This window comes from Acinetobacter apis (assembly GCF_900197575.1).
GTDB classification, from domain to species: domain Bacteria; phylum Pseudomonadota; class Gammaproteobacteria; order Pseudomonadales; family Moraxellaceae; genus Acinetobacter; species Acinetobacter apis.
In genome coordinates, this window is the sequence record NZ_FZLN01000001.1 from 346,029 (window position 1) to 576,714 (window position 230,686).

Consider the following 230,686-nt stretch of genomic DNA (forward strand, 5'->3'; position numbering starts at 1 on the left):
AGCTGCATTACAGCTGCTTTTTTATGCTGTTGAGTACAGCTCAATTAAGCGTCATTTCATGTCACATATTAGTAACAATAAATCTGATGACTCTAAATAGAGTTCTTCTGTTAAAAAAAATACACTATGTCTAGATGTTTAATATAAAAATGACAGGACATACTATGTATAAGAAAATTATATTGGGTGGATTAATTGCAGTTAGTGCTTTACCAACATTTGCAGCAGATGAAAATGAATTAATTGTCAGTGGGGTCAATACAGATGAAGTGATGGCTTTGGCACTGAAAAAACAGCCCACCACTGTTGTTAAAGCATCTCGTGAAGTAGATGGCAGTATTGTAAAGTTTACTGCCACCGTGGATCGTCAAATTAATGGCGAACTATATACGTTATATGATGATACAGGGTATGTCTTTGCACATATTAATCAGAATTTATACCCTTATGGGCGTCTTTATCGCGGTGTTCGTGTGCGTATAATTGGTAAAGTCTATACGTTAAAAACCAAACCAAAGCACATTCAGGTAGTGAGTATTCAAATTATTGGCTAGTTTTTATAAAGCCTCGCCCAAAAGGGCGGGGACAGTGGGTTTTATATTTTTTTAAATAAACGCCGTTCACTTAAAATCAAGCTTAGTCATAGTTTAAAACAAAAGTTGCGGTTGAATTGGCAGTACCTGCAGTCACTTTTTCTTGAGTCGCAATATAATTTGCAAAAAAATTCATCTGCAGACTTTTGTTTTCATTTACAAGTTGAGGCTGAGTAAATGTTTCAAGTGGTAATAGTTTTTGGTTACTGTCTAAAATTTGAATTGCGACATGGCTTGCAGTTGAATCTTTAGACAATGCAAGTAAATTGGGGTTAATTGTATTTTGTGACCCTCGAAATGCCAGCGAAACATTTTTTGCTGTGCAATCAAGTAAACGAATGGTGAAGGGAATCATGCGTGTTTGATCCCCCACATTCAGCATGTTTTTGGTCCCCCATGTGCCTAAAGGAACATTAATGTTTTGACTGTCTGCAGCAACAGTACAGGTACGGTCAATAATTAATGCTTTAAAGCGTAAATTGACTTTGACTAAAGGGTCAGCATGCAAAATAGGTGCATACAATAGACAACAGGTAATCGCAAATTTAAGCATATTCATTATAAAGACCTTTAATCATGCCATTATTTATTGGAAGTCGATACGTATATGACCTTGAGCTGCCACAGGCCCAGCTTTTGGAATTTGTCCAGTGATGCTGACAGGCCAAGATTTTAAAATAAAGTTACTTCGTGCATTTTCATCTAAGCGAAAAGGAATAAAGCTATTGATATTGTTTGGAATAAGAACAGTATCGTTTACATCTGCAAGTTGAAAACCAACATCTGGATTATCTGAAATAATCATATTATTTGTGAAATTGGCGACTTCAAGTCGTGCAGATAACATTTGTTGTGCATCAATATTTTTGCATTCAATGCCAACATTTTTAGTGATCACATTCACACCTTGCGCTTTTGTACCCGCACCACCTGAAAAAGCACTTGATGGAATCGATCCGAAATCAAATTCAATGACATCGCCTACATCAAAGCTACATGATTGAGGTACAGTCATTACGGCATTTAATCGAATAATCACAATAGGGCGGCTAGGAGTGTCATTTGCTGACGAGGCTGCATAGACATACCCAATATCACGGTTGACTAAAAAGGATTGACCGACAAATTTCTTTTTAATTCTCAGTTTAACTTTAACTTGTCCACCCGTACCATAGAAATTGCCACACGTCCCATTGCATAAGTTACTAATTGAACTTTGAGGAACATCGAAAAAAGTTTTTCTATTTCCAGCAATATAGACTTTCATGGCAACTTGTAAGTAGTCGTTATTTGGGACATCAAACCATTGTGCGCCATCACTGCTTCCTGCAGATGTCAGTCCTGTTGCAGGTTTAAAAGTGAAATAAGTGTTTTGAATAACATTTGCACAAGCACCAGACACCGAATACGTCCCACCTCGAGATAAGTCTTTCCATGGTGGAGAATAACCAGGATAGTTTTGAGTTGAGTTAAATGAATATTCATGGTTATAAATAAACGCAGACCCTGCAGGATAACAATCTGCAGCGAGTGCGGAATTTAGGCTGAACAGGTTCACTAAAAAAAATGCCGGACAACTTAATGCAAGTGAATATTTTATTTTTTTAAAGTTCATTGAATTTCCTATTGGCAATTTAATTGAAGTTTAGTAATGCCGACATCTGATGTATCTTTGTCAAATTTATATTTGGCATTACAGTTTTCAGTTTCAGATGTGCCCCAAGAAATTTTGAGTGTGCCTTCATCTTTCAAACCACTTAAATAAGCTTGTCCATCTTTTCCAACAATACTGCTCACTTTTTGTGATTCCTCAGTAATGGTTGAACCATAAGGTACATATTCATTTAGATGTTTAAGGGTAATTAATGCTCTATGACCAATACGTGTATCAAATCGAGCACGCACAATGGCACCTTTCATTGGAACAAGGTTTTGAACATTATTTAAAATTTCTGTTTGCTCATTCATACTGTCGGCTTCTAAAGCAACCCGATTGAGTCGATAATTTTCAGCAAACGGCACAATGGCATAGCCTCTTGAATCTGTATAAATATTGGTTGAGTTTTCAACTTTTACATTTTTTGCACCTTGTGCATCAATTAAAATGTTGGTATCACCCAAAGTTTGACCGAAAGTTATACCGCCAGAATGAAGAATTAACCCACCTGAGAAATCATAGTTGAGGCTCTTGTCTTTACCGCCATCGCTAAAGCTATAATTTGCACCAGCACTACCATATTTCGTATCGACATGTGCAGCTGCTATACCAAACGCACCAGTTTGACTATTACGACCTTGTTGTACGTTATAGCTAAATTGACGATCTTCACCAAGCGTGCCATTCAGACCTGTTTGAATTGAATTACTGCCATAAGAATTTCGAACCACACTCGAATTACTATACACTTCGTTGTTGACACGATCTCGCTTGCCAAAAAAGGCATTCAGTGGCATAGAGATGCTGGCAGCAATTGTGTTGGTCTTTTTATTAAAGATATTTGGTGAATCTTGCATTGCCCAAGACAACGACAGCGTAAAGTATTTAAATGCATTTGCGTAGCCGATTTGATAGCTCTTACTGTCTTTTGGAGCATTCCAATAGGACTGATAATTCGCGGACGCATATAAAGAGCCATATTTACCAATATTTTGGTTAACACTGACTTGAAAGCGTCCTTTTTTAGTAAAACTCAAATTATAATAAGAGCTTGGGTCATAAAAGCTATTTCCGAATTCATCAAATTTTTTCTCAGGTTCTAACTGCTCCATCGACTTATAAGCAACTTCATTGAGGTTGTAGAAGCCTTTTGTAGAATAGCGATAACCCAAAATCTGAATGGTAGTACCTAGCTCATTAAGAGATTTTGAATATAAAAGACGGTAAGATTGACCTTGGGATTTTTCATGGTTCGGCAAGGTACTATTGGCATGCGTCATATCAAAAGATAACGCCCCCCAATGACCCATATTTTTACCAATCCCTAATAACCCTGCACGGTATTTAGATGCAATTTGGGTACCGCCAAACACAGTCACCCCATTTTTTAAACCACGGCTTAATGTCCCTTGGAAAAAAGTTGGATTATCTTGGTCTCGGTTACCACTTCTAAATTGCCCAGCTGTAAGGTCAAATACCAATCTTCCTTCACGTAACAGCATCGGAATACCTGAATAAGGCACAATAAAATGTTGGATTGCACCCATTGTTTCTTCAACAGTGACATCCAAGTCACCACTTAAAGCCATGCTTGTTAAGTCATTGATCTCAAAAGGACCTGGGTTCACATTGGTTTGATAAACAATATAACCATTTTGTCGAATAGTAATGGTACTTTTGCTATTTGCAATGCCTCGTACAACAGGCGCATAGCCTTGCATACTGATCGGCAGCATTGCTTCAGAGCTGTATAAGCGTACACCACGAAAACCCATACTTTCGAAAATGTTGTTATTGATCGTGCTATCACCAATGACCAATTCACTTTTTAAAGGAATGATTGATTTTTCAACATAATTTTGTACTGAATTCCATCTTGAGCGATGTATATTTTCAGTATGATGGTTCATATAATTATATGTTGAAAAATTTCTAAATCTAAAACCGCCAATATTAAAGCCTGAATTTAAAGACACAAAAACGCTGTCGCTTTTGTCTGAAGAGTTTCCGTTTAAATTGTAGTTTAGATAAGCTGCAGTGATACCTTCATCCCATTCAGATGGAGGAATATACCCTCTAGCATCACTTCTAATCCAAATTTGAGGAATACTCATGTCAAGCCGTTGTAAATTAAAGTTATAATTTACCGATGCTTCTGGAACGTATTTTTTTATATCGATACAGCTTTGACGTGCAAGCGTTTCTTGGTCAGGAAAATCATAGACTTTCACACCTAAAGATAAGAGCCATTTACTATCTATACAAGGCGCCAAACCGCCAGAGACAGAATCACTCTTCGCTGTCTGATAAAAGTTTAACTCTTTATTTACTGCCAAGTTATCATTAATGTAGACATTAACGCGATAATTACCTGGCAGTTGATATCCTTCTTCAAAATTCGATAAATCCGCAATATTTGAACCCTCAGTATTTAATAATAATGCAGGGTTAAAATAATCTTGCGCATATGCTAAATTTTTTGATAAGGCAAGAGAACAAAGAATGATATTTAAATAAAGTGTCTTTCTGGGAAATTTGAGCTTTACCATACTTATGACTTCTTCTCTATTGGATGGTTATTTGTCTTTCTTCCGTAAATGCACCGTAATCATTGATTGTTTGAAACTTGAGCACATGACCAAATTGATCGAGCGCCTTTTCAGAGAATGGATTTAGCATCAAGGTGTCTATTTTTTTTCCATCAACTGTAATATTCGCAATCGTCATAAAATAAGGTGACGGATTTTTAACAACAATTTTCTTGTTATTCGCAGATGCTGTTAGCAGGTTCGGCGCATCTTCAATACGGATTGTTAAATTTGGTGGACGAAGCATCATTTTGATACGTGACAAAATCGCCAGTTGTAGAACATTACTTTTTTCTAATTCAGCTTTACTGACTGAAGGAATCGCTTGAACATTCAAGTAATACAATGTTTCACGGTCTTTAGCTAAATTCTGATCGGTATTAATAATCCGTAAAGAACTTTCTGATTTAGCTTCGCTCACAAACATTGGTGGTGTAACTACCACTGTATTAATTTTTTTTGAAGATGAATCTTCAACCCAAGAGTTGATTAAAAATCTTCTGTCTGGCGTGCTATTCACAACAGGCATTGATGCTTGTTTTTTATCTAGGTCGTATATCAATCGAGTTGCACCCAATGCAATACCTCCAGCAGCATGCGAAGCATTGATACATAGGGCAGAAATGAATACAGCTTGAGTAAAAAACTTTGGAAAAATATTTAACATCCGTTTAATTCCAAATTGAGTGGACAAAGATGAACGACCGATAAGGAATGGCACTTTTATAAATATAAAAGTGCCAATCTATGAATGAATTAAATAATTTATTATTAGTTATAGTTCACAACGAAGTTAGCATCTGCATAGGCTTGACCAGCAGTTGCAGTTGCAGCAGTTGCTTTATAACGAGCAATGAAATTAAAGATATTGTTGCCGTCAATTAAAGTTTGTGCTGCTGAGAAAGCTGTACCATCTGGAGTCAACGTAGAACCTTTACTATCAAGGATTTCAACACCAACACCTTTAGCAGCTACAGCATTCGCTGAAGGTCCTGAGTTTACTTTTAATAATGTTGCATCAGTTGAATCTTGAGGACCAGAGAAAGCAAATTGTGCAGTTTTAGATACTTCAGTATCACAATCTACAAGTTTAATTTGGAATGGTACATTTGCAGTGTAGTCACCAGCTTTAGTAATTTTAGCTGTACGGTGCTGACCAAGTACGACAGTTTGGTTTGCTGTATCTGAGCTTACAGCACAAGCTGCATTCACGAATTCGCCTTGGAAATGTACTGTACCGCCATTGACTGTTGGTGCAGCATGAGATAAGCCTGCAATTAGAGTTGTTGTTGCTGCAAGTAAAAAAGAAGCTTTCATATTGATATCCTTAATATTTTGATTAAACTTTTGTTTAAAATAAAAAATAAAACTTAAATACCAGTACCAAAGGTAGTTAGGTTGAATTTTTCAACATTAAATAAAAAATCACTTAGAAAGTAAAGAACACCTGTTCTCAAAACTACGGAACTAATCGACATATTGATGATTTTATCCCGACAAATTGGAAGAATAATCATGATCTGTCGATGCTATCTATTTGCAAATTCAAGTGTTTTATCCAATTGGCAATAATTCAAAATCAATTCCGACTAAAATGTTAATATTTGTAATATTAAACATATATAACTATATGTTTAATATTCACTAAATTATGCAATAAATGGTCATTTATTAGTTTATTAACGGCATATATTGCATAAAATTAATATCTTGAGTGATTTTTGATTGGACGGAAGACTAATGATGATGCATTTGGAAGATGTTAAGCTTAGTTTTTGCCAAAAATGACAATCTTGTAATTTGATCTTTTTATTTTTCTATGATTCATTTTATTAAAAATTTAATTGTTAGACTGATTAGCATTGAAATGCTCGTCGTTATGAAATAAATTTTAAAAGTGATAATTAGGTTTGATTTTATTGTGGATATGTAACATAATTACACATACCAAAATATCACTTACACTCCGTTACAATTAATTTAATGCGAAATGTAAATGTAATCTAAAATGTAATAGATGATAAAAAATAATAAAAACAAAGTTTTATTTTTACTTAAATTACTCGTACCTAGTCAAGACAATCCAATTGATATAGACAATGCTGTCTATATGTTTAAAGTTGTTGTACACTCGTTATACAAAGTATGTTGTTACTCTGTAAATCATCCATTGCGGTATTTATTGGATTCAATAAAAACAAAAAGGAGGGGGTGTAATGTCAAAGCTTGAGTTATTTCTAACATCGGGTTCAGTTTTAATTATTATCTTATCGATTTACCTGTTTGCACAAACTGCAACACGAACAATCCATTTATTTTAAATTCTCCTGTAATAAAAAAAGCCTCGATAAACGAGGCTTTTTTTATGCTTCATACATTTAATCTAGATCGCGTGGTATAGCTTGCAATAACTTTTTCGTGTATTCATGTTGAGGATGCTGATACAACTCGTCTGAGTTCGCAATTTCAACAATATCACCATGATTCATGACCATAACTTGGTCGGAAATATATTTCACAACAGATAAGTCATGTGAAATAAAAATATAACTCAGTTGATATTCGTCTTGTAGTTCTTGCAGTAAATTGAGTACTTGTGCTTGTACTGAAACATCGAGTGCAGAGACGGATTCATCACAAATAATAATTTCAGGTTTTAAGGTTAGGCAGCGTGCAATGGCAATACGTTGACGTTGTCCACCTGAAAATTCGTGTGGGTAACGATGATAAGCACTTGCAGGTAAACTCACTCGCTCAAGTAAATTCAAGGCAATTGCTTGGCGTTCTTGATCATTTTCACCAATATTATGCACTTGCATTGGTTCTAATAAGATTTGCCCAATGGTAAAGCGTGGATTTAATGATGCATAAGGGTTTTGAAAGATAATTTGAATTTTACGCTGATAAGCTGCAAAGGCTTTATCTGACATTTTTAAAATATCTTGTCCATCAATTAAGATTTGTCCGCCACTTGCTTCATGCAATCGCATGAGCAATAAACCAATGGTGGTTTTGCCTGAACCAGATTCACCCACTAATCCGAGTGTTTTACCTTTAGCCAGTCTAAAGGATGCATCTTTGACAGCAACAAATTCTTTCTTGCTAAATAAACCTTGCCGTGTCGAAAACACTTTTCTTAAATTCTTGGCTTCTAAAATGATCGGCTCATCACCAGTCACACCGCGTGAACGTTGTTGTAAATGTTCATGTTGTGGTTTGAAGTCAATTTTATTGGCATCTTGGTCCATATAGTCGCTAGTTACAGGCAAACGATAAGGACGAGAATTTAAACGTGGACGACAGTTTAATAAAGCTTGTGTGTAAATATCTTTAGGTTGCTCTAATACTTGTTTTGCATCACCTTGTTCACGAATTACACCATGACGCATGACCACAACACGATCTGCAATTTCACCGACGACTGAAAGATCATGCGTAATAAACAACATTGACATTTGTCGACGTTGGCGAATGGTTTCCAATAAATCAATGATTTGCTTTTGAATAGTAACATCAAGTGCTGTGGTTGGCTCATCTGCAATCAAGAGTTTAGGTTCACATGCAATGGCCATTGCAATCATGACACGCTGTTGTTGCCCACCTGATAATTCACTTGGATACGCGTGATATTTATCTTGTGGAGAGGGCAGTCCAACTTCTTGGAACAGGTCAATGACCTTTTCTTTAATTTGCTGTTTTGATAAGCGTGTATGTAACTTTAAGATTTCAGCAACTTGCGAACCGACTGTAAACACCGGGTTAAGTGATGACATGGGTTCTTGAAAGATCATGGCAATGTCTTTACCGCAGCGTTTGCGTAACTCATTGGCCGATAAGGTCAGTAAGTTAACGCCTTCAAATACAATTTTACTGGCAGGATCAATTTTAGCTTGATGAGCAGGTAATAAACCCATGGTTGCAAGTGAAGTGACAGATTTTCCACTGCCAGATTCACCGACTAAAGCAACGGTTTGATTAGGTTCAATCTGAAATGAGATCGACTTAATTGCTTCGGTATATCCTTGTTCTGATTTAAAAAATACCCGAAGATGTTCAACTGAAAGCAATGCTTGCGTCATGATGTTGTCCTTATTTGAGCTTTGGATCTAATGCATCACGCAATGCATCAGTGAACAAAGAAAATGCAGTCACCAAAATGGCCATCGCTGCAGTGGCTGCAACAAGTTGCCACCATTTCCCGAGTAAAAATTCGCTTTGTGCTTCATTGAGCATGCTGCCCCAAGACGCTGTACCAATAGGTACACCAAAGCCTAAAAAGCTAAGAATGACTTCAGATTTAATAAAAGAAACCACTAAAATTGAAATTTGTACCAAGGCAACATGACTAATATTTGGGAAAATATGAACAAACATACGTCTAAAATCACTCACCCCAATCGCTTTTGCCGCCAATACATATTCACGTTGGCTATGCTTCATATATTCAGCGCGAATTAAGCGATATGTACCGGTCCAGCCAGTTAATCCCAAAATTAAAATAATAGACATTAAACCTTGCTGTTGTAAAACCGCAGCAATCGCAAGAATTAATAACATATACGGAATAGACGTAAATACGTTATAAAACCAATTCATGACATCATCAATCCAGCCACCGTAATAGCCGGATATTGCACCTAAAACTGTACCAATAACGACAGCAAAAAGAGCCGAAATTAAACCAACCAAGATTGATGTTTCAGAACCTTTAATGGTTTTTGCAATGATATCGACACCCCATCGGTCTGCACCAAGAGGAAGTTCGGTTGCCAATGCATTTTGTTCAGCAACTGGGTTTTGGGCAATGGTGCGTTCAATGTCTTGTAAGTTTTTAGCCAATGGATCTGCAATACCATAGCTATCCACTTTCAGTGCATCCGCCAAAGAAATTTCATTGATTTGTAAATTTTCTGTAGGTGGATGGCCTGTAATATACTGGTTAATTACAGGCGGTGCATAACTTACTGCAACTTCTTTATTCCAATCTTTAGCAATAATTCCAGTCATTGAAAGCAGCATGATAAGCAAGTAAGACACCACAATAAAAAAAGAAATTACAGCTGTTTTATCTTTCTTTAATCGACGATATGCCAATGCCCATAAGCTGTGTGACACAGGTTCAGCAGGAGAGGAGGCTGTAGATGGGTTAACCGAAGTAGACATAGATCACTCCCTTATTTAAGTTCTAAGCGAGGATCAATCGCTTTATAAATGACATCAGCCAATAAATTGAACAGCATCGTTAATGCAGCAATATAGATGGTAATGGCTTTAATCACTGGAAAATCACTACGTTCGACCGCTAATATCACTTCACGGCCAATACCTGGAATACCAAAAAAACGTTCTATTAAGAATGCGCCAATTAACAAAGCAGGCAAACTTGCCATGACATCAGTCACAATTGGAATCGCCGCGTTACGTAATACATGGACAAATAAAATACGTGTTTCACTGGCACCTTTTGCACGTGCAGTACGGATATAATCTTGGCCAACTTCATCAAGAATAAAGCTGCGATACAGCCTTAATGTTGGTGCAATGCTGACCACCAACATGATTAAAATGGGTAATAATGCATAATGAAATAAATTACTGCTAAAGTTGCTGCCCCAGCCTTGTACAGGAAACCAGTTTAATTTATAAGCCAAAAAGTATTGGAACATAATGATATAAACCAAAATGCTGATTGACATGGCAACTGTACAAAAGGTCATGAATGAACGGTCAATCCATGTACCACGAAAAATTGAAACACCTAGCGCTAAAATAACAGACACAATGGTTTGTAACAGAATAAGCGGAACAATAATGGTCAGACTTGGTCCAACTCGAGTCATAATGACTTGGCTGACACTTTCCCCCGTACTCCAACTCACACCATAATCAAATGTAAGTACTTGCTTAATAAAGATCCATAATTGAACATAATAAGGCTGATCGATACCAAGTTGTTGACGGATTTGCTCAATTTGAGCTGGATTAGACATTTTGCCTGCGAGTAAATATGCAGGATCACCTCCAACCCAATTAAATAGAGCAAAGACCAAAACGATTACACCGAGCATGGTGGGAATCGTTTGCCAGAGTCGTCGAATAATGTATGCCAACATATGTGTATCCTAATTAAGCCAATGACTTCTATTTTGAGCTTTGCCCGCTAATTTCTTTCAAAAAAGCCTGATTGTTTGCTGGTCGATGAAGAAAGTTTTGAATCAGTTCAGTGGCAGGTTTTTGACTACCTTGAGATAAAATCTCTTGACGATATGCCTGTCCAACCGTTTTATCCATCAGGTTATCTTTGTATGCTGATAAAAGATCTAAAGCGATTACTTCTGCCCATAGGTAGCTGTAGTAACCTGCACCATAACCACCGACTAAATGGTTAAATTGTCCTGGGAATTCTGTACCTGGAACATAGCCAAGCGCTGTTTGTCCTTCCATGTCTTGCCAAACTTTTAATGGGTCTTTTTGCTTTGCATCAGCGGCATGAATACTCATATCATATTGCGCATATAACGTTTGACGTGCATAACGTATGCTGCGTCCATAATTACGAGCAGCGTTAATTTTTTTATTGAGTGTTGGGGTGAGCTTTGGACAACCCGGTGCGCAATACTTTGAAAGTTGTAGCAATGATTGATCGTTTTTAGCCCACTCTTCATACATTTGTGATGGAGCTTCAACAAAGTCCTGTTCTACACTGGTGCCAGCTTGGTCGACATAACGTGTCTTTGATAAAATGTTATGCATAGCATGTCCGAACTCATGGACAAAGGTTTCAAGCTCATCTGCATTTAACCCTTTACGATTAAAATTGGTGACAAGAACAGCGATTGGCGTACGCTGAATTGCTGTACTTGATGAGTAAATTGGCCAAACTGCAGCATGCCCATATTTGCCGTCACGTGGGAAAGGGTCAATATATAAACCGCCTAAAAATTGCTGAGTGTTTGTATCATACACATTGAAATAACGTACTTCTTTATGCCAAACAGGAATATTGGCTTGTTCAAAACGCACACCATAAAGCTGTGATGTAATATCAATTAACCATTTCTGAGCTGCTTCAGTTGGGAAGTATTTACGAAGTTCTTCTTGGTCAACTTGATAATTGGCTTTTCGGTATTTTTCACTCCAATAGCTGCTACTCCACGCTTCAATTTTTGCATCTGCAAGTGGAATGGAGAGTGTCTTTGCTTTAAATGCTTGTAATTGGGCTAAATCTTGTTTCTCTAATGGTGTTACGATATTTTTAATGTCAGCGAGGAATTTGTTGACAGTTGCAGGGTCTTTGGCCATACGATCTTTAATTGCAAAATCTGCATAACTTGCATAGCCAAATAATTTAGCAAGATCTGCTCTTAAATCTGTAATTTGTTTAAGTAGCAGTAAATTTTTTTCAGTACCACGACGTGTGAATTCATAATAGTACTTTTTACGTGCAGTATCGTTATCTGCCAATTGCATAAATGGATAATATTCAGGGTAACCAAAACCCAATAAATAATGACCCGTTGCATTTTTTTCTAGATTGGCAATATAGCTTGCAGGTAAACCTTTTAATTCAGCTGCTGAAAATTCAACTTTACTTTTATTTTCACGGATATTCTTATTAAACTCTTGAGTAAGCAGGGTCAGTTGCTCAAGAATTTTTTTCAATTCAGCTTTTTTTTCTGCTGAAAAATTAATTCCAGTGTCTTCAAAACGAATTAAAATATCTTTTTTCAGTTTGGCATCAATGCTGTCTTGCGCTGTAGCAGCTTTAAATAGCGCATAAATTTTTTCGTTTTGATACAAGTCGGTTGAAAAAGCAGAGTACTTAACAAGACATTCATCTGCATATTGTCGAACTTTTGCATCCGTTGAAACATTACTCAAAATTGAAATCGGGCTAGTAAAGTCTTCGACTGTCGCAGCAAATTGATTCCAAGTCGTAAACCAAGTGGATTGTGCCTCAGCTAATGGAATATTTTCAAACTGTTGAATTTTATTTTTAAATTCAACAATTGTTTGATCACAATCTGTTGTCACATTTTTCACATCTAATAATGGAATTGTTGGACGAGTTGGGCTTTGTGCATTAACTTGTGTACCACCTAACAAAGAAATTAGGCTAAGAGCAAGTGCAGAAAATGATGTTTTAAATTGCATATTTAATACTCCTGATTATTTTTTTGCTGCATTTGTATCAATATAGATCCAATATGCGCTGGTCATCGGATGACTCTTAAAACCTTGTATATAGGGTTGAACAACCGTGTTTGTGTAAGGCGTTGTTGTACTAATTGATGGTGTATATCGTTCAAGGATACGTGCCATTTTTAAATATAAGTCTTGACGCTCAGCTCCAGCAGACAGTGTTTTAGACTTACGATACAATGCATCAAATTCAGGAATTTGAGCACAATTAAAGTTTGATGAGTTAATGTTCGGTCCGTAAAATAGTTGTAAAAAATTATCACCATCTGGGTAGTCTGCAACCCAGCCTTGAGTTCCCATCTGTACACTACATTGCTTTTGTGCACGTAAATAATCTGGAAATTGCATGGTCTTGGTTTTAAAGCGGATACCAATTTCTTGGAGTGAACGTTGCCAAAATTCAGCTGTTGCGACATTAGCTGTGCTTGAAGTCATGGAGTAAGTAATCGTTAAAGGTTTACCATTGGGTAGGGTTCGGTAGCCATCTGCCCCTTTTTTATAGTTGTATTGATCTAACAATAAGTTGGCTGCACGAACAGAATAAGGAATACTGCTTTTAACGCTTTCATCATAGCCCACTACATTAGGTGGAATTGGAAAACGTAATACAGTATCAATACCTTTGAGTACAATATTACGATATTTTTCTTTAGAAAATGCCATTGCCATAGCACGACGTAAAGCAATTTTTTCTGTAGTTAAACCACCGACCACAGGATCTTTTAAATTCCAAAAGGCATAATAAGCTGATAAGCCAGGCTGACCTGATAAAGTCATACCAAGTTTTTTATATTCAGGTTTAAGTTCACCATTTTCAATGACATTTCCTGCAATACCAGCACTTAAGTTAACCCAATCAAGTTGTTTTTGTTTAAAGGCCAGCCACTGTGATTGTGCCTCTTCAATAATTTGAATATCGACCGTATCAATCTGTGGCATTTTTTTGCCAGTCATTTCTGCAATAATTTTACGGTCATTAAAATCGTTCGACTTATAGTCCCATATAAAACCGCGGTAGCTTGGACTGGCTTTTAAAATAATACGAGAACTTGGCACCCATTTATTTAAAACGTAAGGCCCTGTACCAATCGGGTGCCCCATAGCTATGCCTTGTGCATTTTTATATTTATCAATCACTTCATGGGCAACAGCTGCTGTTGGACCATGCGCTAAAATCATGGGTAAATTATAGTCTTTTTCATTCATTTTTAAGACAAGCGTATATTTATCAGGTGTTTGAATACCTGCAATAGGCGCTTTATAGTCGAATGCATTGGTTTTTCTAGCTTGTTCAACAACTTTGTCAAGCCCAATAAATTTACCTTCAATCAGCCAACTATTTGGTGAACGTAATGCTGGGTCAACCAATCGTTTTAAACTGTAGGCATAGTCATACGAGGTCAATTCTCTTTTTTTGCCATTAAAAGCAGGGTCATCACTAAAATAAATGCCAGGCTTAATTTTAATCGTATAAGTTAAACCATCTGCACTGATTTCAGGAAGTGCAGCTGCAGTTTCAGGTACAAGTTTTAAAGGACGTGCTAAATAGTCATAGCTATATAAAGTTTCAAAAATTGAATTATTAATAACAGCCGAATAAACATCACTTGTTGCAACAGGGTCAAAGCCTGTTTCAGACGCAATAAAATAACTATGAATGGTTTTGCCAGGGTCTGCGGCATGAATGGTTTGAGCTGTAAAGCATGCTAGATGTCCAATCAAGAGACTACTTAAAACGGTCTTTTTATATTGGTGTACTGGGTTACGCTTGAATGACTGCCATGCAGATTTTAAGTTCATTTCAAATTTCATTCAGGACACGCTCTCATATAAGTTCAACAATTGACATCAGATCTCTAGCAAGATGGTGGTGCTATAGAATCTTGGTTTATGGATTATTTTGGTGCATTAATTTACATCGCACTAAAATAAAGCATACTAATTGATAACAAAAAAAACATAATTACTTTAAAAGTGAACACAAAATGAAGCAAATATTGATAAATAATGAGCCAATCATGAAGATTATTTGCCCTATAAATACCCATTTTACGTTACTTTATGGACTAAAAGTCTAGATTTCATGTTTTATATGCGAACATTGTGCCAAGTTTTATATTTTTTAATTAAATATTATTTAACGATGTATTTATCATAAAAATGTATATTTATTATAAAATTTAATTTATAAACAATAGCTTATTATTTTTTCTGATTGGTATATATACAGCTTTTACTTACTTTTTAATCAAATTACAGCAAATAATAAAAAAATATATTTTTATACAATCAAAATATTTATGTTTTGTGACAAAGAGTGGCACGCTCATTGCAATCAAATTTACAAAGTATCGACAAAGTATCGGTTACTTTAAATTTTATATCTGATTGGGAAGGCGACCATGAATCACAATACACTCACTCGTGCGATCCGCTCTGTACTCACAGGGACTGTAGGAATAGGCATCACTTTAACCAGCATCATAGGTCATGCAGAAGATGCACCTAAGCTAGAAAAAATTACGGTTACTGGTTCATCAATTAAAGGTGTTGCTGCACAAAGTACCTCTCCAATCACGATTGTCAGAACTGATGAATTGGCGAAACAAGGTGTGACAACAGCTGAACAAGCGTTGGGGTTAATTTCAGCCAATCAATCATCAGCAGTTGCTGCAACTACTGTTGGAAGTAGTGGTGGTGTTGGGTCAGCTGCAGATTTACGTGGTTTGGGATCAAATAAAACACTCGTGCTACTCAATGGTCGTCGGGTTGCTAATTCACCATTTAATACAGCTGCAGTAAATTTGAATACTCTTCCTTTATCACTTGTTGAGCGAATTGAAGTACTAAAAGATGGCGCATCTGCTATTTATGGTACAGATGCCATTGGTGGTGTAATTAACTTTATTACCAAGAAACAATATCAAGGCGCAGGTGTTTCAGTTGAAGCTTTAGCACCAAAGGGAAGTAGCGGTGATACACAGCAATATAATGTGTTTGGTGGCTACGGCTCTTTAGAAGACCAAGGTTTTAACGTGTATGGTGCTGTAAATTATAGTAAAAAAGATGCAGTACTTGCCCGTGAACGTGAAACATCACGCCGTGGAGGTGTTTTACCTGAACTTGGTGTCAATCGTACAAGTGGAGCTTCCTTTCCTGCAAATATCGCAGGTATTGGTAACCCATATGCAAGCTCTGGTTGTGGGGATAGCACTAAAAATACGGCAAGTGGTAAATCTTGCCGTTATAACAGCCAAGCCGATATTGGAGTTGTTCCAGAGGAAGAAACATTTTCTTTCTTAGGACGAGGCACATTAAAGTTATCTGATAACTTTAATGCTATTGCAGAATATATGCATTCTGAAAGTACATTAACTAACATTATTGCACCTGATGTAGTAGCCGGTAATGGTGACGATTATTATATTTATAACAATAGCCCGTATTATCCTGGTAATGGCATTACACCTGCTTTATCTGGTGTAACAGGGCAACCATTGTCTTTAAATTTACGTTCACAAGCAGGCAATCGAATATCTGAAAGTGAGCAAAAATCTGACCGTGTATTATTGGCACTTGAAGGTACAGCAGCCGATTGGGACATTAATACTGGTATCAGCTATGCGAAAAGTACAGGTGATGAAAACTTAATCAGTGGATATATTAATAACCAAAAATTACGTGATCGTTTAGCTGATGGTACACTCAACCCATTTGGTGCAAGTGCTGATGCAAATGTATGGAATAGTCTTGCAGTAAGTGGTACATCACAATCTGCTGAATTTGAATCAACTACATTTGATATCACAGCAAGCCGTGCAATTTATACATTACCAGCAGGTGATGTTGGCTTTGCTATTGGTGGTAGTGTCCGCCGTGATAAATGGTCTCAGTCACAAAACCCAACAGTGAATAGCTTTGTTGAAAGTACAGGAGTTGATCCAACATCTGCACCAAGTACAGGTTCTAGAAATTTAAAAGCAGTATTTACTGAATTCCAAATTCCTATTTTCAAATCGTTAAGTGCACAAATTGCAGCACGTTATGATGACTATAACGATTTTGGTAGTACATTTAATCCAAAAATTGGTCTTCGTTGGCAGCCAGCTAAACAAGTAATGGTCCGTGGTAGCTATTCAACAGGTTTCCGTGCACCTAGTTTATACGAAATGCACAGCAGCAATTATAAAACATACACAGCAGCTAGTTATAATGACCCAGCTTTATGCCCAGGTGGCGTGGTTGCTGCAAATGGTGTTGCAGTGCGTGATTGCGGCCAACAGTTTTACCGTAAAACAGGTGGTAATGATCAATTACAAGCTGAAGAATCAAAAACCTTTACCTTTGGTATTGTTTACGAGCCAATTCGTAACTTAGTATTCTCTGCTGATTACTTTAATATTCAAGTTGAGAACCAAGTTGGTGTAGTTGGTGAGAGTGCAATTTTTGCTGATCCACTTAAATATGCAGATCTTTATGTGCGCAATGGAGATGGGTCTTTAAACTACATTAATCAGACATTACAAAATCTAGGTGACACTAAAACATCAGGTATTGATTTAGGTGTGCAATGGCGTAGTGCAATGACCAAATATGGCCGTTTAGGTTTAAGCATTGATGGTACTTATATTAACAGTTATAAATTCCAAACTGAGAAAAATGGCGAATGGTATAACGCAGTTGGCCAATATAATGCAAATTTTGGTGGTGTAATTACTCGTTGGAAGCATAATGCAAATATTAACTGGAACTATGATGCTTGGAGCTTAAATTTACAACAAAGCTTTTTCAAAGGTTATTTAGATCAAAATGCTGGTGATCAAAACCACCGCGTTTCAAACTACACCTTGTATAACTTATCTGGTACATATACAGGCTTTAAGCATACAGAATTAACATTTGGTATTCGTAATGTGTTAGATACGAAACCACCAGCATCGAATGTAGTAGACAATTTCCAAATGGCATATGACCCACGTTATAGCGATATTATGGGAAGAACTTACTTCGGACGTGTTACTTATAAATTTTAATAATGAAGCGATTTAACTTACTACTAAATCACTAATTGTAAAACAAAGCAGCAAATATTAGCTTATTTGCTGCTCTTGAAACACAGGTACAACTATTATGAATTTTTCTCAGGACGGCGAGCGTTCTCCAAAGCGATTCATAGGCATAGGCGTAGTTGTTTTACTTCATGGCTTATTAATTTATGCATTAATAACAGGCTTGGCCCGTGATGTAATTAAAGCGGTACAAGCACCTGTTGAGATGCAAATTATACAAGAAGTAAAACCACCACCTCCGCCACCGCCTAAGCCAATTGAAAAGCCGAAAATAGAACCAAAACCAGTAGTGGAGAAGACGGTACAAAAGCCTGAACCAAAAGCTGTACCGAAACCTGCACCATTTGTGCCTAAGCCACAAGTTGCACCACCAACGCAAACAGATGCGCCTAAAGTGACAACACAAAGTGAGCGACCGACACCACCAAGTCCACCTGCAAAAGAGGTGACTGCTGACCCAGTACCACCTGCGCCAGCAAAACCGAAAGGTGAAACGAAGGGTGTAACAGGCAGTGCATCGGCAAGTTGTCCGACACCAGAATATCCTCAAGATGCCTTGATGAATGAAGAACAAGGTACAGTGAGATTGAAACTTGATGTAGGTCCAGATGGCCGCGTCACCAATGCCAAAGTTGAAAAGTCGTCAGGTTCACGTAATCTCGATCGAGCAACAGTCAATGCATACAAGAAGTGTGTATTTGGTGCAGCAACACAAGATGGGACTGCAACAGCAGGGTCAATTAACTTGGAATATACATTTAAACTTGATTGATTTTAAATGAAATATTGAACAGATTTGGATGAAGATGATGGAAAAAACAAACCTAATGAAGAAACTTGTTAAAGTGTCTGCCGTATTGACCCTATGCAGTGCTGGTCTTTTCTCACAGTTTGCTGTGGCTGAAGAACAACCTGCAGCATCTCAAGCAACAGCACAACAAGTGGCATCACCTGCGGCTTCACAACCGACACCTGAACCACCACCTGCAGCGGCTACAACTGAAAAAGTAGGTAACCCATATGGGTTAGATGCAGTATGGCGTGAAGGTGACTTTGTTGCACGTGGTACATTAATTATTATGTTGTTAATGTCTGCAGGTACATGGTATTTGATCGTGACGAAATTCCTTGAACAACAACAAGTGAAAAAGCAAGGACAAATTGCACGTCAAAAATTTTGGAATGCGGACAATATTCCTCAAGGTGTTCAAACATTAGACTCAAAAAGTGCATACCGTTTTATCGCTGAAAAAGCACAAAACTCAACAGAAAATCATGGCAGTCATATGCTTGATAAAATTGACTTTAACACATGGGTGACTTTAGGTATTCAACGTGCAGTTGATAAAGTACAAAGCCGCTTATCGGGCGGTCTTGCATTTTTAGCAACAGTCGGTTCAACCTCTCCATTTATTGGTCTCTTTGGTACAGTATGGGGTATTTACCATGCGCTAACTGCTATTGGTATTTCAGGTCAAGCGTCAATTGATAAAGTTGCAGGACCTGTAGGTGAAGCATTGATTATGACAGCGATTGGTTTGGCGGTTGCTGTGCCTGCAGTACTTGGCTATAACTGGTTAGTACGCCGTAATAAAGCCATTTTAGAAGAAGTTCGTTCATTCGGTGCTGACTTACATGCTGTAGCATTAAGTGGCAACATGGTGTCTGGTGAAAAACCAGCACAAGCTAAAGCAAAACCAACTGCGGAGTAAGCACAATGGGAATGAATGTAGGTTCAGAAGGTGATGATGACGATGTGATTGGCGTCATCAATACCACACCACTTGTGGATGTGATGTTGGTATTACTGATTATCTTTTTGATTACAGTCCCTGTGGTAACGCATACAATTCCTGTGAAATTACCTGAAGAGACAAATCAAAAATATGAGACTAAACCTGAAAATGTTACCCTAGCGGTAAATAAAGAAGGGCAAGTCTTTTGGAATGAAAAATATATTCCAGATCAAAATACGTTACTCGGTCTGTTAAAAGAGCAGTCAGTAAAACGACCACAGCCTGAAGTTCATATTCGTGGTGATCAACAAACCCATTATGAATCAATTGGTAAAGTCATTGAAACAGTGCAGCAAGCAGGCATTATTAAAATATCATTTGTTACTCAGCCACCAGCGCGTGGTTGAGTTTGAGGATAGGAGACGATCATGGGAATGACACCAACCCCAAGTAATTCAGATGATGAAGATGTAATGCTCGAAGTCAATATGACACCATTGATTGATGTCATGTTGGTTTTAATTATTATGTTTATTATCACGATCCCCATTCAAAACAATGCGATCAATATTAACATGCCTGCGCCGTCTCCTCCGACCAAGCAAAAGCCACCTGAGGTGGTGACGATCGCAATTAAACCGAATGGCGATATCTTGTGGAATGAGGAAATCATTAAAAAAGACGTATTAGACGCACGTTTTACTGCCATTTCAAAGCAAGTAGAGCAAGACCAAGTTCATATTAAACCTGAGGCTCAAGCATCATATAAAGATGTAGCTATGGTGATGGCAGCAGCACAGCGTTTAGGTGTAAAAAATATGGGTATTATGAACGGCGGTTAAAGCGCGAAGCATAATGATTGTATTTGTTAAAGTAAAAAAGCTCTTTGGGGCTTTTTTACTTTTTGTGAAATAAGAAAAGTTATTGATGAGTGATTAGATTATAATTGCTCTAAAAGTAACATGACTTAAAAAAAATAGCACTTTAAAGATATTAATGGACATACAATGACAAATAAGCTTTTTAGTTGGCTTGAACAACGGATTGATCCGTATCCTGACGAATATCAAAATGCGCCTTTACCAGAAAAATTTTTTCCATTTTTATGGGCATGTACCTTAGGTGTTAGAAAATATTTAGTGATTGCTGTTGTGCTGACTGCAGTGACATCGGCTATGGAAGCTTATATTTTTAATGCCATGGGCAGCATAGTCAATTGGATTAATGCAAGTACACGTGAGACCTTTTTTACAGAGTATCAATCATCACTCATGTTTTTGGTGTTTGTGTTGCTTGCGCATGTGGTTTTAGTATCGGCATTATCTATGCTGAAGCATCAAATATTAATTCCGCTCTTTCCCATGCGTTTAAGGTGGCGTTTTCATAATTTGTTTTTACAACAAAGTTTAGATTTTTTTAGTAGTGAATTTTCAGGAAAACTTACCACTAAAGTATTGCAAACAGCTTGGGCTGTACGTGATTTTTTCTTAATTATTATCGAAATTATCATCAATATTTTGGTGTATTTTATAACAATCAGTGTGTTATTGGGCGCAACTTCGCCTCTGTTATTGGTACCTTTATTTATTTGGTTAACACTGTTTGTACTTTCAATTATCTATTACGTTCCTCGCTTAGGAAAAACATCACAAGAAACAGCAGATGCTCGTTCGTTAATTACAGGGCATTTAACCGATACCTATACCAATATTCAAACAGTTAAACTTTTTGCACATTCTCAGCAAGAGCGCGAATACAGCAAAGAGTCAATGAATGGCTTTTTGGCAGTTTTGTTAACATTATTTCGTATTACCACCAGCTTTGAAATTTGCTTGAAATTATTAAGTGCTTTTTTGTTTATTGGTGTATTAGGTACAGCAATTTATTTATGGCAACAGAACCAAATTGAAGTTGGCGTGATTGCTGCTGCGCTTGCAATGTTACTCAGGCTGAACAGTTTAAGTGATTTTATTATGTGGCAATTGGCAGGCTTATTTGAAAATGTTGGGACCATTCAAGATGGTAAAAAAACGCTAAGCCGTCCTGTACTGATTCAAGATGTGGAAAATGCTTCTTCATTGCAGTTAAAGCAAGGTGAAATTCGCTTTGACCATGTGAATTTTTCTTATAGCCACAAGCAAGTATTTAAAGATTTAAGCTTTACGATCAAAGCAGGTGAAAAGATTGGTGTAGTTGGGCGTTCAGGTGCAGGTAAATCTACTCTGATTCAATTATTATTGCGTTTTTATGATATTCAACAGGGTCGTATTTTAATTGATGGGCAGGATATTTCACAGGTTAAACAAGAGAGCTTAAGACATCATATTGCTTTAGTGACGCAAGATACTTCCTTGTTACACCGTACCATTAAAGAGAATATTCGTTATGGACGAATTGATGCTTCTGATGACGCTGTAAACCGAGTGATTGGACAAGCACATGTACAAGACTTTTTACCTCACTTAATTGATCAGCATGGACGAATTGGATTAGATGCGGAAGTGGGTGAGCGTGGTGTTAAGTTGTCAGGTGGTCAAAGACAACGGATCGCGATTGCACGTGTACTATTAAAAAATGCACCTATTCTAATTTTGGATGAAGCGACCAGTGCATTAGATTCTGATGCTGAAAGCGTCATTCAAAGCAATTTACAAAGTTTAATGCAAGGCAAAACAGTCATTGCAATTGCTCACCGTTTATCAACCATTGCTCAAATGGACCGTATTGTTGTATTTGATCAAGGGCAAATAGTTGAGCAAGGTTCACATACTGAGTTGCTTGAGCAAAATGGTATTTATGCAAATTTATGGCAAAAGCAAACCGGTGGCTTTATTGTTGAGTAAAATCCATACATCTATGATAGGAAAAGATATTTTATGAGCAGTTACCGCCATGAATATAACAATAACGCTTGTTTTTTGTGGTGGGATTGTTTAGTATCTCTTCCGTTATAAAGTTTGCTTTATGCGTAAACTTTAGGGCCTATAGCTCAGTTGGTTAGAGCAGCGGACTCATAATCCGTTGGTCCCGTGTTCGAGTCACGGTGGGCCCACCATTATTAAACCTCGTAACTTATTGAGTTATGAGGTTTTTTTTATATTTTAGTAAAGTTAACTAATATAATTTTATTTAAATTTAATATCGAAAAATTTATAATTATATCCACAGTTCTTAAAAAACTAGAATAGTGCTGAAGCGATTCAAATCTAATTAAAATATAGGTAAATAATGAACAAAGACTCTTTAGAAAGCTTTATTCAAAACATAAAAGAAGATAATGAAAAAAAATTATTTTTTGCTCAGCATCAACTTGGCGCAGAAGTACACTGGTTTTTTATTGAAGCGGTTCAGGCCATGGAGAAAAATTTAATCTTACTCGCTTGTTTAGGATTCATTAATGGCATAGAAGCTTCTTTAAGATCTACAGTAGCTGCTATTGAAAATACGAGTATAGACTCAAATACAATTTTAAATAATAAACTTCTGAGAAAGGCTAAAAAACATGGATTACCTATAAATTATTTAACCTTTCCAGGAGAGCAAAATTTTGAACTTAAGTTGGAAAGAAACAACGATCATGTAGAAATTGTAAGACTAAGGCATAATTTTTGTCATGGCAATATTCTTGAGTATGTAAATAAAGACCTTTCTTTTTTTACCCCCGAATGTTGCAATCACATTGTGAATATTCTTTTAGACATATCAAAAAAATGGGTTGAACATCTAGGTATTTTTAAAATAAATAAAGTGAATAATAAAGAGTAATTTATCTATATCTTTTTAATTAAAACATTGCTTTACAATATCGAATACCCAAAACAATCAATTTAAATAGATAATTATCATATATTTATACAGTGTTGTGGTATTATAAAAAATGATCAATTAAATAATTATAATATTGTCAGTTGTCTTAAATATGATATTTTATGTATTAAAATAATACCTAAGTTGTTATTTTAAAATAAAAAATTAGGTTATTAATCGAATTTAATAATAATAGTGTACTGATATTTATTTTTATGCTGAAAACATAATATACATAAATTTTACTATATTTTTCAATAATTTAAATTTTGTTAATAAAATATTACATATAGTATGTACGAAGAAGCATTATTATATGTGGTGAAAATATATATAGGATTGCACGTAAGTTTTAATTTAAAACGGACAATTTATAAATAACAATGAAGTAGGTAGTATGATGAGTAATTCAGAAACATATTTAAAATCAAGAATTTCTTGGCCAAGTATATTTGCAGGGACGCTAATTGTTTTAGCTGTTTCTTTTTTATTATCCATTTTAGGAGTCGCTTTAGGCTTTTCAATGTTAGACCCATTGTCTGACACTGATATTGGTAACGGCTCTGGAACCACTTTAGGTATTTGGACAGGGATTTCGTTGCTAGTAAGTTTAGGTATTGGTAGTTTTATTTCAGGTAAACTTACAGGTGTGCATGGCGGTGTACACGGCTTTTTAGTGTGGTGTTTGTCTTTAATCGTTGGCTTGTTTATTAGTATTTCAACAGTAACAACAACATTAAATATCACAGGAAGTTTAGTTGGTTCAGTAACTTCTGCGACAGGAAATATTGCGGCAACTGTAGGTAAAGGAACAGCGAGCGCGTTTGAAAACATTAATTTTGATGACATTTTACCAAGTTCATCAGAGCTCATGGGTTCAAACAACAGCAATGTGGTTGATGCTTTGAAAAAGAGTGGAATTCCAGAATTACAGCCTAACTATTTAAATTCTCAATTAGATTGGGCCAAAAAGCAAATCCAAACTGCGGTAAAAGATGTTGCTGTGAATCCACAAAATGGCGAAGAGATTATTAATAATTTAATGACCACTTTGAAAAACAGAGCACAGTCTATTAATGATTCAATTGATAAAGAGAAAATTAAAACAGCACTTGCTAAAAACAGCAATATGACGCCAAAAGAAGCCGATCAAGCTGTTGAAAATTTCTTAAAAGAGAGAGAAGTTGCAACACAAAAAGTGAATGAAGCATTTACTCAAGCAGAAGCATCAATTAATGATGCAAAAGTGAAATACCAAGAGTTGAAGCAGCAAGCGCGTGAAAAAGCTGCAGTTGCAACAAAAGCTGCTGCAAAAGCTGCGTTATGGGCATTTATTGGTTTATTCCTTGGTGCATTAGTAAGTATTTTTGCTGGCCGAGTTGGCGTTAACAAAAGCAAATAATCACTCAATGCTTTAACATAAAGCGATTGATGTAAAATTCTTGCATCTATCATATAAAAGACCAGCTTAAAATCAGCTGGTCTTTTTTTAATAAAACAGACATCAAATGCATGTTGTTTTAATGTGTCAGCTCATCTGCTTATTGGCGGTATTGAAAGAAACGATAGCCAATGAATACGGTGAGTCCGATGAGTGTCATTGCTGCAAAAAGATGCATAAAAAAATCATTTAAAATGAGTTGTTCAGAATGACATAAGGTTAATAAAGAATAAGAAAGAAAAATAATACCAATGCTTAAATACTTTAAGGTTTTGAGTGGTGTTAATGATTGATTCTTTTTTAGAAACATTAAACTAATAATCAGCATCGGAATGCCTGAAGTCACCACAAAAAGATAGCAGCTTAGACCTTGACCAAAATGACCAATATGATGAGGCACGGTAAAAATGCTAAACAGGCTTGCCACTAACCAAAAAATAATCATTGTATTGAGTAACGTTGTATTTAATTGGCGTCCAGGAATTTGTGACTTAAATACATTTGAAATAGATAAGCAGCCAATCACGATACACAGCATAAAGCTTAAAATATTTTCCTGTGTTGCAGGGAATTGCCATGCTTTAGGATGTAAATTCAGTAAAAATGTTGATAACACGCCCAAGCCTAAAAATACCAAGCTCCATGTTGCTGTACCTAGCCATAAGTTTGGCGTTTTCGCGACAGGTTTAAGATTATGTGTGAGTTGCTGAATTAATTCCTTATGTCGATTATGATTCATTTTGCTCTCTAGATTTACTCTTTAATTTAGTTAAAGCACGATGCAACAAGGATTTAACTGCAGGTACAGATAAACCTGTTTTTTCCGATGTTTCATTGAGGCTCAGTTCATCAATTTTAACCAGCTGTACAATATGACGCTGAGATGGCGTTAAATTGGCAAGTAAATGCGTCAACCGTTCAAGATGATCTTCTTGGTCATGTTTATCAAGCGGTGTAAGGTCAATGAGCTGCGATAAAATAAACTCATCAGCCAGCTCTTTAGACCAATGACGATTATATTTACGCAGTACATCAACAGCACGTGCAGATGTAATGGTGGATAACCATGGCAAAATTGGCCGTGTCGGGTCATAGGTATGGCGTAAGGTATGAACCGTCATTAGTGTGTCTTGGACAATATCATCGACAATTGTGTCATCTTTCACCTTATAGCGTGCAAAGGTTTGTAATACAGGCACCATCGCAGACAATACTTTATGGTATGCCTGCTCATCTCCTTGTTGTGCTTGATGCATTAGCGTTGACCATTGCTCTTTGGGTGCAAGCCCTTGCGATGGCCTAGAGGTCGATCTGCTCAATGCACTCTCCTTGAAAAATCATCTTATTGTTTTGCGGCTTTTTCTAACTCCATAATAAACGAAGCGGTGGTTAAGATCTGTGGCAAAATGATTGGATCTCCACCATTTGCAGGGTAAAGCACATAGAGCGGTAAACCATCTCTGCCATAGTCCGCCATGGCTTTGACAATCTCTGCATTATAATTGGTTGCATCTGCAAACATGAAAATGGTGTTGGTCTTGAGCATTGCTTTTTGAACATCATCAGTTGAAAGCACATTTTTATCGTTAACTTGGCAGGTAATACACCATGAGGCACTAAAATCAATAAAAATGGGTCGATGCTGTTTTCTTGCTTCTGCTAAGGCTTGTGGTGACCAAGTGATTTTTGTTGCTTTGGTTGCTTGAGCTTCTGATGTTAAAGCAGGGGTTGGTGCTGTTTTTAATGTGGTTTGTAATGCACTATTGGGTTGAAAGATTAAGAATAAAACGCCAAGACCAATCACAAAAGCGATCAAATACAACATAAGACTTTTTTGTCCCATGAGCGTTCTTTTTTGTGCAAGACCATAAATCCAACATATCATGGCAAAGCTAACACAGCAGATAAAAATGATAGCAAGTCCTGTGGCATCGGTTTGTTGTGATGCTACCCAAACCAGCCATGCCGCAGCAGCATACATTGGAAATGCTAAAAATTGTTTTAACGTTTCCATCCATGCACCAGGTTTTGGTAGTTTTTTTGCTAAATTGGGGCTAAAGGACAACAAGGTAAAAGGTGCTGCAAAACCAATCGCTAAGCTTAGAAAAATGGACAGTGCAACAATTGGGCTTTGTACTGAGGCATAGCCAATGGCACTGGCCATAAACGGCGCAGTACATGGTGTAGCGACAATAATTGCCAAAGCACCAGTTAAAGCGGCACCATATGCACCGCTTGTAGAGGTTTGATTTTGTCCTATTTGTTGAAGGCGAAGACCCGCTTCAAACAAACCTGATAAATTGAGTGCAGAACCGAGCATCACCAAAGCGAGAAGTGTCACCATCTTTGGTGATTGAAGTTGAAAGCCCCAGCCAACTGCTTCTCCACCGCTCCGTAAGATCAGTAAAAATCCTGTTAGTGCAAGCATTGATAAAACAACGCCCACCATAAATGCCAAGCCTTCTACACGCAAGCGTTGCTTGTCATTAACATGGCGGAGTAATCCCATAATTTTAAAAGAAATAATAGGAAATACACAGGGCATAAAGTTTAAAATAAGCCCACCTAAAAAAGCCGATAGAATCGCAATTAACATGGTATTTTCCTTGAATATTATTTCTTGTTTTTATGCCATTGTGTTACTGCTTCCATGGTTTTTTCGATGTGTTTTTCAGGGTTGGCATCGGTATAGGCCAATAAGATTTTATGGTCTGGTGCAATGACATATGAAGTACGGTTTGAAAGCACTTTATTGTCTTTTGTGGTCATTAAACTGTCGTAACGCTTCGCAATTTTTGCACCTGGATCGGCAATAACAGCAAATTTATTACGACATTCTTGTTCTGAAAATTCTTTAATTTTTTCGACATTGCCTGAGGTAATCCCAAATACTGTGGCACCTTTAGCATTAAATGCATCTGATGCTTCAGCAAAGGCATGAGCTTCTAATGTACAGCCTGATGAAAAAGCAACAGGAAAGAAGTAAAGCACCACAGGACCTTTTTTAAGTGCTTTATCTAAAGAAAAAGCAAAACTTTTTCCAGCAAGAGATGCATCTGCATTAAAAGAAGGTGCAGCGCTATTAACAGGTAATGCAGCATGCAGGTTAAATGAACATACAGTGAACGCAGCAGCCAAGATTGATGTTTTGATCAGGCCTGCATTTTTTTTGGTTTTTAAGTGCGACATTATTTTATTCTCTATCCATAAGTAGTCAGTATTTGGAAGTAAATACAGATCTACATATCTATAGTTCGTTTTGAATCATGAAAAAGTTTCGCTGATTGAAAAAAAATTTAAAGATTATTAAAAATAAATGGGTGAATGTGATAAATCATGAACCAAGCAGCACAATAAATGTCAGTTTAGGAAAGAATGACAGATGAAAGAAAATATTATTTTTGATTTAGATGGCACATTAATATCCACTGATTGCACAAAAAAATGGCTGATCAAACAACTTAAATCAAATATGTTTCGTTATCTTGGCGCTTTATTGGTTATTCCAATTGCCATACCTTGTATGAAAAGTAAGAAATATCGATCTGTGGGTGTCGGATTATTTGTTTGGCTTGCCACTTATCGATGTGATGAATCACAACTTAAAGCAAGCTTTGCAGATTTTGCATTTGCCGTGAAAAGTAATACAGTTCCTGAACTCTATTGGCTAAGTGATGCAATCTCAGTGCTTGAACAGCATATTAAGGAGCATCAAAACATTATTGTTGTGACTGCAGCAGCTGAACTGTTGGCTCAAGCGCTCATTGAATCTTTAAATTTAACGGCACATGTCACAGTCATTGGAACACCGTTAAACAGAAAATGGGGTGGTTGGGTTGGCGGTCAACACTGTCGCCACCAAGAAAAAGTCAGAAGGCTACATGCCATCGGTATAACATCACCATGGTATGCAACATATACAGATGACCCAGAAGAAGATTATCCACTGTTGATCAACGGTAAATATAAATTTTTAATTAATGTTCAGCAGCTCGATGACATGATGAAAGAATTAAATCATCTTCAATATTTAACATGGCGTTAAAGTTTAAACTGAGTTTTTTTTGTTGGCATCTATACAGGGCGATAGGTTTTAAATTCAAGCAGTGAGCCATTTAATGATCAGTTGAATCGTTTAGATCATTGATTGGTTGATAAAGCGAATCATTATCATTAGTATTGCGATCTCGTTCTGTGCAGGATGCAATAGTTTGACTTTGAAGAGGATAAGTTTTCCGTATATTGTTTTAATCACCTGTATTTTATTGCATGTTGCTTGCATCATTGCAGTATGGAACGCATCAAAATGGTCGCAACCTGCTAAGACTGCAGCATCCTCAAGCACGGCATCGAACACTAACGCAATACATGTGACATGGGTTTTGCCACCAAAGCAAGTTCAGCATGTGCATCAAACACCTCAGCCTGAATTAATAAAAAAACAAATTACACATGATCAAGCAATTATTGCCATTAATCAGCCTAAAGCAGTGAAGGCTATAACCCAACATCACAGAGAAAAAGCAAAACAACAGGTCAATGATGCTGTAGCTGTCCCTACACCTAAAGCAATAGATTTGACAGTCCATTCAAATCAAGAACAGGTGCAACCTGTCAAGGAAACAGCGCGTCTGAATGCTGATCAACCACAAAAACCACCAACAACCAATATGGCAGAGAGCGTAGTCAAGCCAAGCCAAGCCGAGACATTGCCAACCAAGCCTTCACCAATTAAAGCCATTCATCGCCGTGTGAATTATCCCAATCGCGCACGGGCACTTGGTATAGAGGGCAAGGTCACAGCGCAGTTTGATGTATCAGAACACGGTATGGTGCGCAACATTTCTATTTTATCAGAAACACCAAAGGGTGTTTTTGCAGATGCTGTACTCCAAGACATGGCGCGATGGCGTTATGAGTCTGCGCATGAGGCTACCCAGCAAAAGGTCACTATTTTATTCAAACTCAACGGCCAAGTGGTCGTAGAAAACAACTCTCCATTATAATTGACGATGCAAGGCGCATGAGGTATGAAAAGAAAGGTTTATTTTATTTTGGCTTGCTCAACATTAGTTAATCCCGCATATGCCGAAGAAGCCATTAAAAAAGGACTAGAGGATGATCATACGCAGGCTTTAGATGAAGACACCATTATTGTACGGTCGACACCTACTAGCCAAACCACAGGCACGCAAATGATTACTGCAGATCAGATTCAGCGTATGCCAATACGTAATGGTTCAATTACAGAGTTACTTAAGAATAACCCCAATGTGCAATTCGCCAACAGTTCAGACAATGGCAACACGCCTGGGGAGTTGCAGCCAGAAAATGTATCTTTTCATGGTGAGAAGTTTTATCAAAATAATTTTATGATTGATGGCTTATCAAATAATAACACCATTAATCCTGGTGCCAACGGCGGTGAGCTCACAGCAAGTCCCGATGGTTATTCGCCAACAGACTTACCGGCAGGTGGTGCACAAAGTTTTTGGATTAATTCAGAGTTAATTGAGTCGGCAGAGGTATTTGATTCGAATATTTCTGCAAAATATGGCAATTTTACAGGTGGTGTGGTTGATGCCAAGCTTAAAAAACCAAATTTAACCAAAGCTGGCGGGCGAGTGTCTTACCGTACAACCAATGATCATCTTACACAATATCATGTCAATGAATCCATTCAGACCGATTTTGATCGTGCTGTAAATTTATATTATCAGCCTGAATTTAATAAACAATTTTATAGTTTGAGTCTAAATCAACCATTGTCTGAACGCCTTGGGATAGTTTTTTCTTATAACCGTCAGCAATCAGATATAGGTTATTTTCACCCATATTTAAATAAAAAAGATCAGCAGCAACGTTTAAGTGAAACCTATCTATTGAAAGCCATGTATTTGACAGATGGGGGAGATACGTTAAACAGCACAGTGATGTATTCACCGCATGAGTCAAAGTATTTTAAAAAAGACATTCAAAATGGAGCTTATACCAATACAGGTGGTGGTTATCGTTTTAATTTAGATTGGGAACATGTTGCTTCATGGGGGCAAGTCAAAAGTTTAATTGGCTATCAATATGAGCAAAATGATATTCAACATGAAGTTGACTATTATGCCAATTGGTACAGTAAATATCTGAACCAAGCTTCTTCAGTGATTGATTGGAATTCTACAGGTTCGGACACTACCGCAACACGGTTTGGTCAATATGGTGGTTATGGTCATTATGCCACTGAAAAAACCACCACGACGGTCAAACAAGACTATGAACTTCATCCAATTCAATGGCAGGGAGTCACACATCAGTTAGATTTAGGCTGGGAAATAAATGCTTACCAAGCGCGTTATCAGCGCTTTAACGATGTTTATATGAGTAGAGGTTCACCGACATGGAGTAAGTCAACAGCATGCCAAGTGGCTGATCCGTATTGTATTGCGGGTGAACAATATTTTAAAAGTCGAACACGATATCCTGCACGAACAGTTGAGGGCGACTATGTAAATTATGCAGTGTATTTACAAAATAGCATGTTATGGAAAAACCTAGAGGTTACCCCTGGCTTGCGTTTAAACTATGACGACTTATTAGGAAACTTTAATATCTCACCACGCTTAGCGACATCATGGGATGTATTTGGTAATCGTCATACGCGTTTATTTGCTGGGGCAAACCGTTATCATGCACAAGGTATTTTGGCCTACAAATTACGCCAAGGTATTGGTGAGTATTCTATTGAAACCCGTACAGATTCAATGTCAGCTTGGAAAGCTGGATCAGCACTTCAAGCAAGCTATGACTACAATATTTCGAAATTAAAAACGCCGTATAGTGATGAATTGAATTTTGGACTATCGCAACACCTTGGTCAAACGGTGTGGACACTCAAATATGTGAACCGACAAGGTAGAGATCAGTTTGGTCGAAATAGCAGTGTAATGAGCAATGGGCAAAAATATTATTATTTAGACAATACTGGGCATACAGAAGGAAATACAGTCTCACTGACCATTGAGCCGATTAGTCCTTATGAATTTAAATATGCTCAGCTCAAATGGATGTTTGCTGCCAATTACACTAAAAATAAATCAAGCTCGCAAACTTATTATGATTTGAGTAACACAGACCAAAATATGGTGATTTTTAAAGGGAAGTTGATGGAAAAAGGCGACATGGAAGCTTTAGATTTTAATACACCATGGACAGCTTTTTTTAACCTCGACTTAACAATTCCAAAAATTCATTTAGATTGGTCACAGCGTATCGGCTATACCGCAGGATATCGTTCTTATTCGACAAGTACAGTCAATTGTGTTGAATACTCAAGCATATGCGGTAACTATGATGGCAATGCAACATTGTATATGCCGATTAAATATAAGAATTATTTTTCATATGATTGGCATTTTAATTATCGCCAACCTATGTTTAAAGACCATGTTTTAGACATTACCTTAGATGTGATGAATGTTTTTAACAAAGCGATTGCAACGGATCAGTTGTCTACTTTATCACGCACATCAGTGAATAAAACAGGACGTCAGTTTTGGCTCGGTGCAGCATGGAGCTGGTAATTTAAACCTAAAAAAGGCTATGGATGAGTGACATCAGATTACTCATCCTTTTTTTATCGATTAAGCTGAGCTGTTTTTTATGATGCGCTATGTAGTTTGTTTTATTTATTTATTTTATGTTCAGATGGCTGTGGGTCGTGCAGCTGAAGTGATGAGCGCATATCAACCTGCACATCAGGGTCAATTGAGCAATGGGGTGCGTTATACATTGATCCCCTTAGCAGGACAGGGCAATCGCATTGATGTACGAATGATTGTGCAAGCAGGTGCGCTGCATCAAACAGAACAACAAAGTGGTGTTGCTCATATGGTTGAGCATATGGTGTTTTATCGAAGTGAACACTATCCGCAAGGACTTGCCAAATATTTGCAGTCTGAGGGATGGGAGCGTGGGAAGAATTATAATGCTATGACCAATGCAGAGCGGACACTATTTATGTTAAGTCCGCCCAAGGGTAAATTGGAATTAGCACGGAGTCTAAACACCCTTGCAGAAATTGCCCAAAATAGCCGTTTTAATGCTGAAGACCTTAAACAAGAACGTTTGGTAATTTTAGAAGAGTGGCGAGGTAAATTGGGCGTGGCTGAACGTATGAATGATCAGCGTATGAAGGCCTTACGCCTGGGTTCGTTATATCCACAGCGCTCTGTGACAGGCAATGAAAACACCATTCAAACCATGCCACTCAATGAACTCAAACAATTTTATGATACTTGGTATCAGCCTCAGCATATTCAGCTTTTAATTATGGGGGATATCGATGTCAATGCAGTAAAGCAGCAGATTGAGCAACAATTTGGACAGTTAAAACAAACTTCAACCCCAAAACCCATCTCTGCTGATGTGGCATTACAAAACCAACTGCGTGTGGTTCGTTTAAAAGACAGCGAAAGCGGTAGTAGTCAAATTTCGTTTGTTTATCGCTTTAATGATGTTTTAGCCAAACAAGCAGACACTGAAGCTGGGCTGAAACAAAGGTTAATGCATCAAATTGCATTAGAGGCATTAACCATACAACTCAAACACCAACAGCAAGTATTGCCTGATTTTGCACATCGGATTGTGGTCCGTAAATCAGAAATTGGTGCACATCAGTTTGCATTGGCTTTTTTTGCAGATGTAACACCTGGGCAGCAAGAACAGGCCTTACCGATTTTATTGGCAGAAATTGTGAAGCTGCAACAAAATCAAATTTCAGATGAAATTATTCAACAAGTTAAGAAAGATATTCAATTGACCGCTACAAAAATGGCTCAAACCAAGGAACAAAGGGAGTTTTCGGATTGGGTGAGAAAAATCGTCCCTAGCTGGCAACAAAATCAGCTTTATCGTGGCAGTGCATTCATTGGTCAGCAAGTCTTGACTGTTTTACCCCAAATCAGTACAAGCGATATTCATCAAACGATTCATGATTGGCTAACGCAAACAGATCAGTTGGTGCAATACAGCATGCCTGGACATGAAGAAATCGATTTTCCGCAACCACAAGCTATTCAAAATACATTGAAAAGATTGACCGAGCAGCGCCTCAAGCTAGCATCACCTCGGATTGACGCCGTGGCAAAACTCAATGTTCCATCAGGTCAAGGCAAAATTTTAGCTCAAGTACAACGAGCTCATGGGATTACTGAATTTGAATTAAGTAATGGTGATCGGCTCATATGGCTGACGACGCCTTTGGCTAAAAATCAGATGTATTTTACAAGCAAGTCATCTGCTGGATTTAATCGAACCGATTTAAATTCTTGGCAAGCACAAATTGCAAGTCAATGGATTGCACAGAGTGGACCACATCAATGGCAGAATACACAATATGTTCAGTGGAAAAAGCAGCATAAGGTAACCATGTCGATTGATCATCAGCCTAACTTTATGCAGTTTTCAGCACAGGCATCGGCCACGCAGTTTAAAGACCTATTACAGCTGTATGCAGCACTGCAACAACCTTACTCATTTGATCAGGCACAACTTCAACCGACTTTGGCTGAAATGATACGCATTAAAGTCATGGAGCAACAATCTGTTTCAGGACTTCGCCGATCAGATATACAGCAACTCAGATTTGGCACACGGTTGCGAGAGCCTACATCTGAACAATTACAGACCCTAAATGCACAACAACTTGACAAAGTATGGGATCACATTCGAAAAACCCCGACCATATATTATGTGCTGAGCGCTGAATCGCCTTTAGCATTTGAACATGACATTGAACGTTATCTTGCAGCACCGACCCGTGATATATCTCGTAAACAATTGAATTTTAATTCTATTATACAGCAAACCGGTCGTTTAGAAAAAATGGCTGATATTAATCTTGAGCCACGTGCAGAAATACGAGCATGGAGTATTCACCCTGTGACATGGTCACCACAACAAGCGCTGAATGTATCGATTGCTAAAACGCTTGCTGAAAAAAAATTACGCTATCAATTGCGTGATCAAATGCAAGGCATTTACCGAATGACATTCAATAGTGAACTTGATGACCAAAAAAATGCGGTATATACCGATGTTTCCTTTACTGCATCTCCTGAACGAGCAATTGCGTTATGGCAAGAGACCCAAAATGTACTCTTAAGCTTTGCCAATCAGCTGACAGCAGATGATGTTGCACAAGAAGTACAGAAACGTGTGGCAGCAGCACAACTGAAAAACAAAGACATTTTAACCTTACAAAAACGCTTGATGCTCAGTTATCAGCATTATAACGATGCTCGATATTTACAGCAGGCATCCGAGATCTATAAAAAGATTGCTTTGTCAGATATTCAACAAGCTGCACAATATTTATATGATCCAAATTATACAGCGCTATATATCACCTTTCCTCAAAAATCAGCTGTCACGCCTTTACCAAAGGCAAATGATTAATTGAACAAGCAGGTGAATATGTCACTGAACAGGCATCTTTGACCTCGTTCAGTGGCATCTGTATCAACTATGATCGATGTGCATTGATTTGTTTACGAATATCTTGAATAGATTGGATCTGCTGGTGATGATGATCAAAATTATGCGGTGCAAGCCATGTTTGTAAAACCAATTTATTGTTTGGCCATTCATCATCAATTAAAGAAAACCAATCCGTATCTCGGCTACGACCTTTATATACAATCAGTTTTCGAAATGTACCTTCATAAGAGAAACCAAGCCTTAAAGCAGCTTGTTTCGATGCTGTGTTAAAGTGGTCGCATTTCCACTCATAACGACGATATTGTAATTCATCAAATACATACTGCATTAATAAAAACTGTGCTTCAGTGGCAATTTTAGTTTTTCTTAATAAACGTGAGTAAAGCACATAACCCATTTCCACTTTGCCATTTAAGGTGTCAGGTTGTATGAGGGCAATGGTTCCGATGGCTTTTTGTGTGGATAAATCAATAATCGCAAAATGTAAATTGGTGTCACTATGCTCAAAGGTGTTTAACACTTCATATAAGTCTGAAAATTCAGCAAAGGGTCCAATTGATAACCATGTCCAATCCCGCCCATCAGGTGCTGCTGAAAATGCATCAAATAAGTCACGACCATGCTGATCGGCACTTAATGGCTCAAGATCACATGATTGCCCATGAAAGATTTTTTTTTCAGGCAGTGCTCTTGGTGCCCAATCGGGTAAAGGTGCTCCAATTTGCTGACCATATTCATTACTATACATGACACTGTGCCTAAGCTGAGATGATGTGTTTTTAGGATAATCTAATTTGTTGATACTTTTAAATGGATTAGAACGATTGGTTCTGCACTTTAAATTGACTAATTTGTAGCGGCAAAGCCCTAGGTTTACATTTTTCTTACAATTTTGGTAAAAACAAATTCATGATTTAAAATGATATTTTTAAAGTGTAATTTAAGAACTAAGTGAATGATTTAAAAAATATTAAATTTTAATTATTGATATAAAAATATTTTTTCAAATTATACCATATATTTAAAACACATAAATAATGAATATATTGTCAAACTATATTTTATATTAGTGTAATAATTCTATTATAATTTATAATAAATTGATTTTCGTACAAGAAAATATGAGACAGAGCAAACTAGGTTTTACACTTTTAGAATTATTAATCGTAGTTGTCATTATTGGATTACTCGCTGGTATTGTGGGTCCAAAATTATTCAAAAACATCAATAAATCTGAAGTCGCAACAGCAAAAGCGCAGGTAGATACATTCATTAAAGCGCTTGATACGTTCCGTATAGACACAGGACGTTATCCTTCTACTGAAGAAGGATTGGCTGCATTATCCAATCGACCAAATGGCTTACAAGGGTGGAACGGTCCTTATTTAAAAAAAGGTGCACCTGCAGATCCATGGGGTAGTCCTTATCAATATGCAATGCCTGGCCAACATGGAGATGACTATGATGTCTATTCATTTGGTAAAGATAAAAAACAAGGTGGCGATGATGATAACAAGGACATTGGTAATTGGTAGATGAAATCAAAAGGGATCTTAGGTCAGCTATTCGCAAAATCAACATTTGACCTAACAGTGTTTTTATATGAGTTTAAAACACTGTTAGAGTCAGGCGTCAGTATTGTCGAAGCTGTCGATATTTTGCTTGAGCGCGGTCAGCACTATCATGATGTGCTTTTTCCAATCTATACACATTTGAGATCTGGAAAAACCTTGTCTCAGAGTATGGCTGATCAGCCCAAATACTTTCCGGAGCTATTTGTTGCAATCATCAAGTCAAATGAAAAAACAGGCAGTTTGATTGTCGGCATTGACCGCTATTTGTCATATACCAAAAACATAGATCAAATTAAAAATAAATTAGTCAATGCGCTGATTTATCCCATGACAGTGCTTGTGATTGGGATGATTATTTTCTTTTTTCTACTGTTTTATTTGATCCCTAAGTTTTCATTAATTTATGGTGATTTAGAAATTAAATTGCCATTTTTATCTAATTTACTGATCCAATCTGGTTTTTATATTTTGCAATACCGCGTGTATTTAATTATTGGTTTGATTGGCTTATTTGGTGCATTAATTTTTTACCGAAAAAAAGCCATGGACTATAGTTTACGGCAGCTAACACAGATTAAATTCTTTGCGTATTACTACAATACCTTTGTATTTACACGATTTTACCGTGGCTTGGGATTAATGTTAGAAGGTGGTTATCCTCTAATTTATGCATTGAAAAACTGCCAAGATATTTTAGATCAATATCAAAAAGCCAAAATTCCTTTGGTTGAGCAAGGCTTAAAACAAGGCGAGAAGTTAAGTGATTTATTGCATAAGTATCAATTAACCACATCAATTGCTGATCGGCTGATTCGCAGTGGTGAAGTGAATGGCAATATCAGTAGTATGTTAGAAAAAACAGCTGAATTTCATGATGCAGAAATATCACGTTTTATTGAAAAAGTATCCAAGGTGATTGAACCGATTTTAATGATATTTATTGGGGGATGGATTGGATTTATTGTCATTTTGCTTTATTTACCAATCTTTGACATGGTGGGTTCGCTATGATTGAGCATGCGCTCTTAAAACAGTTTAAAGCTGATGCACTCAAACGTGAGAATTGGCTACAACGTGTTGATGCATCGCAGCAAAAGCAAACAATTTCAGCATTAGAAACTTTGTACGGCATTCCTTATTGGAGCACTGAGCAAGAGATTGAGTTATCTGATCACTTGATGAATTATCAAGAGATGTTTCGCTATCATATTTTGTTGGCAAAATACCAAGGTGAAGATATCTTTTTAATTCCTTCGCCTTGGCATCACAATTTAACCACGTTAATAGATGATAAGCAGGTGAGGGTATTTTTTACTTCACCTGAATTTATTCAAATTCATCTACAAAAAATTCAAAGCTTTTCTAGCAATAATAACGATCAAGATGCATCTGCTGCAAAAGACCATAAAGATCAAGATTCTGTTGAAATCATTTCTTTAAATAGCATTGCGAACACCACCAATGAAGTTGTACATACCGTAAACTCAGCGTTATATGATGCTTATATACGTAAAGCCAGCGATATTCATTTTGAAAATACATCCAATGGTTTAGTGATTCGATATCGCTTAGATGGCATCTTAATTCAAGTGAAGAAAGTATATAAAATAGATTTATCGCAGCAAATTATTTCACGTATTAAAGTCTTGGCTGAACTAGATATTGGTGAAAGTCGTGTACCACAAGATGGTCGTTTTACCATTAGTTTAGAGCATAAGTTACTTGATTTTCGTGTTTCGATTATTCCCGGAATTTTTGGAGAAGATGCGGTACTTCGTTTACTTGATAAAGATGGGGTATTAAAACAAGGTCAGAAATTACAGCTTAGTGATTTAGGTTATACCCCCAAATATTGTCAACAGCTTCATCAAATTGCTAATCAGCCTTATGGCATGGTGCTCTTAACAGGTCCAACCGGTTCGGGTAAAACCACCACAATTTATTCATTGATTAATGAAACGCTGAAGCCTTACGAAAAATTAATTACCATTGAAGATCCAGTTGAATATGCATTGGATCATGTTTTACAAGTACCAATTAACTCTAAAAAAGGTCTGACTTTTGCCAAAGGGCTGCGCTCTATTTTACGGCATGACCCTGACAAAATTTTAGTGGGTGAAATCCGAGATAAAGAAACCGGGGAAATTGCAATCCAAGCAGCATTGACCGGGCATTTGGTTTTTACCACAGTACATGCCAATAACATTTTTGATGTGGTAGGGCGTTTTCAGCATATGGAAATTGATCAATTCAATTTTGTAAGTGCTTTAAACGGAATTGTCGCGCAACGCTTAATTCGCTTGCTTTGTCCAGAATGTAAAAAGCCAGCAGATGCACATTATTATGTTGCTGTAGGTTGTCAGCATTGTAATCAAACAGGCTATAAAGGTCGTAAAGCCATTGCCGAGATTTTAGTGCTTGATGACATTTTAAAAGACATGATTATTCATCGTGCTTCTTTGGCTGAGCTTAAAAGAAAAGCAGCAGACTATGGAATTACCTCAATGCGTGATTTGGCTTTAGAGATGGCATCTGCAGGTGAAACCTCTTTAGAGGAGGTGAACCGTGTTACCTTTAAGTAAAAATAAGCCAAAATATTATTTAACCCAAAACACATTGTATTTAATTACAGCCAATGAACTGCAACTGATTGGCGCATTTCCTGATGTGTTGACCTCCAAAGATTTAAAAGAACCAAGCTTTATTTTTTTAGCAGCAGATTGCTATGAAGTGTTTATTTGCCCTGCTCAAAGTGAGTATTCACCGGCAGAATTTTTAACAGTGGCAGAAAACAGTTTTAATGCGTATTTTCCACATTTAGAAGCCATAGAGTATCAGTTGATTCTAGATCAGCCTCAATTTGATCGACCATTTTTATGTTTAGCTGTAAAAAAATATTGGCTTGAACAGTGTACAAACCAATTAACGCAAAAGAAATTTTATTCAACACAAGTACAGCCGCTTGCCACCTATATTTTCGAGAAAACAGCAAAAGATCAAGCACGTTTTATCTGTACGGAGCCTGACGTCATTACTCATTTTGTTCAAACAAATGGGGAGCTTGATATGGTGTTTCGTCAACATATGATTGCAGATGAAACAATTGATTTTAAAACATGGATGAGCTTGAAATGAGTTTTATCATTTATGACGGCAGACGGTTTAAACATCCGATTAAAGCGGCCATGTTGACTGTATTTTTTCTGCTGAGCTTATGGGGATTGAATCAGATTCTAGATCAGCAGGCTTTATTTGCTGAAGAAGAAGAGCATTTAATGACGTTGAAATCTGAGCTTGATAAATTACAGAAAAAAGAGCGTACACAACCATCTCATCACACAGGAAATGACAGTGCGATGGTGTTTGATTTAATGAATCAAGTGGTGGTGTATTCCAATGAAAAGGTGCGATTGACGAAGCTTGACTTTAGAAAAACGACCAATCAATTGGACATGAGCGGTGATGTTCAATCACTTGAAGAGCTCGCTCAGTTTAAAGATTGGTTGGTGGCATTCCCGCAAATTAAACACATTGAAGTTATTTCTAATGCGTATTTGACGGAGCAAAACAAATACCGTTATAACTTTTTTGTGAAGGTTATGCTATGAATCAAAAAAGAATAGCATGGGTCTTGAATCAGGCTGTAGATGGTCTAAATAAATTTGATTTTATCACATTATTTCTGTTGGTTTTTTTCTTGGCAAGTGCTTTATGGGTATTGCCTGAATATGAAACCAATCTGTCTAATGTGCAAAGTGACAGTCAGTCGGTTCGTAAAGAGCTTAAACAATATCGCAAACAGCAAAATCCACAAACGTCTGCAACCAAAGTTTTATTGGGTGCACCAGTCATTGAAATTTCAAAAGCCTATTCATATCAAAATATTCAAGTATTAGATGCGAAGTATGACCCTGAAGGGCATCAATTACAATTGACTGTATCAGGTGCAATTCAAACATTGCTGAATACCACACATGATTTAGAGCAATATCAAAATATTAAATTATTGGGCTTTAGCATTGTCCAAAATGAAATAAAGAACCAGCCGACTGTTCAAGTCACTTGGCAAGTGCAGGAGCAAAAATAATGCGACGTTTTTTACTGATCTTTGTATTGATTGGCACGTTAGCATTAACTGCTGCTGCGTATTTTATACCTGAAGCATATGAATCTGTGTCAGAACCTAAAGCGGTAGTGACCAAGCCGGTTCAATTTCATGCTTTAGCATCTTCTGACAACAAAGAGGTGACTGACCGTCAAACCCAACAATTTGTACCGCTGCAAACAGAACCTGAGCGAGTGACAGCTCAAGCGCAAGATGTAGAGCAAGACCATGACCCTAAACCAACTGCTCCTGAACCACCTGTAGAGCCAACGCCTGAGTTGCAATACATTGGTCAAATGACTGATTCACATGGGGTGAAGAAAGTATTTTTAACACGTGATGAGAATACTTTTGTGGCTCAAGTCGGTGATGTGGTTGAGGAACGCTGGAAAGTAAGTGCAATTGAAGACCATCAAATTAAGGTCTTTGATATGACAAATCAACAATCTTTGGTGCTATCGATTTAATTATGAAAAGATTATTTTTAACGACTTTATTATGGGGCACAGTATCATCTTCATCATGGGCGAATGTGAATGAAAATGCTTCTGTTGCAGCGTTGCTTGATACCCCAATTTCTTTAAACTTTAAAGAAGCCAATGTGAAACAAGTGATGGATGTTGTTTCACAAAGTACAGGGGTCAACTTTATTTTTGACAATGATGTCGGGACCGATTTAAAGACCACTATTTACGCCAATAATGCCAAAATGTCAGAAGCATTAGATCTGATTCTTACCACCAATAATTTGCGTTATAAAGTGATTAATCAAAAGACTTATCTTATTTATAACGATACTTTAGACAAAATGCAGCAGTATGAAGACTTGCAAATTAAGACTTTTGTACTGAAAAGTGGTGATGCAAAGAAAATACAAGATGTTTTAAAAACCATTGTTAATCCAAAGTTTATGTATATTGATGAAAAAAACCGCATCATTACATTGCGTGACCGTGATGAGGTGTTAAAAACAGCTGAAAAAATCATTGATGTATATGATCAACCTGATCCTGAGGTTGTTTTAGAGCTCAGAGTGTATGAGGTGAGTAATGAGCTGCTCAATAATCTTGGTATTGCATTGCCAGATAAAGTGTCATTGTCACCGATTAGCTTATCCGGGCAAAATGGCGTTTTAAATTTAAATGATTTGTTTCGAATGTCGAGAAGCAGCACCAGTGTTGCAGGTGTTTCGCCGCTACTTACATTAAATTTGCAAGACACCAATGGCAATGTCAGTTTATTGGCACGCCCATCGTTACGGGTTAAAAATTTAGAGAAAGCCAAGATTGTGGTTGGGGACAAAATTCCTGTGATCACATCGACCATTAACCAAGTGTCGAATGCCATTACAGAGTCTGTGAGTTATTTAGATGTAGGGTTAACATTAGAAGTTCAGCCTGAAATTCATGTTAATGATGAAGTGGGCATCAAAGTTGGTTTAGAAGTCAGTAATATTGTGAAAGAAATCCGAACCAATACAGGCTTATTGACATATCAAATTGGTACACGAAATGCCAATACTGTATTGCAATTAAAAGATGGTGAAACAGAAGTTTTAGCCGGTTTAATTCGTGAACAAGAGCGCCGTAGCAATGTCAATATTCCATTCTTAGGACGTATTCCCATTTTAGGTGCTTTATTCTCAAGTCGTTCAAAAGACAAAAATAGATCAGAAATTTTATTGTCAATCACGCCTAAAATTATTCGTCGTAATACAGAACGTTTAAATTATATTAAAGAATTTGATTCAGGTACTTATGATCATATTACTTTAAAAACCAATAATTCACCTGCCACTTTTAAAGGTGAAGTGGTGAATGTCAACACCACAGGTGGAGTGACACCTCAAGAGACCAGTATTTCATCACCAGTGAAAAGCCCAAATGCGAAGACAGCTGCAGAAAATAAAATTCAAGTGACTGTGCCTGAGCAGCTTGCAGGCACTGACCCTGCAAATATTTTTATTGAGGCTGAATCCATTTTAAAAGGCAGCAAAATTGTAGTGAAGTTTGATCGTCAAGCATTTAATTTTTCTGATATCCGCTTAATGACGCAAGCAGCTCAATCTGTCAATTATAAAACATTGGCAGATGGGGTTGAAATTACTGTCAGTGAAGATATCAAACAACAGTCTTTGGCGATTGTGGCATTGCAAATTGTTCCAGGTTACAAAGGGAAAGGTGAAATTAGTATTGAAAGTTCACATCCACAATCTGCAACACAGCAAGTTAAAAAGACCGTGGATATTAAATAATGAAACAATTCTGCGTTCGGGGCTTTACTTTGGTCGAAATTTTGGTCACGTTGACCTTAATTTCCCTGATTGCATCAATGGCGTTTCCATTGATTCAACTTGATCAAAAGCGTCAGCAAGAACGTGAGCTGAAAGAGGCATTATCACAAATTAGAACGGCATTAGATCGTTATAAACAAGCTGCAGATGAAGGGCGTATTTATATGGCAGTGGATAGCTCAGGCTATCCCAAAAAACTGAGCGATTTGGTCGATGGTGTTCCTGATTTAAAAGATATTAAAGGTCGTAAAATTTACTTTTTAAGACGAATACCTACAGACCCTTTTGTGCCAGATCAAACGGTAGGTGTTAATTCATGGGCATTACGAAGTTATGCAAGCCCACCTACTGCGCCAGAAGCAGGAGATGATGTTTATGATGTGCACTCCAAAAGTAAAAAATCATCGCTCAATGGAACAACCTATGATACGTGGTAAGCAAAAAAACTATCGAGGCTTTACACTCATTGAAATATTGGTGGTTTTGGTTATCATCGCCTCATTATTGAGTGTGGTGATGCCGAAGTATATTCGCAGTCTTGATAAAGCAAATGACTCTGCATTAAGAAGTGATTTATCAGCACTACGTATGTCAATTGATCGCTTTTATGCAGATAAAGGCTATTATCCTAAAAATTTAAATGACTTGAAAACAGAAAAATATTTGCGCCAAATCCCTGTGGACCCGATCACTCAACAAGCCAATTGGCAGTTGATTTATATTACAGTGGATGATGAACAAGTAATTTATGATGTTAAAAGCAATGCCAAGGGAACTGCTGTCGATGGTAGCCGCTATCAAAGTTGGTAATGCCCAATCGGGGTTCACCTATGTCTTTTTTTTATGGTTTATTTTGGTCTTTGGTATCATGCTTGGTACTTATATTGAAGTTACGTCTACGCAGTCAAAGCGCTTAAAAGAGCAAGATTTTGTTAATTTAGGCTTAACGTATACCAAAGCATTAGAGAATTATTATAAAGATCATTTGGTGTTTCCAAGCGACATCAATTTCTTATTGTGTGATGGTCGAAACTATCCCTGTAAACGATATTTAAGAGCACTGTATTCTGATCCACTGACCAATAAAGCATTTGTATATATTATTGATGAACAGCAACAAATTATTGGTGTAAGAACCAATGCACAAGGCGACATTATTAATGCAAAACTCAGAGAAGATTATAAAGTTGAGCATTATCAAGATTTGAAATTTGAAGCCAAGCAAGACAATCGAACGTTACAAAACTAATCAACAATGTATTACAGCATCTGTGACAGCGAGGTTATTTTGCTGTTTACCGTGACTTGTCATTTCACATTCTCATACTTACATATTTATTTGGCGATTGATGCTGTTTTTATCTGCTGAATAAATCCTATTATTTTATAAAAAACGATGTGTTACACATTTAAACAAATTATTATGATTTTTTTAATATTCATAAATTATTTTGATAATTGATTCTCTTTATTATTCTTTAAGGGAATTATTTTTTTTTGTTTATATTTGGGGTTTTATGATGAATGTGTCATTTACAAAGTGGTCTTTCCGCTTAATTGCATTAGCATTATCTACATCTGCGTTTCCAACGCATTCTAGCGATCTTCGCCGTGTGTCTTAGCCAAGTATGCCAAGTAGTTGTAATGTGTTGTATGCAAGCGGTGGTTTAGCCACAGGCGATATACAAAAGGCGTTAAATTCGTGTGCTAAGGGGAAAGCTGTTCGTTTGGCCAGTCGTGGATCAAATAATGTATTTTTAACAGGTCCATTGAATATGCCATCAGGCGTCAGTTTATCCATTGACCGTGGTGTGGTATTGCGTGCTGTTAATAAAGCATCTGTTTTTGATGATGGTGGCAAAACGTGCGGTACATTAAGTAGCGGTGGTAAAGGCTGTAAAGCAGTCATTACATTTAATAATGTCAGTAACAGTGGTATTTATGGCGAGGGACAGATTGATGGTCAAGGCGGTACAACGTTAAGTGATAAAGGCACCAGTTGGTGGAATTTATCACAAAAGGCCAAAAACTCAGGGCAAAAACAAAATGTACCGCGGTTAATTCAGATTAATGGCAGTCAAAATATTACGCTTTATAAAATAAATTTGCGAAATTCACCGAATTTCCATGTGGTATTTTATAAAAGTAATGGTTTAACCGTGTGGAATGTGAATATTAACACTCCAGCCAATGCACGAAACACTGACGGTATTGATCCAATTTCCTCAAAAAATGTGACTGTGGCATATACCGATATTAGTACAGGGGATGACAATGTCGCGATCAAAGCCAATCCGAACAGTGGTTCGGCCAGTAATATGACGTTTTTAAATAATACATTTGGCTCAGGTCATGGACTATCAATTGGTAGTCAGACCAACGATGGCGTTTATAATATTGATGTCAATCAGTTATCTATGAACGGTACAGACAATGGCTTACGCATTAAAAGCGATAAGTCATCAGCAGGTGAAGTGGCAAATATTCGTTATAACAATGTCACGATATCAAATGTAAAAAATGCCATTGTGATGGACACGGTATATGAAAACAAATCAGGTTCTTTAAGAGCGAATTGGCATGATGTGTCTTATAACAACATTACAGTGAAGGGCAATTCTAATATTATTTTTAATGGCACAAATGCGTCACGCCCATTACAAGCGACAATGACCAATATGCATTTACCAAGCAACATTGTTTGGAAAGTGAAAAACGCGAATATTAAAAAATAAAATGCGTTTCTGTTAAAGATGAGGCAGTTATACTGCCTCGTCTTTATTAATAACATGGATCAATTAGTTAGATAGCAAGGTCACTTCAATTTCTACACGTTTATGTTGTGCACGAACTTCAAAGCTGAGCTCAATATGGTTGTGTTCCTGAATATAACGAATAGATTCGATATCTAACAATTTAAAAAACTCGCCAATATGATTAAAGTCAGCACTTAATGCATTGAAATCTGCTTTAAATTCTTCGACTAATACATGTTCTAGCGCACATGATAATGATTTATTTTCTGTGGTATATTCAAAATGTTCAGTGTGTTGGGTCTGTGTGTCTTTAACCGCGCATTTCACTTGGTAGTGTAAGCTTTCGCGGTCATTTAAATAAGATGGATGTAATGCCGATTTGTCAGTATCGATAGAAAATTCAATGGCATAAGTCCAAAGATCTGTTGCACCACGAAATTGTGCCCAATCTTCTAAAAAAGCATCTTTGGCTGTAATTTCACGGCTTAAATCGATTTGTTCTATATTTTTAAAGAACTCAGGAACAAAGCCCATGGCTTTGGCATTGTCTTCACTGATGTCTTGAATTTGCTCAATCCACACTTTTTCGATGGTGAGATGCAAGCGAGATACAAATTTTGGCATCGTGTCTGCTAAACGCCATGTTCCTCTTAATGATGCAGGGCAGCCTTGAGACCCTTTATTTGATACACCATCTGCTTGATACCAATAGTTGTCATCTTCAGCGGTTTCACTTTTACATGCTTCGCTTTCGACATCGTTGTATGACCAATGGGCAGCCCAATTTTCTTGAATCCAAATACGGTCGCCAACTTTGAATGGAATGTCTTGTTCTGAAGGTGTTTGGCCTGCTTGAGGTTGTGGTTCAATAGGGACACGCAGTTGTTGTTTGGTTTTTCTAAGTATTGAGTTAACTTCGCCTGCTAGCAAAGGAATTGAAAATTCGTTCATTTAATATCCTAAAGGGGTTCAATTAAAGATGCAAATGCAGCACATTGATGTATAGGTTATAGGGCAAAGAACTGTGTGCTATAACGTATATATAAATATGACCAGCTAAGTGACGCTATTTTGTTATAACATTATCAAGGTAAAAACCAAAATTAAAAGCATTACGTTTTATTTTTAAAAGACCATAAACACTTAATTATAAAGTAAAAAATTAAATGTTTATGTTTTTTAATTTGATTTTATTTTAATCATTAACCCATCTGTGTTGTGAATGATTGGGTATGAATTTAAGTTAAATCAGTTAGATTCATTGCGATGTTGTTGCTGTTTTAATTGTTGTTGTCCAATCCAATGTTTAGAGAATTGATATGCTGCTCGACCTGAGCGTTGACCACGTGCTTGACACCATCTTAATGCTTCAGCACGGACAGTATCATCTAAAGTAATGTCTGATTTACCAAGATAGTTCTCAACAATTGTTAAATATAAATTTTGATCCATCGGATAAAAAGACAGCCATAAGCCAAATCGATCGGACAATGATATTTTTTCTTCAATGGCTTCTTGGGGGTGTAACTCAGTATATTGTGGGACATCAACGCGCGTTTGTGGCGTATTTTCATGCATAAATTCAGGCAATAAATGACGTCGGTTACTTGTGGCATAAACAATAAAGCGGTTATTGCCAGATTGTAAAGAACCATCTAAGGCGCTTTTTAAACTGCGATAATTTTCATCTTCTGCGTTAAATGCTAGGTCATCACAATACACAATAAATTTTTCCTCACGTCCTTGGATTTGTGCTTGTATTAAATGTAAGTCGGCAAGGTCATCACGTTCAATTTCAATTAATCTTAATCCTTGGCTGTAGTATGCCTGTAGTAAAGCACGTACCAAAGAGGATTTTCCTGTGCCACGAGCACCTGTGAGCAGAATATCGTTGGCAGGAAAGCCATTTAAAAATTGTAAGGTGTTTTGAATGACACTTTTCTTTTGGCGTTCAATGCCTTTGAGATCGTCTAAATAAATATGTTTTAAGATCGGAATACCTACCAATTGTTTGTTTTTCCATTGATAAGCATATGCTGAAAAATCAGTCGGTTTAGGCAAAGGCGGTAAATGCTGTTGAACTTGTTTTAAGACCTGATTGAGGGTGTCGATCAGCGTGTCTGATAAGTTTAATTGAGACATAACAATCCAGTACAGAGGTTAGTATGTATTATCTTGTCGTTTTTCCTAGACCTTGTATAGTGTAATCTCGTGATGGATCAAAATGCCATTGCTTCTTCAACTGAAGCATGGTGAACTGAAAAGATGATGGAACATCAAGGATGATGAACATAACAATGTTAAATCAGTAATATGATGATGTTAGGATAAAAATATGCTCAAGTTGATTTCACAGCAAACCTCAAAAATTCAGCAAACATATCAAACTAAAAAGTTGCAGAATCAGCTTGAGCATGCTGAAAGTTATGCAGAATGGCGTAACATTGCTCAACAGCTTGACCAAATGTCAGGTGCTCAGGCATGGAAGCAAGACCCTAAATCTCCGTATTACAGTGCTGATGTGATTGCTTCACGTATTCAGCAGCTCAAAGGGTATCGTGCACAGCATCAAGTACGAGACTTAATTCATTTACTAAGTGAAGGTTTAACATATGACATTGGTAATATTTGCCATCCAATGTTGTTTGTGGTGTGTCGTTTAGGCACCAAACAAATCATTGAAGATTATATTGATGAAGTCAATCAGACATTGCGTTACCTTGAACAGGTTGATGAAACATATTTGAGTTTAGACGATAAAATCAGTTTTTTTGAAAACTCACAAATTGCTTATGGGCAGCCTGCATTGATGTTTTCAGGTGGTGCTACCTTAGGATTATTTCATAGTGGTATGTGTAAGGCATTACAAGAACAAGATTTGTTGCCTAATGTATTTTCAGGTTCGAGTGCAGGAGCCATTATGGCAGCACTGCTTGGTACTTTAGACACTGCGCGTTTTAATCAGCTATTAAGCGGTAAAAACTTTTATAGCCATGTATTTGAATTTAAATCGATTAAAATGCTTTTAAAAGAACCAGAAGGATTTACTAGCATTGAACATTTAAAAAGCTTTTTAATTGAGCATTTAGGCGATGTGACGTTTGCTGAAGCGTATCAGCGTTCAGGATTAAATATTAATATTGCAGTAGCGCCATATGATGCATCACAAAGTCCACGTGTTTTAAATAAGTATACATCACCTGACCTTTTGGTATGGAGTGCTGTATTGGCGTCTTGCGCTGTACCGATTTTATTTTCTCCAGTTGAGCTGACGGCTAAAAAATACGATGGCTCACATGTCCCATTTTTAGCCAATACTCGATGGGTTGATGGCAGTGTACGCAGTGATTTTCCACAAGAGAAAATGGTGCGTTTATATAATGTTAATTACACCATCGCCAGCCAAGCCAATCCGCATGTGGTGCCGTTTATGCAAACGGACGCAGATCGGTATCGTCAAGACTTGCTCAGTTGGCCTGAACGAATTGTACGTAGACAAGGCAAAATTTTCGTAAAAGGTATGATGGATTTTACTCGGGAACGGGCAGGTGCTGTGCCTCAGGTACGCCGTTTGTTGGACCATGGTTATGGCATTGTAGATCAGCATTACTATGGTGATATCAATGTAATTGGAAAGTATAATTTACGTCATTATGCCTATTTGCTTAAAAACCCAACCCCTGAAATTTTTAAAAAACTACAGCGTGAAGGGGAGCGTGCTACATGGCCTAAAATTTCAATGATTGAAATGTATGCACGTACAGGCAAAACAATTGAGCATATTTTGGCGCGTTTGAAGCAGCGCCAAAGTGGATAACGGCATGATGCCATGGCTTGATTATCAGCTACCGTATTCCATAACCGATGTGACATCTCAAACAAGTCAGCAATATGGGCGGCAAATTTATTATATTCAACAACAGCAGCGGCAGTATTGGTTAAAATATCAAGCCCAAGACGGGCATCCACAATATGTACAAGGCTTTCAGCAAGAGCAACTGATTTATAATTTGCCTCAGATGCATCAATTAACCTTGCCTTGCCTTGTTTTACATCCTGATCAGCTGACCGCTTTTGATTTAAAAGCAGGAACAGCTTTACTCATCCAACATGCTGAACCCATCTTGGCATATCCACCACAACATATACTTCATGCAAAAAACATAATAAAGCAAATGATTCAGGCTGTTTTAGCATGGCATGATAGCGGGTGGTTACATGCCGACCTTAAACCTAAGCATTTTGTCAGACATCATAATCAAGTTTATCTTATAGATTTTGAGCATGCGCAAGCTGTAGATACCGTGTCTGAGTATTTAAATGCAACGCCACACTATATGGCACCTGAGTTGTTTCATCATCATGCTAAAACCATACAAAGCGATATTTATGCATTGGGTGTAATTATTTATGAATGGCTCAGCCAACAACCATTAAAAGCGAAGAGCTATCGTGAGTGGGCGATTTTGCACTGTCAGCATAGTATATTTCATTTACCTTTGGCATATCAGCAGTTACAGCCATTACTCGATCAGATGTTGCAGCGTCAGTTTAAACACCGATTGGCACATTTATCGTTATTAAAAAATTTATGAAATCAATATATTGATCGCGTCTTAAACATCATTTCTATTTTGCGTGTTATTTGTGCATGTGGTTTAAAATATAGAAAAAAGGGCTTGTCAGCAGGTAGAGTTCTCTATATTATACACAGCCATCGGGGGCGTGGCGAAATTGGTAGACGCACTGGATTTAGGTTCCAGCGCCGCAAGGTGTAAGAGTTCGAGTCTCTTCGCCCCCACCAATCTACTTTGTAGTTTGGGAATTAGAGGATTGGTGTAATGGTAGCATGACGGTCTCCAAAACCGTTCGTAAAGGTTCGAATCCTTTATCCTCTGCCATATCGTTTTAAGTGAACGATAACCGATGGGGATGTGGCGAAATTGGTAGACGCACTGGATTTAGGTTCCAGCGCCGCAAGGTGTAAGAGTTCGAGTCTCTTCATCCCCACCATAGAAAAAAGCAAGATGATTATCTTGCTTTTTTTGTGCCTGCCATTTGGGTAGATCTAATCAGCGAAAGATGATTATGCTTTTAAGTGATCTTCGAATTCTTCTCCCAATTTGCATGCAAGTGGATTGCCTGCTAAATCATAAGTGACTAATCCATATTCTTTTTTAAAACGGAACGTAAAGCCTTTGTTGTCCGCTAAACTGTGAATGGAATACCCCAAATTTTCTAACCAAATTCGAAATGCAATCATATTCTTTGCTTTAACTACTTTTTTCATCAGAAGATCCTTTATCATTCTTTCTTTGAGTTCTTTATAAGGCTGTTGGTGTGATTTTTAAAGTGTAAAACACAAAGAAATCCTATAAAAAAACGTTTTCATATATAAGCATTATCATTTCACTCAAACTGTAACTGAACACTTTGGTTTTTAAGTGAATACTTTCTTATAAAAATTTTATAATTCAAATGGTTATTATGAACGTTTAAAAGAGCAAGTGCTGTTTCTCACAATGACACATTTTGTGATGGTTTAACAAAATGTGTCAAATTAAAATATCAATTAGCTTTGATCTTTTAAGGTACGGATTTTTGAAAACTCTTCAGCTGTTTGAGCACGCAAAAATAAATTCGTTTCAAGCTCAATTGCAAGCTGCGTTGGCAGTGTTGGAAGTTGTTGTGCCCGTAATTGTTCCACTTCTGCTGTTCTTGCTTGTAACGCTGTATTGTCAGGTTCAATGGTCAATGAAAATTGAGCATTGGCTAGTGTATATTCATGACCGCAATAGAGTCGTGTTTCTTTAGGCAGTTTGGCAAGACGTTGTAAAGAATGAAACATTTGTTCATGTGTGCCTTCAAAGACACGTCCACACCCCATTGCAAATAAAGTGTCGCCCACAAAAGCAGCTTCTATCGCGGGTACAAAATAAGAAATATGACCAAGCGTATGCCCAGGCGTTGCAATGACTTCGACAGTAAGTCCGTCAAATGTTAGTTGATCATGGTCATGAAGAAAATGGCTAAGAACAGGGATCTTTGCTTTTTCAGCATCAGGTCCATAAACAGGAACAGAAGTATGTTGTAATAGTTCAGGTACACCAAAAGTATGGTCTTTATGCCAATGAGTAATCCAAATTTGTTGAATGTGAAGCTGATGTTGCTGAACAAGTTCAAGTACAGGCGCAGCTTCGGTGGGGTCGATCACTACAGCATGTTGGTTGCTTGTATTTTCAATAACCCAAATATAATTTTGCATTTTGTTGTGAACATCGATGAGATGAACTTTAAAATTTGACATACAACATCCTCTATGGCGAGTTGGGCACATGATGTTACTTTGATCATGACCATGCAACTGGCTCTAATTATTGATGAAAATTAAAAAATATTAAGCTTAGTCTATACTGTTACTCAGTTAAAAATATAGTTGATGAGCGGTGCTTTTTACTGTGTTTCTGCAACAGACATTTGAATCCATTGGTTCAGACGGTTGCATTTGATGTATTTGAATAAAATAAAACAAACCCTTTCTCACAAAATGCTAAGAATTTTTATGTAAAAGCCCTTAAACTGAACAGATATGAAAACAAGTAGGGCAATATGGTGTTGTGTTTAAAAAACGATAAGCCAGAACAAAATGTACCGATTCAAGATCGTGCATTTCAGTATGGCGATGGATGTTTTACAACAGCTAAAGTTGTAAATAACAGTATTTTACTGTGGTCAAGACATCAACAACGTTTGCATCAACATGCACAGCAGCTATTGCTTCGGCCCAATTGGTCTTGTATTGATCAATTGATTGAAAAATTGCAGTTATATACAGGAACTTTAACCTTAAACGGCACTTTAAAAATTATAATAAGCCGTGGAGAAGGACAGCGTGGGTATGGCTTTTCAAATGAGCAGCCTGCAGATCTGTATGTACTGTTTTATCCTATACAGCAGCCTGCAAGATTAGGTCTAAGTTATATTTGTGCTGATGTGTTGCAATCTAAAATTGCAGCGAATGTGATGCCACAGCTGCTTGGGGTGAAATCATTAAACCGTTTAGAGCAAGTGATGCTAAAGCATGAAGCAGCGACAAAATCAGTGCCTGAAGCATTGGTATTTGACTATGCTGATCAATTGGTTGAAGGTGTGAGCAGTAATTGTTTTATTTATATTGATGGCCATTGGCTGACGCCTCATCTACAGAATAATGGCATTGCTGGGGTGATGCGCGCAGAAATATTGACACGCATGCAGGAACAAAAAATTGTTTGTCAACAAACAGCAATTTCAAATGCACAATGTCAAAACATTGAAAGCTTATTTTTCTGCAATGCATTAAATCCGATGCAAATCGCAACCACATTAGGTCATAAAACCTTAAATATTCAACCTGCTGAAACTTTATTTCAATTATTGACCTTGGATCATTTATCATGAGTGCAACTCCGACTCACAAAAAAAAACGCGGTTTATGGTCGTTCAAAACATTATGTGTTTGTTTTATTGCCCTGATCTTAATGGCCATATTGGTTTATAGCTTAAGTTTAGGACGTCACTATCCTGTTCAAGGAGAGAAACAGTTTGTTTCGATTCGTAAAGGTGATACGTATTCTGCGTTAATAGATCGTTTAGCAGAAAAAAATCAAATTGATTTTGCGTTTATTGTGAAAGCATATCGGCATTTTATGATTCGTGGCACATTAAAAGCAGGGGTTTATGAAATTGAAAAAGGCATGAGTGTGAAAGATGTCTTGCGCTTTATGTCAAATGCTGAAAATTCTCAAATGAATACCATCATGGTTATTGATGGAACCACCAGTAAACAGTTGTTGGCACGATTAAGACAAGATCCTTTTGTGAAAAAAACCATTGTTCATCTGCCTGAAGCAGAAATCATAAAAGCATTGGGAATCCCTTACCCAAGCTTGGAAGGTTTGTTTGCACCAAATACTTATTTTTTTAGTAAAGGTGAAACAGATGAGCGTATTTTAATGAATTTGTATCATCGTCAAATGGATGAGTTAGATCAAGCATGGGAAGGGCGAGCTAAAGATTTACCTTATAAGAATAAGTATGAGGCATTGATTATGGCCTCGATTATTAAAAAAGAAACAAGCTTGAACCAAGAGGCCAATCAAGTGGCAGGGGTGTTTATTCGCCGTTTAAAACTAGGTATGCGATTACAAACCGACCCAACGGTTATTTACGGGATGGGCGATCAATATCAAGGCAACATCACGCGTAAAGATTTAACAACACCAACGCCATATAATACCTATACCAATGCAGGATTACCGCCAACGCCAATTGCATTGCCAGACAGTAAATCGATTGAAGCGGCTATGCATCCTGATCAATCTAAAAATATTTATTTTGTTGCCACAGGACATGGTGGGCATACCTTTAGTGAGAATTTAGCGGATCATAATCGGGCTGTGCAAAGCTATTTGTCAGTTTTAAAATCAAAGAAAGATGGAGTCACACCTTAAATGTTTATTAGTTTTGAAGGCACAGAGGGTGTTGGAAAAAGCACGCTGATCCAGCGTCTACATGATTATTTTATCGGACAAGGTAAACATGTGGTACTCACGCGTGAGCCAGGTGGCACCCCCTTGGCCGAAACCATCAGAAATTTATTGCTTGCGGTCAATGAACAAGAACAAATGTGTGTAGACACCGAGTTGCTACTGATCTATGCTGCAAGAAGCCAACATCTTAATCAAGTGATTCTCCCTGCACTTGAGCGTGGTGATGTGGTATTGAGCGATCGCTTTACCGATGCAAGTTTTGCATATCAAGTTAAGGGGCGCGGTCTAAGTGCCGAAAAGCTTGAATTGTTAAATCAAACATTTGTACCATGTATGCCAGACTTTACATTTTGGCTCGATGCCCCTGTAGAAATTGGTATGGCAAGAGCCACAGCACGTGGTGAATTAGATCGCTTTGAACAAGAGAAACTCACCTTTTTTGAGCGTGTTAGAGCAGGCTATGCGCAGTTGCATCAAGATGCACCACAGCGTATTCAAAAAGTTGATGCAACTCAATCTGCCGAGCATGTTTTTCAGCAAGTGATTCAGTTGCTTAGCCGAAAATAATAGGGCAAATTTCAAATTAACCGCACGCTAATCGTGCGGTTTTGTTTTTCCTTGTAAATAAATAGTGCATTTATGTAACTTCAGACTATGCCATGTACACAGCTGAATAATAACGAAAAATCAATTAAGGGGCTTAAAACCCAAGAAATTTCATGAAATAAGAATTATTTTCATTTAAAACAGTACAAAACTTTCTTTAAAGCCAAAGTTGGCGCGATCATTGCTATATAAAAATTCATATACAGGATGTCGGTGTGTCATGAGATTTAAATCACGACACATTAACTTAAAAGCATAGTTAAGTTGGCCAGTAGGGGCAAAAAATGAAAATGGTATCAAAAACTGCATTATTTTCAGCAATGGTTATAACAACATTAAGCGGGATGACACAAGTCCATGCAGCAGATACGCTGATGAAGATCAAGACCACAGGGAAAATTGTGATTGGTCATAGAGAGTCATCTGACCCGATTTCTTATGTGTCTGGTGGAAAACCAGTAGGCTATGCTTTAGATATTTGTAATAACATTGCCGCTGAAGTTAAAAAACAACTCAAATTACCCAACTTAAAAGTTGAATATAAAGCTGTAACGTCATCAACACGTGTTCCTGAGCTTCTAGCGGGCAATATTGACATGGAGTGTGGCAGCACAACCAATTCAAAACAACGTCAAGAACAAGTTGCTTTCTCAATTAACTATTATGCAACTGAAGTTCGTATGGCTGTGAAAGCAGCATCAGGTATTAAAAGTATTAGTGATCTAAATGGCAAGGCTGTTGTGACGACACAAGGTACAACATCTGATAAATACATTAAAATGAACGAAAAAGGTCAAAACGTAAATGTACAAAACATTTATGGTAAAGACCATGCAGATTCATTTGCAATTTTAGCTTCAGGGCGTGCAGCAGCTTTTGTGATGGATGACAATATTTTGGCAGGTTTGATTGCCAAGTCATCAACACCAAAAGCATTTGCAATTGTTGGTCCTATTTTATCATCTGAGCCTTATGGCATTATGCTGCCAAAAGCAGATCCACAATTTAAAGCAGTGGTTGACCGTGTCGTTTTGGGCATGTGGAAATCAGGTCAAATGGATCAGTTATATAAAAAATGGTTTTTATCACCAATCCCGCCAAAAAACATTAGCTTAAATATGCCACAAAGTGAGTCATATAAGCAGTTAAAAGCGCATCCAAATGATGCTGGTATCTAAACGATAAAATGTCATACAAACTGACCATGTGACCATGGTCAGTTTGCTTTTTGAGGGGAATATATGTCATTTGGCTCGTTAAATTGGACTGCATTTTGTAATGCATCAAATGAATATGGGGTCGACAAATCAGCATGGGCAGAAACAATTTGTCAGCAGATTGGTGGTTCAAGTTATTCAGCAGCTGCAGAAGCACCAACATGGTTACAAATGCTAGGTGCAGGTGTGTTTACCATGGTGTGGACAGCTATTGCAGCTTTCTTGATTGCATTTGTGCTTGGTTCTTTATTGGGTGTTGCACGAACATTACCGAATAAGTTTCTCGCAGGTATTGGTCATGTTTATGTGGAAATATTTAGAAATATTCCATTAATTGTACAGCTCTTTTTTTGGGCATTTGTATTCCCTGAATTTTTACCGCAAAGCATTAGTGCAGGTAGCGGTGAAATGGTGGCTGGTGGTTGGTGGAAAAATTTACTAAATACCCAGCCTGCTGTTGTAGGGGTATTTGCACTTGGTCTTTATACCGCAGCACGTTTATCTGAACATATTCGTGCTGGCATATTAACTGTGCCACGCGGGCAAAAGTTTGCAGCCTCTGCCATGGGGTTTACGACTGCACAAAGTTATCGCTATGTGATTTTACCTGTGGCGTATCGAACTGTATGGCCAACAGTCACCTCTGAAGCCATGAATGTGTTTAAAAACTCAGCAGTACTGTATGCCTTGAGTGTTTTAAACTTTTTTGCTTATACCAAAACCATGCGTGAAGAAACCTCTCAAGATATTGTGATTTTAGTCCTATCTACACCTGTGTATTTGGTGGTGACATACACCATTAAAGGCATTATGGTTTGGATAGAAAAAAGAATGGCAGTTCCAGGCTTAGGTTCAGGAGGAAAGTAATATGGATTTTTCTCTACTTCAGCATACCGATGTGATTGAAGCACTCAGTAAAGGGTTAGGCTTTACTTTAACCGTTGCTGTGCTTTCCATGATTGGCGGTATTTTAATTGGTACACCGCTTGCCATGATGCGTTTATCAAGTCACCGTGTAGCCAGTCAGTTTGCAAAACTTTATGTGGATTGTTTTCGTGGTATTCCACTGATTCAAGTTATTTTCATATTTTACTTTTTATTGCCTAAAGTATTTGATTTTCAGACAGACACTTATTATGGTCCACTGTTTTCAAGTGTACTAACTTTTGCAATTTTTGAAGCTGCTTTTTTTGCTGAAATTGTTCGCTCAGGTATTCAATCTGTGCCTAAAGGTCAAGTTGCTGCAGGTTATGCCATTGGTTTTAATTATGCGCAATCCATGCGCTATGTGGTGTTACCACAAGCATTTCGTAATATGATTCCTGTGCTTTTGACGCAAACCATTATTCTTTTTCAAGATGTATCTTTGGTTTATGTGATCAGTGCCCCTGACTTTTTGGGCAGTGCAGATACTTTAGCCAATACCTATGGCCCAGAAACCAAAGCAACTTTTTATATGATTGTTGCTATCGTTTATTTTTCAATTTCTTTCTTTTTATCTAGACTCGTGAAAAAGCTACAAGAAAGAGTTGCCATTATCCGTTAATAGGGAATTTAATATGCCAATGATCGACATTCAACATATCTCTAAATGGTATGGCAACTTTCAAGTACTCACTGAATGTTCAACTTCAATTGAAAAAGGGGATGTGGTTGTTGTTTGTGGACCATCAGGTTCAGGCAAATCAACTCTCATTAAAACCGTCAATGCACTCGAACCTTTCCAAAAAGGCAATATCGTTGTGAATGGTTTGTCATTAAATGATCCTAAAATTAATTTAGCGCAATTTCGTTCTCAAGTGGGGATGGTTTTTCAGCACTTTGAATTGTTCCCACATATGACCGTGCTTGAAAATTTAACGATTGCGCAAATTAAAGTACTAAAGCGCACTTTAGCGGATGCAGAAAAAAAAGCCATCCAATATTTAGAACGGGTTGGTATGCTCGCGCATAAGCATAAATTCCCAGGTCAGTTATCCGGTGGACAGCAACAGCGTATCGCAATTGCCCGTGGCTTGTGTATGGACCCAAGTTGTATGTTGTTTGATGAGCCAACATCAGCACTAGATCCAGAAATGGTGGGCGAAGTACTTGATGTGATGGTACAGCTTGCGAATGAAGGTATGACCATGATGTGTGTGACCCATGAAATGGGCTTTGCACGTAAAGTGTCTAACCGTTTAATTTTCATGGATGAAGGTAAGATTTTGGAAGACTGTTCAACGCAAGAGTTTTTCCAAAATATCAGTGCACGTCATGAGCGTGCGCAAACGTTCTTAGAAAAAATCCAAGCTGTACATTAATTTTCAAAGCATACCAATCTCTTCAAAGAAGTGTTGGTATGCTTTGACCTTTTCTGTAAGTGCCAAAGGATAGGCACGCGATGAGGAGGGCAGTCTGTATAAATTTAATGCGCGGTCATGAAAAATAGTTTGGCTTGATTTGAGAATGCTTGGTTTCATGGTTGACGCTGTAAAATGAGTCATGAGCGATTCAGTTGCTTTATCGCCTGTGGTCATAATAGTCTGACAAGAGGGAATGAGTTCTAGCATGTGCTTTAAGTCTATAGGCTGAACAATTTCTAAGTGTTTGTCAGACGCATTGCCTTGATGTCGAATTACTGCTGCTGCAACATCATATATTGCAATGTGATGTGTAATTAAAAAGTCCTTGATCAAACTGAGCTTAAACATTTTATGCTCAACATCTAAAAAATAATCTTTATCTTGATAAAATATGCTCCCCATAATTCGCCACATATCATTTTGATAATTTGGGTAGAAGAAATTCATTTTCCATTTGTTTTTAGGTGGCGGGAAGCTGCCTAGCATAAGCAATTGTGCATCTTGCGGTAAAAAGGGTTGAAGTGGGTGTGTTTCAGACATTGGCATAGTCATATTCCTAACAGATGATACATATTGCACCATTTAATCGCAGGTACAAAGTTACACTGCCATAAATTCTAACAATTTGGATTTTTAGTTTAAAATTGAATCATGGTATAAAAATTAAACAATCTATTAAAAAGGTGTTTAATCATGAAAATATTTTCAGTCAAAGTTAAAAATCAATTTGATCAAATCCAATATGTAAATGCAAAAATGGATCTTTTCAAATTAAGATCATTAAAAGATCAATATATTGCTCATAGTATTGATTATATTGAGATTAATGGTGAAATCATCAAACCTTCAATTGAGTTATTATTTCTGAGTCAAAACACAAACCACATCTATAAAGTGCTAGAAGCATGATTTTTAAAACATATCCTAATTTATGTTGCTTTTTTTTATAAAAAGGTGATACAATGCACATATTGAAAGTTGTTCAATTTTACAGCCACGCCAATCACCCCATTAGCGTGGTTTTTTTTGCCTAGAGTTTACCCAAATAATTTTATGTTCTAATTTGGTGCACAAAGTGCAATGCTTTGAAACACTTTAAAAAGTTACATTATAGACGTTCTATGTTATCTATAACAAAATTTAGATCACTATAAATGGGATGTGTTAAATGATTATTACGCTAAGGAAGATTCTGAACGGGGCAACATCTGAAGTATTCAATAAAGAAGTAATTAAATTTAAAGGCAGCCAAGAAATAAAATTTAATGAATGGTATAACGAGCGTGAGCAAAAAATCACAGAGTCATACTATCTTAATGTGCTTAATGACCCAGAAGTTGGAAAAGAAATGGGTGCATTGTTGTTAGAAACGCGCTATCAAATTATTGCTATTCGCGATTAAGGATTTAAAGATAAATACATTGTATTGATTTCTATACACTTTATAATTTGTTTCTTGAAAATTAACAATACTTATAGTGCAACTTGCTTCTTCATGTTATGGTTTAAACCATTGATTTTAGATAGTTGAGTAGAATGTACGAATACAATTATAGAACGGGTTGGGGCGATGCAAAGTACGATTTTAGTTCAGAGTTGAATCGCGAATTACAAACATCTGATGGTCCAGTGACTCAAGAAGAGGCCATGGAACGATTGGGCTATATTTGTGATCAAAGCTTATTTTATAATCCAGTAAATTCACCTAAATATATCACTGTGCTGATTGCAAATAATGTCACAGCAGATATGTATCAATACATTATTATTTTTTCTTTATATACCGATCATACTGAATATTTTGGTGTGCAAGATATCCCAAGTTTAATTGAATTACTCGGAAAGTTGATTCCGATTATCAGAAGTAAAAGCTCAGGAACCTAATTGAAAGAAGGGATTGACCCAAATCAATTCCTTCTTTTTTGTATTTACCGGTTACAACGCATAATTTGCTTGATGCTTCATTTTAGCATGAGAGCGTATATTGTCAGAGGCATCACGTTGCATAGACATGGTTTTCATATTCCAATTTAAACCAGGTAAATTAAAGGTGAATTGCTTTCGTCCTTCACGTGCAAAAGGTAATTCAATAATTACTTTTTTAAATGTTGCGATCGATTGAATAAACTTTTTAGATTGCTTTGGATTCATGATGTATAAAGTATCTGCTGAATAATATTTTGCAGATTCTGCTAAATTAATTTTTTCAATTTCATGGTCATCAAATTTGATTGATGCATAACAGTTATTGAGTGCCGTGTTACATGCATATCTTCCTTTTGAAATGGTAAACATGACACTTGGTGGATTTATGGTGTCTTGCTCAATCTCCATGGTTAAATTGGTTCCACCATTATAAGGTGCTGCAAATTCAAACTGATTACTCGATGTAAGAGATGCAGAGAGTGTAGAGGTTCCCCGCATTTCATCATTGAGCTTTTCATACATCCAATGCCCTTGAATTGTTTGATCAGGACTGATTAATTGTTGGGACTTGGACGACTCTGCGTATTTAATGACTTCATTTGAAGATTCTTGACTCGTATTTCCTTGGCTACATCCTAGTAGTGCGATTAAAAAAGCACCTAAAACCATACGTTTCATAAATTACTCCCTTTTTATAAGTAGATTTACCAGCCATAAGATGGAGCTGTTAAATCGGATCAACGAATTTTTATTGTTAAAAGAACGCGCAACCTCAAAATCTATACATGCCAAAAGACGACTACAAAATGGTCGTGATGAAATGGGTGTATTCGATTGGATTTAACGCAAGATGTTGTGGTGTATTCAGTTCAGCTAACTACACAATATATGATGCATTTTACATTGTGTTGAATAAGGTACTGACGATAAATTCGTTTGAAAGATGACAAACATGGTTCTTTATCCTTGAATTAAAAAATGTAAATCTTTTTACTTTATTTCCTTTATGAGCAATATGAATTGTATTAATTCATCATCCGTGCTCATTCCTCTTATGTTGTGACTCTAGCATAGGAATATGAAATAAACACTACCATTAAATACCTTATTTAAATTTATATATTCTTATTTTGTAAACTAAATTTATCCGTATAAACATGTATTTATAGGTATTACAGCTAAGTGAAATGCTCATTAAAGTTCTAAGATTGTTGATACAAGTTATATCAAAGCGTTAAAGGTTTAATCTGAAATTAGGGTGAAAATGAATGTCAGTTTAACTCATATATAACAGTTGAGAGCATCGGATTGACGTGATTTGCAGTATGCGATATTTGATGAATTGCATGGAAATTTACGGATGAATTGCTTACACTAGCGACCCTGTAATTTTACGATCAATGCCCAAGCATTGAGTATGAATTCACTGTGTAATGTGGGGAGTTCTAATACGAGCATTGTATAACAGGTTAATGGTGTGGTTTAAATTTTGACAAAATAGAGGTGATTAAAATTGAGTAACAATACAGTGATTGATACATTGTTTAATCGCCCAATGTCGCAGAAAATTTGGGTCGCTCCGATGGCAGGCGTCACCGATCGGCCATTTCGCACACTGTGCAAATATTTTGGTGCAGGGCATGCAGTCAGTGAGATGATGACTGCAGATAAAGCGCTGCGCATGAGCAAAAAAAGTTTATATCGCGCAAATTTTGACGGTGAAATTGCCCCAATCTCTGCACAAATTGCAGGTTCAGATCCATATGAATTGGCTGAAGCTGCGCGTTATCAGGTGGCAAATGGTGCGCAAATTGTAGATATTAATATGGGCTGTCCTGCTAAAAAAGTGTGTAATAAATTAGCAGGTTCTGCCTTATTGCAAGATGAAGATTTAGTAGAGCGTATTTTAACGACTGTAGTACAAGCTGTTGATGTGCCTGTGACTTTAAAAACGCGCTTGGGTTTTTTAAATGGTGAAGAAAATATTCTGCGGATTGCTGAATGTGCTGAAAAGTCAGGTATTGCAGCTTTGGCATTACATGGCCGAACCCGTGAAGATATGTATTTAAATACCGCACGTTATGATTTAATTCGGCAAGTTAAGCAATTAATTAATATCCCTGTGATTGCCAATGGCGATATTGATAGTCCTGAAAAGGCACAGTTTGTCTTAGCACAGACAGGCGCTGATGCCATTATGATTGGTCGTGCTGCACAAGGTCGACCATGGATTTTTAGAGAAGTGGCTCATTATTTACAGACGGGAACACATTTAGCAGCGCCTGAAATCGTTGAAGTACGTGATGTATTGATGGACCATTTAAGCGAGTTGTATGCATTTTATGGTGAGTATTCAGGCTGTCGTATTGCAAGAAAACATATTGCTTGGTATACCAAAGGGTTACGTTCTAGCAATGAGTTTAGACAAAATATGTATCAAGTTGAGCAAACTGCTCAACAAGCACAAGTTGTTGAGCAGTATTTTAACGATTTACTTCATTTTGGCGAACGTTTAAGCGATATTCATGTTTAAGTTAAACGCGCTTTTTATCGAGCTGTGATGAAATATGGTCACCAAAAAATTGTATCAGCATGACTAAAATAACCAATACCACAATGACTGCAAGCATAATTTGTACATCAAAGCGTTGATAACCATATCGATATGCAACATCGCCTAAACCACCTGCACCAATTGCACCAGCAATCGCTGATGAATTGATCATGGTGACAATGGTCACGGTAAAGCCTGCCACAATACCAGACATGGCTTCAGGCAATAATACATGCCAAATGATTTGTTTACGGTTACAGCCCATGGCTTGAGCAGCTTCGATTAGACCTTGATCCACTTCACGTAAACTGACCTCTGCAATCCGTGCAAAGAAAGGGGTAGCGGCTAACGTGAGCGGTACCACCGCTGCCCACAATCCATAGCTTGTTCCCACAATAAAGCGCGTAAATGGAATTAAAGCCACCATCAGAATTAAAAAAGGGATAGAGCGAGTAATGTTGACGACCCAGCCGACAGGCTCATGAATTCGAGTGGATGGATAAATCCCATTTTTATCTGTACAAACCAAAAGCACAGCTAAAGGCAAACCAAACACAAAGGCCAATATGGCAGAAGAGCCAACCATCACAATAGTGTCTAAAGTGCCTGTAAGTAGTAGGTCAATTAAATCATTAAACATAACCATGCTCCTTAATTCGTACTGACAATAGAGCAGGGTCTGTTGGTGCTGTAATGCCGCTTTCCTCAATAGACGATAAAATTAGCAACTCACCAATGCAATGGTTTTGTATTTCATCAACACGGCTTTGTAATAGCGTATAGGCACGAAGTGGCTTTAACAGTTGTTGTAAATTAAATGCATCTTGTAATGCATGGACATAATAAATACTAATCACTTGGTGTTGATGCTGATCATTACGCTGCGCATGTATGCCTGCGGGTAAATTGTGATGACCTAAGTCCAACAGCTCTTTGGTGATCTCTTGGCTTGGCTGCGAAAATACGTGCCAAACTGTCCCACGTTCTACAATTTCACCATGATCTATCACCACCACTTCATCACAAATGTCACGAATGACTTGCATTTCATGAGTGATTAAAATGATGGTTAACCCCAATTTTTGGTTAATTTCTTTTAAAAGTGTCAAAATGCTTTGTGTGCTTTCAGGGTCCAATGCAGAAGTTGCTTCATCACACAACAGTATCTCAGGCTGATTAATCAGTGCACGTGCAATGCCTACACGTTGTTTTTGTCCACCTGATAGTTGTGATGGATAGTGATCTGCTTTATTGGCAAGACCAACGAGTGCCAAAGTTTCATCAACACGGCGAGCAATATCGGATGCAGCGACGCCAGAAATCTTTAGAGGCAATGCCACATTCTCACGGACTGTTTTTGCAGACATTAAATTAAAATGCTGAAAGATCATCCCAATTCGTTTTCTGAACTCTGTGAGTTGGTCATGGTTCAGTTGTGCTAAATCTTGACCGAGTACGTGTATTTGCCCTGAGCTAATCGACTCTAAACCATTTAGTGTACGGAGCAATGAAGATTTTCCTGCACCACTGCGTCCAATAATGCCAAAAATCTGCCCCGCTGCAATTTTTAATTGAATATCTTTTAATGCATGCATCGGGGTATCATCTTGGCGATGGTAGTATTTATTTAAATCTTGAATATCAACATGTAAATTAAGATTAGATTGTGTCTGACTCATCATTTACCAGCCTGGATACCATAATGTTGGACCGATTTCTTTTGCCAAGGCATCTTTGACAACAGGTGAATGTTGGTAAATATCAACAAATTTCTTTAATTGACCATCTGGGTCTTTAAAGTCATCGCGGACAACAAATAAAATGGCATAGCGTTTGTCTTCTTCTTTATTTAAATACAGCGCTTTTTCAGGTTCGATAGTTTTTGACAGTTTTAAATAATGTGGATAGGTAAATGCCAAATCAACATCATCTACAGCACGTGCTGTTTGTGGACCTTCCATTTCAATAAACTGTAAGTCTTTGGGATTAGACGTAATGTCACGTAAGGTCGATAAATGATTGGTTGGATCTTTTAATTGAATTAGTTTGGCTTCATTTAAAAGCAGTAATGCACGACCACCATTAACAGGATCATTCGGTATAGCGACGCGTGCTTTGTTAGGTAATGCATCTAAGCTGGTATATTTTTTTGAATATAATCCAACACGTGATGCTGCGCCTGCTGCAAAGGGCTTAATTTTATAGCCACCTTCTTTAATTGCATTGGTTAAGAAGGGCTGATGTTGGAAAAAGTTGGCATCAATATCACCATGATTTAGGGTAATATTGGGCGTATTCCAATCTGAAAATTCAACCAATTTGACTTTTACGCCTTCTTTTTCTGCTTCTTTGGCTGTCACTTGTAAAATATTTCTAAAAACAGGGTTGGTTGCAATGACCAATTCACGGCTAGGTTCTTTTGCTTGTCTAAAGTGATTCCATGCAAATAGGCCAATCACCAATATCACGACTATTCCGCCAAGGGCGAATACTTTTTTATTGCTGCTTTTACTCATGGAGTACCTTCAATATTCATTTGTTTTTTGGGCAAAAGTGGGCTTCATTGCAGGATGATCTGCAGGTAAATGATTGCCTTGTTGAAATAATTTGTGGCGTAATGTGCCATCTTGGTATTGGGTTTTATAGCGTCCACGCTGTTGTAATTCAGGAATTACCCAACGAATAAAGTCTTCATGCGACTCAGGAGAGACCGTTCGGGTTAAATTAAAGCCATCAATGCCTGTGGCATCAAACAGATGAATCAGTTGTTCTGCAACATGTGCACCACTACCTACAAATAAAGGGTAACGACCACCTAATTCATGTTGCTGTTTTAAATGGTGTGGTGTAATGGCTTGTTCTTTAAATTTTTCATTGATGGACACAATGCTATTGGTTTTTTGATATTGAATGGTGTCATGTTCGCCATACTGTGACAGATCAATACCAACTGAGCTTGAGTAATGCGCTAAACCTGCTTCAGGACTGGCATAATGTTTATATTCATTGAGTTTTTCATGTGCTTGCAGTTCAGTTTCATCTGTGACCACCGTAATACCGACAAAGATTTTAATCTCTTGCTCATCGCGACCTTGTTGTTGTGCTGCCTGACGAATACGCATGACATTGTTTTTAATTTTATCAATTTGATCACCGCCAATAAAAATACATTCTGCATGTGTAGTTGCAAATTGAGTTCCTGCAGGTGATGCACCTGCTTGAAACAGCACTGGTGTACGTTGTGGTGATGGCGCAACTTGAAACACACCTTCACTATGAAAAAAACGTCCATGATGTTGTATGGCGTGGACTTTATTTGGATCTGCAAACACACGAGCTGTTTTGTCTTTGAGAACAGCATGATCTTCCCAAGAGTGTTGCCAATATTTGTAGCATAAGCTTAAAAACTCATCTGCTTGCTCATAACGTAAGTCATGTTCAGCCAAAGCATCGCGGCCAAATAAGCGTTCAGCACTGTCTAAATAGCCTGTCACAATGTTCCAACCGACACGGCCTTGGCTAAGATGATCTAAGCTGGCAAAACGCCGTGCCAACGTATATGGGTGTTCATAACTTAAATTGACAGTGATCCCAAATCCCAAATGTGTGGTGACTGCGGCCATAGCGGACACAAGGGTGGTAGGGTCATGGCTTGGCAGTTGTACAGATTCTTTTAAGGTGACGTCTAAGTTGCCTTGATAGACGTCATACACACCGACAATGTCTGCAATGAATAATCCATCGAATAAACCTTTTTCTAAAGTTTGAGCCAAGTTGGTCCAATAGCCTAAGCTGTCAAATTGACTAGATTGATCACGAGGATGCGTCCATAAACCATGGTTAATATGTCCAACGCTATTCATGTCAAATGCATTGAGTAAGATCTCTTTGGCCATTACAGTGTGCCTCGGCGAGGGGGCAAAATTTGATTTAAACGATAATTGCCAATGAAATAATATTTCCAACGTGCTGCATCATGTAAGGTATGGACACGGGTATTACGCCAATATAAATCGAGACCATCATGACTTTGACTGCCTCTACTGCCTGCCAACTCTATCAGTTTAGACGATGCTTTTAATGCTGTTTCAGTACTGTGTGCTCGGACACGTGCCACATGAATTGAAGCTTCTGCAATATTTTCTGCATCTACATGTGCTTTAATTTGGTCAATAAATTGTGCAGCATGTTTGAGTAACAGTTCCGAGGCTTTAACATCGACAGCAACATGCCCTAACTCATACAAAGTGAGCGGGTCTTCTGTTGCAGAACTAACATCAGCTTCAATCCATGGTCGTGCTTGACGGACATAATGTAATGTATCTTCAAAAGCAGCGCGTGCAATCCCGACTTCAATTGAAGCATGCAGCAGTTGTGCATAGGGTCCAACCAATGTTGGGGAAGTAAATACATCACTAAATGGAATTAAATCGTCAGCATCAACATAAACCTGATCGAGTTTAACTGTCCCGCTGCCCGTAACACGTTGACCAAAGCCACTCCAGTCATCAATTAAAGTTAAGCCTTTGGCATCTTTTTTTACAAATGCTAAGAACTCGTGCTCTTGTTCATCCTTCACTAAGGTTGGAATGCGATGGGCAAACAAACTGCCTGTACAATAGAATTTTTCACCTTGTAATAGATAACCATCACCATGGGGTGTCAAATAGCTGTTTTTCTGTGTGGCATTTTGTGACTTAAATTCTGCCAATGCATTGCCGAAACGACTGCCTTGCAATACTTCTTGGTAGAGCCGTTTTTTTTGTGCTTCTGTACCTGTATTACGAATGACTTCGATGGCATAAAAATGGTTTTGAGGAATTTGTCCAATCGAACCATCTGCACCACTAAATAAGGCTATAACTTGTGCCACAGTCCAGCTTGATACTTCAGCACCGCCATAGGCTTTCGGGACAGTAATTCCCCATAATCCTGATTGACTAAACTCTTCAATTTCTTGAAAAGGCAAGATGCGTTGTTGGTCGCGTTCAACTGCTGAGGCTTTGAATTTAGCACTGAGTGTTTTGGCAATGCTTAATGCTTCTTCATCAGAGCGAATCAGATGCGCTGTTTGAGTCGGTTGCGCAGGAAAATTTAAAGTTTTTTGATATGACGTCATTGTTATTCACCTAAATCCAAGCATGACGTGCAGGAAATTTTTGATTTAAATAGTAGTTACCCAATGCATAATATTTCCAGCGTACAGGGTCATGTAAAGTATGTACTCGGGCATTTCGCCAGTGTTGGTCCAAATTATATTTTGCTAGTGATGAACGACTACCACCGAGCTCAATGAGCTTTTCTGAGACATTTAATGCAGCATGGTGGGCATAAATTTTTGCCTCAGCCACAGCAATAGAGGCTTTGGCAAGATCAGCTTCTGTAAGGTGAGATTGCTGTTCAAGCGTATCTAATACCTCTGCTGCTTCATTAAGCAATAAAATACTGGCTTGTAAGGTCACATCTAAACGACCGACTTCTTGCAATAGATAGGGTTCTTGGGAGGCATGCTCGACATTGGCATCAACAATAGGACGGGCTTTTTTAACGGTACTCACCAAGTCCTGATATGCACCTTCTGCAATCCCCACATCAATTGCTGCTTGCATGATTTGAGAATATGCACCTCTAAAGTTGAGCTGTTCTGTTAAAATGCGCTCATCAAAAATAAGGAATGGATCAATTTTGACATGATTTAAAGTCACTGTACCGCTTGATGTGGTCCGTTGGCCAAAACCATTCCAGTCATTAATTACCTCAACGCCTTGAGCTTGACGTTCTACCAAAACCAAGACGACATGGCCTTCAGGATGTAGGGCTTTGATTGCGAGCCAGTCTGCAAATGAACTGCCTGTGGAGTAAAATTTTTTACCACTAATAAAATGGCCATCATCTGTTATGGTCAGTTGGGTGCTTAATGTTTTAACATTAGGTGCATTCTTTTCAGGGCCGCCGTTGGCTAAAAATTTTCCATTTAAAATTTCTTGATAAACAAACTGCTTTTGTTCTTTTGAACCAATTAGTTCAATAATTTGTAAAATTGCAAATTGATTTTGTGGAATTTGTCCAACGTTGGCATCTGCTTTCGACAAAATGCGAAAAATACGTGTCAAAGTGAGATGCGATACATGCGCACCGCCATATTCATGAGGAATACGTACTGTTGTTAAGCCTTTTTTGGCAAGCTGCTGAATTACCTCGGTCGGTAAAATTCGCTGTTGATCGCGCTGATTACGTTCTTCTAAAGCCAAATCTGCAACATGATATGCCACATTAATTGCATCATTATCACTTTTGATCGCTTTATAATGCTGTGAATTAGTTCCTTGTGTCATCATCATTACCTCATTTTTATATATAAACTAATCGAGTTATGAATAAATAAGAAATAAAAATAATGGGAAAACTTATATAAAAAAGAGAATTCTTGCTAAACCGCTTGATCAAATGAATAGCAGATATATGGATTTACTTATCTTAAAAAAATGATTTTATTTTTTAATAAATGTTCTAGTTTAAAAAAAGATCCAAATTACTAGAGCATTTAGAATGAGTAGTTCAGAAAACGATTTTATCTTTGATAATTTATATGTTAATACAGCACAACATTCGCTGATCGGACAGCTTTGGGGGCAACCGCCATCTTCACGTTATGAAGAATTGGCTGCACATTTTAGACCTACATTTCAAAAAATTAAGCAAGGTACTCTACACCGTGAACAACATCATATTTTGCCGCATGAGCAAATTCAGTGGTTGAAAGATGTTGGTTTTACTCGTTTAAGACTGCCAACGGCCTACCAGGGGTTTGATGCCACTATTCCTGAGTTATTTGCGTTGTTGGTTGAACTTGCAGAAGCAGATTCGAATTTGCCACAAATCTTACGCGTGCATTTTGGTTTTAGTGAAGATTTATTGCTGTCGCGTAATGCTGAGCATCAAAAGAAATGGCTCACCCGTTTATCTCAAGGTGAAACCATTGGCAGTGGCTGGTCTGAAGGGGGGAAAGAAGCACAAGGTCAATTTCAAACTCATATTTATAAAGACGAACAAGGTCATTTGAAGCTGACAGGAAAGAAATTTTATACCACAGGTAGCTTATATGCAGATTGGATTGAAGTGGGTATCACTGATTTAAATGGTGAGTCTGCATCGGTGTTAGTGCATCGGCATGCTGAAGGTGTTGAGGTGATCGATGATTGGAATGGCTTTGGTCAGCAATTAACAGCAAGTGGTACAGCTATTTTTACCGCTGCAGCTGTGGATGCAGATGATGTATTGCCAGACCATGTACGTTTTAAATATGGTGCAGCTTATTATCAGTTGGTACAACTTGCGATTATTGTTGGGCTTGGTCGGGCATTAACACATCAACTTTCAGATGCGGTACATAAAAGAACTCGAAATTATAGCCATGCCAATGCTGCGCATATCCGTGATGATGCGCAAATTTTACAAGTCGTGGGTAAAGTGCGCAGCGCAACATATACCTCAGGCGTTATTGTTGAGAAAAGTGCAGCCGCTTTACAACGGACGTTCTTAGCTGGACTAGATGATGATTTACAAGCAGAAGCAGAGCAAAATGCAATTGTGGAGCTTGAAACGGCACAAGCACAAATTATCATTACAGATTTATTGCTTCATGCTTCAACCATTGCTTTTGATGCATTAGGTGCATCTGCAACAGATAAGGGAATTGGATTAGACCGCTATTGGCGTAATATCCGTACCCTTGCATCACATAATCCACGCATTTACAAAGACCGTATTGTTGGTGACTTTAGTGTCAATGGCACATTACCGCCATATCAATGGCGTATTGGTGAAGTCACTGCATTGAATAAAGCCAGCTAAGTAAAACTTGAAAAGATGTTCCATTAGAAAGAATGTGGTTGCAGAGTATGACGAAGAGAATCAGTTTTAATGCATTTGAAATGAATTGTATTGCCCATCAATCTCCAGGATTATGGCGCCATCCACAAGATCGCTCAACAGAATATAAAGATATTGAATATTGGACTGATCTTGCCAAAATCCTAGAACGTGGAAAATTTGATGGCGTATTTATTGCAGATGTATTAGGCGTTTATGATGTATATTATGGCAATGTCAATGAAGCTGTCTACGGTGCTGTACAAGTGCCTGTTAATGATCCATTACAAATTATTCCTGCCATGGCAGCAGTAACCAAACATTTAGGATTTGGTTTAACCACATCAATTTCGTTTGAGCACCCATATCCATTTGCACGGCGAATCAGCACATTAGATCATTTAACCAAAGGTCGTGTAGGTTGGAATATTGTCACATCATATTTAGAAAGCGGTTCTAAAAATATTGGTTTAAAAACACAGCTAAACCATGATGAGCGTTATAACATCGCAGATGAATATCTTGAAGTGTTATATAAGCTGTGGGAAGGTTCATGGGAGAGCGATGCCGTTAAACGTGATAAAGCGACTGGTGTATTTGCAGACCCTAAAAAAGTGCATCCCATAGCACATGAAGGTGAATATTTCTCAGTACCTGGTATTCATTTATCTGAACCATCACCGCAACGTACACCTGTATTGTACCAAGCAGGAGCATCATCACGTGGGCAAACCTTTGCGAGCCAAAATGCAGAATGTGTATTTATTGCAGCTCCATCGAAAGCAGCCACTAAAAAAATAGTCCAAGGTATTCGACAAAAATTGGTTGAGGCAGGGCGCTTGCCTACCGACGTGAAAATATATGCCTTGGTTTCTATCGTGACAGATGAGACAGATGAAAAGGCACAAAAGAAATTTGAAGAATATCAAAGCTATGGTAGTTATGATGGTGCTTTAACTTTAATTTCTGGTTGGTCAGGGGTAGATTTTTCCCAATACCAATCGACTGACAAAGTAGAATATATTCAAACCAATGCCATTCAGTCTTTATTAGATTCTTATGTCAATGCCGATCCAAACCGTGTTTGGACAGTTGAAGAAATTGCACGGTGGAACAGCGTAGGTGGCAACGGCCCAGTGTTTGTTGGTTCGGCAACCACTGTGGCAGATACATTGCAATCTTGGATTGAAGATACCGATATTGATGGTTTTAACTTGGCTTATATTTTAGCCCATCAAACTTTTGAAGATGTTGTGACATGGATTGTACCTGAGCTACAAAAGCGCGGTGTCTATCAGACTGAATATAGAACGGGAACTTTACGTGAAAAACTATTTGAACAGGGAGATCATTTAAAATCATCTCATCGCGGATACCAATATAAAATATAAATATAATTAAAATAAAAAAAGCAGTATTTAATATACTGCTTTTTTTATTTACAAAGAACACTTAATAATATATCTGTATTTACAAATAATATAAACTTATTTCAAAAATATAATCAAGAGGTCTATATTTTATTCTATTGAATAAAGAGAAATTATAATGTCTAAACAGGCGAAACTTCATCGTGAAACGCATGAAATAAAAAGTGCTGAGGATATTAGCCAGCTTATTTCCAAATATGCAGGACAGGGAAAATCAAATAAAGTAATTTGGCTGGCTTTGATTGGCGTATTTATTGATGCATATGACTTAACTACATTGTCATTCGGGATTGAGCAAGTCATTGCTGAATTCTCTTTAACACCAGTGATGACTGGGGTGGTGGCATCCGCAATTGTCTGTGGAACCATTGTTGGTAATTTAATTGGTGGATACCTAACCGATAAAATTGGACGCTATCGGGTCTTTATGGCAGATATGGTGTTATTTGTAATCGCTGCCATTGTTGCAGGTTTAGCACCAAACGTTTGGGTACTGATTGTTGCACGGTTTATTATGGGGATTAGTGTCGGGGTAGATTTACCTGTTGCGATGTCTTATTTGTCTGAATTTTCAAAATTTAATGGAAAAGGAAATAAAGCTGCACGTTTAGCCGCATGGTGCCCAATGTGGTATGCAGCATCAACGGTGTGTTTTGGGGTTGTATTAGGGTTATATTTTTTATTACCACCAGAATATAGCAATTGGCTTTGGCGTTTATCTTTAATTTTTGGGGCAGTACCTGCTTTACTCATTATTTTTATTCGTGGGAAATATTTAACTGAATCGCCAATTTGGCTTGCCAATCAAGGACGTTTACAGGAAGCGGCGGATATCTTAAAAAATTCATATGATATTCAAGCTGTGGTTTCTAAAAACCAAGTTGTCTCTAAAAAAATGAAAGAAAAACAAAGCTTCTTCGTACTTTTTAATAAAACCTATTTATCACGAACGATTGTGGCTGTTGTGATTCATATTTCAGTAGCATTTCAATACACTACAATTGCATTCTTTTTACCTTCTATTTTAACTCGTTTTTTTCATACCACGACGCTGACGACCATCACCACCACACTCGGGTTAAACTTAGCATTTGCCTTTACCGGTGGTTTATTAGGGGTGTATTTGGCGAGCCGTTTAACCTCACGTTCGGTACTTGTGATTGGCTTTGTATTGCAATTCTTAGCATTAATTGCATTGGGCTTCATTGGCGATCCGAGTGGCTCTTCTATTTTGTTATATGTTGCAATTGGTATGCTTGGATTATGGTTATTTGCAGAAGGGTTTGGTCCTGGTGCACAGATGATGGTTTATCCAACCATGGCTTATCCTGCTGAAATTCGCGGTATTGGGGTTGGATTTAACCGTGCTGTGACTGGGGTTGCTCAAGCCATCTCATTATTTGTTTTACCTATATGGATGAATAAATATCAAACTGATATTTTTAGTATTATTGCCATCTTTGCTTTTGTGCCAATCATTGTTATTGGGTTTATTTTAAAATTTGAACCAACCAAACAAGATGTTGACTCTGTTATTGAACTAGATAATCTAGAAGATAAAGTAAAGTTAAATAATCAAACTGCATTATAATAAAAATAATCAGAATTATAAATATAATAATAATTTCTTTATAATATTCACCAAGTCAATACATAATAAAAATAATGCTTGGTGAATATCCATATCATAAAAATTCATTAGTGCAAAAATAGATAAAGAATCTCATATTTCTTATTTTACAAGCTAACTAATTTAAACCTTAATAGAGTAATCGCTATACATTAAATTGGATATCAACATGTCACATATAAAAAACCAACCACTTAATATTGTTGCTGTATCAGGTGGGTTAAACACGCCATCAAAAACTGAAAGTGTAATTCAACATATTCTTGATGCGCTTGCTGAGGCGATTGACATACATGTTCATTTTATTAAGTTAAGTGAAATTGGACCACTATTGGGTGGTGCAATTTACCGCCATCAATTACCACAGCAAGTACAAGATGATTTGGCAAAAATTGAAGCAGCAGATGCATTAATTGTTGGAACACCTGTATACCGTGCATCATTCACAGGGTTATTCAAACACTTATTTGACTTTGTTGAACAAACAGCACTAGTTGATGTACCTGTATTATTGGCTGCCTCGGGGGGCAGTGAACGCCATGCCTTGGTTCTTGAACATCAATTACGTCCTTTATTTAGCTTCTTCCAAGCGCAAACATTACCTATTGGTGTATATGCAACTGATAAAGACTTTACCCCAGAATATACGATTCAAAGTGAGCAATTAAAAGAACGCATTAATCTTGCTGTTGAACGTGCATTACCAATTCTTGAATGGGTGCCAGCGCAAGGTTTACGCGCAGAGTGGGCAAAACAAAAGTCTGAACAAGCCAATGCCAATCTTGGTATCAATAAACAAATTGAACAGGCTGATATTTTACCCTCTCCAAACCGTCCACATGCTGAAACATCTGAACAGCCACAAAAGAAATCACATGTTGCTTAAAAGCAGAATTTATTAATTGATGATCGAGGTCTATATGGCACAACGTTCCGAGTTGAAATTTGCATATTGGGTACCCAATGTTAGTGGTGGCTTGGTCGTGAGCCAAATTGAGCAGCGCACAGATTGGAGCTATGATTATAATGTTCGTTTAGCTCAAGCCGCTGAAAAAAATGGCTTTGATTATGCACTTACTCAAATTCGATTTACTGCAGGTTATGGCGCAGAAAATCAGCATGAATCTGTAAGTTTCAGCCATGCTTTATTGGCAAAAACCACCAAACTGAAAGTCATTGCTGCAATTTTACCAGGTCCATGGAAACCAGCGTTGGCTGCAAAACAGTTAGCAACCATCGATTATTTAACAGAAGGTCGTATTGCTGTGAATGTGGTGAGTGGTTGGTTCAAAGGTGAGTTTGATGCCATTGGTGAAGAATGGCCTGAGCATGATGAACGTTATGTTCGATCAGAAGAGTTCATTCGCAGTATTCAAGGTATATGGACCCAAGATCATTTTTCTTTTGATGGCAAGTATTATCAGTTTAAAGACTATACTTTGAAACCAAAACCGATTCAAAAGCCAAGCATTGAAGTGTTCCAAGGTGGTAGCTCACGTGCTGCTCGAGATATGGCATCTCGTGTTTCAGATTGGTATTTTACCAATGGCAATACAGTTGAAGAAATTAAAAAACAAGTTGATGATATTCGTGCCAAAGCAAAAGAAAACAACCATCATGTAAAAATTGGTGTGAATGCATTTATTATTGCCCGAGACACCGAGCAAGAAGCCAAAGCAGTATTGCAAGACATTATAGACCAAGCCAATGTTGAAGCCGTGAATGCTTTTGGAGATGCTACACGTGAAGCTGGTGCTGCGAGTAAAGAGGGAGAGGGCAATTGGGCTAAGTCTTCATTTGAAGATTTAGTACAATATAATGATGGCTTCAAAACCAATTTAATCGGCACACCACAGCAAATCGCAGAGCGCATTGTTGCTTTAAAAAATGTAGGTGTAGATTTAATTTTGTCAGGCTTTCTACATTTTATTGAGGAAGTTGAGTATTTTGGTCAGCATATTCTGCCACGAGTACGTGAGATTGAACAAGCAGCAGAGATTAAAGATGCTCCTGCGCCTGCAGATGTCTAACTTGATTTTTTAGTAACAAAGATAAGATAAAAAGCCACCTTTAAGGTGGTTTTTTATTGCATTTCTTTGACGAGTGTTTGAATTAATGCTTCAGGTGATAACGCGCGAATTTGATGTACGTTAGCGCCTGCCCAAAAAATAGAAAAATCATTATGTTCGGTTGGTACAATTGCACTTAATTGTTTTGCGATTGAATATGGATAAGGGTAACTTGGTAATGATGGACGGTTCTTACAATCAACAAGATGATGCCAGTCATTGATAATAGCCCGTGCAGGTCGTCCGGAAATACATGCTGTAATGGCAGTTTTTAGCTGCTGAAATAATGCATTGCGATATTGATCAGAAGCTGCAGATTGCGCGCATTGGATAAAAGCCGTTCCCAATTGGATCGCACTTGCTCCATCATCTAATAACAGCTTGCCCTGCTGACCATGCATAATACCGCCAGCACAAACAATGGGTAAATGAATATGTGCTCTGAGTTGCAATAATAAAGCATGGGTACTTAAACCACTTTCTTGGTCTTGCTGAAATAAACCGCGGTGTCCACCTGCTTCTATCCCTTGCGCAATAATAATATCTAATCCTGCATTTTGAATAGACAATGCTTCAGCTAAACACGTTGCTGTTGCCATTAAAATTACGCCATGCTGTTTGAGCGTTGTAATCTGTTCTTGGGTGGGAAGTCCAAAATGAAAGCTAACGATTTGACAACCTGCATCTAAAACCAGATCTAAATACGATGAGTCTGATAAAAAACTTTTAAAATCAGCACTCAGTGAGGCAGGAGGTTGCATTTGGAGATTTCTAAAGTGCGGTGATAAGTAATCTATCCAATTTTGGATATCATGAGGTGTTGCTGTGATTGGTTGGTGACAAAAGAAATTAACTTGAAATGGTTGATCAGTAAGTCTTTGGGTTTGAACAATGTATTCTTTGGCTGTGTTGAGATCACAAGCGGCTAAACCTAAACTGCCAAGCCCACCTGCATTGGAAACTGCTGCAGCAAGTTCAGGCGTACTGACCCCAGCCATTGGTGACAGAAAAATAGGATATTGAATCTTTAATTTTTTCATTAAGCTGTTCATTTTAGGCATCCTATTTTATCTTTTAACTATAAGAAAACATATATTGTTCAAATTGTAGTAAAATGGTTTACTTACATAGACATTGTGCGAATTGTCGCGTGTTTTTTAATCAGTATGTTATGCTACGCCAAGTATGATAATACAAGCCTTTTTATCTTATGAAAATCCGTCGTTTTAGTCGAATCCCTAAGCCTTATCTAACATATCCTTCTATTTTAAAAGAAGGCTTTATTCAATCGTTTGTAAAGCAAAAAACCGATGATGTTTTACCTCATGTTGAATATGTTGTCGATGATTTTTATATCCGAGCAAAGCATTTGGTGGCTTATAATAAAGTATGTGGCTTTGATAATGATGGTAATATTCCTGCGATTTATTTTGCTGTGTTATCACAAGCTTTACAAATGCATATGATGACGCAAGAGAACTTTCCATTTACAGTGTTGTCATTGGTGCATATTGGCAATCAGGTGAAACAGCATGCTTATTTACCTGCCAATCAGCAATATCAATTGTCTTGCCGATTTGGTACAACACAGCCACATTCTCATGGTGTAGAATTTGACTTTATTATTCAGGTCCATGCTAAAAATCAATTGGTTATGGAAGGGATAAGTACTTATTTATATCAGCCTGAGCAGCAATATTTTAATCAAGAAATTTCATCCTTGTCTCATTTAAATTTACACCAACAGACCACATGGCATATCCCTGAAAATATTGGCCGCCGTTATGCATTGGTATCAGGCGATTTTAATTTAATTCATTTGCATGCGCTTACTGCGAAAGCATTTGGCTTTAATCAAGCCGTTGCACATGGGATGTGGTCGAAAGCCAAAGTGATGGCACAGTTAAATCTCCCTGAAAAATACCATATTGATATAACTTTTAAACAGCCAATTGACTTACCAACCACAGTACAGTTGCAATCCGCATTTGATGAAAATAAGACTCAGACACACTTTAGATTATTAGATGCACAAAACCATGTAACACATGCAGATGGTCAGTGGTCAGCATTAAGTTGATTAAAGCGTGGGTTATACTACTGCAATCTGTATTTTATTCTTTTTTTAAAATTTATACTAAATTTCAATATTTTATTTAAAATAAATCACTACAGTTTTAATTGTCGCTAAGTAATTGATAATCATTACTATATGCAGTAAAACATCAAACAATAATTATTACTATTATATTTTAAAATAATATATTTAAGATAAATTTAAGTCACCTAAGCTATTCATAAGCCTCTTTTGTTGACTTAATCGGAAAAAAATATGATGAAATTTACATTTACATCAATAGCACTTGGGCTGTTTGCATCGAGTGCGTTTGCTGGGGTTTTATCACATGATAGAGTGTCAGGCTTTCCAGATTCTACACGCGGCTATTTTAAAACATTTCAACCACAACTTAAAGTGTTTGATGGCTGTGTACCTTATCCTGCGGTAGACAGTGCAGGCAATGTAAGTGGAGGGCTCGATAATACTGGCGCAATGAATGGGCGTTGTACTTCAAGCCCAGGGCAAGTCTATGTGAATCAAGCGACATACCGCGGTGAATGCGCAGTCATGTATTCATGGTACTTTCCTAAAGATCAGAATGTAGATGGTCCAGGAAACAATGGACACCGTAATGATTGGGAAAATGTTGTGGTATGGCTGTCTAGCTGTGATGATAATGCACGTATCAATGCGGTATCTTATTCAGGGCATGGTAAATATGATATTTCAACAAGACCTGGTTTAGATGGAAAACACCCATTGGTGGCATATCAACGCAATCCATTTCCGCTCAATCATTCAGTCACCAATACCAATACCAAAGGGGGGTATCAACCTGCAATTAGTTGGCTAGGTCTAACGCCTGCAGCACGCCAAACATTAAATACTTACAACTTTGGTAAAGCCAATGTGCCATTTAATCAAAGTAACTTCATGAATAATATTCAAAAAGCATATTATAAATAAATGAGCTATACATAGGGTAGCTGATACAGAAGCTACCCTATGTATAGAATTTAGCTTGAGGGATAGAAGGCAGGCGATGCATGGTGTAATAATTAAAACAAAATGATGGCAAATTGGATAGATAATAATAATTGGAGCTGTGTATGATATTTAGAGATTCAATTAAATCTTAATAAAAAATATAATCTTTCATTTTTCTTTAGATAATATGACTTAACAGTACACTTTATATAAGCACCTGAAATCAACTGAGTATGTACTGATTATTTATAAAATGACTAATCATTTTGATTTTTATCGTTTTTATTTATATAACCAAATAAATATAAAATAATAATAACATCATAAATATATATTTAATATGCTCGTCATTAACATAAGATCACAAATTAATATTATATATTTAATAAAAATGTAGGTTGATTAAGTTATTCATATATCTCCTTTTATTGAATTATTCGGAAAATAATATGATTAAATTTACACTTAAATCAGCAGTACTTGCTCTTTTTGCATCAAGTGCATTTGCTGGTGTGATATCGCATAATCAAGTTACAGGTTTTCCAGACTCAACACGAGGCTATTTCAAAACATTCCAACCACAACTTAAAGTGTTTGATGGCTGTGTACCTTTTCCTGCAGTAGATAGCGCAGGTAATGTAAGTGGGGGATTAGACAACACAGGAGCAATGGATGGACGTTGTTCTTCGAGTCCAGGACAAGTCTATGTCAATCAAGCGACCTATCAAGGTGAATGTGCAGTGATGTATTCCTGGTACTTTCCAAAAGACCAAAACGTGGATGGTCCAGGCAACAATGGACACCGTCACGATTGGGAAAATGTGGTAGTGTGGTTATCGAGCTGCGCGGATAATGCACGCATCAATGCGGTGTCTTATTCAGGACATGGTAAATATGAAGTTTCAACCAAGCCTGGTTTAGATGGTAAACATCCATTGGTGGCATATCAGCGTAACCCATTCCCACTTAACCATTCAGTCACCAGTACCAATACCAAAGGGGGTTACCAACCTGCAATCAGTTGGGTCGGTTTAACACCTGCAGCACGCCAAACATTAAATACACATAATTTTGGCAAAGCTAATGTGCCATTTAATGAAAGTAATTTTTGGAATAATATTAAAAAAGCATACTATAAATAATAATTAAATTGAAAAAAAGTAGCTTGGATTCAAGCTACTTTTTTTAGCTCATGTATTGTCATATTTAAGATTAACTGTGAATTTCGATGTGACTTATATAAAAAATAGACTTAAATGTTTAAGTCAAGCCTTAAAAATAATTGTCTTATAATTGCTTATTTTGTCACATTATTAGTTAAATAAGCCATATAATTATCCTTTATATAAAAATATGTACTATTTAACAGCCTATATTATAATAAAATATATAATGAAAATTCACTATTAAATTCAATTAAATATAGCAGATTAATGCTTTATATTTTCACTTAAACAGATAATATGACCTTTTTGTAATAAAAATGTATGAGTATTCTGTGGTATTAATTGATCTCCTTTTTAACAAAGATGGGGAGTAAAAATGAAATTTATTTTAAAATTGATGGCTTGGGGAAGTATGGCAATGATCTCAACATCATTTGCTGCGGTTATACCACATGACCAAGTTGCAGGATTTCCAGATTCGACACGGGGTTACTTTAAAACCTTCCAACCACAACTCAAAGTATTTGATGGTTGTGTTCCATTTCCTGCTGTTGACCGTAATGGCAATGTCAGTGGTGGACTAAAAAATAAAGGTGCAATGAATGGGCATTGCTCATCAAGTCCAGGCCAAGTCTATGTGAATCAAGCCACATATCGAGGCGAATGTGCTGTGATGTATTCGTGGTATTTTCCTAAAGATCAAAATGTAGATGGGCCTGCCAACAAAGGGCATCGTAATGATTGGGAAAATGTTGTAGTTTGGCTTTCAAGCTGTAGTGATAATGCACGTATTAATGCAGTGTCTTATTCAGGACATGGTAAATATGATACATATACCAATCCTGCATTAGATGGTAAACATCCTTTAGTGGCTTATCAACGAAATCCATTCCCAATGAACCACTCGTTAACAAAAACAAATTATCGAGGCGGTTATCAGCCTGCAATCAGTTGGGTCGGTTTAACGCCTGCAGCACGTCAAACATTAAATACTTATGATTTTGGACGAGCACGCGTTCCATTTAATGAGGGTAGTTTTTGGAGTAATATCCAAAAAGCATATTATAAATAGCCATTAACGTTACAAATCAGTAAAAAGTAGCTTGTTTGCAAGCTGCTTTTTACATTTTCATATATAAATATAACTTGAATGAATAAGCGATATTGAGCAAAAATTAACTCAATTTAATGCATGGTAAAATAAATATCTACATTAAATTCCTAAATAACATATATGTATGAATATGAAAAAAAGGATGAGTACAATGAAAAAACTCTATATTGCTTTTGGATTGTTTTTTTTAGCCATTAAGCCAAGCTTTGCGTTGGATTGCAATAAAGCCATGACTCAACAAGATATGAATATGTGTGCAGGTCAAGCCCTTAAGCAATCAGACAAAAAATTAAACAGTGCATATCAATCCCTAATGGGAAAAAGCAAAGATGCTCAATACAAAAATGCATTAAAACAAGCTCAACGTTCATGGATTAAATACAGAGATGATGACTGTAAATTAGCAGCTTTGCCAAGCACGGGCGGTTCAGTTCAGTCGATGGCATATTCAGGATGTTTAACTGAAAAAACGGATCAACGTGTTGCTGAACTCAATAAAATGATGACCTGTGAAGAGGGTGATGTAACTTGTAATCGTTAAGCACGTAGCCTAAATATCACTTTGTGATGTTGTGGTATGCATGAGTGCCTCAGCGGTATGACGGCCACTGAGATATGCACCGTGGACTGTGCCTGCATATTGTGGATGACAGTGTTCACCTGCAAAAAACAGCCGATTTTCTATAGGGCGTTTGAATACATCATGTAATGCATGTGAATATTGTAATGAAGGGAAGCTAAACGAACCATGGCTCCACGGGTCTGAGCCCCAACGTGTAATGATTAGCTGCTTAGGTTGTATCGGTAAGGTATGAAGATGTTTTACACTGTTTGTGATCATTTGCCATACATCATGATCTGAAGCATGATCAATCCACGCTGACATACTGCCACCAAACAACATTAAATACGTTGGTTGTTGATAAATTTTTGAGAGATTTAACACGTTAAAAACTTGATCATCTACCCAATAATAACTACTGATAATTAAATCTTTTGATTTATTCTCAAAGCAAGCCAAAGGCTGTTCGAGCTCAAAGAATACTTTATTAAATGATCCAAAACCCATCTGTTGAATTGCTTCTAAATAATCACTTGCAAGCGATGGTTGAAAATGAATTTGTTTTTGCTTTAACACACCAAGTGGCACAGCAACAATTGCATGCGATCCTAAATAAACCTGCCCATGCTGATCAATCAGCTCAACACCATCTGAGGTATAGCGTATCGTCTGAATAGCAGTCTGATACTGTATGTCTAAATCTTTGCCCAACTGATTGACCACTTGGCCATATCCATTTGGAAAAACAACCTCAGATCCCGCATAATAACCTTCATAATCATGATAATTCGAAATTAAATGATCAAGGTCGGTTGCAAAAGGATCATTGGCAACACGTTCAAAAAATGAGAGTAATAATTGTTTGAGTTGGTCTTTGTTGAGTAACGTATCTGTATAGTCAATGGTATGAATAATCTGTTGTAAACTGACAAAAGCAGAGCGATTTTTATCTTTAGTGAGCAATTCAGCAACTGTCAAATAATAACGTTCAAATTCGAGTGTTTCTTCGGTTGAGAATTTTTGCCCATTCGGATGAAAATATTGAGATTGATCATAGTTTAATACTTCAGTATGAATATTAAATTGCTTGCAAATTTCATAAATGGGATTGTCTACGATGCCATGAATCCATGAAGCACCTAAATCAAAAGTATGCGTATTAAATGGGCTAGAAAAAATACGTCCACCAATACGGTCACGCGCCTCGATGACTTTGACCAAGTGACCTGCTTGTTGTAGTTGTTGTGCGCATGAAATCCCTGCGATGCCTGCACCTATAATATAAATCGGCAGCGGCTGATTTTCTGTGTTCATAAAAAGTGATGTGATGGAAGATGATGTAATTATAATCTGTTTTCGCTTAATTATGACCATCTAATCTTGAACAGCGTCTTTATCTTACTTACAGGTTTGAATTTTTACTCATGCTTTGGTCGAGCCAATTGATAATATCTTCATAATTTAAACCTAATAATAAATAAATAGAGAACTTAACTAAGCTTTTAACATTTGAAAATAAATCATTAAAATTATGCGTAATAATATTAAAAAATACAACACCAATATTAAAAAGAACTAAGCCTGAAAATAATAAGGTATAAAATTTAAAAAAGTTGGAAAAAGTTAAATATTTCATTTATTTGTCTCTTTAATGATTTAAGAATTGCTTTGTGGTCATTAATCAATAAAATGTTTTTATAATATTAGATAACGAAATTATATAATGTTGAAAGCAACCGATCAATTGCAAATTTTACAATCAAGTATTTATGCACATCCTGCGTTATATGACATATTGAAGTTATGTGCGACATTAGAACCAACATGTTATGTGGCTGCAGGAGCGATTCGAAATGTACTGTGGTCTGATTTGCATGGTCATTGCGAGCCACTTACTGAAATTGATGTGATTTACTATGATGAATTTGAAACAGGACAACATCAAAAGCAGCATATTGAATCAATATTGAAACACGCATTGCCACAATATACTTGGGATGTGGTGAATCAGGCTCAAGTTCATACATGGTATAAAACAGAGAGTGGACAATCTATCTTGCCATTAGGTTCTGTGTCACATGCCTTGTCATTGTGGCCAGAAACGGCAACTGCGATTGCTGTTCGTTGGATTGATGATCATCATTTGGGTGTTATTGCACCGTTTGGGTTAGATGATTTAATCAACTTGAAATTACGTTGGAACACAAGACTTGTAAGTCATACAGTATTTAAACAACGAATCAATCAAAAGCATTTTTTACAGCGATGGCCGAAATTACAAGAAGTTGAGCCATATCCTAGTAATCAGTTTGTAAGTGATCATGAAATGATTATTAGTATGAGTGAATCTCCATGAACCAAAACAAACAGACCAAAGAGCCAACGAAGCTTGTTATTAGAGCTGCTAAATGTTCCGATATAGATGAGTTAATGAACGTTGAACAGTCAGCAAATCAAGCTTTTTTGGCTATTCCACATTTAGCGTGGCTTGCAGAAATAGACTTATTACCTGTGGAATATCATCAAAAGTTTATTGTGAATGATTATTCTGCAGTGGCAGTAATTGATGAACAAGTCGTTGGATTTATTTATGCAATGCGTTATGAGGAAGATTTATATATTTTAGAGGTTGATGTGGACCGAGCGAAACAGCAGCAGGGCATTGGTCAACAATTATTTAAATACATGACTTCACTTGCGCAAAAAGATGGGTTTAAGCGTATTACATTAACCACCTTTACTGATGTTGCATGGAATGCTCCATTTTATAGAAAACTTGGCTTTGAAGTTATGCCAGCACCATTGCCAGCATATTTAGTAGATAAAATTGATCGAGAAGTCAGTTTTGGTTTCGAGCGTGCAAGTCGTACTGCAATGTATTTTAATCTTTAGAATGTAACTTCATTAAAGTGTCATTTAAGCTGTGTTATAAAGAAATACAGTCAAAAAATTTATTGAATGATTGGTTAAGTAACATTTTTAATTTTTCGTGCGATGTCTCGTACAGTAATTTTCGACATGACTGATACTCAAATATCAATAAATTGAATATATTAAAACCATAGAGAGCAGGAAGTTCTCAAGCATAAAATAATGAGAATGAGCTTTACACCAGGATGTGCGGTCAAACAGGAGTATGACCTAACGATGTTCATAAGGCAGCTTCACAGGATGTGAGGCTGTTTTAATTTGATCATTCATCCTTCAAATTATAAAGAACTCATCGCTTATCTACGATAGATACATTCACTATTGCACGAAAAAACAGTATGCTTAACGGTGCAGAGAGGAGCATATATGTATCAAGTGCTAGCGAGAAAATATCGTCCACGTAATTTCAAAGAACTTGTCGGTCAAAACCATGTGTCTAGAGCCTTGACCAGCGCTTTAGAGCGTGGACGTTTGCATCATGCATATTTGTTTACGGGTACGCGTGGGGTGGGCAAAACGACAATTGCTCGTATTTTGGCAAAGTGCTTAAATTGTGAAACAGGGGTAACATCTACACCATGTGAAGTGTGTAATACCTGTAAAGCAGTGAATGAAGGGCGCTTTATTGACTTAATTGAAATTGATGCAGCTTCTCGAACTCGTGTTGAAGATACACGCGAGCTTTTAGACAATGTACCGTATGCACCCACACAAGGTCGATTTAAAGTATATTTAATTGATGAAGTGCATATGCTGTCGACACACTCTTTTAATGCTTTGTTAAAAACTTTAGAAGAGCCGCCAGAACATGTGAAGTTTTTGTTTGCAACAACTGATCCACAAAAGCTACCGATTACTGTTGTATCACGGTGTTTACAGTTTACTTTACGTCCTTTAGATTTATCTGAAATTAGCGCACATTTAACGGATATTCTTCAACAAGAGCAAGTGACTTATGAGCCACAAGCCTTGTGGCAAATTGCTGAAGCTGCTCAAGGTTCACTTCGTGACTCATTGTCGTTAACGGATCAAGCGATTGCTTATGGTCAAGGTCAAATTCACTACCAAGATGTGAAAGACATGTTGGGTTTAATTGACCGTTCAATTATTTATGATTTGATTTTAGCGATTCATCAGAATCAACAGCGCCGTGTTGCAGCCTTGTTATTACAATTTAGACAACAAGCTTTAGATGTTGCATTGGTGCTTGATCAAGTTATTTCTACTTTGCATGAATTGGCATTGATGCAGTATCTGCCTGATTTAGCACTGCCTTATAGTGAAGAAATCAATCAGAAGATTCAGCAGCTTCGTCAGTTGCTTTTACCTGAAGATATTCAGTTGTATTATCAAATTGCCAGTAAAGGTCGTGCAGAGCTTTCATGGTCGGTTACGCAAGAGCAAGGCTTTGAAATGTGTATTTTAAGGCTGCTTGCGTTTAGACCTTTACAAGCCAATGAGCGTATTGTTTCATCTGAGCCATCTGAGCCATCTGAGCCATCTGAGCCATCTGAGCCATCTGAGCCATCTGAGCCATCTGAGCCATCTGAGCCATCTGAGCCATCTCAAGCTCAAATGCCATCATTGGTAGCAGCTGAAGATTCATCAGTAATTCATTTTGAATCAGATGTAGAGCATCCCTTGATTTCTGTTGATGTGCCATCACAATCTATACATTATGAAGCAACTGAACATGATCGTGATATTTTTCCATTTTCCTTAGATATCGAGCATGACCAGCAAGCACCTGTTGCAGATCCCACACCAGTTGAACAGACTATAGTTGAATCAAGCACAGTACATGAACAATCAGATTTGCTTCATGTCCAACAAACACACGATGATGTGCTTACACCACAGCAGATTTTGACGCTGCCTGAACAGCCTTTAACAGGTGAATGGACTGTTGAATCTTGGGAGTATTGGTTCCGTACCAGTGAGCTTTCACCTGCTGTCCAAGAATTGGCACAATACGGTATCATGCGTGGTGAGATGAATGGCCGTTCTGTATTTCATGTGCCTGAAGATTATGAAAAACTGCTTGAAGAGCAACAGCATAATCTTGAACAAGCATTGTTGGCGCGTTGGCCAGAAAATGCGTTTCAAGTACAGTATGGTGCAGTCGATGAAATTACACCATTTACCTTGCAACGTCAGCGTAAAGCGCGTGCTTACCAACGTGCAGAAACCATGCTGAAAGAGGAAACACTCGTTAAAGAGTTAGTGACACAATTTGATGGTACTTTACTCAATATCCAATTGAAACCTTAGTGTATTTAGTGTTAGACAAATAACATCCACCATGATCAAAGGAAGTTAAGTATGACAACTCAACCGTATCGTATTTTATGTGTTTGTTTGGGAAATATTTGTCGCTCACCTACAGCAGAGGTGGTTCTTCGCCATTATGTGGAAACCAATCATTTAAATGTGGTTGTCGACTCTGCAGGCACCAGCAATTACCACATAGGTGATTTACCTGATTACCGTAGTCAAGCGCATGCGAGAAAGAGAGGATATGATTTATCCGTATTGCGTGGTCGTCAATTAAACACGCATGACTTTGTGAAATTTGATTTGATTTTAGCAATGGATGAAGCCAACTTGACCGCAATCCAAGCATTGTATGACACACTCAGTGACCATGAGCGTCATCAAGCCAAAGCTAAAGTGCAATTGATGAGTCATGCTTTGAATTCACAGTTAATGATTGCAGACCCATATTATGGTGATGCAGCGGATTTCGAGCGTGTACTTGATCAATGCGAACAGGCTAGCCAAGCTTGGGTCGACTTATTTAAGCGTGAACGTATAGGTTGTTAATGACTGTGTTAAATATCCAAAATGGGGTGCAGTTGCAGCCATTCAATACCTTGAAATTGAATGCAGTTGCATCTCACTATGTTGAAGTTGGCTCGAAAGAGATGCTGATCTTGGCATTAGAATATGCCAAGCAGCATCAACTCAACACGTTAATTTTGTCAGGCGGTAGTAATATATTATTGCCAAAAATGATTCATGCTTTGGTCATTCATATTCACATTCAAGGGATTAATGTGCTTGTAGAGCATGGTGATTGCTTGACTGTACATGTGGGTGCCGGCGAAAATTGGCATGAGTTTGTGCGTTATACCACTCAAAAAAAGTGGTACGGATTACAAAATTTAGCGTTGATTCCAGGGCGTGTTGGGGCATCACCTGTCCAAAACATCGGTGCTTATGGTGTTGAAGTTGGTGAGTGGATTGACACCGTTGAAGCTTATGACCAAACATGTGGTCAATTTGTCACACTGACCAAAGAAGATTGTGCCTTTGCATACCGTGATAGCATATTTAAGCAACAGCCTTACCGATATATTATTGTTGCAGTGGTATTTAAACTTTCTAAACAACCTGTTTTTCAGCTTAATTATGGAGATTTGAAGCAGGCGGTTGCAGATCATGTCACAATAGACAATGTAGAGCAGCAAATTATTCATATCCGTCAGTCTAAATTACCTGATCCCAAAGACTTTCCAAATGTTGGCAGTTTTTTTAAAAATCCATTACTCAGTGCAACACAACATCAACAGTTAGTCGCTCAATTTCCGCACATTCCGAGTTATCCGCAAGCTGATGGGCGTGTTAAAGTGGCAGCAGGTTGGCTGATCGAACATACAGGGTGGAAAGGCAAGCGCTTAGGTGCCGTTGGTATGTTTGCAAAACAAGCTTTAGTGCTTGTAAATTATGAGCAAGCCAATTTAAATGATGTCTGTTTAACATATACTTCTGTTCAACATGATGTACAAAATAAATTTAATATTCTACTTGAGCCTGAGCCAATCATGATAAAAGAAAATGGCTTGATTCAATCACATATAGGCTAATACATGCACAAAAAACAGCACTTTATGGTCAGATTGGTTCGGACAGTGGCATTACTGTTCGTGCTATTGGCCGGTTTGATGGTTTTTGTTTATACGCCATTTTATTCGAAGTGTATTGTATTTTTATTAAATCATTTTGTGCCGATTGAAGTAAATTTGGTGGCGGCAAAGAGTCAACAAATTGCAGCATTAAGTGAGCATGATAATTTAGAGCCCGGTTCAGATTTGTGGATTGCTCGTCAAGCATATTTAAATGTATTACAAGACACAGCACAACGTGAAGATGCACAAAGCCTCAATTTGATTGAAGCGCGTTATAAAGTGCTTGAGCAGCAAATCAGTAAAAATCATGTCAATGATGATCAGGACAGTGATGAGCCACAACCGGCTTCTGACGTCATATCAACACATCAAGCGGCTTTACATGTTGCGCCACATCCACAAGATGAAGCTGCTGCTGCATCCAATATTGCAGCAATTTTACGTTTAAATAGTGATGTTGATGCACAGCTATTGATGGAAAAGTACACCAAATTCTTAAATCAATATCCAGTAAAAATTGACAGTAAAGAGCCTGTAAGTTCGCAAGTTTCTAAGGATTTACAGCAAGTTAAAAATAATAACCATGATTATAAAGTCGATACATCTAAACCATCTGCAATTGTAGTTTTGGGTGGTGGACTCACTTTTGATAAAACAACGAAAAGTATTGTGGTCAATGGTTATACACGCTTACGATTAGAAAAAACATTAGAAGTTGAACAGCAAAATCAGCTGCCAATTGTATTAAGCGGTGTTGAAGCACCGTATATGCAAAAGTGGTTACAACAACGTGGCGTGGATGCTAAATTGCTTGAAAAAAGAAGCATGAATACCTGTGAAAATTCACGTTTTAGTTCTTTGTTGTTACAGAAAAAGGGCGGTGCGCCTAAAATTATACTCATCACTGATGAATACCATATGCCGCGTACACGACGTTTATTTGCCATGAATGGAATTGCTACCGTGCCTGTTAATGCACCGATTCCAAGCCAACTCACCACATGGAAGCCTGCATTACAAAACTATGATCACAGCCGCCGTGCCAATTATGAATTGTTAGCGACGATTCGAGATGTTGTTTTTGGGACAAGTGATTGTCGTGAGGTGCCATAAATGTCAGAGATTCCATTTTTAAGCCCTAATAAGTTACAAGCGCTTGATCTGCCGATACCAAGTCGTGAAAAAACACCGTATAAGCTGCCTGCGTTAAATCTATATAAACCTTATCATGCACATGGCGAATTGCTTGCTTATCAAAAACTTTACGGTTTAGATTTACTAGATTGTAATTATTGGCAAGGCTGTATTGATATACCGCGTTATAAATTGCATGTGCAAGTCTTTCAGCCTCAGGTGAGATCGAAGGGGACGGTGTTATTATTACATGGCTATTTAGAGCACAGTGGAATATATCAGCCAATTATTCAAGAAATTTTATCACAGGGCTTTAGTGTAATTACTTTTGATTTGCCAGGTCATGGCCTAAGTACAGGCTCACCTGCAAATATACAAAATTTTGATGATTATCAAGAAGCTTTAGATAAAGTATATTTTTATGTGCGTAATGCACCACAGTTACCTAAGCCGTGGTTAGGTATAGGACAAAGTACCGGTGGGGCAATTTTAATGCATCATGTATTGGCTTTTGCTGAACAGCGAAGTAATCCGTATATCGAACGTGCATTGCTATTGTCACCATTATTACGTCCTGCTAAATCAGAATGGTGGCATAATCCTGTGGGGCTTGGCATTATCCGGCGTATTAAAAAACAAGTACCAAGACATTTTAGACGCAATAATCATAACCCTGAGTTTTTACGTTTTGTACGTTTAAAAGACCCATTACAGCCGCGCATGATGGGTATGGATTGGATTTTAGCAATGTCAAAATGGATGGTTGAAATGGAAAACCGTCCACCTTGCCGTATCCCTGTATGGATGGCGCAAGGTGCTTTAGATCAAACTGTAGATTGGCGGTATAACATTGATTTTGTACGCCGTATGTTTAGATTACAAACATTATTAATTTTAGAAGAAGGGTCACATCAATTAATCAATGAGCGAGAAGATATTCGTTCTGCGTTAACTGGACTTATTCCTTCGTTTTTGCATGCGAAGTCAACAGGTGACTATTATTACTAAATAAAAAAGAGGTCATCAGACCTCTTTTTTATTTTATTCTGCGGGCTCTATGAGCATTAAAATGGCATCATTGAGTAATTCAACCAAAGTTTCAAGACTCTCTTCATCGGCAAAGCGATCATCAAATTCAAATACATGACCATCTGCCAAGGCTTGCAAATGAGTTGTGAGTGCAGCAGGAATTTCAATCGATTCACCATTTGCCCAAAACATTGCCAAATCATGTTCCTGTAAATACAGTAGACGCGAAGCAGGCTCAAGTTGAAGAATATATCCTGAGTTTAATACTGCGGTTATATCATCCACACCAAGCTCATCAGACTCTGGAATATTATCTGGATATTTAGGTTCAGACATTAAAGCCATTACAGCATGTTCAAATGTAGAGCCATCATTAATGGCTTGAATCAATTGTGCCTTTAATTGTTCAAGCTCAGGACGGGTGATTTCACCTGAATGCGCTGAAACACGGCGTGATTGATCTGAAATAGGCTGTTTAAGTCGATCTTGTTCAGCGCATTGATCACTCACACGATCGACTAAATCAGCCACATTTGGCATTCTAAATCCAAATGAAAAAGTTAAACAGTCATTTTCAGCTACGCCATAATGCGCAAGTCCAGGCGGTACATAGAGAAGATCTCCAGGTGCTAAAACTTCATCAAACACCACATCCATGTCTTGCAAAATTTTAAGCGGCTGTTTAGGCACTAAAGGGGTGTTTTCATCACACATATTGCCCAATTGCCAACGGCGGTGACCATAACCTTGAACTAAAAACACATCATAATAGTCAAAGTGCCGACCGACTGAACCACCTTGAGGTGCATAAGACACCATAATGTCATCACGGCGCCATTGTGGAATAAAATCAAAAGATTTCCACATTTCAGCCAAATCTAGGGAATGTTGATCAATGGCTTGAACCAGTAGGGTCCAATACGGAGGTAGATGTTTAAAATCTTTACGATTCAGTGGTGACGACTTGACCTGCCAGCGTTCATGTTCTGGCCCGAGTTGTTGGATTAAACGTGCTGAGACATGTGGTTCAAGCGCAAGATCTTTAATTTCTTGAGGGGTTAAAAAATCAATGATTGCTGGAAGTGCTTGACGAACCAATAAGGGCTTTTTTTGCCAATATTCAGCAAAAAATTGCTCAGCAGAGATACCGCCTAAAACAGTCAATGGAGAAGACATGAGGATATTATTCCGTTGGTCAAGGGATTTGAAAATGAAGCATGCGTAATTGGTGTGACAATTTTATCAAGGGTAATCCCATGAGCGTTGTAAAATCATCACCTTGCATCTGCTCAAACAAGCTGATGCCAAGGCCTTCACATTTAAAACTGCCAGCACAATGTAATGGCTGATCAATGGTGACATATCGTGTAATTTCATCATCGGTTAAATCTCGAAATGTCACTGAAAATTGATCGTTTATAGTTTGGCATACACCAAGCGATTGGCATTGTACGGTAAATGCAGTCACAAAATGAAGTGTTCTTTTACGGCTGATATGCAGCTGTTCAATCGCTTGTTCTTCTGTGTAAGGCTTACCAATAAATACATGCGGCTGATCTGAAAAATATGCCACTTGATCAGAGCCAATCACAACGGCATCAGGGTGTTGTATGGCAATACAATTGGCTTTTTCTTGAGCTAAACGTATTGCCAATGCATTGGCTGACGTATCAGTGGTTTGTGGTGACTCATCAATTTCAGGGCTGATGCATATAAATGGTAAATGAAGGCGTGCAAGAAGTGCTTGTCGCGTACTGCTACTTGACGCCAAAATAATTTGTGGCAATGCATTCATTACACGGCATATTCCATTAAAATATCATATGGGACATAGCTTAACATTGCTTGATGGCATGCGCTTAATTTAAGCTGTGGAGCCACACCTGACTCATAAGCTTCTACCCAACGTGCAATACAAATACACCAAAAATCACCTGGTTTTAAACCTGGGAAATCAATTTCAGGCAATGGCGTAATTAAGTCATTGCCAATTTTTTGCGAAAAATTTAGAAACTCTGAAGTCATTAATGCACAGGCAGTATGCTGTCCTAAATCAGCAGGTGCTGTATGACAAAACCCGTTACGGAAATAACCTGTAATGGGGTCAAAACAACAGCTTGATAAAGGCTCTCCAAGCACATTTAAACGATTAATTTTAGGATCTGGATGAATAGACATAAATATTCTGATTTAATGGTTAAGTGGATTAAGTAAAATAAGCGTTTTTTCTACATCTCTTATACTAAAGAAGCTAACGTTTTGAAATATCTTGGTCTAAGATATTGGGATTGAAAAGTAAATAACACAAGGGAGCAACAAAATGACCTTTCAAAGAATGACAGATCTTGATTTACAAGGGAAGCGTGTACTGATTCGTGAAGACTTAAATGTACCTGTTAAACAGGGAAAAATTACCAGTGATGCACGCTTAAGAGCTGCCATTCCCACGATTAAAGCTGCATTAGAACAAGGTGCTGCTATCTTGGTTTGTTCACATTTGGGTCGTCCTGTAGAAGGTGAGGTCGATGCTGAGCAATCGCTTGCACCCGTGGCTGAGTATTTGTCTGAAGCGCTTGGTCAGCATGTCTCACTGGCAACTGATTATTTAGATGGAATTGCGGTTGATGCAGGTCAAGTGGTTTTACTTGAAAATGTTCGTTTTAATGTTGGCGAAAAGAAAAACAGTCCTGAATTGGCACAAAAATATGCAGCATTATGCGATGTCTTTGTGATGGATGCTTTTGGTACTGCGCATCGCGCTGAAGCATCAACTGAAGGTGTAGCACGTTTTGCCCCATTGGCAGTTGCAGGTCCATTATTGGCTACAGAATTAGATGCATTAGGCCGCGCTTTAAAAACTCCTGCAAAACCAATGGTGGCAATTGTTGCTGGCTCAAAAGTATCAACAAAACTTGATGTATTAAACTCGCTGTCTGATATTTGTGATCAATTGATTGTAGGCGGTGGTATTGCCAATACCTTCTTAGCTGCAGCAGGGTATAACGTGGGTAAGTCGCTTTATGAAGCGGACCTTTTAGACACTGCGAAAAAAATTGCAGCAAAAGTAAGCGTTCCTCTACCTGTTGATGTTGTAGTCGCTGATGCGTCAAATATTGGCGGTGACTTTATGAGTTTCGTAACAAATAGCCAAGCAATCGTGAAAAAAGTTGCTGATGTGACAGAAAACGATATGATTCTAGACGTTGGTCCAGAAACAGCTGCAACGTTTGCTCAGCTTTTAGCGCAATCAAAAACGATTTTATGGAATGGTCCAGTGGGTGTATTTGAAGTCGATCAGTTTGGCGAAGGTACGAAAGCACTTTCTCTTGCTATTGCACAAAGTGATGCATTCTCAATTGCAGGCGGTGGAGACACGCTTGCGGCCATAGATAAATACAATGTTGCACCACATATTAGCTACATTTCAACAGGTGGCGGTGCATTTTTGGAATTCGTTGAAGGTAAAACGCTTCCTGCTGTTGCAGCACTGATTGCTAGAGCATAGTATGGCTACTTGTTTTTAAAGGAATTTATGTATGAAAAAGAATGTATTTATTGTTTTAGCATTAGCAACACCATTGTTGCTTAGCGCGTGTGGTAAAAAGTCAGAAGATACCGCAGCTACAAATCAATCAGCATCTGCGCCTGCAACAGAAACTGCTGCGCCAACTTCAGCTGATCAACAAGCACAAATCAACAGCTTAGATAAGCCTGTGATGGATGACTCAAGTGCATCAGCATCAGCACCTGCTGCATCTACGCCAGCACACTAATTTAAGTTTTAAAAAACCCTGCATTCGCAGGGTTTTTTTTATGATTAAAATGAAAGGAACACGCCATGTTTATTATTTGTGCTGCTGCGTTATGTAGTGTACTTGTTTCTATTTTATTGAAAAAACTCACACAACATGGTTTAAAAGCAATTGCGTTAATTAGCTGGAATTATGTAGCTGCAACCTTATTGTGCTTTTTTTGGTTTAAACCAACCATTAATTTTTCCCTGCTTTCACATACAACGTGGTGGTTAATTATTTTACTCGGTGCGCTGTTACCAAGTATATTTTTCTTGCTGTCTAAATCATTGACTTATGCAGGCTTAGTAAAAACTGAGATTGCCCAGCGGATTTCTGTCATTTTGTCTTTAAGTGCGGCTTTTTTTCTATTTAATGAACAATTTTCTTTATTGAAGGTATTGGGCATTGGATGTGGTTTAATTGCTGTTGGTTTATTAATTTGGAAGAAGGGGTTAGGCGATCAAGCAATATCAAAACAGGCTGTTGTGGCTTTACTTGCTGTATGGGGCGGTTATGGACTGGTTGATATTTTATTAAAATATAACAGTAGTTTGGGCTCAGGTTTTGCAATGAGCTTGAATCTTATATTTGCTATTGCAGGATGTATGTCTTTTATTTTTGCAGCCATTACCATTCAAAAAGCGGTATTTTGCCCTAAGCATATTTTAGCGGGTTTGTTATTAGGTGGATTTAATTTTGCCAACATTGCTTTATATGTCACTGCACATCAAGCATTAAAAGATGCACCTTCTATTGTTTTTGCTACTATGAATTTATCAGTTGTGTTGCTAGGTGGGCTTGTTGGAGTGTTCTTTTTTAAAGAAAAACTTAATCGTAATATGCTGATGAGTTTTTTATTTGCAGTACTGGCTATTATTTTAATGACTAAAGCCATGTCATAAATAAAGAATTATCTTAAACTGAAAAAATTAATGTTTGCTATTATTTAATTCATTTTTAAACAATAAATTCCTTCAATTCTTATAAAGTAGTCATCAATTGTTCAAAATAAAGCAGTAATATTATGCATAGTTATTAGTATTCTATATACACTTTAACGGCATTTTTTAAGTATCCATCTTATCTGTGTTTTAGATCATAACGATAGATAAGTGGACTACTACTTTATATTTACTTTGTCATTTGACAATCGGGACAATGGTTTATGCAAGACAATAAAAACACCAAGAATAATGCATTAAAGAAAGAAGAATTAAAGCATCAAAAGACGAACACAGCCTGTTTTGCAGCAGGCACTTTAGTACATACAGCGCATGGACTTGTACCCATAGAACAACTGAAAGTGGGTGATAAAGTTTTATCAAAAGCAGCGGATGGCAGCGGAGAATTGGTCTATAAAGCCATTCGTCAAACCATGGTCACAGAGAATGCGCCTATCTTCTTAATGGAATTTGTGCCTTATGTTGATCCAACACTTCCAATGGATGAGCGAATTAATTTAAGGCGCGCATTGAAGAAAAAGCTTAAACCTAAACCACTCTTTGTCACCGAGAATCACCCATTTTGGACCACCACGCATGGTTGGTTAAAAGCAGAGCAATTAACGACTCAAGACCAGATGATCACTAAAGATGGACATAAGTTTTTGAGTAATAGTGGGGGCGGGTTTGATTATAAATACAAAGGAATAGAGCCACTTTTAAGTACTCAACGTACAGGTTTTGGTTACACTATAGACTATAGTGATGAAACAGGAACATCTGCTGGGCGTTTTATTGATTTAGTGACTGGAGAATTAGACTATGATGATATCGCGTATAAACCGATCATTGACAAGTTATGGATTCAAGATCATGAATGGAAACAACGTTTATTAGATCAGACACCGATTGAGCATCGTGAAGATGCAGAGTTTTATGGCTTTAGACAAGGTTATTGGGAAGACCCAGACACTGTCGAATGGGGTGAAGGTGAAGGCCCGCTCACCATGACGGTTTATAATTTAGAAGTTGAAGATACCCAAACTTATTTTGTGGGTGAATATGGCATTTGGGTGCATGGTGCTCATGGTGTGATTTAATTATTAACTCATATAGAAAATACAGTTTAATTTTAATCAGCAATAATGTTGTTAGCGTTTAGAGTGATGTGAACCTTTTTTAGCGAATCTGTGATTAAAGAATAAGATACATCGTAGCGATGAGAGATAGTGAACATCTCTCATCCAATAAACTAAATGGTTGTAAAAATATACTCATCTTGTAAGCGTGATTTAGCAAGTTTTGCATTGGCGTCATCTTCACTGCGATAACCTAATGTGACCACCACAGATGGATACAAACCTTTTTCAGTCAAATTGAGTTGCTCATCTAATAATTTTGCATCAAAACCACCAATTGCAGTGGCATCAATATTTTCAGCAGCTGCAGCAAGTAATAATTGTCCCAAAGCAATAAAAGTTTGATTTTCTAACCAACGGTCTAAATCATAATCTTCACTTTTATATAAGTCGACATAACCTTGTCGAGCAGATTGTTGTGCTACTTTTGATGCTTCATCTTTATAGCGACCAGACAGTTCATCTTGTTGGTTCAAATGATTTAAATGTTCTTCAGTCACATCTTTTCGTGTGCAAAATACAATAGTGTGTGATGCTGCAAATACTTTGCTTGCATTGTATTTGAATCGACCAGGCATACTGTATGCAACACGCGCTTTCGCTTCTGCTGAATCTGCAATAAAAAAATGCCAAGGTTGAATATTAATCGATGATGGCGTGAGTCTAAGAATTTCTAACAGCTTTAAAAAAGTTTCTTGAGGGATCGTTTTACTTTCATCATAAGCTTTTGTTGTATAACGGTTTTGAGCAGTTTGAAGAATCGTCATGATTAATGCTGTCCTAAATGATACTTATCTGTTTATAACAAAAAAACAGCCTGATGTGATGAAGATCCATGTAATATTTTCTGATAAGTGATCTTATCATGACATGGAATAACTAAAGCATTAAAAGTGATTTAGTTATTCAAAAACGTCATTAAGCAGGAACATGCCATTTAATAGGAAGCATGCTAAGATAATTCACAAAATTTTCCGTTTAGCTGGGTATTATTAATGACTGAGGAAAGATTAACTCACCTTAAACAGCTTGAAGCTGAAAGTATTCATATTATTCGAGAGGTTGCTGCAGAGTTTAATAACCCTGTGATGCTGTATTCGATTGGTAAGGATTCAGCTGTGATGCTGCATTTGGCGATGAAAGCCTTTTACCCTGCCAAATTGCCATTTCCATTGATGCATGTCAATACAGGATGGAAGTTTAAGGCAATGATCGAATTTCGTGATGAATTGGTTAAAAAACACGGTCTACAGCTGATTGAGCATAAAAACTTAGAAGGCATGGAACAAAATATTAATCCATTTGATCATGGTAGCTCAAAATATACTGACATTATGAAAACACAAGGCTTGAAACAAGCTTTAGATAAATATCAGTTTGATGCTGCATTCGGTGGAGCACGTCGCGATGAAGAAAAATCACGTGCAAAAGAAAGAGTATATTCATTTCGTGACAATAAACACCGTTGGGATCCAAAAAATCAGCGTCCTGAGCTGTGGAATATCTATAACGGTAAAGTCAATAAAGGCGAGAGTATCCGCGTATTTCCTTTGTCAAACTGGACTGAACTTGATATTTGGCAATATATCTATTTAGAGCAAATTCCAATTGTACCGTTGTACTTTTCTGAAAAACGTCCTGTGGTCGAACGTGATGGCACATTAATCATGATTGATGATGAACGCTTCCCACTCCGTGCAGGAGAAGTTCCAGAGATGCGATTTGTTCGTTTCCGTACGTTAGGCTGTTACCCATTAACAGGGGCTGTTGAGTCAACAGCAAACACCTTACCCGATATTATTCAAGAAATGCTATTAACCACCAGCTCTGAGCGCCAAGGTCGTATGATTGACCATGATGAAGCAGGGTCAATGGAAAAGAAAAAGCAAGAAGGTTATTTCTAATTTAGTGGAGTAAAAACATGTCTCATCAGTCCGAGCTCATCAGCCAGGATATCTTGGCATATTTAAAGCAGCATGAGCAAAAAGACCTACTCCGCTTTTTAACCTGCGGTAATGTCGATGATGGTAAAAGTACGTTAATTGGTCGTTTATTACATGATTCAAAAATGATCTATGAAGATCAATTAGAAGCTGTAAAACGTGATAGTAAGCGTTCTGGTACTCAAGGCGAAAAAGTAGATTTAGCGTTACTTGTTGATGGTTTGCAAGCAGAGCGTGAACAAGGCATTACTATTGATGTTGCTTATCGTTATTTTTCAACCGATAAGCGCAAGTTCATTATTGCAGATACGCCAGGGCATGAGCAATATACCCGTAATATGGCAACAGGTGCATCAACGTGTAATTTAGCAGTCATCCTGATTGATGCCCGCTATGGTGTACAAACCCAAACACGTCGTCATACATTTATTGCTGCGCTACTTGGTATTCGTAATATCGTGGTTGCGATTAATAAAATGGACTTGGTGGATTATTCTGAATCGAAATTCCAACAAATCCAAAAAGATTATTATGACTTTGTTGGGCAATTAGGTAATCGCCAACCAGCTGATATTCATTTTGTGCCTATATCAGCATTAGATGGTGATAACGTGGTCAATGTGTCTGAAAATACGCCTTGGTATCAAGGTCAGACCTTAATGAAAATTTTGGAAACGGTTGAAATTGCAGCAGATACAGCACGTCAAGATTTTCGTTTTCCTGTGCAGTATGTTAATCGTCCACACTTAGACTTCCGTGGTTTTGCTGGTACTGTCGCGCTAGGCTCAGTAAAAGTAAATGATGAAATTGTGGTCTTACCATCAGGTAAGCAAAGCCGCGTCAAAGAAATTGTTACCTATGATGGTGCATTACCTGAAGCAAAAGCGGGTCAAGCAGTCACGCTGACGCTGCAAGATGAAATTGATATTAGCCGTGGTGATGTTATTGCACATCCACATGCAGTACCACAAATTTCCCGTGCAGTCCGCGCAACTGTGGTCTGGATGGCAGAGCAGCCATTGGTGGTAGGTAAGTTATATAATGTCAAAGTGGGTACCCAAAGTGTTCCTGCAAAAGTGACTGCAATTAACTATACCATTGATGTGAATACCTTGGCTCAAGGTCAAGAACATGCAGCTTTAGACTTAAACAGCATTGCAGATGTGACGGTTGAGTTTGACCGCGCCGTTGTATTTGATGATTATAAAGACAGCCGTTATACAGGAAGCTTTATTTTTATTGATCGTTTAAGCAATGTGACTGTCGGCGCAGCCATGATTGAAGACACAGCACAATTTACCCAGCAAAAAAGTGCTGTCACTGCTGAAGAGCGTGCTGCACGATGGGGTCAAAAACCTGCTGTGATTTCCGTAACACAAGCCATTATTGCTCAAGCGCAACAATTAGAACGCGCCTTGATTCAAGAGGGCATTGTTGCACTTGTACCTGCAGATCAATCTACGGCAGTTGTTAGCGCATTGAAACAAACAGGTGTGGTCGTGATTGTGAGTGATTCTGTCACTCAAGATGTCGATACTCAAGTGACCAGTGATCAATTGGATGAAGTTGTTCATCAAATTAAAGCATTGGTTTTGCTTTAAATCCTTAAAGCAAATAAAAAAGCCTGATTTATCAGGCTTTTTTATTTTTTAGAGATCACTAATTATAGAATAAGCTGATGGTGGCCTGCGCTTTAATGGTACCTGCAGAAAGCGTGGTACTGCCATTTCTACGATAGACTGCATAAAAGCGTTTACTAATGGTTGGTGTAGTGCCTGCTGTGGTGGTTCCAAAGCTAAAGCTATCGCCATTGCCACCAAGAGGAATCGCGACATTCGATGAGTCATACATCTTGACTGATATATCTGTGGCTGTTCCTGTATTGGTCAAGTAGTAGCTTGAATTATTAACATTGTTTGCATCTAACATGACGCCAGTCATAGCTGTGCTTGCTAATCCTGAACTGCATGTAGCACTAATAGTAAATGCTGTTCTACCAGACTCACTTCCGCTACTAGCAAGCGAGCTAATATTCGTGGTTGGTAAAGTGACTGTGGTGTTTTGAACAGAGCATGTATTGGTTGCAACAGGGGTTAACACGACGCTGCTATAAATTAATGGTGAATTATAATACGTGTTAAAGCCATATGTGACATTGACATTATATGTGCCAAAAATCAGGGTTTGTGTAATGGTAGATGTTGGCACTTTTGAAAAATAAAATGTTGGGGTAAAGCGTAACCCTTGAGTGACACGATTATAGCTATTGCTATAAATATTCCATGTCCCACCATTACTGACCATACTAGGTAATGTTGTTGACGGTGTATTGGCACTGTTATTGTCAGAGACTGTAAAGTAAATATAGCCATAATTGTCAATAAACTCATTGCCTGTATTGGTCAGTTTATAATAGGTCAATCCGTTATTGCTGACACTGGTACTGGTATCAATATTTGAACCTGTTAAAGACAAAGATGAGTTTAATATTGCGCCTGTGGTATTGTTATTGGTACGTGTTAAGCAGCTGACTATTGATGCATGTGTCATCATGGATGCAGTGTATACATGAGTATCTGAGGTTGAGTTTGCTGGCGATACAGTGCCCCCACGCAATAAACCTGAGCTAATGGTACAGTCATCAGCAAAAGCAGGGTCACTGAGTAAACACGTGATGAAAAACAGAATGAATAATATTTTGTTCATTGGCACACCACATTCAACATTTGAAATTTCTTTCTGATGGTTTTTTTGCTTAAAAGTTCATAACTTGGTGGGATGACACACATTTGTGGATGATCAACACCCCATTTTACAGTCAGAGGTTCTTTTAAGCTCATTTCTGCATCAATAAACAATTGATTAGACTGTCCCATGATTGCAATCGTTTGATTAGCACTATTTTTTACTTCAATCCCCATAGGGATTTGAACATGATGAGGGGTATCTACATTCAGTAAAATATTAGAGGTTTTTTTGGTTTCAAAGGTGAGCAGGGTTGAGCTATAACGTCTTGGAATCACCTGTGATTGGTTGTTGGTTAACAGCACATCAAGGGGCAGATTTTTACCATTAATGCTTAACGTATTACTGTGGTATGGGTCAACCAATGGATAAATGGCATTGCCAAAACGGTCAAGGGTAATGCCCCAAGCATTGCTGACTTCTGTGCCTTGTGCGTCTTTGGCATGAATAATAGTAAATGTATCAGACAAATTATTAGTTAAAGTTAAGCCATAAGGGTGTAGCACCGCACCACCTTGTAGGGTGAGACCATATTGCGTTTGTCCACGTGCGTTGGCATAAGTGACACCTAGGCTTGTTCGTGGGAATAAATAATTTAAGCTTGAATTCACTGCTGAGCTTTGATTGTTTTGGTCATAATTGGTATTAATCGCATAATTCATTTGGTTACGATCACCCGATGTGCCACTGATTCCTGTTGAAATTAAATCATTGGTTTCAGTGTGCTGATAAACACTATTTGAATTCACCATGCTGTTTTTCCAATACAGTGGGAATGAGGCACTGATATAAAAGCTTTTACTTTTTGTACTATTAATGGTTTCTGCTTGGGAGAGATTAATCGAATAATTAATTCGTTTCCAAAAGTTAGAATACCCGACCAAGTATTGTTTATATTGCTTGTTATTGTTCCAATAGCTCGATTGTGTGCCTGTCACATATAAGGTTCCAAAACCTTTGCCCAATTGTTGGCGCAGAGTTAAACTGGTTTGATCTTTTAACCGAAAGGTTAAATAAAAATTATCAATTTCATCTTGCGTCAATGAGGCATTGTTCAGTAAAGAAATGGTGTTTCCATAAGAAATATAGTCTTCACTGAGTTTTTGTGTGCTGATGGTTACACTCAAATTTGATGGCAAAAAAGTATAACGATAATTGAGCTTGGCTTTCCAACCTGTTTTATTTGCTTCATTGAGTTCGGCATGGCCATATTCTGCATCAAAAGTTAAGCCACCAAATAAGCTATTTAAACCTGCACCCAATAAATAACCACGGTAATGGTCACTTATATTAGCGCCTGTATGCATTGTAAAATTATTAAATAGTCCATATTCAGCTGTTGCTTGGAGCAACTGCTCATCTAATACTTTGCGTTCAAGCTTATAACGTCCTAAGGCAAGATTATAATTAAACTGACCTGGTCGGATAAGGTTGCTATTGCCTTGCATTGGTACAATGAACTGTTTTTTTTCACCACCTTGTTCTGTGACTTGTACAGTTAAATCACCATTGGTGGCCAACGTGGTTAAGTCTTTAATCTGAAAGGCACCAACGGGTACAGTCCGTTCATAAATCTTTTGCCCATTTTGAAAAACAGATACCAATGCATTTGAATTTGCAACGCCTTCAATCGTTGGTGCATAGCTTTGCACAGACCATGGGCGCATATTCGGATCATTGGTAAGCTCAATACCACGAATTGGCGTAGATGCTAAATAGTAGGCATTGGTTAAGAAGTCACCAAATGATATACGTGAACTTATGGCAACAATATCGTGTGAAATAACATTTAATGAGGCGTAATAGCGAGCAAAATCTTGGCTGCTGTTTGACTCAAATGCACCTGCATGACGATAATTAAATCCAGCGAAATTGATGCCACCTGTTAAGCTTAAAAAATTTACTGAACTATAATCACCCGCTTTGCTATGGTCAGTATAGTGGTTAAAGTTATAGCTTAAATAAGCAGAATGTACGCCTTGATCAAATAATTGTGGATCAATATAGCCATTAGGGCGGTTATTTAGCACAACAAGGGGAATGGATAAGCTCAAAGCCAATGATGCATCATCATAAACATAACGTGCATCAGGGTTTAGTTCTTTGATCGTAATACATCTTTGATTTGCAAATTGCGCGATGATGTCATTTCGCACACCAATTTTTTTCAGTAGCGCATTGTCTAGGCATAAAGTGGCAGGTTTTTTGGGGTCGGGCTGCCAAAATTCGATATTCAATTGACCATTATAAATGTCATTGACAGCCACATTGAGAATATAACGTCCAATGGGCACAGTATTTTCAGTATTGAATGCAGTTAAATCGACATTTTTATTGGCTTGACCAAATAATGCTGCCGAGTCAAAAGATAAAGTATCTTCAGCTTGCGCAGAATGGGTCAAAATACAATGTGATACAGCCACCATCAACAGAGTTTTGAATGCTGAGTTGTTGTACATGATACATACTAGTCTATTTTTGCATTAAAAGAGGCTGTGCCACCAAAATCATTAATTAAAGTATAATTGATGGTTTGTGGCATGGCTGTTTTTACACTAAAGCGTGTTTCACTCAGTGGTGCAATCATTAACGGGGCTGTATAAGGTTCTTTGCTGCCTGAACCACTATTTAATGTAACATCTTGAAAATTGATAAAATATGGGCTTGGATTACTAACCACAACTGTATGATCGGCTGCGCTATATTTAAATTTCAGCTTGCTATAATAAGATTCCGGCCGTTCAGTCAAATGAGATGGTCGATAAAAAACCTTAATGCGTGAACGAACTGAAATATTGAGTTTGTTTGGCTCATTTTGGCTGGTTGGAGCAACATCTAAAATATTAAACCAATATAAAGACTCACGATCTTTTGGAAGTTGTGAGGTATCTTTGGCAATTAAACGCAGCATTTGACCTTTTTGCGCCTCAATTCGAACCAGTGGGGGTGTTAGAATAAATGGAATACGATCCGCAGGTGGGATTTCTTTAGGATTACCATCATCTAACCAGGATTGAACTAAGGACGCACGTTGGTCAGGGTTATTCAATTGAATAACCACTTGGTTTTGGTCTGATGGAAAGATAATACGTGTTCCTGTAATGGTTACACCAGCAAAGCAACCTTGCGTACTGATTAAACTTAACAACAGGGCGTTAACATATTTTTTCACGTGATATATCCTTCTATCAACCCATTCAAACGATTGTATTACTTATAGATTAGTGAATAATCTACTTTGCCGATCACAGTGCCAGCAGTTGTTGCTGCAGTCGCATAATACTGTGCATAGTACGGGTAGGTGTAGGTTGCAGTATTTGACGTGTTGGTACCTGTGGTTACGGTTGATGTTGTTTGTGAAGATGCATCGGCAGATAAATTAATTACCGTTTGCGCGCTGTTTAATAGTTGGATATCAACATTGGTTGCTGTACCTGTATTGATTAAACGGCCACTGGTATTAATATTAGCAACACTTGGTTCGAAGTATGGTGTTGCAATACCTGAGCTTGTGCTACAGCCTGAGCCAGTCAATACAATTTTATATGCAGTTAAACCAGATACTGCACCACTTGCTGCCAAGTTAACAATATTTGATGTTGGTAGTGTTACTGTACCACTGGTGGTAGAACCCGAGCCAATTGTTGCAGAACATGTACTGTTCACCAGTGTACCATTAAATGTGATGGTACCATCAACAGCATAAGTCGCAGAAGAAGCAAGTACAGTTAAAAGTAGCGCACTAAGAGTTTTGTTATGTTTCATGGTTTAGTCCTTTCGAAAACCGTTAACAACAAGTAACAGGGGGGTAACAATATTTAACAATGTAGTGGCATTTTATATAAAGTTTGTGGATAAATTATGAGTATTTAATCTATTTAAATAATTTATTTTTCATATAAATTCTTTTGTTTTATTCTAATTAATATATATATTTATCAGTTATTTATTTTAATTTATTTTTGACTGATTTGAAAAAAAATAATGCATGCAAATAAGTCAACGGTAAAAAAAATGTCCTAGAGACAAATTTTGCTATAAGTGTATTGTTTATGTAAAAATATGAATAAAATGTGAATGTAGTAATTCACAAATCACCACTATGCAGTCAATGGTTGTTTGTACGATGGTGAGTCTTTAAGTCTACATTTTTATAAATTATTGATTTTATTCTTGCGCTTTTCACCCTATTATAACGCGCACGTTTAGTCATACTTTAAATTAAGTTATCTTAGGGATAAGACATGAAATATATGATGCAATATTTACATTGGGGATGTTCAGCACTGATCTTATTTCCGGTCACTTTATATGCCAATGATCATCATGTAGAACAATTACAAACCATTGTGGTCACAGGAGATTCAGCACAATCTGCTTATCAAATGCCACAAAGCGATCTTTTAGGTTTAGGTCAAACAAAACTTGCCAACTTACCTTTATCTATTACAGCAATTCATCAGAATATCTTGCTTGACCAACATGCCAAATTACTCACCGATGTCGTCAAAAATGATGCTTCAGTGGGGGATGGCTATGCACCAATTGGCTATTATTCAAATTTTGTGGTGCGCGGCTTTGCTTTAGATTTAACTTCAAGTTATTTGATTAATGGTCATGTTGTACGTGGTGAGCAAAATATTGCTTTAGAAAATAAGTCCCAAGTCGAAATTTTAAAAGGCATTTCAGCCATTCAAAATGGCATGGCAACGCCAGGTGGTGTGGTTAATTATGTCACTAAACGTCCAGCAAACATTCGTAGTATCTCTTTAGATGTCGATCAATATGGCGATCGAACATTATCCACTGATTTAGGTGGCTTTTTAGGCTCACAACAACAATTTGGCTATCGCGTGAATTTGGCACAACAAGACATTCGTCCGTATGTGAATTATGCCAATGGCCAACGCTATTTTGGTGCTTTGGCCTTAGATTGGCAGATTAATCCGCAATCTAAAATAGAATTTAACATTGAAAATCAACAACAAAAACAGCGTTCTGTGCCAGGCTATCAATTGTTGGATGGGCAAGTACCGCAAGATGTCAGTTGGTCACGGTTGCTTGGTTACCAAAGCTTTAGCCGTCCTGTTAAAAATAATAGCTTAAATGCAGATATCAATTACCAGTACATGATAAATGATGATTGGCATGCCAAAATCTCTGCATCGCATAGCCAAGTTGTGATTGATGATTATTCGGCATTTCCTTATGGCTGTTATGCTTCAACATGTGTATATAGTGGTTTAGGTAATACATTTGATCAGCATGGCAACTATGATATTTATGACTTTAGAAGCCCTGATGATACATTTAAAACGCAGCATTATATTGCTGAGTTAAATGGCAAACTAAGCACCGGTCCAATTCATCATCAGTTACGTTTACAAGCATCTGTGCTTAATAAGTCAAGAACACGTTATGAAGGCATAAACGAAGTTATTGGCTCAGGCAATATTTATCAAGATACTACCGATTTTACACCTGCAGTTGCAGATCTAGGTGCACGCTATAAATCACTTTCTAGCAAACAGCAAAGCATTTTATTGACTGATTGGATCGATTTATCTTCTGCTTGGTCTGTGTTATTAAGTGGCCGTTGGGTTCATTTAGATGAACAAGCGTATCAAGTCAACACCTTAGCAAGAGATACCGATTTAACGAAGTTTTTACCTCAAGGGGCACTTATTTATCGCCCAACAGAGCAAACCACTTTATATGTAAGTTATGCCAAAGGGTTGTCTGATGGGGGTGTTGCGCCGTGGTTTACCGACAATGTAGGGGTGACTTTAGCACCGAAGCAATCAGCACAGTATGAATTTGGGGTAAAACAACAGTGGAACAAACTGTTAGCAACCCTTGCTGTATTTGACTTGAAACAAGACAACCAATATAGCCAAATTACAGATACAGGCAGTTTTGCTTTTGTTCAAGAAGGTAAACAACATAACCGAGGCCTTGAGCTGTCTTTAAGTGGTGCGGTAACACCGCGACTTGATGTGTTGTCAACGCTAACTTATACCAAAGCACGGTTAGAAAACGTGAATACAGCGCTTTATGCAGGTCATCAAATTCAAAATGTGCCTGAATGGCGTTTTGCCACAACAATGGCATATCGTTTGCCAATTCTAAATGATCAAATGAAAGTTTTAGCAGGCATGCAAGCAAGCTCAAGTAAATATGCAGACCGTGCTGCTACAGCAGACGTTGCGGGATATACTGTGTTTAATTTAGGGGCTGTATATTCAAGTAAGCTTGCTGGATATGACACGACATGGCGTTTTAATGTGAATAATATTTTCAATAAAAAATATTGGCGTGATGTTGGTGGTTTTATGGGTGATGATTATATGTTTCTTGGCAACCCTAGAACAGCACAATTGTCAGTAACTGTGAAGTTCTAATGGTTAAACAAGGCGGTATAAAATACCGCCTTTTGAAATTAAACATACTGTATATCAATGTATTGTTCAATTTTCTCAGAATTCATATGATGTAAATGATCCAAAAATGCCACATTAAAACTGCCAATGGTTTGATATTGCTGTGCAGCCAAATGACCTGCAATCGCAAAATGGACATGTGCTGCAATGGTTGCAATGCTGATTGGTGCAACAGCGCAATATGCAGCAATTAAAGCACCTAATGCACAACCTGATGCTGTGACTTTGGTTTGTAAAGCTGAACCGCCATTGACTTGAATTACACCCTTTAAGTCATGGGCTAGAATAAAGTCTGAGCTACCTGAAATTGCAATACAGCTGCTGTGTGTAAGCAGTGTTTTTGCATATTGATACACCTCTTTACTGTTTAATGTACTGTCAACGCCTTTGTTTTCACTATGTTGACCTGCCAATGTGCTGATTTCTGAAGCATTACCACGGATGACACTTGGCATATATTGAAGCAGTTCATGTGTCATGTCACGGCGCCAAGGTAAAATTGCACTATATCCCACAGGGTCTAACACCCAAGGAATTTGGTGTTGCTGTGCGGTGCGTGCTGAAATTTGCATTGCTTGCATTTGCTCAGATGTCGGCGTGCCTAAATTAATGCTGAGTGCTTGACTAATTTTAGTAAACGATTCTGCTTCAAATGGATTGTCTATCATCGCAGGGGATGCACCACAAGCCAACAGCACATTGGCTGCATAATTGCTTGCCACCTGATTCGTAATACATTGTACTAAAGGGTTTTGAGCATGGAGATTATGCCAAGCAGCAATGACTTGTACTTTAATGTCTTCTAAAGCCTGATGCATAAAGCAATTCCTTTTCAATTATTGAGTAAAATAATGGTCTTGATGTTTGCAATGACGGCAAATCAATGAAATATATTCCGCAGTATCATATTCGACCTCCAAATCATGAGAACCACAATACATACAGCGTTTATCGGAATAAAAGCTCAAGCGAGGTGATACTTTTTTCCATAAATGCCAAATCGGCTGGCTTAATACGCGTTGGTCATGTTTTAAAAATTTAAAATATAAAATTTCACCCATTTTATTAAAGGGTAGGTTTTCAGGTCTTGGATAGTTGGGTGTTTCCCATTTTTGGGCAATTGCACGTTCTCGATATTGGGCAACGGTCTTTTTTAAGCGATGGGTATTCACAAAACCATCATTTTTAGCTTGTAAGACATTTTCTTTATGTAAATAGCTTAATGCGGTATAAATAAGGTGAAAAATCTGTTCCACAGCAAGTTGTTCTAATAAGCGATAGCATAGCTGCTGAAATGTGTGGTGTCCTGCAATTTGTACATTCCATGTTTTGCAAATAGACATTGTAAACTGCATAATTTCTTGATAAAGCATCATATATAATGCGCTTTTGACTTCATCACTGTGTTCGAATGGCACACCTTGACTTAAATCTTGATAAAACCAATCTCGAAGCTGCTGAGTAATACTAAACAAGCTCGGTTCGGTATAACCATCTAGACGTACATTAATATAATAAATCGCAGCTTCACTTTCAGGGTCTGTACGTAAAAAAATACCCTCTTTTTCGAGTTGTTTAATTATGGCGTGTTGAAAGGGAATATTGGGTGAAATTGGCGCAAATTTAATTTGTTCCCAATGAACGTACTCATCATGCCCAGAGTCTTCTTTAACTCGATCATCTAAAATAGCCAATAAAAACAACTTATTCAAAAAAGATATTTTTTCTAAACGATGAACTTCAATGTCTTTATATTTTCGCTTTCTCAACTCTTGGTGGCGTGTTTGTTTTAAGGCTTTTTTACGCTGCTCTTTGCACTGATCACAATGGCAATTATGATTGCCATGTTGAAACACACGGTGCTGACAATGGCTGCACTCATGAAATTGAATATCTTGGTCAAATTGTTCACCCTGTACCCAATACATAGCCGCTTTACATAAAGGGCATAGGGTACTGCTGTCTAACTGCTTTTGAGTGACTTGAATAAACATGCTTATTCATCCAACAAAGAAACATGCCATTATACAAATCTTCTCAAAGACATGTTAAGTTCAATTGTTGTTTTTATAATAGATTCAACTTGAAATTGGCATATGAATTGTATGATTAAAACAGTTAAAGTAATTTTTAAGTGACAATCCGATTGGAAAAGAAGGAAAAACCCCAATGTAATACGGATACATGTTTACCGCGCGACAGATAAATTTTAAACACCATAGCTGGTTTACTTTATTCAAATATAGGATTGAACATGAATATTGCACAGGACCCTGTGATTTACACAGATGAAACTGTTTTTTTAAAAGACTATCAAAAACCAACTTTTCTTGTAAATTCAGTCTATTTAGACATACAAGTGTATGATGATCATACCATTGTGGACGCTGTATTAGACATGAAACGCCAAACATCAGGTAATTTAGTCTTACTTGGTCGCGATATTGAGTTAAAAGAAGTGCAGCTCAACGATCAAGTATTATCAGCTGAGCAATACCAATTAGATGCAGAGCAGTTGGTGATTTTAAATGCCCCTGAACATGCCATCATTAAAACCAAATCTATTATTCACCCAGAAAGTAATACCATGCTTGAAGGTCTTTATCAGGCTGGTGATATTTATGTGACCCAAAATGAAGCAGAAGGGTTCCGTAAAATTACATTTTATCCTGACCGTCCTGATGTTTTATCGGTATTTACAACACGTGTTGAAGCCAATAAAAAATTTCCTGTGTTGCTTGCCAATGGTAATTTATTAGAAACAGGTCAAGCCGGTGATGATCGTCATTATGCAATTTGGGAAGATCCAACCAAAAAGCCATCATACTTATTTGCATGCGTTATTGGTGATTTAGCTGTTCTAAAAGACAGCTATGTGACGTCTGAAGGCCGTGAAGTGGCTTTAGAAATTTATGCTGAAGACAAAGATATTCCAAAATGCCATATTGCCATGGAAGCACTAAAGCACTCTATGCGCTGGGATGAGGAACATTATGGCTTACCATATGATTTGGACAATTATATGATTGTGGCTGTCAGCCAATTCAATATGGGTGCGATGGAAAATAAAGGTTTAAATATCTTTAATACATCATGTGTATTGGCAGATGAAGCGTATACCACTGATGATGCGATTATGCGTGTACAAGCGGTGATTGCTCATGAGTACTTCCACAATTGGACAGGCAACCGTATTACATGTCGTGATTGGTTTCAATTGTGTTTAAAAGAAGGTTTAACGGTTTTTCGCGATCAATCTTTTTCAGAAGATTTACAATCGGCAGCGGTTCAGCGAATTGATGATGTTTCAGTTTTAAAAGCGCATCAATTTCCTGAAGATGCAGGTCCATTATCGCATCCACCACGACCTGATCATTTTGTAGAAATTAATAACTTCTATACCATGACTGTGTATGAAAAAGGTGCGGAAATTAACCGTATGATGGCCAACTTATTGGGTAAAGAGAAATACCGTCAAGGTACAGATGAGTATTTCCGCCGTCATGATGGACAAGCTGTGACTGTAGAAGATTGGGTATATGCATTGTCTGCAGGTTCTGGCATCGACTTATCTGCATTTTTGTTGTGGTATTCTCAACCAGGGACACCAAGCCTTGTGGCAGAAGGGCAATATGATCAAGCGACCGAAAGCTATCGTTTGACTTTCAAGCAGCGCTTAAAAGCACATCCTAAATACCCTAATTTAAAACCTGTGCCTATTCCAATTGCACTTGCTTTATTTCATCCAAACACAGGTGAACAATATCCGCTAAATTCAACTGCATTGGTATCAAATCAACCAGATGGCGTATATCTTTTTGATCAAGAAGAGGCTGTAATTGAATTTACAGGGTTAACTGAGCAACCAGTTGTTTCATTATTGCGTAATTTCTCAGCACCTGTAAATTTAGAGTTTGATTATTCAGATGAAGATTTAGCGTTTTTAATTCAGCATGAAACCAATGGTTTTAATCAGTGGCAAGCTACACAAACATTACTTGAACGTATTTTGTTGAAAGACCATGTGGCTGATATTTATATTCAAGCATTAACTCATGCTTTACCGCAATTAATTCAGAAAGATCCATTATTGGCATCACGTTTACTCGATGTGCCTTCAGAGAGTTATTTAGCCAGCCGTATTGATCATAACTACCAACCATTTACTGTATTTGAAAAGCGTGAAGCATTATTAAATGCGCTTGCACAACATTTGGGTGGTTTTTGGAAAGAAACTTATCATGCATTAAATCCTGCATTACAAACTGAGTTTTCTCAAGCCAAAGGTGAACGTGCATTACAAAACATCATGTTGTCATTTATGGCGCGTCAAGGTGATGCCGATGTATTTACGCTTGCAGAGCAACAATTCTACCAAAACAAAAATATGACTCAGCGCGTGGGTGCACTGAAAGTATTGGTATGGAATGATGCACCGATTGCGAAACAAGCACTGCAAGATTTTTATGATCAATTTAAAGATGAAGCACTATCATTAGATTTGTGGTTTATGTTGCAAGCCGCTCATCCACAAGCGACAAGAGAGACGATTCAAGCATTAACTGAACATCCTGATTATGATTTAGGCACGCCAAACCGTATTCGTTCTGTGCTTGGTGGATTAAATAGTCATCCTGTACATACATGGGATTTTGGTGTTCAGCATGTGATTGATCTTGCAATTTATCTAGATCAAAAAAATCCAATTCTAGGTGCACGGTTATTACAAGTGTTATCACGTTGGTATACTTTGGCTGAACCAAAGCGTAGTGAAGTGAAAGACGTTTTATTGGCCTTGCAAGGACAAGTAAAGTCTAAAAATGTGGTTGAAACATTAACTAGTATGTTAAGCGCATAAGCTCGTTAAATAAGCTTTTAACCTAGAACACCCTTTGATTTCGGTCAAAGGGTGTTTTTTATATGTAGTGAGTTTACCAATGGTTAAGATTGATATTATCGTGTGTGTTTTTAGCTGATTTGGCTACAAAGTGCATTGACTTTAGGCTATGGTAAATACCATAGAGTGATCAAGAGTGCATATAAATGAAAAGAAAAAAGCTAGTCACTGTGACAGCATTGGCAATTGGCTTAGCCACATTGGCTTATCGCAAGAAAAAACATGCTGAACATCGTCCTCATGCGGTAGATCAGATTAACCTTGAACGTTATTTAGGTCAGTGGTATGAAATTGCGCATCTACCCAATTACTTCCAAAAAACATCAAGTACAGACACCACGGCATCTTATCGCTTAAATCCAGATCAAACCATCGCGGTAAAAAATCGCTGTTTAGATCCTAAAGGGCGAGTACGTATCGCACAAGGTACAGCCTATGCACAAAATAAAGGTAAAAGTGAACTGAAGGTCAGCTTTTTACCAAAAGGATTAAAGTGGCTGCCTTGTTCGAAAGGGGATTATTGGGTTTTACGGATTGATCCGCATTATCAAACTGCATTGGTTGGAGATGGCGCTCACAAATATTTATGGTTGTTATCAAGAACGCCAACAATTGCGCAAGATACATATGATTCATTTATTGCAACAGCGAAAGAACAAGGCTTTCCTGTAGAAAAACTACATCGAACTCAACATACGCGGTCGCAATAAATCTATCAAAGCAATGATCTTTAATGCATCATCATTGCAAAGAAGATCATTGTGTTCAGTTAAACAATACCGCCGTTTGCACGAATAATTTGACCATTGATCCATGCACCATCAGCACCCACCAAAACAGATACAATATTGGCAATATCTTCTGGAGTACCTAAGCGTTTAAGAGGAATCATTTGTGTCATTTTTTCAATTAATGCATCTGATTTTCCATCTAAAAACATATCTGTTGCAGTCGGTCCAGGGGCAATGGCATTGACATTAATATTTCGACCTTGTAACTCTTTGGCCAAAATAGTGGTTAAGGTTTCTATCGCAGCTTTAGTGGCTGCATAAATACTGTAGTTTTCAAGTTTTAAACCCACTACACTGCTCGAAAAATTGACAATACTGCCGCCATCTCTCAGTAAATTTGCAGCTTCTCGTAAAGTATTAAAACTGCCTTTTAAATTGACTTGAATTAATGCATCAAACTCTTGGTCAGAAACCTCTGCTAACGGGTTTAATTTCATAATTCCTGCGTTATTTACCAAGACATCGATACCGCCATAAGTGGTGTAAATGTCATTAAACATGTCTTTAACCGCTTGAGGGTCAGAGATATCTGCTTGAAAAGAAACAGCCTGATGCCCTAATCCGTTAATTTCTTCTATGACTTCAGCAGCAGCATCTGCACGACCTGCATAATTAACAATGACTCGATATCCATCTTGGCTTAAACGCTTTGCAATTGCAGCACCAATACCACGTGATGCCCCTGTAACCAGTGCCACTTTTTGATCTGTCATGATGATTCCTATTGTTTAGATGATGGCGTCATAACTACATTAGCGACTTATACTTAAAACAATACTGTCATATATTCAGCCTTTGTATATTTATGGTAGAGCCTGTGCTGAATTAATTTTCATGTAGCATAGAGTGAATAATACTTGAAAAATTAATTGCAGGTTGGCTGTGGTAATCATGCTGATATGCAAGACCTAAACTGACTTTGGGAGTATCAGGGTGAAGCATACAATATTGAATTCCTTTAATTTTAACCTGCTGTGTAGATTCTGGCACCAACGATACACCTAAGTTGGCAGCCACTAACGATAAGATAGATACAATTTGTGGTGCGCTTGGGCCAAACTTAGGTTCAAAGCCACTTTGCCGACATGCCAATAAAGTGACATCATGTAAGCCTGCACTAACCTCATAAGGTGAAACAATAAAAAACTCATCTTTAAGTTGGCTAAGATGAATATAAGGCTGTTGCTGGTTGTCAAAATGACTTGGTACTGCAGCAACTAAGTTTTCATAGATGAGTGGTTGGATGCAAAGTTGAGTAGGATATTCATCTGGTGTGCGGATGATGGCAATATCAAGCTCATTTTTAACTAAGGCATCAATTAACAGTAATGAATTTGCTTCTTGCAAAACTAAATTAATTTCAGGATAAATTTTTTGAAACTGTTTAATGGCTTTAGGAATGAGTGGATTTAAAATAGCGGTACCTGTGAACCCTAAATGCAACTCACCAAGTTCACCATTGGCTGTACGTTGTGCCATGGTGATGGCCTGTTGCAACTGTTCTTCAATACTTGCTGTTGCATGTAATAAGGCTTGACCTGCAGCGGTCAGCTCAGCACCATGTGAGCTACGATAAAAAAGTTCTACACCAATTTCATCTTCTAAATGCCGAATTTGCATACTGAGTGGAGGTTGGCTAATGCCTAAATATTGCGCTGCTTTAGAAAAGTTTTGATGTGTTGCTACAGCTCTAAAGTATCTGATATGACGAATATCCATATATTTTTTATATGACTTTATAATGATTAATATATTATACATATACACGGTGAATTGTTAACCTAATACATATCGTACTAAAACAACGAAATATTAGGCATAATAATGAAAACTCATTCTGCTGCAGTGACACTGGAGCAAGATTCTAAGACCACCACTTCCAACGAGCAGCAAGGCATACATTTTGGTTCTCGAGTATATCAAAAAGCAGGGTTTGCCTTGTTTTTGCTTGGATTTGCAAGCTTTTCCTTAGTGTATTGTGTGCAGCCTTTATTGCCTGAATTTACGCGAGCATTTCATATCAGTGCGAGTACTAGCGCATTGGCATTGTCATTAACCACAGGGTTTTTGGCATTTTCAATTGTGCTCTCTAGCGCATTTTCGCAAGCATTGGGCCGAAAGGGATTAATGTTTGCATCAATGTCTTGTGCAGCTTTATTAAATATTATTTGTGCCTTAACGCCGAATTGGCATTTACTCTTAATTGCACGTGCAATAGAGGGCTTTATTTTAGGTGGTGTACCTGCTGTGGCGATGGCATGGATTGCTGAAGAAATGCATCCTTCTTCATTAGCCAAAACCATGGGACTATATATTGCAGGGACTGCTTTTGGTGGCATGATGGGGCGAGTTGGTATGGGTTTACTGACTGAGTATTTTTCTTGGCGTACTGCAATGGAAATTCTTGGTGTTACTTGTATGATCTGTGCAATAGGTTTTTATAGTTTACTTCCTGCATCCAAAAATTTTGTTGCTAAAAAAGGGATAAATTTTAAATTCCATTGTCAAACATGGAAAGGGCATTTAAAAACGCCAAGCTTGGTGGTTGCATATAGCATTGGTTTTCTAGTGATGAGTATTTTTGTGACACTCTTTAACTATGTCACGTTTCGACTTTCTGCTGCGCCGTATTCACTAAGCCAAACCCAAATCAGTTTAATCTTTTTGTCTTATAGTTTTGGAATCGTATCATCTTCGATTGCAGGACATATGGCAGAAAAGGTGGGCCGAACGCCTATTATGTATTTAGGCTTTATCTTTATGCTGATCGGAGCATTGAGTACATTAAGCGCACATCTTTATGCAATCATTATTGGCATTGCATTTGTGACCACAGGTTTCTTTATTGTTCATGCCATTGCAAGCAGTAATGTCAGTTCAAATGCTAGAACCCATAAGGGCCATGCAACATCACTTTATTTATTATTTTATTATTTAGGTTCCAGTGTTGTCGGTTCATTTGGTGGTGTGTTTTGGCAATATGGTGGATGGCATGCTGTTGTATTATTAAATGTCGTGTTAATTTTAATTGCATTTATTATTATTACTTGGTCAGTGAAGAAAAAATTAAATTTAAGATAACTCTGCTTTATCTCTCAGCAGCACAATGAATAGGGTGCTGCTTTTTTATGTATAAAATTCTAAAAATACCTAGCATTTTGATTGAATCGAATTGTTGTACTTTAATATTCTACATCACCCAAAAAATTGAGCTCGTTTAAACTAGCCATATGAAATCATTTGGTGGTAGCATGGAATTTATGGTGATTATTACAATAACAATTGATTAGGTCTTAAAATGAAAAGCGCTTCTGCTCTCTCAGAGCAAGAACAGATAAAAGCCACACCAACAGATCATCATAAAATACATTTTGGTTCATCTGATTATAAAAAATCAGGTTTGGCTTTATTTTTGATGGGATTTGCAAGTTTTTCATTGGTCTATTGTGTGCAGCCTTTATTTATTGAACTCAGTAAAACATTTCAAATCAGTGCAGGGACCAGTACGTTTGCGTTGTCACTCACCACAGGTTTTTTGGCATTTTCAATTGTATTGTCAGGCGCTTTTTCTCAAGCATTGGGACGAAAAGGACTGATGTTTTTTTCAATGTTCTTTGCAGCGATACTTAATGTGTTATGCGCGGTAATTTCTAATTGGCATGTATTGCTGATTTCGCGGGCAATGGAAGGTTTTATTTTAGGTGGTGTACCAGCTGTGGCCATGGCATGGATTGCTGAAGAAGTCCATCCTTCATCATTACCAAAAACAATGGGGTTGTATGTTGCAGGAACTGCATTTGGTGGCATGATGGGGCGCGTTGGCATGGGACTCTTAACAGAGTATTTCTCATGGCGTATTTCGATGAGCATTTTAGGATTAATTTGTGCTTTGTGTGCAATTACATTTTACATGTTATTGCCTGCTTCAAAGCATTTTGTCGTAAAAAGAGAATTTAATTTAAAATCTCATGGAAAAATCTGGTGGATGCATTTGAAAACACCAAGCTTAGCAATTGCATATGCGTTTGGTTTTTTAATCATGAGTATTTTTGTCACATTATTTAACTACATGACTTTCCGTTTGGCTGCTGCACCTTATTTTTTAAGCCAAACCCAAATTAGTTTGATTTTTTTATCATACAGCTTTGGCATTATTTCATCTTCGCTAGCAGGACATTTGGCCACCCAATTTGGGCGTATGCCAATGATGTGTATTGGGCTTTTAGTCATGTTGATGGGTGCATTATGTACACTCAGTATGGGACTGTTTACTATTATTGTCGGAATTGCTTTGGTCACGACAGGTTTTTTTATTGTGCATGCCATTGCAAGCAGTAATGTCAGCACTTATGTTAAAGTGCATCAAGGTCATGCAACATCGCTTTATCTGTTATTTGGTTATCTTGGTGCCAGTGTAATGGGGTCTTTTGGTGGTGTTTTTTGGCAGCATAGCGGATGGAACGGCGTGATTATACTCAGTGTGATACTGACTATTATTGCTTTTACTTTAATGTTTTGGGCAGTGAAACGCCAAATTAGCCTAAGTTAAGATTGGATTAACTTATAATAAAGTGCAGTGCCTGCATATGATAAGTCAGAGTTTAATGCAAAGTCAGGGATCACGCCTGCTCGAGTATAATTTAGCTGTTGATAGAGCTGTTCTGAAACATCACCTTCACGGGTATCTAAAATAAGTAAGTGTAGCTCCAATGCTTTGGCATAAGTTTCTAATTGCGTCATGAGCTGTGTTGCAATGCCTTGTTTGCGGTGAGATTGTTTAACCATTAATTTTTCAACTTCACCACGGTGTTTTGCATTGGCTTTTGGAGATAATCCTAATTGTACAGCCGCGATAATTTGGTCATTGTCTCGTACAACAAATAGTTGTGATCTACCGTGTTGCATTGCTTGATCGACATCTTGCCAATATTGTGTTGCTTCAGCAACACATAAAGGCGCTAGAAATCCAATAGATGCACCACTGTTTACACAATCGATCAGGAGTTCAGTGAGTGAAGTTTGATCGGCTGCTATTGATGAAATATGTTCGATAGGGTAATTGGTCATTTGCTTAATCTCTTTGATTATAAGCTTGAAATAGCAAGATTAATGCCAAAGGTAATAAATAATAGCCCAACCAGACAAGTTGAACTGCTTGCCAATTTAATATTTTGTGTAAAATAATTCGCCAATTTTGAACCTGCAAAAATGAGTATGGTTAAGTAAACCAGACTCATTGTTTCTAATATAATAGATAAAACAAAAAAACTGAGCAGGGGAGACGCACTATTTGGGTCAACAAATTGAATGAAAAAAGACAATAAAAAGAAAATAGCTTTTGGGTTTAAAAGGCTAATGGTTAAAGCTGTTTGATAAGGTTTAATGTGCCGCTGTGGGATGGCATCAGGTATTGGTGCTGTAGGTAAATGGCGTTTTTTCCAAATAGATACACCATGTTTTATTAAATTTATACCAAGGTAAGACAAATATATTGCACCGACAATTTTTAAGCCAATAAATATAATTGGAAAGGCATGTAAGATGGATGCTGCACCAAAGACAGTTGCTAGAATTAAGATTAAATCACCTGTTAATACCCCTAAAGCTGCGAGATAGCCAATTTTTACTCCATATTTTGCAGATGTAGAGAGCACATAAAATGAATTAGGACCAGGCAAAACAACAATGAACAGCGAGCCGAGTATAAATGTTGATAAATTAATCACACCTAACACAATAACACCTTAGATAAAAATTCAGCCGATACACATATCATGTATCGGCTGATAACTGTTCAGATTCAAACATTTATTTTTTAATTTCAGCGCTATTGCCCAAAGACTGACGTAATAGTTCGCTTAATTGTTCACGTGCTTTAATAAAGCCATCAATACCAGATTGTAAAAGTTGGAAGGCCATTAAATCTTTTTCGAGTTGTTGTTTAAAATCTTGCTCAGAAATGGCATTTGCAGTTTCATTTTGCTGTGTTGGTAATGTTAGCTGTGCTGTAACTGCATGAGTTTCTTGCTCAAGTTGAGTTAGAATCGCAGGTGAAATCGTGAGTAGGTCACAGCCTGCAAGACCAAGCACTTGTGCTGTACTTCTAAAGCTTGCACCCATAATTTCAGTTTTAATCGCATGTGATTTGTAATACTGATAAATTTCTTTGACTGACAAAACACCAGGGTCTTTTTCAATAGGGTATTCGCTGACATTTTCAGCTTTTTTATACCAATCTAAGATACGGCCAACAAATGGAGAAATAAGTTTTACATTCGCATCAGCACAAGCTTTGGCTTGATGTAAGCCAAAAAGTAATGTCAAATTACAATTAATGCCTTCAGCTTGTAGTACTTTGGCAGCTTGAATACCTTCCCACGTTGATGCAATTTTAATTAAAATACGTTCAGAAGAGACGCCATAGCTTGCATAAAGTGCCAGTAATTCTTTGGCTTTAGCAACAGTTGCATCGGTATCATAAGACAAATTGGCATCGACTTCAGTTGAAACGCGACCTTCAATTAATTTTAAAATTTCAACACCAAGCTTCACTGTTAAAATATCTATAGTGCGTTCAATCAATTCATCAGATTGGTAGCCTTCTTTTTTTGCTTGATCATATGCATTTTCAATCAAAGCAAGGTTTTCTTTTTGCGTGGCTGCAGCTGTAATTAATGATGGGTTCGTGGTTGCATCCAGTGGACGAAAATTTTGGATTGCAGTTAAATCGCTGCTATCAACAACAATAGTAGTTAATTTTTTTAATTGAGATAAAGCTGATTGAGTCATTGTTCCATCTTTTAAGTGGGTCATTGGTTACTTTATACCATATCTCTTGGCAAGATTTATGAAACACGTGATGAGGTTGTTTATTTATTATGTTGTTGTTTCGCATATGCAATTAAAAATTGGCTTGCTAACCCAAGCGCATTTTCTTTGTGCCAAACCAAATCTACAAAATAAGTGAGTTTGGCGGTGAATTCTTGGATATTTAACTTTTTAAGGTGCTTTGCGTCTTGATCGGTCATTTTAAGTGATTCCATTGGAATAAATCCCCAACCTAAACCATGCTGAATCATTGAAAGTGCAAGATGATGTTGATTGGTACGCCAATACATTTTGGAAAATAACAATTCAGGTTTCACAGTGTTGTCGCGTGTGGTAACAATAATTTGTCGAAAGTTAAATAAGTCTTGCATGCTGACTTGTTCAAGCTGTGCCAAAGGATGGCTTTGATGGGCAATTGGCACAATAGATTCTGTTAATAGCTCAACGAACTCTTCTCGATGATCTAAAATCTCGCGTTCAAACAGCAGGGCAAACTGCACTTGTCCTTGAACTAACATCTTTAAGGCATCTTCTTGGGGGGCAGTAAAAATATTAATCTCAAGACTTGGGAATGCTTTTTCTAAAACCAAAATATAATTGATCCAATTAATGTAAATTAATTCAGATGCAATCACTATATTTAAAGCTGTTTCTAACCCTTGCCCTAAAGAGAGAGCGTGTTGCTTCCACTGATTCATTTCACTGAGTAAATATAAAGTCTTTTGGTAGAGGTTATGTGCAGCAGGTGTTGGAATAGGCTCTCTACCAATTCGCTCAAATAGTTGAATGTTTAAATCAATTTCTAAATTGGCAATTGACATACTCACAGCAGATGGAACCTTACCCAAAACACGTGCTGCCGCTGAAAAAGAACCTGTTTCAATCACGGTTTTAAAGATAATAAGGTGCTCTTGATTAATATTCATCTATCAATAATTCTGAAAGGTTCTGACTTTGGTTATCAATAAAATACAATAAAATAGTCAGTATTCAAACGACTAACGAGGATTTTATGCTGATCACTAAAAAAAGATTAGTTCATGCTATGACTTATGAAGTGATTTTACTGATTATTATTGCGATTGCTTTAAGTACAATTTTAGAAATGCCGCTTGAAGTGACAGGAGGTCTTGGTATTGCAATGGCCATTACATCTGTGCTTTGGAATATAGTATTTAATACTTTATTTGAAAAGTTTGAACAAAAAAAACAGTTAAAACGAACAATTCCAGTACGTATATTACATGCAATTGGTTTTGAGGGTGGATTGTTATTATTTACTATTCCTATGGTTGCTTATGCATTAAACATTAGTTTTTGGAATGCATTGTTATTAGATTTAGCCATGACCATTTGTATTTTGTTTTATACATTTATATTTCAGTGGTGTTATGACACCATAGAACAACGTATTTATTCTAACTAAGTTAATAATATGAATAAATTGATTAAATACAATGATGTTTCAAACAAAAAAATAGCCGCTTTCGCGGCTATTTTTAATTTAATTCATATAGGATGAATTAGATTTTACCTACTAGATCGATTGAAGGCGCTAGAGTTGCATCACCTTCTTTCCATTTTGCTGGGCATACTTGACCTGGGTTAGCATGTACGTATTTTGCAGCTTTAACTTTACGAAGAAGTTCTTGCGCATCACGGCCAATACCACCAGCTGTAATTTCTACAACTTGGATTAGACCTTCAGGGTCTACAACGAATGTACCACGATCAGCTACGCCTTCACCTGGGATAAGCACTTCAAAGTTTTGTGCTAGAGTCCAGCTTGGATCGCCAACCATTGGGTATTGGATTTTTTTGATTTCTTCAGAAGAATCGTGCCATGCTTTATGCGTGAAATGTGTATCAGTTGATACGCCATAGATTTCAACACCTAGCTTTTGGAATTCTTCATAGTTGTCTGCAAGATCGCCAAGCTCAGTTGGGCACACAAATGTGAAATCTGCTGGATAGAAGAAGAATACAGACCATTTTCCTTTAAGATCAGCATTAGACACTTCAACAAATTGTCCGTTTTTGTATGCTGTAGCTTTAAACGGTTTAACTTCAGTATTAATTAAGCTCATTATGTGCTCCGTTGATGGCTGTGTATTTAATTTATGGTAATTAGAATAGAAAAAAATGTTTATATGGGGAAATAGTATTTTTAAATCTTTGGTATCGGAAAAATAAATGATCTTATGTTTCCGCTTTAAACTACATGCCCTTTAAATAAAATAGAGATCATTTATGACAATTCAAGTGGGTTAATAAAAAAAACTTTATGTTGCTTAGCTTTATCTCAAGCGCAGAGTGGCGTAAAATATTATGTTTAATTTACGTTTAGGATATAAGACTCAGTGCGCACAGATTTAAATCTAGATCATTTGGTTATGGCGCGTGATCGGCATCGTTTAAATCGGCTGAATCGAGATAAAAATAAACAAACTGAATATCAAACACTTTTTGAAAAATCTAATTTACAGGTCAAGTCACGCGCGGCGTCATTACCACGTATTCGCTTAAACCAAGAATTGCCTGTAACTCAATATGCAGATCGTTTGGTCGAAGCGATTCAACAACATCAAGTGGTGATTGTTGCTGGTGAAACAGGCTCTGGAAAAACCACGCAGTTACCGCAAATTGCGATGCTTGCTGGTCGCGGTTTAACAGGAATGATTGGCCATACGCAGCCAAGACGTTTGGCGGCACGCAGTGTATCACAACGTATTGCTGAAGAAGTGGGTGAGCGCTTAGGGCAATCCATTGGTTTTAAAGTTAGGTTTAATGAGCAAGGGTCGAATGAATCCATTGTCCGTATTATGACGGACGGGATTTTATTGGCCGAATTAACCCATGATAAATTCTTGACCAAGTATGACACCATCATTATTGATGAAGCGCATGAACGTTCTTTAAATATTGATTTTATTATGGGCTATTTAAAACAGCTCATTAAAAAACGTCCTGATTTAAAAGTTATTATTACATCAGCGACATTAGACGTGAACCGCTTTAGCCAATATTTTAATGGCGCACCAATTTTTCAAGTTGAAGGGCGCAGTTACCCTGTTGAGGTGGTATATCGTCCAATCTCTGAACTGTCTATCACAGGCAGTGATGATGATGAGTTTGATGCTTTTGAAGAAAGCTTACCTCGGGCTGTGGTACAAGCTGTCGAAGAGTGTTTTGCAGATGCTGATCAATCAGGACACCCTGAGCATGCAGATATTTTGGTTTTTGCAAGTACAGAACAAGAAATTCGTGAGTTGCAAGAAACACTTGAAAAGCATGGTCCAAGACATACTGAAATTTTACCGTTATACGCTCGTTTAGCGTTGTCAGAACAGCAAAAGATCTTTAATCCAAGTGGTCGTGGTCGACGTATTATTATTGCTACTAACGTGGCAGAAACTGCATTAACAGTACCCAACATCCGATACGTGATTGACAGCGGATTTGCAAGAATTTCGCGTTATAGTTATCGCTCGCGTGTACAAAGATTACCAATTGAAGCAGTATCTCAAGCTGCAGCCAATCAGCGTAAAGGACGCTGTGGTCGTGTCGCGCCAGGCGTATGTATTCGTTTATACAGTGAAGAAGACTTTTTAAGCCGTCCGGAATTCACTGAACCTGAAATCAAGCGTACTAATTTGGCATCTGTTATTTTACAAATGCAGAGTTTGGGTTTAGGCGATCTTGAACAGTTTGACTTTATTGAGCCACCCGATAATCGTTTGGTTAATGATGGTCGTAAGCTGTTGATTGAGCTTGGTGCATTAAATGAAAATAAAGGTCAATTGACAAAAGTCGGGCAAATGATGGCAAAAATGCCTATAGACCCGCGTTTGGCACGAATGATTATTGGTGGTGCACATTTTGGTGTATTACGTGAAACATTAATTATTGTCAGTGCATTGGCCGTTCAAGATCCACGTGAACGACCTGCCGACAAGCAAACTCAAGCCGATCAAAAGCATGCGCTATTTAAAGAAGCAGACTCAGACTTTTTATTTTATTTGAAGTTATGGGATACGCTTGATGCCAACAAGTCTGAAATGAGTGAAAATAAACGTCGTCAATTTGCACGTCAGCATTTTTTAAGCTGGTTGCGTTTGCGTGAATGGAAGCAGACCTATGTGCAATTGTTAGACTTGGCAGCTGGATTAAAACTTTCACTGAATGAAAAGCCTGCGAGTTACGAAAACTTGCATCGTGCGTTACTGACGGGGTTGCTGTCGTTTATTGCCAATAAAACCGATGAACGAAATGTTTATATGGCAGTCAGACAGCAAAAAGCGCGTATTTTTCCTGCGAGTACCATCCATAAATCAAATGCTTCATGGGTGATGGCTTTTGAAATGGTTGAAACATCACAGGTGTATTTGCGTTCACTGGCTAAAATTGAGCCTGAATGGATTTTGCTTGCAGCACGAGATTTATTGAAATATCACTATTTTGAGCCGCATTGGTCTAAAAAGGCAGGTATTGTTCGTGCTTATGCTCAAATTACATTATTTGGTTTAGTCATTGAACCAAAGCGTTTAATGAATTTCGAAAAGGTAGACCAAGCAGCAGCGCATGAGATTTTCTTGCGTGATGCACTCACCACAGGTGAACTTGGTATAGTACCGCCATTTTTAAAGCATAATTTGGCAAAGCTGTCTGAAGTTGAACGTGTCGAAGACAAATTACGTCGTCGTGACTTGGTGGTGGATGAAGAAACCATTTATCAATTTTATGCAAGCAAAGTACCTCAAGATGTTGCAAGTCGTGGCAGCTTTGAAGATTGGCGTGCTACAGTTGAAGCACAAACGCCACGTTATTTATATATTGATGAAGCATCATTGTGGCTGGATGACCGCCCAACAGTGCAACAGTTTCCTGACTATTGGCATAACGGTGCATTACGTTTAGCCACCACATATCATTTTGACCCAAGCCATGATGATGATGGCGCAACAGTAAAAATTCCATTACAAGCATTACCACAAATTGATGAAAATATTTGGTCATGGGGAATTCCGGGTTGGCGCACAGAACTAATTGAAGCCTTGCTAAAAACACTACCGAAAGATAAACGTAGAACTGTTGTACCCATTCCTAACACAGCACAACGTCTTATGCAGTTGTTAGATGCTACACACTTACGTCAACATGTACTTAAATTTTCAGCCTTTCAATTACGTGGGGAGCAGATTAAAGAAAGTGATTTTGCATTTGATCGAGTTGAACAATATCTACTCCCTCTGGCTAAAATCGTGGATGAAAAAGGTCGCGTTATTGAACAAGGTCGAGACATTGATGAATTGAAGGCCCGATGTCGTGTGGAAACACAAAAGCCATTGCAACAGTTAAGTGGCAGTTTTCATACCTTTCCAAAAGACTTTATTTTTGAATCATCAAAAAAAGTGACTGGTGTAGTGGTAAAACAGTACCAATCATTGGTGCCGATGACCACATTTGCTGAATTGAAAACCAAAGATGAATCAGGTGTAGTCATACAAACATTTAATGACCAATCTGAGGCCATCCGTCAGCATAAGCAGGGTGTCATTCGTTTGTTGCATATGCAGTTAGGCGATTTAATTCGACAGCTTAAAAAACAAGTGAGCCGAAATTTAGCACTCAGTTACTCACCATTAGGTGATAAAACTCATTTAGAAAATATGCTGGTCTATGCTGCACTTGAACAAGCTATTCCATCTTTGCCATGTGATCAGAAGGAGTTCGAAGCACTACTGACCACAGTCAAAGCCAAGTTTTTGACGCATGGGCAGCATGTACTTACGATGCTTGATTCAATTTATACTGATTGGCAAGCGATTCGTAGTCAATTGGCTGCTTTGGATGACAGTATTTTTGGTGCATCGATTGACGATATTGAAGATCAGCTTGAATTGATGCGTTTAAAGGACTTCGTTTATACGCAGCCTATTGAACTTTGGCAAGAGTTTCCGCGTTACTTGCAAGCGCTGTTAATTCGTTTAGAGCGATTGCCAAACAATTTAACCCGTGACTTAGATGCGATTGATCAAGTCGATCCGTGGATGGATAAGTTATTTCATTGTCCAAAAAATAATCATTTTGATCAGTTCTACAAAGTGGTGGAGGAGTACCGAATTTCATTGTTTTCACAACCTATGAAAACCAAAATTCCTGTATCTGTAAAACGTTTAGAAAAAGCATGGGCTGAATTTCAAAGTCGTTAAGACCGCGCAATAAAAAGAGCTGCCATTTGGCAGCTCTTTTTATTGCAACAGATATTAATCTATTTCAGGATGTTTATCTGCTAAGCCTTGACGTTTTTTCTGTAGTGCTAAAATTTGAGCATCAATTTTTTCAATGCGTTCTTCAATGGTACCGTGAAACTCTTCAAGAAGTTCGGCAGCTTCTGCTTCACTCATAGCCATTGGAGCACCACCAAATAAAGGTTTGTTGGCAGTTTCTTTTAACTTGCTGGCAGTCACTAATCCAATCACCCCAAAAATCATGAGATAATAGGCAGGAATCATTAAATTGCCTGTTGAACTGACTAAAGACGCTGTAACAGTTGGTGTTAAACCTGCAATCACAATTGAGATGTTAAATGCAATTGCTAAAGCACTAAAGCGAACTTGCGTTGGAAATAGTGCAGGTAATGTTGCAGCCATAACACCAATTAGCATATTTAAGCTGAGTGCAAGAATAATTAAGCCAATCGTGATTTGCGTTGCGACACCAGAGTCAAGCAGTAAGAATGCAGGGTAGGACAAAAATAACAATGACAAGCTACCTGCAAAAATAAATGGACGACGTCCCCATTTATCGCTTAACCAACCCACAAGTGGTTGAATAAATAGCATACCAATCATAACAGGAATGATTAAATCACTACCGAGGCTACCTTCATACTTTAAATTATCAGTTAAATATGACGGTAAATAAGTCAGTACCATGTAATAAGTGACATTAGTACATAAAACAATACCAATACATAGCAACATACTGCGCTTATATTTAGATAAAATTTCTTTGAAAGAGATTTTTTTGTTTTTATCTTCTGATTCACTCAGTTGTTTAAATGCAGGAGTTTCTTCTAATGAATGACGAAGGTATAAACCCACTAAACCAAGTGGTAACGACAGCAAAAATGGAATTCTCCAGCCCCAGTCTTCAAATGTTTGTTGACCAAGAATGTAAGTGAGGAGAGATACTGTTCCTGCGCCAACTAAGAATCCAGCGATTGAACCAAAATCGAGCCAGCTTTCCATAAAGCCGCGTTTACGGTCAGGTGCATATTCAGCAACAAACACAATGGCGCCTGTATACTCACCACCCACAGAAACCCCTTGTATAATTTTAATAAGTATCAATAAGATGGGGGCTAAAATGCCAATTGTGGCATAGGTTGGTAGTAATCCAATGGCAAAAGTACTGACGGTCATTAAGATAACCGTTGTAGCTAAGATTTTTTGACGACCATATTTATCACCTAAACGACCAAATATAATCCCGCCAAGTGGCCTAAAAACAAATGCAATAGAAAATGTTGCGAGTGCAAGAATCGTTTGATATTTGGGATCTACGCCTGCAAAAAAAAGCTTTCCTATTACAATCGCGACATAGCCATATACACCAAAGTCAAACCACTCAATGGCATTCCCTAGAGCTGCTGCTTTAATCGCTTGTTTCGATTTACTATCATCGACAATACTAACATCATTAATATTAATCGGTTTGTTGTTCCGTCTAAATCCGCGCATGTAAAATCCAGTCGTGCTGTAAAATTGTTTTAATTGCTTTATTCGTATTATGAGTAGTCATTACTCATCAAATTAAGCGAAAAACAATTAAATTTAAAGATGTTAAATGTTCACATGACAAGAGAAAATAAGTGCAACATATGTACAAACCACACATATTTTTTCTTGTAACGTTGAAAAGTAAAATAATTCAATGACTTACAATTATAAAGATTTGCTCTTAAATCACTGTTTTAACTTTATATAGTTGCTGTTATATATTTTTTACTTTTTGTAAATAGATCCATTTTTAATATCTTGTTTTGATATAGTAACAAAAGGTAATTTGTGGGCTCTATTTTCATAAATTTTTAAAATAAGCCACCTTGCGATGGCTTAATTAATGTACTAATGCTTTTAGTGTGTTTCTAATTGAGCATTTAATAAAAATTCAATCAATGCTTTTTGAGCATGAAGTCGATTTTCACCTTCATCCCAAACTACTGAATTTTTATAATCGAGCATATTTTCTGAAATTTCTTCACCGCGATGTGCAGGTAAACAATGCATAAACAAGCAATCAGGGTGAGCAATTTGCATGAGTGTTTCATTCACCTGATAGTCTTTAAATGCTTTCTCTCGAATTTTCTGTTCTTCTTCTTGACCCATTGATGCCCAAACGTCAGTCACAATAAGATCTGCATCCTGTGCCGCTTCTTGTGCTGAGGCAACAATTTTAGCAGAATCGGCAAATGGATTTAAAAACTCTGCTTTAGGCTCATAGCCTGTTGGTGATGCAATCTTCAGTTTAAAGCCCCATAAATGTGCAGCTTCAATATATGAGTTGCACATATTGTTGCCATCACCAATCCATGCAACTGTTTTGCCACGTATAGAGCCGCGATGTTCAACAAAAGTTTGAATATCTGCAAGTAATTGGCAGGGATGATGGTCGTCGGTTAGTGCATTAATCACAGGAACACTTGAATGTGCAGCAAAGCGTTCAATAATGTCATGCCCAAAGGTTCTGATCATAACAATGTCGAGCATGCTTGAAATAATACGTGCAGAATCTTCAATAGGTTCGCCACGTCCAAGCTGAGTATCCCGTGAAGATAAAAAAATTGCATGTCCACCAAATTGACTCATGCCTGCTTCAAATGATACGCGTGTTCGTGTGCTTGATTTTTCAAAAATCATGCCTAGCACTTTACCAATAAATGGTTGATAGATTTTTCGCTCATGTTGTAAGCGTTTTAATTCTTGTGCACGGGTAATAATTTGTTCTAGTTCAGCTGAGGACAGGTCACTTAAAGTCAAAAAGTGGCGTAGTGCCATAGTTACTCCACATAATTGCAAGGCAATTATTATCTATTTAATGAAAAAGCAATCGTCGAATATACTATATATAATTATTCAAAATCAAAAAATTGTTTATATTCGTGTGCTTTTAAGAAATATTTAACAGAGTAATGGATGTAGGCATTGATTTCTTCAGGACTTTGTTGCTGTACTGCACCCATTAACATCTGCCATTCAAAATGCCAAACACTTCCCAACAGCATTTTTGCAGAATGTTCAGGGTGTTCACAAACAATTAATCCTTGCTCTGTGGCTCGAATTAATGATTGGCAAATATCGGTGAGTACATGTTGTGGACCATTATCATACAGATAATTGGCAAGTTCAGGGTCTAGGTTGGCACGTTCTAAAAGCAATCTTAAAAATTGAATGTTTTCTTGATGCATTAAATAAGTATAGACATTTTGTAAAATGGTGGTGAAGAATGTTCGAATATCTAATTCATCACAATGTGTATTTGAATAAATTTCTTCAAAACATATTTTACGTTTGTAATCACAAATGGCTTTAAATAAACCATCTTTGCTACCAAAAAATTTATAAATCGATGCTTTTGATCCGCCTGCATGCTGCACGATATCGTCAAGCGAAACAGCTTCATAACCTTTTTGAACAAACAATTCTGCAGCTGTATTTAGCAGCGCAATACATCTTTCAACGCCTCTTTTCGTTTGTGGTTGTTCATTAAAGTAATGCTCTGCTGAATTTAACATGAGGTGTATATCATTATTAACAAAGATTTATCTTTATAGCATAGCAAATAATCTTGATTAAAAGTGATACTTCGTCAAATTGTCAACTTTATCTGAGCTTAAAGTGTGCATAAAGTTGTGTTTCATCTCCTGTAATGGATCCTAATAGGGCGTGTTGTTCATCTGTTAATACCGTTTCTTCGTCAAGCAGATGCGCAAGCTGAATAATTTTTTCGCCTAAAATGATTTGTTGCTCAGTACATAAAATTTGTCCCAATTGCTCAAGTGATGACAGATTAAATTCGGTTTGAAATGAATAGGCGTACCAGTCTTTGGCTTGCTTTAATGCACGCTGCTGACAATATACGTTTCCTAAGTAATGTGCTGTGTCTGCAATATTTAATTGATATGCAGTTGCAAGCAGTTCATGTGCAACATCATAGCGCTTTTGCAAACTATAAGCCTGTGCAAGTGGTAAGTAGGCATCAAGATGTTGATAAGCTTTAGCTTGGGTAAAATAATAAATTGCAGCATTGAGATGATACTGATTTAAAAAAATCTGCCCAAGCGTAATATAAGCTTCAGTATGGCCGTGCATGACTGCAGACTTTAAGTAGTGCTCAGCAAGGGTATAATTATGACGCTTAAATTCAATTAAACCTAAATGATAAAAAGATGGTGCATGGTTTAATTCTGCAGCCTGCATGTACCAATGGTATGCCAATGTATGTTGTGCTTGCATGCGATAAACATTACCAAGCCCGTACATCCATACAGGGTCGTTTGATTTAATGGTTTTTATTTTATAAAGATAAGTTTCAGCATCTGTAAATCGCTGCTGTTGCATAAAGTCACATGCAATCTGATAAAAAGATTGAATTTCTTTTTCTTGTTGTCGAATAATTTTTTTAAAGTCACGGAAAGCACCCACGTGAAACTCCATATACAAATGAGAATTATTATCTTTTATAAATGGTTTTCATAGAAAACACAAGTCATGGCATGTGCAAGCGCATGGTTTGTTATCGGTATTTAAATAATTCTGATGAATGGACTAATCGTAAGGGCAAGGGATGGGAGTAAAAAAGCATGGGAGTACAGGGTGTACTCCCATGAAATCATTTAATGGTGATCATTTAGATCATCATCATCTGATGATTCCATACCTAACTCTTTAAGTTTACGAGTAAGGGTGTTTCGTCCCCAACCTAATACTTCTGCTGCATGGCGTTTACGACCTTTGGTCAGCTCAAGTGCAGCATTAATTAAGGTTCGCTCAAAAACTGGCGTTGCAATATCTAAAATTTTGGTTTCACCATTACGCAGCTTATTGATTGCCCAGTCACCAAGTAGTTGATCCCAATCTGGTAATTTAACTTGAGAGGATGCGGTTGCCACCACAGGTTGGCTGGATTTTTGAGTTGCTGTTTGACGTAATTCGACAGGTAAGTCTTCAGGATAAACTTCACGTCCTGTAATCATTACGGTAAGCCATCTACAAATATTTTCTAACTGTCTGACATTGCCAGGCCATGCCAATTGTTGCATATATTTGACTGTCTCATCGCGCAAAATTTTGGAGCTGACACCCAATTCTTTGCCTGCTTGCTCTAAGAAATGTTGTGCCAACATGGCAATATCTTCGCTACGATGCGCAAGTTTTGGAATATGAATACGAATCACATTTAAGCGGTGATATAAGTCTTCACGGAAGCGTCCTGCATCAACCAATTTTTCTAAATCTTGATGCGTAGCAGCAATAATTCGAACATCCACTTTAACAGGAATATGACCACCAACACGGTAAAACTCACCATCTGCCAAAACACGGAGTAAACGTGTTTGGGTTTCAAAAGGCATGTCACCAATTTCATCTAAGAATAATGCACCACCGTTGGCTTGTTCAAAACGACCTTGTCGTTGTGTATTTGCACCTGTAAATGCGCCTTTTTCATGACCAAATAGCTCAGTTTCGATCAAGTCTTTAGGGATGGCTGCCATGTTTAGTGCAATAAACGGCTTACTTTTACGCGGTGAGTGGCGGTGGAGGGCATGTGCTACTAATTCTTTACCTGTACCTGATTCACCATTAATGAGTACGGTAATGTGTGATTGAGCAAGTCGACCAATGGCACGAAACACTTCTTGCATGGCAGGAGATTCACCAATGATTTCAGTGGTTTGTAGTGCAGGGGTAGGTGTTTGACTTGACTCTTGGTTCTTTAGTTTTTCAATGTGCAAAATAGCACGCTGAACTAAAGCCAAAGCTTCATCAATATCAAATGGTTTTGGTAAATATTCAAAAGCACCTGTTTGATAGCTCGATACAGCAGATTCTAAATCAGAATGTGCTGTCATAATAATAACAGGCAGATCAGGGTGGTTATTTTTTACACGGCTTAAAAAGGTAAGACCATCCATACCCGGCATGCGAATATCCGTTAAAATCACATCAGGTGTATCGGTATGTAATTGGTCTAAAGCGCTTTGTGCATTCTCAAAGCTTGTAACATCAAAGCCTTCTTCTTTGAATGTTTTTTCTAGTACCCAGCGCATGGCGCGATCATCATCAATTACCCAAATTTTATTTCGCGACATGTTGTGACTCCCAAGGTAGATATAAACTAAAGGTGGTTTTTCCAGCAATTGATTGGCATGCAATAACGCCGTTATGTTGGTGAATGATGTTTTGGGCAATGCTTAAGCCAAGTCCTGTGCCATTCGCACGCCCAGTCACGAGTGGATAAAATACAGCTTCTAAAATGTCCGCAGGAATGCCCGGTCCGTTATCTTCGATATCGATACGAATGACAGAGCGATGCAAAATATTGTTAATGGTAACTAAGCGTTGAATACGTGTACGAAAGATCAATTCAGGATGGTTTTCGCGTTCACGATAAAAAGCTTTATTTTCTAAAATCGCTTGTACCGCATTGACACTGATATTGAGCATAACTTGAATTAATTGGTCGCGGTCGGCTTGAATTGATGGCAAAGATAAGTCGTAATCGCGTGTGAGTTTGACTTTCTTTTTGGTTTGATTGCTGACCAATGAATATACACGCTCTAAAGGCTCATGCACATTCACATCAACATAACTTGGTAACTGTCTTGAACCAAGCATGGTGTCTGCAAGCAACCTTAAACGATCCACTTCATTGATGATAATGTCAGTAAATTCATTGTATTTTGGGTCATTTAAGCTACGCGCAAGTAATTGGGTTGCACCTCGAATACCACCTAAGGGGTTTTTAATTTCATGTGCGACACCGCGAATTAGTTGGCGTGTGACTTGATGTTGCTGAATTAAATTTTCTTCTTTTGCGATTTTAAGCATACGCTCAATGGGGTTAAGCTCAATTAACAAAAAAACGGGTTGTGTTTTATCAAGCTGCATCTGTGTGACTGTATAGTCGACATGCAAATTTTGAAAGTTGACGCGGATGACAGCTTCACGGCGTGTATAGGCTTGACCTTTTTCAAGCGTATTTCGCAATGCTTTTTGCGTGTCAAAATCATCATCAGGAATTTCAAGTAAGTGCAAAACAGGTGTGTTCGCAGCACGCAATGAGCTGATGTCAAAAAGTGCTTCACATGCGGAATTTAAATAAAAAATATTTAAATCAGTGTCGACAAGTAGGATAGAAGTTGAAAGATGATCAACCAACAGCTGATAATCAATCGTTCGCTGTGCATGTGTGTGCATGTGCTTAAGCTCCATCCGATGGTGAGCGCATGAGTTGACAAATAGACTGTCATTCCCTGTTATAGCGCGTTTTACAGTGTACATGGTTCTATAATAAAGCAAAATACACGCCAACTTTTATAGTGTAAAAGATGGTTTGTTTATTGATCAATAAAAGTTTATTGGACACAGAAAACGCATATGCTATGTCATTTAAATTATACTTTTTTTATCTTGCACTATAATATTGCAGTATTTTTTTTTGTAAAAAAGCCTGCAATATTATAGTGCGCATTAAATCATTGTTGTTTAAATCTATGCTTATCGACTGAAAAGTCATACAATACGTGCATTCAAGTAGAGTGCAGAGTTTCATGAAGTCCCCCAAAGTCGGTTTTGTTTCTTTAGGTTGTCCTAAGGCATTGGTAGATTCTGAGCGTATTTTAACCCAATTACGTATTGAGGGTTATCAAGTCGCATCAGATTATGATGGTGCTGATTTAGTTGTTGTCAACACATGTGGCTTTATTGAGTCCGCTGTTCAAGAGTCTTTAGACGCAATTGGCGAGGCTATTAATGAAAATGGCCGTGTGATTGTGACGGGATGCTTAGGTAAAGACGAAGAAAAAATCCGACAGATGCATCCGAATGTATTGAAGGTAACAGGTGCGGCAGCATACCAAGATGTAATGGAAGCTGTGCATGAATATGTTCCAGCACCACCTAAACATGATCCATTTATTGATCTTGTTCCTGAGCAAGGTATTCGTTTAACACCAAAGCATTATGCTTATCTGAAAATATCAGAAGGCTGTAACCATCGTTGTACGTTCTGTATTATTCCAAGTATGCGTGGGGATTTGGTTTCGCGTCCAGTGGGCTCAGTCTTAGAAGAAGCTGCAGCTTTAAAGCGTTCAGGCGTAAAAGAAGTATTGGTTATCTCTCAAGATACTTCAGCATATGGTTTAGATACCAAATACAAATTAGATTTTTGGAATGGACAACCTGTCAAAACCAAATTTTTTGATATGTGTGAAGCATTAGGCCAGCTTGGGATTTGGGTTCGATTGCATTATGTCTACCCATACCCACATGTGGATGCTGTGATTGACCTTATGGCACAAGGTAAAATTTTACCGTATTTAGATATTCCATTTCAGCATGCCAGTCCGCGAATTTTAAAGCTCATGAAGCGTCCTGCGCATAGTGAAAATACGTTAGCACGCCTCAATGTATGGCGTGAAAAATGTCCAGATTTAGTGATTCGTTCAACATTTGTGGTTGGATTTCCGGGTGAAACTGAAGAAGACTTTGTCCTGCTATTAGATTGGCTAAAAGAAGCGCAATTAGATCGTGTTGGGTGCTTCACATATTCGCCAGTAGAAGGTGCAACTGCGAATGATTTGCCAGATCATGTTCCTGAAGAGATTAAGCAGTCACGATATGAACGCTTCATGGCTGTACAACAAGAAATCTCTGCTGCTAAATTGCAAAAACGTATTGGTCAAACCATGACTGTACTTGTGGACAGTTTGGAAGAAGAGTTCCCAGTTGCTGTTGCACGTTCTTATGCAGATGCACCTGAGATTGATGGAAACGTGTTTGTAGAAGATATTGATAAATCACAAATTCGATCAGGTGATCTATTGACTGTTGAAATCACAGATGCTGATGAATACGATTTATATGCCAAGCTGATTGAAGTTAAAAAAGCGTAATACCAATATTATTTTGTCTGAATTTTGAGAGAAAAATATGCTAGATACAAGCAACCCACGTTATTCAAGAATCTTGTTAAAACTCTCAGGGGAAGCGCTCTCTGGGAACCGTGAAATGGGTATTGATGCTCAAGTCCTTGATCAAATGTCATTATCTATTGCACACCTTGTTGGCTTAGGCGTTCAAGTGGGTATTGTGGTTGGCGGTGGGAACTTATACCGTGGCAGCCAATTGCAAAAAGATGGCTTGGTTGGGCGTGTGACTGGCGATCAAATGGGTATGCTAGCAACAGTGATGAATGGTCTTGCCATGCGTGATGCATTGGTTCGCCGTAACATTAAAACCCGTTTAATGTCTGCACTGTCTATTGGGACAGTGGTAGAACCATATTCAAGTCGTGATGCTATTCGTCATTTAGGCAATGGTGAAGTGTGTGTGTTTGTCGCAGGTACAGGCAATCCATTTTTCACTACAGATACTGCGGCATGTTTACGTGGTATTGAAATTGAAGCCAATTTGATTTTGAAAGCCACGAAAGTTGATGGGGTGTATAATAAAGATCCTAGTAAATACGATGATGCTGTAAAATACGATAATTTAACCTTCGATCAAGTACTTGATGAAAAATTAGGTGTGATGGATTTAACTGCCATTTGCCTCTGTCGTGATCACAATGCAGAGTTACATGTCTTTGATATGAACAAATCAGGTGCGTTATTGTCTGTGGTTATGGGCGAAAAAGAAGGTACTCGTGTCACGCAATAACTATACGTGATGCAAAAAGCCCTTTATACTCATTGAAATTTTAGTATTAACACTTTGTAAAGTAAGGAAGATCACATGATTAACGATCTCAAGAAAGACAGTGAACAACGTATGCAAAAGTCGATTGAATCTTTGGAGCAAGGTTTTGCCAAAGTTCGTACAGGACGTGCACATCCATCGATTTTAAATGGGATTATGGTTCCTTACTATGGTTCAGATGTTCCTTTAAACCAAGTGGCAAACATTGGTGTTGAAGATTCTAGAACCTTGCTTGTACAACCGTTTGAACGTCAAATGGTGTCTGCAATTGATAAAGCCATTCGTGAAGGCGATTTAGGTTTAAACCCAATTACTGCAGATAGCATTCGTGTTCCTTTGCCTGCATTAACCGAAGAAACACGTCGCGATATGCAAAAAGTTGCACGTAATGAAGCTGAAAATGCCAAAGTTGCGATTCGTAATATTCGCCGTAATGTATTAGATGACATCAAAGCATTGCAAAAAGAGAAAGAAATTTCAGAAGATGATGAGCGTCGTGCAGCAGACGATATTCAAAAAATCACAGACAAATATGTTGCAGAAGTTGATAAGCGCTTAGCAACCAAAGAAGCTGAACTTCTAAAGGTTTAAATTCATGACGATCGTTGAAGATAATCATCCTCCTCAACATGTTGCCATCATTATGGATGGCAACAATCGTTTTGCGAAAAAAAAGCAATTACCCAAAGGCGATGGCCATAAAGAAGGTAAGACGGTTTTAGATCCAATTGTTGAGTATTGCCGTAAAGTAGGTGTTCAGGCACTGACTGTTTTTGCGTTTTCAAGTGAAAATTGGAACCGTCCGCAGCCAGAAGTCGATTTATTGATGTTTTTATTAGAACAAACCATTCATGAACAAATTCCAAGAATGGTTGAATTTGAAATTGCATTAAGATTTATTGGTGATGATGCAAAGTTACCCGAACATTTGAAACAGCTGATTCAAGAAGCAGAACAAAAAACAGCCCATTTCACTAAAATGACGTTGACCATTGCCATCAGTTATGGTGGCAAATGGGATATTGCAGAAAGTGCAAAACGAATTGCACAAGATGTGGTTGATCAAAAAATTTCAGTTGATCAAATTAATGCCGATTTATTTAATCAATATATTTGTTTAGGTGATTTACCTGCTGTGGATTTATTGATTCGCACAGGTGGTGATTATCGCATCTCTAATTTTTTACTTTGGCAGCTTGCTTATGCAGAGCTGTATTTTACCAAAGTGCTTTGGCCAGAATTTTCTGTAGATGAACTGAAAAAAGCCTTTGCTGTATTTTCAGAGCGAGAGCGCCGTTTTGGTCAAACCTCTGAACAGATCCAACAAAATAAAATTGAGAATTAATACATGTTTGAGCGGATAAAAACCGCATTGGTTTTAGTGGCAATTGTTTTATTGTGTATGTTTGCCACATCCTCTCATTATCCGATGCTAATTTTAATGTTAGTGGCTGCAACTGTAGCAGGATATGAGTGGTTTAAGCTAATGCCTGAACAGCAAGACAATACATCCTCTCCAATGGCAACCAAGTTATATGCATTTGTCATTTTTATTATTTCTTCAATTGCACTCTATTATCAAGACGTTTCTTTATTGCTGTGGTGTGCATCCATCTTAATTTGGATTTTTAGCGTTTATTGCATCAAAACTTATCCAGAGAATGACAGTTGGTATAATAAAGGCCTTAATGTGGTAGGTGCTGTATTAATTACAGCAGCAGTGACGGCTATATTTGCGGTATGGTTAAGCTCTCCATGGTGGCTCATGTATTTGTTCTTATTGGTTTGGGGTGCAGACAGTGGAGCATATTTTGTTGGCCGTAAGATAGGACGCCGTAAAATGGTGCCAGCTGTGAGTCCGAATAAATCATTAGAAGGGCTTTTTGGCGGGTTAGCTTTATCGGTGCTTATTGTTGTTGTTGTACAATTTTTCTTCTTAAAATTAGAAATATATCAGCATATCTTGTTTTTAATACTTTCGATATTTACAGTACTTGGCTCAGTCCTAGGTGATTTATTAGAGTCGATGATTAAACGCCGTGCAGGTGTAAAAGACTCAGGTTCAATCCTACCAGGACATGGTGGTGTATTAGACCGAATTGATTCACTACTTGCCGCAGCCCCGATATTTGCTGCAGGAATTTATCTCCTCAAACTGATTGGTGTTGATTTATAATGTTGCAAAATGTTTGTATATTGGGTGCGACAGGGTCAATTGGACAAAGCACGTTAAAAGTATTGGCAGAACATCCTGAGCAATATGCTGTTTTTGCTGTTACAGGGTTTAGTCGCCTTGATGTGTTAGTTCAAATTTGTCAGCAATACCAACCTAAATTTGTTGTTGTTCCAAAAGCGTTACAAGATCAATTGCATCAAGCATGTTTTGAGCACAAAATTACTCAAACTGAAATTTTAACCGACAATGCAGGGCTTGAATATGTTGCATCACATCCTGATGTTGATGTAGTCATGGCAGCGATTGTTGGGTCGGCAGGGTTATTGCCAACTTTGGCAGCGGTGCGAGCAGGTAAGCGTGTTTTGCTTGCCAATAAAGAAGCATTGGTCATGTCAGGTGACTTGATGATGCAAAGTGCTAGACAAAGTCAGGCATTATTGTTACCTGTAGACTCTGAACATAATGCCATTTTTCAGTGTTTACCTGAGTCTTACTGTGTTCAACCAAATATTGAACATTTTGGTATTTCACAATTATTGCTTACAGCATCGGGCGGACCTTTTTTAAATATGGGGCGTCAAGAATTGGCAGCTGTGACACCAGCTCAAGCATGTAAGCATCCGAATTGGTCTATGGGGCAGAAAATATCGGTTGATTCAGCCACGTTAATGAATAAAGGACTTGAGTTAATAGAGGCATGTCATTTATTTGCTGTACCTGAGCATCTAATTAAAGTGGTCATCCATCCGCAAAGTATTATTCATTCTATGGTGCAATATATTGATGGCTCAACCCTTGCACAAATGGGTAACCCTGATATGTGTACGCCAATCGCCCATGCATTGGCGTGGCCAAAACGTATAGCGACAACTGTGCCTGCATTAGATTTATTCACTCAGCACCGACTAGATTTCCAAGAACCTGATCACTTCAGTTTTCCTTCATTAAACCTTGCTAGAATGGCGATGAAAGCAGGTGGTGTAATGCCTACGGTACTCAATGCGGCCAATGAAGTGGCTGTAGATGCATTTTTATCTAAGCGTATTACATTCACAGCGATTCCTGAAATTGTTGAATCTGCGTTAAGTCGCATTGAATATAGCCCAGCAATGAGCATTGAACATATTCTTGCAATTGATGCGCAAGCACGACAAATTGCCAGTCAAGATGTTAGTCAGAAAGGACGTTAAAGATGAATGTGCTTTTTATGATTTTAGCCGCAGTGTTTCTACTGGGTCCTTTAGTCGCTATTCATGAATTTGGACATTATTATGTGGCTCGAAAATTAGGGGTCAAGGTTCTTGTTTATTCAATTGGATTTGGACCAACATTACTTAAATGGACCTCTAAAAAGACAGGGATTCAGTACCAATTATCTGCATTACCGCTTGGTGGTTATGTAAAAATGCTCGATGAACGTGAAGGTAATGTGAAAGAAGAAGATTTACCTTATGCGTTTAATCGACAATCACCGTGGAAGCGAATTGCCATTGTTGCGGCAGGTCCACTCATTAATTTAGTGTTTGCTATTTTGTTATTTTGGATTTTATTTTTACCGAAACAAGAGCAACTCAGTACAAAAATCGGAAAAATTTTACCTGAAAGTGCAGCTGCAAGTGCAGGTTTACAAGTTGGTGACAAAATTGTTTTGGTGGATCAAAAGCCCATTTCAACTTGGGAAAGCTTAAATTTTGCGGTTGTGAACCGCGTAGGGGAAACAGGAACAATTACGGTTCAAGCGGAACATCAAGGTCAGCTCAAACTTTTTTATTTACCGATTAATAACTTCTTAAAAGATCAATCTATTTCTTCATTTGAAGCCCTTGGTTTTTTACCATACCGTCCTAAAATTGAGCCTGTTATTGAAAAAATGGCAGACAATAGCGCCGCAAGTCGACAAGGGATGCAAGTGGGAGACCGTGTTCTTTCAATTAACAATATTCAAACCCCTGATTGGTTTGATGTGGTTGATATTGTTAAGAAATCACCTGAAACACTCTTGAATTTTAAATTGCTTAGACAAGGTGAAGTGATTGATTTACAAGTCATGCCACAAGGGCGACGAGATGACATGGGTCATGTCACAGGGGTTCTTGGTGTACAAAGTCATGCAGGTAAAATTGTTATTCCAGATGACTATCAGCAAACAATACAGTATTCTCCTGTAGAAGCCTTTGGAAAAGCGCTCACAAAAACCTATGATATTTCAGGGATGATGCTTAATTCGATTGCAAAAATGATTCGAGGGTTGATTGGTTTAGACAACTTATCAGGACCGATCACCATTGCTAAAGTTGCAGGACAAAGTGCCGAAATGGGTTGGCAAACTTTTATATCGTTTATGGCATTAATGAGTGTAAGCTTAGGAATATTGAATTTATTACCCATTCCCATACTTGATGGCGGGCATTTAATTTACTATTTTATTGAAGCGATCAGAGGAAAACCTGTTTCAGAACATATACAGCTCATTGGTTTAAAAATCGGTATGGTACTGCTTGGCAGCATGATGGTCCTTGCTTTATTCAATGATTTTATGCGGTTGTAGTAAGTTTAACAAAATATTCAACTTGGTAGAAAATAGGCATGCGCATGCGTCACACACATCTTTTTATGCCTTTGGCACTCGTTAGTGCAATGGCAACAGTACAACAAGCTTATGCAGCGGACGAATTTGTTGCACAAAATATAAAGTTTGACGGATTAGTACGTCTTACACCAGCCAATGTATATACAATGTTACCTATTAAAAATGGCGACCGTATCAATGATGTGATGCTCAATAGTGCAATTCACACGTTGTATGGAACAGGTTTGTTTGATGATATTCAAGCATCAGAGCAAAATGATGGCACACTTTTATTTAAAGTTGCAGAACGACCAATCATTGCGAAAATTGAATTCAAGGGCAATAAACTGATTCCCAAAGAAGCATTGCAAGATGGCTTGAAGAAAATGGGCGTTGCAGAAGGCGAGGTACTTAAACCTTCTTTGCTACAAACCATTGAAACAGAGCTTGAACAACAGTATGTTCAGCAAGGTCGTTATAATGCCACCGTCAAAGCGGAAACCACACAACGCCCAAATAACCGTGTTGATTTAACCATTAACTTTGTCGAAGGCAAGTCTGCAAAAGTTATTGAAATTAATGTTGTGGGCAATAAAGTGTTTAACGATGACGATGTTAAACAAGCTTTTGCCTTAAAAGAAGCGAGTTGGTATTCAATTCTGACCCGTAATGATTCATTTGCTAAAGAGCGTATGGCAACCAGTTTAGATGCATTACGTGCATTATATCTAAATAATGGCTATGTTAATTACGGCGTCAATTCATCTGATTTAAATATCAGTGATGACAAGAAAAAAGTGTTTATTAATTTATCGCTCACTGAAGGAGATCAATTTAAAGTAGGTACCACTAAATTTTTAGGTGATACATTATTTAAGCCAGAAGAATTAAAAACATTACAGATCTATCGTGATGGTGAAGTGTATTCACAAGCAAAAATTGATGCTGTGAAGACTTTATTACTCAGAAAATATGGCAATGCAGGTTATTACTTTGCACAGGTCAATGCAGTACCACAAATTGATAACGACAATAAAGTTGTGAATGTTGTGTATTACATTAACCCTGGTGAGCAAGTGACCATTCGTCGTATTAACTTTACAGGTAATACGAAAACTGCAGATTCTGTATTACGCCGCGAAATGCGTCAGATGGAAGGTGCATTGGCAAGCAATGAAAAAATTGATTTATCTAAAATTCGTTTGCAACGTACAGGCTACTTTAAAACGGTAGATATTAAACCTGTTCGTATTCCAACTGTACCTGACCAAGTTGACTTAGATATTAGTGTTGAAGAGCAACATTCTGGTACAAGTACGCTTGCAATTGGTTATTCACAAAGTGGTGGTATTACCTATCAAGCAGGGATTAGCCAAACGAACTTCCTAGGTACAGGTAATAGTGTTGCATTTGACTTTACACGTTCGTCATATTCAACCAACTATAACTTATCGGTGACAGATCCATTCTTCACAATTGATGGTATTAGCGCAGGGTACAATGTGTACTACCGTGAAACAAAGCCATACGAAGATTACCATGTCAGTGATTACTACTCTAAAGCAATTGGTGCAAGTGCCAGCTTATCGTATCCAATTGATGAAAACCAAAGTATCAGCGGGTCTTTGGGCTTAGAAAATATTGATATCTCGACAGATATTTATGGTTCAATTGCCTATGGCGGTTACTTACTAAGTCATGATGGTAAAATTAAAAATACCACAACCACCACAGCAGGGACTTATAATGAATATGAAGGCACATATTTAAATTATCTTGCGAATTTAGGTTGGTCGTTTAATACACTTGACCGTCCATTATTCCCAACATCAGGTCAATTGCATGCGATCAACTTAGAAGTTGCGTTACCTGGTAGTGATGCCGAGTATCAAAAACTGACATATAGCGGACAAGTTTTCTTCCCAATTGGGAAAGGATTCGGTGGTCGTGCATATGGTAAGTTAGGTTATGGTCATGATTTACCATTCTGGAAAAACTTCTATGCAGGTGGTTGGGGATCAGTTCGTGGCTTCGAAGACAACACGTTAGGTCCAAGATATCCAGGCGAATACTATAGTGGTATTCAGTCATCTGATACCAATAAAGACCCTGTTGGTGGTAATGCTTTAGTACAGTTTGGTGCAGAGTTAATTATTCCTGTACCATCCAAAGGGGATTGGACACGTAATGTTCGTCCAACATTGTTTATTGAAGGCGGTCAGACTTTTGACACTGAATGTAAAAACATTTCAGACTTCTATGACGGTACAACCAAAGTAAGCGGTCAACAATACTGTAAAGACAACTTTGGCTTTGATTTAGGGAATATGCGCTATAGCGCGGGTGTTGGCTTAACATGGAACACCATGATTGGCCCACTTTCGATCAGTTATGCATACCCATTGAATAAAAAAGATGGCGATGAAACGCAAGCAGTTCAGTTCCAAATTGGTCGTACTTTCTAAGTACGACTGTGTTAAAAATACAATTTAAAGGATAATCTAATGAAAAAATTAATGACTGCATTACTTGTAGCAGGTTCAAGCGTTGCAACACTAGCACAAGCAGCAGGCTATGGCATTGTAGATATGCAGCGTGTTGTGGAAAGCAGTGCATATCTAAAACAGCAAAATACAACGCTTCAGCAATCTATCAAGCCAAACACAACTCGTGCTGAGCAATTGAACCAAGAAATTCAAGCATTACAAGATAAAGCAGCGACTGCAAAACCTGCTGAAGTACAGCAGTTAAAAACACAATACGAAGCAAAAGTGCGTGAAATTAATACACTTGAGCAAACAATTCAGCAACGTGTACAAAGTGCTTCACAAACAACAAGCCAAACATTCACAACGCGTGTACAGCAAGCTGCAGAACAATTACGCAAAGAAAATAATTTAGATGTGATTTTGAATAAAAATGCAGCGCTTGCATATGACAATAGCAACGATTTAACTGATAAAATGGTGCAAAAGGTAAATGCAGCTAAATAGTTAATGAGTACACATCAATTAAGTAAATTAGCTCACCTTGTACAAGGTGAGCTTGTTGGTGATAGCGATTTCACAGTAAGTCGGCTATCAAGTTTAGATTCTGCCACAGCGCAGGATATTTCTTTTGTAAATGGTGATAAATACCTTGAGCAAGCCAATTGCTCTCAAGCAGGTGCATTAATTGTTACCGCTGAATTAAAAGATCAAATCACCCATTGTAAGCAATTTATTGTTGTTGCTAATCCTTATTTGGCTTTTGCCATGCTGACACATTTTTTTGAGGTTAAAAAGAATAAAGTGGGCATTGAAAGCACTGCCAAAATCCATCCCTCTGCCCAAATTTCAGAAACAGCTTATATCGGTCACTATGTGGTGATTGGAGAAGACTGTAAAGTTGGCGATCATTCATATTTAGAATCACATGTGACACTCGATGATGGTGTTGAGATTGGTCATGAGTGCTTTATTGCTTCGCATGTTGCGATTACAGCACGTGCTCAATTAGGTAACCAAGTTCGCGTTCATACACATACTGCCATTGGTGGGGAAGGTTTTGGATTTGCACCTTACCAAGGAAAATGGAACCGTATTGCACAATTGGGATCTGTAAAAATTGGTGATCGTGTGCGTATTGGTTCGAATTGTAGTATTGACCGTGGTGCATTAGATGACACTATTATCCATGATGGTGTGATTATCGATAACCTTGTGCAAATCGCTCATAATGTTGTGATTGGCGAAAATACAGCGATTGCAGCCAATAGTGGTATTGCAGGCAGCACTGAAATTGGCAAAAACTGTATCTTGGCAGGTGCCTGTGGTGTGGTTGGCCATATTAAAATTGCCGATAATGTTAAGTTGACAGGAATGTCAATGGTCACAAAAAGCATTTTGAATGCAGGAACATATTCATCAGGGACTGGTTTATTTGAAAATGGTCAATGGAAAAAAACTGTTGTTCGAATTCGACAATTAGCAGATGTGCCATTGACCAATATCATGAAACGGCTAGATCATATACAAACTCAGATTGAGTCAATTGAATCAACTTTAAAGATGCGTAAGTAATATGACGACAGAGTTAGAACAGACAAGCAAAAATAAACCGCAGTTACCAATGAACATGCAGCAAATTCGTGAGTATTTGCCGCACCGTTACCCATTTTTGTTGGTTGATCGCGTGACTGAAATTGCAGACAATTCAATTATTGGCTATAAAAATGTGTCAATTAATGAAGAGTTTTTACAAGGACATTTTCCTGAATACCCAATTATGCCAGGCGTATTAATTGTAGAAGCACTTGCTCAAGTGTCAGGGATTTTAGGTTTTGTCATGAATGATGTAAAACCAACACCAGGGTCATTGTTTTTGTTTGCTGGTGCTGAAAAAATTAGATTTAAAAAGCAAGTGGTTGCTGGTGATCAATTGGTTTTAAAATCTGAATTATTGATGCAAAAAAGAGGCATTTATAAATATCAATGTACTGCATCAGTTGATGGTATCATTGCAACAACAGCAGAAATTATTATCTCCCATCAAAAGTTATAGAGTAGGTATGAGCAAAACCGAATATATCCATCCCACTGCGATAATTGATCCATCTGCACATATTGCAGCAGATGTGTCAATTGGCCCTTACTGCATCATTGGCCCAGAAGTCACTATTGGATCTGGTACTCAATTGCATTCACATGTTGTGGTAAGTGGATATACTAAAATTGGCGAAAATAATGAAATTTTCCAATTCGCAAGTATTGGGGAAGTTTGCCAAGACCTAAAATACAAAGGTGAAGAGACTTGGCTTGAAATAGGTGATCATAATGTCATCCGTGAACATGCAAGTTTACATCGTGGTACTGTCCAAGATCATAGCCTAACCAAAGTCGGTAGTCACAATTTACTGATGGTAAACACGCATATTGCACATGATTGTCAAATTGGTGATCACAATATATTTGCAAATAATGTAGGTGTTGCTGGTCATGTACAGGTAGGCAGTCATGTGATTGTTGGTGGTAATTCAGGTATCCACCAATTTTGTAAAATTGACTCTTATAGTATGGTCGGTGCTGCATCATTAGTCGTGAAAGATATACCTGCTTATGTCACTGTATCTGGTAATCCTGCGCATGCATTTGGTATTAATATTGAAGGCATGAAGCGAAGAGGCTGGAGCCGAGAAGTGATTCAGGGTTTAAGAGAAAGCTTTAAAATCATTTATAAAGAAGGCTTAACTGTTAAAGATGCCGTTGAAAAAATCCGCGCTGAAATTTTAGTGACGGTCCCTGAGGCGCAGCGTTTGATTGATTCTTTAGAGCAATCGAAGCGTGGTATTGTACGCTAAATAGCATTTGCTTTAAAAAAGGGTTAAATTTAAATGAATTTAACCCTTTTTTATTTTTAAGTTTTTACAAAACCTGCTTCTTTGGATTGTGGGTAGCTTTTAAGTAGTTGCTGTTTATAAAGTGTTGTTGAGACTTTATTGCGGTCAACTTCTTTGGCAATGCTATAAAGTTGATACAGTGCTCTAGGCGCTTTATCTGATTTAGGGTATTGCTTTGCTACAATTTCATAATTTTTTTTCGCAGCATTATAGTTGGCTGGTGTGATCGCAAGGTTAAATTCAGCCAACCAAAAATGTGCATTGGCAATATATACACTTTGCGGATAGTTTTTGATAAAGTCTTCAATTGGACCAATAGCTTGTTTTGCACCACCTTGTTTATAAGCATCTAATGCTAAGGTATAGGCATCTTTTTCACTCATGGCTTTTGGTGCGGCATTATTAGAAGGTGCAACAACTTTAGCTTGTGGTTCAGAGGCCGCAGGCGTTGGTGGTGTAGTTGGGCTAGGAGCAGTCGGCGCAGGTGTTGGTGCTGCAGTCGGCGCATTAGTTGGTTCAGTAGGGGCTTGTTCGCCACCTGTAGCATCTAATTTTTGCTGTAATATTTGCAGACGCTGATCTAAGTCCGCATAGCGGTTTTCAACATCTTTTTTGAGTTGCTGAATTTCGTTGTCATGCTCTTCTAAAGATCCTCTTAAACGTCGTATTTCTTCTTCTAATTTTTCATTTTTTTGCAATAACTGCCAATTTAGATTTGTTGAGGTGGGAGCATTGTTGTCTGCCGCAGGCATTGGTTGAGCTTGAGCCGTGGTGTTTTGACTCAATCCAACATTTTCAATGGGTGCAGCATAAGACCATGTTGTCGTTAAAATACAAAGAAGACCAAGATTAAACGTTAAGAAGCGCATAGAAAGCATCCATAAATATGGCTAAATTGATAATATCATTCCATTATCTTAATGAATTATCATATCCTGCCAAAATCATAAATCAAATTTAGAATCACCTAAATGTTATAAAATATAAATTAAATTGATATAGCAGTATAATGATTTGCAATAGATTATGCTAAATGTGATTGAATCAATACAACAGGTGCTTTGTGTGATTCTTGCTAAAATGAGCCATTCTATTTGATATACTGCTGTGTTGTATTAAAACTCGTTTTTAGAGATTGTAGATGATTCTAAATTACCATTTTGGCGTTGAATCAGTTCTAAGCGATGCCCCTGATATTGATAACCATTAAAATTAAATTCAAAGTTTTGATTTGCTTTTGCAAATTGCGTATTTTCACCAAATAAGTGGTTTTTCCCATACCAAACCTCACCAAATGCGTACTTAATCTTGTAATTTCCTAATGGCAGTTTAGTCTCTAATGTTTCTCCCGATCGTATAAAATAGCTTGCAATACGTTCTCCCGTATTTGCATTTACTATTTTTAGAAAGTAGTGCACTTGATCTAAAGGTACAGTTACTTTAAATGGCGCAACGCCTTCAAAGGATGAACGGCTTATCATTCCAGTTTCAGGCAACGGTACTTTGGGTAAATGCATATACCCAGTTTTAATGACCCGATCTAATAGGGCTTCTTGTTTGCTGTACCAAGTAGATAAACAAGACACATCAGAACAATTTTGTTGACGGTTATTCCATTCTTGACGCAAGTAATTATTGAGTGCAGTGACATTATTAGATTGTGACCGAGCAATTTTTATCATTTCATATAGTTGAATGTCAGCAGTTGCTAAATTTATATCGTGGCAAATTAGATGTTCAACTAAAGCTTGTGTTTGTTTACAGTCAAAACTTGTTTGATAGGTCGTATGACTTTTTTTCATATTCAGCCATGTTTGATCTAAATAGTTGGTATTAGATTTGACAATAGTTAAGATCACAATCACTACTGTAACGAATACCCCCAAACGGTTGATTAAACTTTTTATTTTTGCGATTTTACGTCGATGTTGATAACTTTTAAAATTTGATTTGGATTTCCTATTGGGTTGGGTATATGTTGTTGTATAAGTTGGTGAGGGCTGTTTTGAATAATGCCGAGATTGGTTATGCAATTGTTCTTGTTGTGTAATCCATTCATCGTGTCTCTTTCTTTGAATAGGGTCAGAAAGTACTTCATAAGCATGATTAATTAATCGCATAATTTCATTGGCTTCAGCACTATTTTGATTGCGGTCAGGATGATACTTCTGCGATAGACTTTTGTATGCTGCTCTGATCACTTCAATTGGTGCTGTACGTGCAACTTTTAAATTGTCGTAATGTGTTTGGAACTTGTTCAAAGCATCCCCGAAATAATAAAATATATTGTTAAAATAAAACTTGATGAAATATTATCAAATAATTATTTTATATTTTAATTATTTATGCATTAAATGATCACTTAATGAATGGGCATAAAGCGTAGGAGGCATGACTTTGATTATAAAGAACGAGTCTATTTACAGGTTTAAGTGGTAAATTGGATTATTAGTAATCAAACGGATCATATTTTTAGAATATTTAAATAACTTATCTTGTAACTCAAATAAAAATCTTTATACTGATTCTCGTAATGGTGATCCTGCTGGTTGTCTCGCAATTGTACTTTGCAAACCCCGCCAGGACCGGAAGGTAGCAACGGTAGCAAATCTATGATGTGCCGGGTTTTTGCTAGCAGGGTCGCCACCATTTATTATTCATATAATACCTCTTCAGATTCAGCCGCAATCACTTTAAAAATAATATCTAATGAATAGCCTCTATATTGTAAAAAACGAATTTGCTTCGCTTTTTTCTTTTGGTCATGTTCAATGTCTGTACCAAACTTTCTAACTTTCAATTGATATGCTTGTATTAACCAATCATTCTCTTCAAGTTCTTCTTGTATAAAATCGACATTTACCGACTTTTGTTTTAACTTTAATTTGATGCGTGCAGGGCCTTGGCCTTGTGTCATTTGACTTCTTAGTATTTGCTTGGCAAAACGCTCATCACTTTGATAATTCATGTCGATAAGTTGTTCTATAAGCTCAAGCACCTCATTTTCATCACAGGCAAAGCGCAGTAGCTTATTGGTCAGATCGGCTTTAGAGTATTCTCGTTTTGCGAGTAATGCATATGCATATGAGCGCAATTTGCTGCCAGTTAAAGTTTTTACTTCTTCAGTGGAGGTTGTGGTTGAGCTTTTAAATCGTTTTTTATAAACCATAATGATCAATTAAACTAATGTGGAACAAAAATAAAGCGCCCATGAAGGGCGCCATATTGGATTTAAGCGTCTAGAGTATCAGGCTCTTCTTCTTGCTTCTGATTGACTGTGGTAAGCAGTTCAGCACGAATTTTTGCTTCAATTTCAGGTGCCAATTCAGGGTTTTCTTCTAAGTAACGAATCACGTTATTTTTACCTTGCCCAATTTTGTTGCCTTGGTATGAATACCAAGCACCTGCTTTTTGTACAATATTTTGTTGTACCGCAAGGTCAATGACTTCACCTAAGTGGTTAACGCCTTTTCCATATAGAATTTGGAACAGCGCTTCTCTAAATGGCGGTGCCATTTTGTTTTTAACCACTTTGATTTTAGTTTCTGAGCCGATGATTTCATCGCCTTCTTTGACTTGGCCAATACGGCGAATATCTAAACGTACTGATGCATAGAACTTTAATGCATTACCACCCGTTGTGGTTTCTGGGCTACCAAACATGACACCAATTTTCATACGAATTTGGTTAATGAAGATAACCATACAGTTTGAACGCTTTGCATTACCTGTAATTTTACGAAGCGCTTGGCTCATTAAACGGGCTTGTAAACCCATATGCGAGTCGCCCATTTCGCCTTCAATTTCTGCACGAGGTGTCAATGCTGCCACTGAGTCGACAACGATCAGTTCTACCGCACCAGATCTTACCAACATGTCTGCAATTTCAAGTGCTTGTTCACCATGGTCTGGCTGTGATACCAGCAAGTTATCAATGTCTACACCAAGCTTTTTCGCATATTGTGGGTCTAGCGCATGCTCTGCATCAATAAACGCACATGTGCCACCAGCTTTTTGGCACTCAGCAATGGCTTGCAATGTCATGGTGGTTTTACCTGATGATTCAGGTCCATAAATTTCGACAATTCGACCTTTTGGTAATCCACCGATACCCAGTGCAATATCCACAGTTAAAGAGCCAGTAGAGATGGCTTCGACAGCCTGTACTGTTTTATCGCCCATACGCATGACAGAATTTTTACCAAATTGCTTTTCAATTTGGGCCAATGCTGCGCTTAGCGCTTTACCTTTATTCTCATCCATCTTATCGCCTCAAAACAATAAATATTACATTAAATCCCGAGTGGATGTCTTTCATGCTTGCTGTATTCCACACGTGATATAGTGACAGGTTTGTGTCTATTTCTCTAGATACCGAACTGATGAGTACGACAGATTATGTCGTACTAATGGCTATAGTCCCAATATTCATCTGCTACATCATCATGGCTGGTTTTAAACTTGGTCATTTGTCGACGGTCTTTTTTAGTCGGTTTATGATCAGGCCGCGCAAGGTTATTGAGTTTACGCTGTGAAACCAAAAGTTCACGACGAGCAATACTGACTTCGCTTTCTTCGTATAAGTGTTGTGCTACAGAGGCAGGTCCACGCTGGTCTGATATTGCTTTGACCATGACGGTTTTTTTGTCTTGACCTTGCTGTATGGTGAGCTCTAAGCCAGCATAAACCTCTTTAGATACTTTTACACGCTCTGATTGATGGTGGACTTTACCTCCTTCAATTGCTGCTTTCGCCAATGAGCGGGTTTTAAAGAACCGCGCCGCCCATAGCCATTTGTCAATTCGCATACTGGTTGGTTTGGCTGTAGATTCAGCAGACTTTTTTTTCATATTTTTCCTTTTAAGACAGCCTTGAAATAAAGGGAATAAGATCAGTTAACGCATTGATTGACGGGTAAGGAAGTTGAGTTTTCATTTCAGATTGGCTTGAGGGTTGGCTGATCATCCAAACATGTTGGAATCCATATTGTTCCGCCTGGTTTAAGACCCGATAAGTATCATCAATAAATACACTTTCCTTGACCGAAAATGGATATTTCGCCATGACATGGTGCCAAAACTGCTCATGCTCTTTAGGGTAGCCAATCGACTCACTACTGATGATATGTTTAAAGTAAGGGCGAAGGAGGGTATTTTCAAGCTTGAGATTGAGATTTGCCAAATCTGCATTGGTGACAATCCAGCACTCATGACCTCGACGGTTCAGCTCTGCCAACAATTCATAACAACCTGCGCGAGGTTGGATATGCAATGCATGGAGGCGGTGTAATTGTAAAATATCGATCTGTAGCGTATTAGACCAAAATGTTGTGGAATACCATGACAAAGTATTTTGATATTCGGTATATTGCTGATGTAGCTTTTGTTTTATTTTTTCTGGCTGCATGGGATGGTGTTTGACTAATTCATTGGGAACAACAGTGTTCCAAATCAATTCGTCATAAGCCAAATCAAGTAATGTGCCATCCATATCAAACATATAGATTTGTTTTTTCATAATCAACTCATGATTGATATTCGACTTCAGTGCTTTATGATTATAAAGAACTTTCCTTTGTAGATTCAATATACATTCGTGATCGTTTTTGATCGATTACTTTGTTTTTTGCTCACTGAGCTGGATAAATCTATGTTTAATGCAATAAACCCACCTAAAGACCAATTGTTGCTTGATGTGACGCATATATTGTCGGATGCCAATCAAATTTTACGGCAAGAGTTTCAGGCATACTTAGCAGGACAGCTTGATTTTTTGATTGAGGCTAAATCAGATCATTCACCAGTCACTCAAGCCGATCTCAAAGTTCACACCTTTTTAAATACAGCATTAGCAAATATATTAAAACTACCCATTTTGTCAGAAGAGGGCGAACACCATGATCGCATGACATGGCAAAAATTTTGGCTTTTAGACCCTTTAGATGGCACCAAAGAATTTATTCATAAACGACCTGAATTCACAATCAATTTAAGTTTAGTTGAGCACAGTCAAACCACCTTTGCTGCCATTAGTGTGCCTGAACAACATGTCATTTATATTGGATACTTAAATCAGCCACCTTTGCGATTTTGCACTCAGACGAAGCGCTGGTTTCAATATTCTGCTGATGTTGCTGTCGAGGCGGTGATTCAACTTGGGGTCAGTCATCGTCAATCAGGACGACAGGACCTGCTTTTTTTACAAGCCATAGAAGCACAGCACCAAGTGAAGTTAATGCGTGCAGGCAGTGCTTATAAGTTTTGTTTAATGTTAGAGGGCGAAGTTGATATTTATCCAAGATTTCATCCTACTTCGGAATGGGATACAAGCGCAGGACAATGTTTACTTGAGAGCATCGGTGGCGGTATTTATGCTTTAGATGGTAAAGCGTTTGTGTACAACCAACGTTCTACATTGTTGAATGCTGGATTTATTGCAGTAACGCAGCCGAAGTATCAACAACTTGCTTTTGCAACATTGGATTCTTTGCCTGAAGTTTAAACAAGCGTTTATTTGGAGCACAAAAAAGCGCATACTATAGACAAAATAATGAAAGAATCAGAGTCATCTTATGCCGTTAGGTCAGTTACCTCCAAGCATGTTGCAGTCGTTAAATTTGCTGCCTAAGGACAATGTATCCGTTACTTTATTCACGCGTCATTCGATTCGCCATGTTGCAACAGGCAAAGGATTGGCAGGGTACGATTTACAGCTCACAGAGGAAGGGATTGCATTGGCCCAATATTGGGGTGGGCATCTCATCACATCAACAGGGCGTCAAGTTCTTTCATGCACCACAAGCCCGATTCAGCGTTGTATTGATACAGCATCTCATATGCTATTTGGGGCATATGGCGATACAACCAAAATTGAAATCATTCAAAATAACTTATTGGTTGAGCCAGGAAGCTTTGTTGAAGATCATGCTTTAGCATCTCCTTTTTTTCGGGATTTGGGAGCACTTGGTTTTATTAATCAGTTAATTCAAAATAAGTTGCCTGGCATGAAGAATTCAGCTCAAGGCGTACTTGATATTTTAAACATGGTGTATGCATTAGAGCAGAAACAAGCAGAAGGCTTAAACTTGGTGGTCACACATGACACCATTATTGCAGTAATTTTATCTTATACCTTAGGGATTGCTGAAGTGACATCTGCCGATTGGCCAAAAATGATGGAAGGGTTATTTATTTGGTTTGATGGTGATAATTTTGAAGAAAGTACCATGCAAATGGTATGGCGTGGCGAACAAAAACAGATTGTAATTGCGCAGTTGAAAGAACAAATTCAAATGCATCATGCATAAAAAAGCCCCAAATCGGGGCTCTTTTATGATCATGCAGCTTAGTTAGACGCTAACGCTTTAACTTGTGCATTTAAGCGGCTCTTATGACGAGCTGCTTTATTTTTGTGGATAATGCCTTTGTCAGCCATACGGTCGATTACAGGAACAGCTTTTTTATAAGCTTCTGTAGCAACAGCATAGTCACCAGCAGCAATAGCACTTAAAGTACGTTTAAGGTAAGTACGAACCATAGAACGCAAGCTTGCGTTGTGTTTACGCGCTTTTACGTTTTGACGCGCACGTTTTTTAGCCTGAGCAGAGTTAGCCACTCTTGCACTCCTTGAATTAGATTGGTCTGGGCGGGCTGAAACAAAACCGAAATTACACAGTTCCCCTTAACCAGCCCGTAAACAAGTGCGATATTGTGATGAATCATCGCGGCGAAGTCAACCCTTATAAAGGCTTGCTCGGTTTAGTTTATATGAAAATCATAGCTTATGCTGAAGAAAAACCAACAAAGTTCCCAAATTTGGTGCATTGTTTGGCAAATAGCTGTTTAATTTCAGACCACTTAATGTGTATGACGAATTGTTTGGTGAAGTTGCATGAGAATTCTCACAATTTTACCGATACATGATAGTATTTGAGGTTATGAAAATCAGCTTAATCTTGAATCCATGTCTATTTTTGAAAAAGAAATTACTCAACTTGGTTTAGAACAATTTAAAAAAAATGAAAAAAGGTGGGTAGGCGGGTTATTGGGCTCAGCCACAGCACTATTACTGCAAGAAATATATACGAAACAACCCCAACAATTGTTTGTGGTGGTCGCTAAAAACAGCCAAAATTTAGTACAGCTTGAAAGTGAACTTGCATTTTATGGTTTGAAAGCACATGTATTTCCTGATTGGGAGATCCTACCTTACGATCGTTTATCGCCACACCAAGACATTGTGTCTGAACGTTTAGCAATTTTGTCCAATATGCCAAAACATGGTGTGCTGTTAATGACTGCTGCCACAGCTGCGCAACGAGTTACACCTGCCTCTTGGTTGTTGGGTGAACATTTTGATATTCGAATTGGCGACCGTTTTGATTTAGAAGCACAAAAAGCCAAGTTAATTCAAGCAGGCTATTATTTAGTAGATACCGTTTATGATCATGGCGAATTTGCAGTGCGCGGAAGCATTGTCGATATTTATGCGTCAGGGCAAGATTACCCGATTCGGATTGATTTATTTGACGATGAAGTTGAAACTTTAAAATTCTTTGACCCTGAAACTCAGCGTACTACTGAAAATTTAGAGCATTTTAGTGTATTACCTGCCAAAGAGTTTCCTTTAAAAGATGGTCGTTCTACGTTTAGAGATCGTTATGCCGAGATGTTTCCTCGTGCGAATGCCAAAAAGAACCCATTTTATCAAGATGTATTAGAAGGTATTTCTTCACCAGGGATTGAGTTTTACTTTCCACTATTTTTTACTCAACATGACATGGAAAGTTCAGGTAACTTAACATCTTATTTGCCAAGTCATGCCATTGTGATTACAGAAGATGGCTTAGAACAAGATTTGCAGCATTTTTGGCAAGATACGCATCGTCGTTATGAAGACCGTAAACATAATGTAGATCAGCCATTGCTTGCACCTGAAATGTTGTTTTTACAGCCGAATCAAGTTCAAGAAAAGTTTAATCAGTTTCGCCGTATTCAAACATCAACACAAGTCTTTGCCGATAAAGCCGGGGTTTTAAATATCCATGCTGAGCTTCCTGCCAAATTGGCTGTGGATATTAAAAAAGAACAGCCTTTTGCTGAATTAACACATTTTATTGAGCAGCAAAAAACACAAGTGTTATTGGTGGCTGAAAGTGCAGGACGGCGAGAGTCATTAAAAGATGCATTACGTCCGCATTTAGGTGATATTGCCCAAGTAGGTTCATTTGATGAATTCCTGCTTAAAAAACCCAATATAGCCATCACACATGCAGCTTTAGACCGGGGATTACAGCTTCCTGATCGACTAACCATTATTTCAGAAAATCAGCTGTATGAGCAGCGCATTGTTCAACGTCGGAAAAAACGTCAGCAAGAGGTTTCTGAAGAGTTTTTAATTAAAAGTTTAACCGAACTGACCATTGGTTCACCGATTGTTCATATTGATCATGGTGTAGGGCGTTATCAAGGGTTAGTGTTTTTAGAAATTGATGGGCAAGCACATGAGTTTTTACAGCTTAACTATGCAGGTGAAGCAAAGGTTTATGTCCCTGTTTCAAATTTACATTTAATTAGTCGTTATAGTGGGGGTGACCCTGACCTTGCGCCTTTACATAAGCTTGGTACAGATGCATGGAATAAAGCCAAACAAAAAGCGTTAGAACAAATTCATGATGTCGCAGTAGAACTGTTACATGTACAAGCGCGCCGTCAAGCAAAGCCAAGCTATGCATTTAAAGTTGAAGACACCGCATACCGTTTATTTGCCAATGCCTTTGCATATGAAGAAACGTTAGATCAAGCCAATGCCATTGAAATGACATTACATGATATGCAACAGCCGAAGCCGATGGATCGTTTGGTATGTGGTGATGTTGGGTTCGGAAAAACTGAAGTTGCAATGCGTGCTGCTTTTGTGGCTGTCGAGAATGGCAAACAAGTGGCCATTTTAGTGCCGACAACCTTACTTGCACAGCAGCATTATGAGTCATTTAAAGACCGTTTTGCTGATTGGCCTGTGCGAATTGAGGTGTTATCACGGTTTGGTTCAGCCAAAACCCACCAACAGACCATCGCTGACCTTGCTGAAGGTAAAGTGGACATTGTGATTGGAACACATAAGATTTTGCAAGACACCATTAAGTTTAAAGAGCTTGGTTTAATGGTGGTAGATGAAGAGCATCGTTTTGGTGTACGTGATAAAGAGCGTATTAAAGCGCTCCGCACTGATGTGGATATGCTGACACTAACCGCAACACCTATTCCAAGAACGCTCAATATGTCTTTTAGTGGGATGCGTGATTTATCAATTATCGCAACTCCTCCTGCACGCCGTTTGGCGGTAAAAACCTTTGTACAAGAGCAAACCAGTGCCACCATTACTGAAGCAATTTTACGTGAGCTGCTAAGAGGTGGGCAAGTTTACTTCTTGCATAATGAAGTTGATACCATTGAGCGGACAGCAGAAAATATTCGTAATTTGGTTCCTGAAGCACGCGTGGCTGTGGCACATGGGCAAATGCGAGAGCGCGAACTTGAGCAGATCATGCAGCAGTTTTATCACAAAGAACATAATGTCCTTGTGTGTTCAACCATTGTGGAAACAGGAATTGATGTTCCGAATGCCAACACCATTATTATTGAGCGTGCAGATAAACTTGGATTAGCACAACTTCATCAGTTACGTGGACGAGTTGGACGTTCGCATCATCAAGCTTATGCCTATTTACTTATTCCTTCATTTAAAGGATTAAAAGGCGATGCAGAGAAGCGTTTAGATGCCATTCAACGTGCATCAAACTTAGGTGCAGGTTTTATGCTTGCAACAGAGGATCTTGAAATTCGTGGTGCTGGCGAATTGTTGGGTGAAAAGCAAAGTGGTTCAATGCAAGCAATTGGTTATAGCTTGTATATGGAGATGCTTGAAAAAGCCACCAAAGCAGTACAAAAGGGCAGAACACCAAATTTTGATGCACCACTGAGTTTAACTGCAGAAATTAATTTACATCTGCCTGCGCTGATACCTGATGATTATTTGGGTGATGTACATCAGCGATTGTTATTTTATAAACGAATCAGCAATACAGACACTGCTGAAAAGCTAGATAACATTCGCATGGAGTTGATTGACCGCTTTGGTTTGTTACCGATGCCTGTGAAGCAATTGTTTAGTATTCATCATATTCGTTTATTGGCTGAACAGTTGGACATTCTTAAAATAGATATTACACAACATGGTGGTTATGTAGAGTTTTCACCTGATACCAAAGTGCAAGCCATTACCATTATTCAATTGATGCAAAAACATCCGACTCAATATCGAATGGATGGTGGGCAACGATTGAAGATTAGTGCGCAATTGGCTGAATATGCAGATCGGATTAAGTTTGTCCAAGACTTACTTGAGCAGTTGTTAAAAGAAATACAGCGTTAATTGACTCGCGTCAGTAAATAAATTTATTTACTGACGCTCATCAAATATGCAGACAAATGTATAGGCTAGATATTCAGGATAAAATCTATATGGTAAGATGAGCTAACTTTTATTTTGACGATTTATAAAGATATGTTTAGTCTACATCCACAGTTAGCCCAAGATACTTTCTTTGTTGGTGACTTTCCTTTATCAACATGTCGTTTAATGAATGATATGCAATTTCCATGGCTGATACTCATTCCAAGAGTGCCAGGTATTACAGAGCTTTATGAATTAAGCCAAGCAGACCAAGAACAATTCTTACGTGAGTCAAGCTGGTTATCAAGTCAATTGTCACGTGTATTTCGTGCAGACAAGATGAATGTCGCAGCGCTTGGCAATGTCGTGCCACAATTACATTTTCATCATGTTGTACGTTATCAAAATGATGTTGTTTGGCCAAAGCCTGTTTGGGGGCTTGAAGCTGCACCTTATAACAATGAAGTGTTATCACATATGCGTCAAACACTGATGCTTGCATTACGTGGACAAGGTGATATGCCATTTGATTGGCGTATGGAGTAATTTTGTCATCATGCTCCCATTCCGAGTAGGAACAGCATAATGCTTTTAGAACAAATTCTAAAAAACCGCTTTGCTGTTGAAAGTGTTTATCGATTAGTTGCGTATATCGTTTTGTCTTTGGCGGTATTTATTTATTATTTTAATACCCCTATTCGGTTAGAATACTTTTTAACAGCAATCGTTGCAGCTATTTTATTTCCAGTCTCTTTAAAATCATTTGATTTTTTACAACAAAAAGTCAGTGGCGATTATGCCCGCGAAGTTTTATTTGTATTTGATGTTGTCATTTCTTTCATTGCAATTGCATCAGTGCATTTTTCATTGGTGTTTAGTGGGTTAGTGATTATTGTTTTAGGTTGTATCAATAGTTTGTCAAAAGTTTCTTTTTTGACTGCTGTTGCATCCATCATTATGGCAACGCTCACCTTGTATTTAAATGCAATTTTATTTTTTGGGTTTGATAACTATCTAAATTCAAATAGTAAATTACTTGAAATTTACAGTTTTATTTGTTTTTCATTGTATTTAGGTTCTGGATTTTATTTGCATAAAAATTATATTGAGCATTTAAAGAAAACTAGAAATTACTATCAAGAGCAAATGAACCGTTATGTGCAGTTCTCTACCCAATTGAGCCGTTATGCATCAAAGCAGTTATGGCAGTCAATTATGAGTGGAGAAACCCAAGCCAAAATCGAATATAAAAGAAAAAAAATGACTATCTTTTTTTCAGATATACAAGGATTCACAGGGTTAGCAGAACGCTTAATTCCTGAAGACTTGGCTTTGGTATTAAACGACTACTTAAAGCACATGACTGAAATTGCCAAGAAGCATGAAGCAACATTAGATAAATTTATCGGCGATGGTGTACTCATATTTTTTGGTGATCCACAGACCAAAGGTATTGAGCAAGATGCTAAGCGTTGTATTGAAATGGCAATTACCATGCGTCAGCAAATGCATGTCTTACGTGAGCGTTGGCTAAAAATGGGATTCCCTGAACTTCATGTGCGTATGGGGGTCAGTACAGGCTATTGTCACGTAGGGAATTATGGTTCTGATTATCGGATGTCTTATACGGTCATTGGTCATGATGTGAATTTGGCATCTCGTTTGCAAACAGCAGCAGACATTGATGAAATTTTGATTTCAGATGCGACATACCAACTCATCAAAGATGAATTTATTTGTATTCCCAAAGAAGCGATTCAGTTAAAAGGGGTGCAGCAAGTGATGAATGCATGGCAAGTCCTAGATAAATATACAGGCTTGACTTCAGAAATGCAGCAGTGGTTTGATTATGAATATAAAGGCTTTCATCTGATATTAAATTTAGAAGAAGTGCAGCATTTTGAGTATGCGAAATTGATTGCTATTTTAGAAAAAATGACCAAACGCTTAGAGCAACAAAAAGAAATGACCACAGAGCAGGGTGTGGCACGGTTAAATTTGAATGATGAATCAATTGAAATCATTCAACCTAAACAATTACACGGTTCAAATTCAAATTAATCCATTTGAACCGTGTAAAACAATTGCTTAATGACCTTCAGATGCATGGTTGAGCGTATACTTTGGAATCTCAACTTCTAAATCTTCATCTTCAACAATCACTTGGCATGATAAACGTGAGTCTGCTTCTAGGCCCCAAGCACGGTCTAGAAGATCGGCTTCGACATCATTCATTTCATCTAAATGATCAAAACCTTTGCGCACGACCACATGACATGTTGTGCAAGCACATGACATATCACATGCATGCTCAATTTTGACACCATTTTTTAGCAAACTTTCACATAAGTTACTGTTTTTTTCTACTTCAAACTCAGCACCTTCAGGGCAAAACTGAGCATGTGGACGAACTTTAATACGTGGCATATATGAACCTATTTAGAACCTTGGTTTGACCAATCATCGAGTTTTGTGCCTTTTAACGCATGATCAATATGACGATTCATACGTAATGCTGCGAAGGCATCACTATATTTTTTAAGTGCTTCAACAGCACGTTCGATGGCTTCGACATCATCATGCTGAAGTTGTTGACTTAACTGGCTTTCTGCCTGTTGCATCGCACTTTGCTGTTCTGGTGAAAGCAAATCAGCGTCAACTTTGAACGCCTGCTGTAAAGCTTCTAACTCACGCTGAGCTTCTACTTTTGTTTCAGCCAAATGACGTAAGTTTTTATCTTCTTCTGCATATTGGAAGCCTTCAATGAGTAAGCGTTCCATATCAGAATCAGACAATCCATAAGATGGTTTGATGTCAATATGTGCCTGAACATTGGATGTGGTTTCACGTGCAGAAACAGCCAATAATCCATCTGCATCAACTTGAAAAGTGACTTCAATGCGTGCTTGACCTGCGGTCATTGGTGGAATACCGCGTAAGGTAAATTGACCGAGTGATCGGCAATGCTCAACTAAATCTCGCTCACCTTGAACGACATGAATCAGCATTGCAGTTTGGCCATCTTGATATGTCGTGAACTCTTGGCGTCGTGCAACAGGAATTGCAGTATTTCTAGAAATAACACGTTCAACAAGCCCACCCATGGTTTCTAGCCCCAAAGACAGTGGTGTTACATCGAGCAATAAAGCATCTTGACTACTGTTTCCGATCAATTGATTGGCTGTGATTGATGCACCAATTGCAACCACTTCATCAGGATTAATGGTACACAGTGGTTGTTGTGCAAATACCTGTTCAACAGTTTGTTGTACAGCATAAGAGCGCGTAGAACCACCGACCAAAATTACATTTTGAATATCGGTAAGTTCAAGTTTGGCATCACGTAAAACACGTTTACAAACACTGATAGTACGATCAAGCGCGACTTGAATGATCTGCTCAAATGTTGCTCGGTCAAGTGTAACTGTTTGAGACAACAATGTTATTGCTGTTTCAGTGTGTTCAGACAATGCTTCTTTTGCTTTTTTTGCAGCAATTAAGAATTCTGCATATTGCTCATTATTAAGTGTTTCAATGGCAAACGTCTGCTTTAACCATTTCACAATTAAACGATCTAGATCATCACCACCTAGCGCAGTATGACCACCTGTGGCTAAAACCTCGAATACGCCTTGCGAAAATCTTAAAATAGAAACATCAAACGTTCCACCGCCTAAGTCGTACACCACATAATTGGCATCTACTGATAAATCTGTGGTTTGATCTAGTCCATACGCGACTGCTGCGGCAGTTGGTTCATTCAATAAACGCAGTACATTTAAACCTGCCAATTGTGCTGCATCACGCGTTGCTTGACGTTGTGCTTCATCAAAATAGGCAGGTACTGTGATTACAGCACCTTGAATAGGGTGTTTTAAGCTGTCTTCGGCACGAACTCTTAATTGTTTAAGTAAATCTGCTGAAATTTCTACTGGCGTTTTTGCACCTGCTGCTGTTTGGAAAGTAGGCATTTCATGCTCACCACCAATTAAAGCATATGGGTGTTGAAACTTTATATCTGCCTTGGAACGGCCCATAAAACGTTTCACAGAAACAATAGTATTTTCAGCATCTTGAACTAAAAATTCTTGAGCATCATAACCATAGCGCGTGGCATGCGGATTTTGGTCATAATGGACAATTGATGGGAGTAAAACGCGTCCTCGGTCATCTTGCAGGACTTTGGCTTGACCTGACAGTACAGTGGCAACCAATGAATGTGTTGTTCCTAAATCAATACCAATTGCAATACGGTGTTGATGTGGTGCACTTGATTGTCCTGGTTCTGCGATTTGCAAGAGGGCCATGTATTAAACATCCTTAATATTTGAGCAGTTAAAAGTCATCATTGAGATCAAAGTCATCAAGTAGTCGTTCTTCTGCTTTGTCGATATCATTTAAAACGCGCTGGAAAAACTGTAATTTTCTTACTGTTTCTTGTGCAGCATCCCATGTTTTGGCATGGTATTGGGTTTTAAAATCTTGGCTTAAATCGACAATATGTTGGCGAATTTCTTGTTTTAATGCACTCAGTTGTTCAGCAGATTGCGCATCATCTAAGCGTTCTCTTAAATCAAGCGCGGATTGTAAGAAATCAAAATCATGAATGGATTGTTCTAAACCTTGATCCTGTTGCACCAATTTTAACAAATAACCTGCACGTGAATCAATTTGAGACAGTGTGTTATACGCTTGGTTAATTTCACTTGATTTAATTAAAGCAAAATTTTTATCTTCTACGCGATCAGGATGATATTGCTGTTGTAGTTTGAGCGATTGTGCTTTGAGTGTTGCTTGATCAATGTCTAATTCAACAGGAAGATTGAACAGTTCATAGTAATTCATAAGTTAACCCAATAATAAAATGAATCAATAAATGGTTTTATTGATTCATTTTGGTCAGAACAAGGGAAGGTGATTAGACTGTGAAAGACTCACCACAACCACATTCACCTTTTTTATTTGGATTGCTAAATTCAAAGCCTTCATTTAAACCATTTTTCGCATAATCCATTTCTAAACCATCTAAATAGACTAAGCTTTTTGGATCAATAAATACTTTGACCCCAAATTGTTCAAACACTTGATCATGTGAGTCAATCTCATCAACAAACTCAAGAACATAAGCTAAGCCTGAGCAACCTGAAGTTTTCACGCCCACGCGAATGCCTTCACCCTTACCACGGTTTTGCAGGTAGTTGCTGATATGAGTTGCTGCACTTTCGGTTAAGTGAATCATGAAAACTCCAATTCTCGGTTATGCGCTAGCTTTTTTTGCGCGAAAATCTTCAATCGCCGCTTTAATTGCATCTTCTGCAAGTACTGAACAGTGTACTTTCACAGGAGGTAGAGCAAGTTCAGTTGCAATATCAATGTTCTTAATGGCTTGTGCTTCATCTAAAGTTTTACCTTTAAGCCATTCAGTCACTAAAGAGCTTGAAGCAATGGCAGAACCACAACCATAAGTTTTGAATAATGCTTGTTCAATAATACCGTCATCATTCACTTGAATTTGTAAACGCATCACGTCGCCACATGCTGGTGCACCCACCATGCCTGTACCTACGTTTTCTGCATTTTTATCTAAAACGCCCACATTACGTGGATTTTCATAATGATCGATTACTTTTTCGCTATATGCCATGATATTTCTCCTGACCTGGGGCTCACCTAGGTATGTATAACTGTAATGAAAAGGGGAGTACTGATTTAAAAATCAGTGCTCATTCCATTCAACGGTTGACAGATCAATGCCTTCTTTGAACATATCCCAAAGCGGAGAAAGCTCGCGAAGTTTATTTACTGCAGTTTTGGTGATCGCAATAATATGATCAATATCTTCTTCTGTGGTGTACTTACCAAAGCTAAAACGAATTGAGCTATGAGCAAGTTCATCAGACAATCCAAGTGCACGAAGCACATAAGATGGTTCAAGCGTTGCCGATGTACATGCAGAACCGCTTGATACAGAGATATCTTTTAATGCCATCATCAATGATTCACCTTCAACAAAGTTGAAGCTGACATTTAAATAGTTCGCCACGTTGTATACAGGGTGGCCATTTAAAAATACTTGCTCTAAGTCTTGTAAGCCATTCCATAAACGGTCACGTAATACACGTAAACGTTTTTGTTCTGACTCTAAGTTCTTACCTGCAAGTTCGAATGCTTCACCCATACCTACAATTTGGTGTGTCGGCAATGTGCCTGAACGCATACCGCGCTCATGACCGCCACCATGCATTTGTGCTTTTAGGCGAACACGTGGTTTGCGGCGTACATATAATGCACCAATACCTTTTGGACCATATGCTTTATGCGCTGAAAAGCTCATTAAATCAATTTTCATGGCTTCTAAATCAATTGCTACTTTACCTGCTGCTTGTGCTGCATCAACATGGAACAATGTTTTGTTCGCACGTGTCAGCTCACCAATCGCAGCAACATCTGTAATTGTACCAATTTCATTGTTCACCATAAGGAGCGAGACTAAAATGGTGTCTGGGCGTAAAACATCAGCAACCATTTGTGGTGTAATCAAACCTGTTTTTGCTTCAGGTTCGATATAGGTGATCTCAAAACCTTCAGATTCAAGTTCACGACATGCATCAAGTACTGCTTTATGTTCAATTTTGCTAGTGACAATGTGCTTGCCTTTATTGGCATAGAACTGTGCAACACCTTTTAGTGCGAGGTTGTCTGCTTCAGTTGCACCTGATGTCCAAATGATTTCTCTTGGATCTGCGTTGACAAGTTTAGCCACTTGTTCACGCGCGTATTCTACTTTTTCTTCAGCTTGCCAACCATGTGCATGTGAACGCGACGCTGGGTTACCGAAATTACCCTCGTAGGTTAAACATTCCATCATGCGCTCAGCAACAAGCGGATCTACGGGAGTGGTTGCTGCATAATCGAGATATATTGGACGTTTCATGTTTAAATACCTGTAGCCGATAAAAAGGCTGAATCGAGATTTACTGATTTTTGGCGAATAGCTACTGTTTGTACGTTTTCTCTGCAAATTAAGTCAGCAAGTGATATTTTTGCTAAATAATCTGCAATATGTAGAGAAAGGTCTTGCCACAGGTCATGTGTTAAACACATTGCGCCATTTTGGCAATTTCCTTTGTGATCACAGCGTGTTGCATCTACAGTTTCATTCACTGCTTCAATAATTTCTAGCATAGTGATTTGGTCTGCGCTTTTTGCGAGATGGTAGCCTCCATTTGCCCCACGGACGCTCGCTACAAGACCATGTCGCTTTAATTTAGCGAAAAGTTGTTCCAAATAGGCAACTGAGATGGTTTGACGATTGGCAATTTCAGCCAATGTAATGGTTCTCTCAGCAGGTTGCAGAGCAATGTCAAGAAGGGCAGTCACTGCGTAGCGACCGCGAGTTGTTAAGCGCATGACTCGGTACACATTGGTTAGACTAGATAATTGAATTTTATGAATCCTGACTAAATTAGTCAAGTTTTACTGCTGTAAAAATATGTATTCGAGCAATAAATGTGTAACTTAATTGACATATTGATAAATGAGCATGGCAATCAAGACCAAAATGGTCAATGAAAAAAGCAAATATACTGTTTTTTGTTTCCGTTCTAGGTGACGGATACGGTTTTTAAATTGTTTATTTTCAACATATAAGTTATCAATTTTTAAACGCTGAGTATCAATTTTTTCAAGTAACCCTGACACACGTACAGGCGATGCTGTAAATTCTTTTTGTGGATGTGCTGTTGTTACCCATTTTTTCCAATCGGTTGCCAATTGTGGAAGAGACAGCGCCAATAATAAATCACGCATTTGATCTTTTTCAGTTTGATTGGCATAAATTTTAATGGCACGAATACTTTTTTGATGACCCAAAACCAAGGCCTGAAAGTAACCAAAAATCGTACTGCTCATTTCAAGCGCAATGGCTGTTTTTGGCGCTTCAGTGTTAAACAAGATCCCTTTGTCTGAAAATACCAAATAAAAGTCAATGTAAGGTATATAGCAATTTACTTTAATCACCGCGTTTTTCTCAAAAAAAATAGCAGCTTGCTTTTTGGCAAAATCATCATGCTTAAATACGAAACTGTAGAAGGTTTCTAAACCAATCATGGTTAAATTGAGCAACAAATGCGATTGTTCTTGTTTTTGCTGCGCTGAATTCATGATGTCACTTCCTTTGCTGCGATTTCATCTGTAACGAAGAATTTTGACTTCGTTTTTTATTTCAAGTTTAAAATAAAAGTTAAGTTGTTCAATCAATACATGACTTTGCTGCACTAGATTAACATTTATATTATAAAGGATACAGCCTGCGCTTGAGTTTAATCTTGTTATTGATTGAGTATGTATGGATATATTTTGTGTCAATCGTATTGGTATCGCAAACACCGATCTGCCTTAGCTTAGCAGGATAACGTGATAAATATTGTTCAGATTGGCATTTTTTTTGACTTTTTAAATAAATTTGCGACAAAAGCAATTCATGAGTATTGCGTTCCCCCCTAAAGCATTGCTATAAAGGCACTTGAGTAAGATACTAGATCTTTAATAAACGAAATTAAGAGGACATCACCTTCATGAATAAATCAGAATTAATCGATGCAATTGCAAAGAATGGGGGATTATCTAAAATTGACGCTGGGAAAGCTTTAGATGCGACAATTACATCAATTACAGATGCATTGAAAAGCGGTGATACAGTCACTTTAGTTGGTTTTGGTACTTTTAACGTAAAAGAACGTGCAGCACGTACAGGCCGTAACCCAAAAACAGGTGAAGAGCTTCAAATTAAAGCAAGCAAAGTACCAAGCTTTAAAGCAGGTAAAGGTTTAAAAGATTCTGTTGCATAAGTGCAATAGGAATAAAAGCGCGCCAACGGGCGCGTTTTTTATGTGAAAGGCTGAAAAAGACAAATCAATGCATTCATTCATGGGTTGATTTCAGTTAGAATTGCACGCAAATAAGATATTGGAATACTTATGGAATCGTTTCGTAAACTGATTAGAGGTTGGTTGGGTAAAGTATTACTTGTTTTATTCTTAATCCCTTTAGCATTAGTGGGTATTGAGGGTTATTTTGGCGGATCAAACAAAGGAGATGTCGCTAAACAAGTAAATGGACAACCAATATCAAATAAAGAGCTTGATGAACTGATAAAAGCATATCAACAACAATATTTACAATTTGTACAAGGCGATGAGTCGCTGTTAAATACCAATGCTATCAGAGAATCTGCGCTTAATACTTTAATCGCACGTACTTTACTTTTGCAGCAAGCTGATCAACTTGGTGTAAAAATGAGTGACAGTCAATTTGTTCAAATGCTATCGCAATTGCCTGACTTTCAGGTGGATGGTAAGTTCAGTAATGAAGTATTTGGAAACTATCTGCGCAGCAGAGGCATTACCAAAGAAATGCTTACAGCGAACTTACAGCAAGATCATGCATTAAAAATGTTGTCTGGAACGGTTTCAAATTATGCCTTAGTCAGTCCTACAGCCATTGAACGTTTTGCAGATTTACAAACCGAACAGCGTGAATTGTATTTGTCGAGCATAAAACTTGATGAGTATAAGAAAGGTATTACGATTTCAAATCAAGAAGCTGCAACGTATTATGAGCAACATAAAAATGACTTTAGACGTAATGCCTCTGTAGACGTTGATTATGTCGTGGTTAAACCTGATATGGTGACTGCGAAAACGCCGTTTACTGTGACCGATGCTGAGCTTCAACAAGCCTATACACAATATGTTGAAAAACAAAAGAATAGTGTGCCAAAAATCGTAAAACATATTTTGATTACACAAGATACACGTTCTGATGCAGAAGCATTAAAGCTTGCCAATGAAATTGAAGCAAAAATTAAAGCAGGTCTATCGTTTGATGCAGCAGCAAAACAATATTCAGAAGATCCATCATCAAAAGATAAAGGCGGCTTAATTGCTGGATATCAAGCAGCAACTTTAGGTTCAGCTGAATTTGATAATGCAGTGAATGCATTACAAAACCAAGCAGTATCACAACCTGTGAAGACAAGCTTTGGTTATCATATTATTCAAATGCATACAGAGCCTGTAAAAATTGAAAGCTTCGATGCAATGAAAGCAGCATTAACTACACAGCTTGAAAAGAGTAAGGCTGCAAATCTGTATACAGATACCGTCAACAATTTAAATGATACAGTGGTGTCAAATAATGCTTTGGACCCAATCACTGAGCAAGTTAAAGCAGCGATGGTTCAAACAGCCAATAATGTGACCTTATGGACCAAAGACCCGTATTTAAGTAATGCTGCAGTGAAAGCTAAATTGTTTAATGACAGTGTAAAAGGTGGCGACCGCAATATTTCCACCAGTGTTCAATTGCCAGATGGCAGTAACATTTGGGTTAGAATCCGTAACTATCATGCAGAAGGCTTACAAACAGCAGAGCAAGCACAAGCTGATGTTAAAGTGAAGCTATTAAACAAAAAAGCAGCTGAATTGGCTAAAGCGAAAATTGCAACCACATTGGCTGCATTTAATACGCAGCCTGCTGCAGAAGTTATGGCGAAAGGCAATATTAAGTTTGAGAAAGCGGGTTTATATACTCGTCAAAATTTAAAGCAAGATATTGCGAAAGTTGCTTTTACTTTACCTGCTCCTAAAGCCGGTATGTGGTCGGTTGGTGCTGCAGATTTGGCAGATGAATTGGTTATTGTTGCTGTGGCGCAAGTCAAAGCAGACGGATTCAAGTCATTTAGCCCTGAGCAAAAACAGCAAGTTACACAAGCATATCAACAATCACGTGCAGAGCAAGAGCTTGCAGATTATGTTGATTATTTAAAATCAACAGCAAAAATCAAGTAAATTCAATAAAAAAGCATCTTCGGATGCTTTTTTATTTTTCACTATTTTAGACTTGTCAGTTTTTTAAAAATAGCGTATGTTAAATTGAATTCACATTGAATAAACAAGACATATATGAACGGTGTTCAACAATTTAACATTACTTACGCATATTTTTGGCATTTTAGATAATTGCCCAAATCGTGTGGGCATTCGAAAAGTAGGTTGCCCACCGATGTACAAAACCTGATTGGCAACCACCAATCAGGTTTTTTTGTTTTTATATACTGGAGATTGAGCAATGAAAAACGATTTTAACTTGTTTTTTGGGTTTTACCGAGACTCTATAGATCAACACCAGACCTTGATTGAAGTAATAAAGTGAGGGTTAACACCCAAAAAGGATAAATATGAATACTGTAGTTTCACCTGAACGTTCGCAGCAAAAAGAAAAAAAGCTCACCACACCAGCGCAGTTGAAAGCACAATTGCCGCTGTCTACGACATTACAGCACGTGGTATTTGAGCATCGAAAAACGGTTGAAGATATTTTGGCTGGTCGAGATCAGCGTTTGCTTGTCATCATGGGACCATGTTCAATTCATGATCCAGTTGCTGTAACTGAATATGCAACCAAGCTCAAAGCCCTGCAAGATCAAGTGCAAGAGCAAATTTTTATTGTGATGCGAGCATATATCGAAAAACCAAGAACAACGGTCGGGTGGAAAGGTTTTTTATATGATCCAAATTTAAATGAACAATGCGATTTACAAGCAGGCTTAGAACGTTCTCGCCAACTTTATATTGATTTAATTAACATTGGTATTCCACTTGCGAGTGAAATTTTAAATCCGATGGCAACAGGCTATTTTGATGATTTAATTGCTTGGGGTGCGATTGGTGCAAGAACATCTGAATCACAAATCCACCGTGAAATTGCAAGTAGTGTGCCATTTGCGATTGGATTTAAAAATGGTACAGATGGCTCAGTACAAATTGCTTTAGATGCGATTCAATCGTCTAAAGCACAACACGATTTCTTTGCCTTGGGTGCAGAAGGTGGTCCTGTATTACGCAGCAGTTTAGGAAATCCACATCCACATCTCATTTTACGTGGTGCCAATACAGGGACCAATTATGATGCAGCTTCGATCTTAGCAATTAAAGAGAAAGTTGGCGAAGCTATGCCTGCATTGGTGGTCGATTGTAGCCATGGCAATAGTGGAAAGCAGCCGTTAAAACAGCCTGCTATTTTAAAGCAAATTATTGCTGAACGTGCTTTAACAGGTGTTAGAGGGGTTATGGTCGAAAGTCATTTGGTGGATGGTGCACAAAAAATCACAACACAAATGATATATGGTCAATCCGTTACAGATGGTTGTTTAGGATGGGAAAAAACCGAGCAGCTTATTTTGGAGATCCAAAACGATTTAACATCGCACTAGATTTAAAGCAGGTACATGGTCTTGATAGATCATGTACCTTTTTTTAATTATAGGCCGGCTTCATAGTCAGCTTGAGTGAGTAGTTTCTCAAAATCTTCAATATGATCGGGCTTGATTTTATAAATCCAACCGTTGTGGTAGGGGTCTTCATTAATCATTTCAGGGTCATCGTCAAGTGTTGTATTGACCTCAACAACAGTGCCTGTAATAGGCATGTGAATATCTGATGCTGTTTTCACAGACTCAACTACACCAATTTGTTCAGTGGCTTGAACATGTTGACCAACTTCTGGTAATTCAACATAAACAAGATCACCTAAAGCGTCTTGTGCATGATCTGAAATACCTGTCACAATCAATTCACCTTCAACTTTTGCCCACTCATGAGTGGCTGCATATTTGCGGTCTGTAGGATGATGCATAATTTTTCCTAGGATGGCAGTTCATTTTGAATCAGTGTATACAACTTCATTTTGTTTTTCATCTGCTTCTCATTTTATTGTTTTGTTAAGTAACCAAATTTATTGATATGTGACAATCACTTGTCTAGCCTAAGCGAACAATTTATGATAAAAAAAGATCTAGTCAAAGTTTTATAAATTACAGTTGCTGGTTTTGAGAGCAACATATTATATTTTCATCAGTCTGTCAGTAAGGATGTTTAAATGAAACCATTGAGTAAATTTGCAATTGCGCTGGGTCTATGTGCACCATTATTCATGAGTACAGCAACATTTGCGGAGAAAAAAATAATGATTCCAGAACAAAAATTTCTAGTTGGTACGTGGACAGGGTTGCCTGAAGGCTCAAAAGTTTCAGCACACATTGCAAGTGAGGGGATTTATACAGTCAAACTCAATGCAGATGGCAGCTTAACACCACTTGGTGAAGTGAAAATTCCTCATCCATCATGGATTACTTTTTCTAAAGATCACAAATTTGTATATGTGACCAATGAATCAGAAAATGGTGCAGTAACTGCACTTAGCCTGAATAAAGATGGCGAGCTTAAAAAAATTAATGAAGTGAGCAGTAAAGGCGATCATCCAACACATTCAACACTATCAACAGATGGTAAGTATTTGTTGGTTGCAAACTATTCTGCAGGTGGTAAAGACTCAGGCGTATCTGTGTTACCGATTCTTGCCAATGGTGCAATTGGTGAAGTGGTACAAAATATTCTTTATCCAAAAGGCACAGGCGCTATTCCTTCGCGTCAAACATCAGGTCATGCCCATTCAGTTACCTTTACTCCAGATGGTAAGAAACTATATGTGGCTGACTTAGGTGGTGATATTGTTCGTGTATATGACTATCAACCATCAAGCAAACAGCCTTTAAAAGCTGACCCTGCAAGCGATTTACATTTTCCTAAGGGCAGTGGTCCACGACATCTTGTTTTCGCATCACATGGTAAATTTGCGTATGTGACCAGTGAAATGTCTGCAGATGTGACTGTGTTCGAGCTGAAGAATGGCAAGTATACTGAAATCCAAAAGCAAACTTTACCTGAAAAAGATCATATCGATCACAAAAGTGCTTCTGGTTTAGCATTTTCACCAGACAATAAATTTTTATACGTAGGTAACCGTAAAGAAATTAACGAAATTGTCGGCTATAAAGTAGATGAAAAAACAGGTCTTCTGACATTGGTTGGTCGTTACTCTAGCGGTGGTTTAGAGCCTCGTGCGTTTTCAATTGACAAATCAGGCGAATATTTGATTGTTACAAACGTGCATTCGCATACTGTGAGTCAATTTAAACGTGACAAAGTGACTGGTGCATTAACACCAACACGTGTTGCTTTACAAATTGGTCAACCTACTGATGTGAAATTTATTCCATAAGTATATTGATGTTGAGCAATGAAAAATGCCTTCGTTTGAAGGCATTTTTTTTATTTACTGTTTGGCTTATAAAGACCGTGGTCAATCAAATGTAAACGTAGAATTCGTCTTAATTCTAAAATAGCTTCGGGGGATTCTTGAATAGAATGTCCACCTTTAAAGATTTTTTCGGATTCTGCAGAATCTAAATGCGCACTTTTATACGGAACAATGCCATCTGTAATCATTTTAGGGTCATCGCTGTTGGCAATGTTTCCCATAATTGAATGATATTCAAAACCTTTTTTTGGCATAATGTTTTTAGTTAATTCCATAAACTTGGACTGATAACTTAAATCGCTCGGGCCATTTTGAATAATAAAGTTGTCGATTTGTTTGGCAAAATCTTTAGGATCAATACCATCTTTAACTGAGTCTGACAATGCACTAATAAAGGCACCAGGTAAACGAATCACTTTACGTGCAACACGAGTAAACCATAAATCAGCAAAAGCAGTACCACGATGAGGTGATGCTAAAAATACTGCACGATCAAAATTGCTAATGGGTTTCATATTAATACGATCGACCACAAAAGGATCATTTTTATATTTATTAAATGTGTGTGATCGAATTAATTTCGAGGCAGGCTTACTGATATTGGCATTACTGACCAATAATCTTGAAATTACACCGCCCATACTGTGCCCAATTAATACAGCATCTTTTGCGGCTGGAGCTTTCGGGTCAATCTGTCCAAATGCTTGTGTCACAATGGCATAGATTTGATAGCGACTCTCAAGCATTGGCATATTGGTTGAATAAAAGACTTGCCATACTTGATAGTGTTCACGCAGTACTTTGTCACCCATAATATCATTGGTTAACCGAATCCATGCTTCTGGACTACTTGCCAAGCCATGAACCAATACAATCACTTTTTTATTGGGATTATAGGGTTCAAGCATATAAAGATGTGGCATGGTCAATTGTTTATCACGGTCAATCAATGATAAATATGCAGCTCGGCCTAAATTATTATCAGCCAACCATAACCCATAAGGAGCAGAGAAATTGGCTGCAAGTGGATAAGATTTACCTTCAACCTGTAGGCTGTCAAATTGGTATGGGTCGGTAATTTTAATGCGTAATGGTGCTGCATCGAGTAAGTCTTTGACACTGGTTTTTGGTTCAGGCTCAATTGAAATTGTTGTCGATAAATATTGCGGTGAATGGATATTGGGATTCACCGATTTTTCGAACTTATGATTCAGTGTATCTAATATATATTTATTTTCTTCAGGGAGCTTATCTTTTGGTAAAACTGTGACAAATTCTGAGCCAAAACCATCGCGACGGTTGATAGAGCGTAAGCCCGAAAAATTAAGATTATACGATGAAATAAAATCTTGAATTTTGACATTATTTAGCTGCGGAAAGCGGCTAGAGTCAATAATGTATTCGCTTTTCCCAACTTTGAAGTTGTCATTTGCTGTATTTTCTGGCTTTAATGCAGAAGATAGCATGACCAATTTTGCTGTAGCTTGATTATAAAAGTCACGTACTTGAACTTGACGGTTGTCAAAAATACGCTGATCTGGATTTCTCTCTGTTTTGAACAAATATGCATAACTATAGCGAATACTGCGGTCAAGCATTTGCATTTCTTCAGTGATGCAATCATTTTCTACATTTGATGAAGTTTGCTTGTTTTCTGTGGCGATATATTTATCTTTCACTTTGACTTTACATGCAGCAGATTTTTCTAATGTCATGGCTTTGGCAAGATAGAGTTCACTTGCTGTTGAGAAGAATTGCTCATTAGGAATTTGTGGAATCTGTTGAATATCAGTAAGGCATGATGCTGGATCATTTGAACAAAATTTTGCTTCACGACCTGTCATAGACAGTACATTCAGGCTGGCTTCGCTAATTTTATCACGTGTTAAAATACTGTCTCGTTCATTGGTGATGGTGATGTTAAAGGCTTGTTGTTTTACACTGACCACTTGACAGGCGCTGAGTAGGAGGGTGCTCGATGTGAATAAAATAAGCAAGAATACAGGAGGTTTAGCGAAAAGATTGAGCATAGAATCCGAAAATAAGTCGAGTGAAATTATCTATATACGACCATCATCTATAGCAAAAAACAGACCGCTTCACAAGCGGTCTGTTTGAACGAGCTGACTATATGATCAGTTCTTAGCGGTTTTGCCACTGCCTGTTAAAGTTTCCCAAACATTAGTGCGACCTTGGGTTTGAATTTCTTTAATTAAGCGGTCTGCAACAGCAGCTTCTTCAGGATATTTGACTTTATAATTACGTAGTGTCGTGATGGCATTACGGTTTTGTTCAAGATATAAATAGTTATTGGCAGCAGATAAATAAGCTTCTTGTACCCCAGCTTTAATGGCTTTATCTAAATAAACAATGGCTTCACGTTGACCACCACCTTCTGATAAGTTAAAGCCAAACCAAAAGTTTACAATTGGGTCATTTGGGTTGAGTTTTAATAAACGCTGACCATATTTAAGTGCTTTAGATGTGTACTGAGAACCTAAATCTAGATTTCTTGCCATGATACTGGTTTTGAATGCACGGATTAATACATCATATGATGCATTGTCTTTATCTGCATATGGATCTAGAAATTGGCTGGTTTGGCGCAGCTTATTTTCAAAGCCTTTACGTACATTTTTACTGCTAAATTTTGGTGGGTAGTGACGTGCTTGGCCTTCTACCAATTGAATGAAGTCATCAATTGCTGTGACATCAAGTTGGTTCGGTCCAGCAAGTGGTAAGTACTTAACATCTTTCCCTTTACTGTCAATTGTTGGAACAATAATACGGTTGATATCAAATGTAGTTTGTTTGGTTGGATCTTGTGGATCTGTAACAATCATTTTAGTAACAGGTTGAGCCGCTGCTTTTTTTAAGTTGACTTCAAAGTCTGATGGTTGATCATAATCGCTTTCATTCAACACATAAAATGGTGCAGGTAATCCAGGCTCTTTAAAAATAATAGGCTCTTGGATAATATTTTCGCTTACGGTAGGGGTGCTCTTTTGTTGCGGTGTAATGCTATTACATGCTGAAAGTAACGAGGCCATAAGTGTTGTTAATGCTATTGTTTTCAATCTCATAGTTTTCTTCCAGAATTGATATTGTTTTGTTTAAAGTCATAAAATGTAAGCGTATTCGCAGTGTAATGTAAATGAAAATACGCATACAATGTAAAGCATGTAACAATTTAAGTTTTTGATTGATTATTTTGTGCTTCACACTCATGTCGAATTTGTTCAAGGATATCAAGTTCAGCTTGCGTGAAGGGTTGGTTGTCTGCTGATTTTTTAATATAAGTTGGGTCAAGCAGTGATAAACGATGGCATAGGGTATTCATTCTTTTTTCATTTTGTTGTAAACGATCAAGTAAAACACGCATACCATCTAATACTGGGTCAGATTGATTAGGTGATGTGGCATAAGGCTGAAAACCTATGCTTTCAGCATAGTTTCTGCGTGCTTCCTCTACTTCCTGATCTTGATGTTGTGTTGTACTGTTTTTATAAATGTAGCGAGCAGGATTACCAACAGCAGTGACATTTTCAGGAACAGCTTTTGTCACGACGGCATTAGACCCAATTTTTGCATTTTTTCCAACGGTAAATGGGCCTAGAATTTTTGCGCCAGCACCCACAATCACACCATCTTCCAATGTAGGATGGCGTTTACCTTGCTTCCATGTGGTGCCGCCTAATGTGACGCCATGATACAGTGTGACATCATCACCGATTTCTGCAGTTTCGCCAATGACCACGCCCATGCCGTGATCAATAAAAAATCGCCGTCCAATTTTTGCACCAGGATGAATTTCAATTCCTGTGGTAAATCGGCTAAATGCAGATAGGCTACGAGCAGTGACTTTGTAGTTTTTTTTCCAAAGCTCATGTGCAACACGATGCATTGCCAAAGCATGAATGCCAGGATAGGTAGTAATGACTTCAAAGGTGTTTCTTGCTGCCGGATCTCGTGAAAATACAGCTTTAATGTCTTCTTTGAGCTGTTTTATCATGATTCTTGATCCTCTTTTTTTGTGATTGTTTTTTGAAAGCGGCCTTGGCTTAATGCTTGAACACGGCTAAAGACCCCACGCAACAGATTATACTCCATTCGATCAAGCTGCACTCGACCAAATAAACGTTTTAAACGGGTTGGCAATAAGCGTGGATTATTGGGATCAAAGAATTCAATTTCCTCAAGCATTTTCTCTAGATGAGGATAAAACTCTTGCATTTGTGCTTGTGTGACTAGGGGTTCATCCCATTGCATATGGTGCTGAATCACAGGCATTGTTTCGGTTGAAGTTGCCTCTTGTTTATGGTCAATGTATTCAGATGCAGCCATACGAAATTCATAGCAAATAATTTGAATGGCTTGTGCAACATTTAATACGCCGTAGTCTGTATTGACAGGAATCGTGACATGATAATTTGCCAAAGCAAGTTCTTCATTGGTGAGTCCACGATCTTCTCGACCAAACAAAATAGCAACTTGATGCTGATGATTGACCACTTGTTGAAGTGCAATTTGGCTTGCAGGACGGACATCTAGCAATGGCCATGGTATCGTCCGACTCCGTGCGCTGGTGCCAAATACCATATGACAATCTGCAATTGCATCTTCTAGTGTATCCACCACAATAATGTGTTCCAACAGATCAGTGGCACCTGCAGCCAAAGCATTAATGTCTGGATGAGGATAAGTTTTTGGTGCCACTAAAACAAGTTGGCGAATGCCCATGGTTTTCATGGCACGTAATGCGCTGCCAATATTGGCAGGCAATGTGGTGTTCACCATGACAATTCGAATATGGTCAAGATGCGTGTTAATGTGCTGATTGGCTGAGGCTTGCATAATGTTGTCCAAGCAATTTATGAGTATTGGCTGATATTTTGCGGTTGATGAGCGAATGCATCAGTGAGTTGATCATTGACCGCATTTAATTGGCTGTCGTGCATTTCTAAAGTTCTCACTTGCGCTGCTTTAGATTTAATTTGATATTCAATCGCGATATGTTCTTTACCAAAATGGTCACGTAGTTTTGCCAATACTTCATCGAGCGGTGCAATGTTCCATTGTGCACCTAAATGCAAATCAGTTTGCGCATAAGGAAGCTCTATATGAAAGATAATCGGTATGTGTTGACATAAGTCGACATGGCAATACGGCATTAAAATAGCTTTTAAATCGTGGGCCAAGGTTTTTGGTGCATGGTCAAGTGGTAAATGAATACGAATACTTTGTGCTCGTTTTTGTCGAATTTCATTCAAGCTAAAGGCTTTAGATAATCGAGACATCGGGCGGTCATAACCCTCACGCTCATAGACATCACCTTCAATAACAATCACATGATTGGCTTGAATGATATCTTTAAATCGCTGGAATCGCTCATGATTACAACTAACTTCTAAGCGCGCAGTGCCATCATCAAGTGTGATCATCATGCGGTTTGGAAAATTAGCCACATCGACCACAAGACCTGCAAACACCGTGGTTTGACCACGTTTTGTTGGGGTGATTTCATTGAGTTTAGCTGGAATAAAAAATTTAAGCTCTGGACGATAAACATCAATAGGGTGACCTGTAAGGTATAAACCTAACGTGTCTTTTTCACCTTTTAAACGCACTTCATCTGCCCATGGTTTGACAGGCTTAGTCGGTTTACGTTGAATTTCTTCAACTTCACCAAACAAATCCATCATACCTGTTTCACGGTTCTGCCTTGCTTGTTCAGCAGCTTGCACAGCTTCAGGCAGTTGAGCCATTAACGTAGAACGCTCTAATCCTAAACAATCTAATGCACCTGCACGAATCAGCGCTTCAAGCGTGCGCTTATTCATTTTTTTCAAGTCTACACGGTGGCAAAAGTCAAATAAGTCGATATACATGCCATCTTGTGTTCGTGAGTCAATTACAGATTGCATGGCTTGCTCACCAACACCTTTAATTGCACCTAAACCATATACAATGGTGTGTTCATCAATGGCTTGAAAGCGGTATACCGATTGATTAATCGATGGCGGTAATACAGTCAATTTATTGTTGCGACAGTCATCAATTAAAAAAACCACGCTGTCGGTATTTTGCATTTCCGATGATAAAACCGCAGCCATAAATTCAGCAGGATAATGTGCTTTTAACCATGCTGTATGATAAGCAACCAAAGCATAAGCTGCTGCATGCGACTTATTAAAACCGTAGCCTGCAAACTTTTCCATAAAGTCAAAGATGTGGTTGGCTGTGGCTTCATCAATATCTTTTTCGGCAGCACCTTCAATAAAAATTTGACGCTGCTTAACCATTTCTTCAGGTTTTTTCTTACCCATGGCACGGCGTAATAAGTCTGCGCCACCTAAGGTGTAACCTGCACAAATTTGCGCGGCTTGCATAACTTGTTCTTGATAAACCATGATGCCATAGGTCGGTTCTAATACACCTTCAAGCAGTGGGTGAAGGTATTCAAAATCTCCGCCGTGCATTCGATGAATAAAATCGGGAATCAGATCCATCGGACCTGGTCGGTACAGTGATACAAAGGCAATAATTTCTTCAAATTTACTTGGGCGCGCTTCTTTTAACATGCGTTTCATGCCCAATGATTCAAATTGGAACACGGCTGTGGTATTGGCATCCGAGAAAATGGTATATGCCTTTGCATCGTCAAGTGGCACATTACTAATATCAATAGGTTGATCTAGTTTTAAACGTTTATTGATATTTTGAAGAGCATCTTCAATGACGGTTAAATTACGTAAGCCCAAGAAGTCAAATTTAACTAAGCCTGCTGATTCAACATCATCTTTATCATATTGCGCAACGCGGTTACTCCCATCTGCATCACACATAATGGCAGAAAAGTCTGTAATTTTACCGGGTGCAATCACCACGCCGCCCGCATGTTTACCCGTATTTCGTGTAATGCCTTCTAATTTGAGCGCCATTTCCCAAATTTCACTGGCATCTTCATAGTCAGGGTTCGATGGATTGGTCACCACATCTTTCAGTTGCGGTTCCATATCAATGGCTGTTGCTAAGTCAACGCCCAATGGTTTGGTGGGCACAAGTTTTGAAATACGATCGGCAAGACCATATGACTTGCTTAATACACGGGCAACATCGCGAATCGCACCTTTGGCAGCCATTGTACCAAAGGTCGCAATTTGTGATACAGCATCACGACCATAATGACATGCGACATATTCAATGACGCGATCACGTCCACTAATACAAAAATCGACATCGAAGTCGGGCATAGAAACCCGCTCTGGATTTAAGAATCGTTCGAAGAGTAGGTCGTAGCGTAATGGATCAAGATCTGTAATTTTTAAGCTAAATGCCACCAATGAGCCTGCCCCTGAACCACGTCCTGGTCCAACGGGTACGCCGTTATTTTTTGCCCATTGAATAAAGTCCATGACAATTAAGAAGTAGCCCGGAAATCCCATGTTGAGGATAATTTTAACTTCGTAATCAATTCGCTCATCATATGGTTTTCGGATGCTTGGCCAATTTTCATCACGGGTATGTGCGGGGTAGAGTTGTTCTAAGCGGTCTTCAAGTCCTTGTTTTGAAAGATGTTCAAAATAAGTGTCAATGGTAAAGCCATCAGGAATTGGGTATTCTGGCAAAAAGTAAGTGTCTAAACGTAAATTTACATTACATCGTTTGGCAATTTGGACTGTGTTTTCGATGGCACTTGGAATGTCTTTAAACAGGGCAATCATTTGCTCAGCAGTTTTAAAGTATTGTTCTTGATTATAAATTTGTGGACGGCGCTGATCTGCTAAGACATAGCCATCTGCAATACAAACCCGTGCTTCGTGTGCTTCAAAATCTTCAGTTTTAATAAAATGCACATCATTATGCGCAACAACACCGACATGATGTGCCATAGCTAAAGGCACTGCACCTGAAATAAACGTTTCTTCATGGGCACGGCCCGTGCGGGTTAGTGCCAAATAGACGCGATTACCAAATACATGATGCCAAGCATCAAATGCAGGTTCTGCTTTGTCGGGATTTGAAGAGCATAAGAGTTGACCAACATCACTCGCTTGGCCAAGCAACACAATGAGATCTTCATGCTGTTGTAAAATCCATTCTTTTTTTACGCAAGGTACATCAAGAATTTGCCCTTCAATATAGCCACGCGATATAATTTCGGTCAGATTTAACCAACCTGCATTGCTCATTGCAAGCAAAGTCACACGATGGGCTGCATCTTCAAGTTGTACTGTTGCACCTAAAATAGGTTTAATATTTTTGGATAAACAACCTTTATAGAATTTTACAGCAGCATGAATATTTGATAAGTCAGTCAGTGCCAATGCAGGCATTTTTTCTTTAGCTGCAGTGTTTAACAATTCCGGTATACGGACAATTGATTCAGTAATTGAAAATTCTGTATGAATACCGAGATGAACAAACTGCATTAAAGATTCCTTAAATCAAATCAAAGGGCATTTTAACACGCTATTTGCGGATTGACTGATGAGAATTCTGATTTATATGTAGGAATAAAATATATTGCACTAAGATAAAACAATGCGAGTGCCCACATTTGGAACACTCGCACCATGAATGACACTAAAAATTAATAGGTATAGAACATTCTTTGTAATTCTTTCGCATCAGCATTTTTTGTTAACGCAAGTGCTGTCAATAAGCGTGCTTTTTGTGGGTTTAAGTCATGTGCAGCAACCCAACCATATTTGTCATCTGGTTGTTCAGCATTGCGGACAACAAAACCTTGTGGTACACGTGATGAACGCACAATTTGAATACTTTGCTGCTGTAACTGATTTAAAGTTGGCACAATATACTTAGGCACTGAACCATTGCCAGTACCTGCATTCACAATTGCTTTTACACCAGCTTGTTGTAATGCTAAATAAGATTGAGCAAGCATATTGTCAGAGCCATAAACAATTTGCACAAGCGGCAGAGTATCTGTCTTAATATCTTCAATATTAAATTCAGACGTATTGTTATGACGTTTGGTTGTTTCTCTAAACCAATATGTTTTACCTTCAACGACAGTACCTAATGCACCCCATTGACTGTTAAATGCATTGGTATGAATGTTAATCGCTTTCGTCACATCACGAGCAGCAAAAATACTGTCGTTCATCATGACCAATGTCCCTTTACCTTTTGCATCGTCTGATGATGCTAGGGCAACAGCATTATATAAGTTCAGTGGACCATCTGCAGACAATGCTGTACCTGGGCGCATTGAACCTACAATAACAATAGGTTTATCTGTATGAATAACTAAATTTAAGAAAAATGCTGTTTCTTCTAAGGTATCTGTACCATGAGTAATAACAATGCCGTTTACATCTGGTTTTTTTACTAAATCGTTGATTTGACGTGCAAGTGCAACCAACTCACGGTCAGTAATGTTTTCAGAGGCGATTTGTAAAGCTTGAATACCACTTACATTTGCAAGATCTTTGATTTGTGGTACGGCATTTAATAAATCATTTACTGGGACTTTTGCAGCAGTGTAGGTTGCACTGTTGGTTGAACTTGCACCAGCACCTGCAATTGTGCCGCCTGTTGCAACAACAACAACATTATTTTTAGCATAAAGATGAGGGGAAAGAAGGCTTAGCGCAAGTGCTAAAGAAGTCAGCGTCTTTTTCATGACATGTGTCCCTTAAAAATAATTGTAATATGGATGCAACATATATGCCAAAAAAGTGTAACACAGGGCGAATTAAAAGCAACTACAAGATAGGGTACAACTGTGAACTGCACGCAAATGATGCATGCAGTCCGATAGGTGTTAGCGTAGTGTCGCTAAAAAACGACCAATCCGTGTGATCGCTTCTTTAAGCTCATTTTCTGCAGGTAGAAATACCACTCTAAAATGGTCAGGCGTTGGCCAATTAAAGCCCGTACCTTGTACCAATAAGACTTTTTCTGCACGGAGCAAATCAAGCATTAATTGTTCGTCATCGTGAATTGGATAAATATTGGGATCTAAACGAGGGAAACAATACATAGCACCTTCAGGTTTAACACAGCTGACCCCTGGAATTTCATTGAGCATATTCCACGCAATATTACGCTGTTCATATAAGCGTCCCCCTGGTCGGATCAAATCATTGATGGTTTGATACCCGCCAAGGGCAGTTTGAATCGCAAATTGAGCTTGGTGATTAGCGCATAAACGCATTGAGGCCAACATATTTAGACCTTCAATATAATCTGCTGCCCGAGTTAGGTCTCCTGTAATCGCCATCCAACCTGAGCGAAAGCCTGCAATACGATATGACTTAGACAATCCATTGAAAGAGACGCACAATTGATCTCCAGCCAATGAAGCTAAAGACACATGCTCAATACCGTCATAGATGACTTTGTCATAGATTTCATCTGCAAATAAAATCAGGTCATGTTTCTTGGCCAAAGCCACAATTTTTTCTAAAATATGACGTGGATACACTGAACCTGTTGGATTATTTGGGTTAATTACCACAATACCTCGGGTACTTTGTGTGATTTTACTTTCCATATCTGCAAGATCAGGATACCAATGGTCTTCTTCATCACATTTATAATGAATGGCTGTTCCACCTGATAAATTGACTGCAGCAGTCCATAACGGGTAATCAGGCATAGGTACAAGCATTTCGTCGCCGTTATCAAGTAGACCTTGCATTGCCATGACAATAAGTTCAGATACACCATTGCCAATATAAACGTCATTGACATTCATATCACGAATGCCTTTTTGTTGGTAATACTGACAAATGGCTTTACGTGCAGGAAAAATACCTTTTGAGTCGGTATAACCGACTGCATTAGGTAAGTTTAATGCCACATCATTAATAATTTCTTGTGGTGCTTCAAAACCAAATGGGGCGGGATTACCAATATTCAGCTTAATAATCCGATGTCCTTGCTCTTCCATTTCATTGGCGGCACGTAACACAGGTCCACGAATATCATAGCAAACATGCTCGAGTTTTGATGATTTTTTGATCTCGCGTGGGGGTGTGTTACCTAAAATAGGCATAGTGATATCCAATGGTTTGATAAAGAAAAAATAGATTACTTAAATTGAACAATCTATGTAAAATTTCTCTAGCATTTTAGTCTGCGGTAGCGTAAATATAAAGAAAGCATAGTATTGAAATTTATAGCTATAAGGAGGTTTATCATGGGAAAACTCAATAAAACAGACCGTGAGTGGAAAAGAGAGTTATCACCTGAAGAGTATCGTGTCACTCGAGAGAAGGGTACTGAAGCACCTTATACAGGTAAATATTGGAATACAAAGCAAGAAGGGCAATATCAATGCAGATGCTGTGGTGAGGTATTGTTCTTGTCTGACACTAAATATGACAGTGGTTGCGGTTGGCCAAGTTTCTTTAAGCCCGTTAATCATACTGTCATAGAAGAAGAGCAAGATTTGAGCCTTGGGATGGTACGTACAGAAATCACGTGCAGTCACTGTGGAGCGCATTTGGGTCATGTGTTTGAAGATGGTCCACAACCAACAGGCTTACGTTATTGTGTAAACTCCGCTTCACTGAATTTAAAAACAAAAGAAAAAAATGACGGAGAAACCTATCCATGACCACAATTTATCAGCTTGAAGCTGATTTAATTAATGGCAATGAAAAGCATTTTGTAGACTATAAAGATAAAGTTCTATTAATTGTGAATACTGCCAGTAAATGTGGCTTTACCCCGCAATTTGCAGGGCTTGAAAAATTGCATCAAGCCTATCATGACAAAGGGCTTGAAGTGCTCGGTTTTCCGTGTAACCAATTTGGTGGGCAAGACCCAGGCACATTGTCAGAAATTGGTAGCTTTTGTAAAAAAAATTATGGTGTGTCATTCACCATGTTTTCTAAAGTTGATGTTAAAGGCCGCGATGCACATCCTATTTTTCGCTTTTTAACCCGAGAAGCAAAAGGGGTGTTAGGATCTCAAAACATCAAATGGAACTTTACAAAGTTTTTGGTGGGACGCGATGGTCAAGTGCTTCAGCGTTATGCTCCAACAACAAAGCCTGAAACATTACATGAAGACATTGAGCGTGCACTAAGTACATAAAAAAGGAAGCAAGTGCTTCCTTTTTTATTAATCTATTTTAAAAGTCAAAACTTGCACTCAGCATAAAGGTTCTTGGTTGCCCCGCAACTAAATAACCATAATTGCTATTACTTGCACTGTTGATGTTATCAAACAAACCAACTGACGACCAATAGTCTTTACCAAGTACGTTGTTGACTCTAAAGTTAAGCGTTGTTGGTACATTTACAATTTGTGTTTTATATATTGCACCTAAATCAAGCGTGGTCCACGGCTTAACTTTTAAGCGATTGTCTAGGGTGGCATGGGTTGTACCCGTGTAGACCACTTGTGCATTAAGTGAAATATCTTGTGGGATAGGCAATTGCCAATCAGCCCCTAAATTGGCTTGAAATTCAGGCACACCAACTTCTTTTTTACCATCATATAGCATAGACCCTGTATTTTTCTGTTTTGCACTTATCCAAGATACACCGCCTAACACTTTAATGGTGTCTGTGATTTTGCCATAGGTATTGAGCTCAATACCTTGGTGTACATATTTACCGCTGTCAGTAAATACACCATTTTCAGTTACTGCACGTTGTTTATCAATATGATAAACACTCATATTTGTACCAATGAGATCATTTTCATATTTGACCCCAATTTCTTTTTGCTTTGCTACAAAGGGTTTTAAAGTATCACCGGTACTATTTGATAAGCCTTTAGCCAATGATTCCATGTAGTTGGCATATGCAGAAAATTGTGGCGTGAATTTGTAGGTTAAGCCAAGTGCTGGCGTTACTTTGCTTTCATCATATGCAGATGTTTTTACTTGAGTATATGAATAACTATCTTGTTTTACTTCTTGGTAGCGTAAGCCAAGCATAACAATTAAACGATCATCTAGCATGCTGAGGTTATCGCCCAATGCAAGACTTCTTAATTGGGTACGGTTAGTGAGTTTAGGTGTATTTAAATCTCCACCTTGAAATAGTGAGTTTGAAAGCGTTGGGATACTATATTGTGTAGCAGTATAGATGTTACTATTTCGGGTATTAAAAAAGTCCATGACATAAGCATTACGAGAGTTTAACTGGAATGCTGAAGCCGATAAAACCAACTGATGGTTGACTTTACCTGTTGAAAAATGGCTACGTATACCGATTTCACCAGTATTGACCAAGTCAACACGGGCATTTTCAAAGCGATAAAAGTTGCTGCTACCATTGTCATTCAATAATGTATAGTTACCTAAAGCATTTCTTTCTGTACCGTGACGAAAACCATAAGCTGCATAAGCAGTGGTCATGTCATTGAAATCATATTCAGCGCGGTAACTGCCAAATACATGTTCTTCGTTAGAATATGTCCATTTTTGTGCATAATTACTTGATGCATCAACCGCCGTCGGGATGGATTGAACCCCTGCACCCAAAGTCACATTTGGACGAGTTGCATTTAAACGGTTATTGCTATAACCCATGTCGCCTGATACGCGAAATTGATCATCTTGGTAGTCTAGCCCAATTGCAGCTAACCCTAATTTACTTTTTTCTTGATCTACAGGGGTATTTCCGCCATGGTAAGCTGTATTAATTCGGACGCCAAATTGCTGATTTTCACCAAATCTGCGTGATACATCATTTGCAATATAGCCGCCATTAAAATCTGTACCCACTGTCACACGGTTTAACGGTTCAATACCTGCACGTTTAGGCAGTAAATTAATTGCACCACCAATACCACCACTGCTTGGCATACTGCCATTTAAAAATGCAGATGCACCTTTTAATACTTCAACACGTTCAAAAAGTTCAGTTGGGATATATTGACGCGGTAAAATTGAATAGAGGCCATTATAAGCGGTATCATCTGAGCCTAAGTTAAACCCCCGAATATAATAATTTTCTTGAAAGTTACCAAAGCCACGCCCAACGCGAACACTTGGATCTGCACGTAAGACATCACCCACGCTGCGAGCTTGTTGTTTTTGAATATATTCATTGGTATAGCTGGTTAAATTAAAAGGCGTATTTAAGTTCTTTTGATTACCAAAAATACCAAGGCGTCCACCTGATGCAACTAATCCACCCGCAAATTTTGGCATTAAACCTGTTGCTGATGCATCTGCACTCACCACCTTAATGATTTGTAATTGTGTTGTATTGCTGTCTGTTAAAGCAAGGGTTGAATCTTCTGCATAAGCTGTGTGTGACGCAATTGCGACCATCATTGAAAGTAATGAAAGTTTGCGCATAAACAATAAATCCATGTTCGAATTGGGAGATAGACACGCATTCTATTATAAATCTAAGTGTAAATAAAAACAAAAATCATTTAATTTTATAAGATTGTTTTATTGGGCAATATACCAATTGTAAAGTCATATTTTTAAGTGAAAACAACAAGAAGGGTGTAATTTAGCCTAAGCGTTAATGATAAGTAATTTTTAATCTTCGAATGTAAGACATAAAAAAGCCCTGAAAACTCAGGGCAAGAAAAAATACTTTTAAGCGGATAGTGACATTGCATCGGTAGAGAGTTCAGCCACACTTGGTTTTGGTTTCTCAGGAGTTAATCCTAATTTTTCGAATAATTGTTTGTCACGACCATCGCCTGCATTTGGCGTTGTCAATAATTTTTCACCTGAGAACAATGAATTTGCACCTGCCATAAAAGCCAAAGCTTGATCTGAGTCAGACAATGCTTCACGACCTGCTGATAAACGAATATAGCTATGCGGCATAATAATACGAGCCACGGCAATGGTACGAATCCACTCAGTTACATCAAGCTTATCCACATTTGCAAGAGGGGTTCCTTCAATTGGAACTAGCATATTAATAGGTACAGATTCAGGGTGTAGAGGCAAGGTGGCTAACTCGTGCAACAAACCAATACGATCTTGTTTACCTTCACCTAAACCCACAATACCACCACTACATACTTTGAGTCCTGCTTGACGAACATGGTCAAGCGTGTCTAAGCGGTCATCGAATGTCCGTGTGGTAATAATATTACTGTAATATTCACGAGATGTATCAAGATTATGGTTGTAATAATCTAGCCCTGCATCTTTTAAGCGAGTGGCTTGAGATTCATTTAACATGCCTAAAGTCATACAAGTTTCCATACCAAGCGCTTTGACTTCTTGTACCATCTCTAAAACATATGGCATATCACGCTCATGCGGGTTACGCCATGCTGCACCCATGCAAAAACGTGAAGAACCTGATTCCTTAGCTGCTTTTGCTTCTGTAATTACTTTTTCTACGGCAATTCTTTTTTCAGCTTCTAATTTAGAATCATAACGTACGGATTGTGAACAGTATTTACAATCTTCAGGGCATTTTCCTGTTTTGATAGACAAGAGCGTGCTGACTTGTATGGTATTGGCTTGAAAATGCTCTCGATGTATTTGTTGTGCTTGAAAAACCAAATCTAAAAAAGGTTGATCATAAAGCGCTTGGATGTCTGAGCGAGTCCAATCATTTCTTACCGTCATTGTCATTTCCGTGTAAATATTAATTAGGGCTAAAGTCTAGCTGCAATGATACAGAAAATTTACTAAAGCCATAGGGCAAAATACTCCAAATTATTGGAGGGTTTTGTTGGTTATCTGCGCCGTTGACCCACAGATCGGCTTCGGCCACGAGCCATACCACCTAATGCATTTAGAACAGCCAATTTACTCATGCTGCCAGAGGCGTGTGCATGGCAGATTGCAGCAGCAAGTGCATCTGCTGCATCTGCTTGTGGTCGAATTTGTAATTTGAGCAACTTCATAACCATCATTTGTACTTGTTCTTTATCTGCAGCGCCATAGCCAACTACAGATTGTTTAATTTGCCGTGCTGTATATTCAGCAACATTTAAGTCTAAATTCACAAGAGCTGCAATTGCAGCACCACGCGCCTGACCTAATTTAAGTGCAGAGTCTGGGTTTTGTGCCATGAACACTTGTTCGACAGCAGCTTCTGTTGGACCATGAAATTTCACAATCCGATCAATTCCCGCAAAAATTCGTTTTAAGCGTTCAGGAATGGCTTGAGTTTCAGTTCTCACTGTTCCAGCATCAATAAAACGCAATTCACTGCCTTGGCATTCAATAATTCCATATCCGGTTAAACGTGAACCAGGGTCAATCCCAATAATTAATGCCATAATCAAATTTTAAAATTAAAACCGCATTATATGCAGGACTGGCTTGATTTTGACAAGGGGAGATGAGCTTTTTACTGAATTAATTGTCTATCAATCGTTATAATTTTTTTCTAAAGTCGCTCAAAGCCTCTTTAAAAAGCTAAAATCGCCCATACAGAAGATATATAATGAAAGTATTTTGCAAAGAGAAGTTTTGTAAAATATATAACGATGATATTAACAGGATAAGCTAAATTTCATGAATGTTGTTTTAATGGTAATTATTGGCGCGGTTGTAGAAATTGCTGTGTGGGTTGCAGCTGCGCAATTTATCAGTGGTTGGTATATATTCTTCTGGTTTATTGCAGCTGCAATCATCGGTTTTAAGCTTTTACGCTCAAGCGCATCAAGCATTATGCCGCAGATGCAACAAATGCAAATGACAGGGCAGTTAAATGCAGATGCAACTGTTTCTCGTAAAATTGCAACTGCAGTGGCTGGTGTGTTATTTATCATTCCAGGATTGATTTCTGATCTATTGGCACTGCTTATTCTTTTACCACCTGTACAAAAAATGGTAGTGCGCACAGTTATGGGTGCCATGGCAAAACGCCAACAAGCCATGATGGAAAAAATGATGGGTGGGCAAGCCGGTGGACCATTTGCTGATTTGATGAAGCAAATGCAAAACCAAGCAGGTGGACAACCGCGTGGTGGCTCAAACGTCATTGATGGAGAGGCAAGAGAAGTTACCCCAGATACCAAAAGAATTGATTCAAAAGATGTGAAAAAAAATAAATGATCTAATTATTTTTGGAATGAAATGAAGTCAACCTACATAGGTTGGCTTTTTTAATAGTTTCATAAAATTAGAGTCTTGGGTTATTCCCCTTGAGGTTGGTCAGAAGTTTTTTTGTTGTTATGATCTTCTGTAAGACGTTTTGTATTGGCATATAAATGACTCTTTAGTTGTGTAATCTGATTTTCAGAGCGATCATATTTTTGACTACGATTGGCTCTTTCTCGAAATTGACCTTTATTAATCAGCTTTAACATATATCAACCTTTACATTTCATCTCGTTTTTTATTCTAACAAAAAAATTTGTATCTGCGGTATGATATAAATGCAAAATATGTATAATAAAAATATACCCGTCATAGAAATAATTATAAAAATGGGAGATAAACTATGGGATATCAATATAAATGTGCTTGCTGCAATCAATCTGTAGAAGCAGCTGCAAAAACATGTCCATCATGTGGTTCACATGCCATTCAAAGTCCATTCGGGTTTTGGCACTTTTGTATTTTAACTTGCCTTGGTGTCAGTTTTGCTGTTGCACTAAGTGATATTTATTTTAAAGAACAAGATGACCGCAGCATGGGCATCCCTAAAGTATCAAGTAATATTCTTGGTCCAATACAACATTCGTAAGTACACATCATAAAAAAGCTCGCTGAATGGCGAGCTTTTTTATTGAAGGATAAGACTTACTTGATCCCGCTATCTTGACGCAAGATTTCAGCTTTGTCTGTCTTTTCCCATGTGAATGCATGATCATTGCCTGTACGGCCAAAATGACCATAGGTCGCTGTTTGTTGGTACATTGGTTGTACTAAATCAAGCATACGAGTAATACCATAAGGTCTTAAATCAAAATGCTCACGGATTAATGCAATAATTAATGATTCATCTACTTTGGCTGTACCAAATGTGTTAATTGAAATCGAAGTCGGTTCAGCAACACCAATTGCATAGCTGACTTGAATTTCACACTTATCTGCAAGGCCTGCAGCAACAATATTTTTTGCTACATAACGACCTGCATAAGCAGCTGAACGGTCAACTTTTGATGGGTCTTTACCTGAGAATGCACCACCACCATGACGTGCCATGCCGCCATAGGTATCTACAATAATTTTACGACCTGTTAAACCACAGTCACCTACAGGACCACCAATGACAAACTTCCCAGTTGGGTTAATATGAAATTTGGTGCTCTCATGAAACATGTTGTCAGGAATAACAAATTTAATGATTTCTTCAATCACAGCTTCTTTAAGTTGTGATTGTGAAATATCAGGGTCATGCTGTGTTGATAAAACAACAGCATCTAAACGAACAGGGACACCATTTTCATAAGCAAAGGTAACTTGGCTTTTTGCATCAGGGCGTAACCAAGGCAATGCACCACTACGACGTAAATGGGCTTGGCGTTCCATTAAGCGATGTGCATATGAAATAGGGGCAGGCATGAGAACTTCAGTTTCTTGTGTGGCATAACCAAACATGAGCCCTTGGTCACCTGCACCTTGATCTTCAGGCTTAACACGGTCAACACCTTGGGCAATTTCAGGAGATTGTTTGCCAATCATGTTAATGACCGCACAAGTTGAACCATCAAAGCCTAAGTCTGAGTGATGATAACCGATACTGTTTACGGTTTGACGGACAATGGCTTCAACATCAATGTTTGCTGTGGTTGTAATTTCGCCAGCGAGTACAACAGCCCCTGTTTTTACTAGTGTCTCACATGCCACTCGACCATATGGGTCTTCTTTTAAAATAGCATCCAAAATAGCATCACTAATTTGGTCAGCCATTTTATCAGGATGACCTTCGCTTACAGATTCCGAAGTAAAGACAGCGTACTCGCGCATGAAAGCCCTATTACAGTAAATTTTAAAGACCCAATATGTTACAACGAGTTGTGATTTTTCACTAGAGGAAGATGAGCAAAATGAATAAAATTATTGTATTTAAGTTTTTGTTTTAATTTTTTTCAGCTTTTGTCGCACATAATACAAGTCAATAAATTGACTTGTTTATGTTCAAATGACAATTTTTTGCCAAAAGCATTGAATTAATTGCTATTTTGACTAGATTGCGATTGTTTTCTCCACGCATCAACCGAATTGCTCTGTGGCTGCTTAGTATTTGCGTTTTGGAGTTGCTGCTTTGCTGCTTCAACACGATTGTTGGCATTTTGAGATTGCTGTTTTGCTGACTCAATACGACCATTTGCATTTTGTGTTTGTTGACGCACAGATTCAGCACGATTGTTTAACTGTGTAGAACCTTGTTGTTTAGCAGCTTCAACTCTGTCGTTTGCATTTTTTGCTTGCTGACGGACTGATTCTGTTCGGTTGTCGACAGCAGTACGGCCACGCTCAGAAATATTTTGTTTAATGTCATTGACATTTACATTATTAGCCGATGCTGAATTTGCATTGTTGCTTGCATTGTCAGTCGTTGATTTTTGCAGAATGCGATATTCTTGCTTAGACGTTTCTCTTTGACCTGCAAATGAGTTTTTTAATTGGTCCGTAAGGCCTTCATTACCAGTATTTGCAAAGCTTTGAACGCTAGACAACGAAAAAATCGTACCTAATAAAATTGCGCTAGTTTTCTTCATATGGGTTCCTTAAATATTAAAAATTTGGAAGACTATATGATGTACAACATCACATATAATTGATCTAGATATAGGTAATTTGCTACGCTAACTTTATACTATTGTGCCTTTTGGTGTAAAAAACAAGGCTTTTTATGCAATAAAAATGAATTATAATTTGTACAGTAAAAATATATTTTTGTTGTAGTGTTTAAAATATAGACAGCTAGGCTTTACCCCCGTTGTTTTTTTTAAGACAATATAGCCACTTTTAAACATCATTGTTTATCTCACCATTTATTTTTGGATTCTGACCTATGACAACCCCTTTAAATGAACGTCGAATTGCAAATGCAATCCGTGTATTGGCTATGGATGCTGTTCAACAGGCAAATTCTGGGCACCCAGGAGCACCAATGGGGATGGCAGATATTGCTGACGTCGTTTGGCGTGAATTTTTTAATCATAATCCAAGCAATCCAAATTGGCCAAACCGAGACCGTTTTATTTTGTCAAATGGTCATGGTTCAATGTTGCAATATGCATTACTTCATTTAACCGGTTATGCACTAACTCTAGATGATTTAAAACAGTTTCGTCAATTGCACTCAAAAACACCTGGTCATCCAGAACTTGGTTATGCGCCTGGCGTAGAAACAACAACAGGTCCTTTAGGTCAGGGCTTGGCAAATGCTGTTGGTTTCGCTTTAGCAGAAAGAACGTTGGCTGCACAATTTAACAAGCCAGGGTTGGATGTAGTTGACCATTATACCTATACCTTTTTGGGGGATGGTTGTTTAATGGAAGGTGTATCGCATGAGGCATCTTCATTAGCAGGTACATTGGGTTTGGGTAAGTTAATCGCTTATTATGATGACAACGGTATTTCAATTGATGGTGAAGTTGAAGGTTGGTTTAGCGATGATACCGAACAACGCTTTTTATCATATGGTTGGCAAGTAATCCGTGTTGATGGTCATGATCATGATGCCATTCGTCAAGCAACAGTTGCCGCAAAACAAGAAAGCAATAAGCCAACATTAATTATTTGTAAAACGATTATTGGTTTAGGGTCTCCAAATAAACAAGGTAAGGAATCAAGCCATGGTTCGCCACTTGGCACAGATGAAATTACTTTAACGCGTACTTCACTAGGATGGGATACTGAAGCATTTGTTATTCCAGATGATATCTATGCTGCATGGGATGCAAAAGATCAAGGTCAAGCATTAGAGTCTGCTTGGAATGAACTGTTTGCGAAGTATGAATCACAATATCCAGTTGAAGCAAAAGAGTTGTTACGCCGTTTACATGGTGACTTGCCTGAAGAGTTTGTTCAGCATGCAGATGCGTTTATTGCTGAAACAGCAGCTAAAGGTGAAACAGTTGCTTCACGTAAAGCAAGTCAAAATACCTTACAGTCTTTTGGTCCAATCTTGCCTGAGTTTTTAGGTGGCTCTGCAGATTTAGCTGGTTCAAATTTGACATTATGGAAAGGCTGTCAAGGCGTTCAAGACAATCCAGCCGGTAACTATGTCTATTACGGTGTTCGTGAATTTGGTATGACTGCGATTGCTAATGGTTTAGCATTACATGGTGGTTTCGTTCCATATGTTGCAACATTCTTAATGTTTATGGAATATGCAAGAAACGCTGTGCGGATGTCAGCATTAATGAAGCAGCGTTTAATTCATGTTTATACGCATGATTCGATTGGCTTAGGTGAAGATGGTCCAACGCATCAGCCAATTGAACAAATTGCATCATTACGTAACACCATCAATTTAAATACATGGCGACCTGCAGACACTGTAGAAACAGCAGTGGCTTGGAAATCATCATTATTAAGAAAAGATGGTCCATCTGCTTTAATCTTGTCACGCCAAAACCTACCATTTCAATCTCGTTCAAATGAGCAGATTGCTCAAATTGAAAAAGGTGCCTATGTATTAGCCGCTGAACAAGGTGAGTTAAAGGCAATTATTATTGCTACAGGTTCTGAAGTTGATTTGGCAGTACAAGCACATGCTCAATTAGAAGGTGTGCGAGTCGTGTCTATGCCATGTGCTGAAGTGTTCATGACTCAAGATGCTGCATACCGTGAAGCGGTTCTACCATCGCATATCCGTGCACGTGTTGCGGTTGAAGCGGCACATGCTGACTACTGGTGGAAGTTTGTTGGATTGGACGGTGTTGTTATTGGAATGACGTCTTATGGTGAGTCTGCTCCAGCTAAAGATTTGTTTAATCATTTTGGTATTACTGTTGATGCAGTTGTAGATGCAGTGAAAAAAGTTACAACATAAGTTATTTATACGTAACATAAAAAAACCTCCAACTTAGTTTGGAGGTTTTTTATTTTTACTTATGATTATATTATCCATCCATAATAAATATTTATTAATTATAACACTTATCGTTTAAATAGATAAAAATATGATAAATAAGTCACACAAGTAATAGTAAAAGTATTTTATTTCGGTTTACTTTTATATATTATGTGTACAGATCAGTACGTATATAGAAGCCTTATGAAAGCATTTGAAATGGTATTTCAAGTCACACCATGGGAAAGTCATCAAGAGTTATATTTCCTAAACTCAAAGCAATCTAGAGAAATGTTTTTTAATCAGATTGTTAAAAAGAATCAAAGAAATCTTGATCATTTATATGCATCAAAAAGCATAACATTAATTGAGGCAAATTTCTTAAAAGCGGTTTATATCGAAATAAATCTACAGCTAGATAAGATGAAACATAAGTTTATTGAAACAGGCGAGGCAATAATGGATTGCCACACCTATATAACGGTCATAGAACATGATTTTGCAGACGAAAATATAGCGGCATAAGTAACTTATGAGAGATTTATTTGGTCAGTATGTCAGATGTGTGACTAAATGACTAAATCAGGTTCAAAGTATCAATGATTGAGTTTAATGTGCGTGGTGCTTTTAATTTAAGATATTTATCAATATATAAAATTTAATTTTAGTTTTAATAATAAATGTTTTAGTTTTAAGTATGGATTTTTAAATAATATAATTTAATGATATACAGGTATGTATAAGATTACGACAATGAAAATATATGAAATGTTGTTTCAAGTAACACCTTGGGAGGTTTACCAAGAGTTTTATGACTTGGATGATCAAAAAGCAAGACAGTCTTTTTGTTAAACAATTATTCAGCTAAATGAAAAGGAAGTCTCGCATTTAATTCAATCTAATCACTTAGGCGTGGTTGATCAGGCGGAGACATTAAGCCAATCTTACGAACAGTTTAGTACATATATGGAACGACTCATGGATTTGTTTATCCAAACAGGTCAAGCAGCAATTGATCACTTTACATTCTTTTCAGTGGTTGAGCATGAAATCAATGATTAAGGTCATATAGTTTTGGCAAATTCATAAAAATACAATATGACCAAGCACATTTATTTACTTGGTCATATTTAATTGTAAAATTAAATTGATGCTTTTGTTTTTTCAACTTTAAGTGCAATGAAGAAAATAACAAGCCCAACAATACTTAAAATGATACCTACCCAAAATGGCGCAAGCCAGCCTAAATTGTTTTTTAACACCCAACCACCTAAAAAAGCACCAAGTGCATTGGCAAAATTTAATGCAGAGTGATTGAGGGACGCGGCTAACGACTGTGCATCTCCTGATACATCCATCAAACGTGTTTGTAATGTTGTTGCTAGTCCCATGACACTGACACCGATAAGAAACAATGCAAGGATTGCTGTATATAAGTTATTCATCATGAAAAGTGCAAGAATAAAAGATGCAGTAGAGGCAATTAAAATTCCAATTGTGGTTTTACTTAAATTGATATCTGCAAAATAGCCTGCAACAAAATTACTGCATACCATTCCAATCCCCCAAATGGCCAAGACAATAGGCACCAGTCCAATATCAATTTGGGTATAGTTGGTTAAAATTGGAGAGACATAGCTATAGACTGTAAAAATTCCACCAAAGCCAATAGCACCTACCGCTAAAGTTAGCCACATGTTGATATTTTTTAAGCCTTGAAGTTCTTGCAATATACTTGCAGTTTCCTTTTTTTGGATATGTGGCACAAAAAAGAAAATTAAGACAATCGTGATAAATGCAACTGTGCCTGAAAATTTAAATCCAGCTTGCCAACCAAAATGTTGTCCAATCCATGTGGCAATAGGTACACCGACAACATTAGCCACAGTTAAACCCAGCATCATGCGTGCAACAGCGCTTGCACGGCGTTTAGGTCCGGCCAATTCTGCTGCAACCAAAGATGCAATACCAAAGTAGGCACCATGTGGTAAGCCTGCAATAAATCTTGAAAATAAAATGGACTCATAGCTGCTTAAAAAAGCAGTCAATAAGTTGGCTACCCCGTAAAAGAGCATGAGTGCAATAAGAAATTGTTTTTTAGCGATTCGTGCACCCAAAATGGCAAACATCGGAGCACCAACCAATACACCTAAAGCATAAGCACTGATGAGATAGCCTGCGGTAGGGACAGAAATCTGTAGATTATGGGCTATTTCTTGAATTAAGCCCATTGCTGCAAATTCAGTGGTACCAATACAAAATCCACCCAGTGCAAGGGACAATAAAACAAGGAACATCGAATATGTTGGATTATTTTTGGTCATAAGTACAAAGAAAACGATAAATTGACTATCATTTTAACGCGAAAGAGAGGGACAAATCAGCGGGGAGTTACATTTCTCTAGGTGTTTCAATGATTTCCTGACGGATTTTTTGGCTGTAAAAGCATCTATAATGTGGTCATGCTGCCTTAAAGTTGGCTCATTGGGTTTATGTTATAATGAATGCAGTTCATTATTGATGTGTGATTATGCTAGAAATACGCCACTTGAAAACCTTGCTTGCATTAAGAGAGCATGGCTCCTTGGTTGCAGCAGCAGGGGAGTTATGTCTTACACCTTCTGCAATATCACATCAATTAAAAGAATTAGACCATTGGTATGGTGTTGAAGTTGTAAATCGTCGTAGCCGACCAGTTCAATTTTCAAGTGTTGGGCAGCGTTTATTGAAATTGGCTGATGATATTTTGCCACAATTTCAATTGGCACATAGTGATATCACTCGGATTATCCATGGACAAACGGGGCGGATTATTTTCGCTTCAGAGTGCCATAGCTGCTTTGATTGGTTAATGCCATTACTTAACCAATACCGTGCGCAATATCCTGATGTAGACTTAGACTTTGCACCTGCATTTGAGTCCAATCCTCATGAGTTATTACAACATGGTGATTTTGATTTATTAATCACATCAGATCCTATTGAATTATCAGGAATTTCTTATTTTTCTATTTTTGAGTATGAGTCACGATTGGTATTATCAAATACCCATCCGTTAGCACGTGCTGATAAAATCACTGTACATGATTTAGCCAATGAAACATTGGTCACATATCCTGTGGATAAACACCGTTTAGACATTATGTCGCATTTATTTATTCCCGCAAATATTCAACCAAAACACGTTCGAACGACAGATTTAACTCAAATGTTAATTCAGTTGGTGGCCAGTGGTCGAGGCATTGGTGCGCTACCAGATTGGGTGGTGAATGAATATGAGCAAAAAGGATGGGTAACGAGCCGTCGTTTGACTTGTGTTGCACCTGAAGGGTTACGCCGTACTTTATATGCAGGTTATCGACAAGAAGATCAGGATAAAAATTACTTCGAGGGTTTTTTGAAGCAGCTTGAAAAATTTTCACAACAGCGCAGCCAATATTATTAATATGTTGCGCTGTAATGCATTCTAGCCAAATTTATTTTTGTGACACAATTAAAGATAAAATCCCTGCTGCAATCAGTGGTCCGACAGGGACACCTTTGAAAAGTGCAACACCCGCAACCGTACCTATTAATAATCCTGCGATAACATCAGGCTGACTGCTCATCAGTTTCACACCTCGACCACCGAGCCAAGCAACCAATAATCCAATTGCAATTGCACAGAGTGATTTTATACTTAAGAACGATTTGATTAAGCTATCACCTGCTAATTTGCCACTCGCGATTGGCGTTAGTACACCAATGGTTAATATTGTAATACCAATATTTAAAGCATGGCTTTGTAAAAATGGGAAATATGCAGATAAAGGTGAAACTTTAACAATAATGAGCACAGCACTAGCAATCGTAATTGATGAATTATTACTTAAAATGCCACAAGCCAATAAAATAAATAAAACGGCAAGATTTAAATCAAGTGATGTCATCATAACTTAAACACGCAAAAATTTTTCTATAGTGTAGCCCTTTTTGCTTAAAACAGGGCTTTGAAAGATAAAAACTCAATTAAAGTCTAATTTTTAGTACACTAGGCGCTATATCAGTTTTAGCAAATAAAGTTATGCGTTTAGATAAAATATTACATTCACAAGGTATTGGTCCAAGAAAAACTTGTCAGATGCTAATTCAGCGAGGTGCTGTGCGCGTGAATGGTCTGTTATGTAAAAATATCAAAGAAAGTTTTAATCCAATTGATCTAAATTTTTCAGTATATGGCGATGAATATACCTATCAAGAACATGTTTATATCGCGCTTTATAAGCCAACAGGGTATGAGTGTTCACATCAAACATCGCATCATGCCAGTGTTTTTGAATTGCTACCCAATGAGTTTAATGAGCGAGGTGTTCAAACAGTAGGGCGACTAGATCAAGATACCACAGGGTTGTTGTTATTGAGTGATGATGGGCAATTCATTCAGGCACTGACACATCCTAAAAAGCATGTTGGCAAAGTGTATGTCATGACAACCATAGAACCGATCACTGCGATACAAATTCAACAATTAGAAGAAGGTGTTGCGCTCAGAAATGAAACTGGGATATTTAAAGCGCACGATGTTGAGCAATTAGATGAGTACACTCTTCGAATGACAATCCATCAAGGGGTATATCACCAAGTTAAACGTATGATCACTGTGGTTGGTAACCATGTGACCCAATTACATCGTTCTAGTGTGGGCGGACTAGATTTACCAGTCTCGCTTGAAGTCGGGGAGTGGGTTTATTTAACAGCAGAAGATCGCGCAAAAATTTGATCATTATTTAGATGCTTGACGGTCATTCTCAGTTTGACTGTCATTCAGTAAAGCATTTAATTCTTCAAAAAATTCATCATGATCATCATTGTTTTTCTGCTCAGATGAACGTTGCTTTTTAATTTTGAGAAGTTGTTCTGTATTGATGTTTTGGTTTTCAATGGAGAATGGAATCGATTTAGTCACCACCACTTGCTTGAAAAATAAACGTACAGCTTGAGCTGGAGTAATGCCCAATTGTTTAAATACAGCAAATGCTTGTTTTTTTTCTTGTGAGTCTAAACGGACTTGGTAGACTTCTGTTTTTCTCATTATCGGATCAATCTTTAAACGTGTTGAAAGTCATATTTTAACCATATTTTTCTTAAAAGCAATGACTTTGTCATTACAGTATAATTACAAATGCAAGTCTTGTTGAGATTCAAATTGCAAAAATTGGCCTGTGACAGGATCTTTAAATTCAAGCTGTTTGGCTAAAAGTTGTAATGGGCGGTCAAAACAGTCATCAGCAACATGCTTAACAATGGGATAAAGTGGATCATTTTCAATTGGAATTTTTAAATGGTTTAAGTGTACTCGCAACTGATGCTGTTTTCCTGTTATTGGCTTTAATAAATATTTGGCGCGTTGGGCATGATGTGACAAACATTCAATAACGGTTTCACTATTTGGTTTTTCTTCTGCATCAATGCGCATGGTGTAAAACGGTTCACCTTTACATAAATGCAGCTTAATTGTATGTGGGAATTCAAGATGTGGCGCATAGGCTGCTATTGCATGATAGTGCTTTTGGACTGCCCGATCAGCAAAGAGTTGTTGATACGCTGCTCGGTACGCTGGCTGTTTGCAAAACATGACTAAGCCTGCAGTGTCTTTATCAATACGATGAATAGGGGTCAGGTGTGGATTTTGGGTTTCATGTTTTAGGCGTACTAACAATGTTTCTTGAACATATTTGCCTGTTGGACTAATGGTTAAAAAGTGGGGTTTATCAACCACCATAATATATTCATTTTCAAAAACTACATGATGTGGGAATGGAACAGGCATTTCATAGGCCAAAAAACGATAATAAAATACAAAGCAGTTTGCTTGATACAAAGTATCTTCTGTTAACTGATTCAAATTTTGGTCAAAAATAAGCTGATGATGAAAACGCAATAACCATTCTTGTGCTGAAATATGTGGAAATTGCTGACATAAAAAGTCGTAAATGGTTAGGTAATTTGTTTGTGCAGGTAAAAAAACACGGCTGGCACTTACACCATTTTTCATGGGAGGAACGGGTTCAATTAACGTCATTTTTAATACAGTGATTCGGCTAGACAGTACGGTAAATGGTAGGTTTTCTTTGGGTGCAATGGTATCATAATTATATCTGATTTATTTTTCTTTAAGCCTTATGTCACAGATGTTCACCGTCAATCTTTCATCAGAAGCTGCCACACAAAAAATTGCTCAACTCCTTGCAAAGCACATTGAATGTGGTGTGCTTTATTTGATTGGTGACTTGGGCGCAGGTAAAACCACCTTTACTCGTTACTTTTTACAAGCGCGTGGCCATCAAGGTGCAGTGAAAAGTCCAACATATACGATTGTTGAGCCTTATGAGCTTCAAGGGCAAGCTGTTTTTCATTTTGACTTATATCGTTTAAATGACCCTTATGAACTTGAATTAATCGGTATTCGTGACTATTTAGAAACACCTCATGCGCTGTTTCTTTTTGAGTGGCCATCTAAAGGTGAGCAGGAAATTCCTAAAGCCAATTATACGCTTCAATTTGTGAAAGATGATGTTGATGACAATGCACGTTCTTTACACATCGAAACTGATCAGATTGACTTCATTCAAATACTGCAGGATGAAATGCATGACTGAAGATTCTTCACATACCACATCAACAGCACGTATTCATACATTAAAACCTGCTTTAGCCAACCAAATCGCTGCGGGTGAGGTCATTGAACGCCCATCATCTGTGGTCAAAGAGTTGCTTGAAAATGCAATTGATGCAGGTGCAAATTCTTTAATTATTCGTATTGCCCAAGGTGGCAGTACATTAATTGAGATTATTGATAACGGTGCAGGCATTCATCCAGATGATTTGCCTTTGGCAGTCATGCGTCATGCCACAAGTAAAATACAAACAGCAGATGATTTAAATGCCATTGCAAGTTTAGGCTTTCGCGGCGAGGCTTTAGCTTCTATTGCGGCTGTATCTCGGCTAACCATTACCAGTAGCCAAGACGACTCAGGTGTAGGCTATCAATTAGAGGTCAACGGTACAGCATTTGATCATCAAAATGTTCATGCAACCGCAAGCTATAAAGGGACACATTTACGGGTACAAGATATCTTTTTTAATGTTCCTGCAAGACGCAAGTTTTTAAAAAAGCCATCTACAGAATATAACCATATTGAAGAAGTGGTGCGCCGTTTGGCGCTCACGTATTTTGATATTCGTTTTATGCTAGAACATAATGACCAAATCAAATTGAATTTGCCTCGTGCAGACAGTGGACCACTTCGTTATCAGCGCGTTCAACAATTGCTAGGTAAATCATTTATTGAAAATGCGCATTGGATTGATACTGAAATAGAAGGTAAGCATATCAGTGGTTGGCTTGGACATCCCTCAGATGCAAGATCACAAGCTGACTTACAATATTTCTATGTCAATGGGCGGATTGTGCGCGATAAAACATTATCCCATGCGTTGAGAATGGCATATGACGGTACTATTCATGGGCATCAATATGCAGGGTACTTGCTCTTTTTAGAAGTTCCACCATCGGAAGTGGATGTGAATGTTCATCCAACCAAAAGTGAAGTACGGTTTTTAGATCAGCGTGGTTTACATGAGTTTGTACGCCATTCTGTGAAAGATGTGTTGTCACAGTTTAAGACCGCTACAGCAGATTTAAGTCAAGCTGCTGCACCAGCCATGCAAGCTAGTCAGTTGGAAGTTAAGCCGCAGCCTCGTTTACAAGAGACATTTTACTTACATCAAGTTCGTGCTGAACCATCTATTACAGCCGATGATGCAGATCAACAGGTATCATTTTCTCATCAGCCGTCAGCATCTCCATACCGCAGTTCAACACAATCATATCAATCGCGTGAGTCTCATACAGGAGATCAGTTTCAAAGTGCGTTAAAATCTTATTTATCGCCATTAAAAGCTGAATCAACAGTCGAAGCTGAAACTACAAAACCTGATGAATATCCTTTAGGTATTGCGATTGCACAATTGCATGGCATTTATATTTTGGCACAAAATACACAAGGTTTGATTATTGTTGATATGCACGCTGCACATGAGCGCATTTTATTTGAACAAATGAAAGCCAGTTGGGATAAAAATGACTTTTGGGCATCGCAGCAATTACTGATTCCTAAAATTGTAAGTATTACTGCAGTACAAGCAGAGCGTGTAGAGGGCTTACGTACTCAATTTGAAAAATTTGGTTTGGTGGTTGACTTGTATGGCGAGTCGCAACTGATTGTACGTGGTGTGCCAGCCATCTTGCATAAAGCAGATTTAACCCGCTTGATCCCTGAATTATTAAATGATTTAGATCCAAATGATGCAGCGTATGGCTTACAGCAAAAGCGCGATCATATTTTAGCAACAATGTCATGTCATGGTGCAGTCCGGGCACATCGACAGTTAGGATTATCAGAAATGAATGCCCTTTTAAGACAAATGGAAACCACTGAGTTTTCAAGTCAATGTAATCACGGTAGGCCAACATGGCGCGCTTTCCCGCTTTCTCAGCTTGATAAACTTTTTGCACGGGGAGAGTGAGGGAGATGCGTCAAGAACGACCTGTGATTAATTTAATGGGCCCTACAGCAAGTGGTAAAACAGCACTTGCATGTGAGTTGTATGAACAAGGTGGGTTTGAACTGATTTCAGTGGACTCGGCTTTAGTATATAAAGATATGAATATTGGCACAGCTAAGCCTTCTGCTGAAGAGCAAGCACAGTATCCACACCACTTAATTGACTTAATTACCCCGCTTGAAGTGTATTCTGCAGCAGAGTTTGTGCAAGATGCAGTGCAATTAATTGATCAGATTCATGCTAAAGGAAAAACACCAATTTTAGTTGGTGGGACTATGCTGTATTTTAAAGCGTTACTTGAAGGATTGTCTGATGGATTGCCAAGTGCAGACCAGTCAATCCGACAAGAAATTTTAAAACAAGCAGAGGAGCACGGTTGGGAGCAGGTGTATGCAGAACTTCAGCAAGTCGATGCTCATGCTGCAGCAAAATTCTGTGTTGCAGACAAGCAACGCATCATCCGTGCTTTAGAAGTATACCGCATTACAGGGCGGCCAATTACACAACTGCAAAGTGAACAGTCTAAAACCTTACCATACCATTACAATTTTCATAATTATGCATTGATGCCAGAACGGTTAGAATTGCACGGTAGAATTGAGCAAAGACTCAATCATATGTGGCAGGCTGGATTTTTGGATGAAGTAAAATATTTGATCCGTAAATATGACTTGAGTCCAGATACGCCCTCTATGCGTGCTGTAGGTTATAGGCAGGTTATCAATTTTCTTTTAAAAAGTGATACAATGTGCAATAATATAAAAATTATGGAAGATCAGTCGCTTTTTGCTACACGTCAGTTGGCAAAACGGCAATTTACCTGGTTGCGGTCGCTAAGAGAAAAACATAAGTTTGTAACCTTTTTATCGATAAAACAGGCACAAGACCACTTGCGAAACTGTTACAGATAAAGCAAAATTTGCGGACTGTCTTTTTTATAATTTTTTAAAGAATGAAAGACAGATTTTGCGCTATTTTAATTTGATTTTTTTTGGAGTAAATAACATGTCTAAAGGCCAAACATTACAAGATCCTTTCTTGAATTCTTTGCGCAAAGAACGTATCCCTGTCTCTATTTTTTTAGTAAACGGTATTAAATTACAAGGTCATATTGAGTCATTTGACCAATATGTTGTTTTACTAAAAAACACAGTAAGCCAAATGGTATACAAGCATGCCATTTCTACTGTGGTTCCTGCTAGAAATCCACGTCCTGCAGGTGCTCCTGCAACAGGTGCGGGTTCTGCTGGACAACAGTCAGCGAATTCAGGTTTTGGTGGTAATCAAGGCGGTTTTGGTGGCGGTAATCAAGGTGGCTTTGGTGGTGGAAACCAAGGTGGCTTTGGTGGCGGTAATCAAGGCGGTTTTGGTGGCGGTAATCAAGGTGGCTTTGGCGGTCAGGGTGGTTTTGGTGGTGGTAACCAAGGCGGCTTTGGCGGAAACCAAGGATTTGGTGGCGGTAATCAATTTGGTGGAAACCAAGGCGGTTTTAATGCACCACAGCAGCAACCAAATAATTTCGAAGCTGAAAAGTTTGAAGACACACCAGATGATGATAAAAACAACCGTTAATTGTTAATTCATCATAAAAAAGACCAGCAAATGACTGGTCTTTTTTTACGTCTAAACCTTTTATGGTGTAGACGGTGCTGCTGTGGTTGCTGCAGCCGCTTGTGACTTTTTACGGTCTAATGTTGGGTCTTTAATTTCAACATAAGTATTGGCACGTAATTCACGCATCCAACTGTCTAATTCAGCATCGAATTGTTGCTCACCAAGGTATTGACGTGCAAGACGACGTTGATATTCTTTAGTCATATCTTGTTTTCTAGTTTCAGTCACTTGCAATATATGCCAGCCAAATGGGCTTTGGAATGGTTTACTGATTTGACCAACAGGCGTAGATTTCATTTGTTCTTCAAACTGCGGGACCATTGTGCCTAAATTCACCCAACCTAAGTCACCACCGTCAGACGCTGAACCTGGGTCATTTGAAAAGGCAGAAGCAAGCACAGCAAAGTTTTCACCTTTTTGTAGTCGATTATATAGGTTATCTACTTTTTCTTTGGTTTGTTCAGCATTTAAAATTTCTGAAGGTTGTACCAAGATATGACGTACATGATATTGGTCAACAATCATTTTCTGATCGCTGGCTTTACGGTCAAGCAATTTTAAAATGTGAGCACCATCTGCAGCCGGGATCACTTCGGTTGTTTTACCTGGTTGAATAACTGCAGCACGCGCAGCAAGCTCTGTTGGAATTTCAGCTAAACTGCGGTAGCCCATGTCTGCGCCTTCAACTTTAATATTGTCTGTTGAAAAACGGCGGCTGATGCTTGCAACATCATCAGATTGAGTAAGTGCTTCACGAACCTGTGCTGCAACTTGGTTCACTGCATCTTGGTTTTTATCAACCGCAGAGATACGAATATGGATCAAATGGGCTTGGCTACCAATCGCAGCTTGACCTTGCGGAGTTTTTAAGAAGTTATCAATATCTTGGTCACTAATACGAATACGTGACATGATTTGTTGCTGACGAAGCGTTGTAATTGCTAACTCTTGACCGATACGAGCGCGGATGACTTGATAAGTACCTGGATATTGTGCATCAACTTGCGCTTGGAATGCATCAAGAGATTTAATGCCTTGTTGGCTTGCATACTGTAATACAGCAGCATCTAACTCACTATCACTTGGTTGGATGTTATATTTTTTGACCAACTCTAATTGTGCTTGGTGTGTGATGATGTTGCTGAGTGCTTGTTGCTCTAACAGTAGGTTAGATGCTGGGACTGGTTGCTTTCTTGCTTGTAATTGGCGAGTTAAATCGGCAGTCGCTTGCTTTAAATCACTTCTTAAAATGACGCTATCGCCCACAACAGCAACAACTTCATCGCTTGTTGCGGCAAATACAGACACTGAGCTTGAAATAAAAAGTGCAAGTGTCGTTGCTTTAAAAAATCGTTTAAGTTGCTGGTTCATATTAAGGTTGTGTCCAAGTTTGGTTAGATTTGCTAAAACCTGTGATGCGTTGCTCGAGTAATGAGGCTAATCGATTGTTAATCGCACCGAGTCCTTTTAAGGTCAGCTCAGCCATCACAGCATTGGTACGTTTAGCTGATGAACTTGTTACATCATCTAAATCATTAAAGAATGAACGACCATATACTGAAATTGCCCAACAGCATGACTCATAATTTACCCCAAGTAAATATTCACGCGTCAACTGATTATCAATGTCATATTGCACATGACCAATTATACGCCAATTGTCTTTAACAGGTTGTATGAATGACGCAACCACTTGGTCATAAGTTTGTTGTGAACTGTTGATTTTTTGGCGTTTATAATAGCCTAAGTTGTAAATTTGTCCTTGATCACCCGTATAGTAAGCTTGGAAATTACTTTGAGACACGCTTGTGCCATCAAAGGTTACGGTTGAGCTTACATTAATGTGATTAGAAATTTGGCTTGAGAAGGTCACAACAGGATCAGAGGTTCGATCTGTTTGGACTTTATCGGTATCATCTAAAATAACGCGGCGATTAGCTAAATAAAAGCTTTGACCTACAGCGGCTTTTAATCGTTCTAAACCTTTTTCATCAAATAAGCTATAACTTACGCCCAATGAGAAAAAGTTGTTGTCATCTAAACGGTCATGGCCATAAAAACGGTATGGGCTAAACAGCTGATCATAACTTACAGATGCTGTAGTGGTATCAAAGTTTGGATAATCTAACTGATTTTTATAAGGTGAGTATGCATAAAACAGTCGAGGGGTGATGGTTTGTAAATACTTACCTTGTTTTTCAAAGTTCAAGCCCGTATCTAAAGTGAACTGCGGCACCACCACATTTTTGTTTTTACTGCCACCTGGGTTATCAGCTTGCGAGTTTTGATCATAGAAATAGTTTAAAGTTCGAAGTGATACATCAGGAATTACAAATGCCCAAGGTGTTCTATAGTTATAACGCGTTGCAATCGAGTTATAAATTCGTGTTCCACTGGTTTCTAATGCACTGCCATCTTTAATGGTTTTTCTGAAATAGCCTGTGTCATTGTGATATTCAAACTGCCAACCTTGAGGGTTGGTTGAACGATAATTCAAAATAAACTGTGGTAAGCGGGCATATGGCTTATCTTTATCTTGAAGGTCTTTATCAAGTGTTTGATAGCTTTCAACTTTCAAGTTTGCATCTAAACCAGGAATGGCATTGGCAAAATTAACTTGAAATAAACGGCGTTGGTTCAAATCTGTTGAAATATTCGGATCATTGGCTAAATCATACAGATAGTCAATGTCAGATAAATAGTTATATTCTAAATGCGTTGAGAAGTATGGATTAATGGTCCAATCATGCGCAATTTGTAATGATTTACGGTCTTGGTCATCATAATCTTTATCACTTGGTAAATAACCACCAGAGATGGTTCCTTCACCAAAATGCTGCGTTTTGAAGTTAAATTCACCTTCAATCATCGCACCATGTTCACCAAAGTAACGCGGTGTGACCACAGCATCATAATTGGGTGCTAAGTTTAGATAAATCGGTAAACCAAGTTGTAACCCAGATGTGCTTGACCAGCCAAAGCTTGGGGTCAGCAAACCTGTGGTTCGTCTATCATCAATTGGAAAATTATAATAAGGCAGTACCATCACAGGCACATCTTTCACATAAATTTTGGTATCACGCGTAATACCACGACCTGTATCTTGATTTAGCTCAATTTTTTTAGACTTAATCAGCCAACCTGGGCTTTGTTCAGGTGGACATGTGGTATAGCTTGCGTTCTCTAAAATGACACGGTTAGGCGAAGTACGCGTAATGTTGCTTGCATAACCATGCGCATGAGTCATTTCAGCAATATAGAAGCTGTCAGCCAAGCTACCAGTTTGATTTTTTAAATTATAATTAATATTTTGGCTAAACGAAATTAAACCGCTTTGCGCAATTTGTACATTACCTTCTGCACGAGCATAGGTTTGTGTTTGATCAAGTAGTAATTTATCTGACTTAATTACACGTCCTGGTTGTTGCACCACAACGCCGCCTTCAAGTAATGAATCACCGTTTGGATTGTAATGTGCATAGTCTGCAGTGACATCCGTTGGGCTTTCATTGGCATTTAATGCTTTAGTGTCTGCCGCAACTGGCGTGACCCAAATGCCTTGGCAATACGCTGTAAAATTGGCATCTTTAGGGCGTCGTTCTACACTCACATTATCTTTGTTAATGTAGTATTGTTCGAAGAATGCTTGTCCTGGATAACTTGTATTTAACTGCTGCTTAAGCTGTTGATTATTTACATTCGACAGGACTTGATCCGAATCAGCATAACTTGATTGTACTGAAGCACCACATATCAGTGCCAAAATCGCAGTTGCTAAAGGATTAAATTTAAACTGTTGCTTCATTTGTTTCATTAACCAAGTATGCTTTTTTGCAATTAATTATTATTGCATCATAGAGAAAAAATAGATAAGTAGCTACACTTATGGCTTCAAAAATTTTGCCTGCAGTCGATTATTTTGCAAATGAATATACAACGCGAACAATTAATACAAGCATGGTTAACTACTGTTCTTTGTTCAGATCAATTTAAAATCAAGTATTTAGCAGGCGATGCGAGTTTTCGTCGTTATGCAAGAGTCTATTTTGAAGAGAAAAGCTTTATCCTCATGGATGCACCACCTGAACAGGAAGATTGCATTCCTTTTGTGAGCATTGATGAATATTTAGACCAGCATGATGTACGTGTCCCACACATTGAAGCCAAAGATTTGGTCTTAGGGGTGTTATTGCTTGAAGATTTTGGCGATATTGTGTTGGCAAAAAACTTAAATCAACATAGTGTAGATCCATATTATCAGCAATGTTTTTTGCAATTGCTTCAATTGCAAACAATTGAACCTAATCATCTTTTTCCAACATATAGCCATGAAAAATTATGGGCAGAAATGGAGCTGTTTAATGCTTGGACGTTACCATCATTAGGTATTCAATTTGATGAATCTGCACAAGCTATTGTAAAGCACGCTTTTCAAGCGCTAGTAGACAATGCCATTATGCAGCCGCAGGTGATTGTACACCGTGATTTTCATAGTCGTAATTTGATGGTGCTTGAACACGAGCAGCAACTTGGTGTGATTGACTTTCAAGATGCTGTGGTTGGTCCAGATACCTATGATTTAATTTCATTGGTACGCGATGCTTATGTACAATGGGATGAGCCACGTGTAATTGATTGGATCACAGAATTCTATGAGCTCTTGCCAGCATCATCAAAAGTAAATCGTTCATTGGCGCAGTTTATTCAAGATGCAGACTTTATTTCATTGCAGCGCCATATTAAAATTTTAGGTATTTTTGTACGTTTATATGAGCGTGATGGCAAGCAAAACTATTTGGCAGATTTGCCATTGGTGATGTGGTATGTGGTTCAGATTAGCCAAAAATACCCTGAACTACATGATTTTTACCTATTATTAGAACAATATGTATTGCCTAAGTTTTATGCAAAATATGGTCAATACAAGGTGTAATTTTGATGAAAGCAATGATTTTAGCAGCAGGGCTTGGGCAAAGAATGCGCCCTTTGACATTACACACGCCGAAGCCGCTATTGTGTGTTGGCAACAAACCTTTAATTGTTTGGCATATTGAAAATTTAAAACGTGCAGGGATCATTGAGATTGTCATCAATACAGCTTGGCTTGCACATGAGTTACACCATGCGTTAGGCGATGGCAGTCAATTTGGTGTGCATATCTCGTGGTCTGATGAAACAGAGGGCTTGGAAACAGCAGGGGGCATTATTCGTGCTTTACCTTTATTGGGTGATGAGCCATTTATACTTGTGAATGGAGACATTTGGACCACGCATAATTTTTCAACTTTAGCTGAAATTGATTTAGCTCAACAGCTTGGTCATTTGGTATTGGTTGATAATCCGACTCAGCATCCAACGGGTGATTTTATTTTGCAAGATGCCTTGGCATATAGCAAAGAGCAAATGACGGGTGATGCCTTGACTTATAGTGGTATTGCGGTGTTTTCACCAAAACTATTTGCTGGATATGCAGATGGAAAGCGCCCATTGGCGCCAATTTTAAAGCAAGCCATGCAGCAGGGACTGATTTCTGCTGAGAAAAGCACACAAAAATGGGTGGATGTAGGCACCCCTGAGCGTCTAGCAGATTTAGACCGCGAATTATCTTAAAAAAATTGCTGCTTTTGCAGGGGAATGCTGCATAAATGTGTATTCCCTAAGCATCTAGCGCTATGATTCAAAAGATAAATCAGTATACTTTGTCTAAAATTAAATAAGCGAGTGAGTTATGCATCTTTTTTTTCACGAATTAAAGCGGGGGAGTCAGGCACTTGGATTGTCTTTAAGTGATGACACATTAAACTTGCTGTTGAAATATCAAGATGCGCTAGTCTTATGGAACAAAGCATATAATCTCACTGCAATTCGTGATCCAAAGGACATGTTAATCCGCCATTTATTAGATAGCCTCAGTATTTTAAATCACTTACCGAGTGGCAGACTCTTAGATATAGGTACAGGCGGTGGGATGCCAGGCATGATGATTGCATTGTGTCAGCCTGAGCGTGAATGTGTGCTGTTGGATTCGAATGGTAAAAAAATCCGTTTTTTAAAGCAGTTTATTGCTGATTTAAAGCTTAAAAATGTGGTGGCAGTTCAAACACGAGTTGAAGATGTAGATGCCATTGAAGATTTAGGTCAGTTTGATGTCATGACCAGTCGCGCGTTTGCCTCATTGTCTGATTTTGTGGTGGCATCACAGCCATATATGCATGAACACAGTGCGATTTGTGCAATGAAAGGTGTTGTACCTACAAATGAAGTGTCTGCACTAGACTCAGAATGGGATACCACAATTATTCCACTTATTGTGCCTCGGTTAGATGAGCAGCGTCATTTATTAGTGTTAAAAAAGAAATTAGGGTAGGTTAAGCGGTATGGCCCAAATTATTGCTATTGCAAATCAAAAAGGTGGTGTGGGTAAAACCACCACGGCGGTCAATTTAGCGGCCTCTTTAGCCATATTAAAAAAACGTGTTTTGTTAATTGATATGGATCCACAAGGGAATGCGACCATGGGGTCTGGCATTCAAAAGAACGATTTAGTCTACTCAATGACAGATGTGTTATTGGGTGAAATTCATATTGAAAATGCGATTATGACCTCTGAAGTGGGTTATAAAGTGTTGGCTGCGAATCGTGACTTGTCAGGTGTTGAGCTGATTATTGCTGAAAAACCAGCACGCGAATTTATTTTAAAAGAAGCATTAAAAGAAATTGATCAGCAATTTGATATTATTTTAATTGATTGCGCGCCAAGTTTGAGTTTGATTACAGTCAATGCCATGGCTGCTGTGGATGGTGTCATTATTCCAATGCAATGTGAATATTATGCGTTAGAAGGATTAGCGGATTTAACACAAACCATTGATCGGATTCAGCAAGCAATCAATCCAAAACTTGAAATTATTGGTGTATTACGTACCATGTATGATGGGCGTAATGCCTTAACACGTGATGTGGCAGGAGAGCTTGAGCAGTATTTTGGCTCGAAGTTATATGAAACTGTTATTCCACGTAATGTCCGTTTAGCAGAAGCACCAGCCCATGGTTTGCCGGTGATTTACTTTGAAAAAAACTCCAAAGGCGCAATTTCATATTTGAATTTAGCAGCTGAATTATTAAAGAAAAGTAACGCGAAGAAAGGATAGCATGCATGGCAATACAGAAGCGCGGTTTAGCAAAAGGACGCGGTTTAGATGCACTGCTGGGTTCAATTCAAAAAGAAAAACTGAAAATTGATGAACAAACCCATGACCAAGGTCAATTAAAGCTTATTGGTGTTCATTTATTAAAACGTGGCGAATATCAGCCACGGCGTAAAATTCGTGAAGACGAATTGGTTGATTTGTCGGCATCGATTAAAAAACATGGAGTCATGCAGCCGATTGTGATTCGTCCTGTATCAGACGATGAAACACATCCATATGAAATTATTGCGGGTGAGCGCCGTTGGCGTGCTGCAGTCATGGCAGGCTTGACTGAAATTCCAGCCATTGTCCGTAATTTAAATAATCAAATTGCAATTGCATTGGCATTGATTGAAAACATTCAGCGTCAAGATTTAAATCCAATTGATCAAGCTTTGGCATTGCAGCGTTTCCATGATGAGTTTGGTTTGAGCCATCAAGAAATTGCAGATACCGTGGGTAAGGCACGGACCACGGTCAGTAATTTAATCCGATTATTAACATTGCAAGAGTCGGTTAAAGACTTAATGCAAGAAGGCGTGCTTGATATGGGGCATGCCCGTGCAATTTTAACCTTAAAAGCCAAAGATCAGAAAAAAATAGCACAAATTGTGGTGGATAAAAGCTTATCTGTACGTCAAACAGAGCAATTGGTGCGTGAGTTTAATCAGCCAAAAGATGATAAAAAAACTAAACAGCCTGCTCCAGATATGGACATACTGACCCAACAATTGGTTGATCGCTTCCAAACTCAGGTGAAGATTGATCATAATCAGCAAGGCAAAGGTAAGCTTGTGATTCATTATCAGTCTTTAGATGAACTCGATGGCATTTTAAATATTTGTTTACCGCAAAACCAAAATCAATAAAGCATGTCATGTTTAATTTCTCATCAATATGACTGATTTCATTCATGTTGATGAGATCTATTATTATCTACTATGGTCTAAACCTAAAATTTGCTAGAATACCTGCAGCGTATTTTTAAATTTATGTCAAAATGCGTTTGATCATGGATGGTGATTCATTTTAGTCATGCGTTCAAGCTTGGGTCAGGGGTGCTTGTGAGTGATTTAAAAGCCCAGACTAAAAATATTTAAGGTACTTTATGTGTGATTTCTGCCGTTGATGGTGGACGCTCCCAATCACCATATGGTGCCGATTTAGAGGTTATTTGTGAAACAAGACTTTCAAGTTTATTTTCGTCTCCTGACTTATTTAAAACCATATTGGGTATATGCCATTTTGGTATTAATTGGTTTTACATTAAGTGCTGCTACAGAAGTTTCAATTGCGAAGTTACTCGAATTCATCATCAATGCAATTCAGCATAAAAACCAATCTCAAACTGCGCTCTTTCCATTTTTAATTGTACTCTTAATTTTTGTACGTGGTGTGGGCTCATTTTTAGGAGATTACTTTTCTGCTGTTATTTCGCGCAATTTGATTTTCACCATTCGTGAGCAAGTTTTTGGCAAACTGTTACGTTTGCCATCAAGCTATTACTTAGAGAATTCAAGTGGTCATATTACCTCTAAGATATTGTTTAATATTGAGCAATTGACTGCTGCATCATCTGAATCTGTCCAAACTTTAGCCAAAGAGGGCTTAATCACCATTGGGTTATTGGGTTATTTATTTTATCAAAATTGGCGATTAACCTTGGTGATTTTAGTATTTGCACCGTTAATTGGTTATGTGGTCAGTCAAGCTGCACGCCGTATGCGTAAGCTATCCTCGCAAGTACAAGACACGATGGGTGATGTCAACCATGTGGTGCAAGAGTCAATTTTAGGTCAGGCGGTTGTCAAAAGTTATTGCGGTCAAACATTAGAAGAACAAAGATTACATCAACACTCATTGGCAAACTTAAAGCGTGGTTTAAAACTGCTTGTGGTGAATGTCTTAAATACACCAGTTGTCCAATTGATTATGGCGTGCTCTATGGCCATTATTATGTGGATGGCACTTCGTCCAGAAGTCTTGGGCAATACCTCTGCTGCACAGTTTGTATCATTCATTACAGCTGCAGGGATGCTCAGTAAGCCAATCAAAAACTTAACTACAGTTAATGAAAAGTTACAACGTGGTTTGGCTGCAGCGCATTCGGTTTTTGAAATTCTAGATATGCCTGAAGAAGAAAACAAAGGTACATTGCAGCCTAAGTTAAATGGCGATATCCGATTTGAACATGTCAATTTGGTATATCCAGGCGGTTCACAAGCCATTCATGATTTTAACTTAGACATTAAGTCAGGTCAGACTATTGCACTAGTGGGGCGTTCAGGGGCAGGTAAAACATCTCTTGTTAATTTGATCACTCGTTTTCAAAATACCAGCAGTGGACATATTTATTTAGATGGTCAAGATATTAAAGACATCGAACTCAATTGTTTACGTCGTCAAATTGCCATTGTCAACCAACAAGTCTTTTTGTTTGATCGTACCATCAAAGAAAACATTGCGTATGGTCAGCTTGATGTAGTCACTGATGAGCAAATTATTAATGCTGCCAAAACTGCTTATGTGCATGATTTTATTATGACCTTACCTGCAGGTTATGAGACGCGTTTAGGTTCACAAGGGCTGAATTTATCAGGTGGACAACGCCAACGTATTGCGATTGCACGTGCTATTTTAAAGAATTCACCTATTCTCATTTTAGATGAAGCAACCAGTGCGTTAGATAATGAGTCTGAGCATTTTATTCAGCGTGCATTTGAACAAGCCATGCATGATCGAACCACGATTGTTATTGCTCATCGCTTATCAACCATTGAAAATGCAGATTTGATTGTTGTTATGGATCAAGGGCGAATTGTTGAGCAAGGCAAACATGAGGCGCTTTTAACCCAGCGTGGGGCATATTATCAGCTTCATCAGCGTAATTTTGAGGAATAATGCATGTCATTGGCTAAGTGGATTCAGCAAGCATGGCATCATCAATCCGCTTGGTTAATTGTGCTTCGTCCACTGTCTTATGTATATCGTGCTGCTTTCTTATATCAGAAAAAACAGTACCAATCGGGGAAAAAACCCATATATCAAGCGCCTATCCCTGTGATGGTGATTGGGAATATTACAATCGGTGGCAGTGGTAAAACGCCGTTATTGATTCAATTGGTGAAGCATTTAACTGCTCAAAATATACGTGTTGGTGTCATCAGCCGAGGTTATGGTGGACAAGGACCATTTCCACGTTTGGTGGTGAATGGCCAAACATCAGCTTTAGATGTTGGGGATGAGCCTGCTTGTATTGTAGCTGCAACAGGTGTTCCTATGGCTGTAGGACCAAATCGGCAGCAAGATATTGAGTTGCTGTTACAATCTTATTCGCTTGATTTAATTATCAGTGATGATGGTTTACAGCATTGGGCATTGGCACGTCAAATTGAATGGATTGTGGTGGATGAAAAGCGTGGCTTTGGAAATCAAAGATTATTACCAGAAGGTTTTTTACGTGAGCCGATTTCACGCCTGCAAAATAGTACAGTGATTCATCATTATACAAAAGCCATGGATAAACCTACGCCATACCACATGTATTTAGAAGTAGGGCAGCCATATTTATTAAATCCTACGGATGCATCACCAACCTTTAACCCAACACAGCGTTTTCATGGGGTGGTCGGAATTGGTTATCCAGAACGTTTTTTTGCATCACTTGCAGAAATTGGCGTGATTGATGTGGTTCAACATACTTTTCCTGATCATCATGCCTATACTGAAACAGATATTCGGTTTACCGATGCATTACCCCTAATTACCACTGAAAAAGATGCCATCAAGTTACAGCGGTTGCTCACAGCGTCTGACCATCAGTTTGTGCCAATTTGGGTGTTGCCTGTAGAGGCTGTACTCTCCGAGCCATGCTATACTTTACTTCATCAACAGCTTAACGATTGTCATTTGTCAGGTCACTAATATGAAACATATTGTTATTCCCGCACGCTTTTCAAGCACACGTTTACCCGGCAAACCTCTCTTAGATATTCATGGTCGCGCTATGATTTTACGAGTAGTCGATCAAGTTAAAAAGGTGCAAGGGTTTGATGATGTATGTGTTGCAACAGATGATTTAAAAATTCATGCACTATGCGAATCTGAAGGCATTGATGTGGTGTTGACCAATCCAAATCATCCATCTGGCACAGACCGTTTAAGTGAAGTTGCACAAATTAAAGGCTGGCATGAGGATGACATTATTGTCAATGTTCAAGGTGATGAACCATTACTTCCAGCACAATTAATTATCCAAGTGGCAGATTTGTTGGCAAACAAAGCCAATTGTTCGATGTCAACATTGTGTGAGCCCATCAGCAGTATGCAAGAGTTTAATCGTGACAGCATCGTTAAAGTGGTAATGTCACATGATCATGAAGCACTGTATTTTAGTCGTGCAAGTATTCCTTATGATCGTGATGGTGTAGAAGACCAGCACAAGCATGCATATCGCCATTTGGGTTTATATGCTTATCGAGTTAAGTTGCTTCAAGAATATGTATCTTGGTCGCAAGGCACATTAGAAAAATTAGAGTCGTTAGAGCAATTACGTGTACTTGAACATGGTCATCGTATTGCGATTGCTGTTGCTGAAGTGAGCTTGCCACCTGGTGTTGATACACAAGCAGATTTAGACCGAATGAATGCATTAAATCCATCTATTTTTGCTTAAATTGAGTTGTTGTGGTTATGGATGAAGCATTTTTTCAGCTCACAGAAGTTTACCCATGGCAGCAGAGTACATGGCAAACTTTAACATCTCGCTTTCCAGAAATTGGACATGGTATTTTATTCTATGGGAAGTCTGGATGTGGAAAATCTGAGTTTACTTCCCATTTTGTGGCTTGGATATTGTGTTTAAATAAAATGCCTACAGCCGCCTGTGGACATTGTTCAAGCTGTCAGTGGTTAAAGTCTAAAACACATCCTAATTATGTGCATATTTCCAATGACCAAGACAGCAAGCGACAGCATTCGGCTATAAAAATAGATAAAATTCGTGAATTACAACCATTCATTCAACAGACAGTGGATGGTTGGCGTGTGGTGGTGATTGAGCCTGCGGATGCACTGAATATTGCATCAGCCAATGCCTTATTAAAAACACTTGAAGAGCCGGGTGAGCGGGTATTAATCATTTTGGTCACCACACATTTTTTAAAATTGCCTGCAACGATTCGTAGTCGTTTACAGCGCTATGCATTAGATCGAGTGTCTTATCCAACGGCAAAACAACATATTGCACAGGTATATCCTGAATTAGATGAGCGCCGTTATGATTTACTTTTGAATTTAGCCAATCATATGCCATTACAAGCAGTTGCATTACAACAACAGCCATGGTTAGCAAAGCGTACAGCATTTATGCAAGATTGGCAGGCTTTGGTGGTCAATAAAACAGAGCTCATGGTATATGCCACCAAATGGAGTAAGGAGTTAGGCTTTTTAGAACTCTTACATATGATAGAATACCTTTTGGCTGATCTGATTTGTTTTAAACTAAATCAGTCCATGAAAAATATAGATTTGGATTTCACTGAAATTTCAAACTATTATCAATTGTCTGACCTTTTTGCAATCAGTGAAAAAATACAACCTGCTAAAGGTTATATTCAGCAAAATGTTCAGACCAATTTGATTATTGATGATTTATTTGTCACTTTGTTAAATTTAAAGCCGTAATCTGACGGCACATGGGGAAGTACACGTTATGCAAAATCAAATGGGTAATATTTTACAAGTCAGTATTACTGACCGCGCAACATTACAAGCCAGCTATTTGCCGTTTGTCATTGGAGGCGGTTTGTTTGTGCCATCGACGATGGATGCTAAGCTTGGGCAAGAAGTATTTGTACTTGCAACTTTGCCTGAGCAAAAACAAAAAATTCCTTTGACTGGAAAAGTTGTCTGGATCAGTCAAAAACAATCAGGTGCTAAACCACAAGGGTTTGCCATTCAATTAAATAACGAAAAAGGCACGCAATACCGTTTAGAGGTTGAGCGTATTTTAGCCGGCTCTTTTAACTCTAAATCAAGAGCAAGCTATACCATTTAATCAAATCACCTTGGAGTAAATCATGTTTACAGATAGCCATTGCCATTTAAACTTGCTTGATCTTACTCCTTATGCTGGTCAATTAGATGAAGCACTGAATGAGGCGCGACGCGCAGGCGTTAGTAAGTTTATGGGAATCTCAGTACATTTAGATGACCATGCGGTGCTGTCTAAGATAGCCGCGCAGCATGCTGATGTAGGATATACCGTGGGTGTTCATCCTTGCGAAGATCCTGAAACCATGCATCGTGCAACAGTTGAATATTTGGTTGACTTAGCAAGCCAAGACAAGGTTTGGGCGCTAGGGGAAACAGGTTTAGACTATTATCACAGTACAGCGTTTGTGCAACAACAAAAAGCAAGTTTTGCACGTCATATCGAAGCATCAAAGCAAGTGAAAAAGCCTGTTGTAGTTCATACACGTTCAGCAAAAGACGATACGCTTGCAATTATTCGTGCTGAACAATCATCACACGGTATTTTGCATTGCTTCACTGAAGATTTAGACACTGCAAAAGCAGTATTAGATGCAGGATATTATATTTCGTTTGCAGGTATTGTTTCATTTAAAAATGCGCAAGCGCTGCGTGATGTCGCAAAATATGTGCCATTAGATCGTTTGCTGATCGAAACAGATAGTCCTTATCTTGCTCCTGTGCCGTATCGTGGTAAATCAAACGAACCTAAATATGTACCTTTTGTGGCGCAAGCATTGGCAGAAGTTTATGGGACAAGCCGTGATGAAATTGGCCGTATTACCACACAAAACTTTGAGAAATTATTGCAGCAACCTAACTAATTGAGTATGTCGTCATGGATCGTCAGTCGCAATTTAAAGCCAGAGAAGTACTGATACTGAATGTAGCAGAACAACTGATGCTTGAAAACGGCGATGATACCACGATGACATTAGATGGGCTTGCTGCAGCGCTTGATTTAGCAAAAGGCACTTTATATAAGCATTTTAAAAGTAAAGATGAGTTATATATGCTGCTAATTTTAAGAAATGAGCAGCAATTACTTGATTTAATGCTGCATGATGCAGGTCAAGATTTTTCCATTCAGCTTGAACATTTGATGCAATATCATTTTAAACACCCTGAGCGTACTATTTTATTTCATTTACTTGAAGAAAAATTATCGATGGCAGCTAAGCGCATTCAACCACGCTTTTCTCAACTGTATCGTATACGCAAACAGCGCTTAAAAATGATGGTGTATTTGACAGATGAATACTTAAAGCAGCAGCAAAGCCGTATTTCTGTTCGAGATTATTTGGCCGCGGTGTGGGCATTAATTTATGGTGGCTCATTGTTGCTCAATTCAAGCTTTTATCAGCGCTATTTAGGCTCAAGAACCACGTTAAAACGCTTATATGTTCAACAAGCACTTTGTTTATCCAAAAATACATAGCATAAAGAAAAAACCAAGACATCTATTTGATGTCTTGGTTTAAACGCTTAAAATTTAAATTGAATTCTTGCCCAATAATTTCGACCTATATTATAAATTTGCTCTGTCCCGATCATTCCTGCATTCGGATTCCCTAATTTATTTAGATGTTCGGTATAGTAGCGATCAAATACATTATCAATACCAATAGCCAATTGGGTTGTTGGTGCAAGGATATAGGTTGCATTGAGTGATAAGGTACCAAAGCCTGCACTTGGTCCTAAATCATAGCCTACAATATTGCCTTGTTTTTCAGCATAACGATTTTGTGCTGCAACCAAACGCCATAAAGCCCCAATACTGTATTTTTCAGTGCGATAGCGTAAATTCATCCGTGTTTCAAATGGTGCAATTTGGGGTAAATCACGGCGCTGGGTTGTATTTTTCCCCCATGCATACATGGCACTCAAGTCTGCATCAATATGATCTGTAAACTGATAGCCTAGGCCAAATTCACCACCTGCTATATGAGCATTTACATTGGTGACATGAGTCCCTTGACCATACTGCATTAAAATAAAATCAGAGACATGACCCACATAGGCAGATGCCCAATGAGTTAAGGCTGCATTTTGGTATTGATAGCCTAAGTCAAATTGGGTTGTTTTTTCAGGTTTAACGCCGTTAAACACATTGCTTGAACCATCTATACTGACTGGAGAAAATAATTCCCAATAGTCTGGCAATCTTTGTACATGACCAAGCCCGATATATGTATTTAAATGATATTCAGGATAGTCACTTTCTAAACGCAGAAAACCACTCGGTAACACAGAACGGCGCGACTGATTAAATAACTTTGTTTTGTCACGCTCATCTTGTACATGTGTGATATCAGCACGAAGACCTGTGACAATATGCTGTCGATCACTTAAAGCATATGTTCCTTCAGCGAAAATACCATAACTATCAAATCGCATGTCTGTTTGTCTTGGCAAGGATGGGTAATTTAATCCTCGACGCATAGAGTGGCTACTATATTGGTGATCTATACCTGTTAAAATGCTGAGCGCACCCCATTCTAAGGTAGCTTCTGCCCGAGCTGTGATTGTTTTACGTGCAACATTCGACACCATAGGCATGCTTTTAACTGGGCGTAAACGATAATTGTCCATCACGTGGTCATTCAAATTATAATTAACTTGTAAGTCAATTTTCTTAAGCCATGTTGTCAGCTCTTTTTGTTGGACTCGAAGCCCCAAGCTTTCTCGCTCAAAACGTGTTCCATCCATGCCACGTCCAGCATAAGCAACTTGACCATCTGATTTACCCGCAGTGGCTTCAATCCATGTGTTGTCGCTCGGAGTAAAGCCAAGTGCAACATCTGCATTCCATTTTTCCCATGAAGAATGCACTCGTTGACCATGACCATCTTTGTAATCATTGGATGTCGAACGATTGCCCATTAAACGGATATATTTATTTTCATCACCAATAGCAGTATCTATGTTTTGGTCAAGTCGTCCATATGAGCCTGCAACCACACTTGCTTGTCCTTGATAAAATTGTCCTGCTTTAAAACGGACAGGGCCACGATCATACAAGACGGTTGCAGCAGAGCCTGGTTGTGAAAAACGCACGGTCTGTGGACCTTTAATCACAGTAATTTGGTCAAAACTTTCAGGTGAAATATAAGAGGTTGGTGCGTCCATACGCCCGCCACATGCACCTAAGTTTTCACTGTTGTTATTGAGTACTTTAATTCTAGATCCAAACATCCCTCGAAAAGTAATGTCACTATTTACAGTACCTGAGCTTTTAACGGCATTAAAGCCAACAATGCTTTGTAAATATGATGCACCATCGACCGCAGGAATAGGCTGAATGGGTTGTTTGGGATCTGCTGTAACAATTAAACCATTGGCTTGATGACCATGGTTTGCTGTAACTACAATAGGTGCAAGGGATACGGTATTGACGGTATGTTGTTCAGCATGGCTTGCGTTGGTATAAAGTACCAATGCAATTGCGACACTTAAATGATGACGTGTATAAGTAAAATGCATCATAATTCTCTCAAAAAAAGTTAAACAAGGTCTTTAGGTCATACAACCCAAATTAAATTGCTAAAATTTGATTTACAGAGAAAAAATAGGTGGCGCACGACTTTGAGGGAGAACAAACAGTTTTTCTATCACATCAAGTCGTAGCTTAAATGCTGTCGACACAGCCAATAATTTAAGCGTTAAACGAATAAATACAGATTTAACACCTAAATCTAAAAATGGGATCAGGTGGTTATATACTGTACAAAATGGACATTGATGTGATGCATCATGATGCTGAGATGGCGCAGGCAAGGTAGATGCATGATGATGCATCCCATGATGCTGATGATCTGGTGAGATCAGTGCAGAAGAAATGGTTTCACAAACTGCTGCAACCTGATATTGCTTGGGCAAAAAAGGCTGTAAAAATACTGCAATTTGTAAAATAATAGCACTAAGGGATAGCGCTATACCTGACTTCAACACAATGTAGTTTGCTCAATTTAGTTTGCTGAATTATAGAATAAATTTTCATATATTACATTTTTATTTCACTATTATTATTTTTATTAAATGATCAAAGCCAAACATTATTGATTTAAAGTATTGCGATATATCGCGAAATAGAGATGATTTTGCTGCAATCTTGAGGGGTTATTACTAAAATGATGTTGCAAAGATCTTGCTAGATTTCGCACCAAACTGTCATTTTTTAGCATATAATACTTGGTTACCTTTAAATGACCGCTTTGATCTTATGTTAATTCGAAAATTATTTAAATTTGAAAATGCCCATATCGTACGAAACTGTACATCAGACCGTTGCAAAAGATCGATTCACGGACACAGCTATAAGCTTGAGCTTTTGCTCAAAGCAAATAAGCTTGATCATGGTCAAATGGTGTATGATTTTGGATTGCTCAAAGGGGTGATTAAGGACTTATTTGATAGTTTTGATCATGCAATCTGTTTTTGGAACAAAGATGATCCGCAATATATTCAAGCATGTCAGCAATTCAGCGCACGTTGGGTGAGTTTGCCTGTTTCTCCATCGGCAGAACAATTTTCTCGTATTTTCTTTTTTCTTGCACAACAAGTTTTAAAAGCTACCCAAACTCAAAATGGCGAGGGTGATGTCGAAGTGTATTCTGTTATTGTGCATGAAACAGATACAGGCTATGCCCAAAGCTTTGCAGAGGATATTGATAATGTACAAATGGGGCGTTTAAACTTAGAAGATATTCTATTTTCAGAACAAATCCAAAGTGAATGGACTGACCCTGAGACTTATCAAAAATTAAAACAAGGTCATACTTTTAATAACCCAACAGTTGAATTGCAAGTTCAGCTTTAAATTTTTAATACATGGTTTTTTATGCGACTCACAGAACAGCAACAGCTTAAACTGAACAAAGTACAACTAGAAGAATCTTGGAAGTTACCTTTGCAAGAATTTCTATTAAGCAGCCAAATGGATCAGTTAAAGGACTTCTTGGTCGCAGAAAAACAAGCACAAAAAGTAATCTATCCACCAAGCCATTTAATTTTTAATGCGCTGAACTTAACACCATTCTCTCAAGTTAAAGTGGTGATTATTGGGCAAGACCCATATCATGGTTTAAACCAAGCCCATGGACTAAGTTTCTCTGTACAAAAAGGAGTTGCTATTCCGCCATCTTTACGTAATATTTTTCATGAGCTACAGACAGATCTAGGCATTGTGCCTGCGAAGCATGGTGATCTAACCTCTTGGGCACAACAAGGTGTGTTATTACTTAATAGTGTATTGACTGTGGAAGCAGGACAGCCAACCTCACATCAAAAACAGGGATGGGAAGCCTTTACAGACCATATGATTGATGTTCTAAGTGAACAGCGTGAGCATATTGTTTTTATTTTATGGGGAGCTTATGCACAGCGTAAAGGTCAGTGGGTTGATCGTGATAAACATTTAGTCTTAACAGCTGCGCATCCATCTCCATTGGCTGCCAATCGTGGCGGTTTCTTTGGCTGTAAAGTTTTTTCTAAAACAAATTTATATTTACAAAATAATGGTATTGCACCAATTAATTGGCAGTTAGACACATGAGTGAAAAAAATAATTACCATAATGATATTATCATCGAAGTAAAAGAAAACGGTTGGACAGTTGTTCGACTAAACCGACCAAAGTCGCTCCATGCCCTAGACAACGCATTGGTATTGGCCTTAATAGCTGTATTTGAAGATATTGCTCAAGATGACACAGTGCAAGCTGTATGGTTAGATTCAACCACAGCAAAAGCCTTTTGTGCTGGCGGAGATGTAAGAAAACTGCGCCAATTGATCGTTGATGGTGAGCAATCAAGTGCAGAAGCATTTTTTAAAAATGAATATCGACTTGACTTACTCTTACACAATTATGCAAAGCCTGTTGTAATTTGGGGTGAAGGTTACATTATGGGAGGCGGGTTAGGCCTCTTTATGGCTGCACCATTTCGTTTGGTTACACCAAGTTCGCGTTTAGCAATGCCAGAAATTAATATTGGGTTATATCCAGATGTTGGTGCAAGTCGATTCTTGGCAGACCGTGGTTCTGTTGGTCTATTTACAGGCTTAACTGGATCAATCATGACTTCTGCTGGTGCGTATGCCATTGGTTGGGCAACCCATATTTGTGAAAAGAAACGAGATGATGTCTTAGATAAGCTCATACAGATTAAATGGGCGGATTATCCTGCCGGAAAGTTTCGTGCCCTTGATGATGTACTCAATAGTATGCATCGCCCAGTGGCTGTTGGCCCCTTACAAAACTCGTTAGACACCATTCATACTGTGTGTAAAGGGGTCAGTTTCGAGAAAGATTATCAGGCGATTGTAGAGCTTGATGAAGCACGCAGTGACTGGCTACGACAAGCCAGTGAAAATTTGCAAAAAGGTTCAGTGATTACCGCTGCATTAACATGGTTGCTTTGGCAGTGGGGTAAAGGCGGTCACAGTTGGACAGAAGTGTATCATTTAGAGTCGCAAATCTCAGCGTGGAAAATTAACCATCCTGATTTTGCTGAAGGGGTGCGGGCACGTTTGGTCGATAAAGATCTTGCTCCAAAATGGCAACCTGTTACAAGTTTGGTCTTGGCTGATATTTTTAAAGATCAAGCACCGATCACGACAGTTGAAAGCTGGAATGATGTATTAAAACGCTATGACATCATCTGAATTTGAACCTTTACACAATACAGCCTTTCATGCTCATCATGAATTTACTGAAAGTGATATGAAATGGATGCAGCATGCTTATGAACAAGCAGCACTGGCTGCACTAGATCAAGAAGTACCTGTTGGCGCCGTGATTGTAAGTGAGCAGCAAATCATTGGCCGTGGTCGTAATTGTTTAATTGCACGCAATGATCCAACAGCACATGCTGAAATTCTTGCTATTCAGTCAGCTTGTCAAGCAATTCATAACTATCGTTTGCCTAAAGATGCCACGTTATATGTGACCTTAGAACCATGTACGATGTGTGTGGGTGCTTTAATCCATGCACGTATTCATCGTGTGGTTTTTGCAACGCCTGAGCCAAAGGCAGGCTCTTTAGTCAGTGCAAGACAGCTACTAAATACAGGCTATTATAATCATATATTTCAGTTTCAAGGTGGTTGTATGCAAACAGAATGTGCAGCGCAGCTTAGCCATTTTTTTAAGCAAAGACGTGAGCAAAAGAGATTATCCCATTTATCTCATAATTCAAAATAGCCTAAGTAAATCACAGTAGGATAACTATGAACACAGCAATAATCACCATTGATGGGCCAAGTGGCTCAGGTAAGGGGACGTTAGCCAGTAAACTTGCGGCACATTATCAATATAACCTACTTGATTCAGGGGCAATTTACCGTTTATTGGGATTGTCTTTAGCACGTCAAAATTTATTAATGCATTTGGCCGATCAAAAAGCACAGTGTCGTGAAATTGCATTACAGCTTAACATCGAGTTCAAACCACATGTTGCTGGTATGCAGGTGTTTTTAGATGGTGATAATGTAACCGATGTGATTCGAACTGAAGAAGTAGGTAGCTATGCTTCACAAGTTGCTGTTGTGCCTGAATTGCGAGAAGCATTACTTGTACGACAACAAAATTTTGCCCAAGGGGGCGGTTTAGTTGCAGATGGCCGTGATATGGGCACAGTGGTCTTTCCGCAAGCACAAGCCAAACTCTATCTTACAGCATCTGCTGAGTCTCGAGCAGCTCGACGTTATAAGCAGTTGCAGGCGATAGGCGTAAATGATAGTATAGACGCCATTTTAGCGAACATCAAAGCTCGCGATAAACGAGATATGGAGCGAGAAGTCGCGCCACTTCGACCTGCAGAAGATGCATATATCATTGATAGCTCAAATCTTTCTATTGATGATGTGTTTGCAGAAATGCTACGTTTTATCGATAGCAAGTTGGCTTAACTTTATTTTTTTTATTTACGTGCTGCTCGATCAGTTGTAGTAGATAGCACGTAAATACGACTAAACCGGCCTTGACTGATCCAAGACCGCAGACTTATCAGGTATATCATGACCGAATCTTTTGCAGCCCTCTTTGAAGCAAGTGAATTAAATCTAAACGTTGAAAAGGGTGCAGTCATCCAAGGTGTTGTTGTTAACATCGATGCTGACTGGGTTACTGTTGACACTGGCCTTAAATCAGAAGGTATTGTTGACCGTGCAGAATTTTTAAACGACCAACGTGAACTAGAAGTTCAAGTTGGCGACAATGTAGATGTTGTTGTTGAAGCACTTGACAACGGCATGGGCCAAACTGTTCTTTCTCGTGAAAAAGCGAAACGTGCAGAAACTTGGACTAAACTTGAAAAAATCTTTGAAGATGGCGAAATCGTTACTGGTATTATTTCTGGTAAAGTCAAAGGTGGTTTCACAGTTGACATCGGTCCAGTTCGCGCATTCTTACCAGGTTCTTTAGTTGATACACGTCCTATTCGTGATACAACTCACCTTGAAGGTAAAGAGTTAGAATTCAAAGTGATCAAGCTTGATGCAAAACGTAATAACGTTGTTGTATCTCGTCGTGCTGTCATGGAAGCTGAATCTTCAGCTGATCGTGAAGCATTACTTGCTCAGCTTGAAGAAGGTCAAACAGTTACAGGTACAATTAAGAACTTAACTGACTACGGCGCATTCGTTGATCTAGGCGGTATTGATGGTCTTCTTCACATCACAGATATGGCTTGGAAGCGTATTAAGCATCCATCTGAAGTGGTTGAAGTTGGTCAAGAAGTTACAGTTAAAGTATTAAAATTTGACCGTGACCGTAACCGTGTATCACTAGGTCTTAAACAACTTGGTGAAGATCCTTGGTTAGCAATCATGAACCGTTACCCTAAAGGTTCAATTGTTAAAGCACGCGTAACAAACTTAACTGACTATGGCTGTTTCGCAGAAATTGCTGAAGGCGTTGAAGGTCTTGTTCACGTTTCAGAAATGGATCACACCAACAAAAATATCCACCCATCTAAAGTCGTTCAAATTGGCGACGAAGTTGATGTGATGGTACTTGAAGTTGATGAAGAGCGTCGTCGTATTTCTCTTGGTATTAAGCAAACTCGTGCGAACCCATGGGAAGAGTTCTCTAAAGAACATGACAAAGGCGAAAAAGTATCTGGTACGATTAAATCAATCACAGACTTTGGTATCTTCATTGGTTTACCAGGTGGTATTGATGGTCTAGTTCATTTATCTGATATTTCTTGGAATGAGCAAGGCGAAGAAGCGATCCGTCGTTACAAAAAAGGCGATACAGTAGAAGCGGTTATTCTATCTGTTGATGCTGAAGGTAACCGTATCAGCTTAGGTATCAAGCAACTAAACAGTGATCCGTTTAATGATTTCTTAACAACAAACGAACGCGGTGCTTTAGTGAAAGGTACTGTAACTGCTGTTGATGCAAAAGGTGCAACTGTTAAATTGGCTGATGAAGTTGAAGCGCAGTTAAAAGCATCTGAAATCAACCGTGATCGCGTTGAAGATGCAACTAAATTCCTAGAAGTAGGTCAAGAAGTTGAATCTAAAATCATCAATGTAGATCGTAAATCACGTACAATCAACTTGTCGATCAAAGCGAAAGACGAAGCTGAAGAGCGTGAAGCAGTTGCTAACTTACGTCAGCAAGCTGCGCCTGCTGCAGCTCAAGACAACGGTCCTAAGACGATCGGTGACTTGATCAAAGCGCAAATGAAATAATTAAGTGAAAGTTTTAATTAGTTCGTGTAACTAATTGATACTTTATATTTAATTACTGTAAACGGTAGTGTAGTATTCGCATACTTCACTACCGTTTTGTATTTAAACAAGATAATATGGGAAGACCAATAAAAGTCGCTAGAAATCAATGAGGTCGAAGATGACTAAAGAAGCACTAAATAAATCGGATTTAATTCAACGTATTGCTTTAAAAAACCCACATTTGGCTGAGCCTCTCGTAGAAGAAGCTGTTAAAATTATGATTGACCAAATGATTGAAACCTTATCTAACGATGATCGTATTGAGATTCGTGGTTTTGGTAGTTTTGCGTTGCATCACAGAGAGCCACGTGTTGGTCGTAACCCGAAAACAGGTAAAGCGGTTCAAGTGGCAGCAAAATCAGTGCCGCACTTTAAACCAGGTAAAGCATTACGTGACACTGTGAATGAGATTGGAAACTAAGTTAAATTCTAAAAATAATATTATATGGTGACACTATGCGGTTCATATTAATAATTTTATTGGTTTTGGTGTTTATTTACTCTTTAGCACTCGTTCTTTTAAATAGTACGCCAGTCACAGTTGATTTATGGTTTACCCATGTGCCTGAAATGCGCGTTGGTCTATTAATCTTAATCACATTGGCATTAGGTGTTATTTTAGGTCTTTTAATTGGTGTTCAAGCCTTTAAAGTGTTCCAAAGCCATTGGGAAATTAAACGTTTAAATAAAGAAATTGATCGTTTGAGAAAAGAGCAAGTTGAGTCTGCTCAGCAGGCAGCAAGAGAAGCTGCAGCGAACGCTAGACATGAAAAAACTGTTTTAGATATTCACGCAAATGATAAAAGCCCATTATAATGGGCTTTATTTTTAAGGTCGGGACACAAACTTGAGTATTATTGTTGCTTTAGATGCAAAAAGCCAAAAAGATGCTTTAACAATTGTTGATCAGCTTGATCCAAACTTTTGCCGTTTAAAAGTTGGAAAAGAGTTGTTTACTCATGCTGGACCTGATGTTGTACGGGCATTTCATCAAAGAGGCTTTGATGTCTTTTTAGACTTGAAGTTTCATGATATTCCAAATACAACAGCGCAAGCTGTTTGTGCTGCTGCAGACCTTGGTGTTTGGATGGTCAATGTGCATGCGTCAGGTGGTCGAAAAATGATGGAGACCTGTGCATCACGTTTACAACAGGGAAATTATCAAACACAATTGATCGCGGTCACTGTACTGACATCAATGGAACAAGAAGATCTTAAAGAAATTGGTCTAGATGTTAATCCTGTAGACCATGTACGTCGTTTAGCAAAGCTGACCAAAGATTCAGGTCTAGACGGCATTGTGTGTTCTGCACAAGAATCAAAATTTTTAAGACAAGAGCTTGGTGATGATTTTGTATTGGTTACTCCAGGTATTCGCCCTGTTGGGAGTGATCAAGATGACCAAAAGCGTATTGTGACCCCTGAGCAAGCGATGCTAGACGGTTCAACGCATTTAGTAATTGGTCGTCCAATTACTAAATCACCCCATCCACGTCTCGTATTGCAAGACATATTAAACACTTTGCCATAGTGCAAAAGGTTCAATACAATATTAAAAATGGCATAAGTACAAACGGCTTATGTCATTTTTTTTCATTTATTCATGTGAAATTATGACAGGTTGAACCAGCATGACATCACCACTTGCACAATATACCGCTAAAATTGAATCAGGTGCTTTAATTGCAGATGATGCACAAGCGCATGCTGTGGCCGAATTGGATCGTTTATGGCATGAACTGATTGAAAAAGCACAGTCGAGCAAAGGTTTTTTTTCAATATTCAAGAAAAAAATATCACCCAAAGGGGTGTATATGTGGGGTGGTGTTGGGCGTGGTAAAACTTGGTTAATGGATCAATTTTTTGATGCGCTGCCTCTTGAACGAAAAATGCGCATGCATTTTCACCATTTTATGCAGTTTGTGCATAAAGAGTTAAATTTACGGGCAGGTCAGCAAAATCCTTTAGATTTGGTTGCAGATCAAATTGATAAACAAGCGATAGTCATTTGTTTTGACGAGTTTTTTGTTTCGAATGTAACTGATGCAATGATTTTAAGCGATTTATTTCAAAAGCTGTTTAGCCGAGGGATTACTTTGGTCGCAACATCCAATATTGCACCTGAGGGTTTATACAAAGATGGTCTGCATCGAGATCGCTTTTTACCAACAATTGCGTTATTGACCGAGCATTGCCATATTTTAAATGTTGATGCAGGTGTGGACTATCGTTTAAGAACTTTGAAACAAGCAGAGCGTTATCAAACGCCTTTAAATGATGTGAATACAGAGTGGATGAAAACCTACTTTACTGCTTTAGCACATCATCAAACTGTCGCATTTGATGCGATTGAAATTAATCGCCGTCAAGTGGCCACCTTAGGCCATACAGAAGATGTTTTATGGTGTACTTTTTCAGAGCTATGTTTAAAGCCACGAAGCCCTGCGGATTTTATTGCGATTGCGAATAAATATCAGACAGTTTTGGTCAGCGATATTCCTGTGTTAACTGATCAAATCAGTGATGGAGTAAGGCGCTTTATTTATTTGGTTGATGAGTTTTATGATCGTCGAATTACATTAATCATTACATCTGCTGCACCTATTTTAACGTTGTATCAAGGCAAAAAACTTGCTTTTGAAATTGAACGTACACGTTCACGGTTATTAGAAATGCAGTCAGATGAATATTTAAATGGTTAAAGCACGTCTAGACATTTTATAGACGTGCTGGTCGATTAACGATGGTTCATTAGAATTGAACTGATAATCCCGGTGGTGATTGCGACTAAAATATAATCGCCATTCACATTAATCCAGCGGTGTCCACGTGGTGGTGTTGGTAATGAACGGCTTTTCCAGTCATTTACATAATAACGAGAGTTTTTATATTGGTCTGGCACGCGTTGGCCTCTTTTCCAATCTTGATGTGAGCGATTATCTCGCGCATTGTGCTGGTTGTGATCACGATCAGGTCC

Annotated in this window: 215 protein-coding genes, 4 tRNA genes and 1 other RNA gene (1 of these 220 running past the window's edge); 130 read left to right on the forward strand and 90 right to left on the reverse strand. The window is 38.1% G+C overall.

Going from position 1 to position 230,686, the window contains the following annotated elements; all coding sequences use genetic code 11:
• Positions 1 to 164: 164 nt before the first annotated feature.
• Positions 165 to 554, forward strand: coding sequence for a NirD/YgiW/YdeI family stress tolerance protein (locus CFY84_RS01510; protein ID WP_088822400.1), 390 nt, complete (start codon positions 165 to 167; stop codon positions 552 to 554).
• Between the two features lie 82 nt (positions 555 to 636).
• Here the strand turns inward: CFY84_RS01510 and CFY84_RS01515 are convergent, their stop codons facing one another.
• From CFY84_RS01515 to CFY84_RS01560, 10 genes are all read right to left on the reverse strand, one after another.
• Positions 637 to 1,152, reverse strand: coding sequence for a fimbrial protein (locus CFY84_RS01515; RefSeq protein WP_088822402.1), 516 nt, complete (start codon positions 1,150 to 1,152; stop codon positions 637 to 639).
• A 27-nt stretch (positions 1,153 to 1,179) separates the two neighbouring features.
• On the reverse strand, positions 1,180 to 2,208 hold the full coding sequence (locus tag CFY84_RS01520) for a fimbrial protein (protein WP_088822403.1): 1,029 nt from the start codon (positions 2,206 to 2,208) through the stop codon (positions 1,180 to 1,182).
• Between the two features lie 8 nt (positions 2,209 to 2,216).
• Positions 2,217 to 4,799 (reverse strand): fimbria/pilus outer membrane usher protein, encoded by a 2,583-nt coding sequence (locus CFY84_RS01525; RefSeq protein ID WP_088822404.1) that lies wholly within the window; start codon positions 4,797 to 4,799, stop codon positions 2,217 to 2,219.
• Between the two features lie 16 nt (positions 4,800 to 4,815).
• On the reverse strand, positions 4,816 to 5,505 hold the full coding sequence (locus CFY84_RS01530; RefSeq protein WP_088822405.1) for a fimbria/pilus periplasmic chaperone: 690 nt from the start codon (positions 5,503 to 5,505) through the stop codon (positions 4,816 to 4,818).
• Between the two features lie 104 nt (positions 5,506 to 5,609).
• Positions 5,610 to 6,155, reverse strand: a complete 546-nt coding sequence (gene fimA / locus CFY84_RS01535; RefSeq protein ID WP_088822406.1) for a type 1 fimbrial major subunit FimA — start codon at positions 6,153 to 6,155, stop codon at positions 5,610 to 5,612.
• A 1,061-nt stretch (positions 6,156 to 7,216) separates the two neighbouring features.
• Complete coding sequence (locus CFY84_RS01540) at positions 7,217 to 8,917, reverse strand: ABC transporter ATP-binding protein (protein WP_088822408.1); 1,701 nt, start codon at positions 8,915 to 8,917, stop codon at positions 7,217 to 7,219.
• Between the two features lie 10 nt (positions 8,918 to 8,927).
• Complete coding sequence (locus CFY84_RS01545; protein ID WP_088822410.1) at positions 8,928 to 10,001, reverse strand: ABC transporter permease; 1,074 nt, start codon at positions 9,999 to 10,001, stop codon at positions 8,928 to 8,930.
• Between the two features lie 11 nt (positions 10,002 to 10,012).
• Positions 10,013 to 10,951 carry an ABC transporter permease gene (locus CFY84_RS01550; protein ID WP_088822412.1) on the reverse strand — a complete coding sequence of 313 codons (939 nt, stop codon included), beginning with the start codon at positions 10,949 to 10,951 and terminating at the stop codon, positions 10,013 to 10,015.
• A gap of 28 nt (positions 10,952 to 10,979) precedes the next feature.
• Positions 10,980 to 12,992 carry a M3 family metallopeptidase gene (locus tag CFY84_RS01555; protein ID WP_088822413.1) on the reverse strand — a complete coding sequence of 671 codons (2,013 nt, stop codon included), beginning with the start codon at positions 12,990 to 12,992 and terminating at the stop codon, positions 10,980 to 10,982.
• Between the two features lie 15 nt (positions 12,993 to 13,007).
• The gene (locus CFY84_RS01560; RefSeq protein ID WP_088823359.1) at positions 13,008 to 14,840 is read right to left on the reverse strand and encodes an ABC transporter substrate-binding protein; all 1,833 of its coding nucleotides are present in this window, start codon (positions 14,838 to 14,840) and stop codon (positions 13,008 to 13,010) included.
• 602 nt (positions 14,841 to 15,442) lie between these two features.
• Here CFY84_RS01560 and CFY84_RS01565 point away from each other — a divergent pair.
• The 9 genes from CFY84_RS01565 to CFY84_RS01605 all read left to right on the forward strand — a co-directional run bounded on the left by CFY84_RS01565 (position 15,443) and on the right by CFY84_RS01605 (position 25,054).
• Positions 15,443 to 18,073 (forward strand): TonB-dependent receptor, encoded by a 2,631-nt coding sequence (locus CFY84_RS01565; RefSeq protein WP_088822415.1) that lies wholly within the window; start codon positions 15,443 to 15,445, stop codon positions 18,071 to 18,073.
• Between the two features lie 97 nt (positions 18,074 to 18,170).
• Complete coding sequence (locus tag CFY84_RS01570; protein WP_088822417.1) at positions 18,171 to 18,881, forward strand: energy transducer TonB; 711 nt, start codon at positions 18,171 to 18,173, stop codon at positions 18,879 to 18,881.
• 34 nt (positions 18,882 to 18,915) lie between these two features.
• Complete coding sequence (locus CFY84_RS01575; protein WP_088822418.1) at positions 18,916 to 19,821, forward strand: MotA/TolQ/ExbB proton channel family protein; 906 nt, start codon at positions 18,916 to 18,918, stop codon at positions 19,819 to 19,821.
• Between the two features lie 5 nt (positions 19,822 to 19,826).
• Positions 19,827 to 20,252: an ExbD/TolR family protein gene (locus tag CFY84_RS01580; protein WP_088822420.1), complete on the forward strand. Its 426-nt coding sequence runs from the start codon at positions 19,827 to 19,829 to the stop codon at positions 20,250 to 20,252.
• A 21-nt stretch (positions 20,253 to 20,273) separates the two neighbouring features.
• Positions 20,274 to 20,687 carry an ExbD/TolR family protein gene (locus CFY84_RS01585; protein WP_088822422.1) on the forward strand — a complete coding sequence of 138 codons (414 nt, stop codon included), beginning with the start codon at positions 20,274 to 20,276 and terminating at the stop codon, positions 20,685 to 20,687.
• 165 nt (positions 20,688 to 20,852) lie between these two features.
• Positions 20,853 to 22,688, forward strand: coding sequence for an ABC transporter ATP-binding protein (locus CFY84_RS01590; protein WP_088822423.1), 1,836 nt, complete (start codon positions 20,853 to 20,855; stop codon positions 22,686 to 22,688).
• A gap of 135 nt (positions 22,689 to 22,823) precedes the next feature.
• A tRNA-Ile gene (locus tag CFY84_RS01595) sits at positions 22,824 to 22,900 on the forward strand.
• 173 nt (positions 22,901 to 23,073) lie between these two features.
• Positions 23,074 to 23,610, forward strand: a complete 537-nt coding sequence (locus tag CFY84_RS01600) for a hypothetical protein (protein WP_088822425.1) — start codon at positions 23,074 to 23,076, stop codon at positions 23,608 to 23,610.
• A gap of 442 nt (positions 23,611 to 24,052) precedes the next feature.
• Positions 24,053 to 25,054, forward strand: a complete 1,002-nt coding sequence (locus tag CFY84_RS01605; RefSeq protein ID WP_088823360.1) for a hypothetical protein — start codon at positions 24,053 to 24,055, stop codon at positions 25,052 to 25,054.
• A gap of 139 nt (positions 25,055 to 25,193) precedes the next feature.
• On the opposite strand, the gene CFY84_RS01610 is transcribed toward CFY84_RS01605, so the two are convergent.
• The 4 genes from CFY84_RS01610 to CFY84_RS01625 are packed head-to-tail and all read right to left on the reverse strand — an operon-like array spanning position 25,194 to position 28,282.
• Positions 25,194 to 25,832: a DUF1109 family protein gene (locus CFY84_RS01610; RefSeq protein WP_088822427.1), complete on the reverse strand. Its 639-nt coding sequence runs from the start codon at positions 25,830 to 25,832 to the stop codon at positions 25,194 to 25,196.
• On the reverse strand, positions 25,822 to 26,412 hold the full coding sequence (locus tag CFY84_RS01615; RefSeq protein ID WP_143218749.1) for a sigma-70 family RNA polymerase sigma factor: 591 nt from the start codon (positions 26,410 to 26,412) through the stop codon (positions 25,822 to 25,824). Before CFY84_RS01615 ends, CFY84_RS01610 begins: the two co-directional genes overlap by 11 nt.
• A 23-nt stretch (positions 26,413 to 26,435) precedes the next feature.
• The gene (locus CFY84_RS01620; RefSeq protein WP_088822430.1) at positions 26,436 to 27,689 is read right to left on the reverse strand and encodes a protein-disulfide reductase DsbD family protein; all 1,254 of its coding nucleotides are present in this window, start codon (positions 27,687 to 27,689) and stop codon (positions 26,436 to 26,438) included.
• A 17-nt stretch (positions 27,690 to 27,706) separates the two neighbouring features.
• Positions 27,707 to 28,282, reverse strand: coding sequence for a peroxiredoxin (locus CFY84_RS01625; protein WP_088822432.1), 576 nt, complete (start codon positions 28,280 to 28,282; stop codon positions 27,707 to 27,709).
• 193 nt (positions 28,283 to 28,475) lie between these two features.
• Here CFY84_RS01625 and CFY84_RS01630 point away from each other — a divergent pair, with 193 nt between their 5' ends.
• The 4 genes from CFY84_RS01630 to CFY84_RS01650 all read left to right on the forward strand — a co-directional run bounded on the left by CFY84_RS01630 (position 28,476) and on the right by CFY84_RS01650 (position 35,542).
• On the forward strand, positions 28,476 to 29,138 hold the full coding sequence (locus CFY84_RS01630; RefSeq protein WP_088822433.1) for a haloacid dehalogenase-like hydrolase: 663 nt from the start codon (positions 28,476 to 28,478) through the stop codon (positions 29,136 to 29,138).
• Between the two features lie 166 nt (positions 29,139 to 29,304).
• Positions 29,305 to 30,099: a TonB family protein gene (locus CFY84_RS01640; RefSeq protein ID WP_143218750.1), complete on the forward strand. Its 795-nt coding sequence runs from the start codon at positions 29,305 to 29,307 to the stop codon at positions 30,097 to 30,099.
• A gap of 24 nt (positions 30,100 to 30,123) precedes the next feature.
• The gene (locus CFY84_RS01645; protein ID WP_088822438.1) at positions 30,124 to 32,667 is read left to right on the forward strand and encodes a TonB-dependent receptor plug domain-containing protein; all 2,544 of its coding nucleotides are present in this window, start codon (positions 30,124 to 30,126) and stop codon (positions 32,665 to 32,667) included.
• A gap of 79 nt (positions 32,668 to 32,746) precedes the next feature.
• Positions 32,747 to 35,542 (forward strand): M16 family metallopeptidase, encoded by a 2,796-nt coding sequence (locus tag CFY84_RS01650; protein WP_088822440.1) that lies wholly within the window; start codon positions 32,747 to 32,749, stop codon positions 35,540 to 35,542.
• 67 nt (positions 35,543 to 35,609) lie between these two features.
• On the opposite strand, the gene CFY84_RS01655 is transcribed toward CFY84_RS01650, so the two are convergent.
• Entirely contained in the window at positions 35,610 to 36,332 is a 723-nt protein-coding gene (locus tag CFY84_RS01655; RefSeq protein ID WP_088822442.1) for a GNAT family N-acetyltransferase, read from the reverse strand.
• Between the two features lie 373 nt (positions 36,333 to 36,705).
• Between CFY84_RS01655 and gspG the strand changes: the two genes are divergently transcribed.
• From gspG to CFY84_RS01715, 12 genes are all read left to right on the forward strand, one after another.
• Positions 36,706 to 37,119 (forward strand): type II secretion system major pseudopilin GspG, encoded by a 414-nt coding sequence (gspG, locus tag CFY84_RS01660; RefSeq protein WP_088822443.1) that lies wholly within the window; start codon positions 36,706 to 36,708, stop codon positions 37,117 to 37,119.
• Positions 37,120 to 38,169, forward strand: a complete 1,050-nt coding sequence (locus CFY84_RS01665) for a type II secretion system F family protein (RefSeq protein ID WP_088822444.1) — start codon at positions 37,120 to 37,122, stop codon at positions 38,167 to 38,169.
• Positions 38,166 to 39,740: a GspE/PulE family protein gene (locus CFY84_RS01670; protein ID WP_088822446.1), complete on the forward strand. Its 1,575-nt coding sequence runs from the start codon at positions 38,166 to 38,168 to the stop codon at positions 39,738 to 39,740. Before CFY84_RS01665 ends, CFY84_RS01670 begins: the two co-directional genes overlap by 4 nt.
• Positions 39,724 to 40,293 (forward strand): hypothetical protein, encoded by a 570-nt coding sequence (locus CFY84_RS01675; RefSeq protein ID WP_088822447.1) that lies wholly within the window; start codon positions 39,724 to 39,726, stop codon positions 40,291 to 40,293. The genes CFY84_RS01670 and CFY84_RS01675 overlap by 17 nt, the downstream gene beginning before the upstream one ends.
• Positions 40,290 to 40,766, forward strand: coding sequence for a hypothetical protein (locus CFY84_RS01680; RefSeq protein ID WP_143218751.1), 477 nt, complete (start codon positions 40,290 to 40,292; stop codon positions 40,764 to 40,766). Before CFY84_RS01675 ends, CFY84_RS01680 begins: the two co-directional genes overlap by 4 nt.
• Positions 40,763 to 41,245 carry a hypothetical protein gene (locus CFY84_RS01685; protein WP_088822451.1) on the forward strand — a complete coding sequence of 161 codons (483 nt, stop codon included), beginning with the start codon at positions 40,763 to 40,765 and terminating at the stop codon, positions 41,243 to 41,245. Before CFY84_RS01680 ends, CFY84_RS01685 begins: the two co-directional genes overlap by 4 nt.
• Positions 41,245 to 41,730, forward strand: coding sequence for a hypothetical protein (locus CFY84_RS01690; protein WP_088822452.1), 486 nt, complete (start codon positions 41,245 to 41,247; stop codon positions 41,728 to 41,730). The genes CFY84_RS01685 and CFY84_RS01690 overlap by 1 nt, the downstream gene beginning before the upstream one ends.
• A gap of 2 nt (positions 41,731 to 41,732) precedes the next feature.
• The gene (locus CFY84_RS01695) at positions 41,733 to 43,517 is read left to right on the forward strand and encodes a FecR domain-containing protein (protein WP_088822453.1); all 1,785 of its coding nucleotides are present in this window, start codon (positions 41,733 to 41,735) and stop codon (positions 43,515 to 43,517) included.
• Positions 43,517 to 43,993: a type II secretion system protein gene (locus CFY84_RS01700; RefSeq protein ID WP_088822454.1), complete on the forward strand. Its 477-nt coding sequence runs from the start codon at positions 43,517 to 43,519 to the stop codon at positions 43,991 to 43,993. Before CFY84_RS01695 ends, CFY84_RS01700 begins: the two co-directional genes overlap by 1 nt.
• On the forward strand, positions 43,980 to 44,366 hold the full coding sequence (locus tag CFY84_RS01705; protein WP_088822455.1) for a type II secretion system protein: 387 nt from the start codon (positions 43,980 to 43,982) through the stop codon (positions 44,364 to 44,366). Before CFY84_RS01700 ends, CFY84_RS01705 begins: the two co-directional genes overlap by 14 nt.
• Positions 44,341 to 44,805, forward strand: a complete 465-nt coding sequence (locus CFY84_RS01710) for a hypothetical protein (RefSeq protein WP_088822457.1) — start codon at positions 44,341 to 44,343, stop codon at positions 44,803 to 44,805. Before CFY84_RS01705 ends, CFY84_RS01710 begins: the two co-directional genes overlap by 26 nt.
• Before the next feature lie 379 nt (positions 44,806 to 45,184).
• The gene (locus CFY84_RS01715; RefSeq protein ID WP_088822458.1) at positions 45,185 to 46,291 is read left to right on the forward strand and encodes a glycoside hydrolase family 28 protein; all 1,107 of its coding nucleotides are present in this window, start codon (positions 45,185 to 45,187) and stop codon (positions 46,289 to 46,291) included.
• Between the two features lie 63 nt (positions 46,292 to 46,354).
• On the opposite strand, the gene CFY84_RS01720 is transcribed toward CFY84_RS01715, so the two are convergent.
• Together CFY84_RS01720 and CFY84_RS01725 are read right to left on the reverse strand one after the other, a co-directional pair.
• A complete protein-coding gene (locus tag CFY84_RS01720) occupies positions 46,355 to 47,263 on the reverse strand; it encodes a hypothetical protein (RefSeq protein WP_088822460.1) in 909 nt (302 codons plus the stop codon).
• 297 nt (positions 47,264 to 47,560) lie between these two features.
• A complete protein-coding gene (locus CFY84_RS01725; protein ID WP_088822462.1) occupies positions 47,561 to 48,454 on the reverse strand; it encodes an ATP-binding protein in 894 nt (297 codons plus the stop codon).
• A 193-nt stretch (positions 48,455 to 48,647) separates the two neighbouring features.
• Here CFY84_RS01725 and CFY84_RS01730 point away from each other — a divergent pair, with 193 nt between their 5' ends.
• From CFY84_RS01730 to CFY84_RS01750, 5 genes are all read left to right on the forward strand, one after another.
• Complete coding sequence (locus tag CFY84_RS01730) at positions 48,648 to 50,129, forward strand: DUF3336 domain-containing protein (protein WP_088822463.1); 1,482 nt, start codon at positions 48,648 to 48,650, stop codon at positions 50,127 to 50,129.
• A gap of 4 nt (positions 50,130 to 50,133) precedes the next feature.
• Positions 50,134 to 50,907 carry a protein kinase domain-containing protein gene (locus CFY84_RS01735; protein WP_143218752.1) on the forward strand — a complete coding sequence of 258 codons (774 nt, stop codon included), beginning with the start codon at positions 50,134 to 50,136 and terminating at the stop codon, positions 50,905 to 50,907.
• Between the two features lie 124 nt (positions 50,908 to 51,031).
• Positions 51,032 to 51,116: transfer RNA gene (locus tag CFY84_RS01740), tRNA-Leu, on the forward strand.
• Between the two features lie 23 nt (positions 51,117 to 51,139).
• A tRNA-Trp gene (locus CFY84_RS01745) sits at positions 51,140 to 51,213 on the forward strand.
• A gap of 27 nt (positions 51,214 to 51,240) precedes the next feature.
• Positions 51,241 to 51,325, forward strand: a tRNA-Leu gene (locus CFY84_RS01750).
• A gap of 73 nt (positions 51,326 to 51,398) precedes the next feature.
• On the opposite strand, the gene CFY84_RS01755 is transcribed toward CFY84_RS01750, so the two are convergent.
• Both CFY84_RS01755 and gloB read right to left on the reverse strand, forming a co-directional pair.
• The gene (locus CFY84_RS01755) at positions 51,399 to 51,602 is read right to left on the reverse strand and encodes a hypothetical protein (RefSeq protein ID WP_088822466.1); all 204 of its coding nucleotides are present in this window, start codon (positions 51,600 to 51,602) and stop codon (positions 51,399 to 51,401) included.
• A gap of 282 nt (positions 51,603 to 51,884) precedes the next feature.
• Entirely contained in the window at positions 51,885 to 52,619 is a 735-nt protein-coding gene (gene gloB, locus CFY84_RS01760; RefSeq protein WP_088822468.1) for a hydroxyacylglutathione hydrolase, read from the reverse strand.
• Between the two features lie 302 nt (positions 52,620 to 52,921).
• On the opposite strand from gloB, the gene pabC reads away from it, so the two are divergent.
• The 7 genes from pabC (at position 52,922) to CFY84_RS01795 (ending at position 58,969) form a co-directional block, all read left to right on the forward strand.
• Positions 52,922 to 53,752 (forward strand): aminodeoxychorismate lyase, encoded by an 831-nt coding sequence (gene pabC / locus CFY84_RS01765; protein ID WP_407640182.1) that lies wholly within the window; start codon positions 52,922 to 52,924, stop codon positions 53,750 to 53,752.
• On the forward strand, positions 53,749 to 54,804 hold the full coding sequence (mltG, locus tag CFY84_RS01770) for an endolytic transglycosylase MltG (RefSeq protein WP_088822469.1): 1,056 nt from the start codon (positions 53,749 to 53,751) through the stop codon (positions 54,802 to 54,804). Before pabC ends, mltG begins: the two co-directional genes overlap by 4 nt.
• Positions 54,805 to 55,410: a dTMP kinase gene (gene tmk, locus CFY84_RS01775; RefSeq protein ID WP_088822471.1), complete on the forward strand. Its 606-nt coding sequence runs from the start codon at positions 54,805 to 54,807 to the stop codon at positions 55,408 to 55,410. It begins immediately after the preceding gene.
• A gap of 329 nt (positions 55,411 to 55,739) precedes the next feature.
• Entirely contained in the window at positions 55,740 to 56,627 is an 888-nt protein-coding gene (locus CFY84_RS01780; RefSeq protein WP_407640192.1) for an amino acid ABC transporter substrate-binding protein, read from the forward strand.
• A gap of 63 nt (positions 56,628 to 56,690) precedes the next feature.
• Positions 56,691 to 57,533: an amino acid ABC transporter permease gene (locus tag CFY84_RS01785; protein WP_088822473.1), complete on the forward strand. Its 843-nt coding sequence runs from the start codon at positions 56,691 to 56,693 to the stop codon at positions 57,531 to 57,533.
• A gap of 1 nt (position 57,534) precedes the next feature.
• Complete coding sequence (locus CFY84_RS01790) at positions 57,535 to 58,212, forward strand: amino acid ABC transporter permease (RefSeq protein WP_088822475.1); 678 nt, start codon at positions 57,535 to 57,537, stop codon at positions 58,210 to 58,212.
• Positions 58,213 to 58,225: 13 nt separating this feature from the next.
• Positions 58,226 to 58,969 (forward strand): amino acid ABC transporter ATP-binding protein, encoded by a 744-nt coding sequence (locus CFY84_RS01795; RefSeq protein WP_088822477.1) that lies wholly within the window; start codon positions 58,226 to 58,228, stop codon positions 58,967 to 58,969.
• Positions 58,970 to 58,972: 3 nt separating this feature from the next.
• On the opposite strand, the gene CFY84_RS01800 is transcribed toward CFY84_RS01795, so the two are convergent.
• Entirely contained in the window at positions 58,973 to 59,563 is a 591-nt protein-coding gene (locus CFY84_RS01800) for a uracil-DNA glycosylase family protein (protein WP_171289015.1), read from the reverse strand.
• 141 nt (positions 59,564 to 59,704) lie between these two features.
• Here CFY84_RS01800 and CFY84_RS01805 point away from each other — a divergent pair, with 141 nt between their 5' ends.
• The 3 genes from CFY84_RS01805 to CFY84_RS01815 all read left to right on the forward strand — a co-directional run bounded on the left by CFY84_RS01805 (position 59,705) and on the right by CFY84_RS01815 (position 60,895).
• Positions 59,705 to 59,920, forward strand: coding sequence for a hypothetical protein (locus CFY84_RS01805; RefSeq protein ID WP_088822480.1), 216 nt, complete (start codon positions 59,705 to 59,707; stop codon positions 59,918 to 59,920).
• A 259-nt stretch (positions 59,921 to 60,179) separates the two neighbouring features.
• Entirely contained in the window at positions 60,180 to 60,413 is a 234-nt protein-coding gene (locus CFY84_RS01810; protein ID WP_088822482.1) for a hypothetical protein, read from the forward strand.
• 134 nt (positions 60,414 to 60,547) lie between these two features.
• A complete protein-coding gene (locus CFY84_RS01815; RefSeq protein WP_088822483.1) occupies positions 60,548 to 60,895 on the forward strand; it encodes a hypothetical protein in 348 nt (115 codons plus the stop codon).
• A gap of 51 nt (positions 60,896 to 60,946) precedes the next feature.
• On the opposite strand, the gene CFY84_RS01820 is transcribed toward CFY84_RS01815, so the two are convergent.
• Positions 60,947 to 61,615: a hypothetical protein gene (locus tag CFY84_RS01820; RefSeq protein ID WP_088822485.1), complete on the reverse strand. Its 669-nt coding sequence runs from the start codon at positions 61,613 to 61,615 to the stop codon at positions 60,947 to 60,949.
• A gap of 40 nt (positions 61,616 to 61,655) precedes the next feature.
• On the opposite strand from CFY84_RS01820, the gene CFY84_RS11355 reads away from it, so the two are divergent.
• Together CFY84_RS11355 and dusB are read left to right on the forward strand one after the other, a co-directional pair.
• Positions 61,656 to 61,781: a hypothetical protein gene (locus CFY84_RS11355; RefSeq protein WP_265734642.1), complete on the forward strand. Its 126-nt coding sequence runs from the start codon at positions 61,656 to 61,658 to the stop codon at positions 61,779 to 61,781.
• Positions 61,782 to 62,492: 711 nt separating this feature from the next.
• Positions 62,493 to 63,470: a tRNA dihydrouridine synthase DusB gene (gene dusB, locus CFY84_RS01825; protein ID WP_171289045.1), complete on the forward strand. Its 978-nt coding sequence runs from the start codon at positions 62,493 to 62,495 to the stop codon at positions 63,468 to 63,470.
• Position 63,471: 1 nt separating this feature from the next.
• On the opposite strand, the gene CFY84_RS01830 is transcribed toward dusB, so the two are convergent.
• From CFY84_RS01830 to CFY84_RS01855, 6 genes are read right to left on the reverse strand one after another with little or no spacing between them, the layout of a single operon-like run.
• Positions 63,472 to 64,131, reverse strand: coding sequence for a methionine ABC transporter permease (locus CFY84_RS01830; protein ID WP_088822489.1), 660 nt, complete (start codon positions 64,129 to 64,131; stop codon positions 63,472 to 63,474).
• Positions 64,124 to 65,173 carry a methionine ABC transporter ATP-binding protein gene (locus CFY84_RS01835; RefSeq protein ID WP_088822490.1) on the reverse strand — a complete coding sequence of 350 codons (1,050 nt, stop codon included), beginning with the start codon at positions 65,171 to 65,173 and terminating at the stop codon, positions 64,124 to 64,126. Before CFY84_RS01835 ends, CFY84_RS01830 begins: the two co-directional genes overlap by 8 nt.
• Positions 65,174 to 66,007 carry a MetQ/NlpA family ABC transporter substrate-binding protein gene (locus CFY84_RS01840; protein ID WP_088822492.1) on the reverse strand — a complete coding sequence of 278 codons (834 nt, stop codon included), beginning with the start codon at positions 66,005 to 66,007 and terminating at the stop codon, positions 65,174 to 65,176.
• Between the two features lie 9 nt (positions 66,008 to 66,016).
• Positions 66,017 to 67,387 carry an LLM class flavin-dependent oxidoreductase gene (locus CFY84_RS01845; protein ID WP_088822493.1) on the reverse strand — a complete coding sequence of 457 codons (1,371 nt, stop codon included), beginning with the start codon at positions 67,385 to 67,387 and terminating at the stop codon, positions 66,017 to 66,019.
• Entirely contained in the window at positions 67,387 to 68,610 is a 1,224-nt protein-coding gene (locus CFY84_RS01850) for an SfnB family sulfur acquisition oxidoreductase (protein WP_088822495.1), read from the reverse strand. Before CFY84_RS01850 ends, CFY84_RS01845 begins: the two co-directional genes overlap by 1 nt.
• A 10-nt stretch (positions 68,611 to 68,620) precedes the next feature.
• Entirely contained in the window at positions 68,621 to 69,832 is a 1,212-nt protein-coding gene (locus tag CFY84_RS01855) for an SfnB family sulfur acquisition oxidoreductase (protein WP_407640183.1), read from the reverse strand.
• 208 nt (positions 69,833 to 70,040) lie between these two features.
• On the opposite strand from CFY84_RS01855, the gene CFY84_RS01860 reads away from it, so the two are divergent.
• From CFY84_RS01860 to sfnG, 5 genes are all read left to right on the forward strand, one after another.
• Positions 70,041 to 71,345: an acyl-CoA dehydrogenase family protein gene (locus CFY84_RS01860; protein ID WP_088822496.1), complete on the forward strand. Its 1,305-nt coding sequence runs from the start codon at positions 70,041 to 70,043 to the stop codon at positions 71,343 to 71,345.
• A 47-nt stretch (positions 71,346 to 71,392) separates the two neighbouring features.
• Entirely contained in the window at positions 71,393 to 72,754 is a 1,362-nt protein-coding gene (locus CFY84_RS01865) for an LLM class flavin-dependent oxidoreductase (RefSeq protein ID WP_088822498.1), read from the forward strand.
• 157 nt (positions 72,755 to 72,911) lie between these two features.
• Positions 72,912 to 74,384: an MFS transporter gene (locus CFY84_RS01870; protein ID WP_088822499.1), complete on the forward strand. Its 1,473-nt coding sequence runs from the start codon at positions 72,912 to 72,914 to the stop codon at positions 74,382 to 74,384.
• A 208-nt stretch (positions 74,385 to 74,592) separates the two neighbouring features.
• Positions 74,593 to 75,309 (forward strand): FMN reductase, encoded by a 717-nt coding sequence (msuE, locus tag CFY84_RS01875; RefSeq protein ID WP_088822500.1) that lies wholly within the window; start codon positions 74,593 to 74,595, stop codon positions 75,307 to 75,309.
• Positions 75,310 to 75,343: 34 nt separating this feature from the next.
• Positions 75,344 to 76,453 (forward strand): dimethylsulfone monooxygenase SfnG, encoded by a 1,110-nt coding sequence (gene sfnG, locus CFY84_RS01880; protein ID WP_088822501.1) that lies wholly within the window; start codon positions 75,344 to 75,346, stop codon positions 76,451 to 76,453.
• A gap of 53 nt (positions 76,454 to 76,506) precedes the next feature.
• Here the strand turns inward: sfnG and CFY84_RS01885 are convergent, their stop codons facing one another.
• The gene (locus CFY84_RS01885) at positions 76,507 to 77,544 is read right to left on the reverse strand and encodes an NAD(P)H-dependent flavin oxidoreductase (RefSeq protein WP_088822502.1); all 1,038 of its coding nucleotides are present in this window, start codon (positions 77,542 to 77,544) and stop codon (positions 76,507 to 76,509) included.
• A gap of 158 nt (positions 77,545 to 77,702) precedes the next feature.
• Between CFY84_RS01885 and CFY84_RS01890 the strand changes: the two genes are divergently transcribed.
• From CFY84_RS01890 to CFY84_RS01910, 5 genes are all read left to right on the forward strand, one after another.
• Positions 77,703 to 78,572 (forward strand): MaoC/PaaZ C-terminal domain-containing protein, encoded by an 870-nt coding sequence (locus CFY84_RS01890; RefSeq protein WP_088822503.1) that lies wholly within the window; start codon positions 77,703 to 77,705, stop codon positions 78,570 to 78,572.
• A 252-nt stretch (positions 78,573 to 78,824) separates the two neighbouring features.
• Positions 78,825 to 79,517 (forward strand): NPP1 family protein, encoded by a 693-nt coding sequence (locus CFY84_RS01895; protein ID WP_088822504.1) that lies wholly within the window; start codon positions 78,825 to 78,827, stop codon positions 79,515 to 79,517.
• Between the two features lie 470 nt (positions 79,518 to 79,987).
• Positions 79,988 to 80,680 carry an NPP1 family protein gene (locus CFY84_RS01900; RefSeq protein ID WP_088822505.1) on the forward strand — a complete coding sequence of 231 codons (693 nt, stop codon included), beginning with the start codon at positions 79,988 to 79,990 and terminating at the stop codon, positions 80,678 to 80,680.
• Between the two features lie 400 nt (positions 80,681 to 81,080).
• Positions 81,081 to 81,776 carry an NPP1 family protein gene (locus CFY84_RS01905; RefSeq protein ID WP_088822506.1) on the forward strand — a complete coding sequence of 232 codons (696 nt, stop codon included), beginning with the start codon at positions 81,081 to 81,083 and terminating at the stop codon, positions 81,774 to 81,776.
• Between the two features lie 193 nt (positions 81,777 to 81,969).
• Positions 81,970 to 82,359 (forward strand): lysozyme inhibitor LprI family protein, encoded by a 390-nt coding sequence (locus tag CFY84_RS01910; RefSeq protein ID WP_088822507.1) that lies wholly within the window; start codon positions 81,970 to 81,972, stop codon positions 82,357 to 82,359.
• Positions 82,360 to 82,368: 9 nt separating this feature from the next.
• Here CFY84_RS01910 and CFY84_RS01915 read toward each other — a convergent pair whose 3' ends face one another.
• Positions 82,369 to 83,694, reverse strand: a complete 1,326-nt coding sequence (locus CFY84_RS01915; RefSeq protein ID WP_088822508.1) for a flavin monoamine oxidase family protein — start codon at positions 83,692 to 83,694, stop codon at positions 82,369 to 82,371.
• A gap of 409 nt (positions 83,695 to 84,103) precedes the next feature.
• On the opposite strand from CFY84_RS01915, the gene CFY84_RS01925 reads away from it, so the two are divergent.
• From CFY84_RS01925 to CFY84_RS01955, 7 genes are all read left to right on the forward strand, one after another.
• Positions 84,104 to 84,736: a nucleotidyltransferase family protein gene (locus CFY84_RS01925; RefSeq protein ID WP_088822510.1), complete on the forward strand. Its 633-nt coding sequence runs from the start codon at positions 84,104 to 84,106 to the stop codon at positions 84,734 to 84,736.
• The gene (locus CFY84_RS01930; protein WP_088822511.1) at positions 84,733 to 85,272 is read left to right on the forward strand and encodes a GNAT family N-acetyltransferase; all 540 of its coding nucleotides are present in this window, start codon (positions 84,733 to 84,735) and stop codon (positions 85,270 to 85,272) included. Before CFY84_RS01925 ends, CFY84_RS01930 begins: the two co-directional genes overlap by 4 nt.
• A 405-nt stretch (positions 85,273 to 85,677) precedes the next feature.
• Positions 85,678 to 87,582: a DNA polymerase III subunit gamma/tau gene (dnaX, locus tag CFY84_RS01935; protein ID WP_088822512.1), complete on the forward strand. Its 1,905-nt coding sequence runs from the start codon at positions 85,678 to 85,680 to the stop codon at positions 87,580 to 87,582.
• A gap of 51 nt (positions 87,583 to 87,633) precedes the next feature.
• Positions 87,634 to 88,134: a low molecular weight protein-tyrosine-phosphatase gene (locus CFY84_RS01940; RefSeq protein ID WP_088822513.1), complete on the forward strand. Its 501-nt coding sequence runs from the start codon at positions 87,634 to 87,636 to the stop codon at positions 88,132 to 88,134.
• Positions 88,134 to 89,177 (forward strand): UDP-N-acetylmuramate dehydrogenase, encoded by a 1,044-nt coding sequence (gene murB, locus CFY84_RS01945; RefSeq protein ID WP_088822514.1) that lies wholly within the window; start codon positions 88,134 to 88,136, stop codon positions 89,175 to 89,177. Before CFY84_RS01940 ends, murB begins: the two co-directional genes overlap by 1 nt.
• A 3-nt stretch (positions 89,178 to 89,180) precedes the next feature.
• Complete coding sequence (locus CFY84_RS01950) at positions 89,181 to 90,332, forward strand: YdcF family protein (protein WP_088822515.1); 1,152 nt, start codon at positions 89,181 to 89,183, stop codon at positions 90,330 to 90,332.
• The gene (locus CFY84_RS01955) at positions 90,333 to 91,361 is read left to right on the forward strand and encodes an alpha/beta hydrolase (RefSeq protein ID WP_088822516.1); all 1,029 of its coding nucleotides are present in this window, start codon (positions 90,333 to 90,335) and stop codon (positions 91,359 to 91,361) included.
• 33 nt (positions 91,362 to 91,394) lie between these two features.
• Here CFY84_RS01955 and CFY84_RS01960 read toward each other — a convergent pair whose 3' ends face one another.
• From CFY84_RS01960 to CFY84_RS01970, 3 genes are read right to left on the reverse strand one after another with little or no spacing between them, the layout of a single operon-like run.
• Positions 91,395 to 92,558 carry a ribosomal protein uL16 3-hydroxylase gene (locus CFY84_RS01960; RefSeq protein WP_088822517.1) on the reverse strand — a complete coding sequence of 388 codons (1,164 nt, stop codon included), beginning with the start codon at positions 92,556 to 92,558 and terminating at the stop codon, positions 91,395 to 91,397.
• A 19-nt stretch (positions 92,559 to 92,577) separates the two neighbouring features.
• Positions 92,578 to 93,177: a Maf family protein gene (locus tag CFY84_RS01965; RefSeq protein WP_088822518.1), complete on the reverse strand. Its 600-nt coding sequence runs from the start codon at positions 93,175 to 93,177 to the stop codon at positions 92,578 to 92,580.
• Positions 93,177 to 93,560: a DUF2237 family protein gene (locus tag CFY84_RS01970; protein ID WP_088822519.1), complete on the reverse strand. Its 384-nt coding sequence runs from the start codon at positions 93,558 to 93,560 to the stop codon at positions 93,177 to 93,179. Before CFY84_RS01970 ends, CFY84_RS01965 begins: the two co-directional genes overlap by 1 nt.
• Positions 93,561 to 93,702: 142 nt before the next feature.
• On the opposite strand from CFY84_RS01970, the gene CFY84_RS01975 reads away from it, so the two are divergent.
• The 4 genes from CFY84_RS01975 to CFY84_RS01990 all read left to right on the forward strand — a co-directional run bounded on the left by CFY84_RS01975 (position 93,703) and on the right by CFY84_RS01990 (position 97,217).
• A complete protein-coding gene (locus CFY84_RS01975; RefSeq protein ID WP_088822520.1) occupies positions 93,703 to 94,887 on the forward strand; it encodes a phosphoglycerate kinase in 1,185 nt (394 codons plus the stop codon).
• A gap of 31 nt (positions 94,888 to 94,918) precedes the next feature.
• The gene (locus CFY84_RS01980) at positions 94,919 to 95,155 is read left to right on the forward strand and encodes a hypothetical protein (RefSeq protein ID WP_088822521.1); all 237 of its coding nucleotides are present in this window, start codon (positions 94,919 to 94,921) and stop codon (positions 95,153 to 95,155) included.
• 65 nt (positions 95,156 to 95,220) lie between these two features.
• Positions 95,221 to 96,078, forward strand: a complete 858-nt coding sequence (locus CFY84_RS01985) for a DMT family transporter (RefSeq protein WP_088822522.1) — start codon at positions 95,221 to 95,223, stop codon at positions 96,076 to 96,078.
• Positions 96,079 to 96,341: 263 nt separating this feature from the next.
• A complete protein-coding gene (locus CFY84_RS01990) occupies positions 96,342 to 97,217 on the forward strand; it encodes a Hint domain-containing protein (protein ID WP_088822523.1) in 876 nt (291 codons plus the stop codon).
• Between the two features lie 152 nt (positions 97,218 to 97,369).
• Here the strand turns inward: CFY84_RS01990 and nfsB are convergent, their stop codons facing one another.
• Positions 97,370 to 98,023, reverse strand: a complete 654-nt coding sequence (gene nfsB, locus CFY84_RS01995) for an oxygen-insensitive NAD(P)H nitroreductase (protein ID WP_088822524.1) — start codon at positions 98,021 to 98,023, stop codon at positions 97,370 to 97,372.
• Positions 98,024 to 98,251: 228 nt separating this feature from the next.
• Here nfsB and cysD point away from each other — a divergent pair, with 228 nt between their 5' ends.
• Both cysD and cysN read left to right on the forward strand, forming a co-directional pair.
• A complete protein-coding gene (gene cysD, locus CFY84_RS02000) occupies positions 98,252 to 99,160 on the forward strand; it encodes a sulfate adenylyltransferase subunit CysD (RefSeq protein WP_088822525.1) in 909 nt (302 codons plus the stop codon).
• A gap of 17 nt (positions 99,161 to 99,177) precedes the next feature.
• Positions 99,178 to 100,800: a sulfate adenylyltransferase subunit CysN gene (gene cysN / locus CFY84_RS02005; RefSeq protein WP_088822526.1), complete on the forward strand. Its 1,623-nt coding sequence runs from the start codon at positions 99,178 to 99,180 to the stop codon at positions 100,798 to 100,800.
• A gap of 58 nt (positions 100,801 to 100,858) precedes the next feature.
• On the opposite strand, the gene CFY84_RS02010 is transcribed toward cysN, so the two are convergent.
• The 4 genes from CFY84_RS02010 to CFY84_RS02025 are packed head-to-tail and all read right to left on the reverse strand — an operon-like array spanning position 100,859 to position 105,709.
• On the reverse strand, positions 100,859 to 101,905 hold the full coding sequence (locus CFY84_RS02010) for a fimbrial protein (RefSeq protein ID WP_088822527.1): 1,047 nt from the start codon (positions 101,903 to 101,905) through the stop codon (positions 100,859 to 100,861).
• A complete protein-coding gene (locus tag CFY84_RS02015; protein ID WP_088822528.1) occupies positions 101,902 to 104,403 on the reverse strand; it encodes a fimbria/pilus outer membrane usher protein in 2,502 nt (833 codons plus the stop codon). Before CFY84_RS02015 ends, CFY84_RS02010 begins: the two co-directional genes overlap by 4 nt.
• A gap of 8 nt (positions 104,404 to 104,411) precedes the next feature.
• The gene (locus CFY84_RS02020; RefSeq protein ID WP_228149575.1) at positions 104,412 to 105,116 is read right to left on the reverse strand and encodes a fimbrial biogenesis chaperone; all 705 of its coding nucleotides are present in this window, start codon (positions 105,114 to 105,116) and stop codon (positions 104,412 to 104,414) included.
• A gap of 38 nt (positions 105,117 to 105,154) precedes the next feature.
• Positions 105,155 to 105,709: a fimbrial protein gene (locus tag CFY84_RS02025; protein WP_088822530.1), complete on the reverse strand. Its 555-nt coding sequence runs from the start codon at positions 105,707 to 105,709 to the stop codon at positions 105,155 to 105,157.
• Positions 105,710 to 106,188: 479 nt separating this feature from the next.
• On the opposite strand from CFY84_RS02025, the gene CFY84_RS02030 reads away from it, so the two are divergent.
• Positions 106,189 to 108,345, forward strand: coding sequence for a TonB-dependent siderophore receptor (locus CFY84_RS02030; protein ID WP_228149576.1), 2,157 nt, complete (start codon positions 106,189 to 106,191; stop codon positions 108,343 to 108,345).
• Between the two features lie 38 nt (positions 108,346 to 108,383).
• Here the strand turns inward: CFY84_RS02030 and thiM are convergent, their stop codons facing one another.
• Positions 108,384 to 109,202, reverse strand: a complete 819-nt coding sequence (gene thiM, locus CFY84_RS02035) for a hydroxyethylthiazole kinase (protein ID WP_088822531.1) — start codon at positions 109,200 to 109,202, stop codon at positions 108,384 to 108,386.
• An 18-nt stretch (positions 109,203 to 109,220) separates the two neighbouring features.
• On the reverse strand, positions 109,221 to 110,378 hold the full coding sequence (locus tag CFY84_RS02040) for a hypothetical protein (protein WP_088822532.1): 1,158 nt from the start codon (positions 110,376 to 110,378) through the stop codon (positions 109,221 to 109,223).
• Positions 110,379 to 110,638: 260 nt separating this feature from the next.
• Between CFY84_RS02040 and pepN the strand changes: the two genes are divergently transcribed.
• Entirely contained in the window at positions 110,639 to 113,242 is a 2,604-nt protein-coding gene (pepN, locus tag CFY84_RS02045) for an aminopeptidase N (protein ID WP_088822533.1), read from the forward strand.
• A gap of 185 nt (positions 113,243 to 113,427) precedes the next feature.
• Positions 113,428 to 113,991: a lipocalin family protein gene (locus CFY84_RS02050; protein WP_088822534.1), complete on the forward strand. Its 564-nt coding sequence runs from the start codon at positions 113,428 to 113,430 to the stop codon at positions 113,989 to 113,991.
• Between the two features lie 59 nt (positions 113,992 to 114,050).
• Here CFY84_RS02050 and CFY84_RS02055 read toward each other — a convergent pair whose 3' ends face one another.
• Both CFY84_RS02055 and CFY84_RS02060 read right to left on the reverse strand, forming a co-directional pair.
• Positions 114,051 to 114,785: an SDR family oxidoreductase gene (locus CFY84_RS02055; RefSeq protein WP_088822535.1), complete on the reverse strand. Its 735-nt coding sequence runs from the start codon at positions 114,783 to 114,785 to the stop codon at positions 114,051 to 114,053.
• 112 nt (positions 114,786 to 114,897) lie between these two features.
• On the reverse strand, positions 114,898 to 115,791 hold the full coding sequence (locus CFY84_RS02060) for a LysR family transcriptional regulator (RefSeq protein WP_088822536.1): 894 nt from the start codon (positions 115,789 to 115,791) through the stop codon (positions 114,898 to 114,900).
• Between the two features lie 105 nt (positions 115,792 to 115,896).
• On the opposite strand from CFY84_RS02060, the gene CFY84_RS02065 reads away from it, so the two are divergent.
• Both CFY84_RS02065 and CFY84_RS02070 read left to right on the forward strand, forming a co-directional pair.
• On the forward strand, positions 115,897 to 117,153 hold the full coding sequence (locus tag CFY84_RS02065) for an MFS transporter (RefSeq protein ID WP_088822537.1): 1,257 nt from the start codon (positions 115,897 to 115,899) through the stop codon (positions 117,151 to 117,153).
• A 217-nt stretch (positions 117,154 to 117,370) separates the two neighbouring features.
• Entirely contained in the window at positions 117,371 to 118,621 is a 1,251-nt protein-coding gene (locus CFY84_RS02070; RefSeq protein ID WP_088822538.1) for an MFS transporter, read from the forward strand.
• Here the strand turns inward: CFY84_RS02070 and CFY84_RS02075 are convergent.
• The 4 genes from CFY84_RS02075 to aceR all read right to left on the reverse strand — a co-directional run bounded on the left by CFY84_RS02075 (position 118,618) and on the right by aceR (position 121,826).
• Positions 118,618 to 119,139, reverse strand: coding sequence for a GNAT family N-acetyltransferase (locus CFY84_RS02075; protein WP_088822539.1), 522 nt, complete (start codon positions 119,137 to 119,139; stop codon positions 118,618 to 118,620). The two genes, CFY84_RS02070 and CFY84_RS02075, sit on opposite strands and share 4 nt — an antisense overlap.
• Before the next feature lie 17 nt (positions 119,140 to 119,156).
• Complete coding sequence (gene leuE / locus CFY84_RS02080) at positions 119,157 to 119,807, reverse strand: leucine efflux protein LeuE (RefSeq protein ID WP_088822540.1); 651 nt, start codon at positions 119,805 to 119,807, stop codon at positions 119,157 to 119,159.
• Positions 119,808 to 119,880: 73 nt separating this feature from the next.
• Complete coding sequence (gene tal, locus CFY84_RS02085) at positions 119,881 to 120,861, reverse strand: transaldolase (RefSeq protein ID WP_088823364.1); 981 nt, start codon at positions 120,859 to 120,861, stop codon at positions 119,881 to 119,883.
• A gap of 80 nt (positions 120,862 to 120,941) precedes the next feature.
• On the reverse strand, positions 120,942 to 121,826 hold the full coding sequence (aceR, locus tag CFY84_RS02090) for an HTH-type transcriptional regulator AceR (RefSeq protein ID WP_088822541.1): 885 nt from the start codon (positions 121,824 to 121,826) through the stop codon (positions 120,942 to 120,944).
• 86 nt (positions 121,827 to 121,912) lie between these two features.
• Here aceR and aceI point away from each other — a divergent pair, with 86 nt between their 5' ends.
• Positions 121,913 to 122,326 (forward strand): chlorhexidine efflux PACE transporter AceI, encoded by a 414-nt coding sequence (aceI, locus tag CFY84_RS02095; protein WP_088822542.1) that lies wholly within the window; start codon positions 121,913 to 121,915, stop codon positions 122,324 to 122,326.
• A 97-nt stretch (positions 122,327 to 122,423) separates the two neighbouring features.
• On the opposite strand, the gene ahpC is transcribed toward aceI, so the two are convergent.
• A complete protein-coding gene (gene ahpC / locus CFY84_RS02100; protein WP_088822543.1) occupies positions 122,424 to 122,987 on the reverse strand; it encodes an alkyl hydroperoxide reductase subunit C in 564 nt (187 codons plus the stop codon).
• Positions 122,988 to 123,260: 273 nt separating this feature from the next.
• Between ahpC and hrpA the strand changes: the two genes are divergently transcribed.
• On the forward strand, positions 123,261 to 127,112 hold the full coding sequence (gene hrpA / locus CFY84_RS02105; protein WP_088822544.1) for an ATP-dependent RNA helicase HrpA: 3,852 nt from the start codon (positions 123,261 to 123,263) through the stop codon (positions 127,110 to 127,112).
• Positions 127,113 to 127,166: 54 nt separating this feature from the next.
• Here hrpA and proP read toward each other — a convergent pair whose 3' ends face one another.
• The 6 genes from proP to glnL form a co-directional block, all read right to left on the reverse strand.
• Complete coding sequence (gene proP, locus CFY84_RS02110) at positions 127,167 to 128,645, reverse strand: glycine betaine/L-proline transporter ProP (RefSeq protein WP_088822545.1); 1,479 nt, start codon at positions 128,643 to 128,645, stop codon at positions 127,167 to 127,169.
• Between the two features lie 396 nt (positions 128,646 to 129,041).
• The gene (gene argF, locus CFY84_RS02115; RefSeq protein ID WP_088822546.1) at positions 129,042 to 129,962 is read right to left on the reverse strand and encodes an ornithine carbamoyltransferase; all 921 of its coding nucleotides are present in this window, start codon (positions 129,960 to 129,962) and stop codon (positions 129,042 to 129,044) included.
• A 74-nt stretch (positions 129,963 to 130,036) separates the two neighbouring features.
• The gene (locus tag CFY84_RS02120) at positions 130,037 to 130,699 is read right to left on the reverse strand and encodes a TetR/AcrR family transcriptional regulator (RefSeq protein WP_088822547.1); all 663 of its coding nucleotides are present in this window, start codon (positions 130,697 to 130,699) and stop codon (positions 130,037 to 130,039) included.
• Between the two features lie 88 nt (positions 130,700 to 130,787).
• Positions 130,788 to 131,609: a tetratricopeptide repeat protein gene (locus CFY84_RS02125; RefSeq protein ID WP_088822548.1), complete on the reverse strand. Its 822-nt coding sequence runs from the start codon at positions 131,607 to 131,609 to the stop codon at positions 130,788 to 130,790.
• A 191-nt stretch (positions 131,610 to 131,800) separates the two neighbouring features.
• Entirely contained in the window at positions 131,801 to 133,276 is a 1,476-nt protein-coding gene (gene glnG / locus CFY84_RS02130; protein WP_088822549.1) for a nitrogen regulation protein NR(I), read from the reverse strand.
• Entirely contained in the window at positions 133,263 to 134,384 is a 1,122-nt protein-coding gene (gene glnL / locus CFY84_RS02135; protein ID WP_088822550.1) for a nitrogen regulation protein NR(II), read from the reverse strand. The genes glnG and glnL overlap by 14 nt, the downstream gene beginning before the upstream one ends.
• 353 nt (positions 134,385 to 134,737) lie before the next feature.
• Between glnL and rimO the strand changes: the two genes are divergently transcribed.
• From rimO to lpxA, 12 genes are all read left to right on the forward strand, one after another.
• Positions 134,738 to 136,081: a 30S ribosomal protein S12 methylthiotransferase RimO gene (gene rimO / locus CFY84_RS02140; protein WP_088822551.1), complete on the forward strand. Its 1,344-nt coding sequence runs from the start codon at positions 134,738 to 134,740 to the stop codon at positions 136,079 to 136,081.
• Between the two features lie 37 nt (positions 136,082 to 136,118).
• Positions 136,119 to 136,847 (forward strand): UMP kinase, encoded by a 729-nt coding sequence (gene pyrH / locus CFY84_RS02145; RefSeq protein WP_088822552.1) that lies wholly within the window; start codon positions 136,119 to 136,121, stop codon positions 136,845 to 136,847.
• Between the two features lie 75 nt (positions 136,848 to 136,922).
• Positions 136,923 to 137,477: a ribosome recycling factor gene (frr, locus tag CFY84_RS02150; RefSeq protein WP_088822553.1), complete on the forward strand. Its 555-nt coding sequence runs from the start codon at positions 136,923 to 136,925 to the stop codon at positions 137,475 to 137,477.
• Between the two features lie 4 nt (positions 137,478 to 137,481).
• Positions 137,482 to 138,231, forward strand: a complete 750-nt coding sequence (gene uppS / locus CFY84_RS02155) for a polyprenyl diphosphate synthase (protein WP_088822554.1) — start codon at positions 137,482 to 137,484, stop codon at positions 138,229 to 138,231.
• A gap of 3 nt (positions 138,232 to 138,234) precedes the next feature.
• Positions 138,235 to 139,062 (forward strand): phosphatidate cytidylyltransferase, encoded by an 828-nt coding sequence (locus CFY84_RS02160; RefSeq protein ID WP_088822555.1) that lies wholly within the window; start codon positions 138,235 to 138,237, stop codon positions 139,060 to 139,062.
• Entirely contained in the window at positions 139,062 to 140,252 is a 1,191-nt protein-coding gene (gene ispC, locus CFY84_RS02165; RefSeq protein ID WP_088822556.1) for a 1-deoxy-D-xylulose-5-phosphate reductoisomerase, read from the forward strand. The genes CFY84_RS02160 and ispC overlap by 1 nt, the downstream gene beginning before the upstream one ends.
• Before the next feature lie 2 nt (positions 140,253 to 140,254).
• Entirely contained in the window at positions 140,255 to 141,610 is a 1,356-nt protein-coding gene (gene rseP / locus CFY84_RS02170; RefSeq protein ID WP_088822557.1) for an RIP metalloprotease RseP, read from the forward strand.
• A 44-nt stretch (positions 141,611 to 141,654) separates the two neighbouring features.
• Positions 141,655 to 144,096, forward strand: coding sequence for an outer membrane protein assembly factor BamA (gene bamA, locus CFY84_RS02175; protein ID WP_088822558.1), 2,442 nt, complete (start codon positions 141,655 to 141,657; stop codon positions 144,094 to 144,096).
• A 39-nt stretch (positions 144,097 to 144,135) separates the two neighbouring features.
• Positions 144,136 to 144,624 (forward strand): OmpH family outer membrane protein, encoded by a 489-nt coding sequence (locus CFY84_RS02180; RefSeq protein WP_088822559.1) that lies wholly within the window; start codon positions 144,136 to 144,138, stop codon positions 144,622 to 144,624.
• Positions 144,625 to 144,627: 3 nt separating this feature from the next.
• Positions 144,628 to 145,692 (forward strand): UDP-3-O-(3-hydroxymyristoyl)glucosamine N-acyltransferase, encoded by a 1,065-nt coding sequence (lpxD, locus tag CFY84_RS02185; protein WP_088822560.1) that lies wholly within the window; start codon positions 144,628 to 144,630, stop codon positions 145,690 to 145,692.
• Position 145,693: 1 nt separating this feature from the next.
• On the forward strand, positions 145,694 to 146,173 hold the full coding sequence (gene fabZ, locus CFY84_RS02190; RefSeq protein WP_088822561.1) for a 3-hydroxyacyl-ACP dehydratase FabZ: 480 nt from the start codon (positions 145,694 to 145,696) through the stop codon (positions 146,171 to 146,173).
• Between the two features lie 7 nt (positions 146,174 to 146,180).
• Positions 146,181 to 146,969, forward strand: a complete 789-nt coding sequence (lpxA, locus tag CFY84_RS02195; protein ID WP_088822562.1) for an acyl-ACP--UDP-N-acetylglucosamine O-acyltransferase — start codon at positions 146,181 to 146,183, stop codon at positions 146,967 to 146,969.
• A 56-nt stretch (positions 146,970 to 147,025) separates the two neighbouring features.
• Here the strand turns inward: lpxA and CFY84_RS02200 are convergent, their stop codons facing one another.
• Positions 147,026 to 147,877: a YbgF trimerization domain-containing protein gene (locus tag CFY84_RS02200; RefSeq protein WP_088822563.1), complete on the reverse strand. Its 852-nt coding sequence runs from the start codon at positions 147,875 to 147,877 to the stop codon at positions 147,026 to 147,028.
• 246 nt (positions 147,878 to 148,123) lie between these two features.
• Positions 148,124 to 149,269, reverse strand: a complete 1,146-nt coding sequence (locus CFY84_RS02205; protein WP_088822564.1) for a DnaJ domain-containing protein — start codon at positions 149,267 to 149,269, stop codon at positions 148,124 to 148,126.
• A gap of 282 nt (positions 149,270 to 149,551) precedes the next feature.
• Between CFY84_RS02205 and ffs the strand changes: the two genes are divergently transcribed.
• An RNA gene (gene ffs / locus CFY84_RS02210) (signal recognition particle sRNA small type) lies at positions 149,552 to 149,648 on the forward strand.
• A 13-nt stretch (positions 149,649 to 149,661) separates the two neighbouring features.
• Here ffs and CFY84_RS02215 read toward each other — a convergent pair.
• The 4 genes from CFY84_RS02215 to CFY84_RS02230 all read right to left on the reverse strand — a co-directional run bounded on the left by CFY84_RS02215 (position 149,662) and on the right by CFY84_RS02230 (position 152,525).
• Complete coding sequence (locus tag CFY84_RS02215; protein WP_088822565.1) at positions 149,662 to 150,177, reverse strand: regulatory protein RecX; 516 nt, start codon at positions 150,175 to 150,177, stop codon at positions 149,662 to 149,664.
• Positions 150,178 to 150,239: 62 nt separating this feature from the next.
• Positions 150,240 to 151,271 (reverse strand): recombinase RecA, encoded by a 1,032-nt coding sequence (gene recA, locus CFY84_RS02220; RefSeq protein ID WP_088822566.1) that lies wholly within the window; start codon positions 151,269 to 151,271, stop codon positions 150,240 to 150,242.
• Positions 151,272 to 151,414: 143 nt separating this feature from the next.
• The gene (locus CFY84_RS02225; protein WP_088822567.1) at positions 151,415 to 151,858 is read right to left on the reverse strand and encodes an RNA-binding S4 domain-containing protein; all 444 of its coding nucleotides are present in this window, start codon (positions 151,856 to 151,858) and stop codon (positions 151,415 to 151,417) included.
• A 10-nt stretch (positions 151,859 to 151,868) separates the two neighbouring features.
• Complete coding sequence (locus tag CFY84_RS02230; protein ID WP_088822568.1) at positions 151,869 to 152,525, reverse strand: HAD-IA family hydrolase; 657 nt, start codon at positions 152,523 to 152,525, stop codon at positions 151,869 to 151,871.
• A 132-nt stretch (positions 152,526 to 152,657) separates the two neighbouring features.
• Between CFY84_RS02230 and CFY84_RS02235 the strand changes: the two genes are divergently transcribed.
• Both CFY84_RS02235 and CFY84_RS02240 read left to right on the forward strand, forming a co-directional pair.
• On the forward strand, positions 152,658 to 153,509 hold the full coding sequence (locus tag CFY84_RS02235) for a 3'(2'),5'-bisphosphate nucleotidase CysQ family protein (RefSeq protein WP_088822569.1): 852 nt from the start codon (positions 152,658 to 152,660) through the stop codon (positions 153,507 to 153,509).
• Between the two features lie 70 nt (positions 153,510 to 153,579).
• Entirely contained in the window at positions 153,580 to 154,314 is a 735-nt protein-coding gene (locus CFY84_RS02240) for a histidine phosphatase family protein (RefSeq protein ID WP_088822570.1), read from the forward strand.
• A gap of 38 nt (positions 154,315 to 154,352) precedes the next feature.
• Here CFY84_RS02240 and rpsT read toward each other — a convergent pair whose 3' ends face one another.
• The gene (gene rpsT / locus CFY84_RS02245) at positions 154,353 to 154,622 is read right to left on the reverse strand and encodes a 30S ribosomal protein S20 (RefSeq protein WP_088822571.1); all 270 of its coding nucleotides are present in this window, start codon (positions 154,620 to 154,622) and stop codon (positions 154,353 to 154,355) included.
• A 354-nt stretch (positions 154,623 to 154,976) separates the two neighbouring features.
• Between rpsT and mfd the strand changes: the two genes are divergently transcribed.
• From mfd to CFY84_RS02260, 3 genes are all read left to right on the forward strand, one after another.
• The gene (gene mfd, locus CFY84_RS02250; RefSeq protein WP_088823365.1) at positions 154,977 to 158,441 is read left to right on the forward strand and encodes a transcription-repair coupling factor; all 3,465 of its coding nucleotides are present in this window, start codon (positions 154,977 to 154,979) and stop codon (positions 158,439 to 158,441) included.
• A 132-nt stretch (positions 158,442 to 158,573) separates the two neighbouring features.
• Entirely contained in the window at positions 158,574 to 159,008 is a 435-nt protein-coding gene (locus tag CFY84_RS02255; RefSeq protein ID WP_088822572.1) for an HIT domain-containing protein, read from the forward strand.
• Between the two features lie 39 nt (positions 159,009 to 159,047).
• Positions 159,048 to 160,523 (forward strand): adenylate/guanylate cyclase domain-containing protein, encoded by a 1,476-nt coding sequence (locus CFY84_RS02260; RefSeq protein ID WP_088822573.1) that lies wholly within the window; start codon positions 159,048 to 159,050, stop codon positions 160,521 to 160,523.
• A 27-nt stretch (positions 160,524 to 160,550) separates the two neighbouring features.
• Here the strand turns inward: CFY84_RS02260 and fdx are convergent, their stop codons facing one another.
• The 8 genes from fdx to CFY84_RS02300 all read right to left on the reverse strand — a co-directional run bounded on the left by fdx (position 160,551) and on the right by CFY84_RS02300 (position 166,625).
• Complete coding sequence (gene fdx, locus CFY84_RS02265; protein ID WP_088822574.1) at positions 160,551 to 160,889, reverse strand: ISC system 2Fe-2S type ferredoxin; 339 nt, start codon at positions 160,887 to 160,889, stop codon at positions 160,551 to 160,553.
• Positions 160,890 to 160,897: 8 nt separating this feature from the next.
• A complete protein-coding gene (gene hscA / locus CFY84_RS02270) occupies positions 160,898 to 162,769 on the reverse strand; it encodes a Fe-S protein assembly chaperone HscA (RefSeq protein WP_088822575.1) in 1,872 nt (623 codons plus the stop codon).
• 28 nt (positions 162,770 to 162,797) lie between these two features.
• A complete protein-coding gene (gene hscB / locus CFY84_RS02275) occupies positions 162,798 to 163,307 on the reverse strand; it encodes a Fe-S protein assembly co-chaperone HscB (protein WP_088822576.1) in 510 nt (169 codons plus the stop codon).
• Positions 163,308 to 163,380: 73 nt separating this feature from the next.
• Complete coding sequence (iscA, locus tag CFY84_RS02280) at positions 163,381 to 163,701, reverse strand: iron-sulfur cluster assembly protein IscA (protein WP_088822577.1); 321 nt, start codon at positions 163,699 to 163,701, stop codon at positions 163,381 to 163,383.
• Positions 163,702 to 163,719: 18 nt separating this feature from the next.
• Positions 163,720 to 164,106 carry a Fe-S cluster assembly scaffold IscU gene (iscU, locus tag CFY84_RS02285; protein ID WP_088822578.1) on the reverse strand — a complete coding sequence of 129 codons (387 nt, stop codon included), beginning with the start codon at positions 164,104 to 164,106 and terminating at the stop codon, positions 163,720 to 163,722.
• 72 nt (positions 164,107 to 164,178) lie between these two features.
• Entirely contained in the window at positions 164,179 to 165,396 is a 1,218-nt protein-coding gene (locus CFY84_RS02290; RefSeq protein ID WP_088822579.1) for an IscS subfamily cysteine desulfurase, read from the reverse strand.
• Between the two features lie 2 nt (positions 165,397 to 165,398).
• Complete coding sequence (locus CFY84_RS02295; protein WP_088822580.1) at positions 165,399 to 165,872, reverse strand: Rrf2 family transcriptional regulator; 474 nt, start codon at positions 165,870 to 165,872, stop codon at positions 165,399 to 165,401.
• A 108-nt stretch (positions 165,873 to 165,980) separates the two neighbouring features.
• On the reverse strand, positions 165,981 to 166,625 hold the full coding sequence (locus tag CFY84_RS02300; RefSeq protein WP_088822581.1) for a hypothetical protein: 645 nt from the start codon (positions 166,623 to 166,625) through the stop codon (positions 165,981 to 165,983).
• A gap of 413 nt (positions 166,626 to 167,038) precedes the next feature.
• Between CFY84_RS02300 and CFY84_RS02305 the strand changes: the two genes are divergently transcribed.
• From CFY84_RS02305 to CFY84_RS02315, 3 genes are all read left to right on the forward strand, one after another.
• Positions 167,039 to 167,311, forward strand: a complete 273-nt coding sequence (locus CFY84_RS02305; protein ID WP_088822582.1) for an HU family DNA-binding protein — start codon at positions 167,039 to 167,041, stop codon at positions 167,309 to 167,311.
• A gap of 129 nt (positions 167,312 to 167,440) precedes the next feature.
• Entirely contained in the window at positions 167,441 to 169,312 is a 1,872-nt protein-coding gene (locus CFY84_RS02310; RefSeq protein ID WP_088822583.1) for a SurA N-terminal domain-containing protein, read from the forward strand.
• Positions 169,313 to 169,701: 389 nt separating this feature from the next.
• The gene (locus CFY84_RS02315; protein WP_407640184.1) at positions 169,702 to 170,736 is read left to right on the forward strand and encodes a 3-deoxy-7-phosphoheptulonate synthase; all 1,035 of its coding nucleotides are present in this window, start codon (positions 169,702 to 169,704) and stop codon (positions 170,734 to 170,736) included.
• 47 nt (positions 170,737 to 170,783) lie between these two features.
• On the opposite strand, the gene gcvH is transcribed toward CFY84_RS02315, so the two are convergent.
• Complete coding sequence (gene gcvH, locus CFY84_RS02320; RefSeq protein ID WP_088822585.1) at positions 170,784 to 171,158, reverse strand: glycine cleavage system protein GcvH; 375 nt, start codon at positions 171,156 to 171,158, stop codon at positions 170,784 to 170,786.
• 243 nt (positions 171,159 to 171,401) lie between these two features.
• On the opposite strand from gcvH, the gene CFY84_RS02325 reads away from it, so the two are divergent.
• The gene (locus tag CFY84_RS02325) at positions 171,402 to 172,583 is read left to right on the forward strand and encodes a lactonase family protein (RefSeq protein ID WP_088822586.1); all 1,182 of its coding nucleotides are present in this window, start codon (positions 171,402 to 171,404) and stop codon (positions 172,581 to 172,583) included.
• Between the two features lie 50 nt (positions 172,584 to 172,633).
• Here CFY84_RS02325 and CFY84_RS02330 read toward each other — a convergent pair whose 3' ends face one another.
• From CFY84_RS02330 to CFY84_RS02360, 7 genes are all read right to left on the reverse strand, one after another.
• A complete protein-coding gene (locus CFY84_RS02330; protein ID WP_088822587.1) occupies positions 172,634 to 174,652 on the reverse strand; it encodes an esterase/lipase family protein in 2,019 nt (672 codons plus the stop codon).
• Between the two features lie 105 nt (positions 174,653 to 174,757).
• Complete coding sequence (locus CFY84_RS02335; protein WP_088822588.1) at positions 174,758 to 175,705, reverse strand: ABUW_2363 family tetratricopeptide repeat lipoprotein; 948 nt, start codon at positions 175,703 to 175,705, stop codon at positions 174,758 to 174,760.
• Positions 175,706 to 175,812: 107 nt separating this feature from the next.
• Positions 175,813 to 176,634, reverse strand: coding sequence for a serine O-acetyltransferase (cysE, locus tag CFY84_RS02340; protein ID WP_088822589.1), 822 nt, complete (start codon positions 176,632 to 176,634; stop codon positions 175,813 to 175,815).
• On the reverse strand, positions 176,631 to 177,476 hold the full coding sequence (locus tag CFY84_RS02345) for an RNA methyltransferase (RefSeq protein ID WP_088822590.1): 846 nt from the start codon (positions 177,474 to 177,476) through the stop codon (positions 176,631 to 176,633). Before CFY84_RS02345 ends, cysE begins: the two co-directional genes overlap by 4 nt.
• A gap of 17 nt (positions 177,477 to 177,493) precedes the next feature.
• On the reverse strand, positions 177,494 to 181,054 hold the full coding sequence (gene dnaE, locus CFY84_RS02350) for a DNA polymerase III subunit alpha (RefSeq protein ID WP_088822591.1): 3,561 nt from the start codon (positions 181,052 to 181,054) through the stop codon (positions 177,494 to 177,496).
• A gap of 161 nt (positions 181,055 to 181,215) precedes the next feature.
• Positions 181,216 to 182,271 (reverse strand): asparaginase, encoded by a 1,056-nt coding sequence (locus CFY84_RS02355; RefSeq protein WP_088822592.1) that lies wholly within the window; start codon positions 182,269 to 182,271, stop codon positions 181,216 to 181,218.
• A 141-nt stretch (positions 182,272 to 182,412) separates the two neighbouring features.
• On the reverse strand, positions 182,413 to 183,648 hold the full coding sequence (locus CFY84_RS02360; protein WP_088822593.1) for a pyridoxal phosphate-dependent aminotransferase: 1,236 nt from the start codon (positions 183,646 to 183,648) through the stop codon (positions 182,413 to 182,415).
• Between the two features lie 144 nt (positions 183,649 to 183,792).
• Between CFY84_RS02360 and msrB the strand changes: the two genes are divergently transcribed.
• Entirely contained in the window at positions 183,793 to 184,212 is a 420-nt protein-coding gene (msrB, locus tag CFY84_RS02365) for a peptide-methionine (R)-S-oxide reductase MsrB (RefSeq protein ID WP_088822594.1), read from the forward strand.
• Positions 184,209 to 184,694, forward strand: a complete 486-nt coding sequence (locus CFY84_RS02370; protein ID WP_088822595.1) for a glutathione peroxidase — start codon at positions 184,209 to 184,211, stop codon at positions 184,692 to 184,694. Before msrB ends, CFY84_RS02370 begins: the two co-directional genes overlap by 4 nt.
• Positions 184,695 to 184,731: 37 nt before the next feature.
• Here CFY84_RS02370 and CFY84_RS02375 read toward each other — a convergent pair whose 3' ends face one another.
• The 3 genes from CFY84_RS02375 to ruvC all read right to left on the reverse strand — a co-directional run bounded on the left by CFY84_RS02375 (position 184,732) and on the right by ruvC (position 188,822).
• Positions 184,732 to 186,915 (reverse strand): TonB-dependent receptor, encoded by a 2,184-nt coding sequence (locus tag CFY84_RS02375; RefSeq protein ID WP_088822596.1) that lies wholly within the window; start codon positions 186,913 to 186,915, stop codon positions 184,732 to 184,734.
• Between the two features lie 252 nt (positions 186,916 to 187,167).
• The gene (bioB, locus tag CFY84_RS02380; protein ID WP_088822597.1) at positions 187,168 to 188,163 is read right to left on the reverse strand and encodes a biotin synthase BioB; all 996 of its coding nucleotides are present in this window, start codon (positions 188,161 to 188,163) and stop codon (positions 187,168 to 187,170) included.
• A 110-nt stretch (positions 188,164 to 188,273) separates the two neighbouring features.
• Positions 188,274 to 188,822: a crossover junction endodeoxyribonuclease RuvC gene (gene ruvC / locus CFY84_RS02385; protein WP_088822598.1), complete on the reverse strand. Its 549-nt coding sequence runs from the start codon at positions 188,820 to 188,822 to the stop codon at positions 188,274 to 188,276.
• 238 nt (positions 188,823 to 189,060) lie between these two features.
• Between ruvC and CFY84_RS02390 the strand changes: the two genes are divergently transcribed.
• The gene (locus tag CFY84_RS02390; protein WP_088822599.1) at positions 189,061 to 189,603 is read left to right on the forward strand and encodes an FxsA family protein; all 543 of its coding nucleotides are present in this window, start codon (positions 189,061 to 189,063) and stop codon (positions 189,601 to 189,603) included.
• 80 nt (positions 189,604 to 189,683) lie between these two features.
• Here CFY84_RS02390 and CFY84_RS11245 read toward each other — a convergent pair whose 3' ends face one another.
• Complete coding sequence (locus tag CFY84_RS11245; protein WP_171289017.1) at positions 189,684 to 189,857, reverse strand: hypothetical protein; 174 nt, start codon at positions 189,855 to 189,857, stop codon at positions 189,684 to 189,686.
• Positions 189,858 to 189,991: 134 nt separating this feature from the next.
• Here CFY84_RS11245 and CFY84_RS02395 point away from each other — a divergent pair, with 134 nt between their 5' ends.
• Positions 189,992 to 190,237, forward strand: coding sequence for a hypothetical protein (locus tag CFY84_RS02395; RefSeq protein WP_088822600.1), 246 nt, complete (start codon positions 189,992 to 189,994; stop codon positions 190,235 to 190,237).
• 56 nt (positions 190,238 to 190,293) lie between these two features.
• Here the strand turns inward: CFY84_RS02395 and metK are convergent, their stop codons facing one another.
• Together metK and CFY84_RS02405 are read right to left on the reverse strand one after the other, a co-directional pair.
• Positions 190,294 to 191,463 (reverse strand): methionine adenosyltransferase, encoded by a 1,170-nt coding sequence (gene metK, locus CFY84_RS02400; RefSeq protein ID WP_088822601.1) that lies wholly within the window; start codon positions 191,461 to 191,463, stop codon positions 190,294 to 190,296.
• A 203-nt stretch (positions 191,464 to 191,666) separates the two neighbouring features.
• Positions 191,667 to 192,218: a hypothetical protein gene (locus CFY84_RS02405; protein ID WP_088822602.1), complete on the reverse strand. Its 552-nt coding sequence runs from the start codon at positions 192,216 to 192,218 to the stop codon at positions 191,667 to 191,669.
• A 296-nt stretch (positions 192,219 to 192,514) separates the two neighbouring features.
• Here CFY84_RS02405 and tkt point away from each other — a divergent pair, with 296 nt between their 5' ends.
• The 3 genes from tkt (at position 192,515) to CFY84_RS11250 (ending at position 195,586) form a co-directional block, all read left to right on the forward strand.
• Entirely contained in the window at positions 192,515 to 194,503 is a 1,989-nt protein-coding gene (gene tkt / locus CFY84_RS02410) for a transketolase (protein ID WP_088822603.1), read from the forward strand.
• Positions 194,504 to 194,728: 225 nt separating this feature from the next.
• Entirely contained in the window at positions 194,729 to 195,049 is a 321-nt protein-coding gene (locus CFY84_RS02415; protein WP_088822604.1) for a hypothetical protein, read from the forward strand.
• Between the two features lie 387 nt (positions 195,050 to 195,436).
• Positions 195,437 to 195,586, forward strand: coding sequence for a hypothetical protein (locus tag CFY84_RS11250; RefSeq protein ID WP_171289018.1), 150 nt, complete (start codon positions 195,437 to 195,439; stop codon positions 195,584 to 195,586).
• An 80-nt stretch (positions 195,587 to 195,666) separates the two neighbouring features.
• On the opposite strand, the gene CFY84_RS02420 is transcribed toward CFY84_RS11250, so the two are convergent.
• Entirely contained in the window at positions 195,667 to 196,866 is a 1,200-nt protein-coding gene (locus CFY84_RS02420) for an MFS transporter (RefSeq protein WP_407640194.1), read from the reverse strand.
• 188 nt (positions 196,867 to 197,054) lie between these two features.
• On the opposite strand from CFY84_RS02420, the gene CFY84_RS02425 reads away from it, so the two are divergent.
• Entirely contained in the window at positions 197,055 to 197,969 is a 915-nt protein-coding gene (locus CFY84_RS02425) for a LysR family transcriptional regulator (RefSeq protein ID WP_088822606.1), read from the forward strand.
• Positions 197,970 to 198,000: 31 nt separating this feature from the next.
• On the opposite strand, the gene CFY84_RS02430 is transcribed toward CFY84_RS02425, so the two are convergent.
• On the reverse strand, positions 198,001 to 198,456 hold the full coding sequence (locus CFY84_RS02430; RefSeq protein WP_088822607.1) for a DUF441 domain-containing protein: 456 nt from the start codon (positions 198,454 to 198,456) through the stop codon (positions 198,001 to 198,003).
• A gap of 131 nt (positions 198,457 to 198,587) precedes the next feature.
• Between CFY84_RS02430 and CFY84_RS02435 the strand changes: the two genes are divergently transcribed.
• Positions 198,588 to 199,283 (forward strand): pseudouridine synthase, encoded by a 696-nt coding sequence (locus CFY84_RS02435; RefSeq protein ID WP_088822608.1) that lies wholly within the window; start codon positions 198,588 to 198,590, stop codon positions 199,281 to 199,283.
• 3 nt (positions 199,284 to 199,286) lie between these two features.
• Here CFY84_RS02435 and CFY84_RS02440 read toward each other — a convergent pair whose 3' ends face one another.
• Together CFY84_RS02440 and CFY84_RS02445 are read right to left on the reverse strand one after the other, a co-directional pair.
• Positions 199,287 to 199,595 (reverse strand): type II toxin-antitoxin system RelB/DinJ family antitoxin, encoded by a 309-nt coding sequence (locus tag CFY84_RS02440; protein ID WP_088822609.1) that lies wholly within the window; start codon positions 199,593 to 199,595, stop codon positions 199,287 to 199,289.
• A gap of 84 nt (positions 199,596 to 199,679) precedes the next feature.
• Positions 199,680 to 200,585 carry a pseudouridine synthase gene (locus CFY84_RS02445; RefSeq protein ID WP_213062816.1) on the reverse strand — a complete coding sequence of 302 codons (906 nt, stop codon included), beginning with the start codon at positions 200,583 to 200,585 and terminating at the stop codon, positions 199,680 to 199,682.
• Positions 200,586 to 200,685: 100 nt separating this feature from the next.
• On the opposite strand from CFY84_RS02445, the gene tsaE reads away from it, so the two are divergent.
• From tsaE to hfq, 4 genes are all read left to right on the forward strand, one after another.
• Positions 200,686 to 201,162, forward strand: a complete 477-nt coding sequence (tsaE, locus tag CFY84_RS02450; RefSeq protein WP_088822611.1) for a tRNA (adenosine(37)-N6)-threonylcarbamoyltransferase complex ATPase subunit type 1 TsaE — start codon at positions 200,686 to 200,688, stop codon at positions 201,160 to 201,162.
• Positions 201,155 to 203,092, forward strand: a complete 1,938-nt coding sequence (gene mutL, locus CFY84_RS02455; protein WP_088822612.1) for a DNA mismatch repair endonuclease MutL — start codon at positions 201,155 to 201,157, stop codon at positions 203,090 to 203,092. Before tsaE ends, mutL begins: the two co-directional genes overlap by 8 nt.
• Before the next feature lie 5 nt (positions 203,093 to 203,097).
• Positions 203,098 to 204,042 carry a tRNA (adenosine(37)-N6)-dimethylallyltransferase MiaA gene (gene miaA, locus CFY84_RS02460; RefSeq protein ID WP_088822613.1) on the forward strand — a complete coding sequence of 315 codons (945 nt, stop codon included), beginning with the start codon at positions 203,098 to 203,100 and terminating at the stop codon, positions 204,040 to 204,042.
• A 94-nt stretch (positions 204,043 to 204,136) separates the two neighbouring features.
• Complete coding sequence (gene hfq / locus CFY84_RS02465) at positions 204,137 to 204,703, forward strand: RNA chaperone Hfq (RefSeq protein ID WP_088822614.1); 567 nt, start codon at positions 204,137 to 204,139, stop codon at positions 204,701 to 204,703.
• Between the two features lie 60 nt (positions 204,704 to 204,763).
• Here the strand turns inward: hfq and CFY84_RS02470 are convergent, their stop codons facing one another.
• Both CFY84_RS02470 and lptD read right to left on the reverse strand, forming a co-directional pair.
• Positions 204,764 to 206,116: a peptidylprolyl isomerase gene (locus CFY84_RS02470; RefSeq protein ID WP_088822615.1), complete on the reverse strand. Its 1,353-nt coding sequence runs from the start codon at positions 206,114 to 206,116 to the stop codon at positions 204,764 to 204,766.
• A gap of 1 nt (position 206,117) precedes the next feature.
• Positions 206,118 to 208,550 carry an LPS assembly protein LptD gene (lptD, locus tag CFY84_RS02475; protein ID WP_088823366.1) on the reverse strand — a complete coding sequence of 811 codons (2,433 nt, stop codon included), beginning with the start codon at positions 208,548 to 208,550 and terminating at the stop codon, positions 206,118 to 206,120.
• A 120-nt stretch (positions 208,551 to 208,670) separates the two neighbouring features.
• Here lptD and CFY84_RS02480 point away from each other — a divergent pair, with 120 nt between their 5' ends.
• From CFY84_RS02480 to CFY84_RS02535, 12 genes are all read left to right on the forward strand, one after another.
• Complete coding sequence (locus CFY84_RS02480) at positions 208,671 to 209,678, forward strand: aminoglycoside phosphotransferase family protein (protein WP_088822616.1); 1,008 nt, start codon at positions 208,671 to 208,673, stop codon at positions 209,676 to 209,678.
• 5 nt (positions 209,679 to 209,683) lie between these two features.
• Positions 209,684 to 210,355, forward strand: coding sequence for an N-acetylmuramate alpha-1-phosphate uridylyltransferase MurU (murU, locus tag CFY84_RS02485; RefSeq protein WP_088822617.1), 672 nt, complete (start codon positions 209,684 to 209,686; stop codon positions 210,353 to 210,355).
• A gap of 118 nt (positions 210,356 to 210,473) precedes the next feature.
• Entirely contained in the window at positions 210,474 to 211,112 is a 639-nt protein-coding gene (rsmG, locus tag CFY84_RS02490; RefSeq protein ID WP_088822618.1) for a 16S rRNA (guanine(527)-N(7))-methyltransferase RsmG, read from the forward strand.
• Between the two features lie 10 nt (positions 211,113 to 211,122).
• Positions 211,123 to 211,896 carry a ParA family protein gene (locus tag CFY84_RS02495; protein WP_088822619.1) on the forward strand — a complete coding sequence of 258 codons (774 nt, stop codon included), beginning with the start codon at positions 211,123 to 211,125 and terminating at the stop codon, positions 211,894 to 211,896.
• A 5-nt stretch (positions 211,897 to 211,901) separates the two neighbouring features.
• Positions 211,902 to 212,804, forward strand: coding sequence for a ParB/RepB/Spo0J family partition protein (locus tag CFY84_RS02500; protein ID WP_088822620.1), 903 nt, complete (start codon positions 211,902 to 211,904; stop codon positions 212,802 to 212,804).
• 307 nt (positions 212,805 to 213,111) lie between these two features.
• Complete coding sequence (msbA, locus tag CFY84_RS02505) at positions 213,112 to 214,836, forward strand: lipid A export permease/ATP-binding protein MsbA (protein ID WP_088822621.1); 1,725 nt, start codon at positions 213,112 to 213,114, stop codon at positions 214,834 to 214,836.
• A 3-nt stretch (positions 214,837 to 214,839) separates the two neighbouring features.
• Positions 214,840 to 215,859, forward strand: a complete 1,020-nt coding sequence (gene lpxK, locus CFY84_RS02510) for a tetraacyldisaccharide 4'-kinase (RefSeq protein WP_088822622.1) — start codon at positions 214,840 to 214,842, stop codon at positions 215,857 to 215,859.
• A gap of 1 nt (position 215,860) precedes the next feature.
• On the forward strand, positions 215,861 to 216,610 hold the full coding sequence (gene kdsB / locus CFY84_RS02515; protein ID WP_088822623.1) for a 3-deoxy-manno-octulosonate cytidylyltransferase: 750 nt from the start codon (positions 215,861 to 215,863) through the stop codon (positions 216,608 to 216,610).
• A 17-nt stretch (positions 216,611 to 216,627) separates the two neighbouring features.
• Entirely contained in the window at positions 216,628 to 217,620 is a 993-nt protein-coding gene (locus CFY84_RS02520; RefSeq protein ID WP_088822624.1) for a DNA polymerase III subunit delta', read from the forward strand.
• 28 nt (positions 217,621 to 217,648) lie between these two features.
• Positions 217,649 to 217,993, forward strand: coding sequence for a PilZ domain-containing protein (locus CFY84_RS02525; RefSeq protein WP_088822625.1), 345 nt, complete (start codon positions 217,649 to 217,651; stop codon positions 217,991 to 217,993).
• Between the two features lie 22 nt (positions 217,994 to 218,015).
• Positions 218,016 to 218,792: a TatD family hydrolase gene (locus tag CFY84_RS02530; protein ID WP_088822626.1), complete on the forward strand. Its 777-nt coding sequence runs from the start codon at positions 218,016 to 218,018 to the stop codon at positions 218,790 to 218,792.
• Positions 218,793 to 218,806: 14 nt separating this feature from the next.
• Positions 218,807 to 219,406: a TetR/AcrR family transcriptional regulator gene (locus tag CFY84_RS02535; protein ID WP_088822627.1), complete on the forward strand. Its 600-nt coding sequence runs from the start codon at positions 218,807 to 218,809 to the stop codon at positions 219,404 to 219,406.
• Between the two features lie 47 nt (positions 219,407 to 219,453).
• On the opposite strand, the gene CFY84_RS02540 is transcribed toward CFY84_RS02535, so the two are convergent.
• Together CFY84_RS02540 and CFY84_RS02545 are read right to left on the reverse strand one after the other, a co-directional pair.
• Positions 219,454 to 221,454 carry a TonB-dependent copper receptor gene (locus CFY84_RS02540; RefSeq protein WP_088822628.1) on the reverse strand — a complete coding sequence of 667 codons (2,001 nt, stop codon included), beginning with the start codon at positions 221,452 to 221,454 and terminating at the stop codon, positions 219,454 to 219,456.
• A 69-nt stretch (positions 221,455 to 221,523) separates the two neighbouring features.
• Entirely contained in the window at positions 221,524 to 221,922 is a 399-nt protein-coding gene (locus CFY84_RS02545) for a DUF2946 family protein (RefSeq protein WP_088822629.1), read from the reverse strand.
• 268 nt (positions 221,923 to 222,190) lie between these two features.
• Here CFY84_RS02545 and CFY84_RS02550 point away from each other — a divergent pair, with 268 nt between their 5' ends.
• The 10 genes from CFY84_RS02550 (at position 222,191) to zapE (ending at position 230,411) form a co-directional block, all read left to right on the forward strand.
• Entirely contained in the window at positions 222,191 to 222,787 is a 597-nt protein-coding gene (locus CFY84_RS02550) for a 6-pyruvoyl trahydropterin synthase family protein (protein ID WP_088823367.1), read from the forward strand.
• Between the two features lie 21 nt (positions 222,788 to 222,808).
• The gene (ung, locus tag CFY84_RS02555; protein ID WP_088822630.1) at positions 222,809 to 223,522 is read left to right on the forward strand and encodes a uracil-DNA glycosylase; all 714 of its coding nucleotides are present in this window, start codon (positions 222,809 to 222,811) and stop codon (positions 223,520 to 223,522) included.
• The gene (locus tag CFY84_RS02560) at positions 223,519 to 224,631 is read left to right on the forward strand and encodes an enoyl-CoA hydratase/isomerase family protein (RefSeq protein ID WP_088822631.1); all 1,113 of its coding nucleotides are present in this window, start codon (positions 223,519 to 223,521) and stop codon (positions 224,629 to 224,631) included. The genes ung and CFY84_RS02560 overlap by 4 nt, the downstream gene beginning before the upstream one ends.
• Positions 224,632 to 224,689: 58 nt before the next feature.
• Positions 224,690 to 225,169, forward strand: coding sequence for a tRNA adenosine(34) deaminase TadA (gene tadA / locus CFY84_RS02565; protein WP_228149613.1), 480 nt, complete (start codon positions 224,690 to 224,692; stop codon positions 225,167 to 225,169).
• 26 nt (positions 225,170 to 225,195) lie between these two features.
• Positions 225,196 to 225,876, forward strand: a complete 681-nt coding sequence (gene cmk, locus CFY84_RS02570) for a (d)CMP kinase (protein ID WP_088822633.1) — start codon at positions 225,196 to 225,198, stop codon at positions 225,874 to 225,876.
• Between the two features lie 108 nt (positions 225,877 to 225,984).
• The gene (gene rpsA, locus CFY84_RS02575) at positions 225,985 to 227,667 is read left to right on the forward strand and encodes a 30S ribosomal protein S1 (protein ID WP_088822634.1); all 1,683 of its coding nucleotides are present in this window, start codon (positions 225,985 to 225,987) and stop codon (positions 227,665 to 227,667) included.
• A gap of 160 nt (positions 227,668 to 227,827) precedes the next feature.
• Entirely contained in the window at positions 227,828 to 228,130 is a 303-nt protein-coding gene (locus CFY84_RS02580; RefSeq protein ID WP_088822635.1) for an integration host factor subunit beta, read from the forward strand.
• 35 nt (positions 228,131 to 228,165) lie between these two features.
• Positions 228,166 to 228,525 carry a LapA family protein gene (locus CFY84_RS02585; RefSeq protein WP_088822636.1) on the forward strand — a complete coding sequence of 120 codons (360 nt, stop codon included), beginning with the start codon at positions 228,166 to 228,168 and terminating at the stop codon, positions 228,523 to 228,525.
• Positions 228,526 to 228,556: 31 nt separating this feature from the next.
• Positions 228,557 to 229,240, forward strand: coding sequence for an orotidine-5'-phosphate decarboxylase (pyrF, locus tag CFY84_RS02590; RefSeq protein WP_088822637.1), 684 nt, complete (start codon positions 228,557 to 228,559; stop codon positions 229,238 to 229,240).
• A gap of 100 nt (positions 229,241 to 229,340) precedes the next feature.
• Positions 229,341 to 230,411 carry a cell division protein ZapE gene (gene zapE / locus CFY84_RS02595; RefSeq protein WP_088822638.1) on the forward strand — a complete coding sequence of 357 codons (1,071 nt, stop codon included), beginning with the start codon at positions 229,341 to 229,343 and terminating at the stop codon, positions 230,409 to 230,411.
• Between the two features lie 35 nt (positions 230,412 to 230,446).
• Here zapE and CFY84_RS02600 read toward each other — a convergent pair whose 3' ends face one another.
• Positions 230,447 to 230,686, reverse strand: the 3' portion of a protein-coding gene (locus CFY84_RS02600) for an RcnB family protein (RefSeq protein ID WP_088822639.1). Its footprint extends 159 nt past the window's final position; the window shows 240 of its 399 coding nt (coding positions 160-399); the start codon falls outside the window, past its right edge; it ends in the stop codon at positions 230,447 to 230,449.

What these genes read in the sequence shown, in the direction of transcription:
- CFY84_RS01925 (WP_088822510.1), top strand. Translation starts at nt 84,104, where the DNA reads ATGTTGAAAGCAACCGATCAATTGCAAATTTTACAATCAAGTATTTAT.
- CFY84_RS02500 (WP_088822620.1), top strand. Translation starts at nt 211,902, where the DNA reads ATGGCAATACAGAAGCGCGGTTTAGCAAAAGGACGCGGTTTAGATGCA.
- cmk (WP_088822633.1), top strand. Translation starts at nt 225,196, where the DNA reads ATGAACACAGCAATAATCACCATTGATGGGCCAAGTGGCTCAGGTAAG.
- gloB (WP_088822468.1), bottom strand. Translation starts at nt 52,619, where the DNA reads ATGTCAAATTTTAAAGTTCATCTCATCGATGTTCACAACAAAATGCAA.
- lpxA (WP_088822562.1), top strand. Translation starts at nt 146,181, where the DNA reads ATGAGCAAAACCGAATATATCCATCCCACTGCGATAATTGATCCATCT.
- hscB (WP_088822576.1), bottom strand. Translation starts at nt 163,307, where the DNA reads ATGAATTACTATGAACTGTTCAATCTTCCTGTTGAATTAGACATTGAT.
- zapE (WP_088822638.1), top strand. Translation starts at nt 229,341, where the DNA reads ATGACATCACCACTTGCACAATATACCGCTAAAATTGAATCAGGTGCT.
- CFY84_RS02235 (WP_088822569.1), top strand. Translation starts at nt 152,658, where the DNA reads ATGTTTAATGCAATAAACCCACCTAAAGACCAATTGTTGCTTGATGTG.
- ung (WP_088822630.1), top strand. Translation starts at nt 222,809, where the DNA reads ATGCGACTCACAGAACAGCAACAGCTTAAACTGAACAAAGTACAACTA.
- CFY84_RS01520 (WP_088822403.1), bottom strand. Translation starts at nt 2,208, where the DNA reads ATGAACTTTAAAAAAATAAAATATTCACTTGCATTAAGTTGTCCGGCA.
- ispC (WP_088822556.1), top strand. Translation starts at nt 139,062, where the DNA reads ATGTTGCAAAATGTTTGTATATTGGGTGCGACAGGGTCAATTGGACAA.
- sfnG (WP_088822501.1), top strand. Translation starts at nt 75,344, where the DNA reads ATGGCACAACGTTCCGAGTTGAAATTTGCATATTGGGTACCCAATGTT.
- CFY84_RS01955 (WP_088822516.1), top strand. Translation starts at nt 90,333, where the DNA reads ATGTCAGAGATTCCATTTTTAAGCCCTAATAAGTTACAAGCGCTTGAT.
- CFY84_RS01950 (WP_088822515.1), top strand. Translation starts at nt 89,181, where the DNA reads ATGCACAAAAAACAGCACTTTATGGTCAGATTGGTTCGGACAGTGGCA.
- CFY84_RS02470 (WP_088822615.1), bottom strand. Translation starts at nt 206,116, where the DNA reads ATGAACCAGCAACTTAAACGATTTTTTAAAGCAACGACACTTGCACTT.
- tkt (WP_088822603.1), top strand. Translation starts at nt 192,515, where the DNA reads ATGACAACCCCTTTAAATGAACGTCGAATTGCAAATGCAATCCGTGTA.
- kdsB (WP_088822623.1), top strand. Translation starts at nt 215,861, where the DNA reads ATGAAACATATTGTTATTCCCGCACGCTTTTCAAGCACACGTTTACCC.
- CFY84_RS02325 (WP_088822586.1), top strand. Translation starts at nt 171,402, where the DNA reads ATGAAACCATTGAGTAAATTTGCAATTGCGCTGGGTCTATGTGCACCA.
- CFY84_RS01715 (WP_088822458.1), top strand. Translation starts at nt 45,185, where the DNA reads ATGCCAAGTAGTTGTAATGTGTTGTATGCAAGCGGTGGTTTAGCCACA.
- CFY84_RS01620 (WP_088822430.1), bottom strand. Translation starts at nt 27,689, where the DNA reads ATGTTAATTGCGATTCTATCGGCTTTTTTAGGTGGGCTTATTTTAAAC.
- CFY84_RS02295 (WP_088822580.1), bottom strand. Translation starts at nt 165,872, where the DNA reads ATGCGCTTAACAACTCGCGGTCGCTACGCAGTGACTGCCCTTCTTGAC.
- CFY84_RS02395 (WP_088822600.1), top strand. Translation starts at nt 189,992, where the DNA reads ATGGGATATCAATATAAATGTGCTTGCTGCAATCAATCTGTAGAAGCA.
- CFY84_RS01780 (WP_407640192.1), top strand. Translation starts at nt 55,740, where the DNA reads ATGGTATCAAAAACTGCATTATTTTCAGCAATGGTTATAACAACATTA.
- CFY84_RS01860 (WP_088822496.1), top strand. Translation starts at nt 70,041, where the DNA reads ATGAGTAGTTCAGAAAACGATTTTATCTTTGATAATTTATATGTTAAT.
- msrB (WP_088822594.1), top strand. Translation starts at nt 183,793, where the DNA reads ATGGGAAAACTCAATAAAACAGACCGTGAGTGGAAAAGAGAGTTATCA.
- CFY84_RS01850 (WP_088822495.1), bottom strand. Translation starts at nt 68,610, where the DNA reads ATGACGTCATATCAAAAAACTTTAAATTTTCCTGCGCAACCGACTCAA.
- CFY84_RS01990 (WP_088822523.1), top strand. Translation starts at nt 96,342, where the DNA reads ATGCAAGACAATAAAAACACCAAGAATAATGCATTAAAGAAAGAAGAA.
- CFY84_RS01650 (WP_088822440.1), top strand. Translation starts at nt 32,747, where the DNA reads ATGATGCGCTATGTAGTTTGTTTTATTTATTTATTTTATGTTCAGATG.
- proP (WP_088822545.1), bottom strand. Translation starts at nt 128,645, where the DNA reads ATGCGCGGATTTAGACGGAACAACAAACCGATTAATATTAATGATGTT.
- CFY84_RS01655 (WP_088822442.1), bottom strand. Translation starts at nt 36,332, where the DNA reads ATGTATAGTAATGAATATGGTCAGCAAATTGGAGCACCTTTACCCGAT.
- dnaE (WP_088822591.1), bottom strand. Translation starts at nt 181,054, where the DNA reads ATGCAGTTTGTTCATCTCGGTATTCATACAGAATTTTCAATTACTGAA.
- CFY84_RS02440 (WP_088822609.1), bottom strand. Translation starts at nt 199,595, where the DNA reads ATGAGAAAAACAGAAGTCTACCAAGTCCGTTTAGACTCACAAGAAAAA.
- CFY84_RS01730 (WP_088822463.1), top strand. Translation starts at nt 48,648, where the DNA reads ATGCTCAAGTTGATTTCACAGCAAACCTCAAAAATTCAGCAAACATAT.
- argF (WP_088822546.1), bottom strand. Translation starts at nt 129,962, where the DNA reads ATGGCACTACGCCACTTTTTGACTTTAAGTGACCTGTCCTCAGCTGAA.
- CFY84_RS02345 (WP_088822590.1), bottom strand. Translation starts at nt 177,476, where the DNA reads ATGCAAGCCTCAGCCAATCAGCACATTAACACGCATCTTGACCATATT.
- CFY84_RS01930 (WP_088822511.1), top strand. Translation starts at nt 84,733, where the DNA reads ATGAACCAAAACAAACAGACCAAAGAGCCAACGAAGCTTGTTATTAGA.
- CFY84_RS02040 (WP_088822532.1), bottom strand. Translation starts at nt 110,378, where the DNA reads ATGTTTATTCAAGTCACTCAAAAGCAGTTAGACAGCAGTACCCTATGC.
- CFY84_RS01705 (WP_088822455.1), top strand. Translation starts at nt 43,980, where the DNA reads ATGATACGTGGTAAGCAAAAAAACTATCGAGGCTTTACACTCATTGAA.
- CFY84_RS01695 (WP_088822453.1), top strand. Translation starts at nt 41,733, where the DNA reads ATGAAAAGATTATTTTTAACGACTTTATTATGGGGCACAGTATCATCT.
- cysE (WP_088822589.1), bottom strand. Translation starts at nt 176,634, where the DNA reads ATGATAAAACAGCTCAAAGAAGACATTAAAGCTGTATTTTCACGAGAT.
- CFY84_RS02290 (WP_088822579.1), bottom strand. Translation starts at nt 165,396, where the DNA reads ATGAAACGTCCAATATATCTCGATTATGCAGCAACCACTCCCGTAGAT.
- CFY84_RS01890 (WP_088822503.1), top strand. Translation starts at nt 77,703, where the DNA reads ATGAAAATCCGTCGTTTTAGTCGAATCCCTAAGCCTTATCTAACATAT.
- CFY84_RS01725 (WP_088822462.1), bottom strand. Translation starts at nt 48,454, where the DNA reads ATGTCTCAATTAAACTTATCAGACACGCTGATCGACACCCTCAATCAG.
- CFY84_RS01645 (WP_088822438.1), top strand. Translation starts at nt 30,124, where the DNA reads ATGAAAAGAAAGGTTTATTTTATTTTGGCTTGCTCAACATTAGTTAAT.
- ahpC (WP_088822543.1), bottom strand. Translation starts at nt 122,987, where the DNA reads ATGAGCTTAATTAATACTGAAGTTAAACCGTTTAAAGCTACAGCATAC.
- dnaX (WP_088822512.1), top strand. Translation starts at nt 85,678, where the DNA reads ATGTATCAAGTGCTAGCGAGAAAATATCGTCCACGTAATTTCAAAGAA.
- aceI (WP_088822542.1), top strand. Translation starts at nt 121,913, where the DNA reads ATGCTGATCACTAAAAAAAGATTAGTTCATGCTATGACTTATGAAGTG.
- CFY84_RS02070 (WP_088822538.1), top strand. Translation starts at nt 117,371, where the DNA reads ATGAAAAGCGCTTCTGCTCTCTCAGAGCAAGAACAGATAAAAGCCACA.
- CFY84_RS02230 (WP_088822568.1), bottom strand. Translation starts at nt 152,525, where the DNA reads ATGAAAAAACAAATCTATATGTTTGATATGGATGGCACATTACTTGAT.
- CFY84_RS01845 (WP_088822493.1), bottom strand. Translation starts at nt 67,387, where the DNA reads ATGGCCAAAGAGATCTTACTCAATGCATTTGACATGAATAGCGTTGGA.
- CFY84_RS01605 (WP_088823360.1), top strand. Translation starts at nt 24,053, where the DNA reads ATGAGTAATTCAGAAACATATTTAAAATCAAGAATTTCTTGGCCAAGT.
- CFY84_RS02560 (WP_088822631.1), top strand. Translation starts at nt 223,519, where the DNA reads ATGAGTGAAAAAAATAATTACCATAATGATATTATCATCGAAGTAAAA.
- CFY84_RS01570 (WP_088822417.1), top strand. Translation starts at nt 18,171, where the DNA reads ATGAATTTTTCTCAGGACGGCGAGCGTTCTCCAAAGCGATTCATAGGC.
- CFY84_RS02425 (WP_088822606.1), top strand. Translation starts at nt 197,055, where the DNA reads ATGCTAGAAATACGCCACTTGAAAACCTTGCTTGCATTAAGAGAGCAT.
- ruvC (WP_088822598.1), bottom strand. Translation starts at nt 188,822, where the DNA reads ATGGCATTAATTATTGGGATTGACCCTGGTTCACGTTTAACCGGATAT.
- CFY84_RS01560 (WP_088823359.1), bottom strand. Translation starts at nt 14,840, where the DNA reads ATGAACTTAAAATCTGCATGGCAGTCATTCAAGCGTAACCCAGTACAC.
- hfq (WP_088822614.1), top strand. Translation starts at nt 204,137, where the DNA reads ATGTCTAAAGGCCAAACATTACAAGATCCTTTCTTGAATTCTTTGCGC.
- CFY84_RS01870 (WP_088822499.1), top strand. Translation starts at nt 72,912, where the DNA reads ATGTCTAAACAGGCGAAACTTCATCGTGAAACGCATGAAATAAAAAGT.
- rimO (WP_088822551.1), top strand. Translation starts at nt 134,738, where the DNA reads ATGAAGTCCCCCAAAGTCGGTTTTGTTTCTTTAGGTTGTCCTAAGGCA.
- CFY84_RS02180 (WP_088822559.1), top strand. Translation starts at nt 144,136, where the DNA reads ATGAAAAAATTAATGACTGCATTACTTGTAGCAGGTTCAAGCGTTGCA.
- mutL (WP_088822612.1), top strand. Translation starts at nt 201,155, where the DNA reads ATGACTGAAGATTCTTCACATACCACATCAACAGCACGTATTCATACA.
- CFY84_RS02525 (WP_088822625.1), top strand. Translation starts at nt 217,649, where the DNA reads ATGCAAAATCAAATGGGTAATATTTTACAAGTCAGTATTACTGACCGC.
- nfsB (WP_088822524.1), bottom strand. Translation starts at nt 98,023, where the DNA reads ATGACGATTCTTCAAACTGCTCAAAACCGTTATACAACAAAAGCTTAT.
- CFY84_RS02050 (WP_088822534.1), top strand. Translation starts at nt 113,428, where the DNA reads ATGAAAAGAAAAAAGCTAGTCACTGTGACAGCATTGGCAATTGGCTTA.
- tal (WP_088823364.1), bottom strand. Translation starts at nt 120,861, where the DNA reads ATGACTCAATCAGCTTTATCTCAATTAAAAAAATTAACTACTATTGTT.
- CFY84_RS01710 (WP_088822457.1), top strand. Translation starts at nt 44,341, where the DNA reads ATGGTAGCCGCTATCAAAGTTGGTAATGCCCAATCGGGGTTCACCTAT.
- CFY84_RS02495 (WP_088822619.1), top strand. Translation starts at nt 211,123, where the DNA reads ATGGCCCAAATTATTGCTATTGCAAATCAAAAAGGTGGTGTGGGTAAA.
- mltG (WP_088822469.1), top strand. Translation starts at nt 53,749, where the DNA reads ATGAGTGCAACTCCGACTCACAAAAAAAAACGCGGTTTATGGTCGTTC.
- pabC (WP_407640182.1), top strand. Translation starts at nt 52,922, where the DNA reads ATGGTGTTGTGTTTAAAAAACGATAAGCCAGAACAAAATGTACCGATT.
- CFY84_RS02430 (WP_088822607.1), bottom strand. Translation starts at nt 198,456, where the DNA reads ATGATGACATCACTTGATTTAAATCTTGCCGTTTTATTTATTTTATTG.
- lpxK (WP_088822622.1), top strand. Translation starts at nt 214,840, where the DNA reads ATGTCATTGGCTAAGTGGATTCAGCAAGCATGGCATCATCAATCCGCT.
- CFY84_RS02335 (WP_088822588.1), bottom strand. Translation starts at nt 175,705, where the DNA reads ATGAGATTGAAAACAATAGCATTAACAACACTTATGGCCTCGTTACTT.
- CFY84_RS01800 (WP_171289015.1), bottom strand. Translation starts at nt 59,563, where the DNA reads ATGACTATGCCAATGTCTGAAACACACCCACTTCAACCCTTTTTACCG.
- CFY84_RS01685 (WP_088822451.1), top strand. Translation starts at nt 40,763, where the DNA reads ATGAATCAAAAAAGAATAGCATGGGTCTTGAATCAGGCTGTAGATGGT.
- fdx (WP_088822574.1), bottom strand. Translation starts at nt 160,889, where the DNA reads ATGCCACGTATTAAAGTTCGTCCACATGCTCAGTTTTGCCCTGAAGGT.
- CFY84_RS01665 (WP_088822444.1), top strand. Translation starts at nt 37,120, where the DNA reads ATGAAATCAAAAGGGATCTTAGGTCAGCTATTCGCAAAATCAACATTT.
- CFY84_RS01600 (WP_088822425.1), top strand. Translation starts at nt 23,074, where the DNA reads ATGAACAAAGACTCTTTAGAAAGCTTTATTCAAAACATAAAAGAAGAT.
- CFY84_RS01960 (WP_088822517.1), bottom strand. Translation starts at nt 92,558, where the DNA reads ATGTCTTCTCCATTGACTGTTTTAGGCGGTATCTCTGCTGAGCAATTT.
- lpxD (WP_088822560.1), top strand. Translation starts at nt 144,628, where the DNA reads ATGAGTACACATCAATTAAGTAAATTAGCTCACCTTGTACAAGGTGAG.
- pyrH (WP_088822552.1), top strand. Translation starts at nt 136,119, where the DNA reads ATGCTAGATACAAGCAACCCACGTTATTCAAGAATCTTGTTAAAACTC.
- CFY84_RS02530 (WP_088822626.1), top strand. Translation starts at nt 218,016, where the DNA reads ATGTTTACAGATAGCCATTGCCATTTAAACTTGCTTGATCTTACTCCT.
- CFY84_RS02060 (WP_088822536.1), bottom strand. Translation starts at nt 115,791, where the DNA reads ATGGATATTCGTCATATCAGATACTTTAGAGCTGTAGCAACACATCAA.
- CFY84_RS01555 (WP_088822413.1), bottom strand. Translation starts at nt 12,992, where the DNA reads ATGCAATTTAAAACATCATTTTCTGCACTTGCTCTTAGCCTAATTTCT.
- CFY84_RS01910 (WP_088822507.1), top strand. Translation starts at nt 81,970, where the DNA reads ATGAAAAAACTCTATATTGCTTTTGGATTGTTTTTTTTAGCCATTAAG.
- cysN (WP_088822526.1), top strand. Translation starts at nt 99,178, where the DNA reads ATGTCTCATCAGTCCGAGCTCATCAGCCAGGATATCTTGGCATATTTA.
- murU (WP_088822617.1), top strand. Translation starts at nt 209,684, where the DNA reads ATGAAAGCAATGATTTTAGCAGCAGGGCTTGGGCAAAGAATGCGCCCT.
- CFY84_RS02160 (WP_088822555.1), top strand. Translation starts at nt 138,235, where the DNA reads ATGTTTGAGCGGATAAAAACCGCATTGGTTTTAGTGGCAATTGTTTTA.
- CFY84_RS02215 (WP_088822565.1), bottom strand. Translation starts at nt 150,177, where the DNA reads ATGGTTTATAAAAAACGATTTAAAAGCTCAACCACAACCTCCACTGAA.
- CFY84_RS02260 (WP_088822573.1), top strand. Translation starts at nt 159,048, where the DNA reads ATGCTTTTAGAACAAATTCTAAAAAACCGCTTTGCTGTTGAAAGTGTT.
- CFY84_RS02120 (WP_088822547.1), bottom strand. Translation starts at nt 130,699, where the DNA reads ATGTTAAATTCAGCAGAGCATTACTTTAATGAACAACCACAAACGAAA.
- fimA (WP_088822406.1), bottom strand. Translation starts at nt 6,155, where the DNA reads ATGAAAGCTTCTTTTTTACTTGCAGCAACAACAACTCTAATTGCAGGC.
- CFY84_RS02075 (WP_088822539.1), bottom strand. Translation starts at nt 119,139, where the DNA reads ATGACCAATTACCCTATCGAACATATTTCATCAATAGCAGCCGATCAA.
- tmk (WP_088822471.1), top strand. Translation starts at nt 54,805, where the DNA reads ATGTTTATTAGTTTTGAAGGCACAGAGGGTGTTGGAAAAAGCACGCTG.
- CFY84_RS01855 (WP_407640183.1), bottom strand. Translation starts at nt 69,832, where the DNA reads ATGATGATGACACAAGGAACTAATTCACAGCATTATAAAGCGATCAAA.
- CFY84_RS02535 (WP_088822627.1), top strand. Translation starts at nt 218,807, where the DNA reads ATGGATCGTCAGTCGCAATTTAAAGCCAGAGAAGTACTGATACTGAAT.
- CFY84_RS02585 (WP_088822636.1), top strand. Translation starts at nt 228,166, where the DNA reads ATGCGGTTCATATTAATAATTTTATTGGTTTTGGTGTTTATTTACTCT.
- CFY84_RS02305 (WP_088822582.1), top strand. Translation starts at nt 167,039, where the DNA reads ATGAATAAATCAGAATTAATCGATGCAATTGCAAAGAATGGGGGATTA.
- CFY84_RS02055 (WP_088822535.1), bottom strand. Translation starts at nt 114,785, where the DNA reads ATGACAGATCAAAAAGTGGCACTGGTTACAGGGGCATCACGTGGTATT.
- CFY84_RS11245 (WP_171289017.1), bottom strand. Translation starts at nt 189,857, where the DNA reads ATGTTAAAGCTGATTAATAAAGGTCAATTTCGAGAAAGAGCCAATCGT.
- CFY84_RS01545 (WP_088822410.1), bottom strand. Translation starts at nt 10,001, where the DNA reads ATGTCTACTTCGGTTAACCCATCTACAGCCTCCTCTCCTGCTGAACCT.
- CFY84_RS01840 (WP_088822492.1), bottom strand. Translation starts at nt 66,007, where the DNA reads ATGAGTAAAAGCAGCAATAAAAAAGTATTCGCCCTTGGCGGAATAGTC.
- glnL (WP_088822550.1), bottom strand. Translation starts at nt 134,384, where the DNA reads ATGCACACACATGCACAGCGAACGATTGATTATCAGCTGTTGGTTGAT.
- rseP (WP_088822557.1), top strand. Translation starts at nt 140,255, where the DNA reads ATGAATGTGCTTTTTATGATTTTAGCCGCAGTGTTTCTACTGGGTCCT.
- gspG (WP_088822443.1), top strand. Translation starts at nt 36,706, where the DNA reads ATGAGACAGAGCAAACTAGGTTTTACACTTTTAGAATTATTAATCGTA.
- CFY84_RS02300 (WP_088822581.1), bottom strand. Translation starts at nt 166,625, where the DNA reads ATGAATTCAGCGCAGCAAAAACAAGAACAATCGCATTTGTTGCTCAAT.
- miaA (WP_088822613.1), top strand. Translation starts at nt 203,098, where the DNA reads ATGCGTCAAGAACGACCTGTGATTAATTTAATGGGCCCTACAGCAAGT.
- CFY84_RS02030 (WP_228149576.1), top strand. Translation starts at nt 106,189, where the DNA reads ATGAAATATATGATGCAATATTTACATTGGGGATGTTCAGCACTGATC.
- bamA (WP_088822558.1), top strand. Translation starts at nt 141,655, where the DNA reads ATGCGTCACACACATCTTTTTATGCCTTTGGCACTCGTTAGTGCAATG.
- CFY84_RS01625 (WP_088822432.1), bottom strand. Translation starts at nt 28,282, where the DNA reads ATGTCGCACTTAAAAACCAAAAAAAATGCAGGCCTGATCAAAACATCA.
- CFY84_RS02445 (WP_213062816.1), bottom strand. Translation starts at nt 200,585, where the DNA reads ATGACGTTAATTGAACCCGTTCCTCCCATGAAAAATGGTGTAAGTGCC.
- CFY84_RS02315 (WP_407640184.1), top strand. Translation starts at nt 169,702, where the DNA reads ATGAATACTGTAGTTTCACCTGAACGTTCGCAGCAAAAAGAAAAAAAG.
- CFY84_RS02360 (WP_088822593.1), bottom strand. Translation starts at nt 183,648, where the DNA reads ATGCCTATTTTAGGTAACACACCCCCACGCGAGATCAAAAAATCATCA.
- pepN (WP_088822533.1), top strand. Translation starts at nt 110,639, where the DNA reads ATGAATATTGCACAGGACCCTGTGATTTACACAGATGAAACTGTTTTT.
- CFY84_RS01895 (WP_088822504.1), top strand. Translation starts at nt 78,825, where the DNA reads ATGATGAAATTTACATTTACATCAATAGCACTTGGGCTGTTTGCATCG.
- CFY84_RS02415 (WP_088822604.1), top strand. Translation starts at nt 194,729, where the DNA reads ATGAAAGCATTTGAAATGGTATTTCAAGTCACACCATGGGAAAGTCAT.
- CFY84_RS01980 (WP_088822521.1), top strand. Translation starts at nt 94,919, where the DNA reads ATGAAAAAGAATGTATTTATTGTTTTAGCATTAGCAACACCATTGTTG.
- CFY84_RS01830 (WP_088822489.1), bottom strand. Translation starts at nt 64,131, where the DNA reads ATGTTTAATGATTTAATTGACCTACTACTTACAGGCACTTTAGACACT.
- CFY84_RS01915 (WP_088822508.1), bottom strand. Translation starts at nt 83,694, where the DNA reads ATGAACACAGAAAATCAGCCGCTGCCGATTTATATTATAGGTGCAGGC.
- CFY84_RS01610 (WP_088822427.1), bottom strand. Translation starts at nt 25,832, where the DNA reads ATGAATCATAATCGACATAAGGAATTAATTCAGCAACTCACACATAAT.
- thiM (WP_088822531.1), bottom strand. Translation starts at nt 109,202, where the DNA reads ATGCATCAGGCTTTAGAAGACATTAAAGTACAAGTCATTGCTGCTTGG.
- CFY84_RS01585 (WP_088822422.1), top strand. Translation starts at nt 20,274, where the DNA reads ATGGGAATGACACCAACCCCAAGTAATTCAGATGATGAAGATGTAATG.
- bioB (WP_088822597.1), bottom strand. Translation starts at nt 188,163, where the DNA reads ATGACGGTAAGAAATGATTGGACTCGCTCAGACATCCAAGCGCTTTAT.
- CFY84_RS02355 (WP_088822592.1), bottom strand. Translation starts at nt 182,271, where the DNA reads ATGAAAAAGACGCTGACTTCTTTAGCACTTGCGCTAAGCCTTCTTTCC.
- CFY84_RS02200 (WP_088822563.1), bottom strand. Translation starts at nt 147,877, where the DNA reads ATGCGCTTCTTAACGTTTAATCTTGGTCTTCTTTGTATTTTAACGACA.
- CFY84_RS01975 (WP_088822520.1), top strand. Translation starts at nt 93,703, where the DNA reads ATGACCTTTCAAAGAATGACAGATCTTGATTTACAAGGGAAGCGTGTA.
- CFY84_RS01550 (WP_088822412.1), bottom strand. Translation starts at nt 10,951, where the DNA reads ATGTTGGCATACATTATTCGACGACTCTGGCAAACGATTCCCACCATG.
- CFY84_RS02025 (WP_088822530.1), bottom strand. Translation starts at nt 105,709, where the DNA reads ATGAAACATAACAAAACTCTTAGTGCGCTACTTTTAACTGTACTTGCT.
- CFY84_RS01970 (WP_088822519.1), bottom strand. Translation starts at nt 93,560, where the DNA reads ATGTCTATTCATCCAGATCCTAAAATTAATCGTTTAAATGTGCTTGGA.
- gcvH (WP_088822585.1), bottom strand. Translation starts at nt 171,158, where the DNA reads ATGCATCATCCTACAGACCGCAAATATGCAGCCACTCATGAGTGGGCA.
- CFY84_RS02520 (WP_088822624.1), top strand. Translation starts at nt 216,628, where the DNA reads ATGGATGAAGCATTTTTTCAGCTCACAGAAGTTTACCCATGGCAGCAG.
- CFY84_RS02370 (WP_088822595.1), top strand. Translation starts at nt 184,209, where the DNA reads ATGACCACAATTTATCAGCTTGAAGCTGATTTAATTAATGGCAATGAA.
- CFY84_RS01735 (WP_143218752.1), top strand. Translation starts at nt 50,134, where the DNA reads ATGATGCCATGGCTTGATTATCAGCTACCGTATTCCATAACCGATGTG.
- CFY84_RS11355 (WP_265734642.1), top strand. Translation starts at nt 61,656, where the DNA reads ATGGAGCTGTTAAATCGGATCAACGAATTTTTATTGTTAAAAGAACGC.
- CFY84_RS01815 (WP_088822483.1), top strand. Translation starts at nt 60,548, where the DNA reads ATGTACGAATACAATTATAGAACGGGTTGGGGCGATGCAAAGTACGAT.
- msuE (WP_088822500.1), top strand. Translation starts at nt 74,593, where the DNA reads ATGTCACATATAAAAAACCAACCACTTAATATTGTTGCTGTATCAGGT.
- CFY84_RS01820 (WP_088822485.1), bottom strand. Translation starts at nt 61,615, where the DNA reads ATGAAACGTATGGTTTTAGGTGCTTTTTTAATCGCACTACTAGGATGT.
- CFY84_RS01720 (WP_088822460.1), bottom strand. Translation starts at nt 47,263, where the DNA reads ATGAACGAATTTTCAATTCCTTTGCTAGCAGGCGAAGTTAACTCAATA.
- tsaE (WP_088822611.1), top strand. Translation starts at nt 200,686, where the DNA reads ATGTCACAGATGTTCACCGTCAATCTTTCATCAGAAGCTGCCACACAA.
- CFY84_RS01515 (WP_088822402.1), bottom strand. Translation starts at nt 1,152, where the DNA reads ATGAATATGCTTAAATTTGCGATTACCTGTTGTCTATTGTATGCACCT.
- CFY84_RS01525 (WP_088822404.1), bottom strand. Translation starts at nt 4,799, where the DNA reads ATGGTAAAGCTCAAATTTCCCAGAAAGACACTTTATTTAAATATCATT.
- CFY84_RS01785 (WP_088822473.1), top strand. Translation starts at nt 56,691, where the DNA reads ATGTCATTTGGCTCGTTAAATTGGACTGCATTTTGTAATGCATCAAAT.
- cysD (WP_088822525.1), top strand. Translation starts at nt 98,252, where the DNA reads ATGACTGAGGAAAGATTAACTCACCTTAAACAGCTTGAAGCTGAAAGT.
- CFY84_RS02010 (WP_088822527.1), bottom strand. Translation starts at nt 101,905, where the DNA reads ATGAACAAAATATTATTCATTCTGTTTTTCATCACGTGTTTACTCAGT.
- CFY84_RS01540 (WP_088822408.1), bottom strand. Translation starts at nt 8,917, where the DNA reads ATGACGCAAGCATTGCTTTCAGTTGAACATCTTCGGGTATTTTTTAAA.
- iscU (WP_088822578.1), bottom strand. Translation starts at nt 164,106, where the DNA reads ATGGCATATAGCGAAAAAGTAATCGATCATTATGAAAATCCACGTAAT.
- fabZ (WP_088822561.1), top strand. Translation starts at nt 145,694, where the DNA reads ATGACGACAGAGTTAGAACAGACAAGCAAAAATAAACCGCAGTTACCA.
- CFY84_RS01530 (WP_088822405.1), bottom strand. Translation starts at nt 5,505, where the DNA reads ATGTTAAATATTTTTCCAAAGTTTTTTACTCAAGCTGTATTCATTTCT.
- CFY84_RS01575 (WP_088822418.1), top strand. Translation starts at nt 18,916, where the DNA reads ATGATGGAAAAAACAAACCTAATGAAGAAACTTGTTAAAGTGTCTGCC.
- CFY84_RS01700 (WP_088822454.1), top strand. Translation starts at nt 43,517, where the DNA reads ATGAAACAATTCTGCGTTCGGGGCTTTACTTTGGTCGAAATTTTGGTC.
- CFY84_RS01670 (WP_088822446.1), top strand. Translation starts at nt 38,166, where the DNA reads ATGATTGAGCATGCGCTCTTAAAACAGTTTAAAGCTGATGCACTCAAA.
- CFY84_RS01940 (WP_088822513.1), top strand. Translation starts at nt 87,634, where the DNA reads ATGACAACTCAACCGTATCGTATTTTATGTGTTTGTTTGGGAAATATT.
- glnG (WP_088822549.1), bottom strand. Translation starts at nt 133,276, where the DNA reads ATGTCGCGAAATAAAATTTGGGTAATTGATGATGATCGCGCCATGCGC.
- CFY84_RS01795 (WP_088822477.1), top strand. Translation starts at nt 58,226, where the DNA reads ATGCCAATGATCGACATTCAACATATCTCTAAATGGTATGGCAACTTT.
- CFY84_RS01565 (WP_088822415.1), top strand. Translation starts at nt 15,443, where the DNA reads ATGAATCACAATACACTCACTCGTGCGATCCGCTCTGTACTCACAGGG.
- metK (WP_088822601.1), bottom strand. Translation starts at nt 191,463, where the DNA reads ATGCGCGAGTACGCTGTCTTTACTTCGGAATCTGTAAGCGAAGGTCAT.
- CFY84_RS01965 (WP_088822518.1), bottom strand. Translation starts at nt 93,177, where the DNA reads ATGAATGCATTGCCACAAATTATTTTGGCGTCAAGTAGCAGTACGCGA.
- CFY84_RS02225 (WP_088822567.1), bottom strand. Translation starts at nt 151,858, where the DNA reads ATGAAAAAAAAGTCTGCTGAATCTACAGCCAAACCAACCAGTATGCGA.
- CFY84_RS02375 (WP_088822596.1), bottom strand. Translation starts at nt 186,915, where the DNA reads ATGCGCAAACTTTCATTACTTTCAATGATGGTCGCAATTGCGTCACAC.
- rpsA (WP_088822634.1), top strand. Translation starts at nt 225,985, where the DNA reads ATGACCGAATCTTTTGCAGCCCTCTTTGAAGCAAGTGAATTAAATCTA.
- CFY84_RS01580 (WP_088822420.1), top strand. Translation starts at nt 19,827, where the DNA reads ATGGGAATGAATGTAGGTTCAGAAGGTGATGATGACGATGTGATTGGC.
- tadA (WP_228149613.1), top strand. Translation starts at nt 224,690, where the DNA reads ATGAAATGGATGCAGCATGCTTATGAACAAGCAGCACTGGCTGCACTA.
- CFY84_RS02330 (WP_088822587.1), bottom strand. Translation starts at nt 174,652, where the DNA reads ATGCTCAATCTTTTCGCTAAACCTCCTGTATTCTTGCTTATTTTATTC.
- hscA (WP_088822575.1), bottom strand. Translation starts at nt 162,769, where the DNA reads ATGGCCCTCTTGCAAATCGCAGAACCAGGACAATCAAGTGCACCACAT.
- CFY84_RS02580 (WP_088822635.1), top strand. Translation starts at nt 227,828, where the DNA reads ATGACTAAAGAAGCACTAAATAAATCGGATTTAATTCAACGTATTGCT.
- CFY84_RS01590 (WP_088822423.1), top strand. Translation starts at nt 20,853, where the DNA reads ATGACAAATAAGCTTTTTAGTTGGCTTGAACAACGGATTGATCCGTAT.
- CFY84_RS02435 (WP_088822608.1), top strand. Translation starts at nt 198,588, where the DNA reads ATGCGTTTAGATAAAATATTACATTCACAAGGTATTGGTCCAAGAAAA.
- CFY84_RS01680 (WP_143218751.1), top strand. Translation starts at nt 40,290, where the DNA reads ATGAGTTTTATCATTTATGACGGCAGACGGTTTAAACATCCGATTAAA.
- CFY84_RS01905 (WP_088822506.1), top strand. Translation starts at nt 81,081, where the DNA reads ATGAAATTTATTTTAAAATTGATGGCTTGGGGAAGTATGGCAATGATC.
- rsmG (WP_088822618.1), top strand. Translation starts at nt 210,474, where the DNA reads ATGCATCTTTTTTTTCACGAATTAAAGCGGGGGAGTCAGGCACTTGGA.
- murB (WP_088822514.1), top strand. Translation starts at nt 88,134, where the DNA reads ATGACTGTGTTAAATATCCAAAATGGGGTGCAGTTGCAGCCATTCAAT.
- CFY84_RS02550 (WP_088823367.1), top strand. Translation starts at nt 222,191, where the DNA reads ATGTTAATTCGAAAATTATTTAAATTTGAAAATGCCCATATCGTACGA.
- frr (WP_088822553.1), top strand. Translation starts at nt 136,923, where the DNA reads ATGATTAACGATCTCAAGAAAGACAGTGAACAACGTATGCAAAAGTCG.
- CFY84_RS01690 (WP_088822452.1), top strand. Translation starts at nt 41,245, where the DNA reads ATGCGACGTTTTTTACTGATCTTTGTATTGATTGGCACGTTAGCATTA.
- recA (WP_088822566.1), bottom strand. Translation starts at nt 151,271, where the DNA reads ATGGATGAGAATAAAGGTAAAGCGCTAAGCGCAGCATTGGCCCAAATT.
- CFY84_RS01835 (WP_088822490.1), bottom strand. Translation starts at nt 65,173, where the DNA reads ATGATGAGTCAGACACAATCTAATCTTAATTTACATGTTGATATTCAA.
- CFY84_RS02540 (WP_088822628.1), bottom strand. Translation starts at nt 221,454, where the DNA reads ATGATGCATTTTACTTATACACGTCATCATTTAAGTGTCGCAATTGCA.
- CFY84_RS02405 (WP_088822602.1), bottom strand. Translation starts at nt 192,218, where the DNA reads ATGAAGAAAACTAGCGCAATTTTATTAGGTACGATTTTTTCGTTGTCT.
- CFY84_RS01865 (WP_088822498.1), top strand. Translation starts at nt 71,393, where the DNA reads ATGACGAAGAGAATCAGTTTTAATGCATTTGAAATGAATTGTATTGCC.
- CFY84_RS01900 (WP_088822505.1), top strand. Translation starts at nt 79,988, where the DNA reads ATGATTAAATTTACACTTAAATCAGCAGTACTTGCTCTTTTTGCATCA.
- CFY84_RS01805 (WP_088822480.1), top strand. Translation starts at nt 59,705, where the DNA reads ATGAAAATATTTTCAGTCAAAGTTAAAAATCAATTTGATCAAATCCAA.
- CFY84_RS01790 (WP_088822475.1), top strand. Translation starts at nt 57,535, where the DNA reads ATGGATTTTTCTCTACTTCAGCATACCGATGTGATTGAAGCACTCAGT.
- CFY84_RS02310 (WP_088822583.1), top strand. Translation starts at nt 167,441, where the DNA reads ATGGAATCGTTTCGTAAACTGATTAGAGGTTGGTTGGGTAAAGTATTA.
- CFY84_RS02480 (WP_088822616.1), top strand. Translation starts at nt 208,671, where the DNA reads ATGAATATACAACGCGAACAATTAATACAAGCATGGTTAACTACTGTT.
- CFY84_RS01985 (WP_088822522.1), top strand. Translation starts at nt 95,221, where the DNA reads ATGTTTATTATTTGTGCTGCTGCGTTATGTAGTGTACTTGTTTCTATT.
- CFY84_RS01510 (WP_088822400.1), top strand. Translation starts at nt 165, where the DNA reads ATGTATAAGAAAATTATATTGGGTGGATTAATTGCAGTTAGTGCTTTA.
- CFY84_RS01755 (WP_088822466.1), bottom strand. Translation starts at nt 51,602, where the DNA reads ATGAAAAAAGTAGTTAAAGCAAAGAATATGATTGCATTTCGAATTTGG.
- CFY84_RS02065 (WP_088822537.1), top strand. Translation starts at nt 115,897, where the DNA reads ATGAAAACTCATTCTGCTGCAGTGACACTGGAGCAAGATTCTAAGACC.
- uppS (WP_088822554.1), top strand. Translation starts at nt 137,482, where the DNA reads ATGACGATCGTTGAAGATAATCATCCTCCTCAACATGTTGCCATCATT.
- CFY84_RS02015 (WP_088822528.1), bottom strand. Translation starts at nt 104,403, where the DNA reads ATGTACAACAACTCAGCATTCAAAACTCTGTTGATGGTGGCTGTATCA.
- dusB (WP_171289045.1), top strand. Translation starts at nt 62,493, where the DNA reads ATGTCGCAGAAAATTTGGGTCGCTCCGATGGCAGGCGTCACCGATCGG.
- CFY84_RS02255 (WP_088822572.1), top strand. Translation starts at nt 158,574, where the DNA reads ATGTTTAGTCTACATCCACAGTTAGCCCAAGATACTTTCTTTGTTGGT.
- lptD (WP_088823366.1), bottom strand. Translation starts at nt 208,550, where the DNA reads ATGAAGCAACAGTTTAAATTTAATCCTTTAGCAACTGCGATTTTGGCA.
- CFY84_RS02240 (WP_088822570.1), top strand. Translation starts at nt 153,580, where the DNA reads ATGCCGTTAGGTCAGTTACCTCCAAGCATGTTGCAGTCGTTAAATTTG.
- CFY84_RS01630 (WP_088822433.1), top strand. Translation starts at nt 28,476, where the DNA reads ATGAAAGAAAATATTATTTTTGATTTAGATGGCACATTAATATCCACT.
- aceR (WP_088822541.1), bottom strand. Translation starts at nt 121,826, where the DNA reads ATGAATATTAATCAAGAGCACCTTATTATCTTTAAAACCGTGATTGAA.
- iscA (WP_088822577.1), bottom strand. Translation starts at nt 163,701, where the DNA reads ATGATTCACTTAACCGAAAGTGCAGCAACTCATATCAGCAACTACCTG.
- CFY84_RS02390 (WP_088822599.1), top strand. Translation starts at nt 189,061, where the DNA reads ATGAATGTTGTTTTAATGGTAATTATTGGCGCGGTTGTAGAAATTGCT.
- CFY84_RS01885 (WP_088822502.1), bottom strand. Translation starts at nt 77,544, where the DNA reads ATGAACAGCTTAATGAAAAAATTAAAGATTCAATATCCTATTTTTCTG.
- CFY84_RS01810 (WP_088822482.1), top strand. Translation starts at nt 60,180, where the DNA reads ATGATTATTACGCTAAGGAAGATTCTGAACGGGGCAACATCTGAAGTA.